This is a genomic window from Terrimonas rubra, from assembly GCF_042686025.1.
In the GTDB taxonomy this organism is placed as follows: Bacteria; Bacteroidota; Bacteroidia; order Chitinophagales; family Chitinophagaceae; genus Terrimonas; species Terrimonas rubra.
This window is the reverse complement of sequence record NZ_JBHUOZ010000003.1, coordinates 1-230686: the sequence shown is the minus strand read 5'-3', so window position 1 is coordinate 230686 and position 230686 is coordinate 1. Positions and strand designations below refer to the sequence as shown.

Annotated in this window: 183 protein-coding genes (1 of these 183 cut by a window edge); 81 read left to right on the top strand and 102 right to left on the bottom strand. The window is 42.9% G+C overall.

Features of this window, described 5'->3' with window-relative positions; genetic code table 11:
• Window positions 1-1266 carry the start of a S8 family serine peptidase gene (locus tag ACFS6H_RS10600; protein ID WP_386098114.1) on the bottom strand. The gene continues 4116 nt to the left of window position 1, outside the view, so 1266 of the gene's 5382 nt are visible here — the first part of the coding sequence; the start codon lies at window positions 1264-1266; its stop codon lies off the left edge, out of view.
• Between the two features lie 112 nt (window positions 1267-1378).
• Window positions 1379-1834 (bottom strand): copper resistance protein NlpE, encoded by a 456-nt coding sequence (locus tag ACFS6H_RS10595; RefSeq protein ID WP_386098112.1) that lies wholly within the window; start codon window positions 1832-1834, stop codon window positions 1379-1381.
• A 164-nt stretch (window positions 1835-1998) separates the two neighbouring features.
• On the opposite strand from ACFS6H_RS10595, the gene ACFS6H_RS10590 reads away from it, so the two are divergent.
• Together ACFS6H_RS10590 and ACFS6H_RS10585 are read left to right on the top strand one after the other, a co-directional pair.
• Window positions 1999-2661, top strand: coding sequence for an epimerase (locus tag ACFS6H_RS10590; RefSeq protein ID WP_386098110.1), 663 nt, complete (start codon window positions 1999-2001; stop codon window positions 2659-2661).
• A 46-nt stretch (window positions 2662-2707) separates the two neighbouring features.
• Complete coding sequence (locus ACFS6H_RS10585; protein WP_386098108.1) at window positions 2708-3805, top strand: MBL fold metallo-hydrolase; 1098 nt, start codon at window positions 2708-2710, stop codon at window positions 3803-3805.
• 2 nt (window positions 3806-3807) lie between these two features.
• Here ACFS6H_RS10585 and ACFS6H_RS10580 read toward each other — a convergent pair whose 3' ends face one another.
• On the bottom strand, window positions 3808-4206 hold the full coding sequence (locus ACFS6H_RS10580) for a winged helix-turn-helix transcriptional regulator (protein ID WP_386098106.1): 399 nt from the start codon (window positions 4204-4206) through the stop codon (window positions 3808-3810).
• 116 nt (window positions 4207-4322) lie between these two features.
• Between ACFS6H_RS10580 and ACFS6H_RS10575 the strand changes: the two genes are divergently transcribed.
• Entirely contained in the window at window positions 4323-4955 is a 633-nt protein-coding gene (locus ACFS6H_RS10575; RefSeq protein ID WP_386098104.1) for a nitroreductase family protein, read from the top strand.
• Between the two features lie 44 nt (window positions 4956-4999).
• The gene (locus ACFS6H_RS10570) at window positions 5000-5860 is read left to right on the top strand and encodes an SDR family oxidoreductase (RefSeq protein WP_386098102.1); all 861 of its coding nucleotides are present in this window, start codon (window positions 5000-5002) and stop codon (window positions 5858-5860) included.
• A gap of 41 nt (window positions 5861-5901) precedes the next feature.
• On the opposite strand, the gene ACFS6H_RS10565 is transcribed toward ACFS6H_RS10570, so the two are convergent.
• A complete protein-coding gene (locus ACFS6H_RS10565; RefSeq protein ID WP_386098100.1) occupies window positions 5902-6696 on the bottom strand; it encodes an endonuclease/exonuclease/phosphatase family protein in 795 nt (264 codons plus the stop codon).
• Window positions 6697-6999: 303 nt separating this feature from the next.
• Here ACFS6H_RS10565 and ACFS6H_RS10560 point away from each other — a divergent pair, with 303 nt between their 5' ends.
• Window positions 7000-8508, top strand: coding sequence for a succinate CoA transferase (locus ACFS6H_RS10560; RefSeq protein ID WP_386098098.1), 1509 nt, complete (start codon window positions 7000-7002; stop codon window positions 8506-8508).
• Between the two features lie 5 nt (window positions 8509-8513).
• On the opposite strand, the gene mfd is transcribed toward ACFS6H_RS10560, so the two are convergent.
• Together mfd and ACFS6H_RS10550 are read right to left on the bottom strand one after the other, a co-directional pair.
• Window positions 8514-11915 carry a transcription-repair coupling factor gene (gene mfd / locus ACFS6H_RS10555; protein ID WP_386098096.1) on the bottom strand — a complete coding sequence of 1134 codons (3402 nt, stop codon included), beginning with the start codon at window positions 11913-11915 and terminating at the stop codon, window positions 8514-8516.
• 245 nt (window positions 11916-12160) lie between these two features.
• Complete coding sequence (locus ACFS6H_RS10550) at window positions 12161-12994, bottom strand: transketolase (RefSeq protein ID WP_386098094.1); 834 nt, start codon at window positions 12992-12994, stop codon at window positions 12161-12163.
• A gap of 203 nt (window positions 12995-13197) precedes the next feature.
• Here ACFS6H_RS10550 and ACFS6H_RS10545 point away from each other — a divergent pair, with 203 nt between their 5' ends.
• Entirely contained in the window at window positions 13198-14352 is a 1155-nt protein-coding gene (locus ACFS6H_RS10545; RefSeq protein WP_386098092.1) for an MraY family glycosyltransferase, read from the top strand.
• A 94-nt stretch (window positions 14353-14446) separates the two neighbouring features.
• Entirely contained in the window at window positions 14447-15010 is a 564-nt protein-coding gene (gene frr, locus ACFS6H_RS10540) for a ribosome recycling factor (RefSeq protein ID WP_386098090.1), read from the top strand.
• A 256-nt stretch (window positions 15011-15266) separates the two neighbouring features.
• Here the strand turns inward: frr and ACFS6H_RS10535 are convergent, their stop codons facing one another.
• From ACFS6H_RS10535 to ACFS6H_RS10490, 10 genes are all read right to left on the bottom strand, one after another.
• Window positions 15267-16133, bottom strand: a complete 867-nt coding sequence (locus ACFS6H_RS10535) for a DMT family transporter (RefSeq protein WP_386098088.1) — start codon at window positions 16131-16133, stop codon at window positions 15267-15269.
• Between the two features lie 139 nt (window positions 16134-16272).
• Entirely contained in the window at window positions 16273-16791 is a 519-nt protein-coding gene (locus ACFS6H_RS10530) for an SRPBCC family protein (RefSeq protein ID WP_386098086.1), read from the bottom strand.
• A gap of 64 nt (window positions 16792-16855) precedes the next feature.
• Entirely contained in the window at window positions 16856-17350 is a 495-nt protein-coding gene (locus tag ACFS6H_RS10525) for an SRPBCC family protein (protein ID WP_386098084.1), read from the bottom strand.
• 69 nt (window positions 17351-17419) lie between these two features.
• Complete coding sequence (locus tag ACFS6H_RS10520; protein ID WP_386098082.1) at window positions 17420-17851, bottom strand: VOC family protein; 432 nt, start codon at window positions 17849-17851, stop codon at window positions 17420-17422.
• Between the two features lie 36 nt (window positions 17852-17887).
• Entirely contained in the window at window positions 17888-18277 is a 390-nt protein-coding gene (locus ACFS6H_RS10515) for a VOC family protein (RefSeq protein WP_386098080.1), read from the bottom strand.
• A gap of 295 nt (window positions 18278-18572) precedes the next feature.
• Window positions 18573-23417, bottom strand: a complete 4845-nt coding sequence (locus ACFS6H_RS10510) for a DNA repair ATPase (RefSeq protein WP_386098078.1) — start codon at window positions 23415-23417, stop codon at window positions 18573-18575.
• A 69-nt stretch (window positions 23418-23486) separates the two neighbouring features.
• Entirely contained in the window at window positions 23487-25532 is a 2046-nt protein-coding gene (locus ACFS6H_RS10505) for a flotillin family protein (RefSeq protein WP_386098076.1), read from the bottom strand.
• Window positions 25533-25803: 271 nt separating this feature from the next.
• Window positions 25804-26493, bottom strand: a complete 690-nt coding sequence (locus ACFS6H_RS10500; RefSeq protein ID WP_386098074.1) for a hypothetical protein — start codon at window positions 26491-26493, stop codon at window positions 25804-25806.
• 4 nt (window positions 26494-26497) lie between these two features.
• Window positions 26498-27214 (bottom strand): PspA/IM30 family protein, encoded by a 717-nt coding sequence (locus tag ACFS6H_RS10495; protein ID WP_386098072.1) that lies wholly within the window; start codon window positions 27212-27214, stop codon window positions 26498-26500.
• Between the two features lie 4 nt (window positions 27215-27218).
• Entirely contained in the window at window positions 27219-27611 is a 393-nt protein-coding gene (locus tag ACFS6H_RS10490; protein ID WP_386098070.1) for a YbjN domain-containing protein, read from the bottom strand.
• Between the two features lie 288 nt (window positions 27612-27899).
• On the opposite strand from ACFS6H_RS10490, the gene ACFS6H_RS10485 reads away from it, so the two are divergent.
• From ACFS6H_RS10485 to ACFS6H_RS10475, 3 genes are all read left to right on the top strand, one after another.
• On the top strand, window positions 27900-28577 hold the full coding sequence (locus ACFS6H_RS10485) for a helix-turn-helix domain-containing protein (protein ID WP_386098068.1): 678 nt from the start codon (window positions 27900-27902) through the stop codon (window positions 28575-28577).
• Between the two features lie 78 nt (window positions 28578-28655).
• Window positions 28656-29633 carry a hypothetical protein gene (locus ACFS6H_RS10480; RefSeq protein WP_386098066.1) on the top strand — a complete coding sequence of 326 codons (978 nt, stop codon included), beginning with the start codon at window positions 28656-28658 and terminating at the stop codon, window positions 29631-29633.
• A 2-nt stretch (window positions 29634-29635) separates the two neighbouring features.
• The gene (locus ACFS6H_RS10475; RefSeq protein ID WP_386098064.1) at window positions 29636-30091 is read left to right on the top strand and encodes a PepSY-like domain-containing protein; all 456 of its coding nucleotides are present in this window, start codon (window positions 29636-29638) and stop codon (window positions 30089-30091) included.
• A gap of 33 nt (window positions 30092-30124) precedes the next feature.
• Here the strand turns inward: ACFS6H_RS10475 and ACFS6H_RS10470 are convergent, their stop codons facing one another.
• From ACFS6H_RS10470 to ACFS6H_RS10460, 3 genes are read right to left on the bottom strand one after another with little or no spacing between them, the layout of a single operon-like run.
• On the bottom strand, window positions 30125-31645 hold the full coding sequence (locus tag ACFS6H_RS10470) for a DUF6850 family outer membrane beta-barrel protein (RefSeq protein ID WP_386098062.1): 1521 nt from the start codon (window positions 31643-31645) through the stop codon (window positions 30125-30127).
• A gap of 4 nt (window positions 31646-31649) precedes the next feature.
• Window positions 31650-32843: a DUF4876 domain-containing protein gene (locus tag ACFS6H_RS10465; RefSeq protein WP_386098060.1), complete on the bottom strand. Its 1194-nt coding sequence runs from the start codon at window positions 32841-32843 to the stop codon at window positions 31650-31652.
• Between the two features lie 10 nt (window positions 32844-32853).
• The gene (locus tag ACFS6H_RS10460; protein ID WP_386098058.1) at window positions 32854-35652 is read right to left on the bottom strand and encodes a carboxypeptidase-like regulatory domain-containing protein; all 2799 of its coding nucleotides are present in this window, start codon (window positions 35650-35652) and stop codon (window positions 32854-32856) included.
• A gap of 215 nt (window positions 35653-35867) precedes the next feature.
• On the opposite strand from ACFS6H_RS10460, the gene ACFS6H_RS10455 reads away from it, so the two are divergent.
• From ACFS6H_RS10455 to ACFS6H_RS10440, 4 genes are all read left to right on the top strand, one after another.
• Window positions 35868-37337, top strand: a complete 1470-nt coding sequence (locus ACFS6H_RS10455; protein WP_386098056.1) for a glycine--tRNA ligase — start codon at window positions 35868-35870, stop codon at window positions 37335-37337.
• Between the two features lie 254 nt (window positions 37338-37591).
• Window positions 37592-37921, top strand: coding sequence for a carboxypeptidase regulatory-like domain-containing protein (locus tag ACFS6H_RS10450; protein ID WP_386098054.1), 330 nt, complete (start codon window positions 37592-37594; stop codon window positions 37919-37921).
• Window positions 37922-38406: 485 nt separating this feature from the next.
• Entirely contained in the window at window positions 38407-39540 is a 1134-nt protein-coding gene (gene hppD, locus ACFS6H_RS10445) for a 4-hydroxyphenylpyruvate dioxygenase (protein WP_386098052.1), read from the top strand.
• 108 nt (window positions 39541-39648) lie between these two features.
• Window positions 39649-40866, top strand: a complete 1218-nt coding sequence (locus ACFS6H_RS10440; RefSeq protein WP_386098050.1) for a L,D-transpeptidase family protein — start codon at window positions 39649-39651, stop codon at window positions 40864-40866.
• Between the two features lie 117 nt (window positions 40867-40983).
• Here ACFS6H_RS10440 and ACFS6H_RS10435 read toward each other — a convergent pair whose 3' ends face one another.
• Entirely contained in the window at window positions 40984-41772 is a 789-nt protein-coding gene (locus tag ACFS6H_RS10435) for a M90 family metallopeptidase (RefSeq protein WP_386098048.1), read from the bottom strand.
• Window positions 41773-41828: 56 nt separating this feature from the next.
• On the opposite strand from ACFS6H_RS10435, the gene ACFS6H_RS10430 reads away from it, so the two are divergent.
• On the top strand, window positions 41829-42341 hold the full coding sequence (locus tag ACFS6H_RS10430; RefSeq protein ID WP_386098046.1) for a lipocalin-like domain-containing protein: 513 nt from the start codon (window positions 41829-41831) through the stop codon (window positions 42339-42341).
• Between the two features lie 84 nt (window positions 42342-42425).
• Here the strand turns inward: ACFS6H_RS10430 and ACFS6H_RS10425 are convergent, their stop codons facing one another.
• Complete coding sequence (locus ACFS6H_RS10425) at window positions 42426-43694, bottom strand: aspartate kinase (RefSeq protein WP_386098044.1); 1269 nt, start codon at window positions 43692-43694, stop codon at window positions 42426-42428.
• A 165-nt stretch (window positions 43695-43859) separates the two neighbouring features.
• Here ACFS6H_RS10425 and fbp point away from each other — a divergent pair, with 165 nt between their 5' ends.
• The 5 genes from fbp to ACFS6H_RS10400 all read left to right on the top strand — a co-directional run bounded on the left by fbp (window position 43860) and on the right by ACFS6H_RS10400 (window position 47535).
• Window positions 43860-44879: a class 1 fructose-bisphosphatase gene (fbp, locus tag ACFS6H_RS10420; protein WP_386098042.1), complete on the top strand. Its 1020-nt coding sequence runs from the start codon at window positions 43860-43862 to the stop codon at window positions 44877-44879.
• A gap of 218 nt (window positions 44880-45097) precedes the next feature.
• Entirely contained in the window at window positions 45098-45862 is a 765-nt protein-coding gene (locus ACFS6H_RS10415) for an ABC transporter ATP-binding protein (RefSeq protein WP_386098040.1), read from the top strand.
• A gap of 67 nt (window positions 45863-45929) precedes the next feature.
• Window positions 45930-46364, top strand: coding sequence for an FKBP-type peptidyl-prolyl cis-trans isomerase (locus ACFS6H_RS10410; protein WP_386098038.1), 435 nt, complete (start codon window positions 45930-45932; stop codon window positions 46362-46364).
• A 76-nt stretch (window positions 46365-46440) separates the two neighbouring features.
• Window positions 46441-46971, top strand: coding sequence for a YfiT family bacillithiol transferase (locus ACFS6H_RS10405; protein ID WP_386098036.1), 531 nt, complete (start codon window positions 46441-46443; stop codon window positions 46969-46971).
• A gap of 12 nt (window positions 46972-46983) precedes the next feature.
• Window positions 46984-47535: an NUDIX hydrolase gene (locus ACFS6H_RS10400; protein WP_386098034.1), complete on the top strand. Its 552-nt coding sequence runs from the start codon at window positions 46984-46986 to the stop codon at window positions 47533-47535.
• Window positions 47536-47622: 87 nt separating this feature from the next.
• On the opposite strand, the gene ACFS6H_RS10395 is transcribed toward ACFS6H_RS10400, so the two are convergent.
• Entirely contained in the window at window positions 47623-47946 is a 324-nt protein-coding gene (locus tag ACFS6H_RS10395) for a hypothetical protein (RefSeq protein ID WP_386098032.1), read from the bottom strand.
• A gap of 106 nt (window positions 47947-48052) precedes the next feature.
• On the opposite strand from ACFS6H_RS10395, the gene ACFS6H_RS10390 reads away from it, so the two are divergent.
• Window positions 48053-48379 carry a nucleotide pyrophosphohydrolase gene (locus ACFS6H_RS10390; protein WP_386098030.1) on the top strand — a complete coding sequence of 109 codons (327 nt, stop codon included), beginning with the start codon at window positions 48053-48055 and terminating at the stop codon, window positions 48377-48379.
• A gap of 38 nt (window positions 48380-48417) precedes the next feature.
• Window positions 48418-49389, top strand: coding sequence for a YihY/virulence factor BrkB family protein (locus tag ACFS6H_RS10385; RefSeq protein WP_386098028.1), 972 nt, complete (start codon window positions 48418-48420; stop codon window positions 49387-49389).
• Between the two features lie 16 nt (window positions 49390-49405).
• Here ACFS6H_RS10385 and ACFS6H_RS10380 read toward each other — a convergent pair whose 3' ends face one another.
• The 4 genes from ACFS6H_RS10380 to ACFS6H_RS10365 form a co-directional block, all read right to left on the bottom strand.
• Window positions 49406-49987: a hypothetical protein gene (locus tag ACFS6H_RS10380; protein ID WP_386098026.1), complete on the bottom strand. Its 582-nt coding sequence runs from the start codon at window positions 49985-49987 to the stop codon at window positions 49406-49408.
• A gap of 374 nt (window positions 49988-50361) precedes the next feature.
• Window positions 50362-50829, bottom strand: coding sequence for a 30S ribosomal protein S7 (rpsG, locus tag ACFS6H_RS10375; RefSeq protein WP_386098024.1), 468 nt, complete (start codon window positions 50827-50829; stop codon window positions 50362-50364).
• Window positions 50830-50878: 49 nt separating this feature from the next.
• Complete coding sequence (rpsL, locus tag ACFS6H_RS10370) at window positions 50879-51259, bottom strand: 30S ribosomal protein S12 (protein ID WP_386098022.1); 381 nt, start codon at window positions 51257-51259, stop codon at window positions 50879-50881.
• A 176-nt stretch (window positions 51260-51435) separates the two neighbouring features.
• The gene (locus ACFS6H_RS10365) at window positions 51436-52503 is read right to left on the bottom strand and encodes a branched-chain amino acid aminotransferase (RefSeq protein WP_386098020.1); all 1068 of its coding nucleotides are present in this window, start codon (window positions 52501-52503) and stop codon (window positions 51436-51438) included.
• 79 nt (window positions 52504-52582) lie between these two features.
• On the opposite strand from ACFS6H_RS10365, the gene ACFS6H_RS10360 reads away from it, so the two are divergent.
• Entirely contained in the window at window positions 52583-53230 is a 648-nt protein-coding gene (locus ACFS6H_RS10360; protein ID WP_386098018.1) for a hypothetical protein, read from the top strand.
• Between the two features lie 192 nt (window positions 53231-53422).
• On the opposite strand, the gene ACFS6H_RS10355 is transcribed toward ACFS6H_RS10360, so the two are convergent.
• The 3 genes from ACFS6H_RS10355 to ACFS6H_RS10345 form a co-directional block, all read right to left on the bottom strand.
• A complete protein-coding gene (locus ACFS6H_RS10355) occupies window positions 53423-54106 on the bottom strand; it encodes a hypothetical protein (protein WP_386098016.1) in 684 nt (227 codons plus the stop codon).
• Window positions 54107-54148: 42 nt separating this feature from the next.
• Entirely contained in the window at window positions 54149-55129 is a 981-nt protein-coding gene (locus tag ACFS6H_RS10350; RefSeq protein WP_386098014.1) for an alpha/beta fold hydrolase, read from the bottom strand.
• 189 nt (window positions 55130-55318) lie between these two features.
• Window positions 55319-56530: a helix-turn-helix domain-containing protein gene (locus ACFS6H_RS10345; protein WP_386098012.1), complete on the bottom strand. Its 1212-nt coding sequence runs from the start codon at window positions 56528-56530 to the stop codon at window positions 55319-55321.
• A 331-nt stretch (window positions 56531-56861) separates the two neighbouring features.
• On the opposite strand from ACFS6H_RS10345, the gene rdgB reads away from it, so the two are divergent.
• The 3 genes from rdgB to ACFS6H_RS10330 are packed head-to-tail and all read left to right on the top strand — an operon-like array spanning window position 56862 to window position 58992.
• On the top strand, window positions 56862-57455 hold the full coding sequence (gene rdgB, locus ACFS6H_RS10340; protein ID WP_386098010.1) for an RdgB/HAM1 family non-canonical purine NTP pyrophosphatase: 594 nt from the start codon (window positions 56862-56864) through the stop codon (window positions 57453-57455).
• Between the two features lie 3 nt (window positions 57456-57458).
• Window positions 57459-58028: an RNA polymerase sigma factor gene (locus ACFS6H_RS10335; protein ID WP_386098008.1), complete on the top strand. Its 570-nt coding sequence runs from the start codon at window positions 57459-57461 to the stop codon at window positions 58026-58028.
• Between the two features lie 4 nt (window positions 58029-58032).
• Entirely contained in the window at window positions 58033-58992 is a 960-nt protein-coding gene (locus ACFS6H_RS10330) for a hypothetical protein (protein WP_386098006.1), read from the top strand.
• 174 nt (window positions 58993-59166) lie between these two features.
• Here the strand turns inward: ACFS6H_RS10330 and ACFS6H_RS10325 are convergent, their stop codons facing one another.
• The gene (locus ACFS6H_RS10325) at window positions 59167-59769 is read right to left on the bottom strand and encodes a hypothetical protein (protein WP_386098004.1); all 603 of its coding nucleotides are present in this window, start codon (window positions 59767-59769) and stop codon (window positions 59167-59169) included.
• A 139-nt stretch (window positions 59770-59908) separates the two neighbouring features.
• Between ACFS6H_RS10325 and ACFS6H_RS10320 the strand changes: the two genes are divergently transcribed.
• The gene (locus ACFS6H_RS10320; protein WP_386098002.1) at window positions 59909-60349 is read left to right on the top strand and encodes an acyl-CoA thioesterase; all 441 of its coding nucleotides are present in this window, start codon (window positions 59909-59911) and stop codon (window positions 60347-60349) included.
• Here ACFS6H_RS10320 and ACFS6H_RS10315 read toward each other — a convergent pair.
• Together ACFS6H_RS10315 and ACFS6H_RS10310 are read right to left on the bottom strand one after the other, a co-directional pair.
• A complete protein-coding gene (locus ACFS6H_RS10315) occupies window positions 60341-62281 on the bottom strand; it encodes a gliding motility-associated C-terminal domain-containing protein (RefSeq protein WP_386098000.1) in 1941 nt (646 codons plus the stop codon). The genes ACFS6H_RS10320 and ACFS6H_RS10315 overlap by 9 nt on opposite strands.
• Window positions 62282-62381: 100 nt before the next feature.
• Complete coding sequence (locus ACFS6H_RS10310; protein WP_386097998.1) at window positions 62382-63305, bottom strand: hypothetical protein; 924 nt, start codon at window positions 63303-63305, stop codon at window positions 62382-62384.
• 168 nt (window positions 63306-63473) lie between these two features.
• Here ACFS6H_RS10310 and ACFS6H_RS10305 point away from each other — a divergent pair, with 168 nt between their 5' ends.
• Complete coding sequence (locus ACFS6H_RS10305) at window positions 63474-64229, top strand: SDR family NAD(P)-dependent oxidoreductase (protein ID WP_386097996.1); 756 nt, start codon at window positions 63474-63476, stop codon at window positions 64227-64229.
• A 186-nt stretch (window positions 64230-64415) separates the two neighbouring features.
• Entirely contained in the window at window positions 64416-64919 is a 504-nt protein-coding gene (locus ACFS6H_RS10300) for a hypothetical protein (protein WP_386097994.1), read from the top strand.
• A 159-nt stretch (window positions 64920-65078) separates the two neighbouring features.
• Here ACFS6H_RS10300 and ACFS6H_RS10295 read toward each other — a convergent pair whose 3' ends face one another.
• Complete coding sequence (locus ACFS6H_RS10295) at window positions 65079-66365, bottom strand: bifunctional folylpolyglutamate synthase/dihydrofolate synthase (RefSeq protein ID WP_386097992.1); 1287 nt, start codon at window positions 66363-66365, stop codon at window positions 65079-65081.
• A 206-nt stretch (window positions 66366-66571) separates the two neighbouring features.
• Between ACFS6H_RS10295 and ACFS6H_RS10290 the strand changes: the two genes are divergently transcribed.
• Window positions 66572-68155, top strand: coding sequence for a M20/M25/M40 family metallo-hydrolase (locus tag ACFS6H_RS10290; protein ID WP_386097990.1), 1584 nt, complete (start codon window positions 66572-66574; stop codon window positions 68153-68155).
• A gap of 70 nt (window positions 68156-68225) precedes the next feature.
• Here ACFS6H_RS10290 and ACFS6H_RS10285 read toward each other — a convergent pair whose 3' ends face one another.
• Window positions 68226-69695: a redoxin domain-containing protein gene (locus ACFS6H_RS10285; RefSeq protein ID WP_386097988.1), complete on the bottom strand. Its 1470-nt coding sequence runs from the start codon at window positions 69693-69695 to the stop codon at window positions 68226-68228.
• 252 nt (window positions 69696-69947) lie between these two features.
• On the opposite strand from ACFS6H_RS10285, the gene ACFS6H_RS10280 reads away from it, so the two are divergent.
• The 3 genes from ACFS6H_RS10280 to ACFS6H_RS10270 all read left to right on the top strand — a co-directional run bounded on the left by ACFS6H_RS10280 (window position 69948) and on the right by ACFS6H_RS10270 (window position 73202).
• Window positions 69948-70268: an RNA recognition motif domain-containing protein gene (locus ACFS6H_RS10280; RefSeq protein WP_386097986.1), complete on the top strand. Its 321-nt coding sequence runs from the start codon at window positions 69948-69950 to the stop codon at window positions 70266-70268.
• Window positions 70269-70426: 158 nt separating this feature from the next.
• Window positions 70427-71524 carry a vWA domain-containing protein gene (locus tag ACFS6H_RS10275; RefSeq protein ID WP_386097984.1) on the top strand — a complete coding sequence of 366 codons (1098 nt, stop codon included), beginning with the start codon at window positions 70427-70429 and terminating at the stop codon, window positions 71522-71524.
• A 142-nt stretch (window positions 71525-71666) separates the two neighbouring features.
• Window positions 71667-73202: a magnesium chelatase gene (locus tag ACFS6H_RS10270; protein ID WP_386097982.1), complete on the top strand. Its 1536-nt coding sequence runs from the start codon at window positions 71667-71669 to the stop codon at window positions 73200-73202.
• A gap of 168 nt (window positions 73203-73370) precedes the next feature.
• On the opposite strand, the gene ACFS6H_RS10265 is transcribed toward ACFS6H_RS10270, so the two are convergent.
• Together ACFS6H_RS10265 and ACFS6H_RS10260 are read right to left on the bottom strand one after the other, a co-directional pair.
• Window positions 73371-74708 carry an OmpA family protein gene (locus ACFS6H_RS10265; protein WP_386097980.1) on the bottom strand — a complete coding sequence of 446 codons (1338 nt, stop codon included), beginning with the start codon at window positions 74706-74708 and terminating at the stop codon, window positions 73371-73373.
• 105 nt (window positions 74709-74813) lie between these two features.
• On the bottom strand, window positions 74814-76505 hold the full coding sequence (locus ACFS6H_RS10260) for a L,D-transpeptidase family protein (protein WP_386097978.1): 1692 nt from the start codon (window positions 76503-76505) through the stop codon (window positions 74814-74816).
• Window positions 76506-76793: 288 nt separating this feature from the next.
• Between ACFS6H_RS10260 and ACFS6H_RS10255 the strand changes: the two genes are divergently transcribed.
• A complete protein-coding gene (locus tag ACFS6H_RS10255) occupies window positions 76794-77360 on the top strand; it encodes a M15 family metallopeptidase (protein ID WP_386103571.1) in 567 nt (188 codons plus the stop codon).
• A gap of 2 nt (window positions 77361-77362) precedes the next feature.
• Here the strand turns inward: ACFS6H_RS10255 and ACFS6H_RS10250 are convergent, their stop codons facing one another.
• The 11 genes from ACFS6H_RS10250 to ACFS6H_RS10200 all read right to left on the bottom strand — a co-directional run bounded on the left by ACFS6H_RS10250 (window position 77363) and on the right by ACFS6H_RS10200 (window position 88501).
• Window positions 77363-77665: a thiamine-binding protein gene (locus ACFS6H_RS10250; RefSeq protein WP_386097976.1), complete on the bottom strand. Its 303-nt coding sequence runs from the start codon at window positions 77663-77665 to the stop codon at window positions 77363-77365.
• Window positions 77666-77710: 45 nt separating this feature from the next.
• On the bottom strand, window positions 77711-78013 hold the full coding sequence (locus ACFS6H_RS10245) for a DUF952 domain-containing protein (RefSeq protein ID WP_386097974.1): 303 nt from the start codon (window positions 78011-78013) through the stop codon (window positions 77711-77713).
• A 97-nt stretch (window positions 78014-78110) separates the two neighbouring features.
• Window positions 78111-79106: a chorismate synthase gene (locus tag ACFS6H_RS10240; RefSeq protein WP_386097972.1), complete on the bottom strand. Its 996-nt coding sequence runs from the start codon at window positions 79104-79106 to the stop codon at window positions 78111-78113.
• 212 nt (window positions 79107-79318) lie between these two features.
• Window positions 79319-80638, bottom strand: a complete 1320-nt coding sequence (gene aroA / locus ACFS6H_RS10235; RefSeq protein WP_386097970.1) for a 3-phosphoshikimate 1-carboxyvinyltransferase — start codon at window positions 80636-80638, stop codon at window positions 79319-79321.
• Window positions 80639-80662: 24 nt separating this feature from the next.
• On the bottom strand, window positions 80663-81706 hold the full coding sequence (gene aroB / locus ACFS6H_RS10230) for a 3-dehydroquinate synthase (protein ID WP_386097968.1): 1044 nt from the start codon (window positions 81704-81706) through the stop codon (window positions 80663-80665).
• A 204-nt stretch (window positions 81707-81910) separates the two neighbouring features.
• Window positions 81911-82999 carry a chorismate mutase gene (locus ACFS6H_RS10225; RefSeq protein WP_386097966.1) on the bottom strand — a complete coding sequence of 363 codons (1089 nt, stop codon included), beginning with the start codon at window positions 82997-82999 and terminating at the stop codon, window positions 81911-81913.
• Between the two features lie 34 nt (window positions 83000-83033).
• Entirely contained in the window at window positions 83034-83888 is an 855-nt protein-coding gene (locus tag ACFS6H_RS10220) for a prephenate dehydrogenase (protein ID WP_386097964.1), read from the bottom strand.
• Window positions 83885-85081: a pyridoxal phosphate-dependent aminotransferase gene (locus ACFS6H_RS10215; RefSeq protein WP_386097962.1), complete on the bottom strand. Its 1197-nt coding sequence runs from the start codon at window positions 85079-85081 to the stop codon at window positions 83885-83887. The genes ACFS6H_RS10220 and ACFS6H_RS10215 overlap by 4 nt, the downstream gene beginning before the upstream one ends.
• A gap of 168 nt (window positions 85082-85249) precedes the next feature.
• Window positions 85250-86080 carry a prephenate dehydratase gene (locus tag ACFS6H_RS10210; protein ID WP_386097960.1) on the bottom strand — a complete coding sequence of 277 codons (831 nt, stop codon included), beginning with the start codon at window positions 86078-86080 and terminating at the stop codon, window positions 85250-85252.
• Between the two features lie 196 nt (window positions 86081-86276).
• Window positions 86277-87968: a DEAD/DEAH box helicase gene (locus ACFS6H_RS10205; protein WP_386097958.1), complete on the bottom strand. Its 1692-nt coding sequence runs from the start codon at window positions 87966-87968 to the stop codon at window positions 86277-86279.
• A 332-nt stretch (window positions 87969-88300) separates the two neighbouring features.
• On the bottom strand, window positions 88301-88501 hold the full coding sequence (locus ACFS6H_RS10200; RefSeq protein ID WP_386097956.1) for a PG1828 family lipoprotein: 201 nt from the start codon (window positions 88499-88501) through the stop codon (window positions 88301-88303).
• A gap of 142 nt (window positions 88502-88643) precedes the next feature.
• Here ACFS6H_RS10200 and ACFS6H_RS10195 point away from each other — a divergent pair, with 142 nt between their 5' ends.
• Both ACFS6H_RS10195 and ACFS6H_RS10190 read left to right on the top strand, forming a co-directional pair.
• The gene (locus ACFS6H_RS10195; protein ID WP_386097954.1) at window positions 88644-89213 is read left to right on the top strand and encodes an RNA polymerase sigma factor; all 570 of its coding nucleotides are present in this window, start codon (window positions 88644-88646) and stop codon (window positions 89211-89213) included.
• Between the two features lie 20 nt (window positions 89214-89233).
• Window positions 89234-90340 (top strand): S1C family serine protease, encoded by a 1107-nt coding sequence (locus ACFS6H_RS10190; protein ID WP_386097952.1) that lies wholly within the window; start codon window positions 89234-89236, stop codon window positions 90338-90340.
• 222 nt (window positions 90341-90562) lie between these two features.
• Here the strand turns inward: ACFS6H_RS10190 and ACFS6H_RS10185 are convergent, their stop codons facing one another.
• A complete protein-coding gene (locus tag ACFS6H_RS10185; RefSeq protein WP_386097950.1) occupies window positions 90563-91468 on the bottom strand; it encodes a nucleotidyltransferase family protein in 906 nt (301 codons plus the stop codon).
• A 52-nt stretch (window positions 91469-91520) separates the two neighbouring features.
• On the opposite strand from ACFS6H_RS10185, the gene ACFS6H_RS10180 reads away from it, so the two are divergent.
• Window positions 91521-92396 carry a 1-aminocyclopropane-1-carboxylate deaminase/D-cysteine desulfhydrase gene (locus ACFS6H_RS10180; protein ID WP_386097948.1) on the top strand — a complete coding sequence of 292 codons (876 nt, stop codon included), beginning with the start codon at window positions 91521-91523 and terminating at the stop codon, window positions 92394-92396.
• 68 nt (window positions 92397-92464) lie between these two features.
• Window positions 92465-93196, top strand: a complete 732-nt coding sequence (locus ACFS6H_RS10175) for a hypothetical protein (RefSeq protein WP_386097946.1) — start codon at window positions 92465-92467, stop codon at window positions 93194-93196.
• 86 nt (window positions 93197-93282) lie between these two features.
• Here the strand turns inward: ACFS6H_RS10175 and lipB are convergent, their stop codons facing one another.
• Window positions 93283-94017, bottom strand: a complete 735-nt coding sequence (gene lipB, locus ACFS6H_RS10170; protein WP_386097944.1) for a lipoyl(octanoyl) transferase LipB — start codon at window positions 94015-94017, stop codon at window positions 93283-93285.
• A gap of 288 nt (window positions 94018-94305) precedes the next feature.
• Here lipB and mutS point away from each other — a divergent pair, with 288 nt between their 5' ends.
• The 3 genes from mutS to ACFS6H_RS10155 all read left to right on the top strand — a co-directional run bounded on the left by mutS (window position 94306) and on the right by ACFS6H_RS10155 (window position 99425).
• A complete protein-coding gene (gene mutS, locus ACFS6H_RS10165; RefSeq protein ID WP_386097942.1) occupies window positions 94306-96954 on the top strand; it encodes a DNA mismatch repair protein MutS in 2649 nt (882 codons plus the stop codon).
• A gap of 183 nt (window positions 96955-97137) precedes the next feature.
• On the top strand, window positions 97138-98634 hold the full coding sequence (locus ACFS6H_RS10160) for a hypothetical protein (protein ID WP_386097940.1): 1497 nt from the start codon (window positions 97138-97140) through the stop codon (window positions 98632-98634).
• Window positions 98635-98906: 272 nt separating this feature from the next.
• The gene (locus ACFS6H_RS10155; RefSeq protein ID WP_386097938.1) at window positions 98907-99425 is read left to right on the top strand and encodes a CHRD domain-containing protein; all 519 of its coding nucleotides are present in this window, start codon (window positions 98907-98909) and stop codon (window positions 99423-99425) included.
• Between the two features lie 75 nt (window positions 99426-99500).
• Here the strand turns inward: ACFS6H_RS10155 and ACFS6H_RS10150 are convergent, their stop codons facing one another.
• The 5 genes from ACFS6H_RS10150 to ACFS6H_RS10130 form a co-directional block, all read right to left on the bottom strand.
• Window positions 99501-100592: a redoxin domain-containing protein gene (locus ACFS6H_RS10150; protein WP_386097936.1), complete on the bottom strand. Its 1092-nt coding sequence runs from the start codon at window positions 100590-100592 to the stop codon at window positions 99501-99503.
• 115 nt (window positions 100593-100707) lie between these two features.
• Window positions 100708-101118, bottom strand: a complete 411-nt coding sequence (gene ruvX, locus ACFS6H_RS10145; protein WP_386097934.1) for a Holliday junction resolvase RuvX — start codon at window positions 101116-101118, stop codon at window positions 100708-100710.
• A 10-nt stretch (window positions 101119-101128) separates the two neighbouring features.
• A complete protein-coding gene (locus ACFS6H_RS10140; protein WP_386097932.1) occupies window positions 101129-102085 on the bottom strand; it encodes a UbiA-like polyprenyltransferase in 957 nt (318 codons plus the stop codon).
• A gap of 136 nt (window positions 102086-102221) precedes the next feature.
• Window positions 102222-102764 (bottom strand): RNA methyltransferase, encoded by a 543-nt coding sequence (locus ACFS6H_RS10135; RefSeq protein ID WP_386097930.1) that lies wholly within the window; start codon window positions 102762-102764, stop codon window positions 102222-102224.
• Window positions 102765-102788: 24 nt separating this feature from the next.
• Window positions 102789-104486 carry a DUF4139 domain-containing protein gene (locus tag ACFS6H_RS10130; protein ID WP_386097928.1) on the bottom strand — a complete coding sequence of 566 codons (1698 nt, stop codon included), beginning with the start codon at window positions 104484-104486 and terminating at the stop codon, window positions 102789-102791.
• A gap of 170 nt (window positions 104487-104656) precedes the next feature.
• Between ACFS6H_RS10130 and def the strand changes: the two genes are divergently transcribed.
• From def to ACFS6H_RS10115, 3 genes are all read left to right on the top strand, one after another.
• Window positions 104657-105238, top strand: coding sequence for a peptide deformylase (def, locus tag ACFS6H_RS10125; RefSeq protein WP_386097926.1), 582 nt, complete (start codon window positions 104657-104659; stop codon window positions 105236-105238).
• Window positions 105239-105292: 54 nt separating this feature from the next.
• Complete coding sequence (locus ACFS6H_RS10120) at window positions 105293-105754, top strand: hypothetical protein (protein ID WP_386097924.1); 462 nt, start codon at window positions 105293-105295, stop codon at window positions 105752-105754.
• Between the two features lie 519 nt (window positions 105755-106273).
• Window positions 106274-107242, top strand: a complete 969-nt coding sequence (locus tag ACFS6H_RS10115; protein ID WP_386097922.1) for a hypothetical protein — start codon at window positions 106274-106276, stop codon at window positions 107240-107242.
• Here the strand turns inward: ACFS6H_RS10115 and ACFS6H_RS10110 are convergent, their stop codons facing one another.
• The 5 genes from ACFS6H_RS10110 to ACFS6H_RS10090 form a co-directional block, all read right to left on the bottom strand.
• A complete protein-coding gene (locus ACFS6H_RS10110) occupies window positions 107243-108307 on the bottom strand; it encodes an RluA family pseudouridine synthase (RefSeq protein ID WP_386097920.1) in 1065 nt (354 codons plus the stop codon). It abuts the gene before it with no gap.
• 26 nt (window positions 108308-108333) lie between these two features.
• Window positions 108334-109101 carry a tryptophan synthase subunit alpha gene (gene trpA, locus ACFS6H_RS10105; protein WP_386097918.1) on the bottom strand — a complete coding sequence of 256 codons (768 nt, stop codon included), beginning with the start codon at window positions 109099-109101 and terminating at the stop codon, window positions 108334-108336.
• A 5-nt stretch (window positions 109102-109106) separates the two neighbouring features.
• Window positions 109107-109472, bottom strand: coding sequence for a hypothetical protein (locus ACFS6H_RS10100; RefSeq protein WP_386097916.1), 366 nt, complete (start codon window positions 109470-109472; stop codon window positions 109107-109109).
• 2 nt (window positions 109473-109474) lie between these two features.
• Window positions 109475-110668 (bottom strand): tryptophan synthase subunit beta, encoded by a 1194-nt coding sequence (trpB, locus tag ACFS6H_RS10095; protein WP_386097914.1) that lies wholly within the window; start codon window positions 110666-110668, stop codon window positions 109475-109477.
• A gap of 297 nt (window positions 110669-110965) precedes the next feature.
• A complete protein-coding gene (locus ACFS6H_RS10090) occupies window positions 110966-111763 on the bottom strand; it encodes a queuosine precursor transporter (RefSeq protein WP_386097912.1) in 798 nt (265 codons plus the stop codon).
• Between the two features lie 444 nt (window positions 111764-112207).
• Between ACFS6H_RS10090 and ACFS6H_RS10085 the strand changes: the two genes are divergently transcribed.
• From ACFS6H_RS10085 to ACFS6H_RS10040, 10 genes are all read left to right on the top strand, one after another.
• Window positions 112208-114706, top strand: a complete 2499-nt coding sequence (locus ACFS6H_RS10085; RefSeq protein WP_386097910.1) for a YfhO family protein — start codon at window positions 112208-112210, stop codon at window positions 114704-114706.
• A complete protein-coding gene (locus tag ACFS6H_RS10080; RefSeq protein ID WP_386097908.1) occupies window positions 114706-115836 on the top strand; it encodes a glycosyltransferase in 1131 nt (376 codons plus the stop codon). Before ACFS6H_RS10085 ends, ACFS6H_RS10080 begins: the two co-directional genes overlap by 1 nt.
• A gap of 111 nt (window positions 115837-115947) precedes the next feature.
• Window positions 115948-116646 carry an NAD-dependent epimerase/dehydratase family protein gene (locus ACFS6H_RS10075; protein ID WP_386097906.1) on the top strand — a complete coding sequence of 233 codons (699 nt, stop codon included), beginning with the start codon at window positions 115948-115950 and terminating at the stop codon, window positions 116644-116646.
• Entirely contained in the window at window positions 116636-117811 is a 1176-nt protein-coding gene (locus tag ACFS6H_RS10070; RefSeq protein ID WP_386097904.1) for a glycosyltransferase family 4 protein, read from the top strand. The genes ACFS6H_RS10075 and ACFS6H_RS10070 overlap by 11 nt, the downstream gene beginning before the upstream one ends.
• 10 nt (window positions 117812-117821) lie before the next feature.
• On the top strand, window positions 117822-118619 hold the full coding sequence (locus tag ACFS6H_RS10065) for a glycosyltransferase family 2 protein (protein ID WP_386097902.1): 798 nt from the start codon (window positions 117822-117824) through the stop codon (window positions 118617-118619).
• 6 nt (window positions 118620-118625) lie between these two features.
• Window positions 118626-119330, top strand: coding sequence for a class I SAM-dependent methyltransferase (locus ACFS6H_RS10060; protein WP_386097900.1), 705 nt, complete (start codon window positions 118626-118628; stop codon window positions 119328-119330).
• 83 nt (window positions 119331-119413) lie between these two features.
• A complete protein-coding gene (locus ACFS6H_RS10055; RefSeq protein ID WP_386097898.1) occupies window positions 119414-120031 on the top strand; it encodes a methyltransferase domain-containing protein in 618 nt (205 codons plus the stop codon).
• A gap of 2 nt (window positions 120032-120033) precedes the next feature.
• Window positions 120034-121191 (top strand): glycosyltransferase family 4 protein, encoded by a 1158-nt coding sequence (locus ACFS6H_RS10050; RefSeq protein WP_386097896.1) that lies wholly within the window; start codon window positions 120034-120036, stop codon window positions 121189-121191.
• A complete protein-coding gene (locus ACFS6H_RS10045; RefSeq protein ID WP_386097894.1) occupies window positions 121188-122087 on the top strand; it encodes a class I SAM-dependent methyltransferase in 900 nt (299 codons plus the stop codon). The genes ACFS6H_RS10050 and ACFS6H_RS10045 overlap by 4 nt, the downstream gene beginning before the upstream one ends.
• 201 nt (window positions 122088-122288) lie before the next feature.
• Window positions 122289-127130, top strand: coding sequence for a CshA/CshB family fibrillar adhesin-related protein (locus ACFS6H_RS10040; protein ID WP_386097892.1), 4842 nt, complete (start codon window positions 122289-122291; stop codon window positions 127128-127130).
• A 257-nt stretch (window positions 127131-127387) separates the two neighbouring features.
• Here the strand turns inward: ACFS6H_RS10040 and ACFS6H_RS10035 are convergent, their stop codons facing one another.
• The 14 genes from ACFS6H_RS10035 to ACFS6H_RS09970 form a co-directional block, all read right to left on the bottom strand.
• Window positions 127388-129793 (bottom strand): ABC transporter permease, encoded by a 2406-nt coding sequence (locus tag ACFS6H_RS10035; RefSeq protein WP_386097890.1) that lies wholly within the window; start codon window positions 129791-129793, stop codon window positions 127388-127390.
• A 43-nt stretch (window positions 129794-129836) separates the two neighbouring features.
• Window positions 129837-132269 carry an ABC transporter permease gene (locus ACFS6H_RS10030; protein ID WP_386097888.1) on the bottom strand — a complete coding sequence of 811 codons (2433 nt, stop codon included), beginning with the start codon at window positions 132267-132269 and terminating at the stop codon, window positions 129837-129839.
• A 140-nt stretch (window positions 132270-132409) separates the two neighbouring features.
• Window positions 132410-134815, bottom strand: a complete 2406-nt coding sequence (locus ACFS6H_RS10025) for an ABC transporter permease (protein WP_386097886.1) — start codon at window positions 134813-134815, stop codon at window positions 132410-132412.
• A gap of 75 nt (window positions 134816-134890) precedes the next feature.
• Window positions 134891-137284 (bottom strand): ABC transporter permease, encoded by a 2394-nt coding sequence (locus ACFS6H_RS10020; protein WP_386097884.1) that lies wholly within the window; start codon window positions 137282-137284, stop codon window positions 134891-134893.
• Between the two features lie 22 nt (window positions 137285-137306).
• Entirely contained in the window at window positions 137307-139757 is a 2451-nt protein-coding gene (locus ACFS6H_RS10015) for an FtsX-like permease family protein (RefSeq protein WP_386097882.1), read from the bottom strand.
• Between the two features lie 111 nt (window positions 139758-139868).
• Window positions 139869-142253 (bottom strand): ABC transporter permease, encoded by a 2385-nt coding sequence (locus ACFS6H_RS10010; protein ID WP_386097880.1) that lies wholly within the window; start codon window positions 142251-142253, stop codon window positions 139869-139871.
• A 42-nt stretch (window positions 142254-142295) separates the two neighbouring features.
• Complete coding sequence (locus tag ACFS6H_RS10005) at window positions 142296-144680, bottom strand: ABC transporter permease (protein ID WP_386097878.1); 2385 nt, start codon at window positions 144678-144680, stop codon at window positions 142296-142298.
• A 151-nt stretch (window positions 144681-144831) separates the two neighbouring features.
• On the bottom strand, window positions 144832-147228 hold the full coding sequence (locus ACFS6H_RS10000; RefSeq protein WP_386097876.1) for an ABC transporter permease: 2397 nt from the start codon (window positions 147226-147228) through the stop codon (window positions 144832-144834).
• A 97-nt stretch (window positions 147229-147325) separates the two neighbouring features.
• Entirely contained in the window at window positions 147326-149692 is a 2367-nt protein-coding gene (locus ACFS6H_RS09995) for an ABC transporter permease (RefSeq protein WP_386097874.1), read from the bottom strand.
• A 32-nt stretch (window positions 149693-149724) separates the two neighbouring features.
• On the bottom strand, window positions 149725-152136 hold the full coding sequence (locus ACFS6H_RS09990; RefSeq protein ID WP_386097872.1) for an ABC transporter permease: 2412 nt from the start codon (window positions 152134-152136) through the stop codon (window positions 149725-149727).
• An 82-nt stretch (window positions 152137-152218) separates the two neighbouring features.
• Complete coding sequence (locus ACFS6H_RS09985; protein ID WP_386097870.1) at window positions 152219-154630, bottom strand: ABC transporter permease; 2412 nt, start codon at window positions 154628-154630, stop codon at window positions 152219-152221.
• Window positions 154631-154667: 37 nt separating this feature from the next.
• Window positions 154668-157043 carry an ABC transporter permease gene (locus tag ACFS6H_RS09980; protein WP_386097868.1) on the bottom strand — a complete coding sequence of 792 codons (2376 nt, stop codon included), beginning with the start codon at window positions 157041-157043 and terminating at the stop codon, window positions 154668-154670.
• Window positions 157044-157082: 39 nt separating this feature from the next.
• Window positions 157083-157760: an ABC transporter ATP-binding protein gene (locus tag ACFS6H_RS09975; protein ID WP_386097866.1), complete on the bottom strand. Its 678-nt coding sequence runs from the start codon at window positions 157758-157760 to the stop codon at window positions 157083-157085.
• A 376-nt stretch (window positions 157761-158136) separates the two neighbouring features.
• The gene (locus tag ACFS6H_RS09970) at window positions 158137-159390 is read right to left on the bottom strand and encodes an efflux RND transporter periplasmic adaptor subunit (RefSeq protein ID WP_386097864.1); all 1254 of its coding nucleotides are present in this window, start codon (window positions 159388-159390) and stop codon (window positions 158137-158139) included.
• A 308-nt stretch (window positions 159391-159698) separates the two neighbouring features.
• Here ACFS6H_RS09970 and ACFS6H_RS09965 point away from each other — a divergent pair, with 308 nt between their 5' ends.
• From ACFS6H_RS09965 to ACFS6H_RS09955, 3 genes are all read left to right on the top strand, one after another.
• A complete protein-coding gene (locus ACFS6H_RS09965; protein ID WP_386097862.1) occupies window positions 159699-162713 on the top strand; it encodes a sensor histidine kinase in 3015 nt (1004 codons plus the stop codon).
• Window positions 162714-162774: 61 nt separating this feature from the next.
• Window positions 162775-163407: a response regulator gene (locus ACFS6H_RS09960; RefSeq protein ID WP_386097860.1), complete on the top strand. Its 633-nt coding sequence runs from the start codon at window positions 162775-162777 to the stop codon at window positions 163405-163407.
• A 123-nt stretch (window positions 163408-163530) separates the two neighbouring features.
• Window positions 163531-165066, top strand: coding sequence for a hypothetical protein (locus ACFS6H_RS09955; protein WP_386097858.1), 1536 nt, complete (start codon window positions 163531-163533; stop codon window positions 165064-165066).
• 121 nt (window positions 165067-165187) lie between these two features.
• Here ACFS6H_RS09955 and ACFS6H_RS09950 read toward each other — a convergent pair whose 3' ends face one another.
• Window positions 165188-166429: a glutamate-5-semialdehyde dehydrogenase gene (locus tag ACFS6H_RS09950; protein ID WP_386097856.1), complete on the bottom strand. Its 1242-nt coding sequence runs from the start codon at window positions 166427-166429 to the stop codon at window positions 165188-165190.
• Between the two features lie 302 nt (window positions 166430-166731).
• On the opposite strand from ACFS6H_RS09950, the gene ACFS6H_RS09945 reads away from it, so the two are divergent.
• The 4 genes from ACFS6H_RS09945 to ACFS6H_RS09930 all read left to right on the top strand — a co-directional run bounded on the left by ACFS6H_RS09945 (window position 166732) and on the right by ACFS6H_RS09930 (window position 171613).
• Entirely contained in the window at window positions 166732-167397 is a 666-nt protein-coding gene (locus ACFS6H_RS09945) for an ABC transporter ATP-binding protein (protein ID WP_386097854.1), read from the top strand.
• Window positions 167398-167427: 30 nt separating this feature from the next.
• Window positions 167428-168753, top strand: a complete 1326-nt coding sequence (locus tag ACFS6H_RS09940) for a TolC family protein (protein ID WP_386097852.1) — start codon at window positions 167428-167430, stop codon at window positions 168751-168753.
• 152 nt (window positions 168754-168905) lie between these two features.
• Window positions 168906-170264, top strand: a complete 1359-nt coding sequence (locus ACFS6H_RS09935; RefSeq protein ID WP_386097850.1) for a sigma-54-dependent transcriptional regulator — start codon at window positions 168906-168908, stop codon at window positions 170262-170264.
• A 20-nt stretch (window positions 170265-170284) separates the two neighbouring features.
• Window positions 170285-171613 (top strand): sensor histidine kinase, encoded by a 1329-nt coding sequence (locus ACFS6H_RS09930; RefSeq protein WP_386097848.1) that lies wholly within the window; start codon window positions 170285-170287, stop codon window positions 171611-171613.
• Here the strand turns inward: ACFS6H_RS09930 and ACFS6H_RS09925 are convergent.
• Window positions 171610-172443, bottom strand: coding sequence for a hypothetical protein (locus ACFS6H_RS09925; protein WP_386097846.1), 834 nt, complete (start codon window positions 172441-172443; stop codon window positions 171610-171612). The two genes, ACFS6H_RS09930 and ACFS6H_RS09925, sit on opposite strands and share 4 nt — an antisense overlap.
• Window positions 172444-172497: 54 nt before the next feature.
• Complete coding sequence (locus ACFS6H_RS09920; RefSeq protein WP_386097844.1) at window positions 172498-174564, bottom strand: alpha-ketoacid dehydrogenase subunit alpha/beta; 2067 nt, start codon at window positions 174562-174564, stop codon at window positions 172498-172500.
• A 378-nt stretch (window positions 174565-174942) separates the two neighbouring features.
• Here ACFS6H_RS09920 and ACFS6H_RS09915 point away from each other — a divergent pair, with 378 nt between their 5' ends.
• The gene (locus tag ACFS6H_RS09915) at window positions 174943-175473 is read left to right on the top strand and encodes a DUF922 domain-containing protein (RefSeq protein ID WP_386097842.1); all 531 of its coding nucleotides are present in this window, start codon (window positions 174943-174945) and stop codon (window positions 175471-175473) included.
• On the opposite strand, the gene ACFS6H_RS09910 is transcribed toward ACFS6H_RS09915, so the two are convergent.
• The 3 genes from ACFS6H_RS09910 to trpS form a co-directional block, all read right to left on the bottom strand.
• A complete protein-coding gene (locus ACFS6H_RS09910; RefSeq protein ID WP_386097840.1) occupies window positions 175450-176091 on the bottom strand; it encodes a hypothetical protein in 642 nt (213 codons plus the stop codon). The genes ACFS6H_RS09915 and ACFS6H_RS09910 overlap by 24 nt on opposite strands.
• Window positions 176078-176716, bottom strand: a complete 639-nt coding sequence (locus ACFS6H_RS09905) for a deoxynucleoside kinase (RefSeq protein ID WP_386097838.1) — start codon at window positions 176714-176716, stop codon at window positions 176078-176080. Before ACFS6H_RS09905 ends, ACFS6H_RS09910 begins: the two co-directional genes overlap by 14 nt.
• Before the next feature lie 314 nt (window positions 176717-177030).
• Window positions 177031-178035 (bottom strand): tryptophan--tRNA ligase, encoded by a 1005-nt coding sequence (gene trpS, locus ACFS6H_RS09900; protein WP_386097836.1) that lies wholly within the window; start codon window positions 178033-178035, stop codon window positions 177031-177033.
• A 65-nt stretch (window positions 178036-178100) separates the two neighbouring features.
• On the opposite strand from trpS, the gene gatC reads away from it, so the two are divergent.
• The 3 genes from gatC to ACFS6H_RS09885 all read left to right on the top strand — a co-directional run bounded on the left by gatC (window position 178101) and on the right by ACFS6H_RS09885 (window position 179944).
• Entirely contained in the window at window positions 178101-178532 is a 432-nt protein-coding gene (gene gatC / locus ACFS6H_RS09895; RefSeq protein ID WP_386097834.1) for an Asp-tRNA(Asn)/Glu-tRNA(Gln) amidotransferase subunit GatC, read from the top strand.
• Window positions 178533-178539: 7 nt separating this feature from the next.
• Window positions 178540-179241, top strand: a complete 702-nt coding sequence (locus ACFS6H_RS09890) for an ABC transporter ATP-binding protein (RefSeq protein ID WP_386097832.1) — start codon at window positions 178540-178542, stop codon at window positions 179239-179241.
• A gap of 148 nt (window positions 179242-179389) precedes the next feature.
• Complete coding sequence (locus ACFS6H_RS09885) at window positions 179390-179944, top strand: cob(I)yrinic acid a,c-diamide adenosyltransferase (protein WP_386097830.1); 555 nt, start codon at window positions 179390-179392, stop codon at window positions 179942-179944.
• 199 nt (window positions 179945-180143) lie between these two features.
• Here the strand turns inward: ACFS6H_RS09885 and ACFS6H_RS09880 are convergent, their stop codons facing one another.
• Entirely contained in the window at window positions 180144-180800 is a 657-nt protein-coding gene (locus tag ACFS6H_RS09880) for an ABC transporter ATP-binding protein (protein ID WP_386097828.1), read from the bottom strand.
• Window positions 180801-181000: 200 nt separating this feature from the next.
• On the opposite strand from ACFS6H_RS09880, the gene ACFS6H_RS09875 reads away from it, so the two are divergent.
• Window positions 181001-181222, top strand: coding sequence for a DUF2795 domain-containing protein (locus ACFS6H_RS09875; RefSeq protein WP_386097826.1), 222 nt, complete (start codon window positions 181001-181003; stop codon window positions 181220-181222).
• 317 nt (window positions 181223-181539) lie between these two features.
• Here ACFS6H_RS09875 and ACFS6H_RS09870 read toward each other — a convergent pair whose 3' ends face one another.
• From ACFS6H_RS09870 to ACFS6H_RS09845, 6 genes are all read right to left on the bottom strand, one after another.
• Window positions 181540-182355, bottom strand: coding sequence for an enoyl-ACP reductase FabI (locus ACFS6H_RS09870; RefSeq protein ID WP_386097824.1), 816 nt, complete (start codon window positions 182353-182355; stop codon window positions 181540-181542).
• A 118-nt stretch (window positions 182356-182473) separates the two neighbouring features.
• Window positions 182474-182698, bottom strand: a complete 225-nt coding sequence (locus tag ACFS6H_RS09865) for a hypothetical protein (protein ID WP_386097822.1) — start codon at window positions 182696-182698, stop codon at window positions 182474-182476.
• Window positions 182699-182724: 26 nt separating this feature from the next.
• Window positions 182725-184386 carry a DNA repair protein RecN gene (recN, locus tag ACFS6H_RS09860; RefSeq protein WP_386097820.1) on the bottom strand — a complete coding sequence of 554 codons (1662 nt, stop codon included), beginning with the start codon at window positions 184384-184386 and terminating at the stop codon, window positions 182725-182727.
• Window positions 184387-184502: 116 nt separating this feature from the next.
• Entirely contained in the window at window positions 184503-185258 is a 756-nt protein-coding gene (locus ACFS6H_RS09855; RefSeq protein ID WP_386097818.1) for a zinc ribbon domain-containing protein, read from the bottom strand.
• Window positions 185259-185313: 55 nt separating this feature from the next.
• Window positions 185314-186423, bottom strand: a complete 1110-nt coding sequence (locus ACFS6H_RS09850) for a Nif3-like dinuclear metal center hexameric protein (protein ID WP_386097816.1) — start codon at window positions 186421-186423, stop codon at window positions 185314-185316.
• Between the two features lie 55 nt (window positions 186424-186478).
• The gene (locus ACFS6H_RS09845; RefSeq protein ID WP_386097814.1) at window positions 186479-187510 is read right to left on the bottom strand and encodes a hypothetical protein; all 1032 of its coding nucleotides are present in this window, start codon (window positions 187508-187510) and stop codon (window positions 186479-186481) included.
• A gap of 203 nt (window positions 187511-187713) precedes the next feature.
• On the opposite strand from ACFS6H_RS09845, the gene ACFS6H_RS09840 reads away from it, so the two are divergent.
• Window positions 187714-188328 (top strand): hypothetical protein, encoded by a 615-nt coding sequence (locus ACFS6H_RS09840; RefSeq protein WP_386097812.1) that lies wholly within the window; start codon window positions 187714-187716, stop codon window positions 188326-188328.
• Between the two features lie 202 nt (window positions 188329-188530).
• Here the strand turns inward: ACFS6H_RS09840 and ACFS6H_RS09835 are convergent, their stop codons facing one another.
• Both ACFS6H_RS09835 and ACFS6H_RS09830 read right to left on the bottom strand, forming a co-directional pair.
• The gene (locus ACFS6H_RS09835) at window positions 188531-191578 is read right to left on the bottom strand and encodes a DUF5723 family protein (protein ID WP_386097810.1); all 3048 of its coding nucleotides are present in this window, start codon (window positions 191576-191578) and stop codon (window positions 188531-188533) included.
• 266 nt (window positions 191579-191844) lie between these two features.
• A complete protein-coding gene (locus ACFS6H_RS09830; protein ID WP_386097808.1) occupies window positions 191845-194256 on the bottom strand; it encodes a hypothetical protein in 2412 nt (803 codons plus the stop codon).
• 195 nt (window positions 194257-194451) lie between these two features.
• Here ACFS6H_RS09830 and ACFS6H_RS09825 point away from each other — a divergent pair, with 195 nt between their 5' ends.
• Window positions 194452-198822 carry a PKD domain-containing protein gene (locus ACFS6H_RS09825; RefSeq protein ID WP_386097806.1) on the top strand — a complete coding sequence of 1457 codons (4371 nt, stop codon included), beginning with the start codon at window positions 194452-194454 and terminating at the stop codon, window positions 198820-198822.
• 3 nt (window positions 198823-198825) lie between these two features.
• Window positions 198826-199845, top strand: coding sequence for a PorP/SprF family type IX secretion system membrane protein (locus ACFS6H_RS09820; protein ID WP_386097804.1), 1020 nt, complete (start codon window positions 198826-198828; stop codon window positions 199843-199845).
• 209 nt (window positions 199846-200054) lie between these two features.
• Here the strand turns inward: ACFS6H_RS09820 and rplS are convergent, their stop codons facing one another.
• Window positions 200055-200447 carry a 50S ribosomal protein L19 gene (gene rplS, locus ACFS6H_RS09815; RefSeq protein WP_386097802.1) on the bottom strand — a complete coding sequence of 131 codons (393 nt, stop codon included), beginning with the start codon at window positions 200445-200447 and terminating at the stop codon, window positions 200055-200057.
• Between the two features lie 91 nt (window positions 200448-200538).
• Complete coding sequence (rny, locus tag ACFS6H_RS09810) at window positions 200539-202104, bottom strand: ribonuclease Y (protein WP_386097800.1); 1566 nt, start codon at window positions 202102-202104, stop codon at window positions 200539-200541.
• A gap of 679 nt (window positions 202105-202783) precedes the next feature.
• Between rny and ACFS6H_RS09805 the strand changes: the two genes are divergently transcribed.
• From ACFS6H_RS09805 to ACFS6H_RS09790, 4 genes are all read left to right on the top strand, one after another.
• Window positions 202784-203401 carry a DUF6624 domain-containing protein gene (locus ACFS6H_RS09805; protein ID WP_386097798.1) on the top strand — a complete coding sequence of 206 codons (618 nt, stop codon included), beginning with the start codon at window positions 202784-202786 and terminating at the stop codon, window positions 203399-203401.
• A 782-nt stretch (window positions 203402-204183) separates the two neighbouring features.
• A complete protein-coding gene (locus tag ACFS6H_RS09800; protein WP_386097796.1) occupies window positions 204184-204816 on the top strand; it encodes a hypothetical protein in 633 nt (210 codons plus the stop codon).
• A gap of 214 nt (window positions 204817-205030) precedes the next feature.
• Window positions 205031-206086 carry a DUF4917 family protein gene (locus ACFS6H_RS09795; protein ID WP_386097794.1) on the top strand — a complete coding sequence of 352 codons (1056 nt, stop codon included), beginning with the start codon at window positions 205031-205033 and terminating at the stop codon, window positions 206084-206086.
• A 235-nt stretch (window positions 206087-206321) separates the two neighbouring features.
• Complete coding sequence (locus ACFS6H_RS09790) at window positions 206322-207485, top strand: HEPN-associated N-terminal domain-containing protein (RefSeq protein ID WP_386097792.1); 1164 nt, start codon at window positions 206322-206324, stop codon at window positions 207483-207485.
• Between the two features lie 282 nt (window positions 207486-207767).
• Here the strand turns inward: ACFS6H_RS09790 and ACFS6H_RS09785 are convergent, their stop codons facing one another.
• Complete coding sequence (locus tag ACFS6H_RS09785; RefSeq protein ID WP_386097790.1) at window positions 207768-208385, bottom strand: hypothetical protein; 618 nt, start codon at window positions 208383-208385, stop codon at window positions 207768-207770.
• 28 nt (window positions 208386-208413) lie between these two features.
• Window positions 208414-209106 (bottom strand): DUF4386 domain-containing protein, encoded by a 693-nt coding sequence (locus tag ACFS6H_RS09780; protein ID WP_386097788.1) that lies wholly within the window; start codon window positions 209104-209106, stop codon window positions 208414-208416.
• A gap of 287 nt (window positions 209107-209393) precedes the next feature.
• Here ACFS6H_RS09780 and ACFS6H_RS09775 point away from each other — a divergent pair, with 287 nt between their 5' ends.
• The 5 genes from ACFS6H_RS09775 to ACFS6H_RS09755 all read left to right on the top strand — a co-directional run bounded on the left by ACFS6H_RS09775 (window position 209394) and on the right by ACFS6H_RS09755 (window position 213028).
• Complete coding sequence (locus ACFS6H_RS09775) at window positions 209394-210065, top strand: DUF6624 domain-containing protein (RefSeq protein ID WP_386097786.1); 672 nt, start codon at window positions 209394-209396, stop codon at window positions 210063-210065.
• A 448-nt stretch (window positions 210066-210513) separates the two neighbouring features.
• The gene (locus ACFS6H_RS09770; protein WP_386097784.1) at window positions 210514-210885 is read left to right on the top strand and encodes a hypothetical protein; all 372 of its coding nucleotides are present in this window, start codon (window positions 210514-210516) and stop codon (window positions 210883-210885) included.
• A gap of 31 nt (window positions 210886-210916) precedes the next feature.
• Window positions 210917-211690, top strand: coding sequence for a methyltransferase domain-containing protein (locus ACFS6H_RS09765; protein WP_386097782.1), 774 nt, complete (start codon window positions 210917-210919; stop codon window positions 211688-211690).
• A 184-nt stretch (window positions 211691-211874) separates the two neighbouring features.
• A complete protein-coding gene (locus ACFS6H_RS09760) occupies window positions 211875-212216 on the top strand; it encodes a T9SS type A sorting domain-containing protein (RefSeq protein ID WP_386097779.1) in 342 nt (113 codons plus the stop codon).
• A gap of 56 nt (window positions 212217-212272) precedes the next feature.
• A complete protein-coding gene (locus ACFS6H_RS09755) occupies window positions 212273-213028 on the top strand; it encodes a HEAT repeat domain-containing protein (protein ID WP_386097777.1) in 756 nt (251 codons plus the stop codon).
• Between the two features lie 39 nt (window positions 213029-213067).
• Here the strand turns inward: ACFS6H_RS09755 and ACFS6H_RS09750 are convergent, their stop codons facing one another.
• Window positions 213068-214243 carry a class I SAM-dependent rRNA methyltransferase gene (locus ACFS6H_RS09750; protein ID WP_386097775.1) on the bottom strand — a complete coding sequence of 392 codons (1176 nt, stop codon included), beginning with the start codon at window positions 214241-214243 and terminating at the stop codon, window positions 213068-213070.
• Window positions 214244-214630: 387 nt separating this feature from the next.
• Between ACFS6H_RS09750 and ACFS6H_RS09745 the strand changes: the two genes are divergently transcribed.
• Window positions 214631-216412: a vWA domain-containing protein gene (locus tag ACFS6H_RS09745; RefSeq protein WP_386097773.1), complete on the top strand. Its 1782-nt coding sequence runs from the start codon at window positions 214631-214633 to the stop codon at window positions 216410-216412.
• Window positions 216413-216512: 100 nt separating this feature from the next.
• Here the strand turns inward: ACFS6H_RS09745 and ACFS6H_RS09740 are convergent, their stop codons facing one another.
• A complete protein-coding gene (locus ACFS6H_RS09740; RefSeq protein WP_386097771.1) occupies window positions 216513-217829 on the bottom strand; it encodes an OmpA family protein in 1317 nt (438 codons plus the stop codon).
• A 573-nt stretch (window positions 217830-218402) separates the two neighbouring features.
• Between ACFS6H_RS09740 and kduD the strand changes: the two genes are divergently transcribed.
• Window positions 218403-219158, top strand: a complete 756-nt coding sequence (gene kduD / locus ACFS6H_RS09735; RefSeq protein WP_386097769.1) for a 2-dehydro-3-deoxy-D-gluconate 5-dehydrogenase KduD — start codon at window positions 218403-218405, stop codon at window positions 219156-219158.
• A gap of 64 nt (window positions 219159-219222) precedes the next feature.
• Here the strand turns inward: kduD and dnaJ are convergent, their stop codons facing one another.
• The 6 genes from dnaJ to ACFS6H_RS09705 form a co-directional block, all read right to left on the bottom strand.
• Window positions 219223-220386, bottom strand: a complete 1164-nt coding sequence (gene dnaJ, locus ACFS6H_RS09730) for a molecular chaperone DnaJ (protein ID WP_386097767.1) — start codon at window positions 220384-220386, stop codon at window positions 219223-219225.
• Between the two features lie 66 nt (window positions 220387-220452).
• Window positions 220453-221022, bottom strand: a complete 570-nt coding sequence (locus ACFS6H_RS09725) for a nucleotide exchange factor GrpE (RefSeq protein WP_386097765.1) — start codon at window positions 221020-221022, stop codon at window positions 220453-220455.
• A gap of 330 nt (window positions 221023-221352) precedes the next feature.
• Window positions 221353-221889, bottom strand: coding sequence for a hypoxanthine phosphoribosyltransferase (gene hpt, locus ACFS6H_RS09720; RefSeq protein ID WP_386097763.1), 537 nt, complete (start codon window positions 221887-221889; stop codon window positions 221353-221355).
• A gap of 25 nt (window positions 221890-221914) precedes the next feature.
• The gene (locus tag ACFS6H_RS09715; protein ID WP_386097761.1) at window positions 221915-222922 is read right to left on the bottom strand and encodes a glucosaminidase domain-containing protein; all 1008 of its coding nucleotides are present in this window, start codon (window positions 222920-222922) and stop codon (window positions 221915-221917) included.
• A 10-nt stretch (window positions 222923-222932) separates the two neighbouring features.
• Entirely contained in the window at window positions 222933-223571 is a 639-nt protein-coding gene (locus ACFS6H_RS09710; protein WP_386097759.1) for an O-methyltransferase, read from the bottom strand.
• Between the two features lie 169 nt (window positions 223572-223740).
• A complete protein-coding gene (locus tag ACFS6H_RS09705; RefSeq protein WP_386097757.1) occupies window positions 223741-225285 on the bottom strand; it encodes a sodium:solute symporter in 1545 nt (514 codons plus the stop codon).
• 93 nt (window positions 225286-225378) lie between these two features.
• Between ACFS6H_RS09705 and ACFS6H_RS09700 the strand changes: the two genes are divergently transcribed.
• A complete protein-coding gene (locus ACFS6H_RS09700; protein WP_386097755.1) occupies window positions 225379-225942 on the top strand; it encodes an LOG family protein in 564 nt (187 codons plus the stop codon).
• 129 nt (window positions 225943-226071) lie between these two features.
• Here the strand turns inward: ACFS6H_RS09700 and ACFS6H_RS09695 are convergent, their stop codons facing one another.
• Both ACFS6H_RS09695 and ACFS6H_RS09690 read right to left on the bottom strand, forming a co-directional pair.
• Entirely contained in the window at window positions 226072-226626 is a 555-nt protein-coding gene (locus ACFS6H_RS09695; protein WP_386097753.1) for a hypothetical protein, read from the bottom strand.
• 211 nt (window positions 226627-226837) lie between these two features.
• Entirely contained in the window at window positions 226838-230206 is a 3369-nt protein-coding gene (locus ACFS6H_RS09690; RefSeq protein ID WP_386097751.1) for a vitamin B12-dependent ribonucleotide reductase, read from the bottom strand.
• Window positions 230207-230686: the final 480 nt, after the last annotated feature.

Genomic DNA, 230686 nt, shown 5'->3' with positions numbered 1-230686 from the left:
TCCCTGCGCCGTTATCTCCGGTTTTATCCGGCCATCCCTTACCGGTCCTTTACTGGACCCGTTGGCAATGACCAATGCAGAAGAGGTGTTACCCACCGTAATAGCATTTTTGGAACTCTGATAAGCGCCCAATACATTGCTATACCCATTTGTATAAGTTAAACAATTATAATTACCGCTATTGCCTGCAGCAAATACATGCTGTAAATGGGGATATTGGTTTATCTGCTGATCCGTAATGGATGAATACAGATCATATACCCCGAAACTATTACAATCATCCACAATATTACCATAGGAATTATTGGTAATGACCATGCCATAATCCTGTATATAAGCGGGCGTATTGAGGATGATATTGGAAAATTGTTGTGCAATGATGGTTGCCCGGGGTGCCATTCCTTTATACAGTTCGGCCCGGATACCGGCTCCTGCTGCCGTACCCATTACATGCAGTCCATGATGCCCGCCCGCAGCGGGTGACCTGTTAATCAGGTTTCCGCTGACATCCACATGATTGGTCGGGTTTGAATCATCGCCAATACCAATCACCACGTCTTTACCGTTCAACCCTCTACCCTGAACCGATTGTAATAAACGTGCTTTGGTAATATTGGTACTGTTGATGTTCAAAGTCCGGTCCTCCGGTAATACCGATTGCAGGTAAGTAATAAATGGTAATTGTGCGAGCCTTTCTAAATCGGTAATATTTATGCGAACCGTCAGTATATGATAGGCTTTATATGCATCATTAACCACTTCAAATTGTTGCTGTTCCAATTCACGCAACGCCATTTCCATATCGGCAGCATTTACCACACTAATAACAATATCCGTTTTACCGGCAGTACGTTGTGCATAAGCGGGGGTAATAGCTTTTTGCAGGCTTTCGGCCATTTTCTGGGACGGGCTGATATTTAAAACTGCCCGGGCTTTGACTGTTTTTAATATTTGGGCGTCCAGTTTACCGGTTACATAAGCCAGGTAGGTATTAGCCGAAACATAATCCTGTATCACAATACCCTGGCGGCGCAGTGTTTCTTTCCGGCTTTCATCCGGTAACTCATAAAACTGTAAAAAGTAAAGTGTGTGGTTATTGGTAGTGCCGGCTTTACTTTCAATAAGTTTAAGGGCCGTATCACTGATATTTTCCTGCGGGATAAATTTTTTGTCCTGTAGTTGCAGCTGGAATTGTATATCTTTTTGTGCATGCAATACACTTGTTGCAGTGCATAAAAAGCACAACCACAATAGACCTGGTTTCATAAGCGGAGTTTAGTACTCAAAATTAATATAATTCATAAGACTACATAATTTTAACCGGTACAAAATGAAAAAGCGACCCGCTGGTCGCTTTAAAAATATGTTTTGCGCAACATTATTTTATCTTGGTCAGTATATAATGCTTCGCCAATTCACCTTCTATTATTTTACCTTGCGTATCTAATGTAATTAACTTTCCTTCTCCCACTTTATATTTAGTTGAATCAGTTTTTGAGGACAAGGTGATAATACTGCCTGTACTATCCCATACCAGGATTCCTTCGGTATCAAAACTTCCTTTTTTACCATTATACTGCTCTTTCTTTTTAAAACTGCCATCCATATTGATAGAGACCGTTGTTTTAATGCCGGCACAATCGGCACAGGGAAGCTCGCCTTCATACACGCCTGCCCAGTCCAACGAGTTTTTTGAGTTATGTACGGTATCCTGTTCATTTAACACTACGGTGTCCTTATTCTTTTCATTTTCAACCGGGGGCGTGGTCGCCTGGTTATTACAGGCTGTTAAACCCAGCACCATGGCAACTACCATCGTTTTCAGTGTTTTCATGTATATTTTATTTTATTTCAAAGTTAATAAACACCTGGCTGATAATCGCCGGTCACCCGTGAATAACCGCCATTCGCCCATTTTTCAGCCGGTTTTTGAACTTTTACTGCTCACGGTATGTATACCTTTGTGCAAATGCCACACGAATCAAATAAATAAGACCTATGGGATTAAAAATAATTTTAACAGGGGCCACGGGCATGGTAGGCGAAGGAGTACTGCTGGAGTGCCTGCAGCATCCTGAAGTTGAAGCCGTGTTAAGTGTAAGCCGTAAAAGTACAGGACGCACCCACCCCAAATTACAGGAGTATATCGTACCTGATTTTTTGCAATTACAACCCGGCGATACTACCCTGCAAGGTTATGATGCCTGCTTTTTTTGCGCCGGCATCAGTAGTGTGGGTATGGCCGAAGATAAATACCGGTTAATCACTTATGATACCACCATTCATTTTGCCAATGTATTGTTACCGCAAAACCCCGGCATGACCTTTATTTATGTAAGTGGCGGAGGTACTGACAGCAGTGAAAAAGGCCGTATTATGTGGGCAAGGGTAAAAGGCAAAACAGAGAACACCCTGGCAAAAATGCCATTTAAAAATGTATATAATTTCCGCCCGGGTTTTATGAAGGCAATGCCCGGACAACAAAACCTGCTTACATTTTACAAGGTAATCGGGTGGACATTCCCTTTCTTTAAACTGGTATTTCCTAATGCCACCAGCACCCTGCAACAGGTGGCCCGTGCCATGATCAATTGTGTTACCAGGGGAAGCGATAAACAAATATTGGAAGTACGCGATATCAATGCCATATCGGGCATATAGTTATAACTGATCTATGAAAAGATTTTTAAAAATTCTCAAACGGATCATGATAGTATTAATAAGCCTCGTATTGTTATTGGTAATTGTTACTTTTTTTTATATGCGCCAGGCAAAATTCGGCAAAGCACCCAGCGGAGCCAGACTAGAACGCATGAAACAATCACCTAATTATAAAGACGGGGCGTTTGTAAATAAAACCTATACCCCAACCCTGACCAAGGGCTATTCCATGGCCGGTTTGTTATACAACCAGCTTTTTAAAAGCTACCCGCGCCGCCGTCCTGTTGACAGCCTGCCTTCGGTAAAAACGAATTTATTGACCCTGCCTGCCGACTCCAACTTACTGGTGTGGTTTGGTCACTCCTCCTACTATATGCAGGTAAATGGTTTAAAGTTATTGATAGACCCTGTGTTCAGCGGCAACGCCTCACCCATTCCGGGCACTGCAAAATCATTTAACGGTTCGGATATATTTACTGTAAACGACCTGCCTGATATTGATTATTTAATGATCAGCCATGACCATTATGACCACCTGGATTATGAAACCATAATCGCTTTAAGATCTAAAGTAAAAAATGTGATCTGCGGACTGGGAGTTGGCTCACATTTAGAATACTGGGGCTACCCGGCCAGTATGCTGATTGAAAAAGACTGGGATGAAACAGTAGACCTGCCCGGCAATATAAAAGTACACACCCTTACAGCCCGCCATTTTTCCGGGCGTACTTTTAAACGCAATAATACCTTGTGGTTATCTTACCTGGTGGAAACACCCACGCAAAAGTTTTTCCTGGGTGGCGACAGCGGGTATGATGATCATTTTGCCGCCATTGGTAAAAAGTATGGACCAGTTGACCTGGCCATTTTAGAGAACGGCCAATACAATGAGGCCTGGCACGCCATACATACTTTACCGGAAGAAACCCTGAAAGCCGCAAAGGACCTGCAGGCTAAAAGACTGATGCCTGTACATTCTTCCAAGTTCACATTAGGCCTGCATCCCTGGGATGAACCATTATCGGAATTGCTGCGGTATAACCAGGAGTATAAAATACCTTTGGTTACACCCCTGATAGGTGAAACCGTGAACCTGAATGATACTGCTCATGCCTATAAAAATTGGTGGCAGGGATTGAAGTAATACTACCGGGTAGCAGCGGCATGTTCCTTTAACGCTTTTTCTATTTTGCCCATGGCAAATTTGCGGTGCTGCAAACCCCAGTCAACCATAATATCCAGTACTCTTTTAAAATCTTCGCCCGACCTGGTAAGCTGGTACTCGACGGTTACAGGAATAGTGTCAATTACCTTTCTCGATATAATGCCGTTTATTTCCAGGTCTTTCAGTTCTTTCGATAACATGCGGGGCGTGATCTTAGGTATTTCCCGCTCCAGTTCTTTAAACCTTTTTTTACCATACAGTAAACTGCCTATGATCGGCAGCTTCCATTTACCGCTGATGGCATTCATGGTATCATTAACGGCTAGCACATAAGTACCGGAGCAACGTTGTATCTGTTCTAGTTTTACTACTTTACTCATAATAAGATCATGTTTTACAGTATACTATACTAAAGTATACCAGTATACTTTAGTATAGTACTTCCTAAAGTATAGCAAAGGTAATCTAATTTTGTGTCATAAAAAAACGAATAATTATGTCCTTATTAGATTCGCTGAACTGGCGTTATGCCACCAAAAAAATGAACGGAGAAGCAGTTCCCCAGCATATAGTTGATAATATTATTGAAGCCGCTTACCTGGCCCCTACATCCTCCGGCCTGCAACCGTTCCGCATTATACAGATCACAAGCAAAGAATTAAAAGAAAAAATACAGCCTATTGCTTTTAACCAGAGCCAGATAACCGATGCCTCACATGTATTGGTGTTTGCGGCCTGGGACAATTATACGACAGAACGTATTGAAAATGTATTCAACCACACGGCAAAAGAGCGTGAACTGGCACCTGATTTTTTTAACGATTATAAAAACAGGCTGATCAATTTATATACCCCCCGTACGGCACAGGAAAATTTTGAACATACTGCCCGGCAGGCATATATCGGCTTTGGCCTGGCCATTGCAGCTGCCGCAGAAAACAAAGTGGACGCCACACCCATGGAAGGTTTTAATAACCAGGAACTGGATGAATTACTTAACTTGCCTGCACAGGGTTTGAAAAGTGTGACCATTTTACCACTGGGCTACCGTGATACTGAAAATGACTGGCTGGTAGGTATGAAAAAAGTACGTACACCCAAAGAAGAGTTTGTTATTTCTATGAACTAAACAGGATTACACCATACCCATTCGTCAGGATTAAAAAAAATGATATGATATTAGTTACAGGAGCTACCGGGCATTTAGGATCGGCCGTTATTGATAATTTATTAAGGACCGTACCCGCCGGTCAGATAGCGGCTTTGGTGCGTAACGAAGCCAAAGCAGCCCCATTGAAAGAAAAAGGGGTGAATATACGTATAGGCCATTATGATGATGCCGCCAGCATTCAGCAGGCAGTACAGGGTGTAGATTCCGTTTTATTGATTTCTGGACTGGATGCACACCGTTTGCAACAACATATTACTGTTATAGATGCGGCCAGGCAAGCCGGTGTAAAACACATTGCCTATACCAGTGTTAGTTTTAAGGATGTGGATAGCTCTGTTATCAAAGATTTTATGAGCGGGCATTTTAAAACAGAGGATCATATAAAAGCAAGCGGGCTGAATTATACTATTTTCCGCAACACTTTATATATAGATGCACTGCCCAATTTTGTAGGTAAACAGGTATTCGAAAATGGTATTTTTTTACCGGCCGGTGAAGGAAAAACGCCTTTTGCCTTACGCAGTGAAATGGCCGAAGCTATTGCCAACTCTTTATTACTGGACAGCAAAGAAAAGAAGACCTATAATCTTACCGCATCTGCGGCTTATTCCTTTGCTGAGATCGCAGCAACCTTATCTGAACTATCGGGTAAAACGATCAGTTATACCAGCCCGGATGTGGACACTTTTAAACAACTATTAAAAGACCATGGTGTACCTGAGATAGGTATACTGATCGCGGCCGGCTTTGCATCGGATATCCGGAACAACCAGTATGATGTGGTGTATAATGATCTGGAAACATTGCTGGATCGTAAACCGACCGGGTTAAAGGATGCCTTAAAAATATTTTACAATTTATAAACGCCAATAAAAAAGCGCCGTACGGCGCTTTTTTTATGTTATTACTCCAGTTCCAGGGTTACCAATACAGGCATATGGTCCGAAGCATCATTTTTTAATACTGCTACATCTATCACTTTCCATTTGGCATTATTGGAAAGGAAAACCATATCCAGTCTTATCTTCGGAGCCGTATACGGGAAAGTGGCTTCCGGCTTACCTTTCACCACTGCCGCATCTTTAAAGTTTTTAGTAATTATAGCGTACTCTGCTGAGCCGGGTACAAAATTCCAGTCACCGGCCAGTATTACCGGGTAAGCTGATTTTTGGGTAATGCTGTCTACCGTTTTTATCTGGTCAATCCGGTTCACATCAAACTCATGACACAAATGGTTGCCGGCAAAAACAATGGTCCTGCCATTTGCCAGTTTTTGTTGCACCTGCAGCATGGCCCGGCCTTCTCCCCCTTTAGGTATCGGCAATGCATACCGCGTTACTGTTGCCGGCTTTTTAGTCAATACACCTTCACCATAGCCGCCGTTATCATAATCAATTGCTTTGGCAAAGTAGCCATTCATTTTTGTTAAGGCCGCTAATTCTTTTACAATATCAATACGTTGACCATTATTGAAACGGGCCGTCCGGTTCGTCATGCTGTCCACCTCCTGCATAGCTACAAAATCCGGCTGGTGTTCATTGATCACCGCCGCAATCTTTTGCAGGTTACTCGTTCCTCTTTCATAGTGTGCCTCGCCATGATAAATATTAAATGTCAATACTTTGATCCGTTGTTGTGCTGTTACAACCGTTTGCAGCAATAGTAGCATTGCAGCGGCAAGCAGGGCCTTTGTTTTCATACTGATGATTTATGAGTACTAAAGTTAACAGAAACAACGGTCAACAAAACAGTTCACCACCCTTATTCATAAAAATAAAACAGGTAAAACGTTTGCATGATCATGATCTTTATTTTTTTGCCTGCTGAGTATCGCGGCTCAGTACTCTTTGCCCCGGCAGCACCCCGTTGATGTCCCCTATAGCACGATAATGTTTTTTCACCGGCTTTTAGTAAGAACAGGCCTTAATCAGCCATATCATTGACCTATATCATTTGTCTGCCCCACAGGTTGTATAGCTTTGCCGGAAGAAAATGGCATTGTATGAATAGTTACCAGGACAGGATTTTGTACTCATCATTAAGGGATAAAGTGATCAGTGCCGAACAGGCGGCCTTGTTTTTTAAAGATAATACCATTGTAGGCTGCAGCGGTTTTACCAAGGCCGGGGACAGCAAAGCTGTATTATCGGCACTGGCACAACGGGCATTGACCGATCCGCTACAAATCACTTTGATCACCGGTGCATCCCTGGGACATAATACCGATGGTAATTTAGCCGCGTCTAATGTATTGAAACGCCGGATGCCGTTCCAGGTAGATCCTGTGTTACGTAAAAAAGTCAATAACGGTGAAGTGTTGTTCATTGATCAGCACCTTTCCGAAACCGTAGAACAGTTGCGCAGCAAGTTGTATGATACGCTGGATATAGCAGTGATCGAATGTGCACTGATCAAAGAAGACGGCAGCATTGTACCCACCACATCTGTAGGCAACTCCGCTACATTTGCAACATTAGCCAATAAAATCATTTTAGAGATCAACCTTTCCATTCCTGTTACGGTAGAAGGTATTCACGATATTTTTGACACCGGCGATTTTCCCCGAAAAATAATCCCCATCATGGCAGCCGATTCCCGTATTGGCACTGCCAGCATTCCCATTGACCCGGCTAAAGTAGTGGGTGTAGTGATCACCCATACCCAGGACAGCCCCGCAGAAATAGCGCCACCCGATGCGCAAACATTAGCCATTGCCGGTCACCTGCTGGATTTTTTTGAACATGAGGTAAAAGTAGGGCGTTTGAAAAAGTCTTTATTGCCTTTACAGGCGGGTATCGGCAAAGTGGCCAATGCAGTGTTAGGCGGTTTTGTGGAAGGCGATTTTCATGACTTAACCATGTATTCGGAAGTATTGCAGGACAGTACTTTTGACCTGCTGGATTCGGGCAAGATGACATTTGCCTCTGGTTCTTCCATCACTGTATCAGATGCATATTATAAAAAGATCTGGGCGGAGTTTGACCGGTATAAATCGAAAATTTTGTTACGCCCGCAGGACTTAAGCAATGCCGCGGGTGTAATAAGACGCTTAGGAGTAATTGCCATTAATACCGCCCTGGAATGTGATATGTATGGCAATGTAAACTCGACCCATGTGGCCGGCACCAATATGATGAACGGGATCGGCGGTTCAGGCGATTTTGCCCGTAATGCTTACCTGAGCATTTTTGTTACACCCTCCGTTGCTAAAAACAATACCATATCCCGAATAGTACCGATGGTGTCGCATGTGGATCATACCGAACACGATGTAGACATTATCGTAACGGAGAACGGCCTGGCTGACCTGCGCGGCCTGGCACCCAGAGAAAGAGCAAAATTAATGATCAGTAAATGTGTACATGCCGATTATAAGGATGCATTGGCCGATTATTATCAAAGGGCTGTAAAACGCGGAGGACATACGCCGCATTTACTGGAAGAAGCATTCAGCTGGTATACCAGCCTTCAGCAAACAGGCAGTATGAAGCCTGCGGAAGTATTTGCCTGATTTATTTAAACAGGTACTACCTCCGTATACATTTTTTTCAGGAACGCATACATCTCCTCCATACTGTTAACAGGCTCAGCTATCAGCAGGAATAGTTTACCGGTTTGTTTTAAACGGCCTTTATTGGTACCGGTTTGTAAAAAGGATATAATGCGCTGGAACAGGTCCGATTCAAAATAAGGAGAATCGTTTTTATTGATAAAGAAACAACGCAGTACATTATCTTTTAAGGACATTTTTTCAAACCCGAGTGCAATGGCCATCCTGCGGCATTGCATGGTAATGAAGAGGTCTTCTACCTGTTGCGGTATGGGGCCAAAGCGGTCGGCCAGTTCGGTACGCATGGCATCCAGCTCTTCATCATTTTCGCTGTTATCCAAACGCTGATAAAGTGATAAACGTTCGGTAATACTCTCTACATAATCATCAGGAATTAAAATTTCCAGGTCGGTATCAATGGTACAGTCCTGTACAAAATCATCCTGTTGTGATATCTCTTCTTTGAATAATTCTTTAAACTCGCTGCGTTTTAGTTCCTTGATCGCATCGGCCAGTACTTTCTGGTACATTTCAAAACCGATATCGGCCATAAAGCCGCTTTGCTCACCACCCAGCAGGTTACCGGCTCCACGTATGTCCAGGTCACGCATGGCGATCTGGAAACCGCTGCCCAGTTCACTGTGTTGTTCCAGGGTTTGTAAACGTTTACGCGAATCGTTAGGTAAAGTGCTCATGGGCGGAGCCAGCAGGTAACAAAAGGCTTTTTTATTACTACGTCCCACACGGCCACGCAACTGGTGCAGGTCACTCAGCCCGAAGTGATGGGCATTGTTAATGATAATGGTATTAACATTCGGAATATCCACCCCGCTTTCTACGATATTGGTACAAACCAGTACATCGTAACGGCGATCAATAAAGTCCATGATACGCTCTTCCAGTACATGTCCTTCCATCTGGCCATGAGCAAAACCAATACTAAGGTCCGGACATAAACCCTGAATAATGGAGCACATTTCAGGCAAGCCATTTACCCGGTTATAAATAAAGAAAACCTGTCCGCCTCTTTCCGTTTCAAAATAAATCGCATCACGGATCGCATCTTCATTATACACCAGTACCTCTGTTTGTATCGGCTGCCGGTTAGGTGGCGGTGTATTAATGATGCTCAGGTCCCTGGCCCCCATCAAGGAGAATTGCAGGGTACGGGGTATGGGTGTTGCCGTTAAGGTTAAACAATCCACCGAGGTACGCAGGGTCTTTATCTTTTCTTTATGGGCCACACCAAATTTCTGTTCCTCGTCAATGATCAGCACACCCAGGTCCTTGAACTTTACTTCTTTTCCTAAAATAGCGTGTGTGCCCACCAGTATATCAATCTTACCTTCCTGTAATTTCTGGTAGGTTTCTTTCTTTTCCTTTGCCGATTTAAACCGGTTGATATAATCTACCGTTACCGGAAAATCCTTCAACCTTTCCTTAAATGTTTTATAATGCTGGAAAGCCAGGATGGTAGTAGGTACCAACACCGCGGCCTGTTTACCATCCACATTGGTTTTAAAGGCTGCACGTACAGCAATCTCCGTTTTACCAAAACCTACATCACCACAAACCAGGCGGTCCATGGGCGATGAGGATTCCATATCTTTTTTTACATCGGCCGTGGCCTTGTTCTGATCGGGTGTATCCTCGTAAATAAAGGAGGCTTCCAGCTCGGTTTGTAAGTAGTTATCAGGGCTATGCGCAAACCCTTCCTGCGCCTTCCTTTGTGCATATAGTTTAATCAGATCAAAGGCAATTTCCTTTACTTTGATCTTGGTCTTCTCTTTTAATTTGGTCCAGGCATCACTGCCCAGCTTGCTCACTTTAGGTACACTTCCCTCTTTGCCGGTGAACTTGGCAATTTTATGCAGGGAGTTAATATTTACATATAAAATATCGCTGTCCTTGTAAATAATACGTACCGCCTCCTGTGTACGGCCATTGGCCTCAATTTTCTGCAGGCCGCTGTACACACCAACACCATGATCGATATGGGTAACAAAATCGCCGGGCTGTAATTCCCTTAAGGTACGCAGTGTAAGGGCTTTGTTTTTATTATAGGCCTGCTTTATCTTATACTTATGGTAACGCTGGAATATCTGGTGATCGGTATAACAAACGATCTTCAGGTCATCATCAATGAACCCTTCATGTAAGGCCGAAGTCACCGGGTTGAATACCAATTCGGCCTTCAGATCATCGAAGATGGTCTGCAGCCTTTCCAGTTGTTTCGGATTTTCAGCAAATATGTATAAAGTATATCCCTTGTTCTCATGGTTGCGCAGGTCGCTTATCAATAACTCGAACTGGCGGTTAAAAGCGGGTTGAGGCCTGGTATTAAAAGCAATATCCAGGTGCGCATTTCCCTGTAAAGATTTTAAACCAAAACCCACCAGGTGTTTCTGTTCAATAGCCAGTGTGAAATCATCGGCTGTAATAAAATCTTCTTTCTTCACATCCTGTTTAACCAGCGACTCATCCGCATCTTTGGCCTTTACATTACCCAGTTTATCATTACTCTGCTCCCATTCAATAAAAGATTGAATATCATCTTCGCTTTGCTGTAAACGCTCTGTGCACAATTGCAGGTCCTGTACCCATATTACCGTATTCTCCGGCAAAAAATCCGTCAGTGCAACCTTCTCTTCCGTATTGAACTGGGTATCTATATTGGGTATAATGCTTACCTGTAATAATTTCCTTTCGCTTAACTGGGTTTCCGGGTCAATGATACGGATCGAATCCACATCATTACCAAATAACTCCACCCGGTAAGGTTTTTCATTACCAAAGGAGTAGATATCCAATATACCGCCCCGTATGGCAAACTGACCGGGCTCATACACAAAGTCCGTACGCTCAAAACCATAGTCGGACAGCTTTAACAATACTTCTTCCGTATTTAAAACATCCCCGGTTTTAATATGAATGATGTTTGACGATAAGGTACCGGGCAACACCACTTTTTCTATTAATGCCTCGGGATAGGTAACCAGTATTTTTTTATTACCGCCTGCAGCAATTTTTGTCAGCGCTTCGGTGCGCAACATTACGTGCGAGGAATTCAGCAATTTATAGTTACGCCTGTTTTTATAAGAGGAAGGAAAGTAAAAAATATCCAGTGCCGAAGTAATACTTTCCAGGGTATTAAAAAAGTAAGCGGCATCCTCGGCATCATTCAGGATCACCAGGTGATTCAACTGGGAGGTAATACCGTGTTGTAACAAAGCCCCGATGATCATCTCAACTGAACTGCCGGCGGCATTGGTAATGGCTATTTTCTGAGGTTGGGCATAGGTCAGCTTGTCCGCCAGCTGAAAAAGGGCGGGTGTATCCTGGTATCGCTGCAGTAAATCAGATATCATAAACTCGGTGCAAAGGTAACAAGTAGCGGCGAGAATTGTTGGGATTCAGGAGGTGGAATTATGAGTGATGAATGATGAATTTTGAATTGAGCAGTCAGATGTGAGAAATCAGCATTGAGAAGTCAGAACTGAGAAGTTGGGTTATTGATGGTGTATTGCTAACTGTCAATTGTCACTTCTCAATTGTCCATTGAACTTGTCAATTGATAAAAAAAGCCCCTCTTACGAAGGGCTCACATGTGTTATTAATAATCGCCGAGTGTTTCGGGCAGTTGTGCCAGGGCTTTTGCCAGTTGTTCATCGTTTGGCGCAATACCATGCCATTCGTGGGTGCCTTCCATAAAGTCAACCCCCTTGCCCATGGCAGTATGCATCATAATGGCAATAGGTTTACCCTGTCCGGTTAATGATTTGGCTTTATTTAAAACCGCCACCACATCATCCATGTCGTTACCATTCATTTCCAGCACGGTCCAGCCAAAAACACTGAATTTTTCGCCGATATTACCCATTCCCAGTACTTTATCGGTAGGACCGTCGATCTGCTGGCCGTTCCAGTCAACCGTGGTGATCAGGTTATCTATCTTATTATGGGCTGCATATAAAACAGCTTCCCATATCTGGCCTTCATTCAGTTCACCGTCACCATGCAGGGAGAATACCAGGCTGTTATCCTTGTTTAGTTTTTTAGCTATTGCTGCGCCAATGGCAACGCTCAGCCCCTGTCCCAAAGAGCCGGAGGCAATACGTACACCCGGCAGGTGTTCGTGGGTAGTGGGGTGGCCCTGCAAACGCGAGTTGATCTGGCGGAAAGTGGCCAGTTCCTTAATATCAAAATAACCGGCACGAGCCAGTACAGAATAAAATACGGGTGAAATATGTCCGTTTGACAGGAAGAAAACATCTTCATTTTTCGCATCCATATTAAAGGACGGATCGTGCTTCATGATATCAAAATAAAGTGCTGTTAAGAAGTCTGCACAACCTAAAGATCCTCCGGGATGCCCGCTGTTGGCGCCATGTACCATTCTTACAATATCACGACGAACCTGCGATGCTATTTCCTTTAACTGAGCCATATGGTATAAAAAAAGGGGTTTTGAAATGGGTTTGCTAAAAAATGTTAGGCAAATGTGCAGCTTTTTCCTTTATAAAACCTTTAGTTGTACCGTTTTTTATGCTAACCGGCAAAACCCTACCGAACGTTTGGTTCATTGTTCATATTAAAATAATTGTTAAAAGCGTGGCAATTCCTTACTTTTGTCACGTTAAAATTAGAAAAATGCAAGATTTAGATGTCTTTTTAACAGCATCTGTCGCGTTCATTATCACTTTTTTAGCTATACCCGTAGTCCTTCAAATAGCTGACCGAAAGAAATTGTACGATGTACCTGACGAAAGAAAACTCCATACCCACCATGTATCATCATTGGGCGGTGTAGGGGTATTTGTTGGGGCTATGTTTGCCCTTTTATTAGCCGTACAAGGTACTGTTTACCCTGAGTTTCAATACTTTTTCGCTGCTATACTGGTTACCTTTTTCCTGGGTCTTAAAGACGACCTGGTAGCCCTTTCCGCAACAAAAAAGTTCATCGGCCAGATCATGGCGGCGGCGATCATCATTCATTTAGGCGGTTTACGCCTGAGCAGTATGTATGGTCTTTTCGGAATAAACGAAATCCCGGAAAGTTTCAGCCTTGCCCTGTCTTATTTAACGATCATTTTTATTATCAACTCCTATAACCTGATCGATGGGATTGACGGCCTGGCCGGCAGCCTGGGTTTATTATGCTGCCTGGTATTCGGCACTTACTTCCTTATCATCGGGGATACCGGTTATGCCCTTCTGGCCTTTGCCATGTCGGGCAGTTTAGTGGCTTTCCTGATCTTTAACCACCACCCGGCAAAAATATTCATGGGCGACTGTGGTTCCCTGGTACTGGGACTGGTATGTTCCATCCTGGCTATCCGTTTTATTAATATTGCCAATACACCCAATATTAATATTGCATTACCGGCTGCTGTACCACTGGCCATTTCGGTAATTATTGTGCCCTTATCTGATACCATCAGGGTATTTGCTACCCGCATTTTAAATGGTAAATCACCTTTTTCGCCCGACAGGACGCATATACACCACCTGCTGCTGGACCGTGGTTTAGGACATGCGGCAGTAACATTTATCCTGGTATCGGCCAATGTGGTATTGATTACCCTTACCTATATTTTCCGTTCTTTAGGACCAACCTGGACCCTTGCAGGCCTTTTAACCATTGTTTTTGGAGTAGTAGGTACTTTGTATGCTACCCGCCCCCGCCGCAGACTGGTGGTGGCTCCCAAGGCAGTTGGCGAAGGAGCCGAGCTGCAAACCCGTACTTCAAGGGTATTGAGCATCGCTTCCTCCCTAAAGGATAAATTAAAGATCGACCAGAATTAATTGCTTAGATATTTACCGTAAAAGTGCTTTTTAACAGAAGCACTTTTTTTTTACCCCGTTGTTTATGTAGATTTGCGACTCTTATAACATACTTATGGCAGAAGATATTATTACAATAACGAAAGAAACAGAGGACGGGATGCAGAAAGCATTAGTGCACCTGGAATCGGAATTAACCAAAATAAGAGCAGGAAAAGCCAACCCACAGATGTTTGACGGCCTGGCCGTAGATTATTACGGTTCGCCCATGCCTATTAACCAGGTAGCCAATATCAGCGTAATGGATGCCCGCACCCTGACCATACAGCCCTGGGAAAAGAACATGGTTCAACCTATTGAAAGAGCCATCATTGCCGCCAATATGGGTGTAACCCCGCAGAACGATGGCCTCATCATCCGTATATTTTTACCCCCGCTGACCGAAGAAAGGCGTAAAGAACTGGTAAAACGTTGCCAGGGCGAAGGAGAGCAATCTAAAATTGCCGTTCGTAATATCAGGCGCGATGCTATTGAGAACGTTAAAAAACTACAGAAAAACGGTTTAAGTGAAGATGCGGCCAAAGACGGCGAAGCGGAAGTACAACAAATAACGGATAGGTATATAGCCCAGGTAGATAAAGTACTGGCGGCCAAGGAAAAAGAGATCATGTCCGTATAAACATATGTTTCAACACTTTGAAGAATCCTGCAGGCATGGCTTGCGGGATTTTTTTTCAATGGACAAGTTCAATGGACAATTGAGAAGTGACAATTGACAATTAGCAAAAGACAATCTATAACCCAACTTCTCCCATCTGACTGCTCAATGCTGACTTCTCATACTTCTCAATGCTGACCTCTCACATCTGTCTATATACTCCCCTCCTCAATTCATCATTCATAACTCATCATTCAACCATTCATCATTCCAAAACTCATTTCCTGTTCGCCAGGTAAACCCCTGCCAGGATGATCAGCAGGCAAGCAACTTCTACCACGGTGATGAGCTCTCCTGCCAAAACACCCCAGAACAAAGCCACAAAGGGCACGCCATAGGTAACCAGCGAAGCAAATAACCCACCTTCCCTTTTTACTAATGAATAAAAGAGGAAAGTGCCGATAGTACTGGCCGATAGCCCTAATACTACAGCATTGATAACTGCCCATTGAATAGTGGTATCCGAAAAATCCAGATCGAAAAAATCCTGGTGCCATAACATCAATAAGGCAGGCAGACACATGGCCGATAAGGATACCGTAGACAAGTGTACCGGGTTTACTTCCCTCAGTTTATGGCCCACTATATTGATATTAGCGCCATAGGAAATGGTACCGGCAATAATAAGCAAGGCATATTCAATATTATTGATCGTCAGTGTAGCATGGTTATAAGTAAGCAGGCAGAGGCCGGCAAAACCGATCAATACCCCGATGATCTTTTTCCACACAAAATGGTCTTTAAAGAACGAAACGCCGATCACTACCACACAGATGGGGGTAAGCGAGTTTAAGATACCTGCCAGCGAACTGTCAATTTTCATAATACCGTAGGCAAAACAAAAAGCCGGTATCAGGTTGCCAAAAGCGCCGGTAACACAGGATAGCAGCCTTTTTTCGCGGGGTATTTTTTTAATATGTGCGAAGGCGAAGGGAACAAAAACAATGCTGGCAGAAAAAATACGCAGGGCTGCAGTTTGAGGGGCAGTCAAACCTTCACGGATCACTTTCATTAAAATAAATGAGCTTCCCCAGATAAAGCAAAGCAATATAAATATGCCCCAGCTGATGATTTTTTTGTTCATAAAGAATGCAAAGATGCTGAATACAGAAGATATTCACTTACTTAGTTTAAAAATAGCCTGGCCCATAAAATAAAAAACCGTCATGCCCATTGCCGGTACATAACGGTTACATCATTAAAGGGCTATACCCAGGTAAGTCTTATTGTTTTTCCAATACGTTTTTCAGGTTTTGTAATCCTTTTTCAAAATCATCACCCATATCGTAAAACAGGCTCATGATATTAAAGGGATAAGGCGATTTACCTGAAATACCCCAGGTTACTTTTGTCTGGCCCGGCCCGGCATCTGTTGTTATAAAATGGGCAGTAGCAGGATCACCAAAACCAAAATCCAGCTTGCTCTCTACCTTCTCCCCTTCCACAATATTGGTGATGGTTTGTGAACCCTTCCCTAATTTTTTACCGTCCCAGGAGTATTTAAAGCCAACCGTTCCGTCAGTACCTTCAAAGGTCTTTTTAAGGTCAGGTTCTGACAATTGCCATACACCAAAATTATCCTGGTTCTTTATATATTTAATGTATTCAAATACCTCACTCCGGGGTTTATTAATGACTATTTCCCTTTCGCTGGTAAAGGTTTTGGGCAGAATAGCCGCTACAATTAAAGCAATAACAATAATGGCCAGTATACCTAAGAGTATGCCTTTTACAATTTTCATGTTGTTTGGTTTTTATGATTGAAATGATGATGGAGATGTCAGCAGCCTCGTTTCATTGTCCTATTTACAACAAGGTCCATTTACGGGCATTTACCTCGTTAAAACCGCCCTTTGCAGGATTGGGGACACCGGTTCCGGTGGTAATAAGTTTATACAGGCTGTCGCTTATGAAATTTGTCCACCCGGCACTGCAGGCCTCATAACACTCATACTGCGGGTTCAGTCCTATATGGGTAAAATAAAGCAGTGTCTGGTCACCTTTCCTTTCAATATCAAATACGATGTTTGTACCCTTCCATTCGGTTTCGTCTTTCGTAAATCTAAAAAAATTATCCAATACCTGCCAAATAACTTTTTTATGCGGTATCGTTTCCACTACCCGGATATGACAGGAATGAACATCTTTGTAATGGTAAAAAAACTCATCACCCGGCTTTTGTGCATTGCCGGTTATTTCTTGCGACCACCATTCATTTACTCTTCCAATGGCATTAAATACATCGGCTTCGGGCGGGTCAAGGGTAAGTGTGATCGAAAAATCATTTCCTGTTCTTTTCATCTGACTGAATTAAAAGTATGACGAATGACGGGGCTTACGCCCCGTAATGAAAGAGTGTAAGAAGAGGGTTTATTTAACCGTTGCTTCGTTATAATTGATCATCCAGTAAACACCGTATTTGTCTGCAAAGCAACCAAAATAATCACCCCAAAACTGGTCTTCCAATGGCATTTCAATTTTGCCTCCTTCGGACAGGGCTTTAAAATATTCATCGGCCTGCTGACGTGAATCGGGGAAAACGGAAATATAGTTATTGTTGCCTACAGTCAGTTGCTGGTTCATGGATGGCATAATATCCGAGGCCATCAACAGCTCATTACCAATGGGCAAAGCAATATGCATAACACGTTGCTTCTCTTCTTCTGACAGGTTTTCCGTACCCGGTGCACCACCCATGCGGTGAATGCCTCCCACAAATTCACCACCGAAAACAGATTTATAAAATGTAAAAGCTTCCTCCGCTTTACCGTCAAAGTTTAAATAAGGATTTAATTTAGGCATAGTTGTATCTTTTAAAAGTTTAGTTTTTTAATGGGTTTATTTCATCGAATGCAGGCCAATGGCGTTCCCTTCCGTATCGGAAACAATGGAACAAAAACCATATTCGCCAATTGACATTTTAGGCTGGCATATTTTTCCACCGGCCGCTACTACCCTGCTTTCTTCCACGGCACAATCCTCGCATACAAAGTAGATCATAGTACCACCTGCACCTACATTGGCGCCTTCCATTTTCACCAGGGTACCGCTTGCACCGGCATTATCCATTTCACCGGGGAAAGCCCGCATTTGTAAGGATTGATCGCCGGGCATGGGCATGTCCTGTAATTTTATATTCAATACCTTTTCATAAAAACCGGTAGCCCGGTCCATATCATTTACATAAATTTCGAACCAGCCAACCGGGTTCATTTTTTTGTTTTCCATAATAGCTGCTTTTATTATTTGAATTCAAAAGTATTTTTAATGAAAAAAATTACTCTTGCCATAGGACAAGAAATAGAAAGCAATTGCACAATTAGCTAATTTGAAAATTTGCCAATGAGTATTTTCGGTGTTAGCAAGAAACCCGCACAATGCCCAATAGCATTACTGCAGTACAAGTGTGCGACGCAAGGGACGATCAGCGTAGCAATGAAGTTGATTAACAAAAAAAATAGCGTAAACCTTACACATTGTAAAGTCTACGCTATTTAAAACAACGCTGTATTATACAATAAAATTATTCTGATGCCTTTTTAATAGCATTGGCTATTGCCTGCAGGTGCCCGTTAAAGTCGTTTAACTGCACTAACATTTTGCCGGTAGCATCTCCTTGCTCCAGGCCACCGAATTTATTATTCTGCCTGAATATCTGTTTGATCTGCTCCCATCTTTCCAGCTCTGCTGCTGTAATAACCCCGGCAAGCTCTTTCAGTTTTAAGAGGTTGGCTTCCGCATCAGCGGTCAGTGTCTGCGACTCACCCTCATAGTGGGATAACAATAGTGTTTGCACTTCACCTGTATTCATTAGCGGTACTACCCTGGCTGCCATTTTATTCATGTTACGGTATGACCCCTGCATTTTAAATGCCGGCTCGGTACGGTAAGCATCTTTCATGGCCGCACTGGCTATGTACTGTGCATTTACTTTAATAACTATATACCTGATGCGTAATAAATTTTTCAATACCGCTATCGCTTCATCTATTACCTGTGAAGGATGATTACCTTCCAGGTCCGGTAAAATATCGCTGTTGGTCTCTACATAATTCACCAGTTTATAAATATCATCAAAGCTTTTATTGGTGATCTGCAACAGGTATTTATTTTCCGCCACCGCATTTTCAATCAGGCTTAGTTTAAACAGGTCTTCGGTATTACCGATCACATCGCCCAGGTTATATACATCGGCACGGTTGGCCAGCATGTCGGGTATTTTAAACTTTTCGCCACTTTCGGTATAAGGGTTGCCGGCCATTACCAGGCAAAACCTTTTACCCCGCAGATCATAGGTTTTACTTTCGCCTTCAAAAATGCCGTCCATCTTACGTTGACCATCGGCCAGGGAAATAAATTTCTGTAAAAACTCTGCGTTACAGTGCTGTATATCGTCCACGTATAACATCACATTATCGGCCATTTCAAAGGAGAGGTTTATCTTTTTCAACTCCTCCCTGGCCCCGGACGTTTTAGCTTCCGAAGGATCGATAGACGTGATCTGGTGACCGATAGTTGGTCCGTTTATTTTTACAAAATGTAAACCCATTGTTTTAGCCAGGTATTCCATCAGGGTGGTTTTACCATAACCCGGAGGTGACACCAGCAATAACAATCCCATACGGGCCGTACGTTTATCATCACCTGCCGTACCTATCTGTTTGGCCAGGTTGGCACCGATCAGGGGAAAGTATACTTCGTTGATCAGTTTGTTCCGTACAAAAGAGCTTAATACCTTGGGCTCAAACTCGTTTATTTTCAGGCTTTGCCTGTAATCGTTCACCAGGTTTTCCTTTAAGGTATTAAAAGCCTGGAAAGCAGGCACCGTAACCGTTACAAACTGCTGTAATTTTTCAATAAAGGCGTGGTACTGTATAACCGTTTCCTGGTTAACAATGGTTTTAAATACGCCTTTTAAACCTGTAACATGTACCGTATCGGCCGCTGTTTTTTCTTTATAAGGATATTCTTTAAACAGTAACAGGCAAACCGCTTCATCTGTGTAAAGGCTATTATATTTTTGGATATCCTGTTGTACAAAAGCGCTTACCCAGTTTTGGGTGATATAAAATTTTTCTTCCAGTGAAAACAAGTCCTGGTGAACATCCTGCTGAAAGGCTTCGGTCCTTTTATTTTTTTGCAGGAAAGCCAGGAAGTCTTTTTTAATCAGCCCGGCCTGCTGGCTGTTACTGAACTGTTTATTTATACCGAACTCTTCGTACAGGTAGCGGCTAACAAGCGATACCTCAAAAGCAGGGTGCAGGAAAGCATGGCCTGCCGCCAAGGCTGCCACTTCTTTTTCCACAATACCGAGGCGATTACTACCGGGAAAACTGGCCCCGATGGCTTGTGCCGCGCGAATAACATGCTGCAGTTTTTGCTTGGCTGTATCGGATAAGGTGAACCAGAACAACTGCCCGGCAACCCTTACTGCAGGAGCATATTGTAAAGCCCCCAGTTCTGTACGCAGGCTCTGCAACTGTGTATATATCAGTAATGCATCGGTATTATGCACGCCTTTTAAGTAACCGGCTGCATAATCACGTTCAGTTTTTTCCGTAATAAAAGGTGCTGCATCCCAGCGGCTGTCATGCTGTACACTCTCCAGTAAAGCCTGGTAGGCCAGGTATTCGGCGCGGTACACTTCCTGGTTCTCAGACACCAATTCCTGTTCCCATACATGCTGGTAACGGTATATTTCTTCGGCTTCCACTTTTTTGTAAAAGCCGGTGCCGATCAGGTGATAGTACAGGCCTTCGTTTTTGCGAACAATGGTCAGGTTGAGCACCTGTTTATTGACCGTGAATTTATAATTACCCAGCGCAATAATATTCTGCCCGTCAACAAAAAGATCTGTTTTATCTTTTAATGCTCTCAGCGCATCTTCCTGCGCTACCCTTACCAGATTTTCTAAATTCTCCGCCTTACCAACATCACCCAATGCTTTCAGATCACTGACCAGGTTACGGATCTTATCTATCATCAGGTCGGTAGAAAAGAAAGCGTAAATATTTTCCTTGGAATGAAAGGTCTGGGCCTTGTTCTCAATATTTTTTAAAATACGCAGGCCAATCTGCTCCAGCGAAGTGGTACGTTTATTTATTTGCGCGGTCAGCATTTCCTTTTTACCGGAAAACGCCTTGATCACTTCATCTCTTTTATCCGCGATCTTTAAAACGAACTCATCAAAGTCGGCAAACCGGCTTTCGAGCTCTTCAATCTGCACACTGATCTTGGTAAGATAATCCTCGCATTTCTCCGGGCTGGTGGACAGGTCCAGGAAGTTAACAATACTCTGTTCCAATAAGGTAAGCTGCGCATGAAACTCACCGGTTGCCTCACTGCTGCGTAATGCAGTAATAGTACGGGCCAGGTCGGCTTTTACTTCATTTAAGGAAGCAAATATCACCGATATCTTTTCAATGATACGGGTGGTCTGGGTGGTATCCTCGATCTTCAGGCTGTTAAGGATATCTATCAGCACTTCCAGTTCTGAAGCAATATCTTTTACCGCCGTTTCTATTACCTGTGCATCAATTACCTTGGTTACCTTTTTTACTTCTGCCTTCTGCACCGCTACTTTCTCTTCATAGGGTTGCAGCGCTTCGTCTCTTAACAGGTAATTGATGGTATCCTGTGACAACTGCAGGTTGTATTGCTGTAATACTTCCTGTAAAGCATCCACCGCACCGGTATCAATATATTTAACATTCAGCAGGTCGATCACCGCTCCCTGCGTTTGCCGGGTGGTTGCCAGTAACTGTACTAATTGATCGAGCGCCGTAATGACCGCATTTTTAATATCGATCACCAGGTTGTCTACCCGCTGTTGCATGCCTGCCAATACATCCCGCGCATGCTGGCGCTGGGTTTGTACTTTGGCAAATTCATCAATAGCCGTATTGGCGATATCTTTTATCTGGTTAAGCGGCGCCGATAAATCAAATGTTTCCGCATCCCTGATCCAGAAATAAGAGTCAATGATATCTCCTGTTTTTTTTACAATATCCTCGTACAGCCCTTCATAGGAATCTTCCTTATTCAAGAGCTGTATCACTTCCTGGCTTTCGGACATAGCACTCACAATATCCTTATTGCCGATCTTGTACAATACATTTTCGGCCATGGCCTTGTTCTCCACCAGCACCGCGGTATATGGTGTTTGCCATATCTGCACCTGGTGGTGACGTATGGCTTCGTTCTCCGTACGGAAGTAGATCAGCTTCCCGTCATCAAAAACAGTAAAGCCATTACATACAATGGGTGTTTCCACCTGTTGCATGATCACGTTATACGACATCAATACATAGGTATTACTATGCCGCTGGTAAAATATGTACAGAAAATCCTCGCCATTGGGAGAAGCTATGCTGCGGATAAAATCAAGATCAGTAAGATTGGATTCAAATATTTTACTGATACCGTTTTGTAAATAATAACCGTTAGGGAAAATAATACCCTGGTTATCGGGTAACAGAATGCCTGCATCCAGTAACATTTTAATAGGCACCACTTCTTTGGTACGCACATTGAATATGTAGGTACGGTAATCCTCCTGGTAGGGCTTTATTTTTAAGGCTATCAGGTTACCCAGGTCGGCGTAGTTATACTCCGCATCATCCAGTTGCTGATCCTTGCTGTTTACCGGCTCGGCATAAATACCTTTACCGGTATCGGTATTGTCCTCTATTTTAAAAGTAATATCACCGCCAATGGTCTCAATAAACACCTTGTCTAAAATGGAGATATGCGGATACCTGCCCAGTTTCCTGTTTTCCAGGCCGGTTTTGATCCAGTCAAAATCGTGCTGGGCCGTTTTCTTTACTTCATGTATGCTCCTGTCGTCAACATAATGCAGTTTGTTGTTTTTGATCAGCCATTTAAAAGCTTTCCGGTCATCCGGGTTTTTGCTGGTCTGGAAGATCATGTACAGGTAGTTCTCCGTTTTGGTGAACTTGGCAAAGATGGAGTCGCGGTAATATTTGTACAGGTTGGTAAAGTCCGTAATAAAACCCTCATCTTCTATCAGGGTAAGCGGCTGCGGTTCAAAATGATTATCGGTAAACCGGTATATATTGAACACATCGCTTAAGCGGATAGATTCACGCAAACCAAAGTGTACATTATAGCCGAATATGCACAGCTCACCAAAAGCCATAATACCTCTTGCCACCCCGTTATTCTCCGTAGTGATACGCTGATTGGCAATGAGTTCAAAGCCGGTTGAGTTGAAGATCTCTTTCCTGGCTGTATTCAGTTTGGATAAACGCTGCACCAGCTCCACACGCTGCTCGTTTAACCTGCTCCTGATTATTTCGTAAGTACCCGAATCTAATGCCGTTGTTATTTGCTGTCCTGTTTCTGCCATGTTGATAGTAGGGCCTGTTGCCCGGAGACAACAGGCTTGTTAGCTATTAAAAAATTGTACCCGGTGGTATTAACCGTTCAGTTTTTTATTGGATAGTCCCAAACTGCTTGCCAGATTTGCCAGGTTTAACAAAGTGGGCCTGTCGGTATCGGAACTATTCTGCTGCATTTTTAATAAAATGCTGGAGATGGTCAGGTTTTTTAAGTCGTTGGTAGAAACGTTATATTTTTCTGCGAAGTTTTTGATACGCTCCATCAGGTCACCGCTGGTACTGCCATCACCCAGTAAAGCCGTTTTAATTTGTGTGGCATTCTCACTTTCATTGATCAAACGGTCAAAGCCTTTGGCATTGGATATCTGGTTCACAATATTCTGGAAGAACATGGTTTCACCACCTACGATATCGATATTGGCCGATTTCAGGGCGCTGCCCAATACATCTGCCTGTGCATCGGCAATATCTTTCTGGATATTGATCTGCGCCAGGGCAATATCTTTTTCTTTCTGCAGTAAGAGTTTAAACTCTTCGTGATCCTTACCAACAGCATCCAGTTTTTTCATGGCTTCCGCTTTTTCTTCAATACCGGCAGCTTCAGCCAGGGCTTTTTCTTTGGTTACCTCAGCCTGCGCCAGTCCTTCCTTACGTTTGGCCTCTGCTAATTTTTCAATTACGCTGGCATCGATCACACCTTGTCTTTCTGTAGCTTCAGCTTTAGCGATCATTACTTCCGCTTCTGACAGACCAAGGGTCGCTTCCTCACGGGCCTGGGCTTCGGCTAAAATTTTACGTGCTTCCGCCTGTTTCACAGCTGCTTCTTTTTTAGCATCGGCATCAATGATGAGTTGTTTTGCTTTTTCTTCCGCCGCTTTTTTCTCGGCTTCGGCCGCTTTCACGGTATAGATCAATTTCTCTTCGGCCTGCCTGCTTGCTTCGGTAATACCTACTGTTTTTTCACGCTCTACACCACGGAAGGCTTCTAAATCCATTACACCTTGTTTTTCTTCCACCACGCCTTTTTCCAGTTTCACTCTTTCGCGGATAACATCTTGGATATTTTTCTTTTCTACCTCAATATTTTTTTCTTTCTCAATCTGGGCCAGGGTTACGATCTTTTCTCTTTCTGTTCTTTCCAATTCACGGTCTTTTTCCACACGCTCAGTTTCTACCGCATCGGTACGCAGTTTGTTTTTTTCTGCAATAATGATCTGGCGCAGTTTGTTCTCCTCCTGTACGGCCAGGGATTCATCGGTTTGTATTTTCACCGTCTGCGCTTTCAACCTTTCCTCCTCCCTTACTTTCACGATCTCGGCCTCTTCACGGGCTTTGATATTATCGATCTCTCTTTTTTGCTTCTCTTCCTTCTCCGCCATCTGCCTGTCTAATTCCAGGATGGCTTCGCGGGCTTCCACATTTTGTTTTTTGATCGTTTTTTCCTCTTCCCTTTTGATGAGGTTAGCTTTAATGTTTTGCTCTGCAGTTAATTCCGTGATCTTTTTAATACCCTGTGAGTCCAGGATATTCTGTGCACTTAAGAATCGTATTTCAGTTTGTTCTAAATAGTCAATCGCACAGTCGTCCAGGATATAACCGTTCAGGTCGGTACCGATAATATCCAGGATCTCGGTCCTGAATTCGCGGCGGGCTTCATAGAGTTCAATAAAGTCGAATTTTTTACCCACGGTTTTTAAGGCCTCGGAGAATTTGGCTTCAAACAGGTTGCGCAGGGTCTCCACATCGCTGGCACGCTCGCAGCCGATGATCTGGGCAACGTTCAATACATCATCAATACTTTTATTAACGCGTACAAAGAAGGCCACTTTAATATCGGCCCGGATATTATCCTTACAGATCAGGCCATCGTTCTCCATCCGGTCTATCTGTAATTTTTTTACCGATATATCCATGATCTCCATTTTATGTAGAATGGGGATGACGTACATACCTTTATTGAAGGCCACTTTACCGCCGCCAACACCGGTACGGACAATGGCTTTACCCTGTGGTATTTTTTTGTAAAAAGTGGCTAAGGCAAAAAGAAAAATAACAATGAAGAAAATAACGCCACCAATAATTAATAAGGTGATACCTCCTAATGCATCGAAAAATGAGCCCATAAGTGTTTAAGGTTGTTTGTTTTTAAAAATTTGATTGTACTTAAAATAAGTTGTTAATGGTTAATGTGCTTAAAACCTTTGTGCTGTTAAACTTTCAGGATATACCTGATGGTTTTTGCAAAGTGCCTGATAGCATTACTGAACGATGCAGTGAGTGACACAACCGCAGCCGATAGTAGTAATGCAGCCGACACAATAATTTTATTTGGTATGATAGTTAAAGATCTGTTCACTTGTATGTTTTAATGATTAACTATTTATTAAATCTGGCCTATACGATATTATTAACCGTTATTTCCGGCACAACATAGTAATACCGCTTATCTGCCGACTCTGCCGCTATCATTACTTCTGCGTTATACTGGATACTTTCGCCTGTTTTGCTTTTTACATGAATGCGTATCACATCGCGGTTGATCACCAGCTCGGCCGCACCAATTTTATCGCCGTTAATGGTCGATCGCATCCGGGCAACACGTCCCAGCAGATCGTGTTTATCTTCACCGTTATACCCCATGATCTTGTATAGTTTTACCAGTGGCCTGGTGGCGAACCGGGTAATGAAAAATGTAATGATGAATACCGGGATGAGTAAAAGCGCTGATCGCCAGCCCCAGCTTGCCGCACCTAATACCAGTGATGAAACCAGTGTCAGGATCCAGGCAATGAATTTAAACGTGCTGTATACTACCATGAAGGGCACTTTGCCTACATTGATGTATTCCATTGCTTTGGCAAAGAACGATTTCTCTGCCCCCTCCCCTTTGATATCGGCTTCCGTATCGGTATCATAATCGGCACCGCCGTCCGCATCAACATCCACATCTACATCTACGTCCACATCCCCGAAAAAATCACCTGCAATAAAAGTGAATATCCAGTACAGGGCAGTAATGCCTGTAAGAATGGTCATGATCGCATTAGACAGCGGATGAAATAAAAAATTTACAAAATCGGCCATATTGTTATTCGTCAGTTTTGGTAACTATACCCAGCTTTTCTTTAATGGCATCCAGGTCTTTTTCTATCGACAGGCTGTCATCTTTCAGCAGGTTATCCAGTTCTTCCTTCAGGTCATTTTTTTCCTGTGCTATTTCGCCATAAGCTTTTGCCAGCGCTTCCTGGTCCTCCACTTTTTCCTTCATACGCTCCAGCATGGCAATAGTGCCGTTATTATCCAGCTGCGCCAGTTGTTTGTTCACCTGCTGGGTAGCTTTGCTTACTTTAACACGGGCACGTAAGGTTTTTAATTCCTTCTCCCATTTCACCAGGTTCTCTTTCAGTATCTCGATGTTTTTCAACATCTCTTTTCCCGATTGCTGGTGGGTAGCAGCCTGCCTGCCCAGGTCTTCGGCATCGGCTGCATACTTACGTCTTAAAGATAAAGCTTCTCTTGCCAGTTGCTCACCTTTTTCCAGGCTTATATCACCATTCTGTGCTTTTTGCATAATGAGCACGGCTTTTTCTGCATAAGCCGCCGATTCTTTCTGGCAGGCCTCCTGTTCATTTTCGGTACGGATGGCCAGTGCTTTTACTTTGGCATATGCCTCGGTAGCTTCCGCCAGGTCATCACGCAATTCGCGCAGGCCCTGTTCGGTCATTTTAATGGGATCTTCCATCTTTTCTACGGCGGCATGTATCTCTGCCTGGCCTATCCTGAAAATTCTTTTGAAGATATTCATACTATTATTTTTTTGAAAAGTCAATAATTTGTTGATAGTATTCGCTCAGTAACAAACCCAATGAATTCAAGGCGCCTTCAAATTCATTGAGGTTAATATTTTCCAGTTGCATGGTATAACGGAATAAAACCTTATTCCCTTCTTCATTGATGACAAATGCACCGTGGATCATGTCCCTGTTCTTTTGTAACAGTTGTTTGAACATATCCGCACTGTCGGACCGGAAGGAGAACAGGAACTGTTCCATGATCAGGATAGGCGGTGCTATACCAATGATCAGGTGATGGATGCCGTCCGGCTGGTTATCGATCTTTAAGATCCCTTCCTGTTCGTTTTTATAAACAATGGTGCATCCGGCGGCAGCAACAAATTTTTCTATCGTGTGTATATAATCCATTGGCAGTTTAATTTAGCAGTTTTTACAGGAGGCTGGAGTTATGAATTATTGAATGATGAATTATAAATTATGAATTCAGCAAAACTCCGATCCTTCTTCTTGTCATCCATTGTCAATTGTCATTTTTCCATTGTCAATTACCCTCCTAACCCCCTTGAACTTCTCGAACATTTGAACCATTGAACCTCTTTAATCAAACATTGTTTAACAAATTTAGCAGAAAAAGTTTATATTTGCAAAAAATATTTGCAATTAAGATAAAATTTTTTACATCCTAATAAAACCGGTATGACAAAAATTGGAAGCAATATAAAAAAGATAAGGACCGCAAAAGGCCTTAGCCAGCAGGCTTTCGCCGATCTGTTTGAGATCAGCCGGGGAAATATTTCCTCCTACGAGGAAAGCCGGGCCGAGCCCAGGATCGAGACGGTTATAAAAATTGCAAATTATTTTAGCATACCTGTTGAAAATTTTATCACACAGAGCCTGACAGTCAACGAGATATTAAAATATAACGGCGACAAGCTGATCGATACGGAGAATCATATCATTAATTTACAATTAAGGGCTGTTCCTTTTATCAATGATAATATATACATGAAGTGCTGTCATCATGAAATGGCTTTTAATGATTGGGCCGCTTTTCCGCAACTGGTATTGCCCGAAACGGCCAATAATAACCTGCTGGCCCTTACGTTTAATAATAATATCCCCCACCACGAAACCTTACCCGAATATAAACAACATGATGTACTGGTTTTTGAAGAAGTGACCGATCATAATATCCATCTCACGCATCATAAAATCGGGTTGTACAGCAGTGCTGCTGAACTCACCATCGGCCGCTACGATATCACCGGTGATAAAGTAGACCTGATATTGAATAGTTTTAAGAAACATCATTTCGATTTTAAAAAGCCAAGGCATTTCTGGAAGCTGTTTGCCGTGTACGAACACAAGGGCTGATTTTAGCATGCCCTTAACCTCCTTCCCAAGCATTCTGCTTATTTTTGCGTCTTCATTTGTTCACTATTGTCCTGTTGTATGAAGATGCGTTTACCTTGTTTTGTTTATATCCTCTTTGCTTTTGTGCTGGCATCCTGCAGCAGTACCCATAATCTGCAGTTACAGCAGTATATTAACAAAGTAAGCTGTCACCAGCAAAATGAAGTGCGGTATAATATACAGGCAGTACCACAGCCGCTTTACCAGCTTAGCCTGGACACTATTTTAACCCGTCATTTTACCCCGGCCAGTTTACAGGTAGCGCATGCATTTGGCCTGCTGGATATTTTAGGCAGGTATGTGCATGAGCACAGGCAATATACAGCCAGTCCTACCCTGGAGGAGCGTATCAGTTTACTGGAATTGTCGCAGCAGATACATAACCGTATTAACCAGGCCTCCCTGGAGATATCATCCTTTGCATCGGAACTGGATTGCGAGGAAGAACGTTTAACACAGATAGCCGATTACCTGAAAGGGAAAGAGCGGGAACGGGAGAGCAAACTTACTGTGGCTGCCATTGTGGTAGGTGCTACAGGGGGCATTGGCTCCAGCGCCCTGGCGTTGGGCGAACGTACCGATAAGGCCGGTAATTATGTGGCCATTGCCAGTGGTATTACCGAAGCGGTGCTGGGTATACTGATGCTGACCAATAACCGGACGCTTACAATAGAACATCCCCGGAATGCCTTAAAGGATGTATGGGAGGGTAAGGACACATCGGACATATTCCCGGCATCGATCTGGTATTATATTAATTATTATGACCCGGCACATCCCGATCAGCCATCCCTGCGTTACCAGCTATTACAGCGCTGGATGAGCTTTAAACAAATTGATGTGGCATCGACCAAAAACAAGAAGAAACTGTTGGATATGTATTTTGGTGACGGTGGTAAGTACAGTACCGACCAGCTGTATAACCGGGCCAATATGTACGACCAGCTGGAATCATACGTTAAATTAATTAAACAGGATATAATGGCGCTGTCATTAGAAGTAGAAAATATACGTTGATCATGAAAAAATTATTCACTTTATTGCTAAGCATCTTCCTGGCGGGTGTACATTTTACTGTTACAGCCCAAACGGTAAAGGAAAGCAAAGTACCCGCAGCGGTAAAAGAAAGTTTTAAAAAACAACATCCCGACATGTATGTATACGAATGGGAGTTTAAAAAGAAAAAACAATTGTACGAAGCTGAGTTTTTACATAAAGGAGCAAAACACGAAGCTCATTTTACGCCTGATGGTAAATGGCTGCTGACTAAAAGGGATATTAAAAGGAAAGACCTTCCCGCAAAGATCCTGCAGGCTATTGCCGGCAGCCAATACAGCCACTGGGAAATTGATGATGCGGAAGAGCAGCAAACACCTTCCGGGCTGGTATATAAAGTAGAAGTAGAGCAGGGAAAACAGGAGTTGTATTTATATATTACTGCCGAAGGAAAGATAGAAAAGACGGTGCAGAAGTAGTTTCATTAATACAATATGTTATCATAGCCGGGTTTAAAAACTCAATCCTATAGCCACAATAAATTCCTTACCGGTATTATTTTGTGGTACATCGTACCTGTTAAAACGGCCACTTATATCACAATACAATACAAGTGTTGTACTAACAGGCCTGCTAAAATTAAGCGAAGGATTAAGACTATAGAAGGACGATGCATAAAACCGGTGGGTTTTGTTAAGCATATCAGCTATGCCTGCAGCAGGCTGTACATCGGGCCAACTGTATGCAACATCATTTACAAAACGTTTCACTATATCAAACCGTCCCCGCAGCGTACTCTTTTTTTGGTTTACGGTACCATTGATAAAGCCGGATACGACAAAACCAGTATAGGATAAAGTACGTAAGGGACTTGCATACCTCGTTTCCTGTTGTGTAAATAAACCGGTAGCACCCGCGGACCATGCATAAGCAGTATACCGTTTTTCATAAACGCCTTTTAGTCCGATCTCTTTTATATCATCACTGAAACTTTGACGTTCCGCAATTTTCTGGTATCCGTATACCCCGCCGGTATTATTAAAAACCGCTTCTGTTCCTTTACGATTTTTAACCCCGGCATTCATTTGTAGTAACCATGTAGTATGTTCAGCATTTTTTACATACCCCAAATCTATAAAAAAACGGTCCTCTGAGGCGGTGGCAATATTTTCGTTTATATCATCTAACCGCTTTTGTAAGGCCAGCTGACGATAGCCTGTTTTGAATAAAAACCCTTTTTCTTTAGTAGTAACCAGGTGAATGACCGGAGACCATGCTGTAGCATTCACATAGGCAACTACCCTGTTCCCGGCCAGCATTGTATTATAAGCGCCCAAACCTGCATCGTGATAAACAAGCGGATAACCCAGTTCGTTTTCAAAACTTAACCTGTTTCGCTGGTTATATTTATTACCCTGTATATTGAATGCAAGTTTATACTGTGTGTTTATTGATATAGCAGCCGATAAAGCGGCATTAATATCAGACGAGATATTATTGGGCCTGGGATCCCTGTCCCGGTAATTTTGCACACCAACATAACCGGTTGTTAAACCATAGTATACCTTACCTATCTTTTTGACCAGCCCCCCGGAAATGGCATAAGACTCCATTTTAATATCACCGCCAACCGAGTCGGCCATTACATAAGGATAGATCAAATCGTAATCGAGGGATTCGTTGTATTTAACTTTGATGGCAGTCTGGTTACTATAGTTAGCATTACCCCATAGGGTTAACCTGTTCTTGTTTTTATAATAAGAAGAGGCGTCGACATAAAACCCTTTACGCCCCTTCCCTTTTTGAGGTATAAAAATATCATCCTGTTTATTAAAGTAAGCGGTACTGACACGGGCATAATCAAAGTTCCGCTGAAAGCTTTTCAATGCAGGGATATCAAAAAAAACATCCCTGAACCTGGCAGCAGGAGAAAATTGCTCCTGCAAAGCAGCATTAACGGTATCAATAGTTTGAGTGTGACCGTTGGTCACACTCAAACTAAAAAATAATATACCTGTCAGTAATTTCCGCATGAACCTATTTTTTTAAAGACGGTACAGATTCAGGGTTAAAGTCCACTGTTGAATTATTAGTGTCTTTGTAAATAACACGACCATCAGGCGTAGTTGATAACACTTTACGGATCACTGATTTACCAAAACGGGTAGCATCGCTATCTACTTTACCACAATAAGTCCAGCCCATATCCAATGCAGGAGAAGTAACAATCCACTCAAACATTGACTGTACGCTTAAATTAACAGCGTCCAGGACATCCGAATTTTTAATTTTAAAAGAGTTGGTGGTAGTAATATTACCGGCCGAATTGGTATAGTCGTAGCTATATGCCTGTTCGGCTTTAAACTGGTCGGGTGTTTTATTCAACCTGGCCAAAACATAGCTTTTAAAGCCGCGGTTATGCATGGTTAAAAAGGCCGACACATTGATGGTGTTAGGAACCTGGGGATTATCTACATTAATACTTGGTAACAACTCTACTTCAAATTTAGCGCTACGCAGATCCAGGGAGTTCGCATTACCTTCCAGGTGATTGATAGCATTATTGGCAATAGTAAATGATTCGCCCGGCTGAATGGGATAATCGGTTCCATTACCAGGCACAATGATAATTGTTTTAGTAGTAAAGGCATCAGCCATTACGTCCGGCGTATAAGCCCGTTTGGTTGTTGTAAGAAAATCAGATTCTGCAAAAGCCAGACCATCAGCATATAAAACCTTATCGGAATTGTTATGAATGATCACATATTTATCACCGTTATAGGTTTTACCTTCCGGCGTAACAGTACCCGTGTAAAAAATTTCCTTGATCACAAAGTTGGCGGCATCGTTATAGATATACAGCTGTACATCTACACCCGCGGTTGCCCCTACCACTACCTGTGACTGTTTTAAACCTTTTACTTTAATAGTTTTTGTAGTGCCGTCTAAAGTATAGTTTATCTCTCCTTCCACAGAAATATCATAAGAACCCGCTACCAGAGATAACGGCACCGTATTAGACTTTACATTTTGAATGGTGGTAACTGTTGCTGTATTTGTTTCTTTTGCAGTAATGGTGGCATTAACAATAGTAACCCCGGTTAAATTATCCGGATTTAATAAAGTAATAGTAGCCTGGGTAGGCGCTACATCCTTATCTTTTTTACAACCTGTATATAAAAAGGCTGTAAACAAAGTAAGAAATACCAGCGTTTTTTTCATTGTGTTCATGTTTATTTATTTAAAAATTTATATTCATTTCCATTCCAAAATAGGGCGTACTCAACCCGGACCTGATTATATATGCTCCATTTTCGTTTGTATAATTAGGTTTATAAGTTGCTATGCGGTTAGCGAACATGGATACCACAAACCTGTTTTTACTGAAACTTTTGGACACCTTCAGGTTGATATTCAGATCCACAGGTACCTTGTATTTTTTAAAGGCCGTATTGTTGTAAATGATATTCAGTGCCTGTAAATGCGGGTGGGTTTTATCAGCCTCTGTATATTCATGTACATTACCATCTATATCCACGTATTGCAAGGGTGTGCCTGATTTATAAAGGCTTTGATTGGCCGTATACCACAGGTTTTGAAAACTGGCCGCTATATTTATTCCTAAAGACGGCAGGTAACTGTCCACGGTAAGGTTAGTGTTCAACTGTTCATAATAAGTACCGACATTATCCTCGTATATGCCCAGGTACTGTCGTATTTTACCATCGGTTACTACGTTTGAACTGATAACACTATAGGATTTCTGACTGTCCGCATGACGGGTTTTAAACCACGCACCGTTTAAAGTAAACCGGGTATTTATACCTGTAATACGCCTGGAAGTGAACTGGTATTCAAAACCACGTTTAACCTGCTTACTGCCATTTGACGGTGTACCGTACGCAAAATATTCCCGGGCCGGCGTATAGGTAAAGGCATCCACAGCGGGTTTTTGTGTGAGCGTATCGGCATTAATAGAAGTATTATTATACCTTTTATAATCCAATGCAATATACCGGCTGGAGGTTCTGAAACCTGAATTCAGGACTTCATTAAAGTAAGTAATCGTTAACCTGTTACCCCCATAACTAAAGTCAGCACTTAACTCCTGCTTTATGTTTTTTGCTATTCCTATAGCATAATTCGTTTTGTCAACTATATAGGTTATTACATTCGCCGTTCTGAAAGCCGGATTATTATGATAGTAGTTCAGCTGTATAATATCGGTATAGTCCAGTGGAGGATATAACATGTCCAGCGTAGGTGTTTTACTCAATACGCCATAACCTCCGCCAATGGTTATTAAAAGCGGCTTTTTATTTAACTGCAGGGCCGGGAGTTGCCACCGGGCATTTACCCTGGGGTTGAATAATACTTTATTGGCCAGCTTAAACCGGTTACTTAAGTTTAACAGGGTAAAAGCCCTTAATCCTGTTTCCAGGCTCAGCACATGATCACCTGTACGCCATGTAGCCGTATTTTCAATATAAGCAGCCAGTTGCTGCATGGCCGGAATAGTATCGAAGGCCCTCGGACGGGTGGAGGCGCTCACTTTTGAGCCTGCCGCTACGCCCATGGGAAAGTTAAGATCATACACCTGGCCCTTACCAAGATTTTTACTGTAACTGAAATCGGTGCCTATTTTAAGATTATTTTTTACAGCCCCCAGAAAATAACCGGCTACCGAATTGGCTTTTACAAATACATTCAGGGGTTTGCCATCAACGATCATATGGCCAGTATATCCGGCTATCAGGAAACCAACATCATGTATGCCCGGTTCTGTGGTGTTGATCAGTACAGTTGCCGTACTGGGCTGCATCCATTTTTTTATATCGATCTTATCCTGCTGGTAATTGACCTTGCCGCTTAACTCAACTGTTTTGAAAAAGGAGTTTTTGGGTAACTGCAGTTTTAATCGTGTTGCGTAATCATAACTATTAAAGTAAGAAACATATTTATCCGTCAGCGCAAAGGAATTATCGGGGTCAGTACGTTCATTATCGATATTTCTACCATAATCAATACTATTCATCCATTCTATGTTACCAAAAGCCTTTCTCCAGATCTTTTCGGTTCTTAAAGAAGTAGTGATACGCTTGTAATTGGAATAGCTATTGGTTGGGTTGGCCTTTGCATCGAGATAGTCGATATCAATATTGGTAAAAAAGTCATTGCGTTTATTGGCAAAGCCCTTACCAATGGAGTATAATTTACTAAAGCCATCGGCCTTGATCCTGGCACTGTAGGGCATTTTACCTTTTTTACGGGTGATCATCACCGCCCCGCTGGTAATATCGCCGTACTCTACAGATGGTATACCTCTTATTATTTCCACCTTTTCGATCTGGTCGGTAGAGATAGAACGCATATCCACCCCCTTGTTTACACTGTTACGGCTTGCATTAGGATCAGAAACGGTAAATCCGGCCGTGGTTTGAATATTGGCATTGGTAATAATAGGCGCCCCATCTACATAAAAGCCGGTGCCGAGCGCACTGGTATTACGCTGGTCGTTGGCACTGCCGGTTTCCCTTAAACTCATTTTGTTCATAGCGGTCAGGTTAGGGTCACGGGAACGGCCTCCCGGAAGCAGCTCCAGCAGGTCGGTAAAACTGGAGGGCTGTAATAGCTGCATGGCTGCCCGGTCGATCACCGAAGCACTGGTCATGGATTTTGACTCACGGGCCGTTACATATACATCATTCAGTAATTTGAATTGCGACTCCAGCCTGAACCTGATATTTTTGTCTTTATCCAGTAAAACCCGGACCGTTTGTTCCTGGTAATGGATAGAAGAGATATTGATGATATAATGGCCTGCCCCCAATGCAATAAAGGAAAAATTGCCGTTTTTGTCGGTCTGCGTGTAGCGGGTAGTTGTGTCCTTGGTTATTGCGACGGTAATGCCGGACAGCAGTGAATCATTCGCCTTATCGGTAACAGCACCGGTAAGCGTGTATTTTGACTGGGCATGTACGTTGCCCGCAACAATAAAAAGCAGTAAAAAGCCTAACCCTGATATATACAAACGCCGCAACGCCTTAAAATTTTTGCAAAGGTGTAAGGCACAGAGTCCCTATTGTTTATGAAATCAGGAAAAACTTCAGGGGAAACGGTTTTATGACTTAACGATGACAATGCAAACTGGTCAATATCAGGCCCTAAAGCAAAATATTATCGTTTTTTACCTTGTAAAGCCTCATAAAAGCTTCCTGTTCAGTTTATTCCCTTTTGCTGTACTTTTGCAGCCTTATGGCAAACGATACGAACAAATTCCAGGCGATTATATCGCACTGTAAGGAATATGGCTTTATTTTCCCCAGCAGCGAGATTTATGACGGTTTACAGGCTGTATACGATTACGGCCAGATGGGCAGTGAGTTAAAAAAGAATATCAAGGATTACTGGTGGAAAAGTATGACCCAGTTGCACGACAATATAGTAGGTATTGACGCGGCTATTTTTATGCACCCTACCACCTGGAAGGCATCCGGGCACGTTGACGGTTTTAATGACCCGATGATTGATAATAAAGACAGTAAAAAACGCTACCGGGTTGATCATTTGATTGAAGCTTTTGCGGAAGAATTAAAATCAGCAGGTAAAGAAGATGAAGCTGCTGCGCTAATCAGCGATATGGAGAAGATGGACGCCGCAGGCGATCTGGCAGGTTTAAAAAAACTGATTGAGGATAATAAAATAAAATGTGCGGTTAGCGGTACTGCAAACTGGACAGATATACGCCAGTTTAACCTGATGTTCTCTACAGAGTTTGGCAGCACTGTATCGGCGGATGATGAGGATAATAAGGTTTACCTCCGCCCCGAAACTGCCCAGGGTATTTTTGTTAACTTTTTAAATGTACAGAAGACCGGCCGTATGAAAATACCTTTTGGTATTGCCCAGATCGGTAAGGCTTTCCGTAACGAGATCGTAGCCCGCCAGTTTGTATTCCGTATGCGGGAGTTTGAGCAGATGGAGATGCAGTTCTTTATTCGCCCTGGCACGCAACAGGAATGGTATGAGTATTGGAAAAATGAACGCCTTAAATGGCATTTAAGTCTTGGAAACCCCTCTGAAGAATACCGTTTTCATGATCACGTTAAACTGGCATTCTATGCTGACGCTGCCTGTGATATTGAGTATAATTTCCCTATAGGTTTTAAAGAGCTGGAGGGCATACACTCAAGAACCAATTATGACCTGACCCAACACGAAAAATACAGTAAAAAGAAATTACAATATTTCGATAATGATGTTGACCCGGAAACAGGTAAACCCTATGGCAATTATGTTCCTTATGTAATTGAAACCTCAATAGGTCTGGACAGGATGTTTTTATCAGTAATCAGCGCTGCTTATACAGATGAAGACCTTAGTACACCTGAAAAACCCGATAGCCGGGTGGTACTAAAACTTCCTGCTAAATTGGCTCCTATTAAATTAGCCATTTTCCCTTTAGTTAAAAAGGATGGATTACCTGAGATTGCAAAAAAGATTATGCAAGACTGCAAACAGGAATTCAAGTGTTTTTACGAGGAAAAAGATGCTATCGGTAAACGTTACCGCCGTATGGACGCAGTAGGCACGCCCTTCTGTATAACTGTTGACCATCAGACCAAGGAAGACAACACCGTTACCATCCGTCACCGTGATAGCATGGAGCAGGAGAGGGTTTCTATTGAGGTGATCAAACAACTGGTACTGGATGCCACCAGGTAAGAACTGCTGATATTTTATATACTATAAAGAGGTCGTAATGACCTCTTTTTTTGTACTTCGTATTTTTTCGCTGCAGAAAAAACCGATGTTAAAACATTGTTTTTGAAACTACTACCACTAACCGGTAAAACTGGTAGAGTTTTCCACAGTAATACCCTTTTGGCACAGTAGTTGAAAATATATTCAACGAAAAACAGCAAGCCACTTCTGTTTGTGAAGGGAAATAAATTGTTTAATTTTTTAAAACAGAAGTTATGAAAAAGAAATTACTAAGTGTAGGCTTTATACTAGCCATTGTAGCAGTGTTATTTGCCTTTACAAAAACGGATGACAGTGTTATTTTACAGGGTGCTATTACCGGCAGCATAAGCCCGGCAGATGGAGCAGAGGCAGTATGGGCTATTAAAAGCGGTGGTGATACCACAAAAGGCACATTAACGCAGGGTAAGTTTTCGGTAGATGTTAAAGCCGGTACTTACACGTTAATTGTTGACGCAAAAGATCCTTACAAAGATGTGTCTGTTAATAATTTGGAAGTAGCCGATAAACCAGTGGATGTTGGCGAAATTATTTTACAGCAATAAAGATATTCTCACTTGGACGGTTTGAATTCATACGAGCCCCGATCTTTATCGGGGCTTTCATTTTTTATACCCCGGGAGATGACCGGTTATCAGTATACCGCTATTTTGCAGGGTGTTTAACAACCCGGTGATTGACTCGATGCCTGAAGGGCTGCCGGATTGCAGCGAAAAGCCCGGTGAGGGCCGGCGGGCGGGTTGTGCCGGACTTGCAGCGAAAAGCCGGGACTGCTGCTGACCGGAGTTAACCCTGCCGGGAGCCCCCGTTAATACGCCTTGCCCTATTATAATAAAAAAATATATCTTTGTTATTCATGTTACCGGATTATCCACATAAACCGTTCACTGACATCAGGGGCAACTTTAACCTGCTGATGGAGACCCTTGCTATGGGTTCATAAAGTCTTGTCACTTAGCTTACTATCATTCCTCTTACAGAGAGTTTTCCGCATTTTACATTAACACTGTTTACTATAAAATTTATTTGTATGTCTACAACTGTACAGGCAGCCAATGCCGTTAACAACACCACCGATTTTTTGCCGCTGGAAGGCACCGATTATGTTGAGTTTTATGTAGGTAATGCCAAGCAGGCTGCTCATTATTACATGAGTGCCTTTGGTTTCCAGGCCATTGCCTATGCCGGCCCCGAAACCGGTATGAAGGACAGGGCCAGCTACGTGGTTCGCCAGCATAAACTGACTTTTGTTTTAACCACTCCCCTGCGCCCGGATAATGAGATGGCCGATCATATTTATAAACATGGCGACGGTGTAAAAGCCCTTTCCTTACGTGTACAGGATGCTACCAGTGCCTGGCAGGAAACCACCAGCCGCGGCGCTACCAGTTATATGGAGCCGGTGACGATGAAAGACGATTTTGGTGAAGTGGTAATGAGTGGCATACACACTTATGGTGACACCGTGCATTTGTTTATTGAAAGAAAAAATTATACCGGTGCTTTTATGCCCGGTTACCGTGCCTGGAGCAACCCGTATTTTCAACCCACCGATACAGGCCTGTTGTATGTTGACCATTGCGTAGGCAATGTAGACTGGAACGGCATGAACCCCTGGGTAAAGTTTTATGAAGACGTAATGGGCTTTAAGAATATTTTATCTTTTGATGATGAAGATATTTCCACCGAGTACTCGGCCCTGATGAGTAAAGTAATGAGCAGTGGCAATGGTTTTGTTAAGTTCCCCATCAATGAGCCGGCAGAAGGCAAGAAAAAATCGCAGGTGGAGGAGTACCTGGAGTTTTACCAGGGCGAAGGTGTACAGCACGTAGCTTTGGCCACCAATGATATTGTAACCACCGTAAAAGACCTGATGAGCCGCGGTGTGGAGTTTTTAAAAGTACCCACTACCTATTACGATGACCTGATAGACCGTGTAGGCGCTATTGACGAAGATATTGAGCCTTTGAAAGAGTTGGGAATATTGGTAGACCGGGATAATGAAGGCTACCTGCTGCAATTGTTCAGCAAACCGGTTGAGGACCGTCCCACCCTGTTTTTCGAGATCATACAGCGTAAAGGGGCCAAAAGTTTTGGTAAAGGCAATTTTAAAGCCCTTTTTGAAGCCATTGAGCGGGAACAGGAAGCCAGGGGTAATTTGTAGGCCTTTGTTGATGATATCATAAATTAGGGGTATTTTTACATACCAAAACGAAATAGCACAGAATAAAATGGTTGCTATTTCGTTTTGTTTTAAGTAAGCGTTACAGTTATGATTAAAGGCCTTCTTGCAGTATTATTTTTATCTATTATCGGCTCCCAGGTTATAGTTGCTCAAAATGGTAATAATGGCCGCCGTAATTCCGGCCCTGCCAGTGTAAGCAGTAATAGCAGCCCCAAAACATTCATCGACTTCCAGCGGACTTTTCCCCGCCCCGACGAATCGTTCAAGCGTAAAGAAGACACCCTGCAGAAACAATTTGCGGCCAAAAAACTGGAATGGCCTGCCAAATACCTGTATATACGCTCCTTTAAGTATGACAGCCAGCTGGAAGTATGGGTTAAGAACGAGATGAACGAACCTTTTAAGCTGTTTAAAACCTATAAAGTATGTGCCTTAGCCGGTAGTATGGGCCCCAAACGTATGGAAGGCGACTACCAGGTGCCGGAAGGCTTTTATTATATTAACGAGTTTAACCCGCGCAGCGAGTATTATCTTTCTTTAGGCATTAATTACCCTAATGCATCGGACCGGATACTGAGTGATTCATTACGCCCGGGCAGCGCCATTTATATTCATGGCAGCTGTGTAACCGTAGGCTGTATTCCCATTATGGACAGCCAGATTGATGAGTTATATATTTTAGCTGCACATGCCAAAAACCAGGGCCAGGATTATATTCCTGTACATATTTTCCCGATCCGTTTTAATGTACCCAAAAGCGTAACCTACCTCAACACCCTGACCAAGGACGATAATACCCTGAAACGTTTTTCGGAGAATTTAGAAGACGCCTTTAATTATTTTGAAAAGCATAAAAAACTGCCGGTTATTTTTATTAATGATAAAGGCGAGTACAGTGTTAACGATCCCGTAAAAAGAGTGGTAAAGGAAGAGAAGGTAAAAGTGAAGAAACCCAGGGCCCAGTTACGCACCCGCCATATCAGTGTACTGGCCGATGCCGTACATACCTGGCCTGAATACCCCGGAGGCGGCACCGTGTTTATGCAATACCTGGATAAACTGGGTAAGGAAATGACCGAGTTTTTACCGGAAGGCGTAAAGAAAGTGTATGCCCAGGTAGAGTTTGTGGTAGATACGGATGGTGTACCTGTAAACTTTAAGGTATTAAAAGGCACTAAGGATGAAGAGCTGATTGACGAATTACTGACCCGCATGGAAAAAATGGAGACCTGGAAGCCCGCTATCCTCCATAAAAAACCGGTAGCGAAAAAGATGATACAGACGGTGACCATTTCGGCGGAGTAAGGATAGTATGCAGATGATAGTATTTAGTATATAGATGTTAGTATATAGATATTAGTATATAGATAATAGTATTGAGAATACAGGTAAGATACAAATAACACTATGAACCATTAACTATCAACCATTAACTTTTTTACCCCGGAACATCCTGTTCATCATTTCATATAACTCCGGGTGTTTTTGTTGTAACAGTGCCGGTCTCTCAAAAAAGTACTCGGCCACTACGGCTAAAAATTCGGCTTCGTTGGTGGCACCGTAAACATTGATATCAGAATCTCCTTTTTCAATGGCTGCAATGTTTTTATGCACCAGGTGTATCCAGGGTAGTACATAAGCATGTTTCAATAAAGCTTCAGGCACGCCATCAACCGCACCGTCCGCCTTATCCAGCAGGTGTACAAATTCATGAATAGCTGTATTTTCCTTGTCCGTTTTATTACTGAACCCCAATCGTAAGGCTGATTGCGACAGTATCATTACATGCTGCATAGGCCCGTTGCCCACCATGCCCAATATGTTCTTATTATTGCCATCCAGCTCATAAGCCTCGCTGAAAGTGCCGGGATAAATTAATACCTCGTTGAGATTGGGGTATTCCCAATGCGTAAAATTAAAAGTAGGTATCACTGCACTGGCAGCGGTCAGCACCATATCCAAAGGGGTAACGGTTGTTTTAACACCAGTGATACGCACCTCTTCCACAAAATGCGCTACCCGTTCATTGAACTCCTGTTGCTGCTCCTTATTTAATTTCTGGTAGAACAGCACATTCTCCTGTAATAACTCCGGGTAGTTAGCCGGCAGGGTTTGTTTTACAGCCGGTGTTTTCTTTTTCCGTACTGATCTTACAAGAAGAAATAGAAGGGCAACGCCAATTACAAAAACGACAAAACTTACTGTATCCATTACTGCAATAGTAAGATTTTCAGGTTACATTTGCTATAAATTAAACCAACAAACGGATGAGAAGATTTTTACTTATTTCTCTTGCAGCTACATTATTATTCGGTTCCTGTCAAAAAGAAATTTTTTATGATGTACCACCGATTCCTACAAACCCGGATCCCGGAACGGGGAACCCCGGCAACACTACTGCAAAAAGTCGTTTAGTTGGCACCTGGGTTACCACCGCAAGTGTGTCTACTATTGAATGGCCTGCTCCCCTGGGTACGCAAACATCGGAGCTCTTCAGTATATTACCGGCCTGTAATAAAGACAATCAATTCACATTTAAAGCAGATTTCACTTTAGTTAGTGATGAAGGTCCCACTAAATGTAATAGCACAGACCCGCAGGTTATCAGCACCGGAACATGGGAGTTTTATGATAATGATAAAAAGTTTAAGTCTACAACCAATGGCATTACCATAGAAGCAGATGTACTGGAGTTAACAGCCACTACTTTTAAAATACGGTATGTAACTGATTTTACAGGTATTAAAGCCACCACCACTACCACTTATACTAAATTATAATTGGCACATCGGTTTAGCTAATATTCATGCAGATCCAATGAACGGAGTTTCTTAAATCTTACTTCTTACATCGTAAATCTTCGTTTACTCCTCCGTCATCAGCACCTGTATAGTCTCCGGCGTTTGTTGTTTTAACAGAATAGTGCGGTTGGCCGTGATCTTATTGTAATACTCCCCGGTATAATGCCTGATGGTTAAGAGCGATAAATTCTTGCGTATGCTTACATCAAAAATGGACGAGGCTTCCAGGGCCAGGGCTTCAATTTTTTCCGAAAGATCATCAACCACGCAATGCAGCTGGATAGCGGCATTCTGCGTAAGATTGGGTTTGAATTTAAATTTTTCAAACAGTTTAAACAGTTCGGTACTGTGGTGTTCGCTTACAAAGGAAAAATCTTTGGACGTGAGCTCCAGCAGCACCTGCTTTTCTTTTAATACCACGATAGGCGGCAACTCTTTTACACCGTTACCATCTATTACCGTACCCGGTAAAGCAGGATTTAAAAAACATTTTACCAGCAGGGGAATACTTTTATTCTGTAAGGGCTTGATGGTTTTAGGGTGTATTACCTGGGCACCGTAAAAAGCCATTTCAATTACCTCGCGGTAGTTTAAATGATGCAGGGGCTTTGCTTCAGGAAAAACTTTTGGATCGGCATTCATTACACTCTCCACATCTTTCCAGATGGTCTGGCTTTCGGCATCCAGCAGGTTGGCAAATACCGCCGCAGAGTAATCACTCCCCTCACGGCCCAGGGTAGTACTTTCGTTTTCGTCGGTACACCCGATAAAACCCTGGGTTAATACGATGCCGTTATCCTTCAATAACCCTTCTTTGATATGGGCTACCGCCTTAGCTGTAAAATCCCAGTCAATAATAGCATCACGGAAATTATCATCCGTACGGATAATATCCCTTACATCCAGCCAGGTATTGGTAATATGCTGCTGGTTCAGGTAATGACTTACAATGGCCGTGGACAATAGCTCACCCACACATACCACCTGGTCGTAATAATAGTCGTACTCTCTAACTGGTTTATCGTGTAATAACCATTCTACTTCGGTAAAAAAATCTTTCAGTTGCGCTTCGCAGGCCAGGTAACCGGTGGTCAGTAAATACTTGGCCGTGGTAATATGCTGTTGTTTTACCTGGTCAAACAGTTGTAAGGCCATTTCTTTATTTTCCGCATAAAACGCCTCGACCACTTTCTCCAGCGCATTGGTTGTTTTACCCATGGCCGAGATGACGATTAACAAGGGTTGCTGCATATGATCTGCAACAATATCGCCAACGGCCTGTATACGCTCAACACTGTTAACGGAAGCCCCACCAAATTTAAAAACCTTCATATTACCTTTTATTGCGGGCAAAGATAATTATCCCTGCACTATCAACCATCTCAACAATGTTATGACAGGGTTGATCTTTCAGCACCAATAGGCAGGTAAAGGACAGATGAAAGCAAATTACCCTTACATTTGTTAGTATAACTTACAATTTAAACCTAACTGTGTATGCTGCCCGTAAATAAAAAGGTATTAACATTAGATGAATTCACCCTGCAACAATTACGACATATTCCCAATGCCACCGGCGAGCTCAGCGGGCTCTTACGTAATATAGGACTGGCTGCCAAACGGGTAAACGTGGAAGTAAATAAAGCAGGGTTAGTAGATATACTGGGCGATGCGGGCAGTGTGAATGTACAGGGCGAGGATGTAAAAAAACTGGATATTTATGCCAATGACCAGTTTACCGGGGTATTACAGCATGGTACCAGCTGTGCCGGTATTGCCAGCGAGGAGCTGGATGATTTTGTATCCTTTGACGATGCAGAGAATAAAAATTCCAAATACGTTTGCCTGTTTGACCCCCTGGATGGCAGCGGTAATATTGATGTGAACATTTCCATCGGTACCATCTTTGGTGTATACCGCCGCGTATCACCACAGGGCAGCAAAGCTGTTAAAGAAGATTTTTTACAGGCAGGTACCCAGCAGGTGGCCGCCGGTTATGTAGTATACGGTTCATCCACTATGCTGGTGTATGCTACCCGCCGTGGTGTAAATGGTTTTACGCTTGACCAGGGTATTGGCGAATTCACCCTCAGCCATCCTAATATCCAGTGTCCTGATTTTGGTAATATCTACTCTGTAAACCACGGTAACTTTTTCCAGTACGACCAGGGCGTAAAAGAATATATTACCGCCTGCCAGAAAAAAAATAAGACCAATGGCGGCCCTTATACCCAGCGTTATATTGGCAGCATGGTTGCCGATGTACACCGTAATTTATTAAAGGGCGGCATTTTTATGTACCCCGGCACCACCGATAAACCTAAGGGAAAGCTGCGCCTTTTGTACGAGTGTAACCCCTTTGCCTTTATACTGGCCGTAGCCGGCGGACGTGCTACCAACGGAAAGGAACGTATTTTAGATATTAAACCAACCGAGCTGCACCAGCGTACGCCCATGTTCATTGGCAGCAAGGGTATGATGGACGAGCTGGATACTTATTTAACACCCGGCAACTAAACATATTACCAGTATAGCCGGTTACTTTTTTATACTGTAGCCGGCTATACTGCTACTATCAGCACCTGTTGCGTCGCACACTGCATCGTTCCGTTCCCTGCTCATCTGTTAAAACCGGCATTTACTCAAATACCTGTTTCCCTATTCAGATCGCTCTGTTATGTCGCCATGCTCTTTCCGAATTTTTATCGCCGGATTGTTTCCGTAACTTGCACCCAATGAGTAATAATGTAATTATTTCGGTAGAAAACCTCACCAAAAGTTACGGTCAGTTCCAGGCAGTAAAAGGTATTACCTTCCAGGTGATGGAAGGTGAGATATTCGGATTATTAGGCCCCAACGGTGCCGGAAAATCCACTACCCTGGAAATTATTGAAACCCTGCGGGAGAAAAGCGGGGGCACCGTTACGGTTGATGGTTTTAACCTGGATACCCATCCCAATAATATTAAAAGTGTAATAGGTGTGCAACTGCAGGCCAGCGGTTATTACCCGGGCTTAAACCTTTTACAGCTGATTGAATTATTTGCCGGCCTGTACCACAGAACGGTGGATGCAGAAGCGTTACTGGAATCGGTGAACCTGTTGGATAAGGCCAGATCAAAATTCACCCAGTTAAGCGGTGGCCAGAAACAACGTTTTTCAGTAGCCACTACCCTCATCAATAACCCGCGTATAATATTCTTAGACGAGCCTACCACCGGGCTCGATCCGCAGGCACGTCGTAGTTTATGGGACCTTATTAAAAATATACGGGAACAAGGTACTACGGTTATCATCACCACCCACTATATGGATGAGGCAGAATACCTGTGCGACCGGATCGCCATTATTGATTCCGGCAAAATAGTTGCCCTGGATACACCCGATAAATTAATTGACGACCTGGTAGCATCCGGTTTTGAAAGGCCCAAACAGGTAAAACTGGCCAACCTTGAAGATGTGTTCATCCACCTGACCGGCAAGAGCCTGCGGGATGAATAAACCATTCCCCTGAACTTTTAGCTATCCCTGGTGTTAACTTTTCACTTATTAATTTTTACTTTATAATATGTCCATTCAAAATAAATTAAAAGAATTTATGAGCAGCAAAATACAGGCGCAGAAAGATGCGGGAGCAGCTTTTTTGCAGGTAAACAAACAGCAACCCGGTGTAATTGAATTACCCGAGGGTATACAATACGAAGTAATTAAAGAAGGAACCGGCAAACAACCCAAACTCACCGATACCGTAACCGCCCATTACAAAGGCTCTTTACTGGACGGCAAAGAGTTTGATAGCTCTTTTAAACGCAACCAGCCCTTTTCAGCTCCTTTAACGGCCCTGATCAAAGGCTGGCAGATCGCTATTCCTTTGATGAAAGAAGGCAGTCACTGGCGTTTATGGATCCCATCGGACCTGGCTTATGGTGACAGGGGTGCAGGTGGCGATATACCCGGTGGAGCTACCCTTATTTTTGAAGTGGAACTTTTGAGTATAAGATAAAAATATTGGTGCTTAAAAAGATCAGTGAAGTAATGGTTTGTGCAGTTAGATTAAAACTAACCAGAACAAAACGATTATGGCAGAGGATTTACGTTACCCCATCGGGCAATATGTGCCGCAGCCTTTTTCTATTGAAACCAAGGTAGAATGGCTGGCAGATATAAAGTTTCTTCCATTGATATTGGAAAATGCAGTACTGAACCTGGACGAAGGCCAGTTACATACGCCTTACCGCGATGGCAGCTGGACTGTTCATCAATTGGTACATCATATTGCGGATAGTCATACCAACGCCTATTGCCGTTTTAAACTCGGGCTTACGGAGGATAATCCTACCATCAAACCCTACGACGAAAACCAATGGGTGTTATTACACGATGTGGAGAAACTGCCCATTAATATTTCACTTACCTTATTACATGCCCTGCATGCCCGGTTATACGAAACGCTGAAGTATGTAAGTGATAACGACTGGAACAACCGGACCGTTTTTCACCCCGAACATAAAAAAACCATGCGGTTATGGTATCTCCTGGGCATGTATGCCTGGCATGGCAAACACCATGTTGCCCATATTAATGCCCTGCGCGAAAGAATGAAATGGTAAATACGCCCACATATGAAATGGAAAGTACTGTCATCGGAATATTTGTTTAAAGACCTCTGGTTCAAAGTAAGAAGGGAACGTTGCGAGACCCCGCAGGGGAAAATTGTAGACCCGTATTATGTATACGATTTCCCCAACTGGGTAACAGTTGTTCCCGTTACGGAAGAGGGCAAGATCATTATGATAAAACAATACCGCCATGCCCTGGGTGAGGTTTGCCTGGAAATACCCGGTGGATGTATTGATGATACGGATCCCAACCCCGAAACAGCAGCGCTGCGTGAATTAAAAGAAGAAACGGGTTATGTGTTTGATACACCTGAGTTTTTAGGTACTATATCTGCCAACCCTTCTACCAACAGTAATATCATGTACATGTACCTGGCCAAAGGCGGTAAAAAAATGTACGAACAGCAACTGGACCATAACGAGGAAATTGAAGTGGAGCTATGGAGTATTGAAGAAGTGAAAAAAGCCCTGCGGGAAAACAAGATCATGCAAAGTATGCACGTTACCTGTCTCTTATACGCTTTTGAAAAAATGGGCATCCCCGGCATGCAATAAAACCTTACGCCCTATACCTTAACCCCTCTACCTTAACCCCTATATCTTACACCTTACGTCCTTCAACCTTACACCTTCTCCCCTTCCCTATATCCCAAACTTCTGCGTATACACTTTACCGTTTGCCAGCTGCAGGCGGAGAAAAAACACTTTTTCATTTACTTCCAATCTAAATACATAACTATCCTTATCAATATCCTTTTGTTCCACCACCCTATGGCCTGATGCCGACCAAACCATCAGTTGTTTTAAATTAGTAGTGCACTTAATCGTTATTTGACGGCCGTTGGTATATATTTGGTAAGGAGGTTTGGCATTGGTATTTTGTTCGGTGAAGGATACCGGCATAGCCCTGCTGCTTTTTTGCGCCATCAGCGGCAGGCAAAAAGCCATTACAAGCACCAGGATCATTACTATTATTTTATGCATAACCGGCAAATACGAATAAACAAGAAGTGTAATGTATTACAACGGCAATAAAGGCTTAAAATTGCCGCATATTTCTAAATAAAATGTTATGACTATACAGGAAGCACAGGACCAGGTAGATCACTGGATTAAAACAGTAGGTGTACGATACTTCAGCGAGCTGACCAATATGACCATATTAACGGAAGAAGTAGGCGAGCTGGCCCGCATTATGGCCCGTACCTATGGTGACCAGTCCTTCAAAAAAAGTGACCAGCAATATAAGCTGGCCGATGAAATGGCTGATGTATTATGGGTATTGATCTGCCTGGCCAACCAGACCGGCGTGAACCTGACAGAAGCTTTAGAAAACAATTTTGAAAAAAAGAATATACGAGACAGTAACCGTCATAAAGAGAATCCTAAATTGCAATAACACATCGTGTTTGGCACTATTTTTTTATTCAACTATATATGCCAGTAAAATCAATATGGAATATCATCAAGCAATCAGTATCTGATTTTATCGATAACCGGGTATTGAAGTTAAGTGCCGCATTGGCGTATTATACTATCTTCTCCTTGCCCGGACTGGTGATCATCATTATCTGGGTAACTGATATTTTTTATGGCAAGCAAGCCGTAGAGGGCAGCGTATACGGACAGATAGAAGGCCTGGTAGGCAAGGATGCTGCCCTGCAAATACAGGAAACCATACGCAACGCCACTTTATCTTCAGATAGTCACCTGGCAACCATTGTGGGTTTAGCCACCCTTATCATTGGTGCTACCAGTGTATTTGGAGAAATACAGGACTCTATTAACCTGATATGGAAATTAAAGGCCAAGCCTAAAAAAGGCCGCGGCTGGTTAAAGCTGATCATTAACCGGTTATTATCTTTCTCCATTATTATATCCTTAGGTTTTTTATTACTGGTATCATTGATCGTTAATGGTGTAATGGATGCCATTATCGGAAAACTGACCGCTTCCTTCCCCGATACCCAGGTGATGCTGGCTTATATATTCAATTTAATTTTCACCTTCTTAGTAACGGCCTTTTTATTCGGCTTAATATTTAAAGTATTACCTGATGCCCGTATAAAATGGAAACATGTACGTGCAGGTGCTTTTACCACCGCCCTCTTATTTATGGGTGGTAAATTTTTGATCAGTTATTATTTAGGTCAAAGTAAAATGTCCTCGGCATATGGTGCTGCAGGCTCCATTATCGTTATGTTATTATGGGTATATTACTCCTCCATTATATTATACTTTGGTGCGGTATTTACAAGAGTATATGCCATTCATACAGGTTCACAAATTTACCCGAGCCAATATGCAGTATGGATTGAACAGGTAGAAATAGAAAATAAAGAAGCATTGCCCACCGCTGTGGAGGAAATTGACAGCACCAGGGAATCAATCAACGATACTACAACCTGATCATTATTACCATCCATTACTCCGTTCGCTGAAACAGGAAACTACAATCACCAAAATACTGATTACTACTTCCGCCTAAGGGGAATAGTTCGTTGGTAGCCGAACCGCTTACGGAACCGGTAACTTTTATATTACCCGATATTACCGGGAAAGAACCCACTCCGTTACCGGTTTTATTACGGGCATAAAAATCGTCGGTAATCATGGTAATCACATACTCTTTGTCCTTTACCAGTGGCAGCGGGGTAATCGCTTGGGTTATTACCGTATTGGCAGCAGTTACTTTCACGGTTTCCACCCGGACTTTAGTACGGGTAGTTTTATCCCAGAAAATCACTTTTACCGCATCATTGGCAGCAGGCATTTTTATTACCAGGCTGTTTATTTTACCGTTTACCAGGGGCACAAAACTCATCCCGTATTGGGCCATGCCACCTAACTCGTTTATCCAGACAAATGTTTCCTGGCTATAAAAGGACCGGGCAAGAAAACCCGGCAGCGGATCTTCTTCGCCATAAACAACCGGTTCGGGTTTATCTTTTTTACTGCAGCCGGCAAGCAGTACCAGTGTAAGTGCTAAGCCAATAAATTTTTTCATGTAAACAGGTTTAGGGTTTATTTTTTTTAATAAACCAAATGTATTGAGCCTGTTCACCCTGTTCAAATGTGATCGACAAAGGGCGTGTTGAAATCGTTAAAGGAAAGAAATAAGGACCAGTAGATAACCTTTATCGGGAATGGTGATGTCCGGCAGCTGAATAATGCGTTACAGCTGAAGGGCTGCCCGACTGGCAGTAGTAGCTGCAGCGGCCCTATTCCTGCAGGAAGAACCCTGGTACTGCGCTGCACTACTACCAAAGGCGGGAACTGCAGCTGATGGTAATACAACCGGTGACAGCCCCATAAAACCATATAAAAAACCAAGAGCCACCCCAAAGGGATGGCTCTTGCAAAAATATTCAACGTTATATGTTATACACGGAAGTGAGCAAAAGCTTTGTTCGCTTCAGCCATACGGTGTGTATCTTCTTTTTTCTTAAATGCAGCTCCTTCGCCTTTGCTTGCAGCTACAATTTCATTCGCTAATTTGTCGGCCATGCTACGTCCGTTTCTTTCACGGCTATAACGTACCAACCATTTAATGCTTAATGAAATTTTACGATCGGGACGTACCTCAGAAGGGATCTGGAAAGTAGCACCACCGATACGACGGCTACGAACCTCAACCGCAGGAGTAACGTTAGCCAAAGCTTTTTTCCAAACCTCGTATCCGTCTTCGCTGGTTTGTTTGGCTACTTTATCCAAAGCGTCATAAAATATATTAAAGGCGCCGCTTTTTTTACCCTCCCACATCAGGTTGTTAACAAAACGGGTAACCAGTTTATCATTAAACTTAGGGTCTGGCGCTAAGGGCAGTTTTTTTGCTTGTGCTTTACGCATATCTGACTATTGTTTGAACAGAACAGTAGGTTTTCACCTGCTACTCTTATTATTTTTTAGCTTTTTCTTTTTTAGTACCGTATTTAGAACGGCTTTGTTTACGGTCTTTCACACCCGCGGTATCCAATGAACCACGTACAATGTGATAACGTACACCTGGTAAGTCTTTTACACGACCACCTCTGATCAGTACGATCGAGTGTTCCTGCAGGTTATGACCTTCACCGGGGATATACGCAATAACCTCAATTTTATTAGTCAAACGAACCTTAGCTACTTTACGTAACGCAGAGTTTGGCTTTTTAGGGGTAGTTGTATATACACGGGTACATACGCCACGACGTTGCGGGCACTGATCCAAAGCTCTTGATTTACTCTTGGCTTTGATAATTTCTCTTCCTTTTCTTACTAACTGTTGAATAGTCGGCATTCCTAATGCTTTATTTTTGGGACGGCAAAGGTAGGGCGTTACACGTTAAATACCAAAATATTCAGGAAAACTTTGAAAAAAAGTCCACACCTGTTGATAAACTACGCCAATACAAGCCTTTATAAGCCATCATTTTTAAAAATGGTAGCTGAAAACAGCCACCGGGTTTGTTTGTTTTATACTTTCCACATCCAGCCGTTGTTGTCAGCGGCTCTTCCTTCGCGAATATCACTTAATTGTTTTTTTACACCTGTTGATACCGGGTAGTTATTGGTATCAAAAGTCATAGCAAAACCTTTGTAATTCAACTCTTTAATAGGGGCAATTACCGCAGCGGTACCGGTACCGAACACTTCGCTTACTTTTCCGGCCTTGTACGCTTCCACCACCTCATCAATGCTGATGCGGCGCTCATCCACCGTTATCCCCTGCTCCTGCAGCACGCTGATCACGCTGGCACGGGTAACCCCTTCCAGTATTGTACCTTCTTCTAATGAAGGTGTAACAGCTTTACCGTCAATTACAAAGAACACATTCATCATACCCACTTCCTGTAACCATTTATGCTCAAAAGCATCGGTCCACAATACCTGGTCAAAGCCGTCTTTTTGCACCCGGCTTACCGCGTACATGCTGCCGCCATAGTTGCCGGCATTTTTGGCAAAGCCCACACCACCCGGAGCGGCACGGGTATATTTTTCCTCTACCGCAATACGCATGGGGTTAACAAAATAAGGTCCGGTGGGACTTAAAATGATCAGGAATTTATAGGTAGCCGAAGGGCGCACGCCTAAAAACTGGTCGGTAGCAAACATAAAGGGCCTGATATACAGGGAATGTTCTGCCTGGGAAGGGATCCAGTCCTTATCCAGGCTGATCAGCTGGCGCATGCCTTCCATAAATATTTCTTCCGGCACCTCGGGCATATTCATGCGTACGGCCGAATTATTGAAACGTTTAAAATTATCAGCAGGACGGAAAATGTAGGCATTGCCATCATCATCCTTATAAGCTTTAATACCCTCAAAAATAGCCTGGCCATAATGTAATGCTGCCAGTGACGGATCTAAACTAATGGACTGGTAAGGCTTGATACTCACATTCTTCCACTCCCCGTTCTCATAATCTGCTTCCAGCATATGATCGGTAAATACACGGCCAAAAGGAATATTTTCCAGGTTGGTATCCTGTAAACGGCTTTTAGCTACCTTAGTCAAAGCAATTTCTAACGATGTATCTGTCATAACTTGTCTATTTTTGGGCTTTAAAAGGGTTCAAAGAAACGAAAAAGCTAACAATTGTTAGCAATTAAATCATAAATAAATGTCTCTCAACAATATACAACTGCCTTCTGCACTGGTTGCCGACCTGTACCCGCATTCACTGATCCAGGACGCGGATGCAAAGATAATGCAGCCTGCCCAAGCTATTGCCCCGGTTGTAACAAATAATGAAAAAGAAATAACCCCAACCCCGGTAATGCCGGTTGCGGCTCCTCAAAATACCCTGCCGGCGGCACCTGTGGCACAGCCGGCACCGGCACCAACCCCGGCGCCTGTATCTCCTGCTGCCGATGCACCGCAATGGAAAAGCCTGGGCCAGAATGCCAGAAATATTTTAATACTGGTAAACAACCCCGGTATTACCTTCTTGCCCGATGAGGAACTGGCTTTTTTAACCCAGATGCTGCAGGCCTGTAAACTGAGCCTGGGCGATGTGGCCCTGCTGAACCTGGCACAATACACCCAAACCGGCTACCAGCAAATATTGCAGCAATTTAACAGCAAAACCGTGTTTTTATTTGGTGTAAGCCCAGGCGAATGGGAACTGCCCATCAATTTCCCCGCCTTCCAGGTACAGCAATTTGATGGCCGGAAATTTTTACACAGCCCCGGCCTTGGTGAAATGATGAACGATAAATTATTAAAAACAAAACTCTGGGCCAGTTTAAAAGCTATCCTGGGTCTATAATTTTGTTACCGGCTGCAGTACCTTGATGGAGCTGTTGTTGCGACGCTCCGTTCAACTGTAGTAAGCCTATTGAGCAAAGCGCTCGTCATGCCGACGCAGGAGGCGTCCCTTGCCGGCTAAAGCCTTTCCGGTTTCAGCGAACCTCTCCTGCGTCGAGGTGACGTAACAGGCATAACACTATCTAAGCTATCATTATCTTTTACCCAACTTAATATTGTACCCCACCTGCGCACTAAAAGGTACCGTAGGTGTGGTTTTAAAATCCTGCGTTAATACCATACCGCCCTTTATATACACATCACTTTGTTTAAAACTATACCCGGCCTGCAGGTTATAATAAAAATTACCGCCGGTTGCCGGCTCATACCAGCCGTCCTCTACCGCAGGAAAGTTTTCTTTAAAGGCTTTGGAATGTTTAAAATTGGTCACAATAGCTTTATCAAAACCTGCTTCCCCGGCCACAAACCATTTTTGCCGGTAATACCCTATCACGCCTGACATATCCGAACCAAAATTCAATAAACGTACCGATGGGCTGCCGTAACGCCGGAACACGCCATGTACCTGGGCGGCAAAAACAAGACCGCCAACATCAAATAATCTTACCTGTGCACCTATCCTGGTTTTAAAATCATCAAACAACTTATTTCCTGAAGGAAAAGCATAAGTGGCATTCAGCAGTATGGGCATTTTAGCACGTAACCGGTAACTGTAACCGGCGCCCAACCCCAGGCCATAATCCCAGCCTGCATTCAGGTTAAGCTGGTGTTTATAATCGTTAGTCGCATTGGCCCAGTTTACACTCTGTGCCTGTAAAAAAGTAGTGGATAAGGTCGCGCCGGTCACCAGCAACATCCATAGTTTTATCAATTTCATCTTCCGTTTTTTTATTTGTAATGGTAATGGGTAAGGAAATAATTATCGCAGCGAATTAAAGTAAGCAAGTACCACGGGGTATACCGATGGCCATTTGAAATAAAACATCTCATGACCCGTTCCTTTAATCTCTACCAGTGTTTTGCGGGTAAATTTTGCGGCTTCTTTTGTAGCAAAGGACAAGCCATAGGCTTTATTGTTTTCGCCGTATAAAAACAATACCGGTGGCTGGTACAGGTGCATGTTTTGTGTAAAATCAAAACCTTCTTTTTCTGATATGTCCACCAGGCTGTTCAATACCACCGCGCCGTTTCGCCAATAGGGCGAAGGGCCTTCTATACCTTCAATATTATTACTGCCGTATACAAAGGAGGAGTGCACATTCAGCTTATAATCCAGTATTGCATGTTCATTTTCCTTGCCGGTTAAAAACTGGTCCAGGTAAAAAATATCATTGGATACTTCTTTAAACAATTCCGTCTTCCTTGTTTTTTTGCCGTACTCCTTTAAACTTTCATAGGTAAACCCGCCCGGTTCGGCAAATACCGCCCCGTTTACAGCCGTAGGATATTTATTAATAAACCCTCCGGCCAGCATACCACCCCAGGAATGTCCTATTAAAAAAACTTTCTGGGCAGCCGAACTCCTGTAATGCGCAATGACGGCTTTCAGGTCTTCAAACATCAGGTCAATGGTATACGTTTTTTTATCGTGCCGTTTGGACAGTCCGGAACCCCGCTGATCGTAAAACACCACATAATAACGATCATTCACCAGTTGTTTTACGGCTAAGCCGTTTCGGTAATCGGCTCCCGGACCGCCATGTAAAAAAATAACCATCGGGTCGGCAGGATCGCCAAAAGCCTCGGCATGTAACAGGGTGCCGTTTACAGAAATGGAGGGAATTGCCGGATCCTGGTCAACCGTTTTTTGTACCAGGCGTCCCGGGTCATTAATTTGCCTTTCTTTGGAGCAGGCCGTTAATAGTAACACACTTACTAAAGCCACCGTAAAAAATTTCATACAATGCATCTTTTTTGTTTTAAAAAATCTTTGCAAAGATGATCCGGTCCAATGGCCTTATCGCCCCACCATGTAAAGTGGAACCATGTTGTAGCCTGTTATAAAACAAGCTCAAATAATTAATTACTAATATATTATGAAAAGTGGTACGCCATATTTATCCAAAATGGCACATAAAGCCAGGTGGCATTACTGACCAGTAACGGAATCGCTATCAACAGCAGTGTTTAACTGGTTAATATATTGAGTAGGAGAAAGACCCGTTGCTTTTTTAAAATTCCGGTTAAAAGCGGTCTTGGAATTAAAGCCGCATTCAAAAGCCAGGGCCAGAAAAGTATATTGTTTATTATCGGGCTGGCCCACAATTGTCTTAAACTCCTCAATCCGCAGGTCATTGATATAATCGTAAAAACTTTTGCCTGCATAGGTATTAATCACCTGCGACAGCACATTGGGATGTAACTGTAATTCCTGTGCCAGGTCGCCCAGGGTAAGTTCGGGGCTTTTAAATAACTGTTGCCGGCTCATTAACAACTGTAAGCGTTCATACAGTTTAAGCCCCTCTGTTTCGTTCAGGGAAGAGTGCTGGTATTTTATTTTCTCCGTTTTTTCCTCCCCCGTCTTTGCTGATAAAGGCGGCAATATTTTTTCCGCTATAAGCACCGGTTGTTCAGCGGGCGGTGCAATACCCGCTTCTGGTGCCGGTAAAGTATCATTAACCGGGCTCATTAACGATTTATTACTGAACACCCCCACCTGCCGGATACCAAAAAAACCAAGAAAAAACATATACAATACCACGGTGCCGAATATATACAGATCATGCAGCCCGGCTAAAATCACGATCCATATAACAGCAGTACCATAAATCAAATACCGCAGCCAGTTCAGGTTGATCCTTTCGGTATTGGAAAATTCCTGTTCAATACGTTTGCTATGCCGGCGCAGCACCAGGTAAGAGAGTATAATATAAACAACGCCCGATATACTCAACGTGATCAGCACACCTTCTACCAGGTTTTCATAACCCGCGCCGTCGTGCTGGTACACATATATTTTATCGGTCAGGGGCAGGCTGAAAAAAGGTACCAGTAAACCAAGCACCACCACAAAGGGCAAAAAATGCAATAAGCTGCGGGCTGTAAGCCTCCGTGACTGGGTAACAGCCAGGGTATACAGGAACAAAAACGGTCCCTGTAATAAAGGCATCCCTATCTCCATGCCTAACAAATACGGGAAATGCACATAATTACCGCTGGTGTGCACATAAAAAACGGTCAGGTGAAAGCCGGTACAGATCAGCCATGCCGCCAGTATCTTATCCGCCAGGGATTTATTCTTCTTGCTGATGAGCAGCAGGGAAAGAAAAAAAGTAATAATGATACCGCTTAAATACAACATGGTTTCAGGCCTGTTAAAGCCGGACAAAGATAATGGATAGCACTGTTTGTATACTTTAATTTGACCAGGCAGTATTACACACCATTCCTATATATTACCCAGCCAAAACCCTGTTAACTTCCTGACAGATAATCGGATTTTTACCGATTATCTATTTAAAATCAATCATTCTTTCTTACGTCACTATTCTCTTTACCAACTAATCTGCACCAGTAGTATATCCTCCGCTCACTTCCCACCCTATACCCTACACCTTACATCTTTTACCTTACCCCTGTCCTCCTCCTCTCTTTTCATACTCTTTCTCATAAAAACTCCTATCTTGCCCGTCATGAAACTAGTTTTTGCAACCAATAACCAGCATAAGGCCGACGAGATCAAGGCCCTGTTACTGGAAGGAATAGACATATTAACACTGAAGGAAGCGGGTATATTCATTGATATTCCCGAGCCGCATGATACGCTGGAAGCCAATGCTACCGAGAAAAGCAGTACCATTTATAACATGATCCAAACCAGCTGTTTCAGCGAGGATACCGGCCTGGAAGTGGAAGCCCTGAACGGCGAGCCGGGGGTGAAAAGCGCCCGTTATGCCGGCGAAAACCGGTCCTTTGATGATAATATCACCAAACTACTCACTAAATTGGAGGGGCAGCCTAACCGCAAAGCCCGTTTCAGAACCGTTGTTTCCCTGATTATTGAGGGTAAAGAAACCCAATTCGAGGGTATTTGCGAAGGCAGCATTCTCACCGAAAGACAAGGTAGCGGCGGTTTTGGTTATGATCCCGTGTTTATAGCCGACGGTGCGGATAAAAGTTTCGGCGAAATGACCATGGAAGAAAAAAGCCTTTACAGTCACCGGAAGAAAGCAGTTGAAAAACTGGTCGTATTTTTGAATAACCTTACAGCAACAACAAAACAATAAATTTTGAACGCAGCAAGCAACCTAAACATCGCGGAAAGCGACTTAATTAAAGGATGCCTGGATGGCGACAGGCGTATGCAGCAGGAACTGTACAACCGGTTATCTGCCCGTATGTACGCTGTTTGTCTCCGTTATGCCTCCAATACTGAAGAAGCTGAAGATATTTTACAGGAAGGCTTTATTAAAGTTTTCAGAAAACTGGACAGCTACCGCGGCGACGGATCTTTTGAAGGATGGGCCCGCAGGGTATTTGTAAACACGGCCATTGAGCATTTCCGCCGTAAAAAATACCTGCAGCCGGTTACCGAAAAAGAAGAAAATACCATTGAAGGTAAATATGTATCGGTACTGGACGACCTCGGCGAAAAGGACATCATGGACCTCATCAGCCAGTTATCACCCGGCTACCGCACCGTTTTTAACATGTACGTGGTAGAAGGCTACAGCCACAAAGAGATCGGTGATATGTTAGGCATCAGCGAGGGTACCAGCAAATCGCAGTTATCAAGAGCAAAAGTTATTCTTCAGGACCTGGTAAAAAAGCACCTCGACGCAGAGCGCAACGCAAAATAGTTTCATGAACCACGCTAAACATAAATTGTATAACCACGAAGTTCAACCTCCAAATAATACCTGGAGCAAGATCGAGCAGGCATTGGATGATGCCGGCAACGGGCAACAATTTCCCCAAAAACTATATACAGCCGAGGTAACAGCACCTGCAAACAGCTGGAACAACATTGCCGAAGCCCTGGATAACGATGCCTATACCGGTATAGCAGAAAAATTACAGGAGGCTGCCGTAGTTCCGGGCGCTCATAACTGGGAGGCTATTGCCACACAATTAGCGGCTGACCCCTATTTGGACTTAGGCAAAAAACTATATAATACCACCGCTACCCCGCCATTAAATGCCTGGGAGGCCATTGCTGCACAATTACCGGCACCGGCTTCTGCTCCGGTACCTGTAACAAAACAAACAGGCAGGGTAATACCTTTTTTACGTTATGCGGCAGCAGCTGTTTTAATCGGCCTCACTGTTTTTGGCGCTTTCAAAGTATTTGGTCCGCAAACAAAAAATACCGATGATCAGCAACTGGTTAATACTAACATACCGGCCAACGCAACAACTCCTGCTATCAGTAACCCCACCGTTAACGATACACAAACTACCGGCAACAATACCGCAGTTTTACCTGTACAGAACGAAACTGTAAACACCCCTGTACGTAACCGGGGTACAAACAACTACCAGCACACTGTCAACAACAACAGCGATCGTATCTATGCCTCCAATAATGCCGACTATTCGGCTGACAGGTATGTAGCATTTATGACCCTGGACGGTAATATTGTACGCATGTCCAAAAAAATGGAGGACATGATCTGTTGTGTAACCGGCGCCGAAGTAACCGGCGAGTGCAAAACGCAATTACAAAGATGGCAGGAAAAAATTGCCGATGCACCTATTGTTGCCCCCGGCAATTTCATGGATATCTTCAGCCTGGTTAATACACTGAACGAAGGAGAGTTATAAAATTTTCCAGGGGGCTTTCAGCTGCGCCACTATGGTCAGCTATAGTTCCCGCTGTTCGCTGCTACTCCGCCACAGCCCTCCCCTGCAAAGCCTCAGCGGGGTATCCGCTGCCATCGGGCAGCCCTTCTGCTTATCATCCCGTTTCAGCTATTACCCAACTTATACACTTAAGCTTTATAAAGCTTCTATAAGGGAAATACCAATACCGGTAAAACAATCATCCGCACAATTATCAGGTACATAACCACAAGCAGATATAAGGCCGTTGTTCTTTGCTTCAAAATAAGTCGTGGTTCCTGATCGTTTTTTTAACCAATCGTTTTTTGCTTTCTCATATACCTGGTCCAGTGTTAAAAAAGGAGTAGCAGGTGTATCCGTATGTGCGCCCACCATAGCCCCTGTTTCTGTCCAGCTTAAATACTCACTTATATCCTTACCCGTTTGTTGCCTGAATGCGGCTGCCGTTAAATTGATCCTTGCCAATACCTCATCTTGTTTAGCCGGTGTCCAGCCCTCAGGCGGCATTACTACCCCTGCATAAATGGTATAGGCAAACTTTCTTTCAACCGCAACACCCGCCTGCACTTTTAAGGTAGTGGTCCATGAACCTGAAGACCAGCTTGTACCGGATACTACAAACCGGTAATTGTTATTACTCGATGCCTTAAAAGCCTTCCACGATCTGTTACTTTTTTCAAAACTGCTTTTATACTCTATGTCTTTTTTACAGGCGATAAAGCCTAACATTACTACAAAGGCAATTACTAATGTTCTCATGTTTACTGGTTCTGGGGGTAATAAAATAAATATGCCGCCTGTCTGACAACCTGCAGCGCACAAGCGTTGCACCAGCCTTATACACACAATTCCTACGGTATTAAAAATATTCCCGATATTGTTGCGCTAAATAAAATATATGGCCCGTTTAAAGCTTATCATCCCATCACAATTCTCCTTTACCACACAAATACCTGTACGCATTACCGATGTTAATTACGGTGGTCACGTGGGCAACGATGCTATTTTAAGTATCATACACGAGGCCCGCATGCAGTACTTACAGGCCAATGGATACAGTGAGATCAGCTTTGAAGGTGCAGGCCTTATCATGTCCGATGTGGCCATTGATTTTAAAAACGAGGTGTTTTATGGCGATACCATCATTGCTCATGTAACAGCCAACGATTTTGCCAAAGTAGGATTTGATATTGTATATAAACTGGAAAAGATTAAAGATGATAAAACCATACCCGTGGCGCTCGCCAAAACAGGCATGGTTTGTTACGACTACCAGGCCCGCCGTATTGCTGCAGTACCCGAAGTGGCTGCCGCTAAACTATCGGCTCCCTTATCGTAATAATTGCAGGGTTCCTTTCCGCAGCGGCGATCCGTCGTGCAGGTCAAGCATATACACATAGGTACCTGTGGGCTGCTCTACGCCTTTATATCGACCGTCCCAGCCAATATTAATACGCCTGCTGTTAAATACCACCTGCCCGTAACGGTTATATACAGCCAGCTCAAAATCGGGGTAAGCGTGTAATGCCGGTATAATCCATACAGGGTTATGGTTATCCCTGTTAGGCGTAAAAGCATTGGGAATATAAATATCCTTATACACAAATACTTTTACCTGGTCTGTTGCCACACCACAGCCATCCTTACTGGTTACCGTGATAGCATATACCGTATCCACCAGGGGTGTTACAGCGGGTTGTAAGGTCGTGGTATTATTAATGGCATAATCCGGGGTCCAGGTAAAAGCCAGGTTTTCACCAGTAGCAGTAGCCTGTAAAACCTCCGTGGTATTTTGTATTATATATTTATCCGGGCCTGCATTAACGGTGGGTACCGGTATCACCCGCACCCGCACAGCGGCAGTATCCGTACAATTAAAACTATTAAAACCAATTACCTGGTAGAGAGTAGTAACCAAAGGACTGGCGGCAGGATTATCCACCAGCGCATTGTTCAGGCCTGTTGCCGGCTTCCATTCATAACGGTCCGTACCCGATACCTGTAACTGAATAGTACTGTTAATACAAATGGCCGTATCGCTAAAACCTGTTTGTATCACGGGCTTGGGATGTATCACCAAATCAACACTATCTACATGCTTGCAACCATCTATATTAGTCACTTCCACATAATACCGCCCGGTATGCGTGGTTTGCGCCATGGTTATTGATGCACTGCTATTGGTTGCAGTAAAAGTACCGGCCTGGTTATACCAGCTATAACTATTACCACCAGTTGCCGACATGGTAGCGGTGGTTCCGGCACAAATGGGTGTATTCTGTTGCGTAGCAGTTACCGGGTTAGCGGCTACTCTCACCGTTAATGCTTTTGACACAACACGACACTGTACTACATTTAAGTTACCCGCTTCTGCAGCAGTTAACCGGTAACTATAGGACCCCACCGGTGTAGAACTGATAAAAGCTACTGATAAACTGGTGGTATTCTCGCCGGCAATATCCTGCCAGCCGGTAGTCCCGGTATACTGCTGCCACTGATAGGTGGGGTTAATATATCCTGCTGATAAAGTAGCATTAAACTGGAAATTATCCGTTTCGCCTTCACAAATGGTTACTTCCGTTTGTGAAAAACCGCTGATAGAGGGTGTTAATAAAGGCCCGCAGGGCTTAAAGGTAATATCATCCAAAGCCAGGTCATTACCGCAGCCCCCGGGTGCATTATTCACCATGCGTAATACCACATCGGTTACACCGCTGGGTGTGGTAAAATAAAATCCATACTGTTTCCAGGTAGGGTTATTGTCCGATTGAATGGTACCCGTATTATATTGCTGTAACACTACACCCGTTGTACTTTCTATACTAAAAGTGAGGTTAGGTTGTGTGGGATTAGGACTGCAGGCAGTAGGCTTTAATACATTGGCTATCCAGGCGGCAAATTCAAAAGTAGTGCCACTACACAAACCCCGAACAGTGTCTACATAAAATTCGCCCGGGTTATTAGAGGCATTCACCAGCATAAAATAGCCGCCTGTATTGCCGGTATGATCGGCAGTAAGGTTATGCCAGGAGCCGGAAAAACAGTTGAGTGTATTATTGCGGATGGTATAAGAGCCGTCACTGGGACAATCGGCGCCTATATAACTGTAATTGGTAACTGATGCAGGCAAAGGCGCGCCGGGATTACTGCCCGAACCAAAAGTAATATTAACAATAGGGTCGCCTAAACTGCCGGAACACAGTTGTGCCGTCAGCCATTGGCAGCTTAATAAAGCAAGTAGTAAGAACCCTGTTTTTTTTAAATAATGCACCTGCAAGCCTTTAACTATCTATAAGTGTAGGCTGTAAGATAATTTTTTTTAGCAGATGCAGGAAGAATATCCCTGATTAATAATGAAACGACGATGGTTACTACCCTCCTAACAGGAAGTTGAATTCATAAACCACAATTGATTCCTCAGCAGTGGCATTGAATTTATTACGGCGCAACCATTCTTTAATAATATTGATAGCTTCCCCGCTGGTATAGGTAGAGCCTCTTTCCGCACTGATATAAGTACCAATACCGTCCGGTGATACCCTGATACGTGCCAGTACTTTACCACGCAGGTTCTCACCTGCATCCATATTCTTAGGGCTGAGCACGGTACGGTTACCGCTTACCCTGCGGGGGCCACTGCCACGTCCGCCGCCACTGCCTGTACCACCACCGCTGCCGGTACCGCTGCCTCCTCCTGTTCCGCTGCCATTGCCAATACCACTACCGGTACCTGTTCCGCCTGCACGGTCATAATTGGTAGCAGCATTATTACCCCCGGTGCCTGTTCCGCCGGTTGTTTTTCCTAACACCGCTTTAGGGTTAGGTTTGGGCTGGGGGGGTGTTACCACCTCTTTTTTAGGCTCGGGAACTTTTACCGGGTTGGTATTTTTATTAATTTCTTTGGCCTTGGGTTTGGGGTTATCAGGTTTGATAATGGGCGGGCTTTCTTTCTCCGTTTCATCCTCATCCAGGTCTTTTACATCTTCGTCCACACCGGGAACGGGGGGCGTATGCGGGGCAAGACCGGGATCGCCGGCAGCCTGTACAGGGTTACCGCCACCACCGCCACCACTTACGGGCGCATACTCCGGCATGGGTTCCGGTTCATCGGGAATATTCAGTTCCACCATAATACCCTCATCAGGCAATGGCTTGGTCAGTTCATGAATAGGCCATTTCCACACGAACATGATCAGCATTAACAATCCTGCCACGCCGGCGGTAATCAACGCTGCCTGTGTATTTTTTTTCCGTTCAAATTCCAAATCCATTGCCATGGCCATAGTCTTATGCATACAAATGTAACTTTTAGCTGGTAAACACAAATGGTATGTATTATCCACACCTGTTATTAACGATGCAATAGCCTGTTTACTTGCATAAAAAATATGTTAATGTTTTACCGGGGTTTCACGCAACAGGCTGATTATCTTTGACACCATTCACGTTTTTAACATAGTATTATGCCTATTACTTTTATTACCGGTGCCACATCGGGTTTTGGAAAAGCGGCTGCAGAAAAATTTGCTGCCAACGGACACGCTTTAATTATCAATGGCCGCCGCGAAGACCGGCTACAGGCGCTAAGCAATAAATTACAAGAACAATACCATGTGGCTGTGCTGCCCCTGGTATTTGATGTACGTGACCAGCAAGCGGTTTTTAATGCCGTTCAGGGGCTAAGCGCCGAATGGCAGCAAATTGATATCCTGGTAAATAACGCAGGACTGGCTGCGGGTCGTGATTTTTTTAACGAAGCCGATCTCAATGACTGGAATACCATGGTGGATACGAATATTAAGGGTTTTATGTATGTAGCCCAGGCCGTATCAAAACTGATGGTGCCTTTAAAAAAGGGCCATATTATCAATATAGGCTCCATTGCCGGTAAACAGGTATACGAAAAAGGTAATGTGTATTGTGCTACAAAACATGCTGTAGACGCATTAAACCAGGCCATGCGCATCGATCTGCTCCGCCACAATATCCGAGTGACGGCCATACACCCCGGCGCCGCGGAAACCGAATTCTCCCTGGTACGTTTAAAAGGCGATGCCAAAGCCGCCAGCGAAGTATATACCGGCATGAAAGCTTTAACCGCCGAAGATATTGCAGAAACCATTTACTGGACCACCACCCTGCCGCCGCATGTTTGTGTTAACGATATGATTGTCACCTGTGTACAACAGGCGGATGCATTTTATTATAACCGTGTGTAATATAAATATTGTTTAATCTTAACATGATTAGGTGTGGTAATTGTGACAGGGTAAATATCACCCTGTCATTTTAACGTGGAAATACGCTATTTGGTGTAGTAATAGTCAATCACTGGAAAATGTAAAGTTTAAATGATAAATTTGCATCCGGCTCCGTATAATCAATAGCCTTATAAAAACCAATACATGAAAGCCCTTTTTCTTGCCATCTTTATATTGGCAATGCATATCTCCGGCACGTCCCAGAACGTGATCAAGCAACAGTCCTGCTCGGATACTTTTATCAATGCACAGGTAGACAGTCTTAAAGTAGTTTTTGAAAAAGCCAATTTCACCTTGTTACGCGAGGCCAGCATTACCATGGAAAGCGATTTTGAAATGCCCGTTGTAATGCCCCTTACCGAAGGCAGCTGGTACCAGTTTGTTTTTATAGGCGATAATACATCCCGTTTATATGAAGTAAGAATGTATGACTGGTCCGAGCAAATGGTGATCTTCCGCCAAAACAGGTGGGCCGATGTGGATGGTAATATCATTGCTTATTCCTATATCCCCAAACGTTCCGAGTTTCATATGATGAAGCCGGTACAGATCAACAAAAAGAAAAAGAAAGGCCTCTGCGGTTACGTGATGTTATTCCGTAAAAACGTAGCGGAGGAAAACCGGGGTAAGGTTATTTCGGATCAATAGTGGAGAGAATGAGGAGTTATGAATGATGAATTAGGATTTATGAATCAGGAGTTTTGAATGGCTAAATTGACTGCGCTGCAATCAGAATGTAGGCTTTCAATTGCAGGCCCCTTCACCATTAACTATTAACTATGAACGATTAACTATGACCCATTAACCCTATTCTATTTCCCCCACCAAAAAAACGCTTCCGCATACCAGTATTAAATCGTCGCTGTGCGCTTGTTGTTTAGCCGCAGTAATAGCAGTGTTCACATTACTATAAGTTTTACCTGACAACCCATATACTTCCGCCTTTACCTGTAAGTCAGTCGCGGGTAATGCCCGGGGAATGCCGGCCTGGGTAAAATAATAAGTAGCCTCGGCAGGCATCAGGCTTAATACCTTCTCCACTTCCTTATCGGCCACCATGCCGGTAATAATATGTAAATGATTATAGGTGGTCAGCTCTAATTGTTGTAAAAGCATCTGCATACCCTGTTCGTTATGGGCCACATCGGCTATTATATCCGGGTGCTGGTGTAACAGTTCCCAACGTCCGTGTAAACCGGTTGTTTTTTTAGCGTTTGCCAGTCCCTGTTGCAGTTGTTCCTGGGTAATATGCCAGCCCGAAGACTGCAATTGTGCAACAGTAGCCAGCACAATTAATAAATTATCTTTCTGGTAAATACCCGGCAGGTCCAGCGTATAGGTATGCCTGTCCACATGATGCGCAGCCGCTACCTGTACCAGCAGCCGGTGCTGTTGCCAGCTCCACTCCATAGCCTGGAAATGTTCACCGGCAATAATACAGTCAGCCTGTTTGGCCGCAGCCATATCGGTGAGCACAGCCCTTGCCCCTGCTTCAATATTGCCCAGTACCACCGGTATATTTTGCTTGATAATACCTCCTTTTTCAGCAGCAATTTTTTCCAGCGTATCACCCAACAGGTTCATATGGTCCCAGCCGATAGTGGTGATGACCGAAATTTCAGGTGTAATGATATTGGTACTGTCCAGTCTGCCTCCTAACCCTGTTTCAATAACCGCAATATCCACTTCTTCCTGCGCAAAATGTTCAAAGGCCATAGCTACCGTAATTTCAAAGAAGCTGGGATTTAAGTTATCTATGGCAGGTTGAATACATGCTGTAAAATCTACTACGGCCTGTTCAGGGATCATATCACCGTTGATCTTTATCCTTTCCCTGAAATCTTTTAAATGCGGGGAAGTGTATAAACCTGTTTTAAAGCCGGCAGCCTGTAATACCGCTGCCAGCATATGACTTACAGACCCTTTACCATTGGTGCCGGCAACATGAATGGTTTTAAATCGGTGATGAGGATCGTTTAAAAAGCTGCATAACGCTATGGTATTGTCTAAACTGGGCTTTAATGCAGCGGCGCCTATGCGACTAAAAACGGGCAGGCGCGTATATAAATAATCAACGGTCTCTTGATAGTTCATAACAGGAAAATATCTGGTATCAAAAATACAAAGAGGAATCAGTTTGCCGGGAAGTTTTTGTGGGAGTATAGTTCATGGCTAATAGTTCACGGTTCATCGTAAGCGGTTCTTGCCATAGAGAGCAAAATTCTTCATTCATCATTCATAACTCATAAATCTCCGGTATCATATTAAAGTTTTCAAAATGTTTAGCTAAATTAGTGGCCATGAAAAAGAACAATATTTACAGGTTAAGACAGACTGTTTTATCAACAGTAGCAGCCACCGGTATGGCATTGGTAATGCTGCCCGCTATGGCACAAAAGCCCGACACTACGCTTATTAAAAAAATCATTGCCGAGGGTACTAATAATTCTCAGCTTAAAAATTTAGGTCATGAATTACTGGACGGCATCGGCCCGCGTCTTGTTGGTACACCACAAATGAAAACCGCTGCCGATTGGGCAGTAAAAACCTTTGCAAGCTGGGGTATTAATGCCCGTATTGAAAACTGGGGTACCTGGCGTGGCTGGGAACGTGGCATTACACATATTGATATGGTAAGCCCTCGTGTAAGAAGCCTGGAAGGCATGCAGCTAGCGTGGAGCGGTAATACAGGCGGCAAAACGGTTACTGCCGAAACCGTGATCATACCGGAGGTAACAGATTCCCTGGCTTTTGCCAAATGGCTGCCATCGGTAAAAGGTAAGTTTGTGCTTATCTCCATGCCTCAGCCTACCGGCCGCCCCGATTATAACTGGGATGAGTTTGGTACAAAAGAGTCTATTGAAAAAATGAAAGCAGAGCGTAATACTTTAACAGACGCCTGGAATAAAAGAATTAAAAACACCGGCCTGTCCGCAGTAGCCCTGGCCAATGCGCTGGAAAAAGCAGGTGCAGCCGCTATATTCAGCTCCTACTGGTCAAGAGCATTTGGTTCCAACAAGATCTTTGGCGCCCAGGCTAAAAAAATCCCGACTATTGATCTTTCTTTAGAAGATTACGGCCTGGTATACCGTTTAACCGAATCGGGACAAAAGCCTAAATTAAGTTTAAGGGCCGATTCAAAAGAATTAGGCGTAGTGCCAACTTTTAATGTAATGGCCGAGATCAAAGGCAGCGAAAAACCCGACGAATACGTGGTATTATCTGCTCACTTTGATTCTTGGGATGGTGCCAGCGGTGCTACAGACAATGGTACAGGTACCCTGGTAATGATGGAAGCATTACGTTTATTAAAGAAATTTTATCCCAACCCTAAACGTACTATTTTGGTAGGTCTCTGGGGCAGCGAGGAACAAGGTTTGAACGGTTCAAGAGCTTTTGTGGAAGATAATCCCGCAATTGTAAAAAATATCCAGGCCGTATTTAACCAGGATAATGGTACAGGCCGGGTAGTAAATATCCAGGGCCAGGGCTTTTTACATTCTTACGATTATATTGGCCGCTGGTTATCGGCAGTTCCAAGAAGCATTACCCAGCATATTGAAACCAGCTTCCCTGGTCGCCCTGGCTCAGGTGGTTCCGATTACGCCTCCTTTGTAGCCGCTGGCGTACCTGCATTTTCCCTAAGCTCTAACAGTTGGTCTTATGGTACCTATACCTGGCATACTAATAAAGATACTTATGACAAGATCGTTTTTGATGATGTGCAGAACAATGCCATCCTTACCGCTATTTTAGCCTATATGGCCAGCGAAGATCCTGCAAAAGCATCCAGGGAACCGGTGGTTATACCCGCTGACAGGTCAGGCGCTCCCGGTAAATGGCCTGAGCCAAGATCGCCCAACAGGAAAGGCGGCCAGGATTAAACATATTTTGGACCCCATAAAAAAAACATCGCCCAAAAAGCGATGTTTTTTTATGCCTGGTTACAGCCTGTTACTTTTTCCGGGGTAACCTTGCAGCTTCAATCATTTCTTTCATCTCCATTTTAATATATTCTACATTAGAGGATGAGCCCATTAATGCATAACGGATACTGCCCTCTTTATCAATAATAAATTTAGCCGGAATGCCTTTTACCAGGAACTGGTCGGCCAGTGTAGGATTGGTTCCGGCTGTTGCCGCATCATCAAACAATACTTCAAAAGGATAATTGTTCTTTTTAATAAAGGCGGCCACTTTTTCCTTGTAATCATCCACCTTTTCCCAGGTGTCGATAAACAAGAACTGTACGTCCTTGTCATGCGCATACATTTCCTGCGAAGCTTTCATTCCCGGGAAGGATCGGATACATGGCTGGCACCAGGTAGCCCAAAAATCAACAACAACTACCTTACCTTTTAAATCCGCTAAAGAAACAGCCACTCCTTCCATATTTACCAGTTTAAACCCGGGTGCTGCCCTGTCTGTTTCTATCCCCTTAATATGCGTTCTGATATCACCTAAAAGCGCCTGTTTCAGCGATGCAATATGCCGGTCAAAACCGGTTTCCGAACCGTTTAGCTTTACATACAGGTCCTTCAGGCTGGCTTCGTACTCAAAATTCCCTTTTTTATAAATTTTAGACAGTTCATTATAGGCTTCCAGGTTTCGCTGCAGGCCGGCCAGTGATTTATAATAGCTTACTAAAAAGCCATCATTTAATTCAGGGGCCAGTTTCATTCCCTGTTCAATATAATCCAGTGCCTCCTTATAATTTCCCTGGCCTACCAATATATCCACATAAGCACTCACCGCTCCCGGGTACCCCATAGCGGCAAACCGGGCCTTATTATCTTTTTGATCCTCAGGTAAGGTTGCATAATACTGCGCATCTTCCAGGGCTGTTTTAAATAAAGCAGCTGCTGTTGCCGTATCGCCTGCTTCCAGCACCAGTTTACCCACCGGAATATAACCATTGCCCCGCCAGAACCTTTCGTTAAGGTTATGCAAGTAGTAGATGGCTTTTTCGGTATTACCCTCTTTGGCAAAATCCGTTGCCAGGCTACCGCTCATATAATCATAGGTGATTTCGCTGCCGGGAAAGTTTTTTACCGGCCATTTTTGAAGGATCTGCCGGTAAATTTTTTCTTTGGCAACCGTTGTTTCCGCCTTATAAAACCTTTCATTAACAAAGGACGTACGGGCCAGCGCACCCTTCGGGAAACGTTTTTCTGCTTTTTTTAATACCGAATCAGCCTGGTTTTTAAAACCCAGTCTCTGCAGCAGGTTGATCGCAGTACTGTACGGCTCCTCTGTTTTTGCCGTTTTCAATCCCTGTAACAGCTCATGCATTAAGGCCGTTTTTTCTGTCGCGGTACCTGTTTGGATTATTTTGTTATAAGCTTCTGCCTTTTCGTTCTTTGCCGGTTGGGCCATTACGCCCAATGTCATTAAAAGGATAAAAAATACCGTTACACTCCTCATTTATTTATGCTGTTTATTTTAGTCGGTCAGCCAGTGCCAAACCGGGGTTAAGACCGCAATTTATCCCCGTTTACCGGTAAAATATTCCTGTATTTTATTGTAGTGTAGCAAAAAAACAACCTTTTTCAGCCTTAAGCCCTTAAACCCGCTTTTAACCCGGTATACCGTTTAAAAAAAAGGATGAATTTATTTTAAACAAATCAATACATGTCATGTTAACTTGCCTTACTTTTGCCCTAAATACCAATAATAATGAAAATATTTGTTGCAGGTTTACCGTACGATCTAGACGATGCCGAGTTGGAAGAAATTTTTGAAAAGTTTGGGACTATTGCCTCAGCAAAAGTGGTGATGGACCGTGATACCGGTAAAAGCAAAGGATTTGGCTTTGTTGAAATGCCAAATGAAGTGGAAGCTAAAGACGCTATTGAAAACTTAAATAATATCTCCTTAGGTAAAAAACCTATGGTTGTTAAAGCTGCCGATGATAAACCAGGCGGCGGTGGTGGTAACAGTGGCGGCGGTGGCGGCTATAATAACAACCGTGGTAATTTCAACCGCAGACGTTTTTAAAAGATACATATTCAACATACTTTTCTCTTAGCCGGTCAATATTCCCTATGCAATATTGACCGGCATTTTTTTTGCCCAACAATCCGCCTTTTATATTGTTATGTATTGCACACTTTAATTTGCTAATTTGCTATAAAATAAGTGTGGGAGAGTACAACATGAGAGGATTTCATTTTTCAAAATACAACCCTGATACTGAAGGTAAAACAAAGTTTGACCAGTTGTTGAACCTGTTTATGCAATTACTCACCTATACCAGCGGTGATGTAGGCGAAACACTGCAATGGCTAAATGAACTGGACAAACAATATAAACTTACCGATGACGAGTACGGCATGGGTGATTTTATTGACGACCTGAAGGAAAAAGGCTATATCACTGATGACAATCAAAGAGGGGAGATAAAGATCACCCCAAAGACCGAACAGGGCATTCGTAAGCAAAGCCTGGAAGAAGTATTCGGCAAGCTGAAAAAAAATAAACAGGGTGATCATAAAAGTTTTAAGCCCGGGCAAGGCGATGAAAGCAATTCCGATACCCGGCAGTTCCAGTTCGGTGATATGCTGGAACAAATTGATTTCACCGAGAGTATCCGTAATGCACAGATAAACCACGGCGTGGAAAGTTTTCGCATGCAGGAAGATGACCTGGCCATAAGAGAAACCGATTATAAAGCACAGACCTCTACCGTACTGATGATCGATATTTCCCATTCCATGATCTTGTATGGCGAAGACCGTATCACCCCTGCCAAAAAAGTGGCCATGGCTTTGAGCGAACTCATTAAAACAAAATACCCGAAAGACACATTGGATATTGTTGTTTTTGGCAATGATGCCTGGCCTATCGAGGTGAAAGACCTTCCCTATTTACAGGTAGGTCCTTATCATACCAATACCGTTGCCGGGCTGGAACTGGCCATGGATATTTTACGCCGGCGCAAAAATCCCAATAAACAGATCTTTATGATCACCGATGGTAAACCCACCTGTTTAAAGATCGGCAAGCGATACTATAAAAACAGTTTTGGCCTGGACCGTAAAGTGATCAACCGTTGCATGAACCTGGCAGCCCAATGTAAGAAACTAAAAATACCGATCACTACTTTCATGATCGCTACTGACCCTTACCTGCAGCAATTTGTAAAAGAGTTTACGGACATGAACCACGGGAAAGCATTTTTTGCTTCACTGGATAAGCTGGGGGCATTTATATTTAAAGATTTTGAAAGCGGGAAGAGCAAGACGGTGTTTTGAAAAAGATATCAGATATCAGACTGTAGATTTTAGAATTCAGGTTTGAGAATTGAGATTTCAGAGTTGAGTTTGTGTTATCAGTTCTAAATACTAAATACTAAATACTGAATACTATATACTAAATTATGAACCAATACAAAGCATGAAGCATATAACAACATTAGGACAGTTAAAACAATCAGGGTATCAACCCAAAAGCATTAAAGAAGAAGTAAGACAAAATCTTATTCAAAAATTAAAAGAAGGCGACAGCAGTTTTTCCGGCATTGTGGGTTATGAAGACACGGTTATACCCGAAGTAGAACGTTCTTTATTAAGCAAACACAATATTTTATTTTTAGGCTTACGTGGCCAGGCTAAAACCCGTATGGCCCGCCAGATGATCAACCTGCTGGATGAGTGGGTGCCGGTAATCCCGGGCAGTGATATTAACGATGACCCGTTAAATCCTATTTCGGCTTATGCTACACAACTGATCAGCGAAAAAGGTGATGATACACCTATTGAATGGATACACCGTTCGCAACGTTATGGTGAAAAACTGGCAACACCCGATGTAAGTGTGGCCGACCTTATAGGTGATATTGACCCGATAAAAGCAGCCAATTTAAAACTGAGTTTTGCGGATGAGCGGGTGATCCATTATGGTATTATTCCCCGGAGCAATCGAGGCATATTTGTTATTAACGAATTACCCGACCTGCAGGCAAGAATACAGGTAGCTTTATTCAATATACTGGAAGAAGGTGATATACAGATCCGCGGTTTTAAACTGCGTTTACCGCTCGACATATTGTTTGTGTTCACTGCTAACCCCGAGGATTATACCAACCGTGGTTCTATAGTAACACCTTTAAAAGACCGTATAGAAAGCCAGATACTAACGCACTACCCTAAAAGCATTGAGCAGGCCTTAGAGATAACCGAACAGGAAGCCGATATTAACGAAGAACAAAAAGGCCTGGTAAATATCAGCGACCTGGTAAAACGCCTGGTAGAACAGGTTGCGTTTGAAGCCCGTAACAGTGAGCTGGTGGATAAGAAAAGCGGTGTAAGCGCCCGTTTAACTATTTCCGCTTTTGAAAATGCAGTAAGTGCTGCTGAACGCCGTGCTATTATTAACCACGAAAAACAAACGCAGGTCTGGATATCGGACCTGGCCGGCATCATCCCTTCTATCACCGGTAAAGTTGAGCTGGTATATGAAGGAGAACAGGAAGGTCCTTACCAGGTTGCGATGAACCTGCTGGAGCGATCGATCCGTACACAGTTCGCTTTATATTTCCCCAACCCTGATGCTTTGAAGAAACGCCGTAATACCGGCAAGCCTTCACAACAGGCAAGAGCCGAGGATAACCCATACAAAGCAATAACCGGCTGGTTTGATAAAGGCAACCAGTTAAACATCAGCTTCAGCACCACCGACAAGGACAAGCTGATCCAGTTGTACCAGGTGGATGGTTTACATGCATTGGTTAAAAAGTATTATGCACAGGCCAATGAATCACAAACCGGACTGTTGATGGAGTTTGTATTACATGGCCTTGCCGCCCATTCCCTGATCAGTAAAAAAATATTTGAAAGCGATATCGAGTTTAAAGACCTGTTTGGCAGTATGATGAATCTGAACGTGGGTGATGAAGACGAGGAGGAAGAAGAACAGAATTTTGATAATTGAGACTGAGAATGATGAATGAGGAATTATGAGTTATAAATTCCGTTTCATTGATCGTCAATTGTCCATTGTCAACTGTTAACTGTCAATTGTTATTTTTTTTGTTTGTTTTAATAAAAAAGCCCGCCATACAAGTATGACGGGCTTTTTAGTATCGGTTGTTACTATTGATTAATAGTAGCTGAGTTTTAATTCTACACGGCGGTTTTTCTGACGACCGGCAGCAGTTTTATTATCTGCTACGGGTTGGTCCTGGCCATGACCTGCAGCAGTTAATTGTGCTTCACTTACACCTTTGCTGATCAGGTATTGTTTCACTGCATTGGCACGGTTATCACTTAAGATCTGGTTTTTATCAGCTTTACCGGTATTATCGGTATGACCATCGATAGCCAGTTTTAATTCAGGCTCAGCTTTTAAGATCTCAGCCACATCATTTAAACCTTTGTTCGATTTAGCTAATAAAGTGTATTTACCGGTTGCGAAATAAATGTTTTGTGCAGCATAGTTAATTTTCTTAACTACTTCCTCTTTGATCACAGGGCAACCAAGGTTTTCTCTTACACCCGGAACAGTAGGACATTTATCTTCCTCATCGTTGATACCATCCTTGTCAGTATCAGGAATAGGACAACCTGCATAACGGGCTAAACCTGGTACAGTAGGACATTTATCTTCCTCATCATTGATACCATCTTTATCCGTATCAGGAATAGGGCAACCATTGTATTTAGCTAAACCCGGTACAGTGGGGCATTTGTCTTCTTCGTCATTAATGCCGTCTTTATCGGTATCAGGAATAGGGCAACCGTCGTATTTGGCTAAACCCGGAACAGTAGGACATTTGTCCAAACTATCAATAATACCATCTTTATCAGTATCAGCCGGTGGCGGTGGCGGCGCAATTACTTTAGGCGCTTTCTTTTCACCTACACGTTGTGCAAAACCGATCTGGTTGAAAAAGTGGTAGTTAGATGTTTCTTTAGTTACAGGAATACGGTACTGGGAAGTGATGAATAAATGGGTTTCATCAAAGAAGTTCACTTTCCAGCCTAAACCCGGGCTCAGGAAGGCGCCGAAATAGCTGCCTTTATACATGCTTGCTCCCACACCTGTAATGATATAAGGTTGTGTCCAGTATTTTTCTGAAACCATTTTAAAGTTGGCGGCAGCGTCTACTTCCAGTAAGAAGCCATCACTCCTGTTACCTTTATCAGGATTCAATGCATCCTTTGTAAAACTACCGGCTAAGGTACCGGCAAAGTCAATATACTTATGCAGCCCTTTGAAATAAGAAATAGCGGCACCGGGGGACATATCAGTCAACTTGCCCCATTGCTTATCTCTGAATACTTTTGATAGGGAGGTATTGCGGATTCTTTGTGGCGTTGTATAATCATTCAGTATAAAACTAATGCCGATTGCTGCCGGACGGATCTCGTCGTCTTGCGCAAATACAGACTGTGCCAAGCAAGAAACTGCCAAAAACATGGCTAAAATCTTCTTCATAAGCTAATTAATGTTTGTGTTAAAAATCGGGGCAAAAATAATCGGTCTGCCCAACATCTGGAAATAAATTTATTATTAAGTATTAGTACCGAGTCCCTTAAAAACCTATTTACCCGCATAATATTTTTCTCTCAGCCATTTATCCTCACCATAAACATCATCGTAAAATACGATCCGGCCATCTTTATTAGCCTCACAGGTAAAATAGCGGATATAAACTGTAATTGGTTTCCTGACGGCAATACCTTTTTTCTCTTTGTTATTCAACCATTTAGTAACTGAATCTACCGGGGTGAAGTTTTTGGCTGGTTGTACATAACTGCTGTCCCAGTTCAGTATCTGGTTCATTAAACCACGCCATTCCTGTACCCGCACGCAACCATGGCTCATGGCCCGGTAGGCCTGGCCAAACAGGTAACGCTGGTTGGTATCATGTAAATAAACCGCGTATTTATTATTAAAATTAAATTTTAAGACACCCAGGGAGTTGGCATCCCCGCTGCCCTGTACCACCCTGTAAGGGATCCCCTTGCTGTATTTTGACCAGTCAACCGAAAAAGGATCTACCTCATCCCCTTTCCCGTCGATCAGGCTGAAATTTTTCTTTGCCAGGTAACCGGGGTTCTTTTTTAACTGTGGCAATATTTCTTTTACAATAATGCTGGTGGGTACTGTCCATTGCGGGTAAGTGATCATATTGGTGATTTTGCTGGTCAGCACCGGGGTACGGGTTTTAGGCTTGCCGCAAATCACTTTTGATGTCAGCCGCAGGGTATCGTTATCCATTAACTGTAAATTAAAGGAAGGAATATTAACCCATATATATTGTTCGGGGAGCTTTTCAGGTAATAATTTATACCGGTCGGCTGTGATGGCGATACGCATAAATTTCTCCTGGTCATGCAGGTTCAGCATACGTATGGTTACCTCGCCGGCCTTACCATCTATCGCCAGACCTGCTTCTTTCTGAAACTTTTTAATGCCCTCCACCAGGGTAATACTATCCGCTTTTACGCTATCCGCGGCAAGATAACCAGCTTCGTATAAACGGGTTTGTAACCTTGTATAAAACAGCGCAGAATCTGCCCCTTTGGCGGAGGCCGGTACTTTTGTATATTTTTTAAACTCGGCGGTTTCCAAAAAATGGTGCAACCCTTTCTTTAACTGTGCGTATGCTTTTAATTGCGGCTCCAATGCAGCAGCCCAGGTTGCAGGTGATTGTATCTGTAATAAGGCCGCAAGCTGTTGCTGGTAAAATGCCGGCGCCAGTACCGAATCTTTTCTCTGGGATATACTATCATTAGGCAATCGGCCTAATTTTAAATCAGTAACCATCTGCATCACTGCGTTGGTTAACAGTACATCAGTAGTGAACCAGAGATTGGCATCCCTGCTGTCAGATTTACCCAGACTATCCGCCATGATCCTTCTGCGGTTACCGGCAACCAGTGTATCAAAATAATCCTCCGGGAACAAGGCAAAATACCTGGCTTTATTTATAAAATTTGCCAGTGAATCAGCAACCGGAAGCCACCTGCCATTTTTCGACCACAAAGGCTGGTGCTCATTGGCGTCATACACCAGTGCCAATAATTCTTTATTTGCGATAAGGATACTATCAGCCAATTTGTTTTCACCTGAGCCCATCCATCCGGAAAGATGTTGCTGTATTTTTTCCTGTAACTGTTCGGGGGTATCGGCAATATCTTTTGCAGGAGGATTATCTGCACAACTGTAGAACGATGTTATAATACTAACACCTAACACAGTAAAGAGGATACGTCGGAATAAAAGCATGGTGGTATGTGTGATTTTTTCAATAAGTAGCGTCGGCCGGGAACATACAATCATCACCTGTACTGGTGGCAAAGTCCTGCATATTATCGCCGGTTATCTACACAAGTTTATTTACTTTTAAGGCAAATGAACATTAACAAAATAGATAATAAAGCTTGTTACTGCAAATATATTACGGTTGTTTTATTCAGCTTTTTATATTTTACTGTTGACGCGCAAACTCCCCTAAAAGTTGTCAGTAAGCGCAGCGAATACCGGCAACAGGTTAAACAGGACAGCTTGCATAACATGGTATTATTACACCAGTTTGTTCCCGGTTTACAATATGAACTGCGTTATGCAACCACTCATAATTTCATGCACCGGTTAATGTACCCGCAGCAGGTGAATTATAGCTTTTTACGGTTACCTGTTGCCAGGGCACTGGATAGCGTACAACAAGTTTTAGCTAAACAAGGGTTGGGCCTGAAAGTATTCGATGCCTACCGGCCGTATGCCGTTACCGTTAATTTCTGGGAGCTGGTAAAAGATGAACGTTATGTGGCTAATCCGGCTAAAGGCAGCGGACATAACCGGGGCCTGGCCGTTGACCTTACCATTATCAATCTATCATCCGGTGAAGCTTTAAACATGGGCACCGACTTTGATAATTTCAGTGATACGGCACATCACTCCTTTAAGCATTTACCGGAAGAGGTATTACGTAACCGCAACTTATTAAAAACAACGATGGAACGATATGGTTTTAAAGCCCTGGAGACCGAATGGTGGCATTATAGCTTTCCCAATACCAGGCAATACGATGTATTAAATCTCAGTTTTTCCGAACTGAAAAAACTAAGCCGTAAAAACTAAGATCATTTATTAAGGAATTTATCCGTTTTTTCTGCAGCGGTAATATCCGCATTACTTCTTAACTGTAACTGGAAATTCAATATCCACTCACTGCAATTGTGTTGTTGCAGGTACTCATTCACCTGGTGTACCACCTGCATCACTTCATCATAGGTACCTTCAATAACAGTAGCAAAGGGCCCTACTTCATATTTAATACCCGATGCTGTAATAACAGCGATAGCTTCATCTACCCATAAATACGGATGTTTATCCTGTACAATAGGAACAATTTGTAAGGAAGCGTTGACAAGGTACTGGTGCATAATGATGAATATTAATCCGGGGATGAAGACTTAGATTGAACCTGTTTAATTCAGGCGTTCCGTAGTAACCACTGCATCTAGATTTAGTGCACCGTAAATATGCGGGAAAGTATCCTGTGTGGAGGGTGACCAATCGTACACCAGGTTACTGGTCAGTTTATCAGTATCAATGGTCAGTTTTACCAGGTCCTTTTTTCCACTAAAATATCTTTCCAGCACGCCGGCTACCTGGTTTTCCTGGGCGCAATGAATAAACCCTTCTTCTTTTAAAGAAATAGCTTCGTAAGCACCGTTTTCACGGGCCTGGTCCCATTCCGGTAAAGTAGTAATATGATATATAATTGGCATTACAATTCGTTTTATTTAATAATCAATGTGATATCATGATTTTACGTTCAAAAGAGCGCAAACCAGTTTAATAACATTTTTGGATAGTAATTGTTCACTACCCTACCACCGGTTTTATTTGCTGGTGTAATAACATCAGGTCAATTAATGCTACTGCAGTAGCCGCTTCTACAATAACCGGCGCCCGCAGGGCCACGCAGAGATCGTGCCGCCCTTTGATAGAGAAGTTCTCCTGCTGTCCGGTTTCCCAGTTCAGGCTGAACTGTTCTTTAGGAGTGGAGGCTGTAGGTTTTATAGCAAGCCTATACACCAATTGATTACCGTTGGTGATACCGCCCACAATACCACCGGCATGATTGGTAGCCGTTTTACCTGTATTGTCAATAATAGCATCATTATGTTGTGAACCATACATGGTTGCTGCCGCAAAGCCGCTTCCAAATTCAATGCCTTTTACCGCGGGTATAGCAAAGGCAATATGTGCTATCTGCGATTCTACCGAATCAAAGAAAGGCTCGCCTAATCCAACAGGTAATCCGTCAACCGTACAGGTAACAATACCCCCTACCGAATCTTTTGCATCAATGGCTTTTTGTAACCCTTTTTCCAGGTCAGTCTCGCCGCCTATCTCGGTAACAGCCGCCTGTATATTTACCGCACTCATTAATTTTTTAGCAATAGCACCGGCAGCCACCAGTCCCGTTGTTAACCTGGCGCTGAAATGCCCGCCTCCCCTGAAATCTTCATTACCACCGTATTTCTGGTGCGCTACCCAGTCTGCATGACCCGGACGCGGAAAGCTTCTTTGTTTTTCATAATCACCGCTGCGGGTATTATTATTTTCAAATAAAATAGTAATAGGCGCTCCCGTGGTTTTACCATTAAACAACCCGCTCTTAAAAAAAGGATAATCTGCTTCCTGCCGGGGTGTAGTACCTTTTTGTTTACCGCCTTTTCTACGCTCCAGGTCGGGCAACAGGTCTTCTGCACTTAATGCCAGGCCGGCCGGGCATCCGTCTATCACCATACCAACCGATTCGCCATGCGATTCACCAAAGATGTGCACCCGGAATATTCTGCCAAATGAGTTCATAAAAAAGTAAAAATTAAAAAGTAAAAAGGTAAAATGCTTTTGCATTTTTGTTATCGGCTGCATTAATACTATCATCGCCTGTTGTGTCACTCACTGCATCGTTCGGTAATTCTATTCGGCATATTGCAATACCAAACTATTCAATCTAAAATCTCAAATATCCAAGTCATTACCAACAACTCATTCACTATTCACTATTCACCACTCACTATTCACTCAATAAACTTAATTTTCTTCTCTCCAGTATCCACTACTGCACCAAGTTGTTGCAGGTGTTCATAAAAATCAGGATAAGATTTATTGATCGCATCGGCTTCTTCAATAATTGTTTCCCCGTTTGCTTTTAATGCCGCTACCGCACAGGCCATGGCAATACGGTGATCATGATGCGAATGTACAACAACTCCTTTTAATCCCTTGCCGCCATGTATCACCATTATGTCATCTTTTAATTCAACCTGTATGCCCATTTTTCCAAACTCCTGCTGTAAAGTAATACCGCGATTACTTTCTTTATGTGCCAAACGGCTTACGCCTTTGATAGTGGTCTCACCTTCGCAATAAGCTGCCAGGGCCACTAACGGAGGAAACAGGTCAGGGCAGTCAGTTGCATCAAACGCAAAAGCCTTTAATTTTCCGGGATGTATCACTATCTGTTTTGCTTCAATGGCAATACCACTGTTACAATCTATTAAAGCCTGTAAGATGGCTTTATCGGCCTGTGTTGATACGGGGCTTAAACCTCTCACGGTAATCGGCCCTGCAATGGCGCCGGCTACCAGTAAAAAAGCGCCGCCGCTCCAGTCACCTTCCACTGTATAAGAACGGGCAGCAGTTTGTGTTACAGGCTCCTGCCCGCTAAATACAAATTCACGGTGATCTTTATTTTCCGGAACCGGCAAGCCGAATTGCTGCATTACATCGAGGGTAAGATCAATATAAGGTTTGCTTTTCAGGTCATTTACTGTAATCGTTACAGTTTCATTTACCGTAGCCCCGGTTTGTTGTACCGAAGCTGCATAAGCCAATAACAAGCCGGTCAGGAACTGTGAACTCAATGATCCGTCCACTTCAATATTTGCAGGCACCAGCGGACCTTGTACGGCCATTGGCAATTTACCTTCGTTGCTGGTGATGTTTACTGCCAACTGAGGTAATATTTCGTCAAAGAAATTCATCGGCCTTGTTACCAGGCTGCCTTCACCGGTGATGGTCACCTTCTCCTTACTCAGTGCTACCAGTGGCGTAAACATCCTGATGCTTAAACCCGATTCACCGCAGTTTATTTCCGGTGCTACCGGTTTAACACCGTTACTGGTAATAACAAGTGTATCGCCCTGCTCACTCACCTCAGCACCTAATCTTTTAATAATATCCAGGGCGGCTTTATCATCGTTACTATGCCCGGGGTTATAAATAGTACTCTCCCCTTTCGCTACCAATGCTGCTGCACAGGCCCTTTGCATAGAGCTTTTTGAGGCTGCCGCCTGTATATTTCCTGATAACCCCGAAGGTTGTATCGTTACTTTCATCTTTACTTAATCTGATTATAATGATTATAAGGCCATGATTATCTCCTGCAGATCGGTCAGCGGAATATTTTTTACTACGCCTTTACCAATCTTATCCAGCAGCACATAGTTCATAGTGGTTCTTTCCCGTTTTTTATCGTGCTTTAACACATCCAGTGCTTTTTGTTTATCAAACTCGGCGTAGGTAGGCAGGTTGTATTTTTCCAATAACTGCACAACCCTCTCTGTCTGTTTAAAGCCGGTCAGCTGTTCAGAAATATGACAGGCATAGGTCATACCTATAGATACAGCCTGGCCATGTGATAACTCATACTGGTTTTCCAGGGCATGCCCCAGCGTATGTCCAAAGTTCAACAGCTTCCTGTCACCCGTTTCAAATTCATCCTGTTGCACCACTTTGGTTTTTATCAGCGCATTCCTTTGTACCAATGCACATATTTCCTTCTTTTTACCCTGATAGGTACGGAACGAATGCTGCTCCAGTTGTTTAAACATGGCCGCATCTTTTATACAGGCATGTTTAATAATTTCGGCAAACCCGTTTTCCCATTCCGCTTGTGGCAGCGTATTCAGGAACTGCATATCGTGCAGTAAAAAATCGGGCTGACGGATAATGCCCACCAGGTTTTTATACACGCCCACATCAATACCGTTCTTACCACCGATAGAAGCATCAACGAGTGCCAGTAAAGAAGTGGGTACAAAACCAAACCTGATACCACGCATATACACTGCCGCCACATAACCGGTGATATCAGTAATTACGCCACCGCCAACGCCTACCAAAGTTGTCTTGCGGTCGGCTTCCATGCTGATCAGTTCATCAATCACCGCATCCACCGTTTGCTGCACTTTAAATTCTTCACCGGCTTTTAATACAATCGTATTCCAGCCTTTGAATCTTTTTTCGTGCAAGGCATAAATATGTTCATCTGTTATTAAAACGGTATGTTTTATATCCACAATATGTTTCAAGGCTGCAAATCCTGCCGCGAAATAATATTGTACTGTGGCATTGCTGAATGTAAACTTCTGCGCTTTTAATGGCCTGGTTACCGCTTTACTCATGTTTGCTGGTTATTGGTTACCCTTAGTAAAAGACTAAAGCTAACATAAATTAAAGATTATTATTTACCGCCTGGATAATCAGCACCCAACCGGTAATACTGTTGTAAATGCACAATAGTATTACCGGACGATGCAGTGTGCGACGCAACCAACCGCCCCTTTGGGGCCGGGGGCATAGCAGCACTTCAGCCGGCTACCTAAAAACTAGGCGTCCATTACTTTCTTCTGGTGATTGATACTCTCCATGTGTACCGCATCAAAGTATTTGGTAATAAACTCGCGGCTTAATCCTAATTTTTCGCCATTATCAGCCACACGCTCCAGTATTTCGTTCCAGCGGTTGGTTTGTAAAATGGTAATATTGTTTTCTTTTTTGTATGCACCAATTTTATCAGCAATTTTCATACGCTGGCTCAGTATCTGCATCAGCTCATCGTCCAGGTGGTTGATCTGCTGGCGTAAAGTTTCCAAAGCAGCATGGTACTCTTCAGAATTAATATCTTCTTTTCTCCAGATGATCTCATCCAGCATTTCCTTTAAACGCTCAGGTGTTACCTGCTGTTTGGCATCGCTCCAGGCATTATCGGGATCAATATGACTTTCAATCATCAGGCCGTCAAAGTCAAGGTCAATGGCTTTTTGTGCGGTGCTGAATAAAATATCGCGACGTCCGCAAATATGCGATGGGTCATTAATGATAGGCAACTCCAGGTTACGGCGTTTCATTTCAATGGCCAGGTGCCACATGGGTGCATTACGGTATTCGCTGTTACCATAAGAAGAGAAACCACGGTGTATCAAACCAATTTGTTTAACACCGGCACGGGCTACACGCTCCACAGCGCCGCTCCATAATTCCAGGTCGGGATTAATGGGGTTTTTAATCAATACCGGTACATCTACACCGCGTAATGCATCAGCTACTTCCTGAACGCTGAAAGGGTTAACGGTGGTACGGGCGCCGATCCACAATACGTCCACATCAAAAGTAAGGGCATCCTGTACCTGTTTGGCAGTTGCTACTTCCACAGCTGTAGGTAAGCCGGTCAGTTCTTTTGCTTTTTGTAACCAGGGCAGGCCTTTGGCACCAATACCTTCAAACATACCGGGTTTGGTACGTGGTTTCCAGATACCGGCACGTAACATATTCACCTTGCCTGTGGCGGCTAAACGTTGTGCGGTGCTCACTAATTGTTCTTCCGTTTCAGCACTGCAGGGCCCACTGATAATAAGTGGCCTTTTGGCCCATGCATCCTGTACTGCTTGTTTTGCTGATTGCGCTGCTGCTTGCATTGTATTTGTTTTTTGGAGTTGTTTGTTTGGTAATTTATTTTATAATCCTCTTTATCTGGTTAGCCTGTTCTATCAGGTCTTTGAGATCATTGTCTTTTTGCTCAACAATTAATTGTTTAAACTTTTCCAGCTGGGCTATATGTTCGGTCAATACATCCAGGATATTATCCCTGTTTTGCAGGAAGATGGGCGTCCACATGGCCGGGCTGCTTTTTGCCAGCCTCACCGTACTTTCAAAACCCGCGGAAGCCAGTTCAAATATGGCGTTATCCTCTTTCTCTTTTTCCAATACCGTATTGGCCAGGGCAAATGAAGTGATATGCGAAATATGACTTACATAGGCCGCATGCACATCGTGCGCATAGGCTTCCATTTCCAGCAGGCGCATACCGATTTTGGTATACATATTTTTTACCCAGGCCAGTGCATCCGGGTCAGATGCTTCCGGGTTACAGATAATCACGGCTTTATCGGCATAGGCGCCACGCACCGCTGCCTGTGGACCGCTGTATTCGGTACCCCACATGGGATGCGTGGCTACATATCTCCCCCTTTTGGGATGGTTTTGTACGGCCGCAATCAACTGCGACTTGGTTGATCCTAAATCCACTACTATCTGGGTGGTTATCTTATTCAGCACTTCCGGTAAAAAGCTCACCATCTTGTCAACCGGTATCGATAAAATAATTACTTCCGCTTCCTGTATCGCCTCATCCAGTGGTAAACTTTCATCCACCAGCTCCAGTTCAACCGCTTTACGGGCATGCGCTTCATTGGCGTCCACACCAATAAGCTTTGATGATAATTTTTTTTCGTGCAACTGCAGGGCCAGCGAGCCGCCCATAAGGCCCACACCTACTATCGCTATTTTCTTCCTCTGGCCTATCATACTATGGTTTGTTTAATCCTGTTAATAGCCTCCTCCAGTTTTTCCACAGGCGAGCAAAGGCTTACTCTTATAAAATCATTCCCTGCCGATCCAAAAATGCCACCCGGTGTAATGAACACATTGGCATTGTATAAAACCTGGTCGGTCACATAACCGCCGTTACCCAGTTCATGCTCATTCGCTGAAACATTTTTAGGTTTGGCCCAGATAAACATACCTGCCTGGTTGGGGGCAATGGTACAGCCGATCAGCTGCAACAACTCTTCAGCCTTGGCCCTTCTTTCAGCATAAATTTTATTTACGCCATCGTACCATTCCTGCTCAAGGCTCAATGCTTTGGCTGCCGCCAGTTGTAAGGGCAGGTACATACCGCTGTCCATATTACTTTTAAAACGCAGTACCTCGTCAATACGTTCTTTGCTGCCACATAACATACCTACCCGCCAGCCTGCCATATTATGACTTTTACTTAAGGAGTTCAGCTCCAGTGTAACAGCTTTTGCACCTTCCACACTTAAAATACTGATGGGGTTATCATTCAGTATAAAACTATAAGGGTTATCATGAATAATGAGCAACTGGTGTTTTACAGCAAAAGCCACCAGCTTTTCAAACAGGGCTATGGATGCCTGTTGTCCCGTTGGCATTTGCGGGTAATTCACAAAAATGGCCCTGTACACTTTGGTGTTACTATTATCTGCTTCCAGCAATAATTTTTCTATGGCATCAAAATCGGGCTCATAATTATTTTGTTCCAGCAATGTATAGTACACCGGCTCTGCGCCTGATAATTTTACAGCGCTGGAGTAAGTAGGGTATCCCGGGTTGGGCACCAATACTTTTACGCCGGCTTCAAAATAGGTCATACAGATATGCATAATACCTTCCTTACTACCGATCAAAGGCAATACCTCCGTATCTGCATCCAGTGAAACACCATACCATTTTTTATACCAGCTGCACATGGCATTACGCAATACCGGCGATCCTTTATAGGACTGGTAACCGTGTACATTTGCTTTCAAACTCTCATCCTGCAACACTTTCACCACATCGGGGTGCGGCGGCAGATCGGGACTGCCAATGCCCAGGTTAATAATATTTTTACCTGCTTTGTTCAGTCCGTCTATCTCCCTTAATTTTTTCGAGAAATAATATTCCCCAATCCCTTCTAATCTTTTTGCTGTTTGCATCTTCTTATTATTACAAATATTTTTTCTTTTGTTATCAGCGGCAGTACTACTATCAGCTTCTGTTGCGTCGCACTCTTCAACTGCAACAATTTTATTCAGCATTATGCAAGTGTCTTAGTAATATCAAGACTCCTCATTGCCAAATTTTCAAATCATCTAATTACCAAATTATTTCCATACTCCTTTCTTATACACCCCATACACTTTCACATGCTCTGTTAACGGTTTAATGGCTTCCATTACCTTATACAAGATATCTACATGGGCAAACTCCATATCCGCATGAAAGCTGTATTTAAAATCTGTACCGGGTATGGGAAAGCTCTGCAGCTTGCTCAGGTTAAGATCCATGTCCGCAATTTTATTCAGCACTTTGGACAGGCTGCCTTTCGAGTTATCGGTATGAAAATATACCGATGCCTTATTGGCTTCTTCCACCGGCTGGGCTATATCGGCACGTTGTAATATTAAAAACCGGGTATAGTTATTTTTCAGGGTATGAATATTCGGCGCTATCACGTCCAGGTCGTATAACTCGGCCGCCAGTTTGCTGGCAATAGCGGCAATGGATTTGCTTTTATGCTGGTGAATATGTTTAGCGCTTAAAGCCGTATCATCGGTTTCCACCAGCTTCCATTTATAATTATCCAAAAAGCCGTAACACTGTTGCAGGGCCATGGTGTGTGAGTGTACTTCTTTAATATCTTCCAGTTGTACACCACGGTTCACCAGCAGGTTTTGTTTTATTTGTAAGTACACTTCTCCAACCACTTGCAGGTCCGATTTAAGCAGAAGGTTGTAGTTAGGTAAAATGCTGCCGGCAATCGAGTTCTCAATAGCCATTACCCCGCCATCGCTTTCCTTTTTATTACCAGCCAGGCTTACCGACTCGCGAAAGGTGGCACAGGGCAATACCTCTACTTCCTTACCAAAAAACACGCGGGCAGCCACCTGGTGAAAACTGCCTTCATAACCTTGTATCGATACTCTTGTTGCCATATACATTCAAAAAAAAAGTCCCGGCTTTATTCGCCGGGACTCTTGTATTTATTCGTTTATTTATTTACTAAACTTAGTACAAAACATTCCCGGCCCTCGTTCTAAAAAAGAAGAAGTAATAAAAACTAAAACCAAAGAATGTATTGTTTGCTGTCATTGCGCAACAAATATAATCATCTAAATGAAAGAAAAAAATTTATTCTCGCGTTCTTCTACGGCCGCCACCGCTGTCAGCATCGTTCATCCTGATCTTACGGCCTTTGAAATTTTTACCATCCAGCGCCTTGATCATCTTGTTGGCAGAAGGACCGGCTTCTACTTCCACCCAGCTATTCATCTCTTTCATATCAATACGGCCTAACGCATCTTTACGCAAATCGCTCATATCTAAAATGAATTGTAAAAAGCTGGCTTTATAAAAACCATCTTTGGTACCCAAGTTAACAAACAACCGTTGGTAAGCGCCGCCACTGTTCCTTCTTCCGGCACCAGCAGCACTACGTCCTGCATCACCCTGTCCTCTGCGATCCAGCTCACGGCTTCCACGATCACGTTTGTCCTCCCGTACATTTAAGTCGGTCGCGTTTTCATAGTATTTCAAAAAGCGGTCAAACTCCAATGCGGCTACACGCTGTAAAATTTCTTCCTTGGTAACCTCGGCAAACTTTTCCTGTAAAGCAGGTATATAAGCCTCGTACTCATTGCTGGAAATATCGGCTGATAACAACTTATCGGTGAAATGGAAAAACTGTTTACGGCAAACATCTTTTCCACTGGGAATATCCATTTTGGAAAAACGTGTATTGACAATTTTTTCAATCTGGCGTAAACGGTACAATTCACGTGGTGTAACAATCGACAGTGATACCCCGTCACGACCGGCACGACCGGTACGGCCGCTACGGTGTGTGTATACTTCGGTATCATCCGGTAACTCGTAATTGATCACGTGTGTAATACCTTGCACGTCAATACCACGGGCGGCCACATCGGTAGCAATCAGTAACTGGATGCTTTTTTCGCGGAAACGTCCCATTACTTTATCACGCTGTGCCTGGGTAAGGTCGCCGTGTAAAGCCTCTATATCATACCCTTCACGTATCAGGCGTTCGGTAATTTCCTGTGCGTCGGCTTTGGTACGGGTAAATATGATACCATATATACCGGGGTTAAAGTCAATGATACGTTTTAAAGTTTCGTAGCGGTTGATATGTTGGGTAGAGTAATACTGGTGATCGATATTGGCATTGCCCGAATTCACCTTACCCACCGTAACCTCGAAAGGTTGGTTCATATACCGCTTGCTCACCTTACGTATTTCCTGTGGCATGGTAGCACTGAATAACCAGATGCTCTGACGGTTGGGGGTGTTTTGTAAAATAAACTCAATATCATCTTTAAAGCCCATGTTCAGCATTTCATCGGCCTCATCTAATATTACGTAATGTATTTTTTCCAGGTTAATGGCCTTACGTTCAATAAGGTCAATTAAGCGGCCGGGAGTAGCCACTACAATATGGGTACCTCGTTTTAATTCACGAATTTGTTCGCCGATAGAAGCACCACCATAAACGGCTGTTACATGAATACCTTTTGTTTTCTTCTTAAAAGCATCTAAGTCATTGGCTATCTGCAAACAAAGTTCGCGGGTAGGGCAAATGATCAATGCCTGGGGGTGACGCTCCGCAGCGTCTAATAATTGTAATACAGGCAAACCAAAAGCGGCCGTTTTACCAGTTCCGGTTTGTGCTAATCCTATAAAATCTTTTGTTCCTTGTAATAATACAGGTATAGCTTGTTCCTGTATGGGGGTGGGTTGTACAAAACCCAGTGCACTGATGGACTCAAGTAGCCCGTCCTGAACACCTAATGATTCAAATGTAGTCACAGATCTATTTTATTAATTGAAGGCGCAAAGGTAAACTAATTTAAGGGGGTTTGGGGTTTTATTTTACCACGGCGGCCGTATAGGGGATAATGAATTAAGAATTAAGGATATATAAAGCTGAGAGCGGAATGCTGAAAGCAGAAAGCTCAAAGCAGAATGCTGAAAGCGAAGGGCTTATTGTAAAAGACCGGTTAAAAAGGTGGAAGGCATAAGGAGTAGGGATAAAGCCGAAAAAAGGATTGTTAGTCTACTTACCTGTATCATTTACAGCCTCTTACAAAACGTAAGAGCCACTCCTGTGGAATGGCTCTTTAACGATTGCTTGCCTAAAATTATTTAACAGCTGGAGAATCAACTTTAACAGCTGGAGAGTCAAGTTTAACTGCAGGAGAATCTGGAACTGCAGGAGGAGCAACGATTGGAGAATCAACTTTAACTGCTGGAGAATCAGAAGTTTCTTTGTTTTCTGCTTCGTTGTTACAAGCTACAAAACCTAAGCTAGCTACTGCTAATACGATGAAAAGCTTTTTCATTAGTGACGTTTTTAATTTAGTTTTTTGAAATATTTCTGATGTTAATACGATTATGAAAAAAAGGTAACCCGTTTTTTTAAAATAATTTTTCTTTGCTGCAAAAGGGTTACTATTTTTAAAAAAAAGTATTAAAACTGTAGGTGTGAAAGTTGCGTATAACGAAAAGGAACTACTTAAAGGACTGGCCCAGAACGACAAAACGGCAATTGAAACCATTTATAAACAAAATTATAATATGGTTCAGTCGCTGATTATCAATAATAACGGATTAGCTGACGACGCAAAAGACATTTTCCAGGAAGCCTTGATTGTACTGTATGAGAAAGTAACTGCAGGCAATTTTGAGCTTAACTGCCAGATCAAAACCTATCTCTATTCTGTATCCAGAAGACTGTGGCTCAAACGATTACAACAAACCAACCGGTATTCCTCTGATCTTGTGCATACCGACCAGGTGGTGGCCGTTGAGGAAGACCTGGAAGAACACCAGAAGAAGGATGACGAATTTGAGATGATGCACCAGGCGCTGGCAACCCTGGGCGAACCGTGTAAAAGCTTATTGGAGGCCTTTTATCTGCAAAAAAGAAATATGCAGGATATTGCCTCCGACTTTGGCTACACCAACGCCGATAATGCCAAAACGCAGAAGTATAAATGCCTGATGCGTTTAAAGAAAACATTTTTTGCAAAATATAATAAAGGCGATTTGTGATGTTAGACAATAACCAGATAATGATGTTAGATTCTGTTGAACGGTACATTAAGGGCGAAATGAACCCTGATGAACGCCTGTTTTTTGAAAACCTGCGTAAAACCAACAGCGAGATCGACCAGATGGTGGTAGAACATACATTGTTCCTGCGCCAGGTGAACCGTTATGCCACACGCAAAGATTTTGCAGCCGGTTTACAGGATATTCACCACAAACTGGAAAACGCCGGCAATATTACTACCCCTGCTAACGAGCAAACGGGTAAATTGGTGTTTTTATGGAAAAAATACAGGCGTGTGGCAGGCATTGCTGCCAGCATAGCCGGTGTAACAGCTATAGGTTTATCCTTACTGTTCAATTCCGTAGCCCCCCATCCTAAAGATCCGCAGGTAAAAGAGCTGGTAAGTAAGATTGATGTATTGAACGAAACAACCAAACAACTCGACCAGAAGATTGAACATGTTAAGAATAAAGCTGACAATACCGCTGCAAATAATAATGATATAGCTATCAATGCCCGTTACAATGGTACCGGCTTTTTAATTGATGGTAAAGGTCTCATGATCACCAATGCCCACGTGGTAAAACGTTCCGTTAATATATATGTACAGAATAATAAGGGCGAAAAATTCAAAGCCATTGTGTTGAAACAGGATCCCGCACGTGATGTGGCCATTATTAAAATAGTGGACGACCGTTTTAAACCCGTTGCCTCCCTGCCTTATGGCATCCGCAAAACAGCATCGGATATTGCCGAACCTATATTCACCCTGGCTTTCAATGATAAAATGGTTTACGGCGAAGGTTACTTAAGTGCCAAAACCGGCTTCAACGGCGATACCCTGAGTTTCCAGATATCGGTACCGGCTAACCCCGGTAACAGTGGTGGCCCGGTATTTAACCGTAACGGTGAGATCATTGGTATCTTAAGTGCCAAAGATGTTGGTGTAGAAGGTGCTGTATTCGCTGTACAATCCAAATACATTTTCCTCGCGCTGGACAGCTTACGCAAAAACCAGTTGTACGAAAAAGTAAAAGTGTCGCAAAAATCAACCCTGAGCGGTTTAGACCAAACGGTACAGGTGAAGAAGATTGAAGATTATATTTTTATGGTGAAAGGGGATTAGAAGTTAGATTTTAGATTTCAGATATAAGATTGTAGAAGGGTTCTTGTTTTACAGGAGCCCTTTTTCTTGCCCCTTATAAATTTTCAAACTCTCATCATAAGCGTTTTATAAGCAATCCCAGGTGCAAAAAAGCCGCCCCAAAGAGACGGCTCATATATTTCGGAGTATATCATCCATTACCCACACCAGCACATTAGCAAATAAGCTAATTATCACATTAGGTTAAGCTTCTTTCCACAGATACGCGGGGTAATCGCCTCTTTCAATTAATTCGTTCAGACTTTTTTCTACAAAAGGAGCATCTTCTTTGTATGTAACGCCAAACCAGGATGAGCTGGTAGGAATGATCTCTACTTTACCACCATCTTTAATAAAACGGTCGGCCACAATGGGAATAAAGAATTCCGATTTTAACTCCTGGCCATGGTTTTGTAAAAACTCGCGGAACAGTTGCATGTTATAATTAAAGAAAGAAGGATCAAAGCACCAGAAGTTCATAGATACACGGGTATCCAAAGGCAGCTCTTTGGGCTCCAGGTCATCATCCACCAATATTTTATCGCCTTTTTTAGCAATATTGATACGCTCAGTAATGGTAGCCAGGTTGCCGGTAATATCCAAACCACATACACCGCGGTTTACCGTACCGTGTTCAGATAAGGTTTTTAACAGGTCATAACCTACAATGGCATATGTTTTTTCGTTACAATCGTTACGTAAAAAATCAGCAGCTACTTCAAAGGAATTCTGTCCGTAAAAATCATCGGCATTAATAACAGCAAATGGTTCATTTACGGCATCCTTGGCACATTGTACGGCATGTGAAGTCCCCCAGGGTTTGGTACGCTCTTCCGGAAACTGATAGCCCTCGGTAAAAGCATCCATATCCTGGTACACATATTCAATAGCAATTTTACCGGCAAGCCTGGGTTCAAAAATTGCCTTAAATTCTTCAGCAAAACTGCGGCGGATAATAAACACCACTTTACCAAAGCCGGCACGGATAGCATCGTAAATTGAGTAGTCCATAATGGTTTCGCCACCGGGACCAAAACCCTGTATCTGTTTCATACTACCGTAACGGGAGGCCATGCCGGCAGCTAAAATTACCAATGTAGGTTGCGTCATATTAGTTATTTGAGTTGCGAATTTAATTGAAATTAGCCGAACTTCACAGCTTATGCTTTCGTTATCATTTCCACCACCCAAAGTGGAAGCCATCCCTTTTTACAGTAATACCGGCCGCCAGGTTTTTGTGTTAAGAGCCGATGCCATTGACCCGGTTATATCGGGCAATAAATGGTTCAAACTAAGGTATTACCTGGCCGAAGCCATACAACAACACAAAACAAGGATCGTTACCTATGGCGGCGCCTTCTCCAATCATATCATCGCTACCGCTGCTGCCTGTAAAGCAGCAGGGCTGGCCTGCACCGGCATCATCCGGGGCGAACAACCACTTGTATTGTCGCATACTTTATTACAGGCACAGGCAATGGGCATGCAGCTGTATTTTATATCCAGGCAGGATTATGCTGCAAAACCTGTACCCGGTTGGGTAAACCCAACCACCGATTATTGTATTGCCGAAGGCGGATATGGTAAAACCGGCGCAGCTGGGGCGGCTACCATGGTAGCGGGTATTGAAGGCTTTACACATATACTATGTGCGGTAGGTACCGGTACTACCATGGCCGGGTTAATAACAGCTTCACCCGGTACAAAAGTAACAGGCATCAGCAGTCTAAAAAACAATACCGCCCTGGCCACAGAAGTAGCGGCTTTAACCGGTACACCGGCGGCTAATGTGGATATTTTACACGAATTCCACTTCGGTGGTTATGCCAAACACAAGCCGGAGTTACTCTTCTTTATGAATAAATTATTCGAACAAACCGGCATTCCCACCGATTTTGTGTACACCGGTAAATTATTTTACGGCTTTCACGAATTGTTGCGGCAAAATTATTTTGTTCCGGGTAGTAAAATATTGTTAATCCATAGCGGGGGCCTGCAGGGCAACCTTTCTTTGCCAAAAGGAACGTTAATGTATTAACAATTTACCATTACGGGTATTATCTTTGTTTGTAACAAAGCAACTTTAGACCAGCGAGGTACTACTTCATGAATAAAATATGTTCACTACTGTTTATTGCATTATCGGTTACATGCAGTAATCTATATGCCCAGGATACATTACCCAGGTTCTCCGTAAAAAATGTTGGTAATAACCGTATTGTTGTTGGCTGGACCAATGCTTTCGAAAATATATCCCAGATCAGTATCCAGCGCTCCCCGGACAGTTTAAAAAACTATAAAACCATCTTAACGGTGGCCGATCCTACTACCCCACAAAACGGTTATGTAGATACCAAAGCGCCGAATGATAAAATGTTTTATCGTTTGTATATTCTATTAAGCGGCGGTACCTATTTATTCAGTGATGCTAAAAGACCAGTATTGGATACTTCGGGCAAAACGGTAGAAGATGCCGTAGCAGCAGCTAATCCCGATGTAAGTACCATTTTTCCCGGCGATACGGCTCTTGTTTCCCCAAACACACCGGGCGCTGTTAAGCCCACCGGCCCTCCACCCTATATTCCGTCAAAATATGTATATACCGCAGTTAAGGATGGCAATGTGCAGATATCCCTGCCCGGCGATGATCCTTCAAAGTATGTGATCCGTTTTTATACGGCAGAGGAAGAATTACTGTTTGAACTGAAGAACCTGAAAGAGAAAAGTTTTAAAATCGAAAAATCCGTTTTTTATAAATCAGGCTGGTATAATTTTGAACTGATAGAAGACGATAAGACGATTGAAAAACATAAGTTTTTCCTGCGCAAGGAATTCTAAATAAGGTATGAGGAATAAGGTATCAGGTTTAGGGAACACCCATGACGTTCATAGCCCGGGTGATGATCTGTTACTATGAACCTGAACTATATGCCATGAACTAACTCCACATCAAAAACATCTTCAAAATGCCTCTTGAAAAAAGCTTTTACCTCGTTAATATCTACCGGCTGACCTAATTCTTTTTCAATAGATGTGACCTGTTTATTTTGTATGCCGCAGGGTACAATAAAACCAAAATAATCCAGGTCCGGATTTACGTTTAAAGCAAATCCATGCATGGTTACCCAGCGGCTGGTACGTACGCCAATAGCGGCTATTTTTCTTTCCCTGCCAATTTTATCCGGATCTAACCATACTCCCGTTTCACCGGCTGAACGCTCCCCTTTTAAGCCATAATGGGCAATGGTTTGTATAATTACTTCTTCCAGGTTGCGCAGGTATTTACCAATGTCGGTATAAAACTTTTCCAGGTCTAAAATAGGATAACCTACCAGTTGCTGCGGACCATGATAAGTAATATCACCACCGCGGTTGGTCCTGAAAAAATCAATACCCCTTGCAGCCAAGCTCTCTTCACTCAGCAACACATTTTCAATATGCCCGCTTTTACCCAGGGTGTATACATGCGGATGCTCAACGAACAGTAAATGATTTTTTGTAGCGGCTGCGGCAACAGCGGCATCTTTTTCATTTACCTGCTGTTCAAAGCGCTGCGATTTCAACTGCACATTCTCACCCAGTAAGGTTTCCTGGTATGCCCAGGCGTCCTTATAGCGCATATTGCCCAGGTCACTGAAATAAACTTGTTGCTTTTCCATTTTATAGCTTGCAAAGGTACAACAAATGTCAGGTTCCAAAGGTTTAAAAAGGTTCAAGAGGTTCCAAAAGTGCAAATGTTCAAAGGTGAGAGGGAATGATGAGTGATGAATTATGAGTTATAAATGATGAATTATGATTTTTTAGATATAATGTGGCCGGTTGCCTGTAACTCATTGTCACTTGTCAATTGTCCATTGCCAATTGTCACTTGTCAATTGGTTAAGTTTTTTTCACATTTTATTCCGCATGGGGTTAAAATTATCTTTTCTTCCCCATCTTTGCCAACCATGGCAAAATCAAAGACAGAAGAAACTCCTATGATGCAGCAGCACCGGGCTATTAAACAAAAATACCCTGATGCAGTTCTGTTATTTCGTGTAGGTGATTTTTATGAAACTTTCGGACCGGACGCCATTACCGCTTCGCAGGTATTAGGTATTACCTTAACCAAAAGAAATAACGGTGCGGCCGCATCGCTGGAACTGGCCGGCTTTCCGCACCACGCCCTGGACACCTATCTTCATAAACTGGTAAAAGCCGGCTACCGCGTAGCCGTTTGTGACCAGCTGGAAGACCCAAAAACCGCCAAAGGCGTGGTAAAACGCGGCGTTACCGATATGATCACCCCCGGTACGGCCGTAAACGATAAATTACTGGAACACCATACCAATAACTTTTTAGCCGGTATTCATTTTGTATCAGATGATAGTTTCGGCCTGGCTTTTTTAGACATTTCCACCGGCGAATTTTTTATTGCCCAGGGCGACCGGGAGTATGCGGATAAACTGCTGCAAAGCTTTAAACCCAGCGAGGTTATTTTTCCCAGGCAACAACAGAAGAAGTTTAAGGAATACTTTGGCGGCAAAATGTATACCTATACCCTGGACGAATGGATCTTTGCCGATACCTATGCCGAAGATACTTTGCTGAAGCACTTTCAGACCCACTCCTTAAAAGGTTTTGGTATTGAAGGGCTCACCAATGGCATGATAGCAGCCGGGGCCATCTTACATTACCTGAAAGATACCGAACACCCCAACCTGCAGCATATTACCACCATTCAACGCATTGACCGGGAAGATTTTTTATGGATGGACCGTTTTACCATCCGCAACCTGGAGTTGATAGGTGGCAGCGGCGATGGTCAACATAGTTTATTAGGTGTACTGGATAATACAGTATCGCCCATGGGCGCCCGTTTGTTAAAACGCTGGATCATTTTTCCTTTAAAAGACCAGCTTAAAATAAACGAAAGGCTGGAGGTAGTGGAAATGCTGATCAAAGAAACCGACCTGCGCCAGCAATTGTTACAGACTTTTAAACAATGCGGGGATATTGAAAGGCTGGTATCTAAAATTCCCATGAAAAAAGTGAACCCGCGTGAAGTGTTACAACTGGCCCGCGGTTTAAAACAGGTAGATATCATTAAACAATTATGCAGCAACAGCAGCAATGAATATTTAAAACGTTTGGGTGATACCCTCAACCCCTGCCCCTATATTGCCGAAAAAATAAGTAAGGAAATAGTTGACAATCCTCCTGTACAGGTAAACAAGGGCGGAGTGATCAACAGTGGCATCAATGCCCAGCTGGATGACCTGCGCAGCATATCACAATCAGGTAAAGAATACCTGGCCAAAATGCAGCAGACCGAAGCCGAGCGTACCGGTATCGGCTCACTCAAAATAGGGTTCAACAATGTATTTGGCTATTACCTGGAAGTAACCAACTCACAAAAAAACAAAGTGCCTGCCGAGTGGATGCGCAAGCAGACCCTGGCCAATGCAGAAAGGTATATTACGCCTGAACTAAAAGAATACGAAGAAAAAATTACCGGCGCCGAGGATAAGATACTGGCTTTGGAAACTGAACTGTTTGATGTACTGGTAAATGAGCTGGCAGAATATTTAGCGCCTGTACAAACCAACGGTAATATAGTGGCCATACTGGATTGCCTTTGCTGTTTTGCACATAACGCCATACAGTACCAGTATAAAAAACCACAGTTGCACGAGGGTAGTGAATGGGAGGTAAAAGAAGGCCGCCACCCGGTAATTGAACGCAACCTGGGCGTTGGCGAAACCTATATTCATAATGACCTGCATTTAAACAAAACGGACCAGCAGATCATCATTCTTACCGGCCCTAATATGAGTGGTAAATCGGCTTTATTACGCCAGACCGCCCTTATCACCTTAATGGCCCATATGGGCTCCTTTGTGCCGGCCACTGCTGCTAAATTATCGCTGACCGATAAGATCTTTACCCGTGTAGGCGCTTCCGATAATTTAAGCGGCGGCGAAAGTACCTTCATGGTGGAGATGAACGAAACAGCCAGCATCATTAATAATATTACCAGCCGCAGCCTGGTACTGCTCGATGAAATTGGCCGGGGCACTTCTACCTATGATGGGATTTCCATTGCCTGGAGTATTGCCGAGCATCTGCACAACAGCCCGCACCAGCCCAAAACCTTATTCGCCACGCACTATCACGAGTTAAACGAGCTGGAAGAAAAGCTGGAAAGAATAAAAAATTATCATGTCACCAATAAGGAAGTAGGTAACAAAATCATCTTCCTGCGCAAACTGGCCCGTGGCGGCAGTACCCACAGCTTTGGTATTCATGTGGCCAAAATGGCCGGCATGCCACCTTCCCTTATTCAAAGGGCCAACGAAATACTGGCCCAGCTGGAAACACAACATGTGGGCAGCACAGCCCCTGATGCCGCTATTATCTCCGGTGTAGCTCAATCACAACAGGTAAAAGAAACGCTTAAAAGCGTTACGGCCCCGCAAATGCAGCTCTCCATATTTGACGCACACAGCGAAACATTTAAAGATATCCGCCAGGTGCTGGAAGGTATCGATATCAACCGGCTTACCCCGGTAGAAGCCCTACTAAAACTACAGGAGATCAAAAGTAAACTACAATAACTGCAGCGTTTGTATTGACGTACTTACCCGATGCAATTTTCACATAGCATATTTTTATACTATGTACCTGCAAAAACATGCAACCGATTGACTTTTGTCAAAAAAATGGGTGTTTTTGTTCAATTTCAGCCTACCACGGGAGTTTACATGTACTTTTAAGGGTAAATCCTTAATATCCAATACATGAATTACCGTATTTTAACAGGCATACTCATGCCTTTTATCACCGTAATCCTACATGCCCAACCTTGTACACCTGCTGGTAACCAAACCAGTTACGGCACTAATAATCAATGGACCGGTTATATCTACAACAGCACCAACTTTACCAATTATGTGGGTTATGTAACAGAAGGGTCAGCGGCCAGTCCAAATTTTGACCAGGACTTTGGTGGCAGCAATACTACCTACTATACTCACGGCTGCAGCATTAATACCAATTATTTCAGTGCCAGGTACCGGCTGCAAAAAACCTTTTCAGCCGGAGCTTATGATATTACAGTAGGTGGCGATGATGGTTACCGGCTTAGCCTGGATGGCGGCAATACCTGGGTTATTAACCACTGGAGCGATCAGAGTTATAATATAACCACCTATACCGCCAATTTAAACGGCACTTACAATATGGTGCTGGAATATTATGAAATTACCGGGGAGAACCGTATCAGTATCAACTTTCAAAACTCCTGCTCCGGTACCGAAAACGTTAATACCTATGGCACTGCCAATACCTGGATAGGGTATGTGTATGACGGCACCGGTTTCAATACCTATAAAGGGGCAGTAACAGAACCGCTCAATTTTTCGCAGAACTTCGGGGGCGATAATACCAATTTTGCCACTACCGGCTGTATGGTTAACACAGAAACCTTCAGTGTACGTTACCGGCTGCGCAAAACCTTTTCCTATGCCAGCTATACCTTTGTAGCAGGAGGCGATGATGGCTATCGCCTTAGTCTTGACGGGGGCAATACCTGGGTTATCGACCGCTGGTACGACCAGGGCTATCAATCCACCGTATACATTACCAACCTCGATGGTACTTATGATATGGTACTGGAATATTATGAGAACAGTGGGGCCAACCGGGTAAGCTTTAACGTGCAGACCAATTATATTTTACCGGTAACCCTGCTACACTTCAGCGGCACCGCACAAAACAATCAATACCTGTTTAACTGGGCAGTAACGGGCAACAGCACGCCAAAGCAATTTGAGTTACAACAGGCTGCATCCGCCAGCCAGTTTAATACCGCTGCCATTATACCGGCCTCACAGGCTTCGTTACAAAACAGCAACCTGAACTTTCAATACACCCTACCCCAAAATCCTGCTACCTACTATCGTCTTAAAATAACCGACCAGGAAGGTGTTATTACCTACTCTTCCGTTATACAGATCCGGTCACAGAGCAGCAATAATATCACGGTTTTCCCTACCATTGTACAAAACCAACAGGTACAGGTAAAATCAGCTCAAACTTACCGGCAGGTAACTGCGCAACTATACAATACGCAGGGGCTGAGTGTATGGCAGCAACCTATCGGCGATCTTTTACCCGGCCGGCAGGTAAGCCTGGCCATACAACAGCAAAAACCGGCCGCAGGCACCTACCTGTTAAGGCTCAGCAGCAATGGCCAGGTGGCACATACAGCCAAAATCGTCATACAGGCTCAGTAATGTTGGGGCTCTCAGCTATAACACGCCCTTCAGCAGCAGTTCACGCCTTCTGTAGTAATGCAGCCCGGTTATTAATCTATTCCTTCAGGGACAAGGATAGCGGCTGCAGCTACTACTGCCAGTCGTGCAGCCCATCGGCTATATAACCCTGCCCGGCCAAAAAACCACCCGGAACTACCGGGCTCAACTATTTCAATAATAAATTTTCAAATACCTGAACGCTTGTTTGGAAAATATAAATTCTTCTTATATTTACAACAAACCATCACAACATGAAACTATTTCAACTGACTGCTTTTTCCTTATTACTGCTGGGAACTACTATATTTTCATCCTGTGAAAAAGATGACGATGCATCTGACAAACCAAAGGAACATGTGAAAGGCGATATTGCTTTAACCGGGGCACAATCTGTACCGGCTACCACCTCACCTGCCACCGGTACCTTATGGGTGTCATACAGCGAAAAAACACATATGCTGGATTACGAATTTAACTGGGCCGGCTTACGCGATACCATTATAGGTATATCCATACATGGTCCTGCACCGGTAAGTTATGCCAGTGCTACTGTAAAACAGTTGCTGCCAGGCTTTACCAATAGTGCTACTAACTTAAAGCCCAACCAGGCTGCTTATCCTTACCTGGGCGGTAGTTATAAAGGTTCTGTATTAATTGATGGCGCCAACCTGAAACAGGAGGAGTTATTAAACATGTTGTACTATATCAGCATCCGCACCAAGGCTTTCCCTACTACGGGTGAGATCAGGGCACAAATACGTTTCAGATAATATTTAGTCTTCCTATACAAAACAAAGGGCTGTTGTATAACAGCCCTTTGTTTTTTTATCATTGCTGTAAATTAATTATTCGCATCCTAACAACTCACATAACCTGGCTTCCAGGTCATGCCCGCGAAGGTTTTTGGCCAATATCTTTCCATCGGGGCCAATTAAAAAATTCTGTGGTATACCCTGTACTTTATACTGTTGTGCCACGGCGTTCCCCCAGCCCTGCAAATCACTTACATTGGTCCAGGTAAGGTTATCCTTTTTAATGGCATCCAGCCATCTTTGTTTTTGTCCCGGGTTATCTAAGGATACGCCCAATACGGTAAAATTTTTATCCTTGAACTTGTTAAAATTCCTTACCACGTTCGGGTTTTCCTGGCGGCATGGGCCGCACCAGCTTGCCCAAAAATCCAGGAGTACATATTTCCCCCTGAACGATGATAAAGCTACCGGCTGCCCGGTAGTATCGGCCTGGGTAAAATCTTTGGCTATGGAGCCGATGGCCGTTCCTTTTTCATCATCCACAAAACCCTGCAAATACTTACCATAAGCATTGGTTAATGCACCTGGCTGTAATTGCTGCAGGCGCTGTTCCAGCAGGTTTACATCGTTATTAATATTCAACACAACCAACAGTAAAAAGGGGCTCACGGCAGAGTGTGTATATTTAGCAATAAAGCCATCCACATCCGTTTGTATGCTATCCGTTAATACCTCTGCATTAAGCCGTAATACCTCATCCTGCTCACCCGACCGCAAACGCATGGCATAATTATTTAACCTGTCAAACTTAGGCGGGAATATTTTTTGAAAAGCCACAAAAGAAGCCTGGGTGGCCGAGCCTGTGTATTTCCAGGCAGCCAGGTTATTCAGCGAGCCGGTGATCTTTAATTTTTCATTCCCTACAAAAAGATGCTGTGCTTTACCGCCCGGTAAGTTCAACGCCAGTAAGGAAGGCTCTTTTACCTTTCCTTTCAATACAAACCAGTTATTCACCACTCTTGCTTTGGCAATGGTATCACGGGGGTTATTCATATCGGTAAGGCTTACCAGTGTATTGGGCTTTAACCCCTGTATACTACCGGACACCTGCAGCTGCTGGGCCTTTGCTAACAACCCCACAACACAACAAAATAACAACACCGGCAGTTTCTTTATTTGCATCATAATCAACAGGCTATTATTGGATAAATAAGCAACAGTAAAGATACAATTTGATCCTGAGAGTTAATATCACCGGAGCTCCTCACAAGCACCTGGTCTTAATTTTAACTTTTCCGCTTTAACGGTTATTCATATACTCCTGTAACATAATAGTAGCGGCAATTTCATCTACCAGGGCTTTATTGCGCCGCTGGTTCTTCTTCAGGCCCATTTCCAGCATCGCATCTTTAGCCATTTTAGAAGTATAGCGTTCATCTACAGTTTGTACAGGCAGATTGGGAAAGTTTTTTTGCAATTGTTTAATACAGTTCGCCACCAGCGGGGTCGCATGGGTATCGGTATCATCCAGGTTTTTAGGCTCACCGATAATAATCAGCTCCACCTGTTCCTGCATGAAATATTTTTTCAGGTAATTAATCAATTCTTTTGAATCCACAGTGGTCAAACCGGTTGCAATAATCTGGAACGGATCTGTCACCGCCAGGCCCGTCCGCTTTAAACCATAATCGATTGCCAGTATACGTGCCAAGTAAAGTGTATTAGGAGTTAACAAAAAGATCCGCGATCACAAAAACAGCAAATACTACCGATGCTATACCATTTGCCGTCATAAAAGCCAGGTTTACCCGGCTAAGGTCGTTGGGTTTTACAATAGCATGCTGGTATATTAACATGGCTGCAAATATTGCTACGCCTATCCAGTACAACCAGCCAAAGCCGCCATACCAGCCGGCGGTTATTACACAGGCTGTACTTAATACATGTAATACTTCTGAAAACCGCAGGGCCTTGCTTTTACCCAGCCAGGAAGGTATGGAGTTTAAGTTCTGCGATTTATCAAAATCTACATCCTGTAAAGCATAAATAATATCAAAACCGCTTACCCAGCATATTACAGCAAAAGAAAACAGCAAGGGCAGTAAAGCAAAATGCCCGGTTACCGCCAAGTAAGCCCCGATAGGCGCCAGCGCCAGCCCCACACCCAGCACCAGGTGGCAAAGCGCGGTAAACCTTTTGGTATAACTATATCCCAGCACTACGGCCAGCGCCACGGGTGATAAATAAAAACAAATGCGGTTAATAAAAAAAGTGCACACCACAAATAACACACTGCTGATAATGGTGAACAACAGCACATTATTGGCTTTTAATATACCCGCCGGTATCTCCCTGATGGCCGTTCTCGGGTTCTTCGCATCAAAATGCCGGTCCAGGTAACGGTTAAAGGCCATGGCCGCACTGCGGGCAAATATCATACAGAGTATTACCAGTACAAACCTTAACAATAATTGCTGAAAATCCTCCGGATAGCTATTCAGAAAATCATCATCAATATCACCTCCGGAGAACATAATAAAATCATGCTCTTCGGATGACCAGTCAAAATACATAGGCCATACCGGACGCACCGCCAGAAAAAACCCGATCAATGCAAAGGGCATTGCAAAGATGGTATGTGAGAACTTTATGAGGCTGAGATATTTTTTGGTTGACATAATTGCTATTCAGTTCATAGTTAATTGTTCATAGTTAATGGGGTGACGTAATAGTTAGTAGCAAATTTTGATTGTCAATTGTGAATTGTCAATTGTCCATTATTCAACACCCCTACGCCTTCAGCCTTTAACCTTACTACTTATCTTCCTTTCCCACCACTTTTCGTACCAGTTCCCAAAGCACCACTCCCGCCGCCGTAGCAATATTCAAAGAATGTTTCATACCCAACTGCGGAATCTCAATACAGCCATCGCTGGCCGCAATGGTGGATTGTTCTACCCCGGTTACTTCGTTACCGAAAATAACGGCTATTTTCTCTCCATCCTGTTGCTCCAGTTTTTCCAGGCTGGTACTGCCTTCGGCCTGTTCTACAGAAAATACTTTATAGCCCCGTTCCCGCAGGTCGGCAATAGCTTCTGTGGCATTGGGAAAATGTTTCCAGTTTACTGACTCTTCAGCACCCAGGGCGGTTTTTTTGATTTCTTTATGGGGCGGTACGGCCGAATAACCTATAATATAAACGGCTTCAATTAAAAAGGCATCACCGGTACGAAAAACACTACCCACATTGTAAGCGCTGCGTATGTTTTCCAGCACCACAATAATGGGTAGTTTTTCTGACTGTTTAAACTCGTCAACAGTCATCCGGCCTAGTTCGTCCATGCTCAGTTTTCGCATGGCGCAAAATTAACTGAAATACGGTTATTTAAGGTTTACAATGCGTTTATCTTTAGGATATTTAACGGTATAGCTAAACCGTACTTTTTTACTCTCGCCCGGCTTCAGGTCAATCTTCCAGGTCAGTACACCGGTTTCTTCGTTCACAGTAGCGCCGCCGTCTTCATCCAGCTTCACCTCCACTTCTTTAATACCACTTAAAGGAAACTGGTCTTTCAGCAACAGGTTCACATCGGTGAGTTTATTGTTTTTAATCACTATTTCGTAGGTAAACTGCTGGCGACTGTCCTTACCGCTGGTTTTAATACTGCTCAGTTCTTTGATCAGTGAGCGCTTTATGGCTACCCGCCTGTCACGGCCCAGTGAAAGGTTCAGGGTATCCGCCGTGGTATTGGGGTCTATCTGCGATTTACCGATATAGGTATCGTCCATAATAATATTGGCCTCCCCGGGTAACAGGTCCAGGTTTTGCCAGTTGGCAATTTCGGCCAGCAGGTAAGCATCTTTATCTACCCTTGGCACGCCATAGTTTTTTAAAATGCTGCTCACTTCTTCATCTTTAATGGTCACATTATGTATCTGGCCATCACTTTGGATATCATAAGGCAGGTCAATTTCAAAATTGGTATTTAACTGGCCTTCGTTTAGTGTGGTATAATCCTGTATGGTGGCCGGAGCAATGGTATCATCATATTGTTTCTTTAACTCCAGTCCTGCGGCTTTCCCTACCAGCATCTCACTCAAAGTCTCTTCTTTCGTGTAAGATTGTAACATATTCATATTCCGTTGTGAGTTTGCCACCATGGCCCTGCGCTGCAGGTCAGAATACAAACCGGGTACATATAACTGTAAATGCCAGGGTGATAATACGGGAGCCGCAACGCCAAAGTTGGGTGTGCCGGTACTTAAAGTAAGTTTAGTGTTTCGCCAGTTAATACCGGTTTGCTGGGTAACCGAAGCCTTATATACCAGTTTCATTTTATTGGTTTTGGAGTTCACCCGTACATCGTACACAGGCGTCCAGCCTGCATTAGCGGTGTAATAAGATAAAGACAGCGGTATCTCTCCACCTCTTTTATTCATTACCTGTAACACCAGTTGGCCGTAAGGCAGGGCATTATCCATACTCTGCTGTTGCATTTTGGTAATAGCCACACGGGTATCCGCAATTTTTTTATTCAATGCGGCTATAGTTTGTTCATGGTTGTAAATGGCGGTTTTCGATTTTTCTATTTTACTGTTATGAAAGTCTACCAGTTTTAATAATTCAGCACTGGAATTAAGGTTTGTACCACTGTTAGCAACGGCCTGTTCAATAATTTTACCGGAGTATGCCAGGGTTTCCTGTTCAATGGCAATGGTATTTTTCAGCTTGCTGATATTGTTCTGCATGCGGGTGATACTATCTTCCAGCTGCACCTGCCATTTAGGCGTTTCAGCCGCCTGGCTGTTAGGGTAATACACCGAAAATTTATGGGACAGCAATGCCACATCTTCCGGGCAACTGATCTGTAAACTACTCAGATCAATACTGGTACTCAGTTTATTAATAACAATAAAGCGGGTGGCCGTGCTTACCGGCACTTTTGCCTGGTGGGTTAACTCGGCCCCGTAGCCAAAGTAAACCGTTGCGGTGGAGAGCGATGCGTCTATACGGGCTGTATCCTGTGCCATAGCCAGCTGTGATAAAGCCAGTCCTATTGTTGTAAGTATTTTATGCATAACCTGTTTTTTTACTGGATGCAGATTTTTTCTTTCTTACATAAACACCTGTTCATTTTTGAAAGCTTTAACAATCAGCCGTCCTCCCATCCGCTATTTACAAGGCATGTACATTACCAAATTGCCGATTTCTCTTATTATCTTTGCACATTGAACAAAAGTTGAAATAAATGACAATTCTTCCCATAGTTGCCTACGGTCACCCGGTTTTGAGAGAAGTAGCAAAAGATATTACAGCAGCCTATCCTAACCTGGATAAACTGATAGAGGATATGTGGCAAACCATGTACGCCAGTAACGGTGTAGGGCTGGCAGCACCCCAGATCAACCGTAGCATCCGCTTATTTGTAGTGGATACCGAACAGATGTTTGAGAATATGGACGCTGCAGAGAAAAAAGAGTTCCCCGGCGATACCGGCATTAAAAAAGCCTTTATCAATGCACATATCGTGGAACAGGACGGTGAGCCCTGGGCCTATAATGAAGGTTGTTTGAGCATACCCAAGATCCGGGAAGACATTAAACGCCCCGAGTCTGTTACACTGGAATACGTGAACGAGCAGTTTGAGCTGATCACCGAAACCTTTACCGGCTTAACTGCCCGTGTTATTTTACACGAGTACGACCATCTTGAAGGCAAGTTGTTCATTGACCATATCTCGCCGTTGAAGCGTAAACTGATGAAAGGCAAGCTGGCGGATATTTCAAAGGGAAAGATCAAGGTGGATTACAAGATGATGTTCCCGGGATAATTGGACAATTGGACAATTTGGCAATTTGATAATTTGGTAATTAAAACCGATGAAATGGAGAAAGAAGAATCGAATGAAAAAGATTTGAATTATCCGTTGAAGTTGTGGGTTTTAACCTTGTTTATCGCGGCTATTTTATATTCTCTTTGGTCGGCATGTAAAGATGACTGGAGTGATGTACCCGGCCTTTTATACGGATTAATCATTGTTGCTTTTTGGGAGCTGTGCCTGGGATTTATTTTTGGATTGCCCGCTTTGATAGTAGTATGGTCCTTGTACAGAGGTTATATATTACTTACTAAAAGCCTGTTAACCGATTATGTCATTACGGTTCTGTTATCCATTATCAGTGTTTTTGCTTCGTTCAAATTACTGCTCGGCGGTTTTAATTTTGAGGAGCTTGCTATAGTTTATATGATAGCCATCCCCATTGCCGCAGTGGTTTTATATTTAAGGCAGAAAAGAAAACAGCATAAAATCATAGCTGTTTCGTTAACAACTATAAACCCTGAATAAATTAAAGGTGAATGAGATAATTGGGATACCGGTATGAGCTTTGAAACCATAAAACGACCATTAAATTTATTATACCCTGTTCAGGTATGGCTGACAGTTATTTTTATTGCCGGGCCTCTTTTAAATTTCCTGGTTCCGCAATCCTATAACAATTCTCCCAGCAAGGGTCTGCTGGATTTATCGGATCTTCCTTTCTTCCCTTTAGCGAGTTTCCTTTTCTCTATTCCATCTTTTTTTGTTGTTTTTATTTGTCATTACTTTTTATGTAACCGGTTAAACTCCGCCTGGGCACTAAAATGTATACTTATTAGTATATCTATCGTTTGCCTGTTTTTAAGTTCATTCTATTTAGGCCTTAACCATTACTCTTACCGTACCTTTACTCTATACAGCATTAGCATAATTATTTCGGCAATATTGTATAAGATCCCATATATATCACATAAAAAAACAAATAACACCTACTCACAACATGCTCAATAGCATTACCGGACGATGCAGTGAGTGACACAACAGACGATGACAGTAGCAATGCAGCTGATTACAAAAAAAATATTACCCCTTTTAACAGCCTTATGCTGGTTAAGCATGAACACCCTGGCGCAGGATGTGGATTCCCTGGAGAATGAACGGCTGGCACGCATGATCACCCTGACGGATGTGGTGATGAGCAAGGAGTTTAATGTGCCAAATTTTATTAAAAGGGTAAAGGAGGATACTACTTTTTACAAGGCCTTTAAAAACCTGCGCATCCTGAATTTCACCTCGCTGAACAGCATTACCATGACCAATAAAAGCGGCAGCAAGGTAGAAGCCAGCCTGAACAGCCGTACCCGGCAGGTAATTACCAACCGCTGCCGTTTAACGCATGTGGATGAAGAGAGAACAACGGGGGATTTTTACACTAAAAAAGGCGATTATAATTATTATACCGCTGAGTTATATGCCAGTTTGTTTTTTGCCAAAACACCGGTTTGCGGCGAGGATAATATTGTAAAGGGCTCCACCATTAATCCGCGTAATAAAAGCGGCATGGATAAAAGAAAGGAACAATTGAAAATGTTGTTCTTTAACCCCGGCAAAAAAATAACCGGCATTCCTTTTATGGGCGATAAGAGCAATATTTTTGACCCTGATATTGCCGCCTATTACGATATGCAGGTGGATGCAGGAACTTATGAAGGGAAAGACTGTTATATTTTTAGTATCAAAGCAAAAGAAGACCTGACCGGCAGCCAACGTGATAAAATTGTGTTTGACAATATGACCACCTGGTTTGCAGCGGGTAGTTATGAGATACTGGCCCGCACCTATGCCTTAAGTTATGGTGCAGGCGCTTATAGTTTTAATGTGAGCATGGAAGTAAAACTGGGCTGGTTTGGTAAATTACAGGTGCCCACCCTGCTCCGTTATAACGGCACCTGGAACGTTATCTTTAAAGCCCGGGAAAAAGGCTTTTTCACCGCTACGCTGTTTGATTTTAAATAATTACTCCAGTTCATGCCCTTTATGGCCAATGTATTTGCGCCATTTTTCAATCACATTTGCAATATCCTCGGGGAGGTCAGTTTCAAAAAACAGTTTTTCTTTTGTTACCGGGTGTTCAAAGCCCAGGGTTTTGGCATGCAGTGCCTGGCGCGGACAAATAGCAAAACAGTTCTCTACAAATTGTTTGTACTTGGTATATACCGTGCCTTTTACAATTCTGTCGCCACCATAAAAGTCATCGCTGAATAAAGGATGACCCAGGTGTTTCATGTGTACCCGTATCTGGTGCGTACGGCCTGTTTCCAAAATACAGCGCACCAGTGTTACATAGTTAAACCGTTCCAATACCTCATAGTGTGTAATAGCTTCTTTACCAAAATCGCCATCGGGGTAAGCATTAAATAATTTGCGGAAGCGCTGATGGCGGCCAACATGTGCCACAATGGTGCCTTTATCCTCCACTATATCGCCCCATACCAGGGCCACGTATTGCCGCTGGATAGTATGATCGAAAAATTGTTTGGCCAGGTTACGCATGGCCACATCGGTTTTGGCCAGTACCAGCAAACCGCTGGTGTTTTTATCAATCCGGTGTACCAGCCCAAAACGGGGCAGGCTTTCTTCCGTTAACCCGGGGTTTTGTTGTTGTAAATACCAGGCAACCCCATTTAACAAAGTACCCGAATAGTTACCGCTGCCGGGATGCACCACCATGCCTGCCGGCTTGTTAATGATCATCAGGTGCTCATCTTCAAATACAATATTCAAAGGCATTTCTTCCGGCACCACATCCGACTGATCGGGATGATCGTCGGAAAAAACAACAATTTCATCGTGGGGTTTTATTTTGTAGTTTGGACTTACTTCTTTACCATTTACCAGTACCATTCCGTCTTTTATACCCTGCTGCAATTTGTTACGGGTAGCATTTTCAATGCGCTGCATTAAAAATTTATCAATACGCAAGGGTTCCTGGCCTTTATCAATAGTAAAGCTGAACCGTTCGTATAAGGCTTCATTATGGTCCTCGGACCCGTGCTCGTTTATATCCGGTTGGTTATCCATGTACTAATCAGTTTGTGGTTATATTGCTATAACACGGTTTGCATAAATGCTTTTACAGTCTGCTCCACCGGCAGGTTTTTATCGAAGGACCTTATAAAAGCCGTTCCGATAATGGCCCCGTTTGCATATTGACTGGCTTTTTGAAAACTTGCTTTATCCTTTATGCCAAAACCAATCATGAAAGGGTTTTTCAGGCCTGCCTGTTTCAAAGCACTAAAGTAAGTTTCCTGCAAATGTAAGGCAGCATTGTTACCCGTAGTAGCCGAAGAGGAAACTGCGTATAAAAAACCGGATGTCAGCTCGTCTAATTTGTGTAAACGATCGGCCGGTGTTTCGGGGGTAACCATAAATGTAAAATCAAGGCCATATTTCTTTATAATCGCTCCGTATTCTGTTTCAAACTCGTATACCGGCAGGTCGGGAATGATTAAGCCGTCAATACCCACTGCAGCCGCATCGGAACAAAATTGCTCAAAGCCGTATTGCAGAACCGGGTTCATATAGCCCATCAGTAAAACGGGAATGTTTATTTCTTTCCTGAAATCTTTTAATTGCTCAAACAATGTTTTGATGGTCATGCCATTGGCAATGGCCTGGGAGCTGCTTTCCTGTATCACGGGGCCATCAGCCAGCGGATCGCTGTAAGGCATGCCCAGCTCAATGATATCTGCACCATTTTGTTGTAATAGTTTCATTACCGGTACCGTACTGTTCAACTCAGGGAAGCCGGCGGTACAATATATATTCAATACATTTTGCTTTTTTACAGCAAAGAGTTCTTTTGTTCTGCTCATGTTCTTTATTTTACCGGGGCAATATGATAGGTTTCGCCACCGATGGTGATTGTTTTATACTTTGGATAAGCTTTTACATCCAGTACTAATTTATAGGCTGTGGTAGCGGCTTTTCCATTATCAGGTATGTTTACAAATGCGTCATCGCCGTTCTTAGTTACGGTTAACTGGTCAGCCGAAAAGTCAGCCGGCAGGCAGGCTTCAAATTCAAACCTTTCGCCGGCAATATTGGATATCATTTTTACCGAAGCGTTCACCTGGTCACAGTTATCAGCCAGTTTTTTAAACTCCAGGTCATGTTTAATATACGGCTCGGTTTTACAGGCAGCTAATACGGCTAATAAAAGGCATAATGACATTATTTTTTTCATGGTCATAGTTTGTTTTCTAATCGCGCCATATAGGTTTCCATGTCCTTATCCCCACGCCCGCTTAAACATACCACTACAACATCATCCGGCTTCCATTGCTGTGTTTGCAAAGCTGCCAGTGCATGTGAACTTTCCAATGCCGGGATAATGCCTTCCAGTTTAGCCAGGTTAAACGCTGCCACCAACGCTTCTTCATCTGTGGCATTTAATACGGTTGCCCTGCCGGTTTCAAACAAATGCGCATGCAGTGGGCCAATGCCCGGATAATCCAGTCCCGCAGAGATACTGTGTGGCTCCACTACCTGGCCATCTTCGGTTTGCATGAGCAAACTTTTACTGCCATGTAAAATACCCGGCCGGCCTAAAACAGATGTGGCGGCGCTTTTACCGCTATCCACCCCGCAACCCGCGGCTTCAACAGCCAAAAGTTTCACCGCAGCATCATCTAAAAAATGATAAAAAGCTCCGGCGGCATTACTGCCACCGCCCACACAGGCTATTACATGGGTGGGTAGTTCATTGCCTGTCTTGGTTTTTAATTGTTCTTTTATTTCGGCGCTTATCACGCTTTGAAAACGGGCTACCATATCCGGGTAAGGGTGCGGCCCTACCACGCTGCCGATAATATAGTGTGTATCGTTGGGATTGTTGATCCAGTCGCGGATAGCTTCATTAGTAGCATCTTTTAAGGTTTTGCTGCCCGATGTAGCGGGAACTACGGTTGCTCCCAACATTTTCATCCGGGCCACATTGGGTGCCTGGCGCTGGATATCTTTTTCGCCCATGTAGACGATACATTCCAGTCCTTTTAATGCACAAACGGTAGCTGTGGCAACACCGTGCTGACCGGCACCGGTTTCGGCAATGATGCGTTTTTTGCCCAACCGCTCTGCCAGTAATATCTGGCCAATAGTATTGTTCACTTTATGGGCGCCCGTGTGGCAAAGATCCTCCCGTTTTAAATAAACGGTTGTTCCCACCTGCTGCCCCAGTCTTTCAGCCAGGTATAAGGGTGTGGGGCGACCGGCGTAATCGTGTAATAACCGATCCAGTTCTTTCTGAAAAGCTTCATCCTGCATAATTTCCAAATAAGCGGCTTGAAGCTCTGTTACATTCTTCTGTAACATTTCGGGAATATAGGCCCCGCCAAAGCGACCATAATAACCATGCGCATCGGGGTATTTATAGGAAGACATCTTAAGTATTAAGTTATAAGTAGTAAGTAATAAGTTTTAAGTTGGGGTAGCTGTACAGTACCGGGTAAGCATATTTTCTATGCCGGGAAGAAGTATTATGGCTTACGCCAACAGAATGATATGTACACTTTTGTGTTCATGGAGTACAAATGTAAGGATTTTTTGGAGTTATGAGTTAGGAATGAGGAATTAGGAATTGGGGGCGTTTAATTGCCTGTTATTCTTCGCCTCTGATAGTTTCTCTTTTGTTCATTGTCAATTGTCAATTGTCACTCGTACATTGTCCATTACACGCTGTCAGTTGCTCTGCATTGCCGCTTTCCGCATCGCTTCAGCCTGATCGTGGCCCAGGTAACGGTCAATAATGGTATGGCCCCAATAAATAACGGGTGTAAGTATCACGGCTACCAGGAACTTGTAAATATAATTGCCGATGCAGATGCTCATGACCAGTCCTAAACTCCAAGGCTGGCCCTGGCCCGGTGAAAGGCGCGGTCCGACATAAAATGCAATAAACAATACCACGAAACTATCTACGAACTGTGATATTACCGTAGAGCCGGTGGCTCGCAACCATAGCTTTTTTTCGCCTGTTATCTTTTTAATTTTATGAAAAATAAATACGTCCAGTATCTGGCCTACTAAAAAGGCGATCAGGGAGGCGATAATGATCCAGGAGCTTTGTCCGAATATGACTTTGAAAGCGCTGTCAGCATTCGGTATGCCGGCGGCCTCATAATTCCCTACCCAAAAGCCGGCAGGCTGTAAATGAATGGCCCCCTGGAACATGATAAATGCGTAGGCAATAAGACCGGCGGCCAGGTAAGATAAAAACTTTACCCCACGCATGCCGTAGTATTCATTAATAATATCGGTCATAATAAATACGATAGGCCATAACAATACCCCTGCTGTCAGGTTAAAGGAAAAAGTATTGCCCAGTATATTCCACTCTAAGGGTTCAATGCCTAATGTGCCTTCCAGTGAAAACAGTTTTACACCCACTGTTTCGGCAATTAAAGCATTGGCTATAAAAAAGCCTGCCAGTATAATGAATAATTTGGTAGGCTTACTACTGATGATAGTATGGATCATTAACGTAAAATATATGTATCATTAATAAAAAAAGGAAAACAAGGTTGCTGGCAACCAGCCATACGGGTACATATTCGGCCAGTTTTCGTTTAATCATCAGCACTAACAAATAGATTAAACAGGTAAGCGGGATAATGACCAGGCCCAATGTGTACCCCGCAAAAATAATGGAGGAGCTAATGCTCTCCTGCCCCGTCCAGTCCCAAATAAGTACAGAAAATGACAGGAGTACGAAAATACCTGCCAGAAATGCCACTTTTGACAAAAATAACAGCCAGCGCATGCGGATTTTTCATGTAAAATAGCATTATTTTGTCAGCTTGAAAGTAAAAGGTACAAAAGCCTGATTTTTTGTTACCGGCTATACTTCCCTGACAGGACGATATAAATCAAGAGGCTATTGTAACGGCATTGGCCGGGATCAAATAACAGAACAAAAATATTATGAAAAATAAAGTAGTACAACAGGTTTTACCGCATGCCATAGCAGTGGTTATTTTTTTACTGGTATCGGTGATTTTTTGTAAGCCCATCCTGGACGGCAATGTATTGAACCAGCACGATATTGTAGGCTGGAAAGGCATGGCCCAGAATGCTTTTGAGTACAAAGAGAAACATGGCCATTTTCCTTTGTGGAACCCTAACCTGTTTAGTGGTATGCCTAATTACCAGACCGCCATGGAAGGCAAATATGTTTTACCCGATTTAAATGTTGTATTTACATTAGGCCTGCCGAAACCCATCAGCTTTTTCTTCCTTGCCTGTGTATGCTTTTATATCCTGTGCGTATCATTGCGTTTAAGACCCATTGTAGGTATATTAGGCGCCTTAACCTTTGCTTTCTCCACCTACAATCCTGTGATCATAGGGGCCGGCCATGAAACGAAAATGATGGCCATTGCCTACATGCCGCTTTTATTAGCCGGCATATTACTGGTGTATAATAAACGTTATTGGGTTGGTCTGGCTCTGACCACCTTAGGTACTATGCTGGAAATAGCGTCGAATCACCCACAGATCAGTTATTATTTCTTTATCATAGCTGTTGCCATAACCATTGCGTATTTATTTACCTGGATAAAAAACAAAGAATATAAACATATTGGAATTGCCTTAGGTATTACTGCCGTTTCAGCCATTGTAGGCTTATCGGTAAATATGTTACCGATCCTCACTTCTACAGAGTATGCAAAAGCTACCATGCGGGGTGGTAAATCGGTAGAGATTGTTGGTGATTCGGTAAAAGCAGCCAACACCACCGGGCTGGACGCCAGTTATGCGTTTCGTTACAGTATGTCAAAAGCGGAGCCTTTAGTAATGATGATGCCCGGCGCTTTTGGTAAAGGATCGGCTACGCCCTTAGGTGAAAACTCCAAAGTAGTGAATAAACTGGTTAACCAGGGTGTACCAGAAGCAAATGCTATGCAGTTTGCAGCTAATTTGCCTGCATACTGGGGTGGCATGTCTGGCCCTGGCGAAGGCACTTCCGGACCTCCCTATATCGGCGCTATCATCTGTATACTGGCCATTATTGGATGTGTGGTAGTAAAGCACCCCTTACGCTGGGGTTTGTTAGCAGCTTCTGTTTTAGGCATCATGATGTCCTGGGGAAGTTTCTTTTCCGGATTCAACCTGTTTTTGCTGGACTACCTGCCCTTGTATAATAAATTCAGGGCGCCCAGTATGTCGCTGGTTATACCCCAGCTTACTTTACCGCTAATGGCTGCACTGGTGCTTCATTATTTACTGTTTGACAAAAACAGCCGTGAACATTTACAGCAGAATTTCAAGAAAATATTATATACACTAGGGGGCTTGACGGCTTTGCTGGCTCTTATTTATATTGCTAATGACTATAATTCGGCTGGTGATGAATCCCTTAAACAAATGCTGATCTCGCAGGCCGGTATGAACGATGATATGGCCCGTTCAGTTATCAGCGGCATGAAAGAAGACCGCAGCAGTATGTTTGGTGGACAAATATTAAGGTCTATTGGGTTTATGATTTTAGTACTGGGTATGATATGGCTGTATATTAAAAACTATATCAAACCTATAGTAGCAGTAGCCATTCTTGGCGTGGTATGTATGATAGACCTCTTTATTATTGATAAAGAATACCTGGGTGAAGCGCATTATATGCCAGCCGATGAATTACAGGAACAAAGCTTTGCCAAAACCTCTATTGATGAAGCGATTTTAAAAGATACCGACCCTAACTACCGGGTGTTTAATATGGCCGGTGATCGTTTTAATGAATCGCGTACCTCTTATTTCCATAAATCAATCGGCGGTTACCACCCCGCCAAATTACGCTTATACCAGGATGTTATTGAACGGTATTTATCTGTCAATACTAACCCGGAAATACTAAACATGCTGAACACCAAGTATGTTATTGCAGCTAACCCCGAAAACAGGCAGCCTATGTTAATGCCTAACGGACAGGCATATGGCCATGCCTGGCTGGTTAAAAGTATCAAACAGGTAAAAGATGATGCCGAGGAGTTACAAACAATCGGTATTACCAATTTAAAAGATACAGCTGTAGTACAGGCAGATTTTGCAGCTGCGGCAGCACAACCACAATGGGACTCCACTGCTGCTATTAAATTAACCAAATTTGATAATGATGTGATGGAGTATAGCTTTACTTCCTCCGCTCCTCAATTTGCCGTTTTCAGCGAAGTATATTATCCTTACGGATGGAATGCCTATATTGATGGCAAGAAAGTTGATTACGTAAAAACTGATTATGTGTTACGTGGTTTAAGTATACCGGCCGGCACCCATGCTATTAAATTTGTGTTTGAGCCGGAGTCCTATAAAAAAGGGGTAACCATCTCTTATGTGGGTTCTTTCCTCATCTATATTTTTGTACTGGGGGGATTTTTTATGGCCTGGTGGCAAAACCGAAAAAAGAACAAAACTGTTAAGGACTAATGAAAATAGCTTCATTGGTACCGTATAAAATAATGCCCGCCCGTATGGGCGGGCAAAAAGGTATTTATCTTTTCCTGAAATACGTAAGTCAGAAAATACCGGTTATTTGTTATACGAGCAACGATAATGAACCGGGTGATACAGAGAATTTTACTGTTAAAAAAGTACTGGGTACCGGTAGCAGCCGCTATTATAACCTGTTTACCTTTTTCAGGTTAAAAAAAGACTTTAAAGCTGAAGGAATTACTCACCTTGTACTTGAACATCCGTATTTAGGATGGTTGGGCATTTTACTCAAATACTTTGCAGGTGTTAAGTTCATTGTACACTCCCACAATATTGAAGCCCTGCGTTTTAAAAGCACCGGCAGGTGGTGGTGGCGCATTTTATGGCAATATGAAAAACTGGTGCACCGCCGGGCCGATCACAGTTTTTTTATAACAGCTGAGGACAAAGCCTATGCTATAGCTAACTTCAGATTAAACCCAGGTCTTTGTACGGTTATTACCTATGGGATTGAACAACCCAAAGCGCCTTCCTTTACCGATAAAGAAACAGCTAAAAAGCAGGTCATCAGGCATCACCAATTAGAGAATTCTGATTTCATTTTATTGTACAATGGCACCCTTGATTATGAACCCAACCTGGACGGTTTAAAAACTATTGTCAACCAGGTAAACCCTGTTTTGATGGCTCAAAAGGAGTTCAGTTATACCATTATTGTTTGTGGCAATCGTTTATCGTCCGAAAACAAAGCCTGGCTGGAATCACACAGAAACAATAATATACTGTTTGCAGGCTTTGTAGATGATATTAATATCTACTTTACCGCAGCCGATATGTTTTTAAACCCCATTACCGATGGCGGTGGTATTAAAACAAAGCTAGTGGAAGCCCTGGCCGCTAACAATACCACGGTATCTTACAGTAACGGGGCTATTGGCATACCTGAAGGCATTGCCGGCAATAAGTTAACCATTGTGCCGGATAATGAAGCCCCCGCTTTTGCTGAAGCCCTATTGAAACAAATTCATCATAGTAAAGAAATGATCCCCGATACCTTTTTTGACCATTTTTATTGGGGTAATATCGCCGGTAAAGTGGCCGGGGTTTTACAGTCTGTCAAGTAATATACAGCCCCCCTATTTAAGAAAATAGGCCTCCTCTATTCATTATCTTAAGGTATATTTGTAGCTTATTATTAGTTAATAAATCTTTAGAAATCATAACTACATTTTTTCATGGTCATTGGTAACGGATTGGTTGCACACGGGTTTGAGATGTATCAGAACAACGACCAGGTGGTGGTGTTTGCCTCAGGCGTTTCCAACTCTAACAATACCGATCGTGCAGCTTTTGACCGTGAAACAGACCTGTTAAACGACACCCTGTCCGGTTTACAAACACAACTAGTGATATATATCAGTACCTGTAGTATTTATGATCCGTCCATGCAGGCATCGCTATATGTACACCATAAACTGGCCATGGAAAAACTGGTAGCTGATAAAGCTGATAACTATTACATATTCAGGGTACCTAACCTGGCTGGCCATACCAGTAACCCACACACTACCCTTAATTTTCTGTTTAACCATATTGTACAAGGTATTCCTTTTCATATATGGAAAAACGCTTCAAGAAATATTATCGATATAGAGGATGCGGTGCGTATCTGTAATCACTTCATCTCATCTGATAAAAATACCGGCAGGATCATTAATATTGCCAATCAATTTAATTACCCTGTTGTTGAAATTGTGGAAAAAATTGAAAGGGCCACAGGCCGAAAGGGAATTTATACAGTTATAGATAAAGGCAATACTCCTGTGATTGACATTACGGAAATAAGCCCGGTAATCAATAAGCTGGGAATTAATTTTGCAGGAAACTATCTGGATAACATCATTCAAAAATACCTGGTTCCTCATGACCTATAAACAAGCCCGTATAAAAACAATGCTCGAGGAAATAATCATGTTTCCTTTTGTATTATTAGGGAGGATCTATGGCCGGGTATTTCCGTTGAAAACAAAGCACGATATTTTCCTGTTTTTCCCGAGTGCCGATATCGGGGGATCACCGAAAGTAAACATCGATATTACTCATGCGGTGAAAGACAAAAAGCCATTGATCATTTTTTCGAAAAAACCACAGAATAATGGTTTTAAAGCGCTTTTTAGCATTGAAGGCGTACGTATTATTGATTTACACAAACGTATTGATAACAAGCTTCTTCATTTTATCAACTTTTTCTACCGCGGCGTCATTGCGTCCTGGGTCAATAAAAGCCAAAATCCCGTTATTTTTGGAGGAGAGTGCATTTTTTTTTATAAAATGCTGGCACATGTTTCGAAAAAGGTGAAGCGGGTAGAACTATGTCACTTAAATACCTGGCTACCCTACTCCATTGCCCATGCACACCGGATTGATCTCCGTATTTTTAGTACGGACTACCTGAGACGAGAAGTGGCAGCCCAATACCAGGAACTGCGGGTAGACGAAAAACTCAACACTAAACTTCGCTTTATAGACAATGCCATCCCTATACCACCTCTGAAACAGGTTAACAACCAAGTGCTTGAAGTTGTGTTTATTGGACGCGGATCTCCACAAAAAAGAGTACCGCTTATTGCAGCCATTGCTACTGCCATGCACCAGGCTGGCGACTCGGTACATTTTTCGTTCGTTGGCGATGTTAGTGAAGTAATAGACATTACAGCCTTACCTTTTGCAACCTTTTATGGTAACGTAGAGGACCAGCAACTAATGGACAGCATTTATGAAAAATCGGATGTATTGATCATGACCTCGGCTTTTGAAGGTCTTCCAATTGTGGTTATGAAAATGATGGCCTATGGCAAGGTCGTGGTTTCAACAGCCGTTAATGGCATTCCGGATTATATTCATCATATGGAGAATGGATTGTTGATCAAAAGTATAAAGGAGGATGATATAATCCAGGAAGGGATTAGCCATTTACGCTCCCTGATAAATGATCCATCCTTAAGGATAAAACTGGGCAATCGCAGCCATGACATAGCTAAAGAGAGGTTTAGTGAAGAAGTGTTTATGAAAACATACAGGTCAATACTAATCCGATAAACGCTTACCAATGCCCAGAATATCTGTCATACTGCCGGTTTATAATGGTGAGGCTTATCTAGCCCTGGCCATAGAAAGTATACTTGCCCAAACTTTTACCGATTTTGAACTGATCATTATTAATGATGCCAGTACAGATTCAACTGAATCCATTATACAGAAATACCAGGCAACTGACCCCAGGATTGTTTATCATAAAAACGAGACCAATCTCAGAGTAGTCGGATCCTTAAACAAGGGTATTTCTCTCACCAAGGGAGAATATATTGCCCGGATGGATGCTGATGATTTTTCCCAGCCAACCCGTTTTGAAAGACAGGTTGATTACTTAGATGCTCACCCGGAAATAAGCATGGCAGATGTTTTAATGGCCTATTTTGATGAAAATGGCGACATGCTTGATCAAACAAATGCCAGGGTTTTTAGTCCGTCCGATATAAAAAAAGCATTACCTAAAAATAACCCGCTGGGCCACTCCTCCATCATGATCAGGGGAGGTATATTAAGAGCGTATGCTTACCGGAATACAAATTTTGAGGATTATGAACTATGGTTGCGTCTTGTTGCCGGTGGACATGCTATTGCAAAGATAGACGCACCTTTACTTCTCTACCGAATTCATAAACAATCAATTACAAGCAAAGCGGTTTCTGATAAATCTCATTTTTTAAAACAAGCCAAAGCTAAATTTAAGTTTCTATCATACGAGTTGGGACAAAAAGGTCGCTGGAGCTGGTTTAATACCCGTGTATGCTTTTATATGTCAAGAGATTATTTGCTCTATATTTATAAAATAATAAAGAATTAAAATAAAATGTATCAGGGTTTTATCATAAAATGGTATCATGTTTTCACAAATGCATTTTTTTTAATCCGGCGAGGCATTTATACGATTCTTGCAAATGAGGCTAAAAACCTGTCAGGCTCCGTAATGGATTTCGGTTGCGGTAACAAACCATACGAGGCTTTATTTGTTCACGTGGACAAATACATCGGATTAGATATTGAGGAGTCAGGAAATTCGGGCTTAAAAAAGGCCGATGTGTATTACGATGGAAAAAATATTCCATTTTCCGATAATTATTTTGACAATATTTTTTGTTCGGAAGTTTTCGAACATGTTTTTAATTTAGAAGAAATTATTCCCGAAATGAACCGGGTGTTGAAACCGGGAGGTAAAATGTTAATTACCTGTCCATTTACCTGGCCGGAACATGAAGTGCCCTACGATTATGCACGATATACCAGTTACGGCATTAAGCACCTTCTGGAAAAAAACGGCTTTACAGTAGAACGGCAGTATAAATCAGGTCATATGTTCGAGGTAATTATGCAGCAGTTTATTTTTTATATCTTCTGCTTAATTCCAAAACAAAAACTGGTTTACTATATTTTACACCAATTACTTATCCTGCCGGGAATAGTTTTCACTTTAATCATCAATAAACTATTATTTGGCAAACTCATTCGCAAAGAACTATATCATAATAACGTTATCATAGTAACCAAAAACAACTAATGAAATCAGTCCCATTTGAATTTAACCCTTCAATATTTTACCCGACATTTTTAATAAGAAGAGGGTTATATAAAAATATAAAAATGCAAGCGCCGGCATTATCCGGTGACCTGCTGGACCTGGGCTGTGGTATCAAACCATATGAATCATTATTCACTGTGAATAAATATATTGGTGTTGAATACTATGGTGAAGGAGAGACCTATGATAAACAATATGCTGATTTTTTTTACGACGGAAAAACCCTGCCTTTTGGAGACAATAGTTTTGATTCCGTGTTTTGCAGTGAAGTATTTGAACATGTTTTTAACCTGGATGAAATATTAACCGAACTACACAGGGTAATGAAAAGTAAAGGGAAAATGCTTATTACCTGTCCTTTTGTTTTTCCGGAGCATGAAGTACCTAATGATTTTGCCCGTTATACAGTTTTTGCGTTAAAGGATATGTTAGAACAAAAAGGGTTTACGGTTACCCGTATTATCAAAAGCGGATCTTTTGCAGAAGTTGCGGCGCAATTAAGGATACTGAATTATGAATACAATATACATAAGTATGTAAAAAAAATACCAGTAGTAAGATCCGTTTTAAAGTATATGGTTTATGGTATTAATAACGGGTGGGCTGCCACAGTCGGGTCTCTATTCAAAAGCCGTAACCAGATTTATTTAAGTAATATCGTTCTGGCAGAAAAAAAGTAAATGTGAAAATAGCTGTTATTAGTTGTATAGATGATAGTTGGGGTGGTAGCGAAGAACTTTGGTACCAAATGGCATTATCTGCCCTTGAAAACGGGCATAATGTTTCTGTATCTATTCGTTATACGGGAACACTTGCACCAAAAATAATTGCGCTACAGGAAAGAGGATTGATAGTACATAAAAGACGGGGGTATATACCAAGAGGCATTAAGGTATGGCGCCGTATTGCCACCAAAATACTTCATTACGGGCTGAACAAACTTAAAAGCCCGTATACTGACGTTAAAAAAGAAAGACCTGATATTATTATTTATAATAGTTCTTTATATCAGCCGGCAGAAGATATCTATTTTCAAAAGCTATTAACGGTCTTACCTGTACCTTATATTATTATCAACCAGATAGTAGCAGAATTTTCCAAGCCATTCGTTGGCATCCCTTCCCCCGCTTATAACAAGATTTATCAAGAAGCGGCAAAAGTATATTTTGTTTCAAAACGCAACCTCGAAACTGTTAAAAGACAACTTTGTATTAACCTGGAAAATGCTGAAGTAATTACCAACCCGGTTAATCTTAAAGATAAAAGTATTGTGCCATTTCCCATACCAATAAACGGCCAACTTAATTTTGCTACGGTTGGCAATCTTTTAACCCACCATAAAGGCCAGGATATTATTTTGGCGGTGCTGGGAAATGATACATGGAGGAATAAGAACTGGCAACTACATATATACGGAAAAGGGGCGGAAGAAGATTATTTAAAAGCCCTCTGCATACATTATAAAATAGAAGATAAGGTCACATTTCACGGTCATGTAAGCGATATTCGTCAAGTATGGCAACAGGCACATATACTTCTTATGTGTTCATTAATGGAAGGACTTCCACTGGCAGTAGTAGAAGCCATGTTATGTGGACGGCCTGTCATAACCACTGATGTTGGAGGAAACAGAGAGATCATTACAGACGGAGAAGATGGCTTCATTGCTGATAGCCCTACTACACATTCTTTGAATAAAGCTTTAGAAAATGCATGGGCATCAAAAGAACTTTGGGAGTCAATGGGACAAAAAGCGCATATAAAAGCCAGCAGTTATTTTAATGAAGATATTGGTAACGATTTATTAAACAAGATTTTAAACATGCACGATAATATATGATCAATAGTCCAATTACTAATAGACCAAATACCAGATTAATAACTGAATTCCCCTCAAAAAACATCATTGCCGCTTATAAAGCACTAAATATCGACATTGAAAGATTTGTGAGTAGTTATGAAAACATAAGGCTATACGAATGTATTGATACCGGATATCGCTTTTATTATCCTTATACAATTTTTGGAGATGGGAAATTTTATGAAGACATAGAAAATAATATAGCAGAATACTATTTCAAAGACAGGTGGGAGCATAAGATAGCATTACCTCGTATCCATGCCGAAGAAAGAGTATTAGAAGTAGGCTGTGGCTCCGGATATTTTTTAGAGCGGCTTGTTGAAAACGGGATAGCAGCTGAGGGTATTGAATTAAATGAAGAGGCCATTAAAAAAGCTATTCAAAAAGGCTTAAACGTTAAGCATGCTCTACTGGAAAACTATGTCAAAGAAAAAGCAGGTTATTATGATGTAGTTTGCGCCTTCCAGGTACTTGAGCACATAACTAGCGTTAAAGACTTTATCGATGACTCTCTTACACTGCTTAAACCCGGAGGCCGTTTAATGATCGCTGTCCCCAACAACAACCCTTATCTCTTCCGCCATGACAAATGGCATACTTTAAACCTTCCCCCACATCATGCGGGCTTATGGAATAAACAAGTGTTTACAGAAATGCCAAAATATTTTAACATGCAGGTTGAAACAATCTTGATAGAACCTCTATCGAATTACAAAGAGTGGTTCCTGGTACAAAAAAACCATTATAAACAGCATAACACGTTTATGTACCTGCTATGCTGTTTAGTTCCACGACCCTTATATAAGTTTGTTTTAAGAACCTTTAAACACCAAATACAAGGACGAAATATTATTGCAATTTTTAAGAAAAAATAATAAAAGTTTATCCATCTCTCTTTAGTATATAGGTTTTTATGTATTCGTTACTGTTACATTGGAAGGTTAGCCAATTATTCCCTCAAGCCTCATTTAATACCTTTTAATCAAAAAACCTTTAAAAATCTCAAATTCTTATATTATTTTGAGACGTCTATTATACTTAGTATGCCAATGATCACCACCATCATGTCTTAAAATATGCGTTGTTTTTTTTTACTTATTTGTACTCTGTTATGCACGCTTTCACTAAAGTCACAATACGCTACTTTAGGAACGGGTGTTCTTAAAAACCAGATATGGTGGTTCGACTGGAATGGCACCAATATTACCGATGGAACGAGTAAGAGTTTCAGCACCCCTGATGGATTAAATATTACCATTAGCTTTTCAAACGTAACCAATGGGAACCAGCTATCCCCAAATGTCATGAATACATGGTCGGGAGCAGTATTACATCTGTTATATAATTTTTCAGACCCCAATATAAAACCCGCCTTGTTTAGAAGTGACGCTGCCGGGGGTGTTAGTAACATAGCTTTTACAATGACGATTTCTGCAACCCGTAATGGGAACCCTAGTCCATTTACATTTGTAGCAGCAGATGCAGAAGCCAGCAACCAGTTTGAAATAACAACGCTCACGACCAGTGGCAGTAACTGGTCTGTTTTAGAATTTTTTAAAAACTCGTCGCAAATAACCAATCCCTTAAGCGGTTGTAACACTAACACTGCAGTTCTTAAAGAAACTTATGGAAATGCAGTAGCGACAGGGCAAAACCCAATACTGGCTACCAATGCAACAAATGCTGGCAGCCTGGTGATAACCACAAGATTAAATAGTACAGTACAAGGAGGTATGGCCATGGCATTTGGCATTTTTGCCCCGGTTGACAGAGGAGATCTACCAGACTCATACGGTTTTGCGGAACACAAGTTATCATACACAAACATTAATGGCTGTAACTATACTGCGCCCTTACCAAGTATGCAGCAAGATACCAGGTTAAAAATAGGGATGGTTACTGGTGATGCAGATAATACACAAACGTTGAATGACAATACTGAAGGAACAGATGAAGATGCATTAAACACTTTTCCAGCCTATGACGGTAGCGGAAGTTATACAATTAATTTACCAGTTGGTAATACTACCGGGGCAAATGCTTACCTGTCAGCCTGGTTTGACCACAACAGGGATGGAAATTTTACCGCTAATGAACGGGTAATAAGTACAGTCACTAATAATAGTACTTCGGCTTCATTAACATGGACAGGGTTACCGCAATACTTACCTAATGGTAGCATTAATGACTTTGCGTTTAGATTCAGGATATCGTCTGATCAAACTTCCGTTTTAAATGCTACGGGTTTGTGTCCGGACGGAGAAGTGGAAGACTATTTAACTACTTTAACCTATCCGATTCTGAATGTTACGCCTTTATTCACCGCTCCCGATACGGTTTGTGTCAACAACCCCATCAGTATTCAGAATCAATCAACAAACGCTTCTTCTTACTATTGGAATTTTTGCGTTGGGGATGTTACCGTTCCTCCTGCAGGGACCAATCTCGGCAATCCGGGCGGTAATTTAAGAACCCCGGTTTTTATGGATTATGTTTATGATAATGGCAGCTATTATGGTTTTGTTATTAATCATAACCCCGGTGGTTTGATCCGGCTAAACTTTGGTAATAGTCTTTTAAACACACCTACATCTACCGACCTTGGCAATTTTGGCGGCATGATACCTAATTCCGGGGAAGGCATACAGGTTGTGAAGAACGAAGGGCGCTGGTATGCTATTATTGTAGCAGGATTTGATGGCGTGGGCATGCCTCCCAGGATATTAAAAGTTGATTTTGGTACTAACCTGAACAACCCCGCCCCCGTTGCCACGAACTGGGGCAATATCGGAAATATGTCCCAGGCACTGGACCTGGTACTTTTTCAACACAATGGAAACTGGCATGGCCTTACGATCAATGGAGAGAATAATACATTGACCAGGTTTGATTTTACGAATAGTTTTAACGCTGTTCCAACCGCCGTTAACTTAGGCAATATTGGTGGCCTGCAATACCCCGCCGGCTGTTATGCCGTTAATGATAATGGCGAATGGAAGGTTTTTGTTACCAATGCCGGATCTAATAACATCAATGGCCCGGCTAATTATTCCCTGACCAGATTAGATTTTGGCAGCAACCTTACCAACACCCCGGTTGGTGTAAACCTTGGCAGCCTGGGCGGTATACTACAACATCCAAGAGACCTGACCATTATAAAGACATGCGACCAGGCTGTTGGTTATCTTATTAACGGACGGAATGGCTATAACCAGTTAATAAAACTGGATTTTAATAAAGACCTGAACAGCGTTCCGGTACCCACTGTGATCGGGAATACAGGTGGACTTAGCTTCCCCCACTCTATCTCCAAAATATTCAGGATAGAGAATGACCTGTATAGCTTTATCACAAACGCCAATAACAGCACCCTTACCAGGCTTCAATTCCCTGGCTGTAACAATGCGACCATACCCAGTACCACCATTCAAAACCCTCCGCCTTTTACCTACAATCAACCCGGCACCTATAATATCAGTTTGACCGTGGATGACGGCCTGCCCACACAGGCATCTTATTGTAAACCTGTTGTAGTATTGGCACCGCCGGCTAAAAACCCTATACAACAATTAACTATTTGCCCGGGACAAACCATTACACTACAAAAAAATTTACCGTCAAACATAACTTATACCTGGAGCACCGGGGAAACCACCAGTGCTATTGATGTAACCACTACCGGTGTATATTGGGTAGATATGACCCGGTTTGGTTGTACCACCCGCGACACATTCAATGTAGTGTCAGAAACAGCCGACTTCAGTTTTGTCCAGGATGTATGCAGCCCCTTACAGGTTACCTTTGTTAACGAAACACCGCAAACTACCGGCATTGCCTGGGATTTTGGCAATGGCAACACCAATAACACGGATAATACAACGACCATTCTGTATAACAATACCGGCAGCTATACCGTTAAAATGGACGTTATTACGGCTAATGGCTGTACACTTAGTATACAAAAAGAACTGATCATAGATATTATCGTTGACAGCCTGATCATTAACCGCGATACCACACTTTGTGAGAATAGTACTTTACAATTAAACAGTTTACCGGCATTAAGTTATTGCTGGTTCCCTGCCACCGGTTTATCCGCCACTAATATTGCCAACCCTGTGGCCGTTAACCCGGCAGTACCCACCACCTATTATTTACATGCGCAACGACCAGGTAATAACCTCATTACCAATGGCGATTTTTCACAGGGAAACACAGGCTTCAGTTCGTCCTATACGTTCAATGCAAACTCCGGATTAAACGAGGGGGTGTATACCGTCAGTAATAACGTGAGGGTATGGCATCCTAATTTTTCTGCCTGCGCCGATCATACAGGAAATAACGGCAATATGATGCTGGTAAATGGTGCTGCCGTGCCCAATACCGTAGTATGGTCGCAGGAGATTACTGTGAAGCCGAATACCAATTATGTATTCTCCGCCTGGCTGCAAAGTTTAATTGCCAGTAATCCTGCCAACCTGCAGTTTTCTATTAACGGTATACCGTTAGGCAACGATTTAAATGCTTCCACCACTACCTGTCAATGGCAACAGTTTTATACCACGTGGAATGCAGGCGATCACACGAGTGCCGTTATTGCTATTATTAACAAAAATACCGGAACCAGTGGTAACGATTTTGCCCTCGATGATCTCTCTTTTGCCGAAGTGATCATTTATCGTGATTCCGTTACCCTGCAAACAGAAATACCCGTAGTTAACGCCAGCGTAGCCGATGCCACTATTTGTGAGAATGATGATACAGAACTGAACGCAACCGGTGCACTGACCTATAGCTGGACACCTGCCGCCACACTCAACAACAGTCAACTGGTTAACCCCATTGCTTCACCCAAAACCACTACTACCTATACCGTTACCGGCACCACCAGCTTTGGTTGTACGGCCACCGATCAGGTAACCGTACAGGTAAACCCTGCCCCGGTGATCAGCAGCATTACACCCGATACCGTTATTTGTAAAAACACATCACTGCCACTGGTAGTGAATAGTAATGGCTCCGGCTTTGCCTGGACAAATGCCGCCACCTTAAATGACCCGACTATTTATAATCCTGTTGCCACACCGGTACAAAACAGTACCAAGTATATCGTTACTGTTACTGATGCCATTAACTGCAGCAGTAAAGACTCTGTAACACTTACCTGGAGGCCCGACCCGGTATTTACCATCAACGGCGCACAAACCATTTGTGACAGGGATACTGTCAGCCTAATCGCTTCCGGCGGTGAACGCTTTAACTGGCAACCGGCAACTTCATTAAACAATCAAAGTATGGCCAGTCCGAAAGCATTCCCCAATACTACCACCACTTACTTCGTAACCATTACCGATACGGTTTGTAACAACGTAGCTAACTTACAAACCACCGTTACCGTAAACCCGGTGCCGGTAGTTACAGCCATAAAAGACAATGACCTGGATTGCAGTTTTGGCTCTTCGCAACTGACAGCCCAGGGAGCCATCCGGTATAACTGGGCACCTGCTACGGGATTAAACAGGACCAATATTGCCAACCCTGTTGCCAGCCCCATAACCCCTATGCAATATGTGGTAACAGGGTATAACCGTTACGGATGTGCAGATACCGATACCTTACAATTGGATATACTGACCACGAATAAAGGTGACAACCTGATGCCCAATGCTTTTACACCCAACAACGATGGTCATAATGATTGTTATGGCATTAAATACTGGGGCGTAATAGAGAGAGTGGAGTTCAGTATTTACAACCGCTGGGGGCAAAGAGTATTTTATACCAACCAGGTAGGCGGATGCTGGGATGGCAATTTTAAAGGAGTACAACAGGCTTCAGGCGCTTATGTGTATACGGTAAATGCCGTTACCAACTGTGGTACCATATCCAGGAAAGGAACTTTTGTCCTGATCAGGTAAATAGTATGTAGCCCGGGTTTAGTAATCCTGTTCAACTTTTGTTGCGGGTCGCAACTTTCAGCTTTCGGTTCACTATGCAATCCGGAGCAGTTAGCCTACCAGTAATACTACCCGATTTTGTTGAACAGCATTACTGCAGCTGAAGTGTGCGACGTCCCGTACCCAACACACAAACCCTAAACGGGATTAAAACAAGGGACGATGCCAGTAGCAATACAGCTGACACCATAATTTCGCACCACAGTATAACCAAAAGTTTATTCTGTGCGTAAACTTTTTACGGGGTTGGCATTGGCAATTTTAAAACATTGCAAGGTTATGAGCACAACGGCTAATAAAGTGACCCCAATACCTACAAGTAAATAAGGGAAAATATTTTGTTCAATACGGTAAGCATATTGCTGTAACCATTTACTGCTGGCCCAATACGCTACCGGCCAGGCAATAATATTGGCAATAACAATAAGCCAGGCATATTCTTTAACAAACAGAAAGATGATATTGCGAGTATTGGCGCCTACAATTTTTCGCAATGATATTTCCTTTAACCTGCGCGCCAGGGTAAAAGATAACACACCAAAAACACCCAATAATACAATGACCAGGTTTAATGCCGTGGCAATAGCAGAAGCTTTTTGTAATTGCAGTTCCGACTGGTAAATGTTTTTAAACCGCTGGTCCATAAAAGTATACTCAAACGGTGTATTGGGCGAAAGGGCAAGCCATTGTTTTTGTACTGCCGCAATGGCAGTGGCCATATCAGCTGCCTGCAGTTTAACCGTTAAATACCGGTAGCTCGTATTATCCTTTGTATGCAGGAATGCCATAGGGCCAATACCCTGCTGCAGCGTAGAGTAGTTATAGTTTTTAATTACCCCGGCAATAGTAAACACAGCATCGCCCCAACCGGCAATGGTAACCCGTTTACCAATGGCATCATCAAAACCAAGGGCTTTTTGTGCCGCTTCATTAATTACTATCTCCTGGCTCTTACTACCCGTCTGATCAAAAAAACTTCCTTCTTTTACCTGCAACTGGTAAGTAGCAGCAAAATGTTCGTCCACGGAAGAAGAAGCCGTTAATACCGGCGTTTGAACATTACCTCCTTCCGGTATCAGCCCTATTACATTAGGCGGTACCCGGTCAGGTACTTCAAAGGAAACCGTAGCCTCTTTTACCATGGGCAACTGTGTCAGACCCTGCCGGATCGTTTCCATTTTTTTTACTCCTTCCGGTGTCCACTGCTTGGGAAAGGCAGATATTACCATTAAGTGTTCCTTATTATAACCAATGTCTCTTTTAAACACATAGGATATTTGTTGTGCTACTACAATAGCACAGATGAACACAATAATGGCCAGTGAAAATTGCGTAACCAATAAAGATTTACGGAACAATATGCCCCCTTTTGTTGCATCCATTTTACCCTTTACCGCATGTGTCAGGTTTTTAGCACTTAATACCAGTGCCGGGTAAAAGCCTGCTATTATACCGGTAACCAATACCAGTAGTATAAGCCCAATGATCATTACAGGGCTGAATTGCCATACAGGGGTTAAGGAAGTATTTAATACCTTATCAAATAAAGGAAGCAATAACTGGTAACAGGCCACCGAAATAATGGCTGCTAAAAAACTAATGATCACCGACTCTGCTACAAATTGCAGGCACAGTTGTTTGCGCTGACTTCCAAACACCTTTCTCAGGCCGATCTCTTTTAAACGGTAAGAGGAGGTGCCTATATTGATATTGATGAAGTTGATCATTGCCATCAGCAGTATAAACCCGGCAATGATACCCAAAGCCTGCAGCATTTTTGCCACGGCTCCATTATTGGCAGTAAGGTGATAACTACTTAAGGGTGCCAGCTGTACCGTTAAATTGTCTTTGATGGAAGGAGCCGTATATTTTGCCAGTAACTGCTGCATGGGTTGCTGAAGATCGGCGCCTGTTTTACCCGGCTGCAATTCCATTAATCCAATAATATAAATATTGTTCCAGTCACTTACATAGTCCTGGCTTTGAAAGAAGCCATTACCTTCAAAAGGAACAAAAACAGCATATCCCTTATCGTCTACCAGGTTATTGATGCTGTTAAAAGGCATATCCTTCAAAACTGCAGAAACAATATAGTTTTGCTTTTGCGATGTGGTATTGGAGATAGCAATGGTTTCGCCCAAAACATCTGTTTTACCAAATAGTTTAAGCGCCAGGGTCTGGGTTACCACGGCCGAGTTATTATTGATAAAAGCCTGCTGTTTATTTCCATGCAAAAGATCAAAACCATACATGTTCACGAGGGTGGTATCCCCTATTGCAATGTTCTCCTGGAAATGTTTATCGCCGGCGGACACCACATTGGTAACCGGGTTAAACCGGTAATAGTTTTTTACCAGCTGCGGGTATTCTTCCTTTGCCGCTTTAACCAGCGGGGCAACGGTTGTTATCTCCAGGCCCATCTCTTTTACCTTCCAGTCACTTTTTACCAGGTATTGTTGCTCAACATTTGACAATTGTTTGTTTACCTGGTATTGCTGGAATACATACACCCCGATCAGCATGGAAAAAGTTATGCCTGCCACCAGGCATAACAAGGTAACGGCCGACAGCAGTTTATGCCTGCGTAAATGTCTTAAAGCTATTTTTATATAATTCTTCCACATATACTATACATTTATTGTCAACTTTTATAAGGCCTTATAGGTATTATTCACTACGAAGGCTTTTTACCGGGTTGGCCATTGCCGATTTCATGGCCTGTATGGCGATGGTTAACAGGGTCACGAATAAAGCAATGCCACCCGCTGCTGCAAACATCCACCATTCCAGGGTAACACGGTAAGCATAATCGGCCAGCCACCTGTTCATAGCCCACCAGGCAATGGGGAAGCCAATAATTGCCGCCAGTAATACCATTTTCACAAAGTCCCTGGATAACATTGTTACAATGCCGGCAACGGAAGCACCCAGTACTTTACGGATACCGATTTCTTTAACCCGTTGCTGCGCACTCACCATTACAAGACCCAGTAATCCCAGTGCCGACAATACGATACATAAGCCGCCAAATAACATACTAAAGGTTAATGCTTTTTGATCTTCCTTATATAGCTTGTCAAATTCTTCATCAAGAAATACATATTCAAATGGTTTGCCGGGGTAATTAGCCGCCCAGACAGCTTCTGCTTCCTTTACGGCTTTGTCAATATTTTTTCCATGCGCTTTTACATAATAAACTACGCCCATAAAAGGATCCATGGAAATAACCAGGGGATCTATTTTTTCATGCAGGCTTTTATGGTGAAAATCTTTTACAACCCCTATCACCACTCCACTGTTATCATGTACGCCACCGGAGAAGGTAGAACCTACAACCGGCTCTTTCAGTCCAAGCGTTTTTACAGCGGTCTCATTCAGTACCAGGTTGTTTTTATCCGAAATATTCTGCGCATCAAACCAGCGACCCGATTTCATGGTAAGATTAGCAACCTGCCTGTAATCTTCATCAACCCATAATTGCACCACTTCCGGCTTGTGCTCCGGAACCGGATACCCCGTCCAGGTAATATCAGAAGCCATCTTATTTTTCTGGTCGAACATAGACACCCCGTTCACCAATGAAACCGACCCGATGGCACTACTCTTCAGCAAATTTGTTTTAATATTTTTCAGGTAACTGATACGCTGACTGATGGCATTTTCATCTGACATTTTTATGGGCGCCTCCGGAGCCAATGCTCTGAATTTAAATACCTGTCCCTGTTGATAACTGGAAGTACTTTGCTGGATATACCTGAACTGCTTTTGCAGGGTGATCACCCCTACCAAAGTAATAACCACGAGGGTAAGCTGACCCGTAACCAGAACCTTACGCAAGCCCTGGCGGCTGATATTAGCAATAGCTTTGTTTTTTAACAACCCTACCGGCTTGAGAGTAGCCAGTAACAGGGCAGGGTAAATGCCTGTAAATAATAACACAAAAACAAACACACTCAGCAACAGGCTTGCTACCGAAGGATCGAAAATATTTAAAGCAAAGTTTTTTTCGGTAAAAGCATTGAAAGCCGGCATGGCAACAATGGCTAATACAAGAGCCAGTGCCATGGATAACAGTATAAAGAAAGCTATCTCTGCCATTACCTGGCCAAACAATTGTTTTTTTGACGCACCCATTATTTTTCTCACCCCTATTTCCTTTAACCTGTTGCCGGCCTGTGCCACCGTAAGGTTTACAAAGTTGGCACAGGCAGTAGCTAACAGAAGTATTGCCAGTATGGTATAAATGCGGATGTTTTGCGGGTTACCTTGTTTGAAGGTAGTACTGTTCAGTTCTTTTTGAAAATGCAGGCCTGTTAACGGAGATAATACGCTAAACTCAGCCGATTGCGTTTTCCAGGTTTGATGCGAAGTAAAAATACCGGATATTTTTTCAGCCGTGGTAACAGCGGAGGTATTTGCCTTAAGTTTCACGAATAATAACTGCGACCGGTAACCCCAGTCGTCCAGGCTTTTTCGCACCGCTTCTTTATTAAGCAGGAAAGAATTGGGGATCAGTACATCCTGCTGGAAAGATGAATTAACGGGATTATCCGCTACCACCGCCGCAACGGAAAAAGGAACAGAGTCTATTAATAATGTTTGCGTAATAGCTGGCGCATCGCCAAAATATTTTTTTGCCTTTGATTTTGTCAGAACAATGCTGTTGGCTTGTGTTGTAAAACGCTGTAAACTACCTTCCACCACTTTATAACGGAACATTTTTATCCAGTTACTATCTACCAGCAAGGCATTTTTTTCAGTAAAAACATTTCCGTTTACCTTAAACAGTATGTTCTTCCAGGTAGTGGGTGCAGCCATGGTTATCAGCTCTGCTTCGGGAACCGAAGACTGTACGGCCTGGTAAGCCGGCAGGGGGCTGCTTTCTGAGGCAGAAGAAGTATTTGTTGTATCGTACCTTGTTAATAAGTAGATACGTTCTGCATCGGGGTGGTAGTTATCATACGAAGCTTCATTTTTTACCCACAGTAATATTAAAACAGCAACAGCCATAGCTATTGCCAGGCCTGTTATATTAAGTATGGATGAAAGCTTTCCTTTGCCCAGGTTACGCCAGGCAAGTTTACAATAGTTTTTAAGCATTTTCTCTGTGTTTTATATTTCCCGCCCTGCAGCAGTTTGTTACAGGCACAACCTGCATCCTGTAACAAACTGCTGATAATATTTACAGTTGTTCAGCTAAATAAGCAAAGTATAACAGCTGCTTTTAAAGCCTGTTCTCATTATTCCGATCTCAGGCTTTTTACCGGGTTACTCATAGCTGCACGTATAGCGTGGTAACTCACCGTTGCCAGCGCAATTATTACTGCTAATAAACCGGCTATAGCAAATATCCACCAATTCAGTTCAGTTCTATAGGCAAAATCCGCGATCCAGGTATTACCGGCCCACCATGCCAGTGGCGTTGCAATTAATATAGCGATGCCCACCAGGCTCAAAAACTGTTTGGCCACCAATACGGTTATATTGGTCACATTGGCACCCAGTATTTTGCGTATACCGATCTCTTTGGTACGTTGAATGGTAGTAAAAGCTGCCAGCGCAAACAGGCCCAGGCAGGCCAATATAATAGCCAGCCCTGAAAAAAGGGTGAATATTTTTGCGGTACGCTCCTCCGCCTTATATAAAGTATTAAAATCCTCATCCAGGAAATGATAATCGAAAGGACGGTGTGTCACTCTTGTTTTCCAGATATTGCCTAAAGCCGCAATTGTGGAGGCAGTATTTTCGGCTTTTATTTTTACAAACATCTGGCTCACCAGGGAAGTATCTAAAAATATCAACAGCGGGCCAATAGCGGTATGCAGGGACTCAAAATGAAAATCCTTTACCACTCCAACTACCGGGCCGGGCACGCCTCTTGAAACGGTTTTGCCAATAGCCTGTTCGGCTGTCCAGCCAAGATCTCTTGCTGCCTTTTCATTGATGATATATGTTCCTTTATAATTAGCCCCATTAGCCGAGGTATCCTGGGTAGCAAAATCACTTCTTTGAAAATCCCTGCCTGCTGCCAGCTCCATACCCATTGTTTTCAGGTAATCCAGGTCAACCGGTGTAGCATTTAAGGACAATTCTTTTTGTCCCTGGCCGTCATCCGTAACAATACCATCGCCCCATCCTATCGAAGTAGGGTCTTCATAAGCCCCGGTTACACTTAATACATTGGCATTGGCCCTGATAGCATCTTTCATCTGATCGTAAACACCCCTTGTCTTATAATCAACAGGTAATACCACCACCTGTTCACGGTTGTACCCTATTTTTTTATTTTGTATATACGATACCTGTTTTACCACGATAAAAGTGGCCGCTACTAAAAAGATAGCGATCACGAACTGGAAGGTGATCAACGATTTTCTTAGACCTCCACCTGAACTAGAAACACGCAGGCCCGATTTTAAAATATTCACCAGCCTGGTATTGCTCAGTACAAATGCAGGATAAGCGCCGGCAATTAAACTGATCACTATACATAACAGGATGGCCGTAAGCAAAAATAAAGGGGAGAAAAACAGCGACACTTCAAATTCCTTACCGGTTATATTATTAAACATGGGTAACAATACAATACCGGCCACAATAGCCAATACCAGTGCGATACAGGTTATTACAAAAGACTCACCCAGGAATTGTTTCAGCAATTGTGACTTGCCTGCTCCCATTACCTTGCGCACACCTATCTCGGTACCGCGGCTCACCGATTGGGCTGTAGCCAGGTTGGTATAGTTAACACAAGCTATCAATAAGATAAGGATAGCCACAACACTTAACACATAGATATAAGTAATATTGCCGTTTGCTTCCAGGCCAGCTGCTACATTAGAATGCAGGTGAACAGATTCCAGGGGCTCCAGGTGGAAGGTTTTGTAACCACTGGTTTCCGGTATCCGTAATTCATCTTTTGATATTTTTTTCATAAAGGGCTGAATGACCGCATCCAGCTCTTTTATCTGGTTTTTATTGTTCAGCAGAAGATAGGTAACATAGTTTGCCTCCGACCACTTCTCCGTTTTAAAAGCGTTGGTACTGGCAAATGATATGATAATATCATATTGGATCTGAGAGTTTAAAGGTGCATCCGTTACTATGCCGGTTACCTCATATTCTTTTGTACCACCATTTATACGTAATACCTTACCAATTGGATCATCGTTAGCAAAATAACGTTTCGCCGCTTTTTCAGTAAGCACTATTTTCTGCGGACCATCCAATACGGTAGCCACATTGCCTCTTAATAAAGGGAAGGAGAACATATTGAAGAAATCAGCATCTGCATACAATACGTTTTTTTCATCAAAGGCTTTTTCTCCGTTAGCGAGAGAAAGGGGATATTTCATGGTACGTACATAGAATTCCACCTGGGGAAAGCTGCGCTTAAACTCCGGCCCTACTTTTGTCCCGGTAAGGGCTATCTTGTCAGCAGAACCCGATGACTTTGTCTCCATGATGATCCGGGCTATCCGGTCTCCGTTCTTATGAAACTTATCATAGGTTAATTCATTCCATACATAAATACCGATCAGCAAACAACCTACCAGGCCAATGGTCAGGCCAATTACATTCACCGAGCTGTACAGTTTGTTCTTACGTAAATTGCGTAAGGCAATTTTTAAATAATTCTTAAACATCTTTTTAAATTTACCTGGTTGTAATAATGTTCAGTTTTCATAGACTTGCTAGCTCATGTGTCTGTTATACTGATATTATTCCGTTCTTAAATTTTTAACAGGATTTGTCCTCGCCGCCTTGATGGTTTGCCAGCCAATAGTCAGCACGGCTATACCCAATACCGTCAATATGGTTAACAGGAATACCGGCCAGTTTATATTGGCCCTGTAGGCAAATGTTTGCAGCCATTGTTGCGATACCCACCATCCAAGCGGTAAAGCAATTGTTATGGCAATACCGATAAGCTGTAAAAACTTTTTACTCACCAAAAAAGTAATATGCGATACATCGGCGCCTAATATTTTCCGGATACCGATCTCCCTTGTTTTTTCTTTTATTAAAAAGGCCGTCAAGGCAAACAGACCCATTACCGCAATAACAACGGCAAGCAGGGTAAAAAAGCTGATCACACGCTGTATACGATTGTACTCCAGGTACAGTTTTTGAAAATTATCATCCAGGAAAGAGTAGCGGATAGGCATATCCGGTTCAATACCCGTCCAAAGTTTTTCAATGGCATGTACGGTATTGCCGGCCGATGGTCCGCTTAATTTAACCAATAAACCTCCGCCCCACATATACCCGCAGGCGTTATTCCCAATGGTATAGGCAACAGGACGAATATTATTGGCAAAGCTCTGCACGTTAAAATCTTTTACCACGCCGATCACTTTTGCCTGGAAAGTATCACAAAAGGGGTAGTTAATAGGCCGGCCCACGGGATCTGTCAGACCCAGTGTTTTAACAGCGGCTTCATTCAATACAACACTCCGGCTATGCTGATCATTATAATTATCTTCAAAATCACGTCCCATAAGTATGGGTGCATTAAGCGTTTTAAAATAGTCGCGACTGACTTTCACGGTGGTCAGCCTTACCTCCCGGCCTTCGATTTTGTATGTGCCTGCCGAAGTATCCACATATTGATCGCCGGGCACGGTGGTGGATTTGGAAACATATTGTACACCCGGTATGGCAAGCAGCTGGTTCCTTACCACATCAAAGTCGGCCTCCCCTGTTTTTTGCTGAACATTGATACGCATCACCTGGTCGCTCACAAAACCTTTATCGCGGTTTTGCATAAACCGCATTTGTTTATTTACCACCATCACGCCGAAAATAAAGAAAGCTGAAAGTGTAAACTGCGCTACCAGCAAGCCGCCTCTTAAACCACCTCCTTTTTTACCCTGCGAATAATCGCCTTTTAATACTTTGGTAGTATTAAACCTGGAGAGGAATACTGCCGGATATAAACCTGACAGGATGATCACTAACAACATACAGATGAGCACCTGTACATAAATACTGCCATTCGTCAAATCAAAAAGAGGCAGCAGGATATTAAACTCCTGCTTAAAATATGGCACTATTAACAATAACAACAGTATGGCAAGTGTAAGACTGATCAGCCCCAGAACGGCCGACTCACTCATGAATTGCCAGAATATACGTCCCCTGCCGGAACCTAATACCTTCCTGACGCCCACCTCCCTGGCTCTATTGATAGAAGTAGCCACCGATAAATTGCTGAAATTGATAGCACCGGCAAGTAGTAATAAAAATGCCAGCCCCAGTAATACCGTGATGGTTTGAAAATTACTGCCCCCGCTTTTAGGGAAATTATGTATATCTGTCAACTTCTCCGCAAACAAAACTGTTTTATCGGCACTGGCCTGGTATTCGGCAAAAGAAGCACTGTCCTTCTTTATGCGTTGCTCAAAATATATTTTATTTAAATCGGCATCCAGTTCTTTTACAGGTGTTGTATTATTAAGTTTCAGGTAAGTAGTGAAAGAGTAATTACCCCAGTGATAATTTCCTTTCTCGTGGGGCGACCTGTACAATACCTGCGTATTCAAAGATGTAGGCCCGTCAGCGGCTTTTAATACACCCGTAATCGTCAATTCCATTATATTGTACAACCTGATGGTCTTATTTACGGGGTTTTCATTACCAAATAACTTTTTACTTACTTCCTCGCTGATAATGGCAGTACTAGGCGCCTGCAGTGCCAGCTCTTTATTACCCTGCCGTAATTCGTAAGGAAATACCTTAAAAAAAAGTGAGTCCACCTGCATGATACCCGACTGGAATATTTTTTTATCACCGGTCGTTACCAGCGCTTCATAGCTGCCACCACCCATTATTGTAGTAGCCGCTTCTATCCTGGGGGAATTATCTTTAAAAAAACGGCCTAATGGTGCGGGTGTGCCACCGTCAAACACGATACCTGTCTTATCCTCCATCCCTAACCGGTATACTTTTCGTAATGAGCCATGCCATTTATCATAACTCAGCTCATAATTCATGTACAACAGTATGAGTATAAAACTGGCAATACCAATGGCCAGGCCAATAATATTGATACTGCCATATACTTTATTTTTAAAGAGGTTACGCCAGGCTATTTTAAAATAATTCTTTATCATAACTACAACAGGTTATTATTTGTTATTCACTACGTAAACTTTTTACCGGGTTTGACCATGCTGCTTTGATAGCCTGGTAACTCACGGTGATCAATGCAATCGCAAGCGCTCCAAAACCGGCCAAAGCAAACATCCACCATTGTATACTGATCCGGTAAACAAAATCCTGCAACCATCCGCTCATCACCCACCAGGCAATCGGCGTAGCAATTACAAAAGCTATCAATACCAGCCACACATATTCTTTTGACATCAGTTTTACAATACCCATTACAGAGGCGCCCAATACTTTACGTATACCAATTTCCTTGGTGCGCTGGTAAGCTGTTAAAGTAGCAAGTCCAAACAGTCCCAGGCAGCTGATGAAAATGGCAATAGCAGTTGTCAGGTTTATCAGCCGGCTCAGGTTACGTTCCTCTGCATACATTTTTTCAATACTATCATCGTAAAAACTATATTTAAAGCTTCCGGCAGGATAAATAGCATTCCACTTATCTTCCATGGTACGGAAAGTCTGTGCCCATTTAGCTGACTGGTTTCTATCCAGTTTAATATTAAAAGTGGTAACATTCTGTTTTTCGTTCAGCAACATGGCGGGATCTATAGAAGTGTAAAAGTTCTGCATGTGAAAATCGTTCACTACCCCTACTATCGGCAGCATTTTATTTCCCTGTGCCAGCATTTTGCCAATAGCATCTTGTGGCGATGCAAAACCAAATGCCTTCCTGGCGGTTTCATTGATCACATACTCTGTGGCGGTATCAGAAGGTCTTAAATTCCGCCCGGCCAGCAGTTGCAATTCATATAACCCTATATAGGAGGTATCAACCCATTTTTTAAACATCTGCCGTTCTATACGTTCCTTACCCTCGGGGGTATAATTGTAGGGACTTGAAGAGTAGCCATCGGACATAGGTGTAGTTCCCATAGCGATCTTTTTAATAACAGGATCTTTTAAAAACTCATTTTGCAATGTGAATTGCTTGTCTTTATACTGCTCATTAACCGTATACTTCCAGGGCACACCAATTAACACCACGGCATCCTTGTTAAAACCCATATCCGATGACAGGCTGTATTGTAATTGCTTACCTGTAATGATAGCCCCGGTAATAAATATTAGTGCAATTATAAACTGGAATACGATCAGGGCTTTTTGTAAACTGATGCCACTCGTCTTTTTTTGCCAGATGGTTACACCACGGAATACATTGGCCGTTTTAACTTTGGTAATTAACCAGGCAGGGTATAAACCGGCAAATAATGTTACACCCAATGTAATGCCCAATACAAAAAGCACCAAGGGAAGCAGGTTGCCTACCACGGATATATCCGCGGGTAATATATCCCGCAACAGGAAAAAGCCTAAGCGTCCCAATACAAAAGCCAGCAATACGGCTATCAGCGTTGTGACAAAGGTTTCTATTAAAAACTGTCCTATCAACTCTCTTTTACCGCCACCCAGTGTTTTGCGCACGCCTATTTCTTTTGACCGGGCAGGTATCTGTGCCACGCTCATGTTCACATAATTAATACAGGCCAGTAAGAGCAAAAAGGCTGCTACACCAACTAATCCAAACAATATGGATTTACTGGCTTTGCGGACATTATACTCATTAATAAACGTTGAAAAATGAGAATCTTTCAGCGGTAATAATTCAAGCCAGCGCTCTGATTTATAAGTAGGCTTTTCTTCCTTTTCAAACTCAGCCCATTTTTTCCCTGCCACTGCCTTTATCTGTGCCAGTACGGCTTCGGGACTTTTCGTTTCATTGAACTGCAGGTATACTTTATCCGAACCATTGGTATTGGTCCACTCCACCAGCGGGTAGGCTTTTACAGGCAGGCTAAAAAACTCTTTCGCAGTAAACTCCGACAGGGGATCAAAATCGGCTACCACACCCGTTACCCCTTTCTGAACCGTATCCCTGAAACCATAATAAGTAACCGTTTTATTAATTATTTCCTGCGGCTTAAAACCCGGGAAATATTGTTTGGCACGACTTTCCGTCAGCACCAGTGCTTCCGGCGATGACAAAGCTGTTTGTGCATTACCCGCCAGCCATTTGTACGACAACATTTTAAAATAAGCGGAGTCAGTAGCAACAATAGCAGTAGGGTCTTCTACTACCAACGGTGCTCCCCCGGGGTTATTTACCATCACCGAGGTTTTCCATTGCCCGTATACCGGCACAACAAAATCAATCCCGGGGACTTCGGCCCTGATGCCGGTGTATAATGGCGCCGCCACACCACCGTTATACGATTCTTTATCATCAAATATATGCCCGGTTACTACCCGGTAAATATTGTCGCGTTGCGGCAAATTTTTATCATAACTGAATTCATGGTCTACTAAGCGGTAAATGATCCAGCACACACTGATACTTACAGCAAGTCCAAAAATATTCAATGTGGTAAACAACTTGCTTTTCCATAAATGCCTGACTGATGTTTTAACCGACCTGTTCATATATTGTAGATTGATTTGTTATTATTTTTTGTTACCGGCTTCAGTAATCCTGCCCGGCTTTACTTGCGTCGCACACTTCATCTTCCTGTCCGCTGCTCAACTTTTTACGACCTATTCCGTTCGCAGGCTTTTTACCGGGTTTACCAGAGCGGCCCTTATTGCCTGGTAACTAACCGTAAACAATGCAATGATCACAGCGGCTACACCGGCTACTAAAAACATCCACCACTCAATGGAAATACGATAAGCAAAATCCTGTAACCAGGCTTCGCCGGCCATCCAGGCAATTGGAATAGAAATAATGATGGCAATGCCTACTAACAATAAAAACTGCCGGGCAATTAAAACGATAATACTGCCAACCGAAGCGCCCAATACCTTTCGCACCCCAATTTCTTTGGTACGTTGTGCCGTAATAAAAGTTACCAATCCAAATAAGCCCAAAGCCGCTATAAAGACGGTGAGCACCGAAAAGATATTGATCACTTTTGCCAGGCGGTTCTCTTCCGCATATTGTTTATCCAGATCATCTTCCAGCATGGTATAATTAAAGGAATAACCGGGGAATCTTTTTTCCCATACGGCTGCTAATCCGCCAATAACATTCTTCGCATCACCACTCACCTGCACGGCCATATAATTGTATGCATAACCCGCATTAAAGATCAATACCGGGCTTACTTTTTCCTGCAATCCATGCTGATGATAGTTCTGCATTACACCAATTACCCTACCCGAATCCATGCCGGATGTGCTGACCATTTTACCAACCGCTTCTTTTGCATTCCACCCAATTAACTTACAGGCTTCTTCATTCAGTAAAACACCGTTGGTAGCGTCTGTCGTAAAAGACGAAGAAAAATCCCTGCCTGCTACTATTTTAATCCCCAGGGTACGTACATAGTCCATATCGGAAGGAATCACCTCCATGGTAAAGCTTTTTTCCCTGGCAAAGCCTTCGGCCTGTACCAATTGCCCGTCCCAGCCATATTTACCAGGTAATCCTGCCGATCCTGCAAGAGAGTTAACACCCGGTACTTTATGTAACTCGTCTTTTATGTTTTCATAATTTTTTCTAAACTCACGGTAAGGCGCTTTACGCAGGTCCACAATCACAATAGCATCTTTTTTAAACCCAAGATCCTTACTTTGTATATAGTTGAACTGCCTGGCAGCTATAATGGTACCGGTAATAAGAATAAGCGATACCGCAAACTGGAATACTACCAACGCTTTCCTCAATGTAAAGTTGCCCCGTTCCATATTCCTGGCTTTTTTAATAGACCCCATCGGGTTAAGCCGCGATAACAATAGCGAAGGATACCAGCCTGCCAGCAATGTGGTCAATAATATCAATCCCAGTCCGCCGGCAATTACCACAGGAGAATAGAGGATATGAAGAGAGATGACCTGCCCTGAAATATTTTCAACCACGGGCAACAATAAAACAACCAGGCCCATCGCTAACAGGAAAGCGATCAGGATCAGGGCAAAGGTTTCAACCATAAACTGCAGGATCAGCGAAAGGCTTTTTGCACCCATGGTTTTACGGATGCCTACTTCGATTGTTCTTTCTGACTGGTAGGCCGTTGTTAAATTAATAAAATTAATACAGGCCAGTAACAGCATAGCTATACCAATTACAGCGAGAATATATAATTGTGACATGCTTCCTTTAGGCCTGTTAAAACCCGGCATAGATGAGTGTAAAAAGATGCCCTTTACCGGTTCCAACCGGTGTTTTACATCATAACCAAATTTGCTATATTCTTCTTTATTGTTTTGCATGGATAAAGCCGCAATCTTTTCTTCCGCTTTATTTTTGTCCACACCGGGCTTCAGGGTTACGTAACAGGTCATATCCCAGGTAAACCATGGTTCAAAATTGCCGCCCCATTTTTCCCAGCTGTCAAAAGAAAGCAAGGCGTCAAAGTTTATATGGGATGGTGGTAATTTCTGTAATACCCCGGTTACTTTAAATGGTACAGAATCATCAATCACCAGTGTTTCCCCTAACACATCTGTTCTTCCAAAATATTTTTTTGCAATTTCATCTGTCAATACAACAGAAAAAGGATCATTGAGCGCAGTAGCCGGGTTGCCTTTTAATAAAGGAAAATTAAAAGCCTGCAGAAAGTCCTTTCCTGCCAAAGCCAGCTTATCGTAAAAGTAATCAGTCCCTTTTTTAATCTTAACACCGTTGAAGCTTTTTAAAGGAATTACCTTATCCACCTCCGGTATGTTTAGTGCTATTGCCGGAACCAGGGCCCGCCCCACTGCATTTATTTCATCATTTTTTGTCTCAGCACTATAAGCTGTAGTAACCCGGTACACATTATCCGGCTGTTCCCGGTCAACCGAAATATTATTATACACATAGAGGCCAATGAGCGCCACAAAAGTCAATCCCAGGGTAAGACCCGTTACATTAATAAATGTAAACAGCTTTTTCTTACCGAGGCTCCTCCATGCAATTTTGAAATAATTTTTCAGCATAACTACAGTTTTATTATGTGATACAAAAGGAAAATGGTTTATCTATTCCGTACGTAAAGATTTTACCGGGTTAGCCAGTGCCGCTCTTATTGCCTGGTAACTTACCGTAACAAGGGCAATTAATAAAGCCAGCAAGCCGGCAATAACAAATACCCACCATTCAATGCTTATCCTGTAAGAATAATTATCCAGCCATTTATTCATGGCATACCAGGCTATAGGAGAAGCAATAATAAATGAAACCACTACAAGACGTAAAAATTCTTTGGATAACAAAAGCGTTACATTAAATACCGAAGCGCCCAACACTTTACGCACCCCTACTTCTTTGGTACGGCTCTCCGCCATATAAGTAGCCAACCCAAACAATCCCAGGCAGGAAATAAAAATGGTCAACCCGGCAAACAAGGCAGCCAGTTTACCCGTGCGCTGTGAATCCTGGAATTTTTTTGCATAAGATTCGTCCGCAAACACATAATCAACCGGGTATTGAGGATTGTACTTTTTAAATATTTTTTCTATGGCCGCAATATTTTCGCCGGTGGCATTTTGGGCGTTCAGTTTGGCATGTATGATCTGGGCATAATCTTTATTAGGTCCAAATATCATGGTAGGATTAATATTTTGCTGGTAAGGTGATTCTAATACAAAGTCTTTTACCACACCTACCACCGTCCATTTATTATCATTACCTACTTCACCTATTACCATACCAAGCGGCTCTTTCACACGCATGGCTTTTACAGCAGCTTCATTAAGCATCACCGCATTACTGTCGGTCGGGTAATTATTTACATCTATATCACGCCCCTGTAAAAGCGTTACCCCGATGGTTTTAATAAAATCTGCATCAGTCCCTAACCTCAAAAAGTCTATCTTTTCATCACTTTTACTGCTGCCCTCCCATTTAAAACCCCAGCTATCACTCCAGCGCTGGGTAATGGGGTTGGCCGAACGGGTAATGCTCGTAACCGCGCCGGAACTCAACATTTCATTTTTAATAGCCGCATAGTGCTTGTCCACATCACCTTGTGTAAACAGGTAAATAAGGTTTTCCCTGTTATAACCACTTTGACGGTTTAAGCCGTATTGAATTTGCCTTACAACGATCACCGTGCTTATAATAAGTATAATAGCAAAGGTGAATTGTACGGTTACTAATATTTTACGGGGAGCCACCAATGTTTTTGATTTTTTAAAAACACCCTTCAATACACCTATAGGATTAAATGATGACAAATAAAAGGCCGGGTAGCTACCCGCAATAATACCGGTAAACAAAACAAAGGCAAGAGAATATATCCAGAATAACAGATCGGCATAGTTGATGAACAAATTTTTACCCACCAACAAATTAAAGCCGCTTAAAGACAATTGCACAATAATAATGGCAATTACAAATGCTATCAGGCTTAAAAAAACACTCTCTCCTAAAAATTGTAAAATCAGTAACCGTTTTCCGGCGCCGGCCACTTTACGTATACCCACTTCCTTCGCTCTTTTTTCACTGCGGGCCGTACTTAAATTCATAAAATTGATACAGGCAATAAGCAGTATAAAGGCGGCAATTACAGCAAATAGTTTTACGGTTTCAATTTGTCCGCCTACCATTTTACCATCTTCCGATTTGCCGTACAAATGCACTTTACTTAACGGGTGGGTAAATACCTGGGTAGTGGATTCATTAGCGGTACCCTTTGTATGATCGATAGTAATGTTCTCTACTTTTTTATCAAAAGTTGCCTGTGATGCCCCTTCCTTCAGTAAAACAAAAGTGCGGATGCCGTTATTACCCCAGTTATCATCCGACCATCCTATGTCTTCCAGGTATGTCCAGGGTAACATATAGGCAAATTCAAACCTGGTATTATTGGGCAGGTCTTTTAGTACAGCGGTTACGGTACAATTATGCGTACTATCAACCTTCACAATTTTACCCATTGCATCCTCATCACCAAACAAAGCTTTTGCAAACTTCTCGGTCAATACAATACTATGTTTGTTATTCAATGCCGTTTGTGCATTTCCTTTTAAAAAAGGCAGGCTAAATACATTAAAAAATGTACTATCGGCAAATGAACCACGCTGATTTAGTTTCTTTTCACCTACGGTCAATAAAAAAGTTACATTCCGGTATCTCGCAACATCTTCTACCTCGGGATAATCTTTTTTTAAGGTTGGCCCCATTACAATAGGGGTATTAGGCCATGCCCATTTTTCACCATCCGGGCTTTTATCGCGGTTATGCATCAGGTATATCCTGTCCTGCTTTTCATAAAACCGGTCAATACTTAATTCATTTTGTATCCATAACAAAATAAGTATGGCAGCTGCCATGCCAATAGCAAGACCAGTAATATTGATCATAGAATAAGTTTTATTCTTGATAATATTCCGGAACAGGGTTTTAAAATAACTTTTAAACATACAATTATAGTTTGTTACAGCTCAAAGGCTGTTATTGATTTTGGTATTATGTCAGGCTTTCATACTGCTCAATAGTATTACTGCAGCTGAAGTGTGCGACGCAAGGAACGATGACAGGTGTTACCACTGCCGGCCCCACTACAATTCAACACTATTCCGTTCGTAAGCTTTTAACCGGGTTAGTGGTTGCCGCTTTAATGGCCTGAAAACTCACCGTTAACAGGGTAATAATAATTGCTCCGGCTACTGCCGCCACAAATACCCACCATGATATATTTACACGGTACTGGTATTTTTCCAGCCAGCCATGTAAATAGTAATACGCAATAGGCATGGCAATTAAACAGGCTATACCCACCAGTATTACAAAATCCTTTGATAATAATTTCCACAAATTGAATACCGAGGCACCGACAATTTTACGCACACCGATCTCCTTGGTACGTTGTTCCGCCACAAATGAAGCCAGGCCAAATAAACCCAGGCAACTGATGATGATCGCCAGTATGGTAAAGAAACCCGCCAGCTTACCCACACGTACTTCCTGTGTAAACTTGGTAGCATATTCCGTATCAGCAAACTTATAATCGAAGGGAGCAGTGGGTATGGTACTGCGGAATACTTTTTCAATAATAGCCAGCGACTCGCTGGTACTTTTTTTAGGATTTAATTTTAAATTGATAAAATTTACATTTTCGTAATCGAGCAAATACACGGCCTGTTTTACCGGGTTATAAGGTGAGTTCATCACCATATCTTTCACTACACCAACAATGGTATAAGGATATTGGTTCCCCCTGCTATCCCAACGCACCTGTTTACCAATGGGATCTTTCATATTCATGAATTTCACTGCTGCTTCATTGATCAAAATAGCTGCAGTGTCGCTGCCAAAATCACGGGAAAAATCACGTCCTTCCTTTATTTCAAAACCTACGGTTTTACCATATTCATGCGTAACCCAGAAGGTGGCAAAGTCGGTATCAAGATTAGGATCCTTACCATCCCAGTCAAAGCCGCCGCTGTTGCTCCATACCGAGGTAATAGGGCTGGATGATTCAGCCATTTCTTCAATAGCACCCTGTTTTTTCAGTTCGGTACGCAACACATCAAACTTGCCGTAAAAATCAGGCGATTGCATCATGATCATCACCAGGCCATTGCGGTCATAACCCACCGGGCGGTTCTTGGTATGCTGAATTTGCTGGTACACGATGATGGTACCAATGATTAAAGCCACCGATACGGTAAACTGTGTTACCACCAATACCTTACGCGGCAGGGATGCTAAACGGCCTACTTTAAAAGTGCCCTTTAATACTTTTATGGGTTTAAACGAAGACAGGTATAAGGCAGGATAACTGCCGGCAATTAAACCGGTAAACAAGGTAAAGCCAATACCGGCTGCCCAAAACCACAGGCTACCCCATAAGATGGTCATTTTTTTATCTGCCACCTGGTTAAACCAGGGTAAGATCAGTTGTGTTAATACAATAGCAAAAACAAAGGCAATAAATGCCACTAAAATGGACTCACATAAAAATTGCCAGATCAGCTGACCACGTAACGAGCCTACGGTTTTACGAATGCCTACTTCCTTGGCCCGCCTTTCCGAACGGGCGGTACTTAAGTTCATAAAGTTTATACAGGCCAGTAACAATACAAACACACCGATGATGGCAAACATCCATACATAATCAATAGCGCCCCCGGTCCTTATCCCTTCTTTAAAGGACGAACGTAAATGCCAGTCCTTCATCGGGTTTAAAAAAATCTGTGCTTTAAACTTTTTATCCTCCTCGGCCTGTTTGTCCAGTTTTGAATTAATGATCTTTTTATCAACTGTAGCAAAATCCGTATTCTCATTTATTTGTGCAAAACACTGGAAGGAGTTATTGTTCCATTGTGTGGCCGCACGTTCCAGCCATGGCTCCGCGGTTTTGTAAAGCTCCCATGGCGCAATAAATTTTAAATTTTTAAACGTAGTGTTATATGGCAAATCCTCATAAACACCAGTCACTTTTACATCCAGCTTACTGTCAATTTTCATCAGCTGGTTTATAGGATTCGCATCGCCAAAAAAAGCTTTGGCGGTACTTTCCGAAAGCATAATACTGTTAGGATTATCTAAACCATTCACAGCGCCATGCAGCATTTTTAAACTTAAAATAGAAGGCCCCTGTTTATCAATATAAAAACCATTCTTATTAATATGTTTATCGCCCACAGTTAAAATATGATCTCCCTCCCAGGATGCCATAGCGATATACTTAAAATCACTGCCATAACTTCTCCGCAACTCTTCTCCCATAGGGAAAGGCAATGCCTGTTGTGTATACACCTGTCCGTTCCAGGTCTGGCGCTGGTATACCTGGGCTACCCTATCGTAGTTCTTGTGGTATTTATCGTAGGATAATTCGTCCCAGATCCATAAGCCTATCAGCATGGCCACCGCCATTCCAATGGCCAGTCCGCTGATATTAATGAATGAAGACTTTTTATTCTTCAATAAATTACGCCAGGCAATTTTGAAATAATTCTTGATCATGAGTTCGTTTTATTTTTATGTTATCAGCTATAGTAATACTATGGAACTATGGTTGCGTCGCACCCTTCAACGTTCCTATCGCTTATCAGCTTTTTACCTATTCATTTTTTAAACTTATTACCGGGTTGGCCAATGCCGCTTTAATGGATTGAAAGCTGATAGTAACCACAGCGATCAATAAAGCAATAATACCTGCCGCCGCAAATATGGTCCATTGCAGGTCCATCTTATAGGCAAAGTCCTGCAACCATTGTTGTGCCACATACCAGGCAACCGGGATCGCAATAACCATTGCTATCAGTACCAGTTTCACAAAATCGTTTATCAGCAAGCCGGTAATGCCTGCAACCGATGCGCCTAATACCTTACGCACCCCTATCTCCTTGGTACGTTGCTGTGCCGTATACGCCGCCAGCCCTAACAGGCCCAGGCAGGAAATAAAAATGGCTATGCCCGAAAATAATTTAACCAGGATATTGGTGCGCTCCTCCGCTTTATATAATGCGGCCACTGTTTCATCCAGAAAAGAGTAACTGAATGGAATATCCGCATTGTATTTAGCCCATTGTTTTTCCACGGCTGCAATAGCAGCGGTAGCCTGCTGAGGTTTTGCTTTTACATATAAGCCACCGGCTCTTTCGGGATTGTAATAAAAAATAGCCGGCTTTATTTTTTCGCGCAAAGAACCAAAATGAAAATCCTTTGTTACACCAATGATCGTCCCTTCCCGGCCCCATAAACTGAACTTAGCACCAATTGGGTTAGCTATTCTTGCCGCCGCAACTGCCGTTTCATTTAAGATATAATAACTGGTATCTGCCGGCACACCGGTAAAACCTTTACCAGACGCCAAAGGGAGTTTAAAAAAGGAAATAAAATCCTTATCAACTGACATAGGACTAAGCATCAGTGTTTCTCCTTCTTCTTTACCAGCCCAGTTATTATTACCTGTCTGCTGTCCGTTATTAATAATATTACTGTTGGCCCAGGTTACACCGGCAATGGCATCACTTTTTAACAGCTCTGCTTTTACCGCATCAAAATGCCCGCGCATATTGCGCATGTTCAATACAAAAACATGCTCCTTATCATACCCCAGGTTCTTGGTACGTAAATAATTTAACTGCCGGGTTATCACAATGGTACCGGCTATAAGGATAATAGACAAGGAAAACTGTGTCACCACCAATGCCTTCCTGAAGAAGGTATCACTCAGTTTTGCGGATATTTTACCCTTTAATGCTTTTATAGGCTCAAAAGAAGACAACAGTAAGGCAGGGTAAATGCTGGATGCTACTAAAGTACCGGCAATGGCTATCGCCAACACCTTCCACAATTCGGGGTCAGCCAGCGAAAAGATCATGTTCTTGCCCGAAAGCTGGTTAAACGGTGGCATCAATACATATATCAATCCCAAGGCCAGGATGGTGGACAATAAGAAGACCACTGCCGTTTCTACAATGAACTGGCTGAACAATTGCCATTTGGCTGCACCCACAATTTTACGCAGGCTTACTTCTTTAGCCCTTAACATGGAGCGTGACGTAGACAGGTTCACATAGTTGATACAGGCAATTACTAATATAATAATGGCAATAATAATAAAAGTGGTTACAGCACTCATGCCATTATCACTGCCATCGGAGTGGTACAGGTGCATTTTGCGCAACGGTAAAAACAGATAGGCCACATCCACATCATCGGCCTTCTGTTTTAAATGAATATTCCTGATCTTATCCGGTAAAGGAGTTAAGGAAGTAGCCGGATCCATCAACAGGTAAGTATCATAACTGAACTGGTGAAAATCATTATCAATATTCAGTCCTTCTTTATTATCACGATACATTTCCCGGGCCAGGGCGCTCATCGGCAAAAACATATCACCTTGTATGGAGGAGTTGGCCGGTATATCTTTAATAATACCGGTTACGGTAAAGCTGGCCGCATTATCCGTTACCAACACTTTACCGATTGCATTTTCCTTACCAAAAAACTTTTTAGCGCCGCTTTCACTCAGCACCACGGTATTGGCATTGGGAAAAGGATCAGCAGCATTACCTTCAATAATATTAAAATCAAAGACAGTAAAGAAGGTAGCATCGGTAAACCATGTTTTATCTTCCGTTATCTTTTTATCGCCCTGTAAAAACTCGTTATAAATACCATTATAACTTAGCCTAGCAACCTCTTTTATACCGGGTATTTCTTTTTTTGCCAGTAACCCGATGGGCGCTGCAGTATTGGTCCATATCTGGCGGCTGGTACCTGTACCGGCCATGTTTTCCAGCTTATAAATACCGGCTGCGTTTTTATGAAAACGATCATAGCTTAATTCGTCCTTAGCCCATAATAAGATCAGTATGCCTACTGCCAGGCCAACACTTAAACCCCCGATATTGATAAAGGAGTAGAATTTGCTTTTTGACAGCTGCCTCCAGGCGATTTTAAAATAATTCTTTAGCATATCTTTTATTATTATCGGGATAGTTCCCCAACTTATTCATTCTTTAAACTTTTCACAGGGTTGGCCATTGCAGCTTGGATGGCCTGGTAACTGATGGTGAGCATGGCAATGGCCATGGCCAGCAGGCCGGCCGTTAAAAATATCCACCAGCCCACTTCCACCCGGTAAGCAAAAGCATCCAGCCATTGATGGGTAAACCACCAGCCTATCGGGAAGGCGATCAATGCCGCCACTAACACCAGTAATAAAAACTCTTTTGACAACATGGTCACAATGCTTTGCATGCTGGCCCCTAATACGCGGCGCACACCAATTTCTTTGATACGTTGCTGGGCTGTATAAGTAGCCAGTCCAAACAGGCCCAGGCAGGCGATCAGGATAGCCAATGCCGCAGCAGCCAGGAAGATGGTCTGTTTTACTTTATCATCGGCATAAAACAATTCCCATTGTTTATCTAAAAAGTGGTATTCAAATAAATGTGTCGGATCTATTTTGTATAACACCGCTTCCATTTGTTTAATAGTAGCCGCCATATTTTGAGGATCTACCCTTGCGGTAAAATAATCTATCAGCTGAACGGGATTTGAGCGGAAGCCTAACACCATTGGCGCCAAAGGCTCGTGCAGGGATTGAAAATTAAAATCTTCTACGATGCCCACCACGCGGGCCACAAAAGGAGGCCTTTTTGCCGAAAAAGGCATTTCTATCAACTGGCCGTTAGCTTCGGTAATACCCATTTTTTTTGCGGCCGTCTGGTTGATCATTACAGAAGCAGAATCAGCCATACTGCCATGTATAAAATTCCGGCCCTGCGCTAACCCTATCTCATAAGTTGTTAAAAACTGGTCATCCACACCTAAAAAATACATTTCATTCACTTCAGCGGTACCGGCCTGCCGGTCAGCTACTTTAACCTTTCGTAAATTTTTCCACTCGCCAGGCACCCGGGAAGTAATGGACACATTTTTTACGGCAGCCAGCTTTTCAAATTCATTACGGATCAGTTCAGCATTCCTGCGCACACTGCCACTGTTAATGTCTACTACCAGCAATTGTTCTTTGGTAAAACCCAGGTCCTTTTTATTAATGTATTTCATTTGCTGGTACACTACCAGCGTAACAATGATCATAATAATGGAAAGTGTAAACTGGAATACCACCAGGCTGCGGCGTAATGAAATATTAACCTTACCAACTTTTATCTTATTCTTTAGTAACTGCAGCGGTTTCAGACCTGACTGGAAAAGGGCCGGGTATATACCCGATAGTACACTAACCAGCACTACGATAATGCCGATACCCATCCAGATGCGGTAATCAGTCCCTGCACCCAGTGTAAACTTTTTACCGGCAAACTCGTTAAAAGCGGGCAGTATGAATTTCACACTAACCAATGCAATAGCTAAAGAAATAAAAGTTGTCAGTACGGCTTCTGACAGGAACTGCGCCACCAGGTTATGCCGCAAAGCCCCCGCAACTTTCCTTACCGCAATTTCTTTTGAACGGCGGGTAAAGCTGGCCGTTGTTAAATTCATGTAATTGATACAGGCTATCAACAGTATAAATAATGCAATAGCGGAAAAGATGTACATATAAGTAATGCTGCCTGTTTTACCCAGGTTACCTTCAATATCACCGGAATAAAAATGTACATCGGTTAAAGGCTGCAGCAAATAGTTGCTTTTATCGGTACCCACTTTACGGTTATCAGCCACCAGGCGGGTCAGTTTATTTTCGAGGCCTTTGATATCGGCCCCGGGATCTAACAAAAAGTAAGTAGTGAAATCAGTAGAGCTCCAGTCGCTGGTAAAAGACTGACGCAGCTCCCCGTCAAGGCTTGTTTCGGAGAACAACAGGTCAAAAGACAACTGGGAATTAGAGGGGAAGTCCGCCAGCACCCCTGTTACTTTATAGGGAATAGAGTCATCCACTTTAATGGTCTTGTTGATCACATCTGTTGTTCCGTATAATTTTTTAGCGATCTCTGCCGTAATCACCACGGTATTAGGTTCTGCCAGTGCAGTACCCTTATTACCCTGCAGTAATTTGAAATCAAAAACTTCCAGCAATTGCGGGCTACTGGTCCAGTATTCACCGTAAAAAACATTCTGGTCATTCTCCGTGGAGATATTGGTGCGGCCAAAGCCACCCAAACGTACCATCTCTTTCACTTCCGGCAGATCGGCTTTTGCCCTTTCGGTAAGCTGGTAATTGGTTGAGGCAACTTTTCTTTCCTTTCCCTCCAGCGATTTCCTGTTCTCTACTACCCGGTATATATTGTCTGCTTTTTTATGAAAACGGTCATAGGTCAGCTCATCAAATACATAAAAAGCGATCAGTAAAAAACTGATAAGCGCTACAGAAAGTCCTATGATATTGACAGTAGAAAACATCATATTCCTGGTTAAATTGCGCCAGGCTATTTTGAAATAATTTTTCAGCATGATTGTTTTTTTATCAATTATAGAAACTTTACAAAACGGTCATTTATATATATCCAATACATGGATCGTCGCTTACATCAGCTTATTCACTCCGCAGGCTCTTCACGGGATTGGCCATAGCAGCCTTTACCGATTTATAGCCAACCGTTAACCATGCCAGTAAAATGGTCAGTAACATGGCCGCCGCAAATATGCCCACCCCAATATGTATGCGGTAAGCAAAATTGTTTAACCAGTTACTCATAATATACCAGGCCAAAGGAGCTGCTATTACAAAGGCAATAAGGATGAGGATGGTAAATTCTTTGGAGAACAGATAGACAATATTGCCTACCGAAGCTCCCAATACCTTACGTACCCCCACTTCCTTTTTACGCTGGGCCGCCATAAACGAAACCAGGCCATATAAACCTAAACAGGAAATAAAGATGGCAATACCTGCAAAAATTTTATATAGTAAAGACAATTGCGTTTCCTGGCGGTAAAAGTTTTCAATATTCTCATCTACATAAAAACTTACATTGGCATAAGCCGGCAAATGTTTATCCCATACTTTCTGAATAGCTTCTTTAGTAGCCGCCAGGTTGCTGCTCTTTATTTTGATAGCTGTGTTATTATATACCGCTTTACGGGCGCCGATCAGCATCGGCTTCACTTCTTCCCTTAAAGAGTTGGTTTTAAAATCTTTTACCACCCCTACTATTTTACGCCATTGCTGACGTCCCATACGGATATCTTTACCAATAGCATCCTGCGCGGAAGCAAGGCCTAGTTTCTTACTCAATGCCTCATTAATTACTACATCTTTTATGGTATCAGTGGCCGCATAACCGGTACCGGCAGCAAACTGCACCCCGAAAGTTTTGAAATAATCAGCATCGCCGAATTTCAGGAACAATGCATAGTCTTTATCGTCCTGGTGATCAAAAGCAAAATTGGTCGCCCAGTTATTATCGGAAGAAGGAGCGTCACTGTTAAAACTCACCGATTCCACACCGCTCAGGTTAAGCAGGTCCTGTTTCATGGCAGGTTGACGGGCCCGGATAGTACTATCTGCAGAGGCCGATAATACCAATACCGCTTCTTTATTAAAACCCAGGTCGGCTGTTTTTACAAAACTCATTTGCGTTACCGCCACAATGGTTCCTATGATCAGTGCCTGGGAAATAGCAAATTGTACTATTACCAAAGCACGGCGCAGGGAAATACCACCAATGGTGGCAGAGGTGATTTTATTTTTTAAAGCCAGGATCGGTTTAAACCCTGAAACAATTAATGCCGGGTAACTGCCTGATAAAAACGTGATCAGCACCGCTATTACCAGGGCAAATAACAAGGTAACAGGAGCAAACAGGGTCAGTTCTTCTTTAATAGAAGCAACATGACTGATAAAAGGTAAACAAGCAGCAGCAATACCAATGGCAATAATAAACGCTATGCCTACGATCATGGCGGTTTCGCCCATTACCTGCCAGAAAAGGCTGCTGCGCTGTCCACCTAAAACTTTACGTATTCCAATTTCTTTAGAACGGTTAATAGCTTGTGCAGTAGATAAGTTAATAAAATTGATGCAAGCCATTACCAGGATAAAAACACCAATCAATCCTAATGTCCAGATGGTGGACATGCTGATCGTATGGTCGGCAAAATTGCCCAACCTGGCATCATAATGTACCTCCGCTAACGGTTGTAACATAATTGTCCTTACCGTATTTGAGTTTTCCTCGTAACGTTTCCGCGTAAAATCTACCAGTTGCGAAGCCATCGTTTTTTCGCGGCCGGGCGGTAATGACATGAATACCTGGAAATCGCTTCCCAAACTACCCCATTCATCGTGCAGGTCATAACGTTCCAGGTTATTTTTTACCGTGGCAAAGGATGCTACAACCGACAAATTATAATCGGTATTAACAGGCACATCTTCCAGTATGCCCGTTACACGCAGCGGTATGGCGTTATCGATCTGCATTAATTTACCTACCGCCGACTGCCAGTTGCCATAGTATTTTTCAGCAACCGACCTGGTTAAGGCTACTGTATTGGGTGCTTCCAGTACATTACCATTCCCGGACAACCACTTATATTGAAAAATCTGGAAAAACTCAGGATCAGCAAAGAACATTCCTGTTTCTTCAATAAACTTTTTATTGGCAATAGCTGTACTATCATCCGATAACAATGTTATCTGGCTGCCGGAAGCTGAAACGAATGCCCCCACCGTAACATCCTTAAAATCATTACGCAGGTGTTGCAGCGCCGGGTAAGGAACTCCGGGATTGTAGCCAATACCCTCTGAATGTTTTTCATGCGTATATAAATGATATACTTCCTTGTAATTAGGAAAAGACTTATTATAACTTAACTCATATTTTATCACTACAAATAACAGCATAGCCGCAGCAATGCCTGTAGCGAGACCGAAGATATTTAAAGCGGCAAAAGCTTTATTACGGATAATATTTCTCCACGCCGTTTTGATATACGTTGTAAACATAGTTGGTTATACTTAATCAATTATTTATTCAAACAGCCTATTCGGCCTTAATACTCTTAACGGGGTTGGCTATTGCTGCTTTGATGGATTCATAGCTGACCGTGAGCCAGGCAATAAACACTGCAGCCACTGAAGCCAGTACAAAAACAGCCCATCCGATCTCAACGCGATAGGCAAAGCCATTGAGCCAGTTACTGATCATATACCAGGATAAAGGAATAGCTATTATAATAGCGATAATGATGAGTTTTGTAAACTTTTGTGATAAAAGGTAGACCACATTGAACACGGAAGCGCCTAATACTTTTCTTACCCCTATCTCTTTAGAACGTTGTTCCGTCATATAGGCCGACAAACCATATAATCCCAGGCAGGATATAAAAATAGCCAGGATAGCAAACAGGTTAAACAAACTGCCTACACGTTGCTCGCCTTTATATTGGTTATCCAGGTCCTGGTCAAGAAAATTATAAGTAAATGGGAATGCCGGGTTTAAAGAAGCATGTATATCGTTTAATGCTTTCAGGGTTGCTTCGGTTTTACCAGGTTGTATACGCACTACAGCTATTCCGCCCCAGGTATTTAAATTCATGATCAGCGGCTCTATCCTTGTTTGTACCGGTTTAAAATTAAAATCTTTTACCACTCCTATTACCGTACCCGGTACATCCCATAAGGTAATGGTTTTACCAACAGCAGTAGCAGCATTAAGGCCCATTAAGCCAGCCATTTTTTCGTTGATCACAAAACTGCTGGTATCTCCTTTAAATTCTTTAGAGAAGCCTCTGCCTGAAAGCATCTGCATCTGGAATACATCAAAAAAACCTTCATCTACCTGCAAAGTAGGTATCACTACTTGCTTACCCGGCTCTTTCCCTTCCCAGCGTACATTAATAGTACCACTGCTGAGGTTGGTGGGTACATCATTGGTAATGGCATAATCGGCTGTTAGCGGGTTGGTTTTTAATAATGTTTTATAAGCGTCCTGTTTATTCCAAATTTCACCCTTCATGGGCATATATACCAGGTTGGATTTATCAAAACCCAGGTTCATGGTTTTGATATAATTAAGCTGGCGATACACCACAATAGTACCTACCAGCAAAACAATTGACAGTACAAATTGTGTGATCACCAGGCCGTTACGAAGTACCAGATTTGCACCAACAGATTTAATACTGCCTTTTAAAACACGCACCGGTTTAAAACCTGATAAATATAAAGCGGGGTAACTGCCTGCCACCAAGCCGGTAAACAAGGCAATACCGATCAGAAAGGTGATCAGCTTACCATCAAATAAGTTAATTGCCAGTTCCTTTCCAGCCAGGGAGTTGAAGCCCGGTAAAGCCAGCCATACCAGTAGTATAGCAATCATCAGAGAGAAAAACGCGATCATTACCGACTCACCCAGGAACTGGAGTACCAATTGCCTGCGACCTGCTCCAACTACTTTACGCAGGCCCACTTCTTTAGCCCTACGGGCAGAACGGGCCGTGGCCAGGTTCATAAAATTGATACAGGCAACGATGAGGATAAATATTGCTACGCCGAAAAATATGTTCACATACTGGCCATTGCCATGACCCGGAAGATCAATTTGTAATTTGGAATACAAATGAATATCGGTAAGCGGTTGCAATTGAAAATTGATCTTAAAATTTGTGTCATCCACCTTTGATTTATAGATATCATTGATCTGTTTGGTCAGTGTGGCAAGCGATGCATCAGTAGCTTTAAAATTGTCATTCAGCTGGATATAACCGTAAAAATTAAAATTATCCCATTTCTCTTCTTTCAGGTCCTGGTGTGAAGCGGCAATTGCCAGCATGGGACGGAGATAATCAAATTGTAAATGTGAGTTTGCCGGTACATTTTTAAAAACGGCAGAAACATACACATCCGATACATTATTTAACCGTAATACTTTGCCAACCGCATTTTCGTTGCCGAAGTATTTTACAGCCAACGCCTCAGATAATAAAATAGCATCGGGTCGTGTTAATGCCTGCGCAACATTTCCACTTACTACGGGGAAGCTGAACACCTGGAAAAAGCTCGAATCAACAAAAAAACCATTCTTCTCCTCAAACTTTTTATCGCCTGACTGCAATACTGTCGTTAACCGGTCATTTAAACGGACGGTATTGGTGATAGCAGGAATAGTTTGTTGTAAAAAGGGAGGCATCGGGGCCGGGCTTACCGCCGCTTTAAAATCATTGCCGGCATCTGCTGTAATACGATAGATCTTCGACGCCTTCTCATGAAAACGGTCATAACTTTTTTCATTACTAACCCATAACAGGATAAATATACTTGCCGCCATGCCTATGGACAAGCCAATAATATTAATGGCCGAATAAGCTTTATGGCGGAAGATATTCCTGAGGGCTATTTTGAAATAGTTTTTAAACATGATATTACTGTAGTAATGAGATGGTCATTTAAAAATTCCTTATACCAGGATATTCTCTGTTACAGTCTGCCCATCCAGCATACGGATGATACGATGACTGTAGCGTGCATCATGTTCACTGTGCGTAACCATGATGATGGTAGTGCCTTGTTCATTCAGGTCAGTAAGCATTTCCATTACTTCATTGCCGTTTGAGGAGTCCAGGTTACCTGTAGGCTCATCCGCTAGTATTAACTTGGGTTTATTTACCACGGCACGGGCTACCGCCACACGCTGCTGCTGACCACCCGATAATTGCTGGGGATAGTGATTACGACGGTGCATGATCTGTACTTTCTCCAATACCTCATCCACCCTTTTTTTCCTGTCAGCCGCTTTAACACCCGTATAGATCAGGGGCAATTCTACATTTTCAAAAACGGTCAGTTCGTCTATCAGGTTAAAACTCTGAAACACAAAACCAATATTATGTTTACGCAGGTCGGCACGCTTGCGTTCGTTAAACTTAGCTACTTCAATACCATTAAAAATAAAACTACCGGCATCAGGATCGTCCAGTAAACCCAGGATATTTAACAAAGTAGATTTGCCGCATCCGGATGGTCCCATTACCGCTACAAATTCTCCCTCCTTTACCGAAAAAGTAAGTTTGTTTAAGGCTACTGTTTCTACCTCTTCAGTACGGTAGATCTTTTCAAGATTGGTAATATTGATCATGAGTTTTGTGTTGTAAGTTTTATATTGTTAGTTATAGTTATTTACCAGGAAGAAAGTATTATATACCGGAAAAATGCAGCGGACTAATATATGTTACGTTTGTAGGCTGCTTTTTGTTACTTACCTGTATTTTTTTTATTTCTTTTTTTTGAAAGAACGGTTTTAATAAAGAATCGCAGCCAGGCAGGTTAAACAGGGTGACACTGAGTGCCGTGGTTACGATGTAAAATGTTTTATAAAGCATAGTTGTAAGGTTTTAGTTTGGGTTCAGGGTACAGAATTCAGAATTCAGATTTCAGAATTAAGATTTTAGATTTAATATTTTGACTTGTTGTTTATGATAATCCATTTATCATTCATAACTCAACATTCTCGATTATTTCTTCAAAATCAACTCCTGCATATTACCATAGTTCTCATAACTGCTGGTCACTACTTTATCACCGGGCTGCAGACCATTTACCACTTCGAAATAATCTTTGTTCTGGTTACCCAATTGTATATCCACTTTATAAGCACCGCTGCCATTCTCCCTTACTTTAAATATCCAGTTACCACCGGTTTGCTGGTAAAAGCCGCCTTTAGGTAATAATAATGCCTGCCTTTCATCGCTCAGCGCCAATACAATTTGCAGGGTCTGACCACGACGGATGCCTTGTGGTGCATCACCGATAAACTCCATATCTACCTGGAAACGGCCACCCGTAACCTGCGTATATACTTTTTTAATTTCCAGTTTATATTCTTTACCGGCAAAAGTGAAGCTACCTTTCAGGCCATTGTAGATACGGGAAATATAGTGTTCATCCACATCTACCCGCACTTTAAATCCTGACATCACATCTATCTGGCCCAGTCGCTCACCTTTATTTTTGCTTTGTCCTATCTCCGCATCCAGAGAGGTAAGCTGTCCATCAATAGGTGCTCTTACAATAAGGTCGCCCACTTTTTTACGCATTACATTTAACGCGTTCTGCGAACCCTGGTAAGATTGTGTAGCCTGGTCAACCTGCTGGGCTGTGGCCATTTTATCCTGGTCAATGGTCTGGTTAGATAATTTTTTCTTTTCCATCTGGTAATTATAGGTGTTCTCACTTTGTTTAAACTCCTGTAAACCGATGGCTTTTTGTTCGTATAATTTCTTATTCAGGTTGTACACACGCTCCGCTTCTTTCAGCTGGTTGTCAACATCCGTTTGCTGGTTCAGGTTGGTAATGGTATTCTGGCGTGCCGCATTTTTCGCGATCTGCATCTGGGTTAACAGGTTATATACCTGCGTTTCCTGGTTTACCAAACTTAACTGAAGGTCGGTATTGGATAAACGCAGGATAGGTTCGCCTTTTTTCATCATAGCGCCATCCTCTACATATTTCTCCTCTACACGGCCACCTTCCTGTGCGTCCATATAAATAGTGGTCAGGGGCAATACAATACCGTTAACAGGAATATTTTCCTGGAATATGCCTTGTTTTACTTCACTGATGGTGATACGCTCGGCATCCACATTCAGCTTACTTTTACCCGATGTAAAATAAATGCTACCCGCAATTAATGCTGCCAGTCCCAATACGCCGGCAATGGTTAAAATGCGTTTTTTGCTCCATTTCTTTTTTTCAATGACTCTGTCCATAATCGCTTTGTTGCTTGCTATTTTTATTGCGGTGTAAATTCAATAAGCAGTTAGTCCTGTTACACCGTACAATTGCTCTAGCAACATCGTGCCAGAAAGAACACTATTGAAAATCAACATATTACAACCAAATAAATCTACGAAGACGTTCGTTAGCGAACAAAAACTGTCCGCTTTTGATACAGTGGCATCCGTACAGTTTTATGATCGTCCGGAATAAATATACTGGTAGGCGTGATACCACTCACATAAACATGTGGTTTAAGCAGCAGGGTTTTGCCCTACATTTGACCATAAAATAATTCTCCTTGCAAAAGGTTATCACGGCTTTCTTTTCCCTCCTGGTCAGCTACGGTTGCATGGCCCAGTATGCACTCGTTTTTAGCCGGCTATCCATGTCGGAAGGCCTGACCACTAATAAAATAAATTGTGTATGGCAGGACGGGAAAGGTTTTTTATGGATCGGGCATGAGAATGGCTTACAACGTTTTGATGGCAGAAAATTTATCCATTTTAAAACGGCTAACCCCTCCCAATTAATTCCTGCCAGCCCGGTAGATCAAATACTGGATGCTGGCAATAACCAGTTATGGATCAGGCAGGGAACCATGATCGGGCTGTTCGATCGTAACAATTTTACCTATCGCAAAATTGCTACACCCGAAGGTCTGACCGGTAAACTGCGCTATCAATTATATATTGACAGTGAAAAAAATACTTTCCTACTCACTGGTACACCGCATATATTCAGCTTCGATCACCAACACCAAAAATTCACCGTCGCCTCTTTACCTTTTACAAAACCAGCAAACTGGCCGGTAACACAGTTACTGGAGGATAAAGAAAAAAAGCAATACTGGCTAAGTGGCGACAGCGGATTGATAAGGTATGACAGGCAACAAATGATTTACCGCGGCACAGGAAAAGACCCGTTATTTTCTATCCCCTACCTGCAACAGATCAGTTATTTCTTTATAAGTGCCGACAAGCATTACTGGATCGCCTATCGCCGGCCAAATGAAGCCGGGTCCCGCCTGATGCATTATGATCCCACCTGGAACCTTATGATAACCGATACTTTATTAAACAATCATATCAGCAATAAAACAGGGAATATCAGCCAGATCGTGCAAACCGCCAATGGCGATACCTGGATCGCGGGTAATGGTAACCTGGTCAGTTATACACCAAAAAACAAGTTGTTTTACCAGCACATGTTAACCTCACCTTATGGTTATGGCCTGGACTGTAAAGCCGTTTATCACTTATACGAGGACAGGGAAAAGAATTACTGGCTGAGTACGGATAACGGGTTGTTTATGACCGGGCCGGGCAAGTCAGGTATATCCAACCTGGTATTCCCATCAAACACACTTGTCACTGCATTACAAGCCATTAATAATAATGAAATATGGATCGGCACCTCAGATAAAAGCATCACTTATTTTGACAGCAATTACCGGCAGATCATTAAACCGATACAATACAAAAACGATCTCAAACACCTGTACCGTTATACAGGCAGCCTTTTACAACAACGGGCAACAGGTCATATCTGGGCTACTTTTACCCAATCGGCCATTGCCATCATTGACCCCCTAAGCAAGAACCTTATTTATCAAAGCCCGGCGCCGGCCATTTTTAAAAATGAGAATACGCACCACACGGTAGAAGATCCATTAGGCAATATATGGTTTGGTACCGATGGTGGTCAGCTGATACGATGGAAAGCCGGCAGCAACTATCAAGCAGAGGCTTTTACGACAGTACAGTATTTTCCGTCCGCCATCACCGGCCTACTCGCTGACAACCGGCAGCAGCTATGGTTAACAACAGATCACCATGGCGTATATATTGTGCATGCGCAAAGCGGTAAGATCATTCATCATTTTCAGCACACAGGGGAAACAGGTTCGCTGGGTAGTAACCGTACCGCTGATATTATACAATATAATGACAGTATTTTCCTGGTAGCATCAGACGGTCTTGCCATTATCAACAGCAATACAAAAACGGTTCTTAACAAAAACAGTTATGCCGGCCTGCCCGGCACCCGTGTTTACCAGGTAAGCATCGACAAAAAAGGTATCATCTGGCTTATTACCAACAACGGCCTGTGCAGTTATCAATTCAATAAAAACCAGTTCACCTCCTATAACCAGCATGATGGTATTGTAAATGCCGACGAGGCCATTAACACCAGGCTGGTATTGAATAACGGCACTTTATTACTGGGCGGCAGCAATATACTGTTAAGCATTAATCCCGAAGTTTTAAAACCGGTAATAGCCCCGCCAGCGGTTACCATTACCGATTTCAGGCTATCCGACAAATTCCTGCCCGTTGATTCCCTGCTGCAGTTGAAAAGGATCAACTTACAGAACAGTGAACAATCCTTCAGTATTTACTTCTCCACGCTTAGTTTTTTGCAACAGGATAAACTTACCTACTATTATATGCTGGAAGGCATTGACCAGGACTGGCAATATGGCGACCGGAATGTACAGGTGAACTATACTGCGCTGGCACCCGGTCATTACACATTTAAAGTAAGATGTGAGAACCTGCAGGGAATATCTTCACCCGTTACGAGCCTGGCTATTTATATTAAACCGCCGTTTTACAAAACAGGGTGGTTCCTCGTTCTCCTGCTGGCGCTAATAATAACCGGTATCTATTCAGTTTACCGCCTGCGTATCAAACGTTTATTAGCATTGGAAAAATTAAGGACCAGGGTGGCCCGTGACCTGCATGATGATATGGGATCAACACTCACTACCATTAATATACTGAGTGCCATGGCCGGGAAAAAAATAAACACCGATACCCAACAGACAAGCGAATACATTCAAAAAATAAGTGAGAACAGCCAGCAAATGATGGAAGTAATGGATGATATTGTATGGACCATTAAGCCGGATAACGACAGCATGCAAAAAATAACCGGACGTATGCGTGAATTTGCAACCAGTTTACTGGAAGCAAAGGGGATCGAACTCGATTTTACCGTGGAGGACATGATCAAAAATATCCGCCTGGATATGGAAGCCCGCCGCGACCTGTTCCTGTTATTCAAGGAGGCGGTGAACAATATTGCAAAATACGCAGATTGTACCCATGTACAGATCAGCATCACCGGCAGCAGCAAACAACTCATACTCTCCATTAAAGATAACGGTATCGGCTTTTCACCTGCCGACACGGACACGGGCAATGGATTGGGCAATATGCGCAAAAGGGCCGATGCATTGAAAGGAACTTTACAGATTGAATCGGCACCTTTACAGGGCACTTATATCCGCCTGTATATACCCCTTGAATAAATACATAAATATGTGATACGATTTATTTTTATTGACCCTACTTTTGACGTAAACTAAAAGCATGATCACGGTACTTTTATATGAAGATAACCCCCAGTTGCGTGAAGGACTTACCATGTTAATAGACAGCAGCGAAGGCTTTAAAGTACTGGCCGGTTATAAGGATTGTACCGAGGTGGAAGCACAGGTTAATGCCTGGAACCCTGATGTGGTATTGATGGATATTGATATGCCCGGCATGAGCGGCATTGATGGACTGAGAAAAATAAGGCAGGTAAACGAAAATGTGAAAGTATTGATGCTTACCGTTTTTGATGACAATAAAAATGTTTTTGAAGCTATTAAAAGCGGGGCAAACGGTTATATCCTAAAAAAAACACCACCGGTCAAACTCCTGGAGTTCATTACCGATGCCACTACGGGCGGAGCACCAATGACTTCCAGTATTGCCACACAGGTATTAAAAATGTTTTCAGAAGTAAATATTCCCAAAAACGAGACCTATAACTTAAGCCAGCGGGAAAAAGAGGTATTACAGTTACTTACAGATGGGTACAGCTATAAGATGATCGCGGCAGAAATGTATATTGCCATAGATACGGTTCGCAGTCACATAAAAAAGATCTATGAAAAACTACATGTCAACAGCAAAAGCGAAGCGGTAGCCCGTGCTTTTAAAGACAAATTATTATAACAGCAGGACATGTGATATTACCATCACATATTTTCACTTCCGTACTTACATTTTCACATTGATATGCGATTGAACAGCTAAGCAGAAGGTTGAATCTTTGTTCGAACTTTTAAATGACAGGTTATGAACAATTTTAAACCCCTTCTCATTATTATAGCCTACCTGCTGTTGCAGTTCCTAGGCAGTTGCAGAAAAGATCCCGTTGTGCCCTTACCGGATCCACAGGACCCCGGCACACCGACTCACACTTTTAATATCAGTGTGGAAAGTCTGCCCGGTATGATCAGCCCGCAGGGAAACCTTACAGCCGTTGTTTCCATTGTCAACAAACAGGGAATAGCTGTATTAACTGATAAGGATGTAGCACTTACCTACCAGGACAAGTATTTTACATCGGCTATTAATTTAGCGGCAGGTGAATACCGGATCAGTAAATTTTTGGTATTCGGCAGCAACAACAAAATCCTGTATGCCAGCCCCCTTGTCGGTTCGGCCAGGGCAAATGAAGTAAGCACACCGCTTCCGTTCAGTTTTGACCTGAACACCAATACCGGTACTATCCCGGTGCATGTAACAATTGTGAATACGGGTGATACCCCCCAACAATTTGGTTACCCTGCAGGAACCTTTATTTCGCCTGCGGATGAAAGCACCTCTATGAAAGTAAATATCAGGACAGTGATAAAAGTAGGTAATATTGTTTATGACAGTATTCCCTCCACCCTTAGATTAGTTACCTGGAGTTCTCCCAACCAATCATCGCTTTCCTTTATCAGCTTAAGACCAGGAACAAATGAAATTGCATTACCCAAAAACGCGATAAAATATGAGTTATCGGTGAACAAATGGAAAGTAACAGATCAAAAAGTATTGTTACGCTCAGCGGTTACAGATGGTATGAACCTGGTACTGGGGGGAGAAAAACAAGCCCGGCAGTTAAAAACGGTGAATACGGCTATTTTAAACAACGGCACTTATATAGCTTATGTGAAAAAAGATTATGAGTACACCAACGGTTATGTATCCAAAACCACTGCCTATAAAAAAAATGAAGCTTATGAAACAGTGGTCGCTTATACGGAAAACTTTTTTTATAACGCCCGGCAGAGGATCCAGCGCATTCAAAAACAAATAACAGACGGCGGTGTGCAGGAAGATGTTTTTCAATACCGGGACGATGGCAGGTTACAAGCCGTTAACCGCACCGAACCGGCAGGAGTTACCACTGCCACCATCGGTTATGCACCTTACATAGAAAATACAGAACTGGGCGATCATTATACAGCAGGAGTTCAATACAATTTTACACAATATTATTATACCCAGTATTATAATATAGAGTTTTATGGTGGTACTATACTTACAGACAATATGGCCACTACTCACGGTAATTCTACAACAGGCCGGTATCAGTACGATTTCTGTATCAACCCCTATATACATTTAAACATACCCGACCTGTATTTTGAGAACAGCTGGAAGCACAACCGTGTGAACAGTATGAAAGAATTTGAAAATGTTTTTCCTTTAACCATACCCTACGAAAACATTTATACGTACGATGATGAGGGGTATCCTATCGAACTGGTGACCAGGTACCGCACTTACCTGACGGGACAATTCTCCTACCAGACCAGATCGGTATTTTATTATAATTAAGCAGAAGGACGGTTGATTCATATATGACCTTACCCGCTACATGGAAATTCGGCTAAGTATTCCAAGGTCAAAAAAGGTTGGTGCGCAGGCATCAACCTTTTCATTTTATCCTGTACTTTTTTTAACGCACCTGTCCCCGGCCTTCAACGATCCACTTTTCGGTAACTAACTTTTCCAGCGCAAAAGGACCACGGGCATGCAGTTTTTGGGTGGATATGCCCACTTCGGCACCCAGGCCAAACTCCTCCCCATCGGTAAAACGGGTAGAAGCATTATGATATACGGCAGCGGCATCCACCGTTCTTAAAAATTGTTGCGCCAGTTTTTTATCGCTGGTTACAATAGCTTCGGAATGCCTGGTGGAGTAGGTCTGTATATGTTTAAGCGCTTCCTCTATACCACTTACGGTTTTTACCGCACAATGAAGCGATAAAAATTCTGTCGCATAATGTTTTGCCGTGGCCTTATACACCGTGAGCTTATTTTTTAAAACAGCATAAGCTGTTTTATCAGCATAGGCTATTACGCCCTTTTCTTTTAATCCTGGCGCGAGTATGTCTAAAAACTCAGCGGCAACAGACCTGTCTACGATCACCGTATCCATGGCATTACACACAGATGGCCGGGAGGTTTTAGCATTCACCACGATATTGGCAGCCATCTCCAGGTCAGCAGCTTCGTGTACATATACATGACAAACACCAGCCCCCGTTTCAATAACCGGCACCAGGCTGTTTTTACGTACATATTCAATTAAGCCGTTCGACCCGCGTGGTATAATAACATCAATATATTTTGTAGCAGTGAACAGGTGGTTCACTGTTTCCCTGGCCGAAGGCAGCAGATTAACGGCATCTGCCGGCAAACCATTATCGGTCAACACCTGTTTAATTATTTTAATGGCCGCTTTATTGCTGTTATCGGCTTCGCTGCTGCCCTTGAGTAAACAGGCATTGCCACTGCGTAAACATAAAGCTGCAATATCATAGGTAACATTAGGTCTTGACTCGTAAATAGCCGCCACCACTCCCAGCGGAGTAGTAATACGCTGCAACTTCAAACCATTTTTCAGCACCCGCCTGTCCAGACTTTTACCACCCGGCATGGGTAACCGGCTCACCTTCTTTATACTATCGCTGATGGCTTTTATACGGGCGGGAGTTAATAACAAGCGGTCAGTACGCGGATTAGCCGCATCCTGTTTGGCCACATCCTTTGCATTGGCCCTTAATATGGCAACGCTATGTTGTAACAATGCAGCTGCCAGATCGTTCAATGTTTTTTTGATCTGCTTATCCGTCGCGGCCTGTAAAGCAATAGAAGCCTGCCGGGTTTTAATGATGGTTTTTGTAATGCTTAACATGGGTTAAAGATAGTTATGAATGCAGATTTATGATTTAGGATTTAGGAATTATGAGTTATGAATGATGAATGTAGCTTTTGGCGTTTAGCTTTCTGCCTTAAGCGTTCTCCCTCATTGCTCATTGTCCGCTGACAATTGTCCATTGTCAATGAAGTGTACGGTACTGTCCGTTTTCGTACACCTGTTGTTCATATTTGCTACAAAAGTTTTCGTACTTCATTATAAACAATTGACTATCATTGCTATAATTATCTGGCACAGCTATTGGAAACAATTTAAACATTTTAAATACAAGTACACCAATGATTGAATTAAAACATATTTACAAGTGGGTGAACAGCGGTAATAACCGTACTTTTTTATTAAAGGATATTAACCTGACCATTAACGAAGGCGATTTTGTATCGATCATGGGACCATCAGGTTCCGGTAAATCTACCCTGCTGAATGTAATTGGCATGCTGGACGGATTTGATGAAGGAGAGTATTTGTTTTTACATGAGCAGGTACACAAACTGAAAGAGAAACAACGCTCGGCTTTATACAAACAATATATCGGCTTTGTATTCCAGGCTTACCACCTGATTGATGAACTGACTGTTTATGAAAATATTGAAACACCCCTGTTGTACCAGGATATAAAAGCCTCGGAGCGTAAAGCCATGGTAGCCGATATACTGGACCGTTTTAACATTGTGGGCAAGAAAGACCTGTTCCCCACGCAACTTTCCGGTGGCCAGCAACAACTGGTGGGCATTGCCCGTGCCCTGATCGCCCGTCCCAAACTTTTACTGGCCGATGAACCCACCGGTAATTTAAACTCCAAACAAGGCGAGGAGATCATGGACCTGTTCACTGAGCTGAATAAAGAAGGGGTAACAATTATACAGGTAACACACTCAGAAAAAAATGCCGAGTACGGCAAACGCATCATTAACCTGCTGGACGGGATGGTGGAGAAAAACTAATCAGTTTAAAGAAGTAAGTTTTAAGTTATAATGAAACATAAATTAATTTTTGCAGTAGCCGTAATGTTAGCCTGTAAAGGATTACAGGCCCAAACGCCTATGAGTTTACGCAACTGTGTGGAGACAGCGCTGAATAATAATTTTGATGTACAGCAAAGGGCTTTACAGGCGCAGAGTGATGAGGCCAACTGGAAACAATCAAAACTGAACCGCTTTCCGGATCTGAATGCCAACCTTGGTCACGATTTTAACCAGGGCCGTAATATTGACCCCTTTACCAACCAGCCGGTAACCCAATCCTTTAACTCGGCCAGTTATGGCATTGGCAGTAATGTGGTGTTGTTTAATGGTTTTTCCATTCACAATAATATTAAACAGAATGCCTACACTTTTAAGGCAGCCCAGATGGACCTGCAACAGGAGAAGGATAATTTAACTATTAACGTGATACTGGCCTACCTGAATGTGCTGAGCAGCAGCGACCAGCTTACCCAGGCGCAAAACCAGGTACAGCTTACTTTAAAACAGGTGGAACGCTTGCAGGTGCTGGATGAACAGGGGGCTATAAAACCATCGGACCTGACCGACCTGAAAGGACAATATGCCAATGATCAGCTATCTATCATAGCTGCACAAAATGCCTTGGTTACCGCAAAAGTTACACTGAGCAAGTTGATGAACGTGATGTATAACAAGAACCTTACAGTAGAACAGTTAGATCCCGTTTTATTTGCCGACGTATATAGTACCACAGCAGACAGCATTTACGAAGTGGCCCTAAAAAACCTGGCCCTGGTAAAAGCAGCTGATTACCGCATAAAGAGTGCATCCCAGGCCGTTAAAGTAGCCAGGGGACAGCTATACCCAACATTAAGTTTTGGCGCCAACGCCTCTACCCGTTATTCCAGCGTGGCCATGTTAAATAATAACAAGATCAATTATACCGATCAGTTGAACAACAACCTGTACTACTCTTACGGTTTAAGTATGCGTGTGCCTATCTTTAACGCATTACAGCAGCGTAACCGGGTGAAGCAGGCGCGGATACAATTAAAAACACGTGAACTGGCGTCGGTAAATATTACCACCCAGCTGAACCAGGATATTAACCAGGCTTACGAAAATATGAGCGCTGCTTCGGACAGGTATAAAACAACCCTGGAACAGGTAAAGGCTTACGAAGAATCATTTAAAGCTGCCAATGCCCGTTTCCAGGAAGGGGTGGGCACACCTATTGATTACCTGACGGCTAAAAACAATCTTGACCGCAGCAATATCAACCTGATCATTGCCCGTTATGATTATGTATTACGCAGTAAAATTCTGGATTATTACCAGGGAAATGCATTGTGGTAGAGGAAAGCCCAAAGCTGAAGGCTTAAAGCAGAAAGCTAAACGCTGAAAGCTCAAAGTAGCATGTATACTCTATTCATAATTCATCATTCATAACTCATAATTCCTAAACCTGCAATCTCAAATCCTTAACCTATTTACTATCTTTGACAATCATGACACTAAAAAACGCTTCCATACTGGTAGTAGATGACGATGTGGATATGCTCACCGCTATTCATATGTTATTAAAAACTGAAGTGAAACAAATTGTCACGGAAAAAAATCCTGAAAATATACGTTCACTTTTTTCCCAGTACCATTTTGATATTGTATTGCTGGATATGAATTTTACCAGTGCTATTAACACCGGTAATGAAGGTATATTCTGGCTGCGCACCATCAAAGAGTTAAAGCCTGAAACGGATGTGATCATGATCACGGCCTATGGCGCTATTGACCTGGCCGTACGCACTTTAAAGGAAGGCGCTTCCGACTTTATTGTAAAGCCCTGGCATAATGAAAGACTGCTGACCACCATTAAAGAAATGGCCCGTAAAAAAGGGTCGCAGGAATATAAAAGCAGCATTAACCCTGACTCTACCATTATTGGTAAGGAATTACTGGGCGAATCAGAGATTATGCGCGACATGTTCTTTAAAGTAGAAAAGATTGCGCCCACAGATGCCAATATTCTCATACTCGGAGAAAACGGGACCGGTAAAGATGGCATTGCCCGTGCCATTCACCAGCATTCCCGCCGAAACAATAAGCCTTATATAAAAGTAGATGTAGGCGCTTTAACAGAAACCCTGTTTGAAAGTGAATTATTCGGACATAAAAAGGGTTCTTTTACCGATGCCCGCGAGGATCGTGTAGGCCGTTTTGAATCGGCAGACAACGGCACTTTATTCCTGGATGAAATAGGCAATATTTCCCTGCAGCAGCAGGCCAAATTACTAACGGTTTTACAGAACCGGCAGGTAACCCGGTTAGGCAGTAACGAAGCTATACCGGTGGATATACGTTTGATATGTGCTACCAACGTACCGCTGGCCGAACTGGCCAATGAGAACCGGTTCCGTAAGGACCTTATTTACCGCATTAACACGGTAGAAATTGTGATCCCCCCCTTGCGCAAGCGGGGTAATGATATTATCTTACTGGCCGAACACTACCGCAATATTTACAGTAACAAGTACATGAAAAATATTGGCGGCTTTACCGGCGATGCACGGGATAAATTATTAAGCTATCATTTCCCGGGTAATGTGCGTGAACTGCAGTATACCATTGAGCGGGCTGTTATTATGTCGGACAATGATATGTTACAGGCTTCTGACCTGATATTCTCGCCCATTGAAAGCAATATGCCCGAAACGGCTGAGCCTGTTGATACCAACCTGAGTAAAATGGAAAAACATACCATTTTAAAAGTGATTGAAAAACACCAGGGCAATATTACCCGTGCAGCCAAAGAACTGGGGCTTACCCGTACTGCGCTGTATCGCCGTATCAGTAAATACGATATTTAACCGGCCTAAACTGTTGTAATTTGAAAAACTATCAATGGCGCATCCTTTCCCGGGTTATCTTTTTAACCATTACCATTACTGCTGCCTGTTACCTGGTACTACAACACCAAACCGTTTACTTATTACTCATCGTCCCGCTGATTATTTTCCAGATCGTTGAATTTTACCGTTCCCAGGCCAAAGTGCATCACGAACTGGACCAGTTTGTAGAATCGATTCATTACCGTGATTTCTCCCGTCATTTCAATGTTAAACAGGCATCTACCGATATACAACCTTTACGGAAAGGCTTTAACGAGATCAATTCAGCGTTCAAGGTCATCAGTCGTGAAAAAGAAACCCAATACCAATACCTGCAAAATATTTTAGAGCTGGTTGATACAGGTATCATTTCCTACGAAGCAGCCAACGGCGATATTTTATGGATGAACGAGTCGCTGAAAAAAATGCTGGCCCTGCCCTACCTCCGTAATATTGATTCTCTGCAAAAAAGGAACGATGCCCTGTATAAAGTTGTATATAATTTACAGGTGGGCGACTCCATTGTGACCAATATCACCACCGATAAATTTTCGTACAAGGTATTATTATCAGCCACCGCCTTCCAGACCGATGAGAAGAAATACAAACTCATCGCCTTCCAGAACATTGAAGAGGCGCTGGACGAGAACGAAGCCCAGGCCTGGCAAAAACTATTGAGTGTCATGACACATGAGATCATGAACTCGGTAGCGCCTATTTCCTCCCTGGCAGAAACCTTAGGTTACCGGTTACAGGCCTTTATTAATAAAGAATCAGATTCCCTGGATGACCTGGAACTGGGCATTGACACTATTAAACGCCGCAGTGAAGGCTTATTAAAATTTGCATCTACCTATCGCAGTCTTAATAAAATAACCACCCTTAATTTAAGCGAAGTATATGCCCGTGATATATTTGAGAACCTGCTGCAGCTGATGCAGCCCACCATGGAGCAAAAAAATATCGAGGTCAATACCATCCTTAAAGATTTTGACCTGAAAATGATGGTAGATACCAGCCTGCTGGAACAGGTATTAATAAATCTATTGGTGAACGCCATTGAAGCCGTTAAAGAAAACCCTGAGCCTAAAATAACCCTGAGCGCTTATACAGCCCCCAATCACAAAGCAGTGATCAAAGTGACCGATAATGGCCCCGGTATTCCCGATGAGTTACTGGATAAAATCTTTATCCCTTTCTTCAGTACCAAGAAAAGCGGCAGTGGTATTGGCCTCAGCCTGTGCAAGCAGATCATGTTATTACATAAAGGAAATGTGCATGTACAATCTGTTCCCGGCGAAGGAACGGCGTTTTTGTTGGTGTTTTAATTATCCTTGGGCGTTTCAAAGAAAGCGCTTTCTTTAAACTCCTTTTCCCCTTTTACATGGTCCATCAATTTAAAATTAACCTTAGGGTCTTTTGTTAAACCAGAAAAAGTATTTTTTATATAATAACTTTTCCCAAATTCTATATCAATACCCAGGGGATTTTTATCATCAAGATTATCCAGTAATTGAAAAAATCCCTCCTTGTAAAATTTATAGGCAAAGCTTAACCCGTTAGCAATAACGGTAAAATCCATATTATTCATTGAAACTTCTTTTGCAGTTCCAGAATAATTTTCATCATAGGGTGAATAGAAATACAACAAGGCAAAACCAGGCTTTTTATCAGTTTCGAGTTCTTCTAATTCTGTTTTAGTCCTGACTAACTCAAAAAGTAATTTGCGAGAAGACATTTGTTTTTTAGGAGCAACCCACATCGTATCCCTTAACATCGGTTTCTTAAATGTGCTGTCGCTATACCGGGTATATATGTAATATGAATCTGTTACCTTATCTACTCCCAAATATCTTACAACACCCCTAAAATACTTTTTTTCTTCTTCTTTAAAGTTTCCGCCATCTACATATCTCAGTGTATATGTACTGTCATTGAGCCAATCAATCTTTAATTCCAATGGATCATCACTTACGTCTTGCAATTTATACTCCTTTTGTATTGCTCCTTTTCTTAGCATTTTATAAGAATCTGTAAAGCCTTGCGGGTAATAATAAAAAGTGCCTTCCTTAATATTGACCGGTTTATTATCAATAACATTCTGTGCTTGTAAAGACCAACCTATAATAACACTTAATAATAACAGAAAAAATTTCATACGTTTAGTTAATGCAACTAAACTAATACAATCAATACTATTCTCCAATACTCATTAAAATTGTAACAATCGTTCCAGCCTTTCCTTTACTTTATCCGCATTCGGCAACATGGCTTTTTCAAGGCCCATATTCATGGGTACGGCAGGCAGGTTTAAGGCACCTATTACATCAACCGGTGCATCTAAATGCGTAAAACAGGCTTTGGATATACGGCCGGCCAGGGCTTCGGCAAAAGAATTATTCTGTTGCTCTTCGGTTACAATTAAACATTTACCATGTTGCTGTACCCTTTCAAAAACAAGTGTTTCGTCTAATGGGTAAAGGCTGCGGAGGTCAACAATCTCCACTGCACCGTTTAACTGCCTGGCAGCGGCTTTGGCCCAGTACACGCCCATGCCATAGGTTATCACCACACAGCTTTCGCCGTTATCAATTTTATCTTCATGGGCCCGGGTAACAATATTGGCCTTGCCAATGGGTAGTATATAATCAGCAGATGGTTCGGCAGTACGGGCATCTTCGGTACCCGGCACTTTACTCCAGTATAAACCTTTATGCTCCAGCACTACTACAGGGTTAGGGTCATAATAAGCGGCTTTCATTAAGCCTTTCATATCGGCCGCATTGGAAGGGTACACTACTTTAATACCTTTAATAGATAATAAAGTGGTTTCTATACTGCCGCTATGGTAGGGTCCGCCACCACCATAGGCGCCTGTTGGTACCCGCAATACCATGGATACCGGGAATTTGCCACAGGTTAAGTAAGACGATTTGGATATCTCCGTTACCAGCTGGTTCAATCCCGGGTATATATAATCAGCAAACTGTACTTCTACAATGGGTTTCAGTCCAAGGGCGCTCATGCCTACGGTGGAGCCGATAATATAGGCCTCCTGTATAGCCGTGTTAAATACACGATGCTCACCAAACTGTTCGGCCAGTGTAGCAGCTTCCCTGAACACACCACCCAACCTGCGGCCTACATCCTGTCCGTATAACAAGGCTTCGGGATGGGCCTGCATAATTTCGCGAATGGCAAACAGTGCCGCATCCACCATCATGATCTTCTCTTTGCCGGCAGGAGCCCGGGTACCTTTTTCCTCAGTAAGGGCAACAGGTGCAAATACATGCGTATCTACTGTAGTTATATCAGGCTCTGGTGCTGCCACCGCTTTATCAAAAGCTTCCTGTATAACAGTTGCAGCGGCCTTATCCCATTCCTGCATGTCCTGCTCGTTGGCAATGCCCTGTTGCCATAACTGGTGGCGTAATAATACTACCGGGTCTTTTGCGGCATGTATATCCCAGTCTTCCTCAGTACGGTAAAACTCTTTTCGCACCCCGCTGGTATGATGGCCCAGTAACGGTACAGTTGCATGAACCAGGCAGGGGCCTCCACCATGCCGGACCATTTTAGTTACCTCCTGCATACACAGGTAGGATGCTTCAAAATCGCTGCCGTCAACCTGTACCCGTTGCAGGCCTTTAAAGCCTGCAGCGTATTCATATGCATTCATGGTGCGGGCCTCGGCTGCCGTTACACTGATTCCCCAGTTATTATCCTGCACCAGGTAAATAATAGGTAGTTTTTTTAATACGGCAAACTGCAGGGCTTCGCTCACTTCACCTTCGGTTACACTGGCATCGCCCAGTGAACAAACCACAATGGGGTTTTCGCCGTTGGCCCCCTTTTGTAAAGCCTGCCATTGAATTTGCTGTGCATATTGTATACCCTGTGCCAGGCCGGTGGTAGGTATTACCTGCATGCCGGTGGCGCTGCTCTGGTGTATAATGGTGGGTTTATCCGTACCCCGGTAGTTGGGGTGTGCGTAATACTCCCTGCCGCCGGTAAATATATCGTTGCCCTTTGCCAGTAACTGTAACATGAGTTCGTATGGGGTAAAGCCCATTCCAAGTAACATGCTTTCATCACGGTAATAGGGGCTTGCAAAATCCTGTGGCTGTAAATTAAAAGCAGTGGCCAATTGTATGGCCTCATGGCCGCGTGAGGTGGAATGTACGTATTTACATATCGGCCGGTTGGCTTCGTAGGTTAAAGCCATATGTTTGGCCTGTAACATTAACTGGTAGGCTCTTATGAGTAAATCCGTCTCCATGTATAGCAAACACTAGTATTTTTTGTAAATTGATCGGGTTACCGGCTGCAGAGCTACAGATCATCGTCCCTTGCGACGCTCCGTTCATCGTTCCGTTCTTTGGGGAACAATAACATGCCCGTTTACAGCAGGTATAAGCTACAAATGTAGTAAAACAAACGTATGTTAGTAAACTATAAACGATATTTATCTCACCGGATTTTATCCCGGGGCAAAACCATGGCGGCAGGAATTCTTTTATTTTTTTTAACAAACAAACACCACTTTTTTTAAACGCCGAACATCTTATTTTACGTTACTACGTATTGATGATAAAACCAAGATAAAAAGATAACATACATGTATAAACTGTTTTTTCTTCTTATAAGTATGGTAAGTATGAGTACGCAAATACTGGCCCAGGATAATACTGATAACTATATCAGCTGGAGCAGCAAACGCAAGCTTACCTGGAACGATTTTAAAGCCCCGGTACCGGCTGTTACGCGGGGAGCATCGGCATCCACCGCTACCAGCCTGCATTTTAGCTATAGCGTAAAAGGTGGCAATATTACCTATGAACTGAACTCCTATTTTAACCCGGCCAAATCATGGGTTAAGGATAAAACCGACCTGATACTGGGTCATGAACAGGGGCATTTTGATATTGCGGAGATCTATATTCGTAAATTATACCAGGCAGTGCAGGCATATACTTTTAATAAAAAGACCTATAAAACCGATCTGCGGGATATTTACCAGCGTATTGCCAAAGAGAAAGATGATTTTCAGAACGAATACGATGCGGCCACCCATCATAGCATTAATGTGGAGCAGCAAAAAATATGGGAAGCAAAAATAAAAGCAACCTTAAAGGAACTGGATGCTTATGCCGATTATAAATCATTAATTCTTGGTAAAACTCAGTAACTGGCGGCGGCCCAGTTTACGGGGCTTACCATTAGGCCCCAGTACCGGGTGCATGGGCGGTACTTCAAACATCATTTGTTTGTTTACCATATCCTCCAAAGCGGAGTTTTTAGGATCGGAGGTGATTTTTGTGGTAGATACAGTACCATCTTCTTCTATATCATACTCAATTAAAACAGAGTAAATACCTTTTTTAATCCTGTTTGAGCCGGCTACTTCCTTATCCAGAACAGGCTTGTACTGATCGATGAATTTTTTCCAGATAGCGTTATTATCCAGGTTGGGATCGGCTACTTTATTGGCAATGGTAATGGGAGTAGAAATAATGGTATCCACCTTACCATCGCTGCCCATTACGGTAGTAACAATGGAGGAGCCGACAATGGCTTCCAGGGAGTCAGATTTTTTGGCTTCGGCAATAGCAACCTGCTGCATAGAATCCTTAAATACACGGGCTTCGGCCGCTGTGCGTAACTGCAGGCTATCGCCTTTTTTTACCACACCGGTACTGTCGCTTTTTAACCTTCCGCTAAAAAGTGCGTCTTTCAGGCTTTGGGCCTGCAAAGTGGTTGCGGTTAGCACCAGCAACGTTACTGTTATGTATTTAAAATAAGCCATATAGTTCTGCATCTATTTTAGCAATTATTTCGCCAAAATCCTCCTCCTTCTCAGCAAATTTATTCTTATCTACATCAATTACCAACAAAGCGCCCTCTTTATAGCCGTCAATCCACTTATTATAGTATTCATTTAACTTTTTAAGGTAGTCCAGGCGGATATTTTCTTCATATTCCCGGCCTCTTTTCTGGATCTGGCCTACCAGGGTAGGTACCGATGCGTTCAGGTAAATTAACAGATCGGGGGGCTGCACCAGGGTTTTAAGGGTCTGGAAAAAGTTGTAATAGTTATCAAAATCCCTCTTGCTCATCAGCCCCATTTCGTGCAGGTTAGGCGCAAAAATATTGGCATCCTCAAATATAGTACGGTCCTGGATAATGGTTTCGGTACCACGCTGTATCTCTACCAGTTGTTGTAAACGGCTGTTTAAAAAATATATCTGCAGGTTAAAACTCCAGCGCGGCATATCCTCGTAAAAGTCCATCAGGTAAGGATTGTGGTCCACATCCTCAAAATTGGGTATCCACTTATAGTGTTTACTCAACATTTCCGTCAGGGTGGTCTTTCCGGCACCAATGTTACCGGCTATTGCAATATGTTTAGGTTTTGATTTAGCTTTTGCCATAATCTTAAATGAAAAAAATTCCGAATTAAATTTAAAATCGATAAGGTTTAGCCGGGCTTCACCAGCAACGGTTCAGCAGTCCAAGATATACAAATCTTTCGGGCTGCCGGTAAAACGCCTTTCTTTTTCTTTATTATTTATACCCCAAAAGTTGTGTTTTGCAACTATTGGGTGAGGGATAGCAGCGGCATCCTTTTGCGCAGCTCCGGCCGGTTGCAGCGCGGGGCAAAAGATACAGCGGATAGCCCGGCCCCGTACCGGTGAACCCGGCGAAGCATGAGCCGCAGTGCCGGTTACCGGGGACACCCCAAAAATTAATAATAGTTTAAGCCCATGGCATTCCGTACCAGTTCAATAGTAGCTTTGGCACTTTTACGGGCTTTTTCCGCACCTTTTTCCATGATCTCCTTCAGGTACTTTTCGTTGGTGCGGATACTCTCGGCCTTTTCGCGTATGGGGGCAATAAAGTTCACCATATCTTCGGCCAGTTGTTTTTTCATATCGCCATAACGGATGGTGCAGCCATTAAAGTCTGCAGTGAATTTATCAATCACTTCCTGGCTGCTTACCAGGCGCATGAGCTGGAAAATATTCTCGATATAGTCAGGCATTACACTATTTGGCTCAGTTGGGCCACTGTCGGTTTTTGCCTTCATTACTTTTTTACGAATCAGGTCATCATCATCAGCCAGGTATAATGTGGCGTACTGGTTTTCGCTTTTGCTCATTTTACCAGTACCATCCAGGCTGGGGATTTTTACCAGCTCGCCGCCATAGTTAAATGCATGCGGCTCGGGGAACACATCGCCATAACGGTGGTTAAAACGGTTGGCAAACTTTCTTGCCATTTCCAGGTGTTGCTCCTGGTCCTTACCCACCGGTACATAGGATGCCCGGTGTAAAATAATATCGGCAGTTTGTAATACCGGGTAGGTCAATAAGCCGGCATTTACATTCTCAGGGTGCTGGCGCACTTTATCTTTAAAGGTTACCGTTTTTTCCAGTTCTCCGGTATAAGCCAGCATGTTCAGGTAGAGGTATAGTTCTGCCGTTTCGTACACATGGCTCTGGCAATACAATGCCACTTTATCAGGGTCAAGGCCACAGGCTATATTTTCGGCCAGTACACGGTGTACATGGCCTTTCAGTTCTTTTGTATCGGGGTGGGTGGTGAGGGAATGAAGGTCGGCCACCATAAAATAACACTCAAATTCGTCCTGCATACGCACATAATTGCGTAAGGCACCAAAGTAGTTGCCCAGGTGTAAAAAACCGGTGGGCCGGATCCCACTCATCACTATCTCTTTTTTCTTTTCCATAAGGGTGCGAAGATAAACATTAGACAGTTTAAAGTTTAAGGTTTGACGTTTAAAGTTTCCGCCCTATGTCCTACCCTTTACACCTTATACCCTATACCTTATACCTTACCCCTTATACCCTATTCCCTATACCTTTTGCCTTCCATCTGCCGCTCACCAACTTATCAACCCACAACTTAAAACTTACAGTTATATTTGTATCTATGGAAGTAAATGATGCCATGGTAACCAAGCTGGCGCATCTTGCCCGGCTGGAGTATAACGGTGCCGAAAAGGAGGAAATAAAATCGGACCTGCAACGCATGATAGCGTTTGTGGAAAAACTGAACGAACTGGACCTGGACGGTGTAGAACCGTTGTTGCATATGAGCGACGAAACCAATGTATTACGGGAGGATGTGATCAAAGGCTCCGTGTCGCGCCGGGATGCCCTGTTAAATGCACCTGAAAACGATGGCCAGTTTTTTAAAGTGCCTAAAGTAATTAAAAAAGACTGATGCAAAGATGAACAGCATTATCCATATCGAAAATATCCGCAAAAGTTATTTCATGGGAAAGAACGAGTTGCAGGTATTAAAAGGCGTTTCCCTTGATATTCAGAAGAACGAGTACGTTGCCCTGATGGGTCCCTCGGGTTCGGGCAAAAGCACCCTCATGAATATCTTAGGCGCCCTGGATACGCCTACAGCGGGTAAATACATTTTAAATGGCCACGATGTAAGCCGTATGGAAGATAATGCCCTGGCCGATGTACGTAACCAGGAAATAGGTTTTGTATTTCAGCAGTTTAATTTATTGCCCCGCCTTACGGCTTTGGAAAATGTAGCCCTGCCCCTGGTATATGCCGGTGTGAGTAAAAAGATACGCACCCAAAAAGCCGAGCATGTAATGGAGATGGTGAACCTGACCGAGCGTATGGACCATAAGCCCAATGAACTTTCGGGCGGCCAGTGCCAGCGTGTGGCCATTGCCCGCGCCCTGGTAAACGACCCCTCCCTAATTTTAGCCGATGAACCTACCGGTAACCTGGATACCAAAACCTCTTACGAGATCATGGATATTTTTGGGGATATACAAAGCCGCGGCAACACCGTGGTATTAGTAACCCACGAAGAAGATATTGCCAACCATGCCCACCGGGTAATACGCCTGCGTGACGGGGTGATTGAGAGCGATGTAAGGAAGGCGGTGAAGGCGGACAGCTAAAAGCGAAATGCTGAAAGCTAAAAGCTCAAAGCTGAATGCTGAAAGCTGAAAATTGTTACTATTTATTCTTCTGCATACATCTGCATTGTAATACCGTACCCATTTCCAAATTTTCAAATTTTCACATTTTCAAATTAACTCCATGGTCATGAAAATATATACAAAAACAGGCGACAAGGGTTCCACCAGCTTAATTGGCGGCACCAAGGTATCAAAAGCCCATTTACGTATTGAAGCGTACGGCACTGTGGACGAACTGAATTCTTATATTGGTTTATGCCGTGATCATATAAACGATGCGGATAGCCGTGCTGTTTTACTGGAAACCCAGGACCGGCTTTTTACGGTTGGTTCAGCCCTGGCCTGCGACCCGGAAAAGGAGACCAAGTTAAAAATACCTGACCTGCACGAAGAAGATATTACCCTGCTGGAAAAAGCCATTGATAAAATGCACGAGGTGTTGCCACCCATGAAAAGTTTTATCCTGCCCGGAGGTTTAATAGCCGCTTCGCACCTGCATGTAGCCCGCTGTGTATGCCGCCGTGCCGAAAGACAGGTAGTTCGCCTGAGCGAAGAAAGCCATGAAGTGGAAATTATTATACAGAAGTATTTAAACCGCTTAAGTGATTATTTATTTGTGCTGGCCCGTTATGTGGCCTTCCTGGAAAAAGCGGAGGAAATACCGTGGAAACCGAGAGTGTAAAGCCAATTTGACAATGAGATAATTAGGTAATTAGACAATTGAAAAGTCGGTAAACTAATTTATTAATTAGCTGATTTGAAAATTTGGTAACAGGATTAAGTTTAGAATAACTATACCTGTATAATGAAGCCGAAAATAACAGCAGTATTTTCCCTGGAATAGATCAGCCCATTATCTAATTAATTCATTGCCAAATTATCTAATTTTCTACTATCGCTCCATCCCGCATATGCAGTACCCTGTCACTTTGTTTGGCCAGCTCTTCGTTATGGGTTACAATTAAAAAGGTTTGGTTAAATTTTTTACGCAGATCAAAAAACAGGTCGTGCAGGTCCTGTGCATTGGCCGAGTCCAGGTTGCCGGTGGGCTCATCAGCAAAAACAATATCGGGATTATTGATCAGGGCCCTGGCTACCGCTACCCTTTGCTGTTCCCCGCCCGATAACTGGTTGGGTTTATTTTCTAACCGGTGTGATAGTCCTAACATCTGTAACAGTTCTTTAGCCCTGGCTTCTACTGCTGCTTTTTTGGTACCGGCCAGCCAGCCGGGGATACAAACATTCTCCAGTGCCGAAAATTCGGGCAACAGGTGATGAAACTGGAAAACAAAGCCAATATGTTTGTTACGGAACTGGGCCAGTTTTTTAGGGGAAAGGCCGGTGAGTGTGGTGCTGTTCATTTCTACACTGCCACTGTCCGGCTTATCCAGGGTGCCCAGGATATGCAGGAGGGTGCTTTTACCCGAGCCCGAGGGGCCTACAATGGCTACCACCTCCCCTTTACGAATGGTGATATCTACATTTTTCAGTACCTGCACCGTACCAAACCTTTTTTGAATATTTTTTCCGGTTATCATGCAGCCAAAAGTAAATTTTATCAATCAAATAACCGTAAAACAAATTGTTACTTAAAATGTTAATGATTTATCATTTTTTGTAAAGGGGGCCTGAAAATCCCTGAAAAAATGATTGATTTGGTAAATTCGTTAATAGAGTTACTTTTGCGAAAAATTTGGGTGGCTGCAATGCCTCCCGGACCGTTAAAATTATTGTGCTCATGTTTTGGACTTTAGAACTAGCCTCTTATTTGGAAGATGCGCCCTGGCCGGCGACTAAGGATGAATTAATTGACTATTCTATCCGTAGCGGAGCCCCTATTGAAGTAGTGGAAAACCTGCAGGAGCTGGAAGATGAAGGTGATGTATACGAAACGATCGAGGACATCTGGCCTGATTATCCTACCCAGGAAGACTTCCTTTTTAACGAGGACGAGTATTAAAATTATCTGCATACCCGACAACCGGTATGCCCACATTATTTGCTAAAGCAAAGCCATTCCCTGCGGAATGGCTTTTTATTTTGGCTATGCGAAACTGCCGCTATGTGAAACCTGCAGTTTCGTATTATTTTTTTATCGCTTACAGCGATGTATTGCCACAGGCAATAGAATATTGTTTCGGGACTACAAGTCCCGAACAGCTAAAACAGCTAAAGCCTCGAACAGCAAAACAAAAAACTCCGGGGAAACTTTCGTTAACCCCGGAGTTTTATATAAAAAGTAATTGTATTTACTTTTTCATTTTGCCTTTTTACTTTTTATTCTATCCCCAGCTTGGTCATTACTTCCATACTCACGCCGGTAGTGGAGTAACCGCCGTCATGGAAAAGATTCTGCATGGTCACCATTTTGGTCAGGTCGCTGAATAAAGTAATACAGTAGTTGGCGCAATCATCGGCAGTGGCATTGCCTAAAGGAGCAATGGCGTCGGCATAATCAAAAAAGTCACCAAAACCTTTGATACCGCTGCCGGCTGTTGTGCGGGTAGGCGATTGTGATACGGTATTGATACGTACTTTTTTGTTTAACCCGTAATGGTAACCGAAACTGCGGGCTATAGATTCCAGCATGGCTTTAATATCGGCCATATCTGTGTAAAACGGATAGGTACGCTGGGCGGCCATATAGGTAAGGGCCACAACACTACCCCACTCACTGATAGCATCTAATTTATATGCTACCGATAACATTTTGTGAAATGATAAAGCCGACACATCTATGCCTTTCTGGAAAAAATCGTAATTGGACTCAACATAAGGAATGTTTTTACGGATGTTCACGCTCATACCGATAGAGTGTAATACAAAGTCAATTTTACCACCCAACACTTCCTGCGATTTGGTAAACAGGTTGGTCAGGTCCTCTACACTGGTCGCATCGGCAGGTATAATTTCCGATCCTGTTTTTTCGGCCAGTTTTTTTATCTCACCCATACGCATGGCAATGGGTGCATTGGTCAGTACAAAAGTAGCACCCTGCTCGTGTGCTTTTTCCGCCACTTTCCAGGCAATAGAGTTCTCATCTAAAGCACCGGTTATAATTCCTCTTTTTCCTTTCAATAAGTTAAACGACATAACAGCTGGTTTTATATTTCAAAGTCTAAATTGAACAGTACAATAATTCCGGGACCAACAGGACCTTTCCTGAGTGGCCGGCTTTACTGATAATGCGCTCAAAAATAGTGATTATTGATTATTTGGCACTCACCAGGAAATTATAACCGTAAGTGAGCAAATAAATACCTGTAATAAACAGGGCGGCACAGGCCAGGAACAATAATAACGAGTACAACAATATCTGCGACCAGGTTTCGCTGTCCCTGATCTTTTTATTGAGTTTTTTAAACAGGATATACCCCAGCCACACCATACCCACCATAACGAGGAATATGAGGGTAGCTTTGATAAATATTGACATGGGGTTTTATTTAGTATTAACAGCGGTTAATCGCCTTCCACCATCTCCCTGGCGTTTTCCAGGGCGGCGGCGCTCGGTTTTTCACCACCGATCATTTGGGCAATAGCAGTTACCCTTTCGCTGTTTTGTAATTGTTTAATGCCGGTGTTTACCTTGTTGCCTACCGGTTGTTTGTATACAAAGTAATGTGCATTGGCCTTACCTGCGATCTGGGGCTGGTGCGTAATACAGATCACCTGCATGTCACGGGCCAGTTTTTTCATGATCAGGCCCACCTGCAAAGCTGCTTCACCGGAAATACCCGTATCAATTTCATCAAAGATCAGGGTGGGCAGGTCCATATGTTGGGCTACCAGCGATTTTACCGATAACATGATACGGCTTAATTCACCACCGCTGGCAACTTTGCGCAGGGGTAAAAAACGGTCGCTTTTATTGGCATCAAATAGAAACTCAATGGCATCGCTGCCGTTTGCCGTTAACTGCCCGGAAGGGCTAACGGTTACCTGCATACGGGCATTGGGCATACCTACCTGCTTCAGTAGTTTATTAATATTATCCTGCAGGGGTTTTACCTGGGCCTGGCGGCTGGCGGAAATTTCAGCGGCCAATGCCGTTGCATGCTGCACATTATCGTTAACGGCTTTTTGTTTTTCATCAATGGCCGTATCTATATTCAGCACAGCCTGTAACTTTTGCTCCAATTGTTGCTGTATCTGCAATAACTCGTTGGTGCTGCCCACACCATGTTTTTTTTGCAGTTTATACCCCATGGATAACCTGTTGTTCAGTTCATCCGCTTTTGCCGGGTCAAACTGGAAATGATTGCTGATGCCATTGATCTCCCCTGCAATATCCTTCAGCTCTATCTGTGCTTCCAGTAATCTTTTTTGCAGACCGGCCAGACCGGGGTGCAACGCGGCATAGTTACCTACCAGTGCCTGCAGGGATTTTAATTGCTGTACGATCGGCTCCTCTCCTTCCTCCAAAACATAATACACTTTTTCCACTGCCGCTTTAATATCACCGGCATTATTCAGTAATTGCAGCTCTTCATCAATATTTTCCAGTTCATTTTCTTTCAGACCGGCATCTTCCAGTTCCTGGTATTGAAAACGGTTATAATCGGCTTCTTTCTCAAATTGTGCCTTTTGTTCCAGCAGCTCTTCCAGTTCTTTTTTGGCCTGCCCCCATTGCCGGTAATAATTGCTGTACTCTTTTAGCAAGGCTGCATTATCAGCCAGTGCATCCATTACCTGCTGCTGAAAATCGCTTTCACCAATTTCCAGGGTATCAAACTGCTGGTGCATATCTACCAGCAAAGCGCTCAGGTTATTTAGTTGCTGCAGGGTAACAGGGGTATCATTGATAAAGGCACGGCTTTTACCTGCTGCACTTATTTCGCGGCGTATGACCAGCTCTTCTTCCACATCCAGGTCGTTTTGCTGTAACCATGTTGTAACCGCGGTTTTTGTTTTCGCGGTAAAGAAGCCTTCTACAATACACTTTTTATCCTTATCTACCAATACCGAAGTATCGGCACGCTGACCCAGTATTAAACCCAGTGCACCCACAATAATAGATTTACCGGCACCGGTTTCGCCGGTAATGGCATTTAACTTTTGTGAGAAAGCTATTTCCAGTTCGTCTATGATAGCGTAATTCTGTATATGAATTTTGTGCAACATATTGGGCTTGCAATTTAGGCAAAGTAAAAATGAAAAAACAGAAATGAAAAATAAAGTAGCGGCAATAAAAAACCTCCCAGTTACCTGAGAGGTTTTTACTATTCTTTTTATAACACTTATTTTACTTCGGTGCTGTTGTTCAGCTCATCATCAACCAGGATACGGCCGCAGTTTTCGCAAACCATTACTTTTTTATGCTGGCGGATCTCGCTTTGTTTTTGCGGAGGGATAGAGTAGAAACAACCGCCACAGGCATCACGCTGTACAGGAACAACCGCTAAACCATTACGGTAGTTCTTCCTGATCTTATCGTAGCTGGCCAGTAAACGCGGATCAACCGCCTTTTTAGCTTCTTCAGCCAGTTTGTTGTATTCTTTTTCTTCTTTTTCGTTGGCCACGATAATTTTTTCCAGCTCGCCTTTTTTATTGGCCAAAGCAGATTCTTTTGCAGCGATGTTTTTGTTAGCTTTTTCCAGTAAAACTGCTTTCTCCGCAATTTCTTCGTTGGCGTCCTTAATATGTTTTTCCGCAAGTTTTACTTCCAGTTGCTGCATCTCAATTTCTTTATTGATAGCTTCAAACTCACGGCTGTTTTTTACATTGTCGCTTTGTTTTTCGTACTTCTTCACCAATGCTTCAGCCTCCACAATAGCGGCCTTGCGTTGTTCAATAAACTCGTTAACACCGTTTATTTCTTCTTCAATACGGGTTTTACGGGCATGTAATCCTTGTATTTCGTCTTCCAGATCGGCCACCTCAATAGGTAATTCGCCTTTTAGGATACGAATCTCATCCAGTTTGCTGTCAATTTTCTGCAAATGGATTAAAGATGTCAATTTTTCTTCAACTGAAAAATCCTTAACGGTTGCCATGTATATAATTGTTTTGCGTTTTTTACTAACTAAACGTTGTGCCGGTCATTAAATTTTAATAAAAATACTGAACCGGGTTGGTATTAGCTTTTGTTTTTAGGACGGCAAAGGTAGTAAATTTTTCGGCTAAACCGTCAGCCAGCAAGTTTATGGTGAACTGTTCGCTCTCATAATGGCCTATATCGGCAATAATAAGCCGGTTATCGGCATCAAAAAACTCGTGGTATTTCATATCGCCGGTAATAAAAATATCAGCGCCGCTACGTAAAGCATTGTTAATCAAAAAACTACCTGCGCCGCCGCAAAGCGCTACCCGCTGTATTTTTTTGTTTAACAGGGCCGTATGCCGTATTACCGGCACCCGGAATAGTTTTTTTAATAATTGTAAAAAATCGGTCTCAGCAAGCGGTTCGGGCAGGTTGCCTACCAAACCGGCCCCGGTTTGGTTATGCTCGTTCAGCAGGGGAATAATGTCATAAGCCACTTCTTCGTAGGGATGGGCCGCTTTCATGGCTTTTATGACAGCCTGTTGCAACCACGCGGGAAAAATGATCTCCACCCGGGTTTCGGGCTCCTGGTGCTGCTGCCCTATATTGCCCACATGCGGGTCGGTACCTTCCCCCGCTTTAAAAGTACCTGTTCCATCGGTATTAAAACTACATTCGCTGTAGTTGCTTATATGCCCGCCACCGGCATCAAAAATAGCCTGTCTTACCACCCCGGCCTGTTGTAAGGGTACAAAAGTGACCAGCTTTTGCAATTGCCCAGGTTTTGGCTGTAATACCTCTACCTGCTGTAAACCTAATAAAGCGGCTATTTTACCGTTTACCCCTGTGATCACATTATCCAGGTTGGTATGTATGGCATAAATGGCAATATCATTTTTAATGGCGCTGATGACCACACGTTCCACATAATTTTTTCCGGTAATTTTTTTCAGGCCGCCAAATACAATGGGATGATGGGCCACGATGAGGTTACAGCGGTTATCAATGGCTTCCTGTATTACCGTTTCCGTTACATCCAACGTACAGATAATGCCTTTGCAATCCCAGCCGGCATTACCGGTAATAAGGCCCGCATTATCATACCCTTCCTGTAATGCAGGCGGGGCCATTGTTTCCAGGTAACGGATAATATCAGCAATAACCATGTTTGTATGCATTTGTTACCCGTCAAAAATAAGATAGTAATGCATAACCTTTCTGCAGGAACCTCATTTATTTCACCATGATCGCTACTGCCCGGGCCGAAAACGTACCATCAGAGAGGACAAAGGGTGTTCCGTTTTTCCAGTATTTGGCCACCTGTATGCCGGCGCTGTTTCTTTCATTGCCGCATACATATACATCAGTACCGTCTACATATATACCAAATGCCTGAGCGGTATATTCATCATTGGTAAGATTCACCGCCCTGGTATTTTTCCAGTATTTGGCAATAAAGTTAGCATCGCTTCCCTGCTCATAGCCTGCCACATATACATCACCGCCCGACACCATGATACTATTGGCACGACCTCTTGTACTGCCGCTGGTTAGTTTATCCATTACCCCGTTTTTCCAATATATGGCCATACTCTCCGGCCCCATAAATCCATCGCCGGCGGCATACACATCATTACCCGATACATAAATGCTGTTTGCCACCATATCCTCTATATCATCCGAGAGAACGACAGCCGTTCCGTTTTTCCAGTATTTGGCCACACGGTTGCCTGCGTCATTTTTTTCATAGCCCGCCACATATACATCGTTTTTTACTACCATGATCGCACGGGCCGCAGCCTGGCGGCTGCCATTGGTCAATGTCACGGGGGTTCCGTTTTTCCAGTATTTGGCTACCTGTACACCGGCATTATTGTATTCGTAACCCACCGCATATACATTTGCACCTTCTACATAAATACCGGTGAGGCCGGCTGTTGTTTGTCCATTGGTAAGTTTAACAACAGTGCCGTTTTTCCAGTACTGGGCTACTATATTACCGGTAGCCGGATCCTGGTCCCAACCCGCAACATATACATCATTACCGGCCACAAATACACCTGTAGCACTGGCTTCACCACCCTTAATGCTATACAAGGTAGGGCTAACCCCTTTCCATAAAGTAGTGGTTTGCGGTAAGCCGGCATTGCCGTTATAACCCACTGTATATACCTCTTTGCCGGCTTTAGCCGGGTTGCCGTTATTATCTTTTTTACAGCCTATAAATACCAGGGCCAGTATGGCCGGCAGGAATATTTTTTTCATAATGTGTTCAGTTTTCATTGAGGTAACAAACCTGGCATTAAACTGACATAAAAAAAATCCCTTAAAAAGTGGATATTTTGGCTTACGGGTACTGTATAAGTTTTACAGCCTGAACAGGAGAAAAGCAGTAACTTTAAACATAACATTGCAGGCGTACCCTATGTGCATCATCACACTTGTTAACGCTTTAAATGGGTTGTCGTATGCTCAGAAGAAGAAAAGGTTATATTTTATTAGCCCTATTGGTGCTTACCGGACTGGCCGGCAGTGTAAAGCCTGCTGCAACTACCGTTAAGGAGAGGAAAACTGTGGTTAAGGTCCTGAAAGAAAGCCGGGATAATTTGTTTGCCCAGGTAGGTAAATTAAATATTGAGCAACTCACCTATAAACCATCCATTGATAAACCTTCAATTGCCGAATTGTTGCAGATACAACTGGAGCTGGAGAAAAAGACCTGGCAGCTTTTCAAGAACACCATGTCAGCAGGTACCCCCACCTGTAATATTTATGAGAACCCCGTTGCTGCAGAACCCGGCGATGCGGTGAATACGATAGCCAGCTACAAAGTGGTAAAGGCCCTGGAAGTTCCGCAGTACACTACACCCCATGCCAGTTTGCTGATCAATCATTTTAAGCATATAAGAAAAGAAGTGATCACTTATGCCCGCACTACTACGGAAGACCTGAAGAATAATTATGTAGCCACCGGTGACGGGGATATTACTGCGTATAATTGTTTTTTATTGTTAGGACAACAAACTGAAATTATTGCAGCCCACATAGGAGATATTAAAAACAATAGTTCTTTCCCCGATTAACCATTACCCCGTATTTATTCATTTTTGTTTGAAAGAAAGACCAGAAAGGCCGGCCATGTTATGGGCTGAACATAGCCCCGATTGCGGCGTAAAGCCCGCCGCAGATTTTTACCAACGCTTCACATGTATTACCCGGCGCGGCTTGAAGCTAAAAGCGGGATACTACAGCCCGGCACAGCACTACAGCGGCTGCTCCTTTTCCTTATTGTTGTATGAATTGCAGTTCCACCCTGCGGTTCAAAGCCTGGCCTGTACGGGTATTGTTTTCGGCTATGGGTTCGTTTGGACCGTGGTTACTGACAATTAACTGCGTGGCAGCAACATTTTTCTGTAACAGGTAGTTCTTTACACTTTCAGCCCGTTGTTTTGACAGCTTTTCGTTAACAGCAACTGATCCTGTTTTATCTGTATAACCATCAATTTTTAAAGCAAGTGAAGGATATTTACGCAGGCTTTCGGCAATAAAATTAAGTGTGGCATAGTAAGCAGGCCTTACTTTTACCTCGTTTACATTGAACAGTATTTTTTCCAGTTGCATACTCACCAGGTTGGCCGGTGTATTGTCTACCACTACCGGGGCAGGTTTAATCTCCACAGGCTTTGTTCCGGCTATTACCTGTTGTACGGTATCGGTAATACGAAGTGTATCCCGCACATGCACAGTATCCCGCACATGCACAGTATCCCGCAGGCGAAGCGTATCGCTGATATAGATAGTATCTTTTCCCGGTGCCACGGCAGTTTGTTGTAGTGGTGTACTGATAACCGGGTTGAGATAAACCGGTGCAGGATTATTGCTTTTATAAATATTCAGGTCGTTCCTTAAGCGACTGATCTCATCTTCCAGTCTTTTGTTATAATTTTTATCATTATTGGATGGTGAAACTACCATGGTTACGGGTGGTATAGTCCTGTTATTATTATTATTGATTGAAGTTCTCAAGGCTTCTATCTCCCTGCGCAACGCATCGTTCTGCGCCTGTGCATTGAGTGCATCTCTTGTTGCGGTGTTATTGGTTACTACCGGTTGGGGTTGTGCCCGGTAAGTATTGAGCGTCTCCCTTAACTGCACAATCTCCTTATTGAGGGCTGCATATTCGCTTTCATATTGTGCATTGACAGGAATGGCCGATCCTGCTGTCGCAGCAGGATCGGCTTTAACCTGGCGTTGTATGGTATCAACGCTTTCCTTATCTATCTTTTTTTTTTCGTTCCTGCTGAATATATTGAAGATGCCTTTCCTTGTTTCTTTCGGCTTCTTTTTTTCCTCCGGTACTACGGGTTGACTGATCAAAGTATCCCGGGTAACGATAATGGTATCCCGTACCGGTGTTTTGGCGGCTTCCAGTTCTTTTAACCTCAATTCTTTTTCGGCCAGTAAACGCAATAATGTATCCGTCTGAGCATCCTTCTGCGCCTGTAGCTGTTGTAATTCTGTTTGTACAGGAATTGCAGCAGTGGCGGGTTTCAATATAACGGTATCTTTTATTTTTTTAATCATGGCCGTATCCGTCACCGTACGTTTTAATAAAGAGTCAACCACAACCGTTGATCTTTCTGGATTACCGCTATAGTTATTGATGGTAATATTAACCGGTGGTACAGGTGCTGCGGCAGGTGTAAGCTGCAGGTAAGAAAGCCTGACAGAGTCGATAAGCCGTTGCCTTTCCAGTTGCTGCAATACCATTTTCAGGGAGTCCAATTCTTTTTGCCTGGCCAGCATAACAGAATCCTGTATCCGGGTAACAGGTGCCACCGCTACTACCGTAGCTCCGGGCCTTTCACTGATACGATCGAAGAGTTTAGCAATTTTAGAAGGACTGCCGTATGCGATGGGTATCCTAACCCCGGCATGTATATCCGCACTCGGTACTTTTTTATTGAAAGCCAGGGAACCCAGGTTGGAAGATCCTATATAAACAGGTCCTAACCGCAGGGTAGCGCCCACATTCCAGTTGTCGAATTTAGTATAGGACACGGGCAGGTAAAAGCCAAATACCCTTGATTCAAAACGGGGTGTAATGGCATAGGCCGGCTCTACCCTCACTTTACGGTCGGTATTACTGAGCTTCATGGGTTGATAGGTCATGGCGTTTATATAGAAGCCGCGGCCCATATGTACATCTAACTGTGCACTGTAAGCAGTAGGCAGGGCCACTGTATACGAACCTTCACCCAAGGTACTATACACGGCCTGTTCTGATAACAAGGTATCTACCGCATTAATATTTTTAATAACCCGGTTGTTCAGGTTCCAGTTCACTGCATTCATGGAGAAGTCGTTATTAAACCCGCCTTTATTAAAGGTCAGTTTACCCGCGTCCATAATAGCAAAGCCTATCCTGAAAGCGTATTTGTTATAATCGCGCCGGGTTCTTTCTTCATACTCCGGTGTGAGGTATTTAAACTTATCAATTTTACCCCGGTATTCATATACCAGGCCGGCATTCCAGCCAAAGCCCTCTGCCTCGGGACGTAATGATTTTAAAGAAAGGGATTTATACATGTCCAGGCTTAGTTTATTACCATGGCCGTATTGCATATGTGGTGTGGTTACATTTACATCCTGGCTATTGGTAAAGCTCATACTCAGTTCATCTGCCTGGAAATAACCCGAAGCTATACCCCCGATATATTTGGCGGTAAAAGCGCCTTTCAAAAAGTGATTGCCCTGGTCGATCAATACAGTACCGTAAGTAAGTCCCACATCCAGCCAGTTTAAGGTATTACTGCTGAGGCCATTCATATTCATGGTGCGACCGTAAAAACTATTATCATCAAAACTGCGATAGGCCAACCTGGCAAAGTCCTGGTTGATATTATCCACGTACATACCGGTACGGTTATTAATGCTCAGCGCAATAGCCGAACGTTTACCGGCCGAAAGCATAAATGAAATGGGGGCAATAACACGGGTATTTAAACGCAGATTTACCTTTTCATTTGCCTTTAGTGTATTTTCTTCCAGCAGGTCTCTTTGCACCATGCTCCAGTCCTTATATTTATCGCGGAAAAAAGAACCATCCAGCAAGGCTGTACGTTTAACCGATAAATAGTTGTTGGAGAAATAAGTACTGACACCGATAAGGTTAAGGTCAAATTTTAAGCGGCTGTCCACTATACTCGCAGGATTTAGGTTCATACCTGTAACACCTGTATAATTACCGGTGCTCAGCCCTAACATATCCTGACTGCGGGCATAGGTTGTAAAAATTAAAATACTAAAAATAGAGAGTAGGTGTTTTCTCATGAGAAAAAATTTAGGTATTAACAACTAATAACAAAAGATGTAGAGGGGAACTACCGGAAAAAGTAATTATTTAATACCTAATGAAAAAACTGTACCAAAAGGACCTGCATGGTTATTCTCAGCTCAAATAAAAACTTTTTTAGTATTATAACTAACTAAGCATAATCATTTTACACAATACATATTACATATAAAAAAATACGTGTAATCTATTACACGTATTACACATTTCAATAGTATGTGCTAATATATTTTTTGAATTATGTTTAGAAAGCTTTTTTATTGGGCTCTATAATTTTTTCTATAAATACCAGGCGCCCTTCGTCCGATACGCCCTCCACAACAACTTTAAATCTTTTTGTTTTATCGTTATTGAAGAAAGTAACGGGGACTTTATTTTCTTTTTTATCAACGGGTATACCTGCATTCCAGTAGAGCGTGATACGTTCATCAGGAGATCCATCGTCTTTTTTTGCAGTTGCATAATCAGGAGCATAAAAATCTTTTATTACCGTATAACCGGTATATAAAAATTCATCGCCCAGCAGTGATACATCCGCCAATGCATCATCGCCTTTACGGGTATAAAAAGCCATCACACCATTTCCACCAGCCCCTGATGCTCCTACAAAACTGGAGAACACTTTTATATAAGCAATTTTTGAAGCCGGTATACCCGCAAGCACAGAGGAGCTTGTTTCTATCTCATCCAGATATAAGGTCATGGCTTCGCTACCCATAGAACTGATAGTGGAGTTCTGATTATGCCTGTAGTAAAGCTGTTGTTCATTGGTCTCTTCATTCATTACCACACCTACACCGGGCACCCTGAATTGTATATAATCAAATATATTGTTATAACCATACATAGTTTCTTCCAGCAAGTTCATTTTCCTTACGGCATCGCCGGCAAATAATCCACTGACATACCGGCTCTCCAGCTCTTCCACCGTTGTTTTCTTTTTAGCTTTTACCGTTACACCTGCAAGGGTTTTGCTTAATTGTTGCTGGTAAGCATTAAAGAAGCTGGTGAATAAGGCATCATCTGCAGATCGTAACCCAGGCGTTTTTTCAGCAGGTAACTGAAACACCTGCATCAATGAATCGCCGGAAGCCTGTACTTTGATATCGTTACCCCTACGGCCTTTTATATCCGTAAATAAGAGTTTGGCCTTTCCAAAGAAGAACATGGAATCAATAACAAATTCCCCCCTGGTATTCGTTTTCACCAGTTGTGTATGTGCAGACGTATCGGCAGTAATTACTTTCAATAAAAAGTTTTTATCCGAGAACACCTTCTTTGTATTGTTTATATTAACCTGTCCTTTTACCTGTATAAAACCCGGATCCTTGTAACGCAGTGGTGTAGCTGTTTTCACCGGCAGCTCCTCCCACCGGAACCTGCGCCATCCATTGGTCATCATTACCAGGTCCAATGCATTGTCCACAGCTTCGCCTTCATTTGTAAAATACCAGGAAGGGCAATGCACATATCCTCTTATGTCTGCATTCAAAAGAAAGCCTGAAAGAATATTATTATCCCGGTAAGTTGCCGTATCAAAACCGGCATCAGTAACAGCCACCGATATATTACCGGTAAAAGATGCAGGGAAGTTTATTATCCAGTTATTCTTTTGCCTGTTGCTGTTATTCACCGTCTCTGTCAGCAATGCCGCCGGAACGCGGTATTCCTTATTATCAACAAAGGTTAGCCGTTCTGCCAGGGGCTGGTGTTGATCATTGAATACCGTTATCTGCATTACACCGGATAAAAGATTGGCCGTTTGTAAAGTACCTGTATGCTCTTCCTTTTCCTTTTGCAGGTTTTTGGTAAATACTACATGGTGCTGCATCTGCCCTACAATATAAGCGGCCTTAAAAGCTGGGTCTGTCCCGGTTTGCTGTATTTCAAATTGTTTACCATTTGCCACATTAAACACCCTTAATACCACGCCTTTTTTCGTTTGCTGTGGTAGCGGGTATTTTTGATTGTCCAGCCCATCCGGTACCGCATAATAATCTATTCCGTCAACTACCGGTAGATCAAAATACCCCATGCCATCATGGTAACTGGTAAACCTGGCCACTTCCTTGCCCTGGCTGTCAAATACCCTACCCTTACCATTTACGGGCATGCCCGCCTGGTCTGTAATTTTAAATGCCACGGTATTATTCAGCCCGGTTATTAAATTGCCTCCTTCGGGAAAAAAGTGCAGGTTAATGGCATTACCCGGTAAGGTCTTAGTTTTCTTTTCGGATTTATTACTGTTAATGATCCTGATCAGTTTTTTATGCAAGTAGGCGGGCTCATGGTTAAGCATCTGTAAGGTATAAGCCCTGATGGTATACAGTCCTTCGGCCAGGGTGTCCGGCAGGTCAATCTGCCCCCGGCTAAGCCCGCCGATGGCCGGGAATACCTGCCGGTCAATAACCTGCTGACCATCCAGCAACTCCACATACATGCCGGAGCTTTTTACCGATGGCAAAAAATCCATAAGCAAATACCCTTTTAGCCAGACCTGCTGCCCTGGGAAATAAGTTTCCCGGTCTGTATGCAGGTATAGTTTTTCAATGGGGTTATATTCACGCCAGGTTTTCAGCTGCGTCACCGGCTCCTGGGCCGATAGTGACTTTGTTGTAAAAAGGAGGAGCAAAACAACCGGTAATAAACATTTCATGTCTAAAATATACTACATAAAATACGGTTTTTGCAAATCTGCCTTTCAAATATATTTTTTCACCTGAATACCTATACATTTACATTACCTTCTTCAAAAAGGTTAGTAGCAATAATAATTTTAAACAGGAACGATAAGATGGGAACAATTTTTGCAGTTACCTGTCATTCATTATTGGAATAAAGAAAATACCTGATGTCCTTAGCCAAACTAGCTTATGTATATAACCACCGCCTGCTTTTATGCGCATTCCTGTTATGCCCGTTCTGGTTATTGGGCCAGGTACCTTCTGCCAATTTCACGGCAAATATTATTTCCGGTTGTTCTCCCCTGGTTGTAAATTTCCAGGACCAGTCGCTGGGTTCTCCTACATCCTGGAGCTGGAGCTTCGGCAATGGCAATACATCAGGTGTACAAAACCCCACTGCTTCCTATTTTGATCCGGGCACTTATACCGTTACCCTTACTGCCACCAATGCAAGCGGAAGTAATACCCTTACCCGTACCGCCTATATCGTGGTACACCAGGCACCCACCGTCAATTTTCAGGCCGACATAACCAGCGGTTGTTTTCCTTTACGGGTCAACTTTTCCGATCTCAGTACACCCGGCACCAATAATACCAACACCAGCTGGTTGTGGGATTTTGGTAACGGCACTACCTCTACCGCACAAAACCCTTCAGTAACCTATACCACGGCCGGAACATTTGCTGTTACCTTAAGGGTCACAAACGATAAAGGCTGTACAAGGGTCATAAGCCGCAATGCTTATATCAATGTTACGCCGGGGGTTACCGCCGGTTTTACCCATACTTCACCCACCGTTTGCCAGCCGCCGGCAGCTGTAAGTTTTACCAACACTTCCACCGGGCCGGGAACCCTCACCTATCAATGGCTTTTTGGTGATGGTGGCACCGATAATATTACCAACCCGACACATACCTATACCAATGCCGGTAATTATACGGCAACACTGGTTACTATCAGCAGTAATGGCTGCCGGGATACGGCACGTACGCCCGCACCCATCATGGTAGGCGGTTATAGAACAGGCTTTACCGGCCCGGCCGCCATTTGCGCCAGGCAACCAGCCAATTTTGTCAATACGTCCACTCCGGCACCTGCTTCAGTGCTCTGGAATTTTGGTGACGGCAATACCTCCACCGACCTTAACCCGACCCATCATTTTACGAGCCCGGGTACCTATACAGTTACCTTAACAGCTAACTATGGTAATTGCAGCGAAACCTTTACCGCACCTATTACCGTTCACGCATTACCGGCTACGGCTTTTACGGCTTCACCACGTGTTAGCTGTACGCCGCCGCTGGCTGTAACTTTCCAGGATCAGACACCGGGAGCGGTGTCATGGGACTGGAGCTTTGGCGATGGAGGAACCTCCACCCTACAGAACCCGGTGCACAATTATACTGGCTATGGCAATTTCACCGTAAGGTTAATTACCACCAATGCCAATGGCTGCCGGGATACATTAACACAAAATAATTATATCAGGATACAACGCCCGGTAATACAGGTAACCGGCCTTCCGGCCAACGGTTGTGTACCTTATACCATCAATCCCGTACCCAATATCAATACGCTTGATGCTGTTACTTCCTATCAATGGGATTTTGGTGACGGCAGCCCCGTAGTTACCACACCAACACCTTCCCATACTTATACGGCACAAGGTACTTATACGGTTACGCTGACCATTACCACCAGTACTGGCTGCACCGAAACGCTTACCATGCCCGGCGTGGTACGGGTAGGAACCATACCATCTGTTGACTTCTCAGTAAATCCAGGTATTACCTGTGCTTATCAACCGGTCCAGTTTACCGACCTGTCCGTACCCGCCGACTCCTGGGTATGGGATTTTGGTGATGGCAATACCTCTACCCTGCAACATCCCGCTCATACATACACCGACACAGGTTACTTTAATGTAACGCTTACAGCCATCAATAATGGTTGCGAAGCGAGTATTACTCACACCAATATCATCAGGGTATTACCACCTATTGCCCGTTTTATTTCAACTGCCAATTGTAATAACCGGCTTGAATTTTCTTTTACTGACCAATCGGTTGGGGCGGTTAGCTGGACCTGGAATTTTGGAGATGGCAGTCCTCTTGTCACAACACAAAACCCAACACATGTGTTCCCCGCTTTTGGTAATTATACTGTAACCCTTACTGTTACCAACGGCAGTTGTTCGCATAGTATTTCGCAAAATATCAGTACGATTTCTATAGCGCCTGATTTTACGGCAAACCAGACTTCCATATGCCGGGGCCAGCCAGTTACTTTTACACCTTCGAATATCCCCCCGGGGGCAGTATCCAACCTGGTTTGGGATTTTGGCGACGGCAATACTACTATACTGGGTTATAGTCCGGCAACACATACTTACCAGCAATCGGGTATCTACAATGTAATGCTGATTGCAGTAGACATAAATGACTGCAGGGATACGATCATTAAAAATAATTACATACGGGTAAACGGACCTGTTGCCAACTTCACCGCTGCCAATACAAACGGCTGTAGTGGTATGACTACTATCTTTACCGATAACAGCACCACCGATGGTATCAATGCCATTGTTTCCCGCAGGTTTGACTTTGGTGATGGTACGATACAAACCTTTACTGCACCGCCTTACCAGCATACTTACAATCAAACGGGCATCTTCCATGTCAAAATGATTGTTACCGATGCTGCAGGCTGTAGCGACAGTATAACCCTGAACAACCTGGTTACCACCACCAATCCTATTCCGGATTTTTCTTCAGGCGAAACGCTTACCTGCCCAAATGCGCCCGTAACTTTTATAAACGGAACTACCGCAGGGGGATTCACCAGTTTTTGGGATTTCGGCAACGGTGTTACTTCTACCGATGTCTCCCCCACTTATAATTATCCTGCTGCAGGTCTGTATACGATTAAATTGTTTGTGACGGATAATAATGGTTGCCTGGACTCTATTGTCAGACCCAATTATATTACTGTACTGGAGCCCGAAGCCAGCTTTACGGTAAACGATTCTATCGGTTCCTGTACGCCCCTGGAAGTACAGTTTACAAACACTTCCACCCATTTCAATAGTATACACTGGGATTTTGGTCCGGGCCAGGGAACCTCAACCTTACCAAACCCCGTACACTATTATAATTCGCCCGGCACCTACAGGGTAAAACTTACCATTGCCAGTCCGGGTGGTTGTATCGACAGTGCCTTTGTCAACATCCATGTAGAAGATACAACAGGTACAGGGCTCAGTTATACACCAATTGCCGGTTGTAACCCCTTAACCGCTAACCTTACCCTGAACACTGCTTCTACCATCGAAAGCTATTTCTGGGATTTCGGCGATGGCAATACCACCGTTACTACCACACCCGATGCCTCACATATATTTCAATCACATGGTAATTTTTTACCCCGGGTGATCATGCAGGACCCCTCCGGTTGTTTAATACCGGTTACAGGTCTTGATACCATACGTGTGTCCGGCGCCAATGTAAACTTTGGGTTTACACCGGCACTGCTTTGCGATAGTGGCCGTGTCAGCTTTACCGACTCTACTACTTTCAGCGATCCTATCCGCTCTTACCAATGGTCATTTGGCGATGGTGGTACTTCTACCCTGCAAAACCCGGTGCATAACTACACCAGTCCCGGCAGCTATGATGTTACGCTTACGGTAGAAACCAGTCTCAGCAACTGTACCAATTCCTTTACTATTCCCAATGCCATTAAAGTGGTACAAAGCCCCATCATTGATATTGGTGGTGATACGGCTACCTGTATCCATGAAACCCTCTTGCACACGGGTGTATTCCTGGTACCCGATACTTCGGTGGTCAGCTGGCAATGGACCTTCCCCAACGGCAATACCGCTGCAGTACAAAATCCGCCTATACAAACCTATAATACGGCAGGCAGCTTTATGGTACAGGCTATTGCTACCAACAGCAGCGGCTGTGCTACAACAGTACGTCAACCTATTACCGTTAATCCACTGCCTACTGTTACCATGCCGGGACAGATCACCGTACAATCCGGTTACTCGGTATTGATACCGGCTACTTACTCTGACGGTGTCAATAACTGGAGCTGGACCCCGGTCAGGGGACTCAGTTGTACCAGTTGTGCCACACCCGAAGCCGGGCCTCAGTTCAACACCACTTACACGGTTAACTTCAGCGATATTAACGGCTGCCGTAACCAAAGCAGTATTGATGTGGTGGTGGTTTGTTTAAACGGCAACCTGTTTATGCCCAACACTTTTTCACCAAATGGCGATGGCAGCAACGATGTTTTTTACCCGCGTGGCACAGGCTTGTACTTAATAAAATCCTTACGCATATTCAACCGCTGGGGCGAAGTGGTATTTGAAAAAAGAGAGTTTCCGCCCAACAACCCTGTACATGGCTGGGATGGGCGGTACAAGAACAAAGCACCGGTGGCCGATGTATATGTGTACCAGGTAGAGGTACAATGCGCCAACGGAGAAACAATCCGCTTAAACGGCAATATTGCCTTAATTCAGTAACCTATGTATAGCTATAAACCTGTCATACAAAACTTACTGCTCCTGTTGCTGCTGGCAACCGGCAGTACCGGTTTTGCACAGGACCTGCACTTTTCACAGTTTTTTGAAACGCCTTTGTTACGCAACCCTGCACTGGCAGGTTTATACAATGGCGATACCCGCGTACAGGGCGTTTACCGCGACCAGTGGAACAGTGTGGCCAATGCCTATCGTACAGGCTCGGTAAACGGGGAAATGAAATTTGCTGTAGGCCGCGGTAATGACTTTATTACGCCTTCCCTGCAGGTTTTATATGACCGTGCCGGCACCATTGGCTGGACCTCTACCCATATACTGCCGGGCGTTAATTACCAAAAATCTTTAAGTAATGAAAAGAATAGTTACTTATCGCTGGGCGTAACGGGTGGGGTGATACAACGCCGTTTCGACCCTTCTAAAATGACCACTAACTCCCAGTATGATAATGGCGGCATTGGCGAAAACCTGGCCCAGCCCCAGTATACTTATTTTGATGGCAGCGTGGGCATGAGTTACAACGCAGGACTAAATGATAACCAGGATAATAATTACTACCTGGGTGTGGCTTTTCATCATTTCAACCGGCCCAAACAATCTTTCTACCGCAACCCCAATATTGAATTAAACGGCAAGTGGGTATTCTCCGGTGGATTACGCCTGGCCATGGGCGATTATGCAAGAGCTACTTTTATGGCCGATCACAGTTTCCAGGGGGGCTTTACCGAAACGGTCTTTGGCGGCGCTTATGGTATTAAGATCGGCGGCTATCCCGATGATTATGATTATTTCTTAGAGGCCGGCGCTTTCCTGCGCTGGAACGATGCCTTTATCCCTGTACTGAAACTGGAATACAAACCCTTCACCGTATCCTTTAGTTACGATGTCAATATCTCTAAACTCCGCAGCTCCAGTTACGGCCGCGGCGGTTTTGAAATTGGTGTTACCTATACCGGCTTCCGCCTGCGCAACAGTACGGTGGAGTATATGCGGTGCCCGAGGTTTTAGGAGGTTCAAGAGTTTAAGGTTCAAAGTTGGTGAAGACCTGTCTTTTTACTATTGAACGTTTGAACATTGAACGTTTGAACATTGAACGTTTGAACATTGAACCTTTGAACATTGAACCTTTGAACATTGAACCTTTGAACATTCTTACAAAAAAAATCCGCTGAGTAAAACCCAACGGACTTTTTAAAGCTTCTTTATAGTGATTGAGACTATGCTTCAGATTTTGCCTTTGCTCTTGCTTCAGCAACAGCAACTGACATACGTTTTTCCTGGATACGAGCGCTTTTACCGCTACGGCCACGCTGATAAAACAGTTTGGCACGACGTACCTGGCCAACTTTGTTCAATACAACCGACTCAACGTTTGGAGAAAAGAAAGGAAATACCCTTTCTACACCAACACCGTCAGAAATTTTACGAACAGTGAAGCTGGCAGTTGCACCAGTTCCTTGTTTTTTAATTACATCACCTCTGAAAGACTGGATCCTTTCTTTGTTACCCTCGATGATCCTATAGTTAACGGTAACATTATCACCAGCTTTAAAGCGGGGGAATTCTTTCTTACCAGTCAATTGCTCGTGTATAAATGCTACTGCGCTCATGATTGCTATTTTTAAGGACGGCAAAGGTAGGGGATTTATTCATACTTCCCAACCAATTACCGCTATTATTTTTATTTTTTGCCTCCGCAGCCTATCGGGCCACGTTTACCGCACGTTTTTCCCTGATCACCGTTACTTTTATCTGGCCCGGGAAGGTCATTTCGGTCTGTATTTTCTGGGCTATTTCAAACGATAAACGGTCCGATTCCTGGTCGCTTACTTTTTCCGACTCCACGATCACCCTTAACTCACGGCCAGCCTGGATAGCGTAGGCTTTTTCCACCCCGTTATAACTCATGGCCAGGTTCTCTAAGTCCTTGATACGCTGCAGGTACTGCTGCATAATCTCCCTCCTGGCACCGGGACGGGCGCCGCTGATGGCGTCACAGGCCTGGATAATGGGTGAAATCACGTATTGCATTTCCATCTCATCGTGGTGGGCGCCAATGGCATTTACCACCGCGGGGTTCTCGCCGTATTTCTCGGCCAGCTTGGCCCCTATTAAGGCGTGGCTTAATTCGCTCTCTTCGTCCGGTACTTTACCAATATCGTGTAACAAACCGGCACGTTTGGCCAGTTTCACGTTCAGGCCCAATTCTGCCGCCATAATGGCACATAAATTAGCCGTTTCGCGGCTGTGCATCAATAAGTTCTGTCCGTAAGAGGAACGGAAACGCATCCGGCCCACCATACGTACCAGTTCTTTATGCATGCCATGTATACCTAATTCAATTACAGTCCGCTCACCAATTTCCATCACCTGCTCTTCAATCTGTTTGCGGGTTTTCTCCACCACTTCCTCAATACGGGCAGGGTGAATACGGCCGTCGGCCACCAGGCGCTGTAAACTTAAGCGGGCTATCTCCCTGCGTAAGGGGTCAAAGCAGGATAATAAAATGGCCTCAGGGGTATCATCTACAATCAGATCCACACCGGTAGCGGCTTCCAGGGCACGTATATTACGTCCCTCACGGCCAATGATCTGGCCTTTTACCTCGTCGCTTTCCAGGTTAAATACGGTAATGGAATTCTCAATGGCCTGCTCGGCAGCTGTCCGCTGAATGGTCTGGATAACAATTTTACGGGCTTCCTTATTCGCCTTTTGTTTGGCCTCGTCAATTATCTCCTGTTGAATACCAATAGCTTGTGTATGCGCTTCGCTTTTCAGGCTCTCAATGATCTGGGTCTTGGCCTCTTCAGCGGTCAAACCGGCTATCTTCTCCAGGCGGCGGATATGCTCCTCCTGGTGTTTCTCCAGCTCGGTCCTTTTATTATTTACCACCTCAATCTGGCGGTTCAGGTTCTCCTTAATGGCGTCGTTCTCCTTGATCTGTTTGTCTAAACTGGTCTCTTTCTGGTTTACCGACTGCTCTTTCTGGCGGATCTTATTCTCTACATCGTTGATCTTGCGGTTCCTTTCATTTACCTCTTTATCGTGGTTGGCCTTCAGTTGTACAAACTTCTCTTTGGCTTCCAGTTCCTTCTCTTTCCTGATATTCTCGGCTTTTAACTCTGCCTCCCTGATAATTCCCTGTGCCTGTTGTTCTGCTTCCGTGATCTTCTGTTGCGTGTTCTTCGAAAAAATTAGTTTACCCGCTACAATGCCCGCCGCAAGGGCCAGTACGCCTACAATTAAATAAATTATATTGGGCTCCATGAATGTGTTGTTTAATTAATTCCGTAATATGGTGTTTGTTTTTTACCATTGCTTGTCTAAAAATTGCACTTACCCGAAAGATAAGGCATAGGGGCGAAGATAGACACTAATTTGTAATTTTTTTGCCATCCCCTCCATATTTGTTTGTCCGTTAGCATTTTAGTAGATATAAATCAAGCCATGGAGGTAAGTACTTTCAACCGTTGAGCTACCTGAAAACTTAGTATCTATAACTCAAAACTTATAACATTTAGGGGCTTTCAGCTTTGGTAACTTGCTGCAGTTCCGGGTTTCGTTACCAATCCGGAACAAAAGCTCCGTTTCTTTCTCCCTGCCCTCGGTCAGGTCAGTTGGCCTCCCGGGCTTTTCCCTACAATCAGGTATCCTTTAATGGTTATCCCCTGTTCTCCATTTATCCATTACTTTTTCTTATTATATTTTTTATCTCCTGAAACCCTCCTTTTTTTCCATAAAAAAGTTTATTATCTTCAAAACGGCATTAGCATCTTATTACCTTTCTAGGGTTTAACTAAAAGTGGCGAAGCCTTATTAGCTCAAGCAGGAAGCAACTGGCCAATCTTACAAGCACATTAGGCTATTCACAGGAAAAGTCGTATAAACTGATGGTTAAAAATCATATTATTATAACCCAGAAAGCTATCGATCAAAAACACCTACTATGCAAAAAGTTATATTCGGATTCTTAATGTTTTTCACAAGCATCTCATTACTTGGACAAGACAAGATTTCTAATCCCGTACTTAAAGTATTTATTGACAGTTTATATAGTGCTGATCAGGCGGTGCAACAAAACGCAATCGATGCATATCAAAGAACTGGTTCTATCGACACATTTGCAGTATATGAAAAAATCCAAATACAAACATTTGAAAAACACATCCCAATTCTAAAAAAAATCTATAGCGACAACGGTTATCCAACAGTTGACAAGGTAGGAAAAGAAAGTACTTTACATTTTTTTACATTAATTCAACATGCCGACAAGGACATAAGTTTTCAGAAAAAAATGCTTCCCATTATAAAAAAACAAGTTGACAAAGGCCAAATATCCGGAAGAGAATATGCCTATCTCTATGATAGGGTGCAAATAAACAGTGGAAAAGAGCAGTTATACGGAACACAACTTGAGTATGACACCGAGGGTAATGCAATCCCTAAAAATCTTAAGGACAAACAAAATGTAGATCAAAGACGAGCGGCTTTTAAAATGGAAACATTAGAAAAATATTTAGTAAAGGCAACCGAATTACATAAACAAATGAACCGGAAGAAATGATTACGATAGCCACCAGGTAGTTTATCAATATAGAGGGTTTACGAATATGTTCTAAACGCAAAAGCTGGAAAACTTGATACGGATGTTATAGAAACCCCAGCAATAGGAAATCTAGTACAAATAATGGGTCAGGTAGTGGTAACTGATCAATCAGTCCTCTACCGCCCCACATCTGGCAGACAAAATAGTTTCGGATTCATATGAACAAAAACGAAGAACATCAGTATTTTCTTGTCAATTGTTTTGGGGCTGTCAGCAGCAGTAACACCGGTCAGCAGCAGTTCCGGCTTTTCGTTTCAAGTCCCCGGCCCTCCTGCGTCGGGCCTGCAGGCTTTCCACTATAATCCAGCAGCCTGTCATCAGCACAACATATACAAACATTTATACATATATAAAAACACGCTACTTTGTCTAATTTCTTCTTGCAAACGCAAAAAATGCTATTTATCTTCAAACTACCATTAGCCACCTTTTACCTGTTTATTTAGTGTAACTGAGGAAGGCGAAGCCATGTTAACCAGGCAAAAAACTGCTTAAACACCATGACCACCATTTATTTTGAACCAATTATACACCAAAACAAGCAGCGTATTTTATTTGGGCTTATGCGTTTATGAAAAAAAGAGCAAACAAATTGGTGATAGCAAAAAATCGTATTGTCCTAACAACAATACAAAAAGTATAATACAAAATCTTTGATTTACAGTAGCAAAATATTTTTGTATATTGAATATAATAACATAAATACACGTGTTAACAGCCATATCAAGTGACATACTACAATGGACACAAAACAATTAGACGGTAAAAGAGTTTTTTGGAGTAACAAATGGGACAAGCTTTGGCTATTAATTATTCCTACAATTTTTCTTTTTGACATTTTTTGTAGTAATAGATATTCTTCCTTTTGGTTTTGGACAATCTTAATCGGAGCCGCAGTATTTATTATTTATGTTTTGTATCACATGTTCTATCCAAAGTTCGCATGGGTTGACACAAAATCTAAAGACGGAAAATTAATTCAACAAAAGGCATTTGATTTAAGATACAACGACACAGGAGTGTTTCAATATGTTCACACAGGTTTTTATTTTTCGGACAAAGACCAAACAATTTTTGTAGCCTGGGCAGATATTAAATCAATCTTTGCATTCAAAAGAGATTTAATGACAGTTGACGAATTAAACATTGAGGTCTTCCTGAAAAACGATACGCGTATTCGGTTGACAGAGGAAATTGATGGTTGGTTTCAGTTCATTATAAAACTTAAAGAGGTTTTTCCAAACATTGATAAAGAGTTTGACACAAAACTTATTTTCCCTGCATTTGAGACAAATCTTACTTTAGTTTATAACTCAAAAAACAAAACTCTGTCGGAATTAATCAACCAGTATTATGAACAATACGGCAGGTAACATTGGGGTTCATGCAAGTGGGGCTTGACCTTGTAACATCAGCTAATTACAAATCCCAGCTTCAGTTTCAGCAGACGAATATTTATCAGTTTTTGTACTAAACTTCATCAACATATTTTCAATCAGCAGCGGTTTCAGGCAGACGGAATTCTATTTCCCAACCTGCATAAAGCCCTGCTCGCTGTATACCATTAAAACCGACGCCATCCACAAAATGAAAATCAACGAGTTAAAGACCTATCAAGAAGTTATAACGTACTTAAATGGACCAAGAGGGCGAAAAAAGCATCTGTTATTCGGCAATGGTTTTAGTATGGCTTATGACAAAAACATTTTCTCATACAACGCATTAAGCAATTTCATTGAAACTACAGGCGACCCACTGATACAGCAATTATTTCAAAAATTAAACACAAAGAACTTTGAGCTAATCATGCAGCAGTTAGACAACTTCTGCGAAATCGCCGAGATTTTTAGCGACGACAAAACATTAGTACCAAAGATTAAAGATGCAATAGAAAAGCTAAAGAATAGTTTGATTGATGCAGTCAAAGAATTACATCCTGAACATGTGTTTAAAGTACCCGTAGAAAAAAGTCAGGCATGTATGAATTTTTTACAAGAATATATTAATCGAGGCGGCTACGTTTTTTCAACAAACTACGACTTACTTCTTTATTGGGTTCTAATGCGTAACTCTGCTCAAAATGCAATTGATGGTTTCGGACGAGACTTGGAAACTAACCTTGATGGTGAAGAATATATCGACCCCGATGATTTTGAGTACTCAGAATTAAGATGGGGTAAACATAAAAAGGAACAAACCATTCATTACTTACATGGTACACTCCCAATATTTGACACAGGAATTAACATTGTAAAAGTTCAGTATGACACAGAACACTATTTGCTTCAAAACGTTAAGGACAGAATTGACAAGAAAGAATATCCAATTTTTGTAACAGCAGGCAATGGAAAAGAAAAGCTAATGCACATAATGCACAATAAGTATTTGTCTTTTTGTTTTGAACGGCTTTGTGACATAGAGGGTTCATTAGTAACATTTGGCTTTAATTTCGGCGAATACGACACTCATATTATCGACGCAATTAACATTGCAGCAAAAAAGAAACCTGCAAACAAACTATGGAGTGTTTACATTGGTGTTTATTCTGACGAAGCCTTAGAACACATTCTTGAAATTAAAGACAAGTTCAAATGCAAAGTGACACCATACGATGCAAGGACAGTAAATGTTTGGGGAACTTAACGGCATACAACATTGGTATTGCCAATAGTGAGGCTTGACATTGGAACAATCAGCAGCGGTAACTCTATTGTACTGTAGTTCGGGGCTCGACGAATAAAGCCCAGCTTTAGTTCTTAATATTTAACTTTATCAAAAGCCAGGCAGCAGTTCCGGCGGACGGAATTATAATTCCCAACCATCGGCAATACCTGCTCGTTGTGCGTCATGCAGACTACACCAATAATAAGCAACTTATATGAGCGGAGTTGACCAAGAACAACAAGACTTGTGGGCTAAAGGTCTAAGTGGACTAAAAGATACTTTTGTATGCTCCTCACATATCAATGAGTACGCCATAACGGCCTTCATCAAAAGAAATTCCAAAAAAGGAATTTGTAGTTATTGTCAGCGTCCAAAAAACGTGATACCCTTTGAGAAGCTAATTTTTTTTATAATGGAAGGTGTCATGAATTTTTATGAAGATGCAGCAGAGTTTATGTCATATGATTCAAGTGAAGGTGGATATTTAGGTGACACATATACTCAATGGGAACTTATAAATGATAAAATCGCTTTAGAGATTGATAATTATCAATTAAATGAAGACATTATTGACTGTATCGATGACCGAGCATGGAGTGAGCCTAATAAATATTATGACAGCGATAGTGAAATATTAGTCTACCATTGGGACTATTTTAAAGACGTAACTAAACATAAGTCCAGGTATTTGTTTGGTCGAAGTGACACTTTCAAAAGCTTTTCATATAATCAAAATGCCTATGACATTTTAGATGAAATTGGTTCAAAAGTGAAAGAGTTTGGGTTGGTGAAAACTTTATCTCAAAAAATAGAACTATTTCGATGTAGACAGCATAGTAAAGTTGAAAGTATCTCCACAGCTTCACAAATTGCATCACCTCCAGATGACTATGCATTATATTCTAACAGAATGAGCCCTGCTGGAATATCCATGTTTTATTGTGCATTTAATCGTGACACTGCAATAGCAGAAACCATAGATACATCAAATAAAAGCAAAGACGTTTTCACCCTTGCAACGTTTAAGGCAAATAGAGTTTTAAACTTAATAGATTTTAGTGATATGCCAGTTCCTCCAAGCATGTTTGATGTAGAAAATTTCAAAAATTACTACTCAACAAGATTCCTAAGAGACTTCGTAGCTGACATCTCACAAACTATTAAACGAGATGGGAAAGAGCATATAGACTATGTCCCGACACAAATTGTAACAGAGTATTTTAGATATCTTTTCAACGGTAATATAAAAATTGACGGACTAATATACCCCTCGGCAAAAATTATGGATTCAAAATGCTGTGTTTTGTTTTTTGACAACGAGCAATCATTGGAAGAGCTAATGCTTATGCCTTCAAGTTTAGTTACAAAAAATGTCTAAGGAATTTAATGAAAAAAGCACGAACGCACAACATGGGGTTTGCTGCTATGCTGGCAGACGAATAAATCCTCATCTTTTGTTCGCTATCAGCAGCGGTTCGGTCAAATGGAATTCTATTCAACTTTTGTTCTTAACTTTACCATCAGTAATTCTATAGGGCTGCAGTTCCGGGCCGAACTTTATAAAAAACAGCACAGCAGCAAGCCCTGAACGTTGTACGTCACACTAACAGCATCCTACACATATTCAAACATCCGTGTAATAACATTTTCCGGATCTGCATTATCCGCCAGTTAATACTTTATACGCCGGTGGAATATCTACTCCATTAAAATAATTGGTTAATCCATATAATATACCAACCGACAGGCAAATACCAAAGATCATAATACACTTTGCCTGTACCCCGGGAGTCATCCCTGCAATACTTCGTTTCATTTTTTTGTAATGCAAAGCCGCAATATGTCCAAAGAAGGCAATAATTGCCAGGCCGTAGTAAGGAATAAAAAACAGGTTTGCCGGAAAACTGTTCAATCCTGCCACGCCAAAATAAAAATTTGTATCAAGATCTAATAAAAGACGGCCTGCAAAAACAGCTCCCAGGTGTATCACCAAAAATAAAGCCAGGTAGAGGCCCGTCCATAACTGCAACTTTTCAAAGACTGATCCCGCTGTTTTCCTGCCTGTCATAAAAAGTTTCAATCCCGAAACAACCTGGGTAACAACAGCCATTACGATAATTGTTTCCACAAAAACATTACGGTAAAATTGGCGCAATATTGTCATAACCTCAATATGCCTGGCAGCGCCCAAAAGACTATAACAATGATTGAATAAATGTAAGCCAATAAAAATGGTAAGGGTCAGGCCCGAGTAATAATGTATTCTTTTAACAAGCATATACTGCACTAATTATAGCCCGCTAAAATTAAGTCGTTTTATCTGCACCCTTGATACCCTTTGTCACATTATTAAACCCTTTTATTATTAACCAAAGGCTTAAACCAATTTCAAATAAGCCGCCGGGGATGGAACATATAAAACCATAAGGATAGCCAAACAACTCCAGGATACAGCCACTGATAAAAATGGAGTACCCAATATAACCAGCTATCCAAAAAACAACCGGGACAAACTTTGACAGGTACAACAAATAACAAAGTACCAACCCGGCCATTCCCCATATAGCCATCCCAAACTGGTAAGCGTAGAAGTTCCCGCTTAAAGCCAGGTCAAACAGTAAATTCAGCGACAAGTCGTCCATATGGTTTGACCGGCTTATCATTTCACTGGCAGATAAAGGCATCAGCAGCGTTAAAGCCCCCAGGGCCAGCAAAAAGGTGGCTATTGAACCCAAAACAAAATATATAAGGGAAAGAGCCAGGTTAACAGTCTTTAATACTCCAAACATTATACCCAGCAAAACAATATTGAACAATGTATGGAGCACTATTATTAAAACCGCTCCGGATACCAGGCTAAATTTAGTTTCTCTTATTGCAGCCGGGAATACCGGGGCGTCTGCAACAACTTCCATTAACGCCATTCCTGTGGCATAACTTATAAAAGACAAAATAAAAAATATACCGTATACCCTGGCTGCGTTTAGTTTGATGATCATTTTCAGCTTTCATTTATGTTCTTTTGTTACAGCTATATGTCTTTAGTGTACAGACAAAGCAAAACTGGTGAAATAAACGCCCCCTTTTATTAACTTTCGATAAGTAATACAAACAGGAGATATAATATAAAAAGAACTGCAGTACTATAAAAAACATGATAATTATTTCATACTCGAACAGTCGGGTATAAGACCGCTTAGCCATTATTCACCTTTTTTAACTTTAATAATGCCTGTAAGATCATAATACTGTTTATTTTGCCTGTAAATAAACAACCGTTTTCTCCATGAGATATAATATGGCTTTTCTTTCGCTTTTAGTATTGCTCCTTAACCAATCTTTGTGCGCCCAGGTAACAGCCTACAGCTACGACCCTAATGCCATTGATAAAGCCCTGGCAGCGCAACTTGATTCTTTGTATAAAGAGGACCAGCAATACAGGATAGCGCTGGGGAAATTGAAAAAAGAAGGAGCCCCTCAAAAATCAGTAGACAGTCTTACCGCCCTCCTCAAACAGGCTGACAGCAGTAACCTTGTCTTTGTGGAACAGCTTATTGCCCAACATGGCTGGATCACTCCCGGGCAGGCCGGCTTTATGGGAACCCAGGCTGTATTTTTAGTCATCCAGCATGCTGATCTGGAGGCACAGAAAAAATATTACCCGCTGATCAAACAGGCCGAAAAAGATGGCAATATCCTATCCAGTAATGTGGCCATCCTGGAAGACCGGATCGCCGTAAGAGAGGGCAAACCGCAACCATACGGCAGCCAGGGCTATTATGATGCAGAAAAGAAAAAGACCTATGTTTATCCTTTAAAGGACCTCAACAATTTAGATAGCTTAAGAAAATCAATGGGCCTCCAGCCAATGAAAGAATACATCAAGGACTGGAACCCGGAAGATTATACCTCCTACCTCCCGTATGCAACGGAGTTATTAAAAAAACAGGTACAATAAAATGCTTATCGTCGGCAATAGGTGCAGTTAATTCGTACAGCAGATGACAATGAAACAAAACAAACTGACAAAGTCATTTTTTTATTATGTATCCCCCCTAACTATTTTATTGCTATTTATTCTTACTGTTTTTATAATAAACAGCAACCTGTATACCGGCGATACCGCTTCATGGATATACCAGCTTGCCGGTATTGCCCTAACGGCCTTTTTCATACTTGGATTATTGATTACATTCATAAGAGCTGTCTTCAAAACAAACCTTACCGGTATATGGATCAGTGAAATAATTATAACAGCAACACTACTTTTTTTGTATACCTAAAACCGTTACTCATCACTGTAAACAATCAATAATACTTCTGTAAATAGCTACATGTCATTTATGGCAACCATTTTGCTTATTACTTAACCGTACTAATAAGTAATAACGCTAAAAATCACGGCCATGAAAACAGCAGATTTTTTAAACGACTATGCTGCCGCTTTACTAAGCTATTCCGCCCACGAAATTGCCGGTTTTTACCAGGTACCCTTAACCGTATATTCCGATGAAGGCGTATTACAGGTAAATGATATGTCAGAAGTAGTGAATTTCTGGCTGGCTGGTGTGGAGCCTTACCGGAAACGGGGCGTAGTGAACACTGTGCCCGAAATCATCAGCGAAGAACAGCTTTCCAAAACCATCCGTGCCTGTAAAGTATTATGGAATAACTTTAACACCTCAGGCAAAAAAGCGGGCAGTGAAACTAATTTTTATATCTTGTCCGAAACAGCGGAAGGATTAAAGATCCGTGGCCTCATCATCACGACAACATAAACAACAACCATAACATTTTAAATATTATACCATGCCCTGGAATCCCGATATATACAACCAGTTCAAAGCCATTCGCTACAAACCATTCTATGATCTTGCAGGTTTAATTGCAGGCGATTCCGCTAAAAAAGCCATCGATATCGGCTGTGGCACCGGTGAACAAACCTATATCCTGTCGCAAAAGTTTAAAGAGGCTGACTTTACAGGTATTGATGCTTCAGCCGAAATGCTGGCCAAATCGGGCGAATGGAAAAGCGACCGGCTACACTTTAAACAACAAACCATAGAAGCCTTCGTAGCTACAGGCGAAAAATGGGACCTCATTTTCAGTAATTCGGTCCTGCAATGGTCCGACGATCATGAAACCCTGTTCCCTGCTATTATTAGCTTACTGAATGAGGAAGGCGAATTTGCAATACAAATGCCGGTACAAAAAGAAAATGTATTGAACCAGTTATTAACAAAGCTGGCACAGGAAGAACCATACCTTACCCAGCTGGATGGGTTCAACAGGTCATCACCTGTCTTAAGTATGGACCAATATGTCACCCTTATGTTTGAGAACGGCCTGCAGGATATACAGGTAATGCAAAAAGTATATCCCATTATTGCCAATGACCACCAGACGTTATTTGATTTTATTTCCGGCTCGGCATTAATACCTTACCTGGAAAGATTATCCGCACAGGAGCATGATAGTTTCTTAAAGGAATTTAAAGCACGTATCGCGAGGCATTTCCCTGCCTTACCTGCCATTTATGCTTTTAAGCGCTTGTTACTATATGGGCGCAAACGGAAATCCTGACACCGTCAGCTGTATGCAAAAAACATTTTCACTCCTGGTTTTTTGCTAAAATTTAAGTTAAAAAGCAAAAATAAAACACACGCAATAAACTGAATAACAATTAATTAAGCATTAAAATAGTCTATTATTTTTAACTATTCCAAAATCAGTGGGATTTCTGAAAAATAAAACTAACTTTGTTACGTTGAATAAAATTTTACTTATACTCTCTTTATTGGTGATCACTTCTTTGAGCCTGCAGGCTCAGGGTACACGTAATATACCGTCAAATGATGACGGTAAAACGATGGTATTCTATCCCAACCCTGCTACCACGGTCCTTAACATCGATATCAAAGGCGGGGTAAAAAAAGGTTCTTCCATACAGATCCATAATTTCCTGGGTAAAAAAGTAAAGGATATTCAAAACCCTGCTGAAAAAAATTCACTCAATCTTTCCGACTATCCCCGCGGAGTATACATCATACGCCTGGTTGATGCTACCGGCAAAGTACTGGAGACCAGCAAATTCCAGGTAGCTAAATAATTCCCTTCTTCTCTTTAGTATATTTGACAAACTATTACCAATAATAGTGCTTGCTTATGTCATTTTACGACCTGTCCAAAACACAACGCAGCCAACTGGTCACTGCTATTCACGGGCATATACTCACCGATATACAAAAGGGCGGTTACAAAAAAACACTGGCTTATTTTGCCGATGATGATACCTATATCCGTAAGTCAGCCTATCTGGCCATTGGCAGGATATACATCCAACATGCTCCCTTAATCACCGGCACGCTTAATCTCTTACAACAATTATTTCCGCATAGTAATTTTAAAGTGCGGCAAACCGTTATCAATGCGGCAGGCGAAATCGGTAAAAAAGATTTTACCCTTGTAGAGCCCTTCTTTGATACTGGTCTCTTCGATGCCCATCATTCACCCCGTAATGCGGTGATCGGTTCCGTTAAAAAAATGGGCGAAGTAAACCCCATACCCGTATTAAGCTGGGCAAAAAAGTACCTGCATCATCCCGATAAGGAAATACGCCGCGAAATATGTCATGGTATTGAATTACGTGGCCGTAAACACCCGGCTGATATTTTACCACTGTTACAGGAACTGCAGTTCGATACTACCGCCCGGGTACGTCATACCCTGGTGCATGTTATAGGACAAATAGCGTATAAAAAAGATTGCCTGGCAACGGTAATAGCCCATTTAAAAACCTGGGACAATAAGCAACTGGTAACAGATGCAGTGACCGAAATTATAGATGTACACGACCGTTATAAAGATTTTGCTGTGCTTACGCAGGCAGAAGCCATTGCATATATTGATAAACATTTATAGAATATGGTAGAGATGCAATGCTTGCCTCTCTACCATATTTTAACAAACCTGTACAATCAAAAATTTCAGGTAATGGGTATTATCCATACCCCGGATGATCGGGTGATCGGCTGCCTGTGTCTGAAAAGTTACCTGGCGTATCTTACGGCGCACATCTTTGGCCGCCATCTCAATGGTCTGCATAAACATATCGGCATTCACCAGGTTGGTACAGGAGGAAGTAACTAAAAAACCACCGGGTTTCACCAGCTTCATCCCCCTTAAATTAATTTCCTTATATCCCGTAATAGCTTTCTGAATGGTCTCCCGGCTTTTGGTAAAGGCCGGCGGGTCCAGCATCACCACATCATATTTACGGCCGTCCTTACCCCACTGTTTCAATACATCAAATGCATTGGCCGTTTCAAATTTTACAATATGCTGCAGGTTATTTAACGCAGCATTACGGTTAGCCTGTTTTACAGCATTCTCCGATATATCCAGGCCCAGTACCGATCTGGCACCATAATATGCCGCATGAATTTCAAATGTACCGGTATAGGTAAACGCACCCAGTACATCGGCGCCCTTTACAATATGTTGTATGGCCCGGCGGTTATCCTGCTGGTCTAAAAAATAACCGGTCTTTTGCCCGTTCTCAATATCCACATGAAACTGCAACCCGTTCTCATTGATCACGATATTGGTATCAAAGGGGGCCGATAAAAATCCTTTCTGCTGTGTCAGTCCTTCCAGTTCACGTACCGGCACATCATTGCGTTCGTAAATTCCTTTGGGTGTAAAAATTTTATTCAGCGCATCAATAATGGCCGGCTTCCACTTATCCATCCCCAGGGCCAGGGTCTGTATCACAAAATAATCATTAAACTTATCAATGATCAGCTGAGGCAGGCTATCCGCTTCGCCAAAAACCAGGCGGCAATTCTCCGTATAGCCCAGCTGTTTACGGTACTCCCAGCACTCCTTTATTACTTTATAAAAATAATCCCCGTTTATTTCATCGGTCTTATCACGGGTCAGCAACCGCACTACGATCTGCGATTGGGGGTTAATATAACCCTTACCCACAAATTTCTGATCGTGAAAATATACATCCACTATATCACCGGCCTGTACATCACCCTCTATCTTCTCCACTTCATTGTTAAATATCCAGGGGTGGCCATTGGCAATACGCGGCGCTATCTTTCTCTTTAAATAAACTTTAGTATTCATGCGGCGGCAAAGATAACACGCTTACCGGGCAATTGAAAAAGCAATTATCAGCCTTTTCAGCAGCCTGTCACGGCTGCCGATTATGATTTATAAAAATATAGTAGTATGTTAGTGCTGCCTTCCATACCTACGAATAACTGGTTATGTACACCATGCTGCGTTATTTTGGGGTGCCCCCGGTAACAGAACACTGAGGCTTTTTCGTAACAAACGGAACAATTTTCACCTCAGCCCTTCGTTACCAAACCGGGGTCGGGCTATCCGCTGCAAGTCCTCGCCACTCGTTCCTCGTGGCTCCGGGCTTTTCGCTGCTATCCCTCACCCATTATTCACAACAAGGGGCATTATGCATAACGCCTTGTTTACCTTTTAATTTGCTGTACGGTTTTGAAACTTGCCTTTATTATATTATGCTGCTTCGGGCTGCTGTTCACCGGCCACAGCCAGTCCCATTACCTGCGTGGCGAGGTAAAAGATGAGAGTGGTAAAGCCCTCCAGAATGTCACTATTCTCAACAAACGAACCGGCTACACCTATAAATCCGGGGGCGCCGGCACTTTTGGTATCATACAAACCCAGCAAAAGGACAGCTTCCTGTTCTCTCTGCCGGGTTTTATAGAAGTGTTGTTATACCTGGATGCCGATAAGTATGCCAGTGTTAAACTAAAAGCAGCCTCCGGTAAAATAAGTAATACCAATGTGCCTAAACTCGCATCCTTTACCACGGGCCTTGCCCGCCGCGACCAGAAAAAATGGTTTGCCGGCGAAGAAACCTATGCCAGCCTGGTGGAGAACGGCTTTATCAATACACAAACCTATCCCAATACCGGCATTGCCCTGCATGTAGACAAAGCCTCCTACAGCAATATACGCCGCTTTGTAAATACAGGCAGTACCGTACCGCCGGATGCGGTCCGTACCGAGGAGTTATTGAACTACTTTAACTTAAATAATAACGACAGTACGCAAACGGCAACCATGGCCGTTGCTACCCAGCTTACCGACTGTCCCTGGAATAAAAACAACCAGCTCTGCTTTGTGAACCTCAAAGCAAAAAAACTGGATGTAGCCCATCTGCCCCAGGCACAGCTGGTCTTCCTTATCGATATATCGGCCTCTATGGACATGGCCAACCGCCTGCCCTTATTACAATCGGCCTTTAAACTACTTACCAGTAACCTGCGTGCCCAGGATTCCGTAACCATTGTTGTATATGGCGGCGTTACCGGTGTAATGCTGCAAACCACCAGTGGCAGCGAAAAAGAAAAAATTTATAAAGCTATTGACGAGTTAACACCCGGAGGTTATACCCCGGGTCAGTCGGGTATACAGCTGGCTTATAATATTGCCAAGCGGCATTTTATACCCGGTGGCAATAACCGGGTAGTATTGGCTACCGACGGCGATTTTAATGTTGGCATGCGTACTGAGGATGACCTGGAAATGCTCATCACCCAAAACAAACAGGCGGGCATTTATCTTACCTGCCTGGGCGTGGGCATGGGTAATTATAAAGATTCCAAAATACAGTTACTGGCCCGTATGGGTAATGGCAATTTTGCCTACCTGGATAGCTACCAGGAAGCGGAAAAAGTATTGATGACCGAGTTTACCCAAACCCTTTACTCGGTTGCCGATAATGCTTATCTCAACCTGGCTTTTGATCCCGAATATGTGCAGGAATATAAGTTATTAGGCTTTGACAACAAGCTGGGGGCTATCAGCGATACCCTGTCTATTGTAGATGGCGGGGAAATAGGTTCGGGACACTCCCTGGTGGCTGCCATTGAGTTCGTCCCCACCAAGGCCTACACCAGCCTGGTCAATCAAAAAGGCAATAAAAATATCGGGAAAATAGAACTGAGTTTTCGCGCCAATGGCGATACGTTAACACAACATACAGCTACCGGCATCGGCAATAATTACCAGTCTTTTGATAAGGTGGACAGTTTTTACCGCACAGCCTCATCCCTTATCATGTATGCCGGCCTGTTAAGGCAATCAGCCAGCTTTAAACACCTTAAATGGGATGATATTATCAAAATTGCCACTGAAGCGGCCGGTAATGGTAATTACCTGCAAAAGGATTATTTAACCCTGCTTACCCAAACCAAAGCCCTGTATACCAAACAGAAGAAAAAGAAGAAGAAAAAACAGGCGGATAATTAACGGGCAATGTAAACGGTTTACTCATAAAACAACAGTAAAATAAAAGCCCTCCGTAATATTACGGAGGGCTTTTTAAAATCATCTATCTACAGGTGCTGAATTAATAATTCAATTTCAGTTCAACCCTTCTGTTCTTCTGACGACCGGCAGCTGTTTTGTTATCAGCAACAGGCATATCCTGGCCATGACCGGCTGCAGTTAACCTGCTTTCGGCAATACCTTTTTTAATAAAGTATTCTTTCACGGCATTGGCGCGGTTATCACTTAAAATCTGGTTTTTGTCAGCTTTACCGGTATTATCGGTATGGCCATCAATATTTAATTTCAGATCGGGGGTCTCGTTCAAGATTTTCACCACTTCATCCAAACCTTTGTTGGAAGAGGCCAGCAGTTTGTAGCTACCGGTTGCAAATAAAATTTTAGTGGCAGCATAGTCAACTTTCTTTTTCACCTCTTCCTTAATTTCAGGGCAACCTCTGTTGGCAGCTACACCTGGAATAGTAGGACAAGCATCTTCCTCGTCATTGATACCATCTTTATCGGTATCAGGTATAGGGCAACCTTTATATTTAGCTATACCCGGTACAGTTGGGCAGGCATCTTCTTCGTCATTGATACCATCTTTATCTGTATCAGGAATAGGACAACCACCATATTTAGCTAAACCTTTTACATCAGGACATTTGTCATCTTTATCGGCAATACCGTCACCGTCTTTATCAGGACAACCCTGTAAAGAAGCTAAACCGGCAACTGTAGGGCAGGCATCCAGGCTGTCCACTACGCCATCATTATCTGTATCCACTACTACCGGAGCAGGAGGAGGAGGAATTACTTTAGGCTCTTTTTTAGTCAGCAGTGACTGGGCAACACCTAAAGAGTAAAACAGGTTGTTAGGCACTTTATCGTTGTCAAAACTTGCACGATAGTTAGCCTGTAAAAACACATAGGCTTCGTCTAATAAGTTAAACTGTAAACCAACGCCTAAGGGTGCATAACCTTTAAAGTCGCCGCTCCAGTAATTACCTACGCCTACACCGGCAGTAATAAAGGGGTTAACAATGCTGCTGGGTTTCAGTAAATAGGCATGTAAAGAAGCTTCCAGCTCATTGGAGTAATCACTTTTGTCTTTGGTGTTGGTAGATGTAAAGTCTGAATTGAACAGGCCGTTGTAACGTACCGACAGGTCTAACTGCTTGGTAAGACCTTTCCAGTAATAAAGTGAAAAACCATAGTCCTTGTTGTTTAATTTGTACCAGTCTTTACCTTTTAATACATCACTGAACGAAGTGTTTTTGATAGCGTTCGGAGTTTCAAAATCCACTACATTAAAACTAAATCCAAGCGCTGATTTTTTTTGTGCTTGTACGGCAACGGAAAACGCCAGTAAAGCAACTAACAGAAAACTGTTTCTCATCTGTTTCTTTTTAAGTTATTAAATAGATATATAGGGTTATAACAATACTGTTATAACAGTATATCCGGTATACTGTACAGTAAATAACTGTAACAAAAATTCACAAACAAATAAATCGTTATTGGCTTCTGCCAATTGAGGTTAAGGGAGGGCCGAGCAGTTATTTTACTTATCAGTTTCGCATAAGCAATAAATCTGCCAAATAATAAGAGATTTAGAGTGATGCTTAAAAGTATTGGTTGCATACAGCTGTAAATAATACTTAAAAGCATTCCTGTTTAAAGGCTTATTAAACGGGCTGCAAAGGTAAACCACCTTGCCCTCATTTGCAAATGAATCCGGAAATATTTTACAGTGCATTCGTTTGCTAAAACTGTAACCAAATAAATATCAATGTATTAAGCAAACATTTTACTACCATATATTTTACATTTTTGTCAAATTTTTAAATATTCCCCGTGCATACAATCAACAGCAAAGGTGGGTTTAATACATACAAACCTTTATCTTTAGCGTTTAAACTAACTGCAGTATTTTTTAAGCATAATTATTCTTTATCATAAACAAACATCAATGAGTTTATTTAATTTATCAGGCAAAACAGCCCTGGTTACCGGATGCGATACGGGTTTAGGTATGGGCATGGCCATAGGCCTGGCCGAAGCAGGTGCCGATATAGTGGGCGCTTCTATTGTGGATGATTACAGTGCGGTAAAAGCCGCGGTGGAAGGTACCGGCAGAAAGTTTACGTATCATAAAGTAGATATCGGTAATCGTCCCGAGCTGTATGCTTTTATCAATAGGGTGCAGGCAGAAAATGAGCGTATCGATATCCTGGTAAATAATGCCGGCATCATTATGCGTAAGCCTGCTGCCGAACACCCGGATGATTATTGGGATAAAGTGGTAGACATTAACCTGAATGCCCAGTTTATTTTAGGCCGTGAGTTTGGTAAACATATGATAGAGAAAGGTGGGGGTAAAATTATTTTCACCTGCTCCTTATTAAGTTTCCAGGGTGGTATTAACGTACCTGGTTATACCGCTACCAAATCGGCCGTGGCCGGCCTGGTACGGGCTTTTGCCAATGAGTGGGGCAGCAAGGGTGTAAATGTAAATGGTATTGCACCAGGTTATATTGCCACTAATAATACCCAGGCATTACGCGAAGATCCTGAGCGTAGCAAATCTATTTTAGAACGTATTCCTATTGGCCGCTGGGGCATACCCGAAGATTTTAAAGGGCCGGTTACCTTCCTGGCTTCAGATGCTGCTAATTATGTAAACGGTACGGTACTGTTTGTAGATGGCGGCTGGATGGCACGCTAAACAAAATAAAACTTCAATAAAAAAGATCCCGGTAGTAAACTACCGGGATCTTTTGTTCATACACTTAAGAGAACATATCTCTTATTTTATCAAAAAAGCCTTTTTCATTTTTATCGGGCTGAGGTTTGAGGTTGGGCGACTGGCTTAGTTTTTCCAGCATGTCTTTCTCCTCTGTGTTCAGCTCCTGTGGTGTCCATACATTTACATGTATCAGCTGGTCACCTTTTTCGTAGGATTGTACAGCCGGGAACCCTTTACCTTTTAAGCGTAATATTTTACCGCTTTGTGTACCGGCAGGTATTTTAATCTTGGCCCTGCCATCAATGGTAGGTACTTCAATCTGTACACCAAATACCGCATCGGTAAAGGATATATGCAGGTCATAAGCTACATTCAGGCCGTCACGCTGCAGCTCCTTATGTGCTTCTTCTTCAATTAAAATGATCAGGTCGCCTGCACTGCCGCCACGTTCACCGGCATTACCCCGGCCACTTACACTCAGCTGCATACCGTCCTGTACACCGGCCGGAACATCAATACTGATGGTTTCCTCGCCATATACCCTACCCTCACCTTTACAGGAGCCACATTTCGCGGTAATGGTACTGCCCTCGCCGTTACAGGTTGGACAGGTAGTTACCGTTTGCATCTGGCCCAGGAAAGTGTTTTGTACTTTACGCACCTGGCCACTGCCGCCACAGGCGCTACAGGTTTGTACACTGTTTTTATCTTTGGCGCCACTGCCGCCACAGGTAGTACAGCCTATATATTTTTTAACTTTTATGTTCTTGGTTACACCTTTGGCAATTTCTTCGTAGGTCAGTTTCAGCTTTACCCGCAGGTTGCTGCCACGGGTACCACGGGCACGTTGTCCGCCTCCCCTGCGCTGGCCGCCACCAAAAAAGTTACCAAACAGGTCATCGCCGAATACATCACCGAACTGGCTGAAAATATCCTCCATGTTCATACCGCCACCGCCGCCAAATCCTCCACGGCCCGCACTGCCCACACCAGCATGACCAAAACGGTCATACTGTGCTTTTTTATCGGCATCACTTAATACCTCGTAGGCCTCGGCCGCTTCTTTAAATTTTTCCTCGGCTGCTTTATCACCTGGATTACGATCGGGGTGAAACTGCATAGCCACCTTACGGTACGCTTTTTTAATTTCATCTGCGCTGGCAGATTTGCTTACACCCAATACTTCGTAATAATCTCTTTTTGACATATCTGTTTAATGAAAGGCCTTTATTTATAAAAAGCGGGCAATAAGATATACTGCCCGCGAATGCGTTTATTTGGCAACCACCACTTTTGCGTGCCTGATAATTTTATCGTTCAGGTAATACCCTTTGGTTATCTGGTCGGCCACTTTGCCTTTAGCATCTTCCGTTGCCGCCGGTATTTCGGTAATGGCTTCATGCAGGTCTGCATCAAAGTCCTTACCCACCACATCCATGGCTTTTAAACCTTTTGAGGCCAGTACATTTTTAAACTTGTTAAATACCAGTACTACACCCTGTTTCAATTGTTCCACATCGGTTGTGGTATCCAGTTGTTTTTCGGCACGTTCAATATCGTCAATCACATCCAGCAGGTCAGTAATAATATCTTTACCGGCTGTTTGTATCAGTTCCAGTCTTTCTTTGGCCGTACGGCGTCTGAAATTATCAAACTCGGCCGCCAGGCGCAGGTGTTTGTCCCTGGCTTCCTCCAATTCTGCTTTTATTTTATCGGCCTCTGATACGTTCTCTACGGGGTCGTTCAAATGAGAAGTACCGGCAATGTTTTCATCGGCATTAATGCCCATATCCACATTATTGTCCATTGGTTCCTGTTGTTCCTGCATGTCTTTTTCTGCCATAATTTCAAAATTGTTTGCAAAGGTACAATTGTCAATAATACTGCCAATGCCATAAATGGGACAATTTGACCGCATTTGCGGCTTAGTCGGGCCTTTTAGACAGTCAAACCCATTTCTTCCGGGTATAATTGATATGGGTTGGTTCGTGGGACACGAATCATGGCTTGGCAATATTGACGCTGGTTCGTGGGACACGAACCAAGGCTGAGTTGAGTAGCGAACCGAACGATGCAGTGTGCGACGCAACAGTTGATGACCAGGGAACTGCAGCCGGTAACATAAATAAAAACGGCCATCATCTGACAGCCGTTTTACAATATTTTGGGTATGTTATCCAATTACCTGGTAAATCTCTTTCAGGTTACGCCCAAGACCATCATAATCAAGGCCATACCCTACCACAAATTTATTGGGAATGGAAAAACCGATGTAATCCAGTGTAAGCGGGAACTGGGTGGCTTCGGGTTTATGCAGCAGGGTAGCTATTTTAAGCGAACGGGGCTGCTGATGCTCCAGTTTGGGTAAAAAGTTGTGTAATGTTTTGCCGGTGTCCACAATATCCTCTACAATCACCACATCCTTACCAAAAAGGTCGTCCTCCAAACCAATGGTGGTGATCACATTACCGGTTGATTTGGTGCCTTTGTAGGAGGCCAGTTTAATAAAACATATTTCGGCATCAATGGTCAGGTGTTTAAACAGGTCGGCCGCAAACATGAAGGAACCATTCAATATGGTTACGAAAAACGGGCGCTTGCCGGCATAGTCCTGGTTGATCTGTGCTGCCAGCGCTGCAATACGCTCCTGTATGGTTTGCTCGGATAAATAAATTTCGAATGACTTGTCGTGAACCTGAACGTTGGCCATAAAACAGTTTTAGTTGCGGGCAAAGTTATTTTAATGACGCCAGCTTATTACCGGCAGGTGCAAATGTTTTTAAGTATAGTTTTTCGCCCGGTACCAGTATTTTGTTAGCCGTAATACCGTTATAGCTCAATAAACTTTCCAAACGAATGGCCTGTACCTGGGCTACATCATACACCGTTTCACCGGGTTGCACAATATGAAACTCCTCAGCACCGGTTTTACGTTTACGCTGTAAGAAAATTAACTGGTCAGCATCCGCTTCCTCTACTTCCGGCATATCGTCGTTAAATTCAAACAGTCTTTTTAAAGGAATATTATGCTGTTGTGCCAGCGCTAAAAAGGAGGTACCTGCTTTTACAAAAACAACCTTGGTATCGTTTATTTTAAATACACCATCGGGATAGGAAGGTTTAACTACCGCAGGCTTTTCAACTACGGCAGCCTGTACCACAGCAGGTTGTTGTTCAACCGGTTTGCTTACTACGGCAATATCGCTGGTCTTAGGCTCCATTTTACCCATCGCGATCAGGGTATAATCGTCCAGGTGATAGTCCTCAATTAATTTAATAATGATCTGCGGGTATTTTGGGTTGGTAGCATATCCTGCTTTTTTTAATCCGTTGGCCCAGCCTTTATAATCGGTAGGCTCCAGGTTAAACAGGAAAGCATAACGCTGGCCACTGCGTAAGAAGTCTGAATGATCTTTGTAAGATTGTCCCGGTTCATCGTATTTGCGGAAACATTCATTGGGCGCATCATCCGTATGTTTTACCGATTGGCCTGTCCAGTGGGATTTACACTTAATACCAAAATGGTTATTGGATTTGGTAACCAGTATACTGGTGCCCGCCGCCGTTTCGTGTATGCCCTGCGCCAGTTTAATGGAAGCCGGCACACCGGTACGCTGCATTTCGGCAATGGCGATATCCTTGTACGTTTCAATGTACTGTTGAATAACCGCCGCATTTTGTGCTTTGGTTACCAATTGCAGGCTGAGTGCTACGATGCTGCAAACAAATAATTTTAATTTCATGAATACCTCGTTATAGTTTTCGTAATAAGTATAGTCCGTCGCGCAAGGTGATGGCTACTTTTTCCACAGCCTCATTTGCGGTTATATATTCATTAAACGCTTTAATGGCTTTTGCGCTTTTTCTTTTGGGCTCGGCTTCCAGTGCTTCGCCATGAAAGAAAATATTGTCGGCCAGTATAAACCCGTTTTGCCGCACCCTGGGTAATACCAGGTTAAAGTAATCAATATAGCCCGGCTTGTCGGCATCGATAAATACCAGGTCCCAGGTATGGGGTAATGCCGGAATAATATCTTTTGCATTACCGGTATGCGAAATAATTTTATCTTTTAACGGTGAACGGTCAAAGAAACTACGGGCTTTACCGGCATCTGCCTGTCTTAATTCAATGGTATGTAATTCACCATTATCCTGTAAGCCTTTTGCTAAACATAACGCACTATACCCGGTAAAAGTGCCTATTTCTAAAATTTTTTCGGGTCGTATCATCCAGCTGATAGCCTCCAGGAGTTTCCCCTGCAAATGCCCGCTTAACATATGGGGTTCGGCGTGTTCCGCGTAAGTGTACCGGTGCACTTCCTGCTGCAGAGCGTCTTCGGCCGTGGTTAAACTTTGGGCAAATTGTTCTAATTCGTCGTTGATCAGTTGCAAAGGATATTTTTTTGCAAAGTTAGGGCAAATAAACCAAGAGCGGCCATTTTGGGGTAAAGGAATCGGGACTGGCCTTTATGCTAACAGGTTCATATACAATCCTGTTGATAAAGAAACAGCGTCAATGAACGACTTCATTGACGCTGTTAACATTTTTTTATAAAACGGATCAGGCTATTTCTTTCGCTATAATGTTTTTCAGCGAGTTCTCTTCACCCCCTTTTTTAGATATTACCAGTAAACACAGGAAGGTGAGCACACCGTTGATCAGGATAAGCTCCGGGCCTATTTTATAACCGTTGAAGATGCTGGCCGATAAAGCATCGAAAGGCAACTTCACTTTTAGTTTACCTTCATAGTAGGCCGGGTTACAGATCATGTCCAGGATAACGGTCAACACCGGGCCGGTTATTACTGCAGGCCAAACCATTTTAGGATTGATGCTGCGTTTGGTTAAGATACCAAAGGCGAATAAACCTAATAAGGGTCCGTAAGTAATGCCCGCAAATTTGATGATGAACTGGATGATGTTTTTATCATCAATGTATTTAAACAGTAAGGCCATCAGGAAGAAGATAACCGCAAAGGTTAAATGCACCCGTAAACGTCTTTTCTTTTTCGCCTTTTCATCGGTATATTTTTTATTCAGGTCAAGGATATCGATACAATACGATGAGGTTAAAGAAGTAATGGCCCCATCTACACTGGGGAACAGCGCACTGATAATGGCAATAATGAATACCACCCCAATGGTAGCCGAGAAAGCCCCGCCTAAAGCCACAGTGGGGAACAGGTCATCGCCGGTGGCGCTGATACCATTGGCCTGTGCATACACGTATAACACCCCACCCAGGAACAGGAACAGGAAGTTCACCACCACCAGTACAAAACTCAGGGTTACCATGTTTTTTTGTGAGTTACCCAGGGTTTTCACGCTGATGTTTTTCTGCATCATCTCCTGGTCTAAGCCCGTCATGGTGATGGTAATGAACATACCACCGATAAATTGTTTAAAGAAGTTTTGCGAGCTGTTGCCGTCAAAATTAAATATCTGGTTATAACCATTTGCCGTAATACTTTCATATACCCCGCCTAAGTCGGTATTTAAGGCTGCTACTACTGCCAGTATACAGGCCACCAAACCGATCAGCATACCGGAGGTTTGTAAGGTATCGGTATAAATAATGGTTTTTACACCGCCTTCAAAAGTGTACAACAGTATCATTAAAATAATAACGATAGAAGTTACCCAGAAAGGTACCCCCATAGAGTCCAGTATAAATATCTGCAGGATATTGATTACGAGGTATAAACGGGCCGTAGCGCCTACCGTCCTGGAGAGTATAAAGAAGAAGGCGCCGGATTTATGCGCTGCGACACCGAACCGTTTTTCCAGGAAAGTATAAATGGATTTCAGGTTGAGTTTGTAGTATAGTGGAAGCAGTACAAAAGCTACCACAAAATAACCCACGAAATAACCGAGTACTAATTGAAAGTAAGCGAAGTTGTTGGTGCCTACATCGCCGGGCACACTTACAAAAGTTACCCCGCTTAAGGAAGTACCGATCATACCAAATGATACCAGCATCCAGTTACTGTTACGATTACCAATAAAGAAGGAATCGTTATTGGAGTTACGGGATGTGTACCAGGCCACAATTAAGAGTAAGACAAAATAACCTATTACAAACGAAAATAAAAGACCTGCTGACATGGATTATTTTTTTGTAAAAACCTTTAATTATTGTTTAGTAATTTTTGAAGATAACCAAATTTGTTATCCCTTTGCAGCAAATATAAACTTATCATGCTTATTCAATCACTTGCAGTTTTTTGCGGCTCTAAAAACGGGAATAATGAACTTTTTGCCACCCATACCAAGGAGCTGGGAGCATTGATGGCACAGCATCATATTGCATTGGTATATGGCGGAGGCAGTGTAGGCATCATGGGAATAATTGCTGATAGTGTGATGCAAAACGGCGGAAAAGTGGTTGGCATAATACCGCAAATACTGGTAAACCAGGAAAGACAACATAAAAATATTACCGAGTTACTGGTGGTAGAGGATATGCATATACGTAAACGTAAAATGTATGACCTGGCCGATGCAGCCATTATCTTACCCGGTGGCTTTGGCACATTGGACGAGCTGTTTGAAATGGTTACCTGGAACCAGTTATCCATTCATGATAAACAGATTTTTTTATTGAACAGCGATGGCTTTTACGATCACCTGATTGCCCATATTTATAAAATGAAAGAAGAGGGCTTTTTATACCAGGAAGCTTTTGACCGTATCACCGTATTAAATGAACCCAAAGAGCTGATAGAATATTTTAACCCGATGGGAAGCGGAGGGCAAATTTGACAATGAGCTAATTTGGAAATTTGGTAATTAGTCAAAATGATAGGCCACGGTTCGTGAGACACGAACCGGAAGAAAGGCTTTTGAAAATTTGTAATACAAATTTGGTCATCAAATTTAAAAATTTCAGGTTTAATATTTAATCGGAATCTCTGAATTAAGGTTTTTATCTAATTGATACAGAATCCGGTCGGCTTTCTCAAAAGGAATATTCTTTTGAGTACAAACTTCTTTTAATTTAGCAATGTAAGAAAAGTATAATTGAACTTTGCCCTCATTATTATAGGGTACTTTAAACTCATTCACATCTTCGTTTATAAACCTATACACTCTTTTATCAATGATTTGTAAATGCAGTGGTACTGCGAATCTCAAAACCGTAGACGCCATTGGTAAATCAAACCCTTTTAATAACAACAATTTCCGCAGTACTTCCTTTGCCCTCTCCTCCGAATAATTATTTCGTAACATGTTTATCTGTTCAACTATATCATCTTTAATTTCTGGGTATCGGTTTGTCTTCCACAATACTATTTCCAGTAATGTAACATCTGTAAAGTCTTCCTTTTGGTTATCCAGCTTTGCTGTTAATTCAGGTTGAAATTTATATAAGTCTTCAGCCTTGGTTATCTCTTCCGTCCAATTAATGGTTTCATCTTGAATTTTTCGCATTTTTTGCTCTGGCATATTTTAGTTTTATGGTTATGTTACATAAAATAAATAAACTTTCACTAAAAACCCAATTCCTGTTTTCTTATGCACTAATCTGATAAAAGAGCCAATAAGCACTAATATTTTTATAAGTACGGCGACATATATAGACACTAACAAACAGGACAAAAAAATCGCCTACCAAAACGGTAAGCGATTTTAAGACGGGTTTTTCCATTTACTTATATTAACTGCAACCGCCCTGGTTGCCGCAGTTGGCGCATTTATAACAGGTGCCGCTCCGCATCATAATATGGCCGCAAACATTACAGGCCGGCGCATCACTCTGCATACTTTTATTGGCAGCATTCATGGCACTTAATCCATCATTACCACTTACCATTGTTTTAATCGGTTTATTGATCTGGGGGACTACCGGTGTAACACTGGCTGGTGTAATGCGTACACTGGATAGCTGCGGCTCCTGTGCATATTCCAGTCCCGAAGGCACATCATCCCAATCATCCGAGCCGGTGTTCATTACTTCCGGTTTATCCAGTATATGTACCAGGTCGGTACGACCTAAGTATTCGTACCCCAATACACGGAATATAAAGTCGACAATGGAGGTAGTAGATTTAATATTCGGATGCTCTACAAAGCCGGAAGGATCAAATTTGGTAAAGGCAAATTTATCTACAAACTCTTCCAGTGGTACACCGTATTGCAGGCCGATGGATACGGAAATAGCAAAACAGTTCATCATACTGCGCATGGTCGCTCCCTCTTTCGCCATATCAATGAATATCTCGCCTAAAGTACCATCACCATATTCACCCGTGCGTACAAAAACCGCCTGGCCATTTATTTTTGCTTTTTGGGTAAAGCCCCTGCGTTTGGCTGGTAAGGTCCGGCGTTCTACAATACTCGCCAGTTTACGTTTTAACTTGGTATCAGGTGAAGCCTGTACACGTTTCTGTACCTCCTCCAGCAATTCCTCTACCGTTAGTTTTCCTAGATCAACAATATTAGAAGCATTGTTTACCGGTTCTTCTATTGTTTCTTCTTTAACCGTATCTGTTTTCTTTTTCTTATCGGATTTATTACTTAAAGGCTGTGATAATTTAGAGCCGTCGCGATACAAAGCATTTGCTTTTAAGCCCAGCTGCCAGCTTAAGTAATAAGCATCGGCAATATTTTCAACCGTTGCCTCATGCGGCAGGTTGATGGTTTTAGAGATTGCTCCACTGATAAAAGGTTGTGTTGCACCCATCATGCGGATATGCCCGTGCGCATGAATATACCGTTCGCCTTTTTTACCACACTTGTTGGCACAATCAAATACGGCCAGGTGTTCCGCTTTTAAGAAAGGAGCGCCTTCCAGCATCATGGTACCGCATACATAATCATTGGCGGCTTCAATTTGCTCGTCAGTAAAGCCTAACGCTTCCAGTAAACTCCATTCAAAATCATTGTACTGCTCTGGTGTAAAGCCCAGGCGTTGCAGGCATTCTTCGCCTAATGTATATTTATTAAATACAAAACCTATTTCAAAAGCGGATATTACCGCCGCATCCAGTTTTTTAATCTCATCGGCAATAAAACCCTTTTCACTCAGCGACTGGTGATTAATGAACGGCGCACCCGCAAAGGAAGCCGCACCCACCGCGTATTTAATAATAGCATCGGTTTGTTTTTCATCATAACCCAGGTTACGTAAAGCTACCGGTACCGATTGGTTGATGATTTTGAAATAACCACCACCCGATAATTTTTTAAACTTAACCAGGGCAAAATCAGGCTCTACACCGGTAGTATCACAATCCATTACCAAGCCTATAGTGCCGGTTGGTGCAATCACCGTGGCCTGCGCATTACGGTACCCGAATTTCTCACCCAGTTCAACCGCATCGTCCCAGGCTTTGCAGGCTGCTTTTAATAAATAGTCAGGACAATGAGCAGCATGTATACCTTGTGGTTTTAAACTCAGGTTTTCATACTCATCCGCATCATAAGCAGCCAGGCGATGGTTACGCATCACCCGCATCATGTGCTTTTTATTTTCTTCATAACGGGGGAAAGCACCCAATACTTCCGCCATCTCGGCCGATGTTTTATAGGCCGTACCGGTCATGATAGCAGTAATAGCGCCGGCAATACCACGTGCCGCTTCACTATCATAAGGAATACCACTTACCATTAACATAGTACCCAGGTTAGCATAACCCAAGCCTAATGTGCGGTATTCATAACTTAACTGTGCTACTTCTTTGGAAGGGAACTGCGCCATTAATACCGATATCTCCAATACCACGGTCCATAAGCGGCAATTGTATTCATAACCTGCTACATCAAACAGGTTTTTCTCCGCATCATAAAATTTCATCAGGTTGGCCGATGCCAGGTTACAGGCGGTATTATCGAGGAACATGTACTCACTGCAGGGGTTAGATGCCCTGATCTCCCCACCTTCCGGGCAGGTATGCCATTCGTTGATGGTGGTATTGTATTGTGTACCCGGATCTGCACAACGCCAGGCAGCATAAGATATCTGGTTCCACAGTTCACGGGCCGGTATTTTTTTCATCACGCGGCCATCCATGCGGGCTTTTAATTCCCAGTCACCATCTTCCTGTAATACTTTAAAAAATTCGTTGGGAATACGTATGGAGTTGTTGGAGTTCTGACCACTTACTGTTTTATACGCCTCATCTTCATAACCGGAAGGATAACCAGCCGCAATTAAAGCGGCTACCTTCTTTTCTTCTTCTACTTTCCAGTTAATAAACTCGCTGATCTCCGGGTGATCCATATCCAGGCAAACCATCTTGGCCGCCCTTCTTGTAGTACCACCGCTTTTAATAGCGCCGGCTGCCCGGTCACCGATCTTTAAAAAGCTCATTAAACCGGAAGAGGTACCACCGCCACTTAGCTTTTCGCCTTCACCTCTTAGGTTAGAATAGTTGGTGCCCACACCCGATCCGTATTTAAATATCCGGGCTTCTCTTACCCAAAGGTCCATGATGCCGCCGTCATTCACCAGGTCGTCGCTTACACTCAGTATAAAACAGGCATGTGGCTGCGGACGCTCATAGGCATTGGTTGATTTTTTCAGTTCACCATCCACCGGGTCTACATAATAATGTCCCTGTGGCTTACCGGTAATGCCATAACTTTCGTGCAGTCCGGTATTGAACCATTGCGGTGAGTTGGGTACACACATCTGGTCCAGTATAGAGTATACTAATTCTTCGTAAAAAATATCACCGTCGCGTTCACTGGAAAAATAACCGTACTTCTGTCCCCATACACGCCAGCAATTGGCTAAACGGTGGGCTACCTGTTTGGCAGATGTTTCCCGGCCCAGGCTGCCATCGGCCTGTGGTACACCGGCTTTACGGAAATACTTCTGCGCCAGTATATCGGTAGCGATCTGGCTCCACTGTTTCGGCACCTCCACATTTGTCATTTCAAAAACTACTTCACCGCTGGGATTGCGTATTACCGAGGTCCGGTAATCGTATTCAAACTGGTCAAATACGGAAATGTCATCACGGGTAAAACGGCGTTCAAACTGTAAGCCGCGTTTTGCTGATTGATTAGTTGGGCCGGCCATGTTGAAAATTTTTAAGGAGGTTTTAAGCAAGTGTGCTTATCCGAAATTATCCTGTAAAAATCAGTTTTCAAACATTCAAATACACACATGCTGTGGATAAAGGAACAATTCCTTTACCATGGCGGTTTGCAGGCTTAAAACTTTTGAGAGGGCGGGTTTGGGTATAAAATTTGGGGAACGGGCAAAAAAGCGGGAGTTATAGGTTTTTGCCGGCAGTAGTAATGCTTATGATCGTCCCTTGCGCAGTGCCCCAATAAGATTGTTGTGGGTCGCACACTTGTACGTCTTCAACGCTATACAGCAGCCGGGTGCAAGTTACCGGGGTAAGGGGGTAGAGGGGTTGTTGTGATCTCCCGCAGATTCTCGCAGATGAGTACAGCGCAGATGAGCGCTGATCTGTTTCGGGTTTGCTTTTAGCATTCAGCTTTTTGCCTTTAGCCTTTTGCTTTCAGCTTTCGGCTTTAAGCTTTGATTCAGGTA

Coding starts and splice junctions, on each gene's coding strand:
- ACFS6H_RS09700 (WP_386097755.1), top strand. CDS start 225,379: ATGCTTATTCAATCACTTGCAGTTTTTTGCGGCTCTAAAAACGGGAAT.
- ACFS6H_RS10590 (WP_386098110.1), top strand. CDS start 1,999: ATGGGATTAAAAATAATTTTAACAGGGGCCACGGGCATGGTAGGCGAA.
- lipB (WP_386097944.1), bottom strand. CDS start 94,017: ATGGAAAAGCAACAAGTTTATTTCAGTGACCTGGGCAATATGCGCTAT.
- ACFS6H_RS10395 (WP_386098032.1), bottom strand. CDS start 47,946: ATGATCCTGGTGCTTGTAATGGCTTTTTGCCTGCCGCTGATGGCGCAA.
- ACFS6H_RS10465 (WP_386098060.1), bottom strand. CDS start 32,843: ATGAACACAATGAAAAAAACGCTGGTATTTCTTACTTTGTTTACAGCC.
- ACFS6H_RS09855 (WP_386097818.1), bottom strand. CDS start 185,258: ATGGCAACCGTTAAGGATTTTTCAGTTGAAGAAAAATTGACATCTTTA.
- ACFS6H_RS10080 (WP_386097908.1), top strand. CDS start 114,706: ATGAAAATAGCTTCATTGGTACCGTATAAAATAATGCCCGCCCGTATG.
- hppD (WP_386098052.1), top strand. CDS start 38,407: ATGTCTACAACTGTACAGGCAGCCAATGCCGTTAACAACACCACCGAT.
- ACFS6H_RS09865 (WP_386097822.1), bottom strand. CDS start 182,698: ATGTCAATATTTATCAAAGCTACCCTCATATTCCTCGTTATGGTGGGT.
- def (WP_386097926.1), top strand. CDS start 104,657: ATGACAATTCTTCCCATAGTTGCCTACGGTCACCCGGTTTTGAGAGAA.
- rny (WP_386097800.1), bottom strand. CDS start 202,104: ATGGAGCCCAATATAATTTATTTAATTGTAGGCGTACTGGCCCTTGCG.
- ACFS6H_RS09940 (WP_386097852.1), top strand. CDS start 167,428: ATGAAACATAAATTAATTTTTGCAGTAGCCGTAATGTTAGCCTGTAAA.
- ACFS6H_RS10100 (WP_386097916.1), bottom strand. CDS start 109,472: ATGAAAAAAATAATGTCATTATGCCTTTTATTAGCCGTATTAGCTGCC.
- ACFS6H_RS09765 (WP_386097782.1), top strand. CDS start 210,917: ATGCCCTGGAATCCCGATATATACAACCAGTTCAAAGCCATTCGCTAC.
- ACFS6H_RS10295 (WP_386097992.1), bottom strand. CDS start 66,365: ATGAACTATCAAGAGACCGTTGATTATTTATATACGCGCCTGCCCGTT.
- ACFS6H_RS10360 (WP_386098018.1), top strand. CDS start 52,583: ATGTCTCTCAACAATATACAACTGCCTTCTGCACTGGTTGCCGACCTG.
- ACFS6H_RS10180 (WP_386097948.1), top strand. CDS start 91,521: ATGCTTTCGTTATCATTTCCACCACCCAAAGTGGAAGCCATCCCTTTT.
- ACFS6H_RS09740 (WP_386097771.1), bottom strand. CDS start 217,829: ATGAGAAACAGTTTTCTGTTAGTTGCTTTACTGGCGTTTTCCGTTGCC.
- ACFS6H_RS10045 (WP_386097894.1), top strand. CDS start 121,188: ATGATCAATAGTCCAATTACTAATAGACCAAATACCAGATTAATAACT.
- ACFS6H_RS09905 (WP_386097838.1), bottom strand. CDS start 176,716: ATGGCAAAAGCTAAATCAAAACCTAAACATATTGCAATAGCCGGTAAC.
- ACFS6H_RS09995 (WP_386097874.1), bottom strand. CDS start 149,692: ATGCTAAAGAATTATTTTAAAATCGCCTGGAGGCAGCTGTCAAAAAGC.
- ACFS6H_RS09875 (WP_386097826.1), top strand. CDS start 181,001: ATGTTTTGGACTTTAGAACTAGCCTCTTATTTGGAAGATGCGCCCTGG.
- trpB (WP_386097914.1), bottom strand. CDS start 110,668: ATGTCTTCCTATAAATACCCCGATGCGCATGGTTATTATGGTCGCTTT.
- ACFS6H_RS10300 (WP_386097994.1), top strand. CDS start 64,416: ATGAAAGCCCTTTTTCTTGCCATCTTTATATTGGCAATGCATATCTCC.
- ACFS6H_RS10485 (WP_386098068.1), top strand. CDS start 27,900: ATGACAAAAATTGGAAGCAATATAAAAAAGATAAGGACCGCAAAAGGC.
- ACFS6H_RS09945 (WP_386097854.1), top strand. CDS start 166,732: ATGATTGAATTAAAACATATTTACAAGTGGGTGAACAGCGGTAATAAC.
- mfd (WP_386098096.1), bottom strand. CDS start 11,915: ATGATATCTGATTTACTGCAGCGATACCAGGATACACCCGCCCTTTTT.
- ACFS6H_RS10270 (WP_386097982.1), top strand. CDS start 71,667: ATGAAGCATATAACAACATTAGGACAGTTAAAACAATCAGGGTATCAA.
- ACFS6H_RS10215 (WP_386097962.1), bottom strand. CDS start 85,081: ATGCAAACAGCAAAAAGATTAGAAGGGATTGGGGAATATTATTTCTCG.
- ACFS6H_RS10285 (WP_386097988.1), bottom strand. CDS start 69,695: ATGAGGAGTGTAACGGTATTTTTTATCCTTTTAATGACATTGGGCGTA.
- fbp (WP_386098042.1), top strand. CDS start 43,860: ATGCTGCCCGTAAATAAAAAGGTATTAACATTAGATGAATTCACCCTG.
- ACFS6H_RS10005 (WP_386097878.1), bottom strand. CDS start 144,680: ATGTTTAAAAGTTATTTTAAAACCCTGTTCCGGAATATTATCAAGAAT.
- ACFS6H_RS09785 (WP_386097790.1), bottom strand. CDS start 208,385: ATGCTTGTTAAAAGAATACATTATTACTCGGGCCTGACCCTTACCATT.
- ACFS6H_RS10115 (WP_386097922.1), top strand. CDS start 106,274: ATGACAGTAGCAATGCAGCTGATTACAAAAAAAATATTACCCCTTTTA.
- ACFS6H_RS09750 (WP_386097775.1), bottom strand. CDS start 214,243: ATGAATACTAAAGTTTATTTAAAGAGAAAGATAGCGCCGCGTATTGCC.
- trpA (WP_386097918.1), bottom strand. CDS start 109,101: ATGAGCAGAACAAAAGAACTCTTTGCTGTAAAAAAGCAAAATGTATTG.
- ACFS6H_RS09960 (WP_386097860.1), top strand. CDS start 162,775: ATGATCACGGTACTTTTATATGAAGATAACCCCCAGTTGCGTGAAGGA.
- hpt (WP_386097763.1), bottom strand. CDS start 221,889: ATGGCCAACGTTCAGGTTCACGACAAGTCATTCGAAATTTATTTATCC.
- ACFS6H_RS09955 (WP_386097858.1), top strand. CDS start 163,531: ATGAACAATTTTAAACCCCTTCTCATTATTATAGCCTACCTGCTGTTG.
- ACFS6H_RS10200 (WP_386097956.1), bottom strand. CDS start 88,501: ATGAAAAAGCTTTTCATCGTATTAGCAGTAGCTAGCTTAGGTTTTGTA.
- ACFS6H_RS10035 (WP_386097890.1), bottom strand. CDS start 129,793: ATGTGGAAGAATTATATAAAAATAGCTTTAAGACATTTACGCAGGCAT.
- ACFS6H_RS09805 (WP_386097798.1), top strand. CDS start 202,784: ATGCAAAAAGTTATATTCGGATTCTTAATGTTTTTCACAAGCATCTCA.
- ACFS6H_RS10480 (WP_386098066.1), top strand. CDS start 28,656: ATGAAGATGCGTTTACCTTGTTTTGTTTATATCCTCTTTGCTTTTGTG.
- ACFS6H_RS09835 (WP_386097810.1), bottom strand. CDS start 191,578: ATGAGAAAACACCTACTCTCTATTTTTAGTATTTTAATTTTTACAACC.
- ACFS6H_RS09870 (WP_386097824.1), bottom strand. CDS start 182,355: ATGTCGTTTAACTTATTGAAAGGAAAAAGAGGAATTATAACCGGTGCT.
- ACFS6H_RS10240 (WP_386097972.1), bottom strand. CDS start 79,106: ATGAACTCATTTGGCAGAATATTCCGGGTGCACATCTTTGGTGAATCG.
- ACFS6H_RS10440 (WP_386098050.1), top strand. CDS start 39,649: ATGATTAAAGGCCTTCTTGCAGTATTATTTTTATCTATTATCGGCTCC.
- ACFS6H_RS09725 (WP_386097765.1), bottom strand. CDS start 221,022: ATGGCAGAAAAAGACATGCAGGAACAACAGGAACCAATGGACAATAAT.
- ACFS6H_RS09925 (WP_386097846.1), bottom strand. CDS start 172,443: ATGAAATTTTTTCTGTTATTATTAAGTGTTATTATAGGTTGGTCTTTA.
- ACFS6H_RS10305 (WP_386097996.1), top strand. CDS start 63,474: ATGCCTATTACTTTTATTACCGGTGCCACATCGGGTTTTGGAAAAGCG.
- ACFS6H_RS10000 (WP_386097876.1), bottom strand. CDS start 147,228: ATGATCAAGAATTATTTCAAAATTGCCTGGCGTAATTTATTGAAGAAT.
- ACFS6H_RS10025 (WP_386097886.1), bottom strand. CDS start 134,815: ATGTTTAAGAATTATTTAAAAATTGCCTTACGCAATTTACGTAAGAAC.
- ACFS6H_RS09770 (WP_386097784.1), top strand. CDS start 210,514: ATGAAAACAGCAGATTTTTTAAACGACTATGCTGCCGCTTTACTAAGC.
- ACFS6H_RS09795 (WP_386097794.1), top strand. CDS start 205,031: ATGAAAATCAACGAGTTAAAGACCTATCAAGAAGTTATAACGTACTTA.
- ACFS6H_RS10140 (WP_386097932.1), bottom strand. CDS start 102,085: ATGTCAACCAAAAAATATCTCAGCCTCATAAAGTTCTCACATACCATC.
- ACFS6H_RS10135 (WP_386097930.1), bottom strand. CDS start 102,764: ATGCGAAAACTGAGCATGGACGAACTAGGCCGGATGACTGTTGACGAG.
- ACFS6H_RS10595 (WP_386098112.1), bottom strand. CDS start 1,834: ATGAAAACACTGAAAACGATGGTAGTTGCCATGGTGCTGGGTTTAACA.
- ACFS6H_RS10400 (WP_386098034.1), top strand. CDS start 46,984: ATGAAATGGAAAGTACTGTCATCGGAATATTTGTTTAAAGACCTCTGG.
- ACFS6H_RS09755 (WP_386097777.1), top strand. CDS start 212,273: ATGTCATTTTACGACCTGTCCAAAACACAACGCAGCCAACTGGTCACT.
- ACFS6H_RS09690 (WP_386097751.1), bottom strand. CDS start 230,206: ATGGCCGGCCCAACTAATCAATCAGCAAAACGCGGCTTACAGTTTGAA.
- ACFS6H_RS10415 (WP_386098040.1), top strand. CDS start 45,098: ATGAGTAATAATGTAATTATTTCGGTAGAAAACCTCACCAAAAGTTAC.
- ACFS6H_RS09935 (WP_386097850.1), top strand. CDS start 168,906: ATGACACTAAAAAACGCTTCCATACTGGTAGTAGATGACGATGTGGAT.
- ACFS6H_RS09950 (WP_386097856.1), bottom strand. CDS start 166,429: ATGTTAAGCATTACAAAAACCATCATTAAAACCCGGCAGGCTTCTATT.
- ACFS6H_RS10275 (WP_386097984.1), top strand. CDS start 70,427: ATGAGAGGATTTCATTTTTCAAAATACAACCCTGATACTGAAGGTAAA.
- aroB (WP_386097968.1), bottom strand. CDS start 81,706: ATGAGTAAAGCGGTAACCAGGCCATTAAAAGCGCAGAAGTTTACATTC.
- mutS (WP_386097942.1), top strand. CDS start 94,306: ATGGCAAAATCAAAGACAGAAGAAACTCCTATGATGCAGCAGCACCGG.
- ACFS6H_RS10380 (WP_386098026.1), bottom strand. CDS start 49,987: ATGAAAAAATTTATTGGCTTAGCACTTACACTGGTACTGCTTGCCGGC.
- ACFS6H_RS10065 (WP_386097902.1), top strand. CDS start 117,822: ATGCCCAGAATATCTGTCATACTGCCGGTTTATAATGGTGAGGCTTAT.
- ACFS6H_RS09695 (WP_386097753.1), bottom strand. CDS start 226,626: ATGCCAGAGCAAAAAATGCGAAAAATTCAAGATGAAACCATTAATTGG.
- ACFS6H_RS10495 (WP_386098072.1), bottom strand. CDS start 27,214: ATGAATATCTTCAAAAGAATTTTCAGGATAGGCCAGGCAGAGATACAT.
- ACFS6H_RS09910 (WP_386097840.1), bottom strand. CDS start 176,091: ATGGCTTATTTTAAATACATAACAGTAACGTTGCTGGTGCTAACCGCA.
- ACFS6H_RS10120 (WP_386097924.1), top strand. CDS start 105,293: ATGGAGAAAGAAGAATCGAATGAAAAAGATTTGAATTATCCGTTGAAG.
- ACFS6H_RS10225 (WP_386097966.1), bottom strand. CDS start 82,999: ATGCAAGCAGCAGCGCAATCAGCAAAACAAGCAGTACAGGATGCATGG.
- ACFS6H_RS10055 (WP_386097898.1), top strand. CDS start 119,414: ATGCAAGCGCCGGCATTATCCGGTGACCTGCTGGACCTGGGCTGTGGT.
- ACFS6H_RS10030 (WP_386097888.1), bottom strand. CDS start 132,269: ATGCTTAAAAACTATTGTAAACTTGCCTGGCGTAACCTGGGCAAAGGA.
- ACFS6H_RS10325 (WP_386098004.1), bottom strand. CDS start 59,769: ATGAGAACATTAGTAATTGCCTTTGTAGTAATGTTAGGCTTTATCGCC.
- ACFS6H_RS09990 (WP_386097872.1), bottom strand. CDS start 152,136: ATGCTGAAAAATTATTTCAAAATAGCCTGGCGCAATTTAACCAGGAAT.
- rpsG (WP_386098024.1), bottom strand. CDS start 50,829: ATGCGTAAAGCACAAGCAAAAAAACTGCCCTTAGCGCCAGACCCTAAG.
- ACFS6H_RS10310 (WP_386097998.1), bottom strand. CDS start 63,305: ATGCATAAGACTATGGCCATGGCAATGGATTTGGAATTTGAACGGAAA.
- ACFS6H_RS09820 (WP_386097804.1), top strand. CDS start 198,826: ATGTATAGCTATAAACCTGTCATACAAAACTTACTGCTCCTGTTGCTG.
- ACFS6H_RS10265 (WP_386097980.1), bottom strand. CDS start 74,708: ATGAAGAAGATTTTAGCCATGTTTTTGGCAGTTTCTTGCTTGGCACAG.
- ACFS6H_RS10160 (WP_386097940.1), top strand. CDS start 97,138: ATGAATTACCGTATTTTAACAGGCATACTCATGCCTTTTATCACCGTA.
- trpS (WP_386097836.1), bottom strand. CDS start 178,035: ATGGAAAAGAAAAAAGAGATAGTGATGAGTGGGATCCGGCCCACCGGT.
- ACFS6H_RS10575 (WP_386098104.1), top strand. CDS start 4,323: ATGTCCTTATTAGATTCGCTGAACTGGCGTTATGCCACCAAAAAAATG.
- ACFS6H_RS10350 (WP_386098014.1), bottom strand. CDS start 55,129: ATGAAATTTTTTACGGTGGCTTTAGTAAGTGTGTTACTATTAACGGCC.
- ACFS6H_RS10385 (WP_386098028.1), top strand. CDS start 48,418: ATGCCAGTAAAATCAATATGGAATATCATCAAGCAATCAGTATCTGAT.
- ACFS6H_RS09830 (WP_386097808.1), bottom strand. CDS start 194,256: ATGAAATGTTTATTACCGGTTGTTTTGCTCCTCCTTTTTACAACAAAG.
- ACFS6H_RS10015 (WP_386097882.1), bottom strand. CDS start 139,757: ATGAACAGGTCGGTTAAAACATCAGTCAGGCATTTATGGAAAAGCAAG.
- ACFS6H_RS10410 (WP_386098038.1), top strand. CDS start 45,930: ATGTCCATTCAAAATAAATTAAAAGAATTTATGAGCAGCAAAATACAG.
- ACFS6H_RS10580 (WP_386098106.1), bottom strand. CDS start 4,206: ATGAGTAAAGTAGTAAAACTAGAACAGATACAACGTTGCTCCGGTACT.
- ACFS6H_RS10260 (WP_386097978.1), bottom strand. CDS start 76,505: ATGCTTTTATTCCGACGTATCCTCTTTACTGTGTTAGGTGTTAGTATT.
- ACFS6H_RS10185 (WP_386097950.1), bottom strand. CDS start 91,468: ATGACGCAACCTACATTGGTAATTTTAGCTGCCGGCATGGCCTCCCGT.
- ACFS6H_RS09915 (WP_386097842.1), top strand. CDS start 174,943: ATGAGTACGCAAATACTGGCCCAGGATAATACTGATAACTATATCAGC.
- ACFS6H_RS10130 (WP_386097928.1), bottom strand. CDS start 104,486: ATGCATAAAATACTTACAACAATAGGACTGGCTTTATCACAGCTGGCT.
- ACFS6H_RS09780 (WP_386097788.1), bottom strand. CDS start 209,106: ATGATCATCAAACTAAACGCAGCCAGGGTATACGGTATATTTTTTATT.
- ACFS6H_RS09970 (WP_386097864.1), bottom strand. CDS start 159,390: ATGGACAGAGTCATTGAAAAAAAGAAATGGAGCAAAAAACGCATTTTA.
- ACFS6H_RS10020 (WP_386097884.1), bottom strand. CDS start 137,284: ATGATAAAGAATTATTTTAAAATAGCCTGGCGTAACCTCTTTAAAAAT.
- recN (WP_386097820.1), bottom strand. CDS start 184,386: ATGTTGCACAAAATTCATATACAGAATTACGCTATCATAGACGAACTG.
- ACFS6H_RS09880 (WP_386097828.1), bottom strand. CDS start 180,800: ATGATAACCGGAAAAAATATTCAAAAAAGGTTTGGTACGGTGCAGGTA.
- ACFS6H_RS10085 (WP_386097910.1), top strand. CDS start 112,208: ATGAAAAATAAAGTAGTACAACAGGTTTTACCGCATGCCATAGCAGTG.
- ACFS6H_RS09775 (WP_386097786.1), top strand. CDS start 209,394: ATGAGATATAATATGGCTTTTCTTTCGCTTTTAGTATTGCTCCTTAAC.
- ACFS6H_RS10290 (WP_386097990.1), top strand. CDS start 66,572: ATGAAAAAGAACAATATTTACAGGTTAAGACAGACTGTTTTATCAACA.
- ACFS6H_RS10500 (WP_386098074.1), bottom strand. CDS start 26,493: ATGGCCGATTTTGTAAATTTTTTATTTCATCCGCTGTCTAATGCGATC.
- ACFS6H_RS10545 (WP_386098092.1), top strand. CDS start 13,198: ATGCAAGATTTAGATGTCTTTTTAACAGCATCTGTCGCGTTCATTATC.
- ACFS6H_RS09890 (WP_386097832.1), top strand. CDS start 178,540: ATGAACAGCATTATCCATATCGAAAATATCCGCAAAAGTTATTTCATG.
- ACFS6H_RS10075 (WP_386097906.1), top strand. CDS start 115,948: ATGGTCATTGGTAACGGATTGGTTGCACACGGGTTTGAGATGTATCAG.
- ACFS6H_RS10175 (WP_386097946.1), top strand. CDS start 92,465: ATGAATAAAATATGTTCACTACTGTTTATTGCATTATCGGTTACATGC.
- ACFS6H_RS09920 (WP_386097844.1), bottom strand. CDS start 174,564: ATGGAGACGGATTTACTCATAAGAGCCTACCAGTTAATGTTACAGGCC.
- ACFS6H_RS10250 (WP_386097976.1), bottom strand. CDS start 77,665: ATGCACCAGTACCTTGTCAACGCTTCCTTACAAATTGTTCCTATTGTA.
- ACFS6H_RS09850 (WP_386097816.1), bottom strand. CDS start 186,423: ATGCATACAAACATGGTTATTGCTGATATTATCCGTTACCTGGAAACA.
- ACFS6H_RS10430 (WP_386098046.1), top strand. CDS start 41,829: ATGAGAAGATTTTTACTTATTTCTCTTGCAGCTACATTATTATTCGGT.
- ACFS6H_RS10520 (WP_386098082.1), bottom strand. CDS start 17,851: ATGCCTAAATTAAATCCTTATTTAAACTTTGACGGTAAAGCGGAGGAA.
- rpsL (WP_386098022.1), bottom strand. CDS start 51,259: ATGCCGACTATTCAACAGTTAGTAAGAAAAGGAAGAGAAATTATCAAA.
- ACFS6H_RS10525 (WP_386098084.1), bottom strand. CDS start 17,350: ATGAAAAGAACAGGAAATGATTTTTCGATCACACTTACCCTTGACCCG.
- ACFS6H_RS10365 (WP_386098020.1), bottom strand. CDS start 52,503: ATGACAGATACATCGTTAGAAATTGCTTTGACTAAGGTAGCTAAAAGC.
- ACFS6H_RS09705 (WP_386097757.1), bottom strand. CDS start 225,285: ATGTCAGCAGGTCTTTTATTTTCGTTTGTAATAGGTTATTTTGTCTTA.
- rplS (WP_386097802.1), bottom strand. CDS start 200,447: ATGAGCGCAGTAGCATTTATACACGAGCAATTGACTGGTAAGAAAGAA.
- ACFS6H_RS10560 (WP_386098098.1), top strand. CDS start 7,000: ATGAATAGTTACCAGGACAGGATTTTGTACTCATCATTAAGGGATAAA.
- ACFS6H_RS10280 (WP_386097986.1), top strand. CDS start 69,948: ATGAAAATATTTGTTGCAGGTTTACCGTACGATCTAGACGATGCCGAG.
- ACFS6H_RS10110 (WP_386097920.1), bottom strand. CDS start 108,307: ATGGATAACCAACCGGATATAAACGAGCACGGGTCCGAGGACCATAAT.
- ACFS6H_RS10210 (WP_386097960.1), bottom strand. CDS start 86,080: ATGGCAACAAGAGTATCGATACAAGGTTATGAAGGCAGTTTTCACCAG.
- ACFS6H_RS09825 (WP_386097806.1), top strand. CDS start 194,452: ATGTCCTTAGCCAAACTAGCTTATGTATATAACCACCGCCTGCTTTTA.
- ACFS6H_RS10535 (WP_386098088.1), bottom strand. CDS start 16,133: ATGAACAAAAAAATCATCAGCTGGGGCATATTTATATTGCTTTGCTTT.
- ACFS6H_RS10355 (WP_386098016.1), bottom strand. CDS start 54,106: ATGAAATTGATAAAACTATGGATGTTGCTGGTGACCGGCGCGACCTTA.
- ACFS6H_RS09975 (WP_386097866.1), bottom strand. CDS start 157,760: ATGATCAATATTACCAATCTTGAAAAGATCTACCGTACTGAAGAGGTA.
- ACFS6H_RS10255 (WP_386103571.1), top strand. CDS start 76,794: ATGGTATTATTACACCAGTTTGTTCCCGGTTTACAATATGAACTGCGT.
- ACFS6H_RS10090 (WP_386097912.1), bottom strand. CDS start 111,763: ATGATCCATACTATCATCAGTAGTAAGCCTACCAAATTATTCATTATA.
- ACFS6H_RS10150 (WP_386097936.1), bottom strand. CDS start 100,592: ATGATGCAAATAAAGAAACTGCCGGTGTTGTTATTTTGTTGTGTTGTG.
- ACFS6H_RS10450 (WP_386098054.1), top strand. CDS start 37,592: ATGAAAAAGAAATTACTAAGTGTAGGCTTTATACTAGCCATTGTAGCA.
- ACFS6H_RS10390 (WP_386098030.1), top strand. CDS start 48,053: ATGACTATACAGGAAGCACAGGACCAGGTAGATCACTGGATTAAAACA.
- ACFS6H_RS09885 (WP_386097830.1), top strand. CDS start 179,390: ATGAAAATATATACAAAAACAGGCGACAAGGGTTCCACCAGCTTAATT.
- ACFS6H_RS10070 (WP_386097904.1), top strand. CDS start 116,636: ATGACCTATAAACAAGCCCGTATAAAAACAATGCTCGAGGAAATAATC.
- gatC (WP_386097834.1), top strand. CDS start 178,101: ATGTCCTACCCTTTACACCTTATACCCTATACCTTATACCTTACCCCT.
- dnaJ (WP_386097767.1), bottom strand. CDS start 220,386: ATGTCAAAAAGAGATTATTACGAAGTATTGGGTGTAAGCAAATCTGCC.
- ACFS6H_RS10490 (WP_386098070.1), bottom strand. CDS start 27,611: ATGGATTATATACACACGATAGAAAAATTTGTTGCTGCCGCCGGATGC.
- ACFS6H_RS10435 (WP_386098048.1), bottom strand. CDS start 41,772: ATGGATACAGTAAGTTTTGTCGTTTTTGTAATTGGCGTTGCCCTTCTA.
- ACFS6H_RS10320 (WP_386098002.1), top strand. CDS start 59,909: ATGGCCCGTTTAAAGCTTATCATCCCATCACAATTCTCCTTTACCACA.
- ACFS6H_RS10190 (WP_386097952.1), top strand. CDS start 89,234: ATGATGTTAGATTCTGTTGAACGGTACATTAAGGGCGAAATGAACCCT.
- ACFS6H_RS09715 (WP_386097761.1), bottom strand. CDS start 222,922: ATGAAATTAAAATTATTTGTTTGCAGCATCGTAGCACTCAGCCTGCAA.
- ACFS6H_RS09790 (WP_386097792.1), top strand. CDS start 206,322: ATGAGCGGAGTTGACCAAGAACAACAAGACTTGTGGGCTAAAGGTCTA.
- ACFS6H_RS10455 (WP_386098056.1), top strand. CDS start 35,868: ATGGCAAACGATACGAACAAATTCCAGGCGATTATATCGCACTGTAAG.
- ACFS6H_RS09980 (WP_386097868.1), bottom strand. CDS start 157,043: ATGTTTAAAAACTATTTCAAAATAGCCCTCAGGAATATCTTCCGCCAT.
- ACFS6H_RS10245 (WP_386097974.1), bottom strand. CDS start 78,013: ATGCCAATTATATATCATATTACTACTTTACCGGAATGGGACCAGGCC.
- kduD (WP_386097769.1), top strand. CDS start 218,403: ATGAGTTTATTTAATTTATCAGGCAAAACAGCCCTGGTTACCGGATGC.
- ACFS6H_RS10060 (WP_386097900.1), top strand. CDS start 118,626: ATGTATCAGGGTTTTATCATAAAATGGTATCATGTTTTCACAAATGCA.
- ACFS6H_RS10470 (WP_386098062.1), bottom strand. CDS start 31,645: ATGCGGAAATTACTGACAGGTATATTATTTTTTAGTTTGAGTGTGACC.
- ACFS6H_RS10040 (WP_386097892.1), top strand. CDS start 122,289: ATGCGTTGTTTTTTTTTACTTATTTGTACTCTGTTATGCACGCTTTCA.
- ACFS6H_RS09985 (WP_386097870.1), bottom strand. CDS start 154,630: ATGTTTACAACGTATATCAAAACGGCGTGGAGAAATATTATCCGTAAT.
- ACFS6H_RS10565 (WP_386098100.1), bottom strand. CDS start 6,696: ATGAAAACAAAGGCCCTGCTTGCCGCTGCAATGCTACTATTGCTGCAA.
- ACFS6H_RS10345 (WP_386098012.1), bottom strand. CDS start 56,530: ATGTTGTATTTAAGCGGTATCATTATTACTTTTTTTCTTTCCCTGCTG.
- ACFS6H_RS10515 (WP_386098080.1), bottom strand. CDS start 18,277: ATGGAAAACAAAAAAATGAACCCGGTTGGCTGGTTCGAAATTTATGTA.
- ACFS6H_RS10530 (WP_386098086.1), bottom strand. CDS start 16,791: ATGAAAATTGTAAAAGGCATACTCTTAGGTATACTGGCCATTATTGTT.
- ACFS6H_RS10010 (WP_386097880.1), bottom strand. CDS start 142,253: ATGCTGAAAAATTATTTCAAAATTGCATGGAGGAGCCTCGGTAAGAAA.
- ACFS6H_RS10155 (WP_386097938.1), top strand. CDS start 98,907: ATGAAACTATTTCAACTGACTGCTTTTTCCTTATTACTGCTGGGAACT.
- ACFS6H_RS10585 (WP_386098108.1), top strand. CDS start 2,708: ATGATAGTATTAATAAGCCTCGTATTGTTATTGGTAATTGTTACTTTT.
- ACFS6H_RS09840 (WP_386097812.1), top strand. CDS start 187,714: ATGCTCAGAAGAAGAAAAGGTTATATTTTATTAGCCCTATTGGTGCTT.
- rdgB (WP_386098010.1), top strand. CDS start 56,862: ATGAAACTAGTTTTTGCAACCAATAACCAGCATAAGGCCGACGAGATC.
- frr (WP_386098090.1), top strand. CDS start 14,447: ATGGCAGAAGATATTATTACAATAACGAAAGAAACAGAGGACGGGATG.
- ACFS6H_RS10425 (WP_386098044.1), bottom strand. CDS start 43,694: ATGAAGGTTTTTAAATTTGGTGGGGCTTCCGTTAACAGTGTTGAGCGT.
- ACFS6H_RS10550 (WP_386098094.1), bottom strand. CDS start 12,994: ATGGCTCAGTTAAAGGAAATAGCATCGCAGGTTCGTCGTGATATTGTA.
- ACFS6H_RS09800 (WP_386097796.1), top strand. CDS start 204,184: ATGGACACAAAACAATTAGACGGTAAAAGAGTTTTTTGGAGTAACAAA.
- ACFS6H_RS10570 (WP_386098102.1), top strand. CDS start 5,000: ATGATATTAGTTACAGGAGCTACCGGGCATTTAGGATCGGCCGTTATT.
- ACFS6H_RS10220 (WP_386097964.1), bottom strand. CDS start 83,888: ATGATAGGCCAGAGGAAGAAAATAGCGATAGTAGGTGTGGGCCTTATG.
- ACFS6H_RS10510 (WP_386098078.1), bottom strand. CDS start 23,417: ATGGCAGAAACAGGACAGCAAATAACAACGGCATTAGATTCGGGTACT.
- ACFS6H_RS09845 (WP_386097814.1), bottom strand. CDS start 187,510: ATGAAAAAAATATTCCTGCCGGCCATACTGGCCCTGGTATTTATAGGC.
- ACFS6H_RS10405 (WP_386098036.1), top strand. CDS start 46,441: ATGGCAGAGGATTTACGTTACCCCATCGGGCAATATGTGCCGCAGCCT.
- ACFS6H_RS10330 (WP_386098006.1), top strand. CDS start 58,033: ATGAACCACGCTAAACATAAATTGTATAACCACGAAGTTCAACCTCCA.
- aroA (WP_386097970.1), bottom strand. CDS start 80,638: ATGAAAGTAACGATACAACCTTCGGGGTTATCAGGAAATATACAGGCG.
- ACFS6H_RS10475 (WP_386098064.1), top strand. CDS start 29,636: ATGAAAAAATTATTCACTTTATTGCTAAGCATCTTCCTGGCGGGTGTA.
- ACFS6H_RS10505 (WP_386098076.1), bottom strand. CDS start 25,532: ATGGGCTCATTTTTCGATGCATTAGGAGGTATCACCTTATTAATTATT.